General features: G+C 73.9%; 215 protein-coding genes, 1 tRNA gene, 1 pseudogene and 1 riboswitch (2 of these 218 only partly in view). Of the genes and pseudogenes, 151 read left to right on the top strand and 66 right to left on the bottom strand.

Features of this window, described 5'->3' with window-relative positions:
- Both BLU55_RS12480 and BLU55_RS12475 read left to right on the top strand, forming a co-directional pair.
- Positions 1-530 carry the 3' portion of a CoA transferase subunit B gene (locus tag BLU55_RS12480; RefSeq protein ID WP_091730182.1) on the top strand. 97 nt of this gene lie to the left of the window's left edge, so only the last 530 of its 627 coding nucleotides appear in the window; its start codon lies off the left edge, out of view; its stop codon occupies positions 528-530.
- A 101-nt stretch (positions 531-631) separates the two neighbouring features.
- Positions 632-1,717: an alkene reductase gene (locus BLU55_RS12475; protein ID WP_091730179.1), complete on the top strand. Its 1,086-nt coding sequence runs from the start codon at positions 632-634 to the stop codon at positions 1,715-1,717.
- Between the two features lie 36 nt (positions 1,718-1,753).
- Here BLU55_RS12475 and BLU55_RS12470 read toward each other — a convergent pair whose 3' ends face one another.
- The gene (locus BLU55_RS12470; protein ID WP_091730176.1) at positions 1,754-2,524 is read right to left on the bottom strand and encodes an alpha/beta hydrolase; all 771 of its coding nucleotides are present in this window, start codon (positions 2,522-2,524) and stop codon (positions 1,754-1,756) included.
- A gap of 45 nt (positions 2,525-2,569) precedes the next feature.
- Here BLU55_RS12470 and BLU55_RS12465 point away from each other — a divergent pair, with 45 nt between their 5' ends.
- The 5 genes from BLU55_RS12465 to BLU55_RS12445 are packed head-to-tail and all read left to right on the top strand — an operon-like array spanning position 2,570 to position 5,884.
- A complete protein-coding gene (locus BLU55_RS12465; RefSeq protein WP_091733860.1) occupies positions 2,570-2,725 on the top strand; it encodes a DUF4177 domain-containing protein in 156 nt (51 codons plus the stop codon).
- 7 nt (positions 2,726-2,732) lie between these two features.
- A complete protein-coding gene (locus BLU55_RS12460) occupies positions 2,733-3,191 on the top strand; it encodes a RidA family protein (protein WP_091730174.1) in 459 nt (152 codons plus the stop codon).
- Positions 3,191-4,060 carry an NUDIX hydrolase gene (locus tag BLU55_RS12455; protein ID WP_172833908.1) on the top strand — a complete coding sequence of 290 codons (870 nt, stop codon included), beginning with the start codon at positions 3,191-3,193 and terminating at the stop codon, positions 4,058-4,060. The genes BLU55_RS12460 and BLU55_RS12455 overlap by 1 nt, the downstream gene beginning before the upstream one ends.
- Positions 4,057-4,905 carry an MBL fold metallo-hydrolase gene (locus BLU55_RS12450; protein WP_231916856.1) on the top strand — a complete coding sequence of 283 codons (849 nt, stop codon included), beginning with the start codon at positions 4,057-4,059 and terminating at the stop codon, positions 4,903-4,905. The genes BLU55_RS12455 and BLU55_RS12450 overlap by 4 nt, the downstream gene beginning before the upstream one ends.
- Positions 4,906-4,912: 7 nt before the next feature.
- Complete coding sequence (locus BLU55_RS12445; protein ID WP_157682846.1) at positions 4,913-5,884, top strand: endonuclease/exonuclease/phosphatase family protein; 972 nt, start codon at positions 4,913-4,915, stop codon at positions 5,882-5,884.
- Here BLU55_RS12445 and BLU55_RS12440 read toward each other — a convergent pair.
- Positions 5,881-6,558, bottom strand: coding sequence for a Crp/Fnr family transcriptional regulator (locus BLU55_RS12440; protein ID WP_091730168.1), 678 nt, complete (start codon positions 6,556-6,558; stop codon positions 5,881-5,883). The genes BLU55_RS12445 and BLU55_RS12440 overlap by 4 nt on opposite strands.
- 158 nt (positions 6,559-6,716) lie before the next feature.
- Here BLU55_RS12440 and nth point away from each other — a divergent pair, with 158 nt between their 5' ends.
- Genes nth through BLU55_RS12420 form a run of 4 tightly spaced genes read left to right on the top strand, consistent with a single transcriptional unit; the run spans position 6,717 to position 9,866 of the window.
- Positions 6,717-7,445, top strand: coding sequence for an endonuclease III (gene nth / locus BLU55_RS12435; RefSeq protein ID WP_091730166.1), 729 nt, complete (start codon positions 6,717-6,719; stop codon positions 7,443-7,445).
- Positions 7,442-7,987 (top strand): TlpA family protein disulfide reductase, encoded by a 546-nt coding sequence (locus BLU55_RS12430; protein ID WP_157682845.1) that lies wholly within the window; start codon positions 7,442-7,444, stop codon positions 7,985-7,987. The genes nth and BLU55_RS12430 overlap by 4 nt, the downstream gene beginning before the upstream one ends.
- The gene (locus BLU55_RS12425; protein ID WP_197680976.1) at positions 7,984-8,643 is read left to right on the top strand and encodes an NUDIX hydrolase; all 660 of its coding nucleotides are present in this window, start codon (positions 7,984-7,986) and stop codon (positions 8,641-8,643) included. Before BLU55_RS12430 ends, BLU55_RS12425 begins: the two co-directional genes overlap by 4 nt.
- Before the next feature lie 50 nt (positions 8,644-8,693).
- A complete protein-coding gene (locus BLU55_RS12420; RefSeq protein ID WP_091730163.1) occupies positions 8,694-9,866 on the top strand; it encodes a MarP family serine protease in 1,173 nt (390 codons plus the stop codon).
- Between the two features lie 33 nt (positions 9,867-9,899).
- Here the strand turns inward: BLU55_RS12420 and BLU55_RS12415 are convergent, their stop codons facing one another.
- Positions 9,900-10,304: a phage holin family protein gene (locus BLU55_RS12415; RefSeq protein ID WP_091730161.1), complete on the bottom strand. Its 405-nt coding sequence runs from the start codon at positions 10,302-10,304 to the stop codon at positions 9,900-9,902.
- Positions 10,305-10,577: 273 nt separating this feature from the next.
- Here BLU55_RS12415 and BLU55_RS12410 point away from each other — a divergent pair, with 273 nt between their 5' ends.
- A complete protein-coding gene (locus BLU55_RS12410) occupies positions 10,578-11,582 on the top strand; it encodes a TerC family protein (protein WP_091730158.1) in 1,005 nt (334 codons plus the stop codon).
- 184 nt (positions 11,583-11,766) lie between these two features.
- Entirely contained in the window at positions 11,767-12,315 is a 549-nt protein-coding gene (locus tag BLU55_RS12405) for an NADPH-dependent FMN reductase (RefSeq protein WP_197680975.1), read from the top strand.
- Positions 12,316-12,387: 72 nt separating this feature from the next.
- Here BLU55_RS12405 and acs read toward each other — a convergent pair whose 3' ends face one another.
- From acs to BLU55_RS12365, 8 genes are all read right to left on the bottom strand, one after another.
- Positions 12,388-14,391, bottom strand: a complete 2,004-nt coding sequence (gene acs / locus BLU55_RS12400; RefSeq protein ID WP_091730155.1) for an acetate--CoA ligase — start codon at positions 14,389-14,391, stop codon at positions 12,388-12,390.
- Positions 14,392-14,537: 146 nt separating this feature from the next.
- Positions 14,538-16,166: a solute symporter family protein gene (locus BLU55_RS12395; protein WP_091730152.1), complete on the bottom strand. Its 1,629-nt coding sequence runs from the start codon at positions 16,164-16,166 to the stop codon at positions 14,538-14,540.
- Entirely contained in the window at positions 16,163-16,540 is a 378-nt protein-coding gene (locus tag BLU55_RS12390; RefSeq protein WP_091730149.1) for a DUF485 domain-containing protein, read from the bottom strand. The genes BLU55_RS12395 and BLU55_RS12390 overlap by 4 nt, the downstream gene beginning before the upstream one ends.
- A 174-nt stretch (positions 16,541-16,714) precedes the next feature.
- On the bottom strand, positions 16,715-18,256 hold the full coding sequence (locus BLU55_RS12385) for a sodium/solute symporter (RefSeq protein ID WP_091730147.1): 1,542 nt from the start codon (positions 18,254-18,256) through the stop codon (positions 16,715-16,717).
- Positions 18,256-18,642 (bottom strand): hypothetical protein, encoded by a 387-nt coding sequence (locus BLU55_RS12380; RefSeq protein WP_091730144.1) that lies wholly within the window; start codon positions 18,640-18,642, stop codon positions 18,256-18,258. Before BLU55_RS12380 ends, BLU55_RS12385 begins: the two co-directional genes overlap by 1 nt.
- Positions 18,639-19,409, bottom strand: coding sequence for a LytR/AlgR family response regulator transcription factor (locus BLU55_RS12375; RefSeq protein ID WP_091730141.1), 771 nt, complete (start codon positions 19,407-19,409; stop codon positions 18,639-18,641). Before BLU55_RS12375 ends, BLU55_RS12380 begins: the two co-directional genes overlap by 4 nt.
- Positions 19,406-20,560, bottom strand: coding sequence for a sensor histidine kinase (locus BLU55_RS12370; RefSeq protein ID WP_172833907.1), 1,155 nt, complete (start codon positions 20,558-20,560; stop codon positions 19,406-19,408). The genes BLU55_RS12375 and BLU55_RS12370 overlap by 4 nt, the downstream gene beginning before the upstream one ends.
- Positions 20,561-20,564: 4 nt before the next feature.
- Positions 20,565-21,488 carry a class I SAM-dependent methyltransferase gene (locus BLU55_RS12365; protein ID WP_091730139.1) on the bottom strand — a complete coding sequence of 308 codons (924 nt, stop codon included), beginning with the start codon at positions 21,486-21,488 and terminating at the stop codon, positions 20,565-20,567.
- A gap of 26 nt (positions 21,489-21,514) precedes the next feature.
- On the opposite strand from BLU55_RS12365, the gene BLU55_RS12360 reads away from it, so the two are divergent.
- Complete coding sequence (locus BLU55_RS12360; RefSeq protein WP_091730136.1) at positions 21,515-22,237, top strand: Fic family protein; 723 nt, start codon at positions 21,515-21,517, stop codon at positions 22,235-22,237.
- Between the two features lie 319 nt (positions 22,238-22,556).
- Here BLU55_RS12360 and BLU55_RS12355 read toward each other — a convergent pair whose 3' ends face one another.
- Positions 22,557-23,387 carry an HAD family hydrolase gene (locus BLU55_RS12355; RefSeq protein WP_091730133.1) on the bottom strand — a complete coding sequence of 277 codons (831 nt, stop codon included), beginning with the start codon at positions 23,385-23,387 and terminating at the stop codon, positions 22,557-22,559.
- A gap of 140 nt (positions 23,388-23,527) precedes the next feature.
- Between BLU55_RS12355 and ssd the strand changes: the two genes are divergently transcribed.
- The 7 genes from ssd (at position 23,528) to BLU55_RS12325 (ending at position 28,716) form a co-directional block, all read left to right on the top strand.
- On the top strand, positions 23,528-24,718 hold the full coding sequence (gene ssd / locus BLU55_RS12350) for a septum site-determining protein Ssd (RefSeq protein ID WP_091730130.1): 1,191 nt from the start codon (positions 23,528-23,530) through the stop codon (positions 24,716-24,718).
- A complete protein-coding gene (locus BLU55_RS12345; protein ID WP_091730128.1) occupies positions 24,715-25,875 on the top strand; it encodes a TadA family conjugal transfer-associated ATPase in 1,161 nt (386 codons plus the stop codon). The genes ssd and BLU55_RS12345 overlap by 4 nt, the downstream gene beginning before the upstream one ends.
- Positions 25,872-26,651 carry a type II secretion system F family protein gene (locus BLU55_RS19495; protein ID WP_157682844.1) on the top strand — a complete coding sequence of 260 codons (780 nt, stop codon included), beginning with the start codon at positions 25,872-25,874 and terminating at the stop codon, positions 26,649-26,651. Before BLU55_RS12345 ends, BLU55_RS19495 begins: the two co-directional genes overlap by 4 nt.
- A complete protein-coding gene (locus tag BLU55_RS19490; protein WP_157682843.1) occupies positions 26,648-27,391 on the top strand; it encodes a type II secretion system F family protein in 744 nt (247 codons plus the stop codon). Before BLU55_RS19495 ends, BLU55_RS19490 begins: the two co-directional genes overlap by 4 nt.
- A gap of 148 nt (positions 27,392-27,539) precedes the next feature.
- Positions 27,540-27,818 carry a DUF4244 domain-containing protein gene (locus tag BLU55_RS12335; RefSeq protein ID WP_091730126.1) on the top strand — a complete coding sequence of 93 codons (279 nt, stop codon included), beginning with the start codon at positions 27,540-27,542 and terminating at the stop codon, positions 27,816-27,818.
- Between the two features lie 113 nt (positions 27,819-27,931).
- On the top strand, positions 27,932-28,303 hold the full coding sequence (locus BLU55_RS12330) for a TadE family type IV pilus minor pilin (protein ID WP_231916855.1): 372 nt from the start codon (positions 27,932-27,934) through the stop codon (positions 28,301-28,303).
- Complete coding sequence (locus tag BLU55_RS12325) at positions 28,300-28,716, top strand: Rv3654c family TadE-like protein (RefSeq protein WP_091730119.1); 417 nt, start codon at positions 28,300-28,302, stop codon at positions 28,714-28,716. The genes BLU55_RS12330 and BLU55_RS12325 overlap by 4 nt, the downstream gene beginning before the upstream one ends.
- Positions 28,717-28,798: 82 nt before the next feature.
- Here the strand turns inward: BLU55_RS12325 and BLU55_RS12320 are convergent, their stop codons facing one another.
- Positions 28,799-31,120: a DEAD/DEAH box helicase gene (locus tag BLU55_RS12320; protein ID WP_231916854.1), complete on the bottom strand. Its 2,322-nt coding sequence runs from the start codon at positions 31,118-31,120 to the stop codon at positions 28,799-28,801.
- A 129-nt stretch (positions 31,121-31,249) separates the two neighbouring features.
- Between BLU55_RS12320 and BLU55_RS12315 the strand changes: the two genes are divergently transcribed.
- The 10 genes from BLU55_RS12315 to BLU55_RS12270 all read left to right on the top strand — a co-directional run bounded on the left by BLU55_RS12315 (position 31,250) and on the right by BLU55_RS12270 (position 46,070).
- On the top strand, positions 31,250-31,585 hold the full coding sequence (locus BLU55_RS12315; protein ID WP_091730116.1) for an STAS domain-containing protein: 336 nt from the start codon (positions 31,250-31,252) through the stop codon (positions 31,583-31,585).
- Positions 31,586-31,736: 151 nt separating this feature from the next.
- A complete protein-coding gene (locus BLU55_RS12310) occupies positions 31,737-34,040 on the top strand; it encodes a sodium-translocating pyrophosphatase (protein WP_091730113.1) in 2,304 nt (767 codons plus the stop codon).
- Positions 34,041-34,295: 255 nt separating this feature from the next.
- Positions 34,296-35,855, top strand: coding sequence for a DUF7059 domain-containing protein (locus tag BLU55_RS12305; RefSeq protein WP_091730110.1), 1,560 nt, complete (start codon positions 34,296-34,298; stop codon positions 35,853-35,855).
- Between the two features lie 52 nt (positions 35,856-35,907).
- Complete coding sequence (locus BLU55_RS12300) at positions 35,908-37,644, top strand: ABC transporter ATP-binding protein (RefSeq protein WP_091733844.1); 1,737 nt, start codon at positions 35,908-35,910, stop codon at positions 37,642-37,644.
- The gene (locus tag BLU55_RS12295) at positions 37,641-39,443 is read left to right on the top strand and encodes an ABC transporter ATP-binding protein (RefSeq protein ID WP_231916853.1); all 1,803 of its coding nucleotides are present in this window, start codon (positions 37,641-37,643) and stop codon (positions 39,441-39,443) included. Before BLU55_RS12300 ends, BLU55_RS12295 begins: the two co-directional genes overlap by 4 nt.
- A gap of 109 nt (positions 39,444-39,552) precedes the next feature.
- Positions 39,553-42,279 carry a type I DNA topoisomerase gene (gene topA / locus BLU55_RS12290; RefSeq protein ID WP_091730106.1) on the top strand — a complete coding sequence of 909 codons (2,727 nt, stop codon included), beginning with the start codon at positions 39,553-39,555 and terminating at the stop codon, positions 42,277-42,279.
- A 192-nt stretch (positions 42,280-42,471) separates the two neighbouring features.
- Positions 42,472-43,110: a dTMP kinase gene (gene tmk, locus BLU55_RS12285; RefSeq protein WP_091730104.1), complete on the top strand. Its 639-nt coding sequence runs from the start codon at positions 42,472-42,474 to the stop codon at positions 43,108-43,110.
- Positions 43,107-44,264 carry a DNA polymerase III subunit delta' gene (locus BLU55_RS12280; protein WP_091730101.1) on the top strand — a complete coding sequence of 386 codons (1,158 nt, stop codon included), beginning with the start codon at positions 43,107-43,109 and terminating at the stop codon, positions 44,262-44,264. The genes tmk and BLU55_RS12280 overlap by 4 nt, the downstream gene beginning before the upstream one ends.
- 22 nt (positions 44,265-44,286) lie before the next feature.
- The gene (locus tag BLU55_RS12275; RefSeq protein WP_091730099.1) at positions 44,287-45,915 is read left to right on the top strand and encodes an alpha/beta hydrolase; all 1,629 of its coding nucleotides are present in this window, start codon (positions 44,287-44,289) and stop codon (positions 45,913-45,915) included.
- 79 nt (positions 45,916-45,994) lie between these two features.
- Positions 45,995-46,070, top strand: a tRNA-Thr gene (locus BLU55_RS12270).
- 119 nt (positions 46,071-46,189) lie between these two features.
- On the opposite strand, the gene BLU55_RS12265 is transcribed toward BLU55_RS12270, so the two are convergent.
- From BLU55_RS12265 to BLU55_RS12240, 6 genes are all read right to left on the bottom strand, one after another.
- Positions 46,190-46,879, bottom strand: a complete 690-nt coding sequence (locus BLU55_RS12265; protein ID WP_091730096.1) for a hypothetical protein — start codon at positions 46,877-46,879, stop codon at positions 46,190-46,192.
- A 122-nt stretch (positions 46,880-47,001) separates the two neighbouring features.
- Positions 47,002-47,364, bottom strand: a complete 363-nt coding sequence (locus tag BLU55_RS12260) for a hypothetical protein (RefSeq protein ID WP_157682842.1) — start codon at positions 47,362-47,364, stop codon at positions 47,002-47,004.
- Positions 47,361-48,380: an SDR family oxidoreductase gene (locus BLU55_RS12255; protein ID WP_091730089.1), complete on the bottom strand. Its 1,020-nt coding sequence runs from the start codon at positions 48,378-48,380 to the stop codon at positions 47,361-47,363. The genes BLU55_RS12260 and BLU55_RS12255 overlap by 4 nt, the downstream gene beginning before the upstream one ends.
- Positions 48,381-48,430: 50 nt before the next feature.
- A complete protein-coding gene (locus BLU55_RS12250; RefSeq protein WP_091730087.1) occupies positions 48,431-50,209 on the bottom strand; it encodes a glycoside hydrolase family 15 protein in 1,779 nt (592 codons plus the stop codon).
- Positions 50,206-50,667, bottom strand: a complete 462-nt coding sequence (locus BLU55_RS12245; RefSeq protein WP_091730084.1) for a hypothetical protein — start codon at positions 50,665-50,667, stop codon at positions 50,206-50,208. The genes BLU55_RS12250 and BLU55_RS12245 overlap by 4 nt, the downstream gene beginning before the upstream one ends.
- The gene (locus tag BLU55_RS12240; RefSeq protein ID WP_091730081.1) at positions 50,667-53,198 is read right to left on the bottom strand and encodes a molybdopterin oxidoreductase family protein; all 2,532 of its coding nucleotides are present in this window, start codon (positions 53,196-53,198) and stop codon (positions 50,667-50,669) included. The genes BLU55_RS12245 and BLU55_RS12240 overlap by 1 nt, the downstream gene beginning before the upstream one ends.
- 146 nt (positions 53,199-53,344) lie before the next feature.
- Here BLU55_RS12240 and BLU55_RS12235 point away from each other — a divergent pair, with 146 nt between their 5' ends.
- Positions 53,345-54,097 (top strand): ZIP family metal transporter, encoded by a 753-nt coding sequence (locus tag BLU55_RS12235; RefSeq protein ID WP_091730079.1) that lies wholly within the window; start codon positions 53,345-53,347, stop codon positions 54,095-54,097.
- A gap of 130 nt (positions 54,098-54,227) precedes the next feature.
- Positions 54,228-54,656, top strand: coding sequence for a MarR family winged helix-turn-helix transcriptional regulator (locus BLU55_RS12230; protein ID WP_157682841.1), 429 nt, complete (start codon positions 54,228-54,230; stop codon positions 54,654-54,656).
- A gap of 1,218 nt (positions 54,657-55,874) precedes the next feature.
- Here the strand turns inward: BLU55_RS12230 and BLU55_RS12220 are convergent.
- The gene (locus BLU55_RS12220) at positions 55,875-56,912 is read right to left on the bottom strand and encodes a LacI family DNA-binding transcriptional regulator (RefSeq protein ID WP_091730074.1); all 1,038 of its coding nucleotides are present in this window, start codon (positions 56,910-56,912) and stop codon (positions 55,875-55,877) included.
- A 290-nt stretch (positions 56,913-57,202) separates the two neighbouring features.
- On the opposite strand from BLU55_RS12220, the gene BLU55_RS12215 reads away from it, so the two are divergent.
- The 8 genes from BLU55_RS12215 to araA all read left to right on the top strand — a co-directional run bounded on the left by BLU55_RS12215 (position 57,203) and on the right by araA (position 67,725).
- Positions 57,203-58,501: an ABC transporter substrate-binding protein gene (locus tag BLU55_RS12215; RefSeq protein WP_091730071.1), complete on the top strand. Its 1,299-nt coding sequence runs from the start codon at positions 57,203-57,205 to the stop codon at positions 58,499-58,501.
- Between the two features lie 94 nt (positions 58,502-58,595).
- Positions 58,596-59,519 carry a carbohydrate ABC transporter permease gene (locus BLU55_RS12210; RefSeq protein ID WP_091730069.1) on the top strand — a complete coding sequence of 308 codons (924 nt, stop codon included), beginning with the start codon at positions 58,596-58,598 and terminating at the stop codon, positions 59,517-59,519.
- 94 nt (positions 59,520-59,613) lie between these two features.
- The gene (locus BLU55_RS12205; RefSeq protein WP_197680974.1) at positions 59,614-60,417 is read left to right on the top strand and encodes a carbohydrate ABC transporter permease; all 804 of its coding nucleotides are present in this window, start codon (positions 59,614-59,616) and stop codon (positions 60,415-60,417) included.
- A 67-nt stretch (positions 60,418-60,484) separates the two neighbouring features.
- Complete coding sequence (locus tag BLU55_RS12200) at positions 60,485-62,431, top strand: glycoside hydrolase family 127 protein (RefSeq protein ID WP_091730064.1); 1,947 nt, start codon at positions 60,485-60,487, stop codon at positions 62,429-62,431.
- Positions 62,432-62,575: 144 nt separating this feature from the next.
- Positions 62,576-63,688, top strand: coding sequence for a LacI family DNA-binding transcriptional regulator (locus tag BLU55_RS12195; protein WP_197680973.1), 1,113 nt, complete (start codon positions 62,576-62,578; stop codon positions 63,686-63,688).
- Positions 63,685-65,478, top strand: coding sequence for a ribulokinase (gene araB, locus BLU55_RS12190; protein WP_091730059.1), 1,794 nt, complete (start codon positions 63,685-63,687; stop codon positions 65,476-65,478). The genes BLU55_RS12195 and araB overlap by 4 nt, the downstream gene beginning before the upstream one ends.
- Positions 65,475-66,152: an L-ribulose-5-phosphate 4-epimerase gene (locus BLU55_RS12185; RefSeq protein WP_091730056.1), complete on the top strand. Its 678-nt coding sequence runs from the start codon at positions 65,475-65,477 to the stop codon at positions 66,150-66,152. Before araB ends, BLU55_RS12185 begins: the two co-directional genes overlap by 4 nt.
- Before the next feature lie 67 nt (positions 66,153-66,219).
- On the top strand, positions 66,220-67,725 hold the full coding sequence (gene araA / locus BLU55_RS12180) for an L-arabinose isomerase (protein ID WP_091730052.1): 1,506 nt from the start codon (positions 66,220-66,222) through the stop codon (positions 67,723-67,725).
- Between the two features lie 445 nt (positions 67,726-68,170).
- Here araA and BLU55_RS12175 read toward each other — a convergent pair whose 3' ends face one another.
- The 5 genes from BLU55_RS12175 to BLU55_RS12155 all read right to left on the bottom strand — a co-directional run bounded on the left by BLU55_RS12175 (position 68,171) and on the right by BLU55_RS12155 (position 73,616).
- Complete coding sequence (locus tag BLU55_RS12175) at positions 68,171-69,895, bottom strand: hypothetical protein (protein ID WP_157682840.1); 1,725 nt, start codon at positions 69,893-69,895, stop codon at positions 68,171-68,173.
- A 343-nt stretch (positions 69,896-70,238) separates the two neighbouring features.
- Entirely contained in the window at positions 70,239-70,652 is a 414-nt protein-coding gene (locus BLU55_RS20190) for a (R)-mandelonitrile lyase (RefSeq protein WP_091733840.1), read from the bottom strand.
- Positions 70,649-71,695 carry an alcohol dehydrogenase catalytic domain-containing protein gene (locus BLU55_RS12165; RefSeq protein WP_091730047.1) on the bottom strand — a complete coding sequence of 349 codons (1,047 nt, stop codon included), beginning with the start codon at positions 71,693-71,695 and terminating at the stop codon, positions 70,649-70,651. The genes BLU55_RS20190 and BLU55_RS12165 overlap by 4 nt, the downstream gene beginning before the upstream one ends.
- Positions 71,696-71,760: 65 nt before the next feature.
- The gene (locus tag BLU55_RS12160; RefSeq protein WP_231916852.1) at positions 71,761-72,312 is read right to left on the bottom strand and encodes a cyclophilin-like fold protein; all 552 of its coding nucleotides are present in this window, start codon (positions 72,310-72,312) and stop codon (positions 71,761-71,763) included.
- Between the two features lie 35 nt (positions 72,313-72,347).
- Complete coding sequence (locus BLU55_RS12155; RefSeq protein WP_091733836.1) at positions 72,348-73,616, bottom strand: multidrug effflux MFS transporter; 1,269 nt, start codon at positions 73,614-73,616, stop codon at positions 72,348-72,350.
- Between the two features lie 116 nt (positions 73,617-73,732).
- On the opposite strand from BLU55_RS12155, the gene BLU55_RS12150 reads away from it, so the two are divergent.
- From BLU55_RS12150 to BLU55_RS12140, 3 genes are read left to right on the top strand one after another with little or no spacing between them, the layout of a single operon-like run.
- Positions 73,733-74,620: a helix-turn-helix transcriptional regulator gene (locus BLU55_RS12150; RefSeq protein WP_091730044.1), complete on the top strand. Its 888-nt coding sequence runs from the start codon at positions 73,733-73,735 to the stop codon at positions 74,618-74,620.
- 58 nt (positions 74,621-74,678) lie between these two features.
- Positions 74,679-75,179, top strand: coding sequence for a nuclear transport factor 2 family protein (locus BLU55_RS12145; protein WP_157682839.1), 501 nt, complete (start codon positions 74,679-74,681; stop codon positions 75,177-75,179).
- Between the two features lie 9 nt (positions 75,180-75,188).
- Positions 75,189-75,683 (top strand): VanZ family protein, encoded by a 495-nt coding sequence (locus BLU55_RS12140; RefSeq protein WP_091730038.1) that lies wholly within the window; start codon positions 75,189-75,191, stop codon positions 75,681-75,683.
- On the opposite strand, the gene BLU55_RS19640 is transcribed toward BLU55_RS12140, so the two are convergent.
- A complete protein-coding gene (locus BLU55_RS19640; RefSeq protein ID WP_172833906.1) occupies positions 75,680-76,288 on the bottom strand; it encodes a TetR/AcrR family transcriptional regulator in 609 nt (202 codons plus the stop codon). The two genes, BLU55_RS12140 and BLU55_RS19640, sit on opposite strands and share 4 nt — an antisense overlap.
- Before the next feature lie 80 nt (positions 76,289-76,368).
- Between BLU55_RS19640 and BLU55_RS12130 the strand changes: the two genes are divergently transcribed.
- Positions 76,369-77,817 carry an MDR family MFS transporter gene (locus BLU55_RS12130; RefSeq protein ID WP_091730031.1) on the top strand — a complete coding sequence of 483 codons (1,449 nt, stop codon included), beginning with the start codon at positions 76,369-76,371 and terminating at the stop codon, positions 77,815-77,817.
- A gap of 25 nt (positions 77,818-77,842) precedes the next feature.
- Here the strand turns inward: BLU55_RS12130 and BLU55_RS12125 are convergent, their stop codons facing one another.
- On the bottom strand, positions 77,843-79,045 hold the full coding sequence (locus BLU55_RS12125; protein ID WP_231916851.1) for a PQQ-dependent sugar dehydrogenase: 1,203 nt from the start codon (positions 79,043-79,045) through the stop codon (positions 77,843-77,845).
- A 70-nt stretch (positions 79,046-79,115) separates the two neighbouring features.
- Between BLU55_RS12125 and BLU55_RS12120 the strand changes: the two genes are divergently transcribed.
- Positions 79,116-79,505 carry an HNH endonuclease gene (locus BLU55_RS12120; RefSeq protein WP_091730026.1) on the top strand — a complete coding sequence of 130 codons (390 nt, stop codon included), beginning with the start codon at positions 79,116-79,118 and terminating at the stop codon, positions 79,503-79,505.
- A 23-nt stretch (positions 79,506-79,528) separates the two neighbouring features.
- Positions 79,529-79,852: a cupin domain-containing protein gene (locus BLU55_RS12115; RefSeq protein WP_197680972.1), complete on the top strand. Its 324-nt coding sequence runs from the start codon at positions 79,529-79,531 to the stop codon at positions 79,850-79,852.
- Between the two features lie 210 nt (positions 79,853-80,062).
- Here BLU55_RS12115 and BLU55_RS12110 read toward each other — a convergent pair whose 3' ends face one another.
- The 3 genes from BLU55_RS12110 to BLU55_RS12100 form a co-directional block, all read right to left on the bottom strand.
- Positions 80,063-81,400 (bottom strand): helix-turn-helix transcriptional regulator, encoded by a 1,338-nt coding sequence (locus BLU55_RS12110; RefSeq protein WP_157682838.1) that lies wholly within the window; start codon positions 81,398-81,400, stop codon positions 80,063-80,065.
- Positions 81,401-81,760: 360 nt separating this feature from the next.
- Positions 81,761-82,945: an MFS transporter gene (locus tag BLU55_RS12105; RefSeq protein WP_197680971.1), complete on the bottom strand. Its 1,185-nt coding sequence runs from the start codon at positions 82,943-82,945 to the stop codon at positions 81,761-81,763.
- On the bottom strand, positions 82,942-83,622 hold the full coding sequence (locus BLU55_RS12100; protein ID WP_091730022.1) for a GntR family transcriptional regulator: 681 nt from the start codon (positions 83,620-83,622) through the stop codon (positions 82,942-82,944). Before BLU55_RS12100 ends, BLU55_RS12105 begins: the two co-directional genes overlap by 4 nt.
- 268 nt (positions 83,623-83,890) lie before the next feature.
- Here BLU55_RS12100 and BLU55_RS20050 point away from each other — a divergent pair, with 268 nt between their 5' ends.
- The gene (locus BLU55_RS20050) at positions 83,891-84,022 is read left to right on the top strand and encodes a hypothetical protein (protein WP_269457917.1); all 132 of its coding nucleotides are present in this window, start codon (positions 83,891-83,893) and stop codon (positions 84,020-84,022) included.
- Positions 84,019-85,311 carry a cation:proton antiporter domain-containing protein gene (locus tag BLU55_RS12095; protein ID WP_091730019.1) on the top strand — a complete coding sequence of 431 codons (1,293 nt, stop codon included), beginning with the start codon at positions 84,019-84,021 and terminating at the stop codon, positions 85,309-85,311. The genes BLU55_RS20050 and BLU55_RS12095 overlap by 4 nt, the downstream gene beginning before the upstream one ends.
- Before the next feature lie 13 nt (positions 85,312-85,324).
- Here BLU55_RS12095 and BLU55_RS12090 read toward each other — a convergent pair whose 3' ends face one another.
- Together BLU55_RS12090 and BLU55_RS12085 are read right to left on the bottom strand one after the other, a co-directional pair.
- Complete coding sequence (locus BLU55_RS12090; RefSeq protein WP_197680970.1) at positions 85,325-86,275, bottom strand: DMT family transporter; 951 nt, start codon at positions 86,273-86,275, stop codon at positions 85,325-85,327.
- Positions 86,276-86,362: 87 nt separating this feature from the next.
- On the bottom strand, positions 86,363-87,079 hold the full coding sequence (locus BLU55_RS12085; RefSeq protein ID WP_091730014.1) for an NUDIX hydrolase: 717 nt from the start codon (positions 87,077-87,079) through the stop codon (positions 86,363-86,365).
- A 61-nt stretch (positions 87,080-87,140) separates the two neighbouring features.
- Here BLU55_RS12085 and nadA point away from each other — a divergent pair, with 61 nt between their 5' ends.
- The 14 genes from nadA (at position 87,141) to paaI (ending at position 101,725) form a co-directional block, all read left to right on the top strand.
- A complete protein-coding gene (nadA, locus tag BLU55_RS12080) occupies positions 87,141-88,139 on the top strand; it encodes a quinolinate synthase NadA (RefSeq protein ID WP_091730010.1) in 999 nt (332 codons plus the stop codon).
- Positions 88,136-89,728 carry an L-aspartate oxidase gene (locus tag BLU55_RS12075; protein ID WP_091730008.1) on the top strand — a complete coding sequence of 531 codons (1,593 nt, stop codon included), beginning with the start codon at positions 88,136-88,138 and terminating at the stop codon, positions 89,726-89,728. The genes nadA and BLU55_RS12075 overlap by 4 nt, the downstream gene beginning before the upstream one ends.
- Positions 89,725-90,657: a carboxylating nicotinate-nucleotide diphosphorylase gene (nadC, locus tag BLU55_RS12070; protein ID WP_091730007.1), complete on the top strand. Its 933-nt coding sequence runs from the start codon at positions 89,725-89,727 to the stop codon at positions 90,655-90,657. Before BLU55_RS12075 ends, nadC begins: the two co-directional genes overlap by 4 nt.
- A gap of 18 nt (positions 90,658-90,675) precedes the next feature.
- A complete protein-coding gene (locus BLU55_RS12065; protein ID WP_091730005.1) occupies positions 90,676-91,581 on the top strand; it encodes an NAD-dependent epimerase/dehydratase family protein in 906 nt (301 codons plus the stop codon).
- Entirely contained in the window at positions 91,578-93,299 is a 1,722-nt protein-coding gene (locus tag BLU55_RS12060; RefSeq protein ID WP_091730001.1) for an amylo-alpha-1,6-glucosidase, read from the top strand. Before BLU55_RS12065 ends, BLU55_RS12060 begins: the two co-directional genes overlap by 4 nt.
- Before the next feature lie 9 nt (positions 93,300-93,308).
- Positions 93,309-93,650 (top strand): DUF1801 domain-containing protein, encoded by a 342-nt coding sequence (locus BLU55_RS12055; RefSeq protein WP_091729999.1) that lies wholly within the window; start codon positions 93,309-93,311, stop codon positions 93,648-93,650.
- A 294-nt stretch (positions 93,651-93,944) separates the two neighbouring features.
- Positions 93,945-96,059, top strand: a complete 2,115-nt coding sequence (locus BLU55_RS12050; RefSeq protein ID WP_091729998.1) for a sensor histidine kinase — start codon at positions 93,945-93,947, stop codon at positions 96,057-96,059.
- A gap of 42 nt (positions 96,060-96,101) precedes the next feature.
- Positions 96,102-97,409, top strand: a complete 1,308-nt coding sequence (gene paaK / locus BLU55_RS12045; protein ID WP_091733830.1) for a phenylacetate--CoA ligase PaaK — start codon at positions 96,102-96,104, stop codon at positions 97,407-97,409.
- Positions 97,410-97,452: 43 nt separating this feature from the next.
- Positions 97,453-98,445: a 1,2-phenylacetyl-CoA epoxidase subunit PaaA gene (paaA, locus tag BLU55_RS12040; RefSeq protein WP_091729997.1), complete on the top strand. Its 993-nt coding sequence runs from the start codon at positions 97,453-97,455 to the stop codon at positions 98,443-98,445.
- Positions 98,442-98,735: a 1,2-phenylacetyl-CoA epoxidase subunit PaaB gene (gene paaB / locus BLU55_RS12035; protein WP_091729995.1), complete on the top strand. Its 294-nt coding sequence runs from the start codon at positions 98,442-98,444 to the stop codon at positions 98,733-98,735. Before paaA ends, paaB begins: the two co-directional genes overlap by 4 nt.
- Positions 98,735-99,661: a 1,2-phenylacetyl-CoA epoxidase subunit PaaC gene (gene paaC, locus BLU55_RS12030; RefSeq protein ID WP_091729993.1), complete on the top strand. Its 927-nt coding sequence runs from the start codon at positions 98,735-98,737 to the stop codon at positions 99,659-99,661. The genes paaB and paaC overlap by 1 nt, the downstream gene beginning before the upstream one ends.
- Positions 99,658-100,176 (top strand): 1,2-phenylacetyl-CoA epoxidase subunit PaaD, encoded by a 519-nt coding sequence (gene paaD / locus BLU55_RS12025; protein ID WP_231916850.1) that lies wholly within the window; start codon positions 99,658-99,660, stop codon positions 100,174-100,176. The genes paaC and paaD overlap by 4 nt, the downstream gene beginning before the upstream one ends.
- A complete protein-coding gene (gene paaE / locus BLU55_RS12020) occupies positions 100,176-101,240 on the top strand; it encodes a 1,2-phenylacetyl-CoA epoxidase subunit PaaE (RefSeq protein ID WP_091729991.1) in 1,065 nt (354 codons plus the stop codon). Before paaD ends, paaE begins: the two co-directional genes overlap by 1 nt.
- Positions 101,237-101,725 (top strand): hydroxyphenylacetyl-CoA thioesterase PaaI, encoded by a 489-nt coding sequence (gene paaI, locus BLU55_RS12015; RefSeq protein ID WP_231916849.1) that lies wholly within the window; start codon positions 101,237-101,239, stop codon positions 101,723-101,725. Before paaE ends, paaI begins: the two co-directional genes overlap by 4 nt.
- On the opposite strand, the gene BLU55_RS12010 is transcribed toward paaI, so the two are convergent.
- On the bottom strand, positions 101,685-102,311 hold the full coding sequence (locus tag BLU55_RS12010) for a TetR/AcrR family transcriptional regulator (protein WP_091729989.1): 627 nt from the start codon (positions 102,309-102,311) through the stop codon (positions 101,685-101,687). The two genes, paaI and BLU55_RS12010, sit on opposite strands and share 41 nt — an antisense overlap.
- 26 nt (positions 102,312-102,337) lie before the next feature.
- On the bottom strand, positions 102,338-103,441 hold the full coding sequence (locus tag BLU55_RS12005; RefSeq protein ID WP_091729987.1) for a hypothetical protein: 1,104 nt from the start codon (positions 103,439-103,441) through the stop codon (positions 102,338-102,340).
- 104 nt (positions 103,442-103,545) lie between these two features.
- On the opposite strand from BLU55_RS12005, the gene BLU55_RS20045 reads away from it, so the two are divergent.
- Complete coding sequence (locus BLU55_RS20045; RefSeq protein ID WP_269457916.1) at positions 103,546-103,677, top strand: hypothetical protein; 132 nt, start codon at positions 103,546-103,548, stop codon at positions 103,675-103,677.
- Here the strand turns inward: BLU55_RS20045 and BLU55_RS12000 are convergent.
- A complete protein-coding gene (locus BLU55_RS12000) occupies positions 103,631-104,998 on the bottom strand; it encodes a cytochrome P450 (protein ID WP_091729983.1) in 1,368 nt (455 codons plus the stop codon). The two genes, BLU55_RS20045 and BLU55_RS12000, sit on opposite strands and share 47 nt — an antisense overlap.
- Before the next feature lie 73 nt (positions 104,999-105,071).
- On the opposite strand from BLU55_RS12000, the gene BLU55_RS11995 reads away from it, so the two are divergent.
- A complete protein-coding gene (locus BLU55_RS11995; RefSeq protein WP_091729980.1) occupies positions 105,072-105,701 on the top strand; it encodes a TetR/AcrR family transcriptional regulator in 630 nt (209 codons plus the stop codon).
- 1 nt (position 105,702) lies between these two features.
- On the opposite strand, the gene BLU55_RS11990 is transcribed toward BLU55_RS11995, so the two are convergent.
- The 4 genes from BLU55_RS11990 to BLU55_RS11975 all read right to left on the bottom strand — a co-directional run bounded on the left by BLU55_RS11990 (position 105,703) and on the right by BLU55_RS11975 (position 108,300).
- Entirely contained in the window at positions 105,703-106,026 is a 324-nt protein-coding gene (locus tag BLU55_RS11990; protein WP_091729978.1) for a hypothetical protein, read from the bottom strand.
- Positions 106,027-106,108: 82 nt separating this feature from the next.
- Positions 106,109-107,146 carry a zinc-dependent alcohol dehydrogenase gene (locus tag BLU55_RS11985; protein ID WP_197680969.1) on the bottom strand — a complete coding sequence of 346 codons (1,038 nt, stop codon included), beginning with the start codon at positions 107,144-107,146 and terminating at the stop codon, positions 106,109-106,111.
- A 12-nt stretch (positions 107,147-107,158) separates the two neighbouring features.
- Positions 107,159-107,902 (bottom strand): (2Fe-2S)-binding protein, encoded by a 744-nt coding sequence (locus tag BLU55_RS11980; RefSeq protein WP_091729976.1) that lies wholly within the window; start codon positions 107,900-107,902, stop codon positions 107,159-107,161.
- 41 nt (positions 107,903-107,943) lie between these two features.
- Positions 107,944-108,300 (bottom strand): DoxX family protein, encoded by a 357-nt coding sequence (locus BLU55_RS11975; RefSeq protein ID WP_091729974.1) that lies wholly within the window; start codon positions 108,298-108,300, stop codon positions 107,944-107,946.
- Positions 108,301-108,401: 101 nt separating this feature from the next.
- Here BLU55_RS11975 and BLU55_RS11970 point away from each other — a divergent pair, with 101 nt between their 5' ends.
- Positions 108,402-108,926 carry a MarR family winged helix-turn-helix transcriptional regulator gene (locus tag BLU55_RS11970; protein WP_091729971.1) on the top strand — a complete coding sequence of 175 codons (525 nt, stop codon included), beginning with the start codon at positions 108,402-108,404 and terminating at the stop codon, positions 108,924-108,926.
- Here BLU55_RS11970 and BLU55_RS19775 read toward each other — a convergent pair.
- Both BLU55_RS19775 and BLU55_RS19770 read right to left on the bottom strand, forming a co-directional pair.
- A complete protein-coding gene (locus BLU55_RS19775) occupies positions 108,923-109,240 on the bottom strand; it encodes an AzlD domain-containing protein (protein ID WP_091729968.1) in 318 nt (105 codons plus the stop codon). The two genes, BLU55_RS11970 and BLU55_RS19775, sit on opposite strands and share 4 nt — an antisense overlap.
- Positions 109,237-109,929 (bottom strand): AzlC family ABC transporter permease, encoded by a 693-nt coding sequence (locus BLU55_RS19770; RefSeq protein ID WP_231916848.1) that lies wholly within the window; start codon positions 109,927-109,929, stop codon positions 109,237-109,239. Before BLU55_RS19770 ends, BLU55_RS19775 begins: the two co-directional genes overlap by 4 nt.
- Before the next feature lie 92 nt (positions 109,930-110,021).
- On the opposite strand from BLU55_RS19770, the gene BLU55_RS11955 reads away from it, so the two are divergent.
- Positions 110,022-111,041, top strand: a complete 1,020-nt coding sequence (locus BLU55_RS11955; protein ID WP_091729965.1) for a YihY/virulence factor BrkB family protein — start codon at positions 110,022-110,024, stop codon at positions 111,039-111,041.
- A 6-nt stretch (positions 111,042-111,047) separates the two neighbouring features.
- Here the strand turns inward: BLU55_RS11955 and BLU55_RS11950 are convergent, their stop codons facing one another.
- On the bottom strand, positions 111,048-112,091 hold the full coding sequence (locus BLU55_RS11950; protein WP_231916847.1) for a LacI family DNA-binding transcriptional regulator: 1,044 nt from the start codon (positions 112,089-112,091) through the stop codon (positions 111,048-111,050).
- A gap of 143 nt (positions 112,092-112,234) precedes the next feature.
- Between BLU55_RS11950 and BLU55_RS11945 the strand changes: the two genes are divergently transcribed.
- The 13 genes from BLU55_RS11945 (at position 112,235) to BLU55_RS11885 (ending at position 128,778) form a co-directional block, all read left to right on the top strand.
- A complete protein-coding gene (locus BLU55_RS11945; RefSeq protein WP_091729960.1) occupies positions 112,235-113,626 on the top strand; it encodes an MFS transporter in 1,392 nt (463 codons plus the stop codon).
- Positions 113,623-114,483: a shikimate dehydrogenase gene (locus tag BLU55_RS11940; protein WP_091729958.1), complete on the top strand. Its 861-nt coding sequence runs from the start codon at positions 113,623-113,625 to the stop codon at positions 114,481-114,483. Before BLU55_RS11945 ends, BLU55_RS11940 begins: the two co-directional genes overlap by 4 nt.
- Entirely contained in the window at positions 114,483-116,303 is a 1,821-nt protein-coding gene (locus tag BLU55_RS11935) for a bifunctional sugar phosphate isomerase/epimerase/4-hydroxyphenylpyruvate dioxygenase family protein (RefSeq protein ID WP_091729955.1), read from the top strand. The genes BLU55_RS11940 and BLU55_RS11935 overlap by 1 nt, the downstream gene beginning before the upstream one ends.
- A gap of 114 nt (positions 116,304-116,417) precedes the next feature.
- A complete protein-coding gene (locus BLU55_RS11930) occupies positions 116,418-117,449 on the top strand; it encodes a cobalamin B12-binding domain-containing protein (protein ID WP_172833904.1) in 1,032 nt (343 codons plus the stop codon).
- The gene (locus BLU55_RS11925) at positions 117,439-118,209 is read left to right on the top strand and encodes a sensor histidine kinase (RefSeq protein ID WP_091729950.1); all 771 of its coding nucleotides are present in this window, start codon (positions 117,439-117,441) and stop codon (positions 118,207-118,209) included. Before BLU55_RS11930 ends, BLU55_RS11925 begins: the two co-directional genes overlap by 11 nt.
- Positions 118,202-119,287, top strand: coding sequence for an MBL fold metallo-hydrolase (locus BLU55_RS11920; protein WP_231916846.1), 1,086 nt, complete (start codon positions 118,202-118,204; stop codon positions 119,285-119,287). Before BLU55_RS11925 ends, BLU55_RS11920 begins: the two co-directional genes overlap by 8 nt.
- A 7-nt stretch (positions 119,288-119,294) precedes the next feature.
- Positions 119,295-119,414: riboswitch (TPP riboswitch) on the top strand.
- On the top strand, positions 119,415-120,515 hold the full coding sequence (locus BLU55_RS11915; RefSeq protein WP_091729947.1) for a thiamine ABC transporter substrate-binding protein: 1,101 nt from the start codon (positions 119,415-119,417) through the stop codon (positions 120,513-120,515).
- On the top strand, positions 120,491-122,164 hold the full coding sequence (locus BLU55_RS11910) for an ABC transporter permease (protein ID WP_231916845.1): 1,674 nt from the start codon (positions 120,491-120,493) through the stop codon (positions 122,162-122,164). Before BLU55_RS11915 ends, BLU55_RS11910 begins: the two co-directional genes overlap by 25 nt.
- The gene (locus tag BLU55_RS11905) at positions 122,164-123,213 is read left to right on the top strand and encodes an ABC transporter ATP-binding protein (protein ID WP_231916844.1); all 1,050 of its coding nucleotides are present in this window, start codon (positions 122,164-122,166) and stop codon (positions 123,211-123,213) included. The genes BLU55_RS11910 and BLU55_RS11905 overlap by 1 nt, the downstream gene beginning before the upstream one ends.
- Before the next feature lie 117 nt (positions 123,214-123,330).
- Positions 123,331-124,383, top strand: coding sequence for a phosphatase PAP2 family protein (locus tag BLU55_RS11900; protein WP_231916843.1), 1,053 nt, complete (start codon positions 123,331-123,333; stop codon positions 124,381-124,383).
- A gap of 316 nt (positions 124,384-124,699) precedes the next feature.
- The gene (locus tag BLU55_RS11895; protein WP_091729939.1) at positions 124,700-126,064 is read left to right on the top strand and encodes a C40 family peptidase; all 1,365 of its coding nucleotides are present in this window, start codon (positions 124,700-124,702) and stop codon (positions 126,062-126,064) included.
- An 84-nt stretch (positions 126,065-126,148) separates the two neighbouring features.
- Positions 126,149-128,092, top strand: coding sequence for an acyl-CoA dehydrogenase family protein (locus BLU55_RS11890; RefSeq protein ID WP_091729936.1), 1,944 nt, complete (start codon positions 126,149-126,151; stop codon positions 128,090-128,092).
- 5 nt (positions 128,093-128,097) lie between these two features.
- Complete coding sequence (locus BLU55_RS11885; protein WP_157682837.1) at positions 128,098-128,778, top strand: class I SAM-dependent methyltransferase; 681 nt, start codon at positions 128,098-128,100, stop codon at positions 128,776-128,778.
- An 18-nt stretch (positions 128,779-128,796) separates the two neighbouring features.
- On the opposite strand, the gene BLU55_RS11880 is transcribed toward BLU55_RS11885, so the two are convergent.
- Positions 128,797-129,375 (bottom strand): inorganic diphosphatase, encoded by a 579-nt coding sequence (locus BLU55_RS11880; protein WP_456237710.1) that lies wholly within the window; start codon positions 129,373-129,375, stop codon positions 128,797-128,799.
- A gap of 71 nt (positions 129,376-129,446) precedes the next feature.
- Between BLU55_RS11880 and dacB the strand changes: the two genes are divergently transcribed.
- The 4 genes from dacB to BLU55_RS11860 all read left to right on the top strand — a co-directional run bounded on the left by dacB (position 129,447) and on the right by BLU55_RS11860 (position 134,077).
- Positions 129,447-130,892 carry a D-alanyl-D-alanine carboxypeptidase/D-alanyl-D-alanine endopeptidase gene (dacB, locus tag BLU55_RS11875; RefSeq protein WP_091729929.1) on the top strand — a complete coding sequence of 482 codons (1,446 nt, stop codon included), beginning with the start codon at positions 129,447-129,449 and terminating at the stop codon, positions 130,890-130,892.
- Entirely contained in the window at positions 130,889-131,953 is a 1,065-nt protein-coding gene (locus tag BLU55_RS11870) for a zinc-dependent metalloprotease (protein WP_231916842.1), read from the top strand. Before dacB ends, BLU55_RS11870 begins: the two co-directional genes overlap by 4 nt.
- A 13-nt stretch (positions 131,954-131,966) precedes the next feature.
- A complete protein-coding gene (gene tilS / locus BLU55_RS11865; RefSeq protein ID WP_091729926.1) occupies positions 131,967-132,944 on the top strand; it encodes a tRNA lysidine(34) synthetase TilS in 978 nt (325 codons plus the stop codon).
- A gap of 209 nt (positions 132,945-133,153) precedes the next feature.
- Positions 133,154-134,077: a hypothetical protein gene (locus tag BLU55_RS11860; protein WP_091729923.1), complete on the top strand. Its 924-nt coding sequence runs from the start codon at positions 133,154-133,156 to the stop codon at positions 134,075-134,077.
- Positions 134,078-134,157: 80 nt separating this feature from the next.
- Here BLU55_RS11860 and BLU55_RS11855 read toward each other — a convergent pair whose 3' ends face one another.
- Positions 134,158-135,195 carry an LLM class flavin-dependent oxidoreductase gene (locus tag BLU55_RS11855; protein WP_091729919.1) on the bottom strand — a complete coding sequence of 346 codons (1,038 nt, stop codon included), beginning with the start codon at positions 135,193-135,195 and terminating at the stop codon, positions 134,158-134,160.
- Positions 135,196-135,266: 71 nt separating this feature from the next.
- Here BLU55_RS11855 and hpt point away from each other — a divergent pair, with 71 nt between their 5' ends.
- The 9 genes from hpt (at position 135,267) to BLU55_RS11810 (ending at position 142,403) form a co-directional block, all read left to right on the top strand.
- Entirely contained in the window at positions 135,267-135,818 is a 552-nt protein-coding gene (gene hpt, locus BLU55_RS11850) for a hypoxanthine phosphoribosyltransferase (RefSeq protein ID WP_091729916.1), read from the top strand.
- 57 nt (positions 135,819-135,875) lie between these two features.
- Positions 135,876-137,894 (top strand): ATP-dependent zinc metalloprotease FtsH, encoded by a 2,019-nt coding sequence (ftsH, locus tag BLU55_RS11845; protein ID WP_091729914.1) that lies wholly within the window; start codon positions 135,876-135,878, stop codon positions 137,892-137,894.
- A gap of 40 nt (positions 137,895-137,934) precedes the next feature.
- Complete coding sequence (folE, locus tag BLU55_RS11840; RefSeq protein ID WP_269457958.1) at positions 137,935-138,507, top strand: GTP cyclohydrolase I FolE; 573 nt, start codon at positions 137,935-137,937, stop codon at positions 138,505-138,507.
- A gap of 13 nt (positions 138,508-138,520) precedes the next feature.
- Complete coding sequence (gene folP / locus BLU55_RS11835) at positions 138,521-139,390, top strand: dihydropteroate synthase (RefSeq protein WP_456237704.1); 870 nt, start codon at positions 138,521-138,523, stop codon at positions 139,388-139,390.
- Complete coding sequence (folB, locus tag BLU55_RS11830; protein ID WP_091729908.1) at positions 139,387-139,791, top strand: dihydroneopterin aldolase; 405 nt, start codon at positions 139,387-139,389, stop codon at positions 139,789-139,791. The genes folP and folB overlap by 4 nt, the downstream gene beginning before the upstream one ends.
- Complete coding sequence (gene folK / locus BLU55_RS11825) at positions 139,792-140,361, top strand: 2-amino-4-hydroxy-6-hydroxymethyldihydropteridine diphosphokinase (RefSeq protein WP_091729906.1); 570 nt, start codon at positions 139,792-139,794, stop codon at positions 140,359-140,361.
- A 3-nt stretch (positions 140,362-140,364) separates the two neighbouring features.
- Entirely contained in the window at positions 140,365-140,859 is a 495-nt protein-coding gene (locus BLU55_RS11820) for a DUF3180 domain-containing protein (RefSeq protein ID WP_091729903.1), read from the top strand.
- A 17-nt stretch (positions 140,860-140,876) separates the two neighbouring features.
- Positions 140,877-141,461 carry a hypothetical protein gene (locus tag BLU55_RS11815; protein WP_091729901.1) on the top strand — a complete coding sequence of 195 codons (585 nt, stop codon included), beginning with the start codon at positions 140,877-140,879 and terminating at the stop codon, positions 141,459-141,461.
- 111 nt (positions 141,462-141,572) lie between these two features.
- Complete coding sequence (locus BLU55_RS11810; RefSeq protein ID WP_157682835.1) at positions 141,573-142,403, top strand: ABC transporter substrate-binding protein; 831 nt, start codon at positions 141,573-141,575, stop codon at positions 142,401-142,403.
- A 96-nt stretch (positions 142,404-142,499) separates the two neighbouring features.
- Here the strand turns inward: BLU55_RS11810 and BLU55_RS11805 are convergent, their stop codons facing one another.
- Positions 142,500-143,975 (bottom strand): aromatic amino acid lyase, encoded by a 1,476-nt coding sequence (locus BLU55_RS11805; RefSeq protein WP_091729895.1) that lies wholly within the window; start codon positions 143,973-143,975, stop codon positions 142,500-142,502.
- 140 nt (positions 143,976-144,115) lie between these two features.
- Here BLU55_RS11805 and BLU55_RS11800 point away from each other — a divergent pair.
- From BLU55_RS11800 to BLU55_RS11780, 5 genes and pseudogenes are all read left to right on the top strand, one after another.
- Positions 144,116-144,838 (top strand): annotated as a pseudogene (locus BLU55_RS11800) (ABC transporter ATP-binding protein); the annotation flags it as partial.
- Between the two features lie 380 nt (positions 144,839-145,218).
- Entirely contained in the window at positions 145,219-145,962 is a 744-nt protein-coding gene (locus BLU55_RS11795; protein ID WP_091729888.1) for an ABC transporter permease, read from the top strand.
- Positions 145,959-146,729: an ABC transporter permease gene (locus BLU55_RS11790; RefSeq protein WP_091729885.1), complete on the top strand. Its 771-nt coding sequence runs from the start codon at positions 145,959-145,961 to the stop codon at positions 146,727-146,729. The genes BLU55_RS11795 and BLU55_RS11790 overlap by 4 nt, the downstream gene beginning before the upstream one ends.
- Positions 146,730-146,811: 82 nt before the next feature.
- Positions 146,812-147,768 carry a glycine betaine ABC transporter substrate-binding protein gene (locus BLU55_RS19935; protein WP_231916841.1) on the top strand — a complete coding sequence of 319 codons (957 nt, stop codon included), beginning with the start codon at positions 146,812-146,814 and terminating at the stop codon, positions 147,766-147,768.
- Between the two features lie 120 nt (positions 147,769-147,888).
- Positions 147,889-150,546 (top strand): CDP-glycerol glycerophosphotransferase family protein, encoded by a 2,658-nt coding sequence (locus tag BLU55_RS11780; protein ID WP_091729882.1) that lies wholly within the window; start codon positions 147,889-147,891, stop codon positions 150,544-150,546.
- On the opposite strand, the gene BLU55_RS11775 is transcribed toward BLU55_RS11780, so the two are convergent.
- Positions 150,543-151,643, bottom strand: a complete 1,101-nt coding sequence (locus BLU55_RS11775) for an endonuclease/exonuclease/phosphatase family protein (RefSeq protein ID WP_091729879.1) — start codon at positions 151,641-151,643, stop codon at positions 150,543-150,545. The two genes, BLU55_RS11780 and BLU55_RS11775, sit on opposite strands and share 4 nt — an antisense overlap.
- Before the next feature lie 45 nt (positions 151,644-151,688).
- The gene (locus BLU55_RS11770; protein ID WP_157682834.1) at positions 151,689-152,756 is read right to left on the bottom strand and encodes an acyltransferase family protein; all 1,068 of its coding nucleotides are present in this window, start codon (positions 152,754-152,756) and stop codon (positions 151,689-151,691) included.
- Positions 152,757-152,834: 78 nt separating this feature from the next.
- On the opposite strand from BLU55_RS11770, the gene BLU55_RS11765 reads away from it, so the two are divergent.
- On the top strand, positions 152,835-155,438 hold the full coding sequence (locus BLU55_RS11765; protein WP_091729874.1) for a hypothetical protein: 2,604 nt from the start codon (positions 152,835-152,837) through the stop codon (positions 155,436-155,438).
- Here the strand turns inward: BLU55_RS11765 and BLU55_RS11760 are convergent.
- The gene (locus tag BLU55_RS11760; protein ID WP_091729871.1) at positions 155,425-157,356 is read right to left on the bottom strand and encodes a glycosyltransferase; all 1,932 of its coding nucleotides are present in this window, start codon (positions 157,354-157,356) and stop codon (positions 155,425-155,427) included. The two genes, BLU55_RS11765 and BLU55_RS11760, sit on opposite strands and share 14 nt — an antisense overlap.
- A 133-nt stretch (positions 157,357-157,489) precedes the next feature.
- On the opposite strand from BLU55_RS11760, the gene BLU55_RS11755 reads away from it, so the two are divergent.
- The 5 genes from BLU55_RS11755 to BLU55_RS11735 all read left to right on the top strand — a co-directional run bounded on the left by BLU55_RS11755 (position 157,490) and on the right by BLU55_RS11735 (position 163,942).
- Entirely contained in the window at positions 157,490-160,780 is a 3,291-nt protein-coding gene (locus BLU55_RS11755) for a CDP-glycerol glycerophosphotransferase family protein (protein WP_091729868.1), read from the top strand.
- Between the two features lie 166 nt (positions 160,781-160,946).
- The gene (locus tag BLU55_RS11750; protein ID WP_091729865.1) at positions 160,947-161,867 is read left to right on the top strand and encodes a Rossmann-like and DUF2520 domain-containing protein; all 921 of its coding nucleotides are present in this window, start codon (positions 160,947-160,949) and stop codon (positions 161,865-161,867) included.
- Positions 161,864-162,718 carry a pantoate--beta-alanine ligase gene (panC, locus tag BLU55_RS11745; RefSeq protein WP_091729863.1) on the top strand — a complete coding sequence of 285 codons (855 nt, stop codon included), beginning with the start codon at positions 161,864-161,866 and terminating at the stop codon, positions 162,716-162,718. Before BLU55_RS11750 ends, panC begins: the two co-directional genes overlap by 4 nt.
- Before the next feature lie 34 nt (positions 162,719-162,752).
- The gene (panD, locus tag BLU55_RS11740; RefSeq protein WP_091729860.1) at positions 162,753-163,166 is read left to right on the top strand and encodes an aspartate 1-decarboxylase; all 414 of its coding nucleotides are present in this window, start codon (positions 162,753-162,755) and stop codon (positions 163,164-163,166) included.
- The gene (locus BLU55_RS11735) at positions 163,163-163,942 is read left to right on the top strand and encodes a type III pantothenate kinase (protein WP_091729858.1); all 780 of its coding nucleotides are present in this window, start codon (positions 163,163-163,165) and stop codon (positions 163,940-163,942) included. The genes panD and BLU55_RS11735 overlap by 4 nt, the downstream gene beginning before the upstream one ends.
- A 7-nt stretch (positions 163,943-163,949) precedes the next feature.
- Here BLU55_RS11735 and BLU55_RS11730 read toward each other — a convergent pair whose 3' ends face one another.
- Positions 163,950-164,891, bottom strand: a complete 942-nt coding sequence (locus BLU55_RS11730) for a DUF808 domain-containing protein (protein WP_091729855.1) — start codon at positions 164,889-164,891, stop codon at positions 163,950-163,952.
- Between the two features lie 110 nt (positions 164,892-165,001).
- On the opposite strand from BLU55_RS11730, the gene lysS reads away from it, so the two are divergent.
- The 8 genes from lysS to BLU55_RS11690 all read left to right on the top strand — a co-directional run bounded on the left by lysS (position 165,002) and on the right by BLU55_RS11690 (position 173,842).
- Complete coding sequence (gene lysS, locus BLU55_RS11725; RefSeq protein WP_091729852.1) at positions 165,002-166,516, top strand: lysine--tRNA ligase; 1,515 nt, start codon at positions 165,002-165,004, stop codon at positions 166,514-166,516.
- Between the two features lie 149 nt (positions 166,517-166,665).
- On the top strand, positions 166,666-167,013 hold the full coding sequence (locus BLU55_RS11720) for a histone-like nucleoid-structuring protein Lsr2 (RefSeq protein ID WP_091729849.1): 348 nt from the start codon (positions 166,666-166,668) through the stop codon (positions 167,011-167,013).
- A gap of 126 nt (positions 167,014-167,139) precedes the next feature.
- On the top strand, positions 167,140-167,751 hold the full coding sequence (locus BLU55_RS11715; protein ID WP_091729847.1) for a flavin reductase family protein: 612 nt from the start codon (positions 167,140-167,142) through the stop codon (positions 167,749-167,751).
- 35 nt (positions 167,752-167,786) lie between these two features.
- Positions 167,787-168,467, top strand: coding sequence for a YqjF family protein (locus BLU55_RS11710; RefSeq protein ID WP_091729844.1), 681 nt, complete (start codon positions 167,787-167,789; stop codon positions 168,465-168,467).
- Positions 168,468-168,586: 119 nt separating this feature from the next.
- A complete protein-coding gene (locus tag BLU55_RS20095; RefSeq protein ID WP_091729841.1) occupies positions 168,587-169,984 on the top strand; it encodes a sensor histidine kinase in 1,398 nt (465 codons plus the stop codon).
- A complete protein-coding gene (locus BLU55_RS11700) occupies positions 169,981-170,628 on the top strand; it encodes a response regulator (protein WP_091729839.1) in 648 nt (215 codons plus the stop codon). Before BLU55_RS20095 ends, BLU55_RS11700 begins: the two co-directional genes overlap by 4 nt.
- A complete protein-coding gene (locus BLU55_RS11695; RefSeq protein ID WP_091729836.1) occupies positions 170,621-171,235 on the top strand; it encodes a DUF6518 family protein in 615 nt (204 codons plus the stop codon). Before BLU55_RS11700 ends, BLU55_RS11695 begins: the two co-directional genes overlap by 8 nt.
- A 60-nt stretch (positions 171,236-171,295) precedes the next feature.
- Positions 171,296-173,842 (top strand): ATP-dependent Clp protease ATP-binding subunit, encoded by a 2,547-nt coding sequence (locus tag BLU55_RS11690; RefSeq protein WP_091729833.1) that lies wholly within the window; start codon positions 171,296-171,298, stop codon positions 173,840-173,842.
- A 97-nt stretch (positions 173,843-173,939) separates the two neighbouring features.
- Here the strand turns inward: BLU55_RS11690 and BLU55_RS11685 are convergent, their stop codons facing one another.
- Positions 173,940-174,800 (bottom strand): HhH-GPD family protein, encoded by an 861-nt coding sequence (locus BLU55_RS11685; RefSeq protein WP_091733809.1) that lies wholly within the window; start codon positions 174,798-174,800, stop codon positions 173,940-173,942.
- A 98-nt stretch (positions 174,801-174,898) separates the two neighbouring features.
- Between BLU55_RS11685 and BLU55_RS11680 the strand changes: the two genes are divergently transcribed.
- On the top strand, positions 174,899-175,651 hold the full coding sequence (locus tag BLU55_RS11680; RefSeq protein WP_157682833.1) for a hypothetical protein: 753 nt from the start codon (positions 174,899-174,901) through the stop codon (positions 175,649-175,651).
- A gap of 4 nt (positions 175,652-175,655) precedes the next feature.
- Here BLU55_RS11680 and disA read toward each other — a convergent pair whose 3' ends face one another.
- Both disA and radA read right to left on the bottom strand, forming a co-directional pair.
- Positions 175,656-176,741, bottom strand: a complete 1,086-nt coding sequence (disA, locus tag BLU55_RS11675; RefSeq protein WP_091729828.1) for a DNA integrity scanning diadenylate cyclase DisA — start codon at positions 176,739-176,741, stop codon at positions 175,656-175,658.
- Between the two features lie 25 nt (positions 176,742-176,766).
- Positions 176,767-178,188: a DNA repair protein RadA gene (gene radA, locus BLU55_RS11670; protein ID WP_091729823.1), complete on the bottom strand. Its 1,422-nt coding sequence runs from the start codon at positions 178,186-178,188 to the stop codon at positions 176,767-176,769.
- 103 nt (positions 178,189-178,291) lie between these two features.
- On the opposite strand from radA, the gene BLU55_RS11665 reads away from it, so the two are divergent.
- The gene (locus BLU55_RS11665) at positions 178,292-179,368 is read left to right on the top strand and encodes a LacI family DNA-binding transcriptional regulator (RefSeq protein WP_091729821.1); all 1,077 of its coding nucleotides are present in this window, start codon (positions 178,292-178,294) and stop codon (positions 179,366-179,368) included.
- Between the two features lie 37 nt (positions 179,369-179,405).
- On the opposite strand, the gene BLU55_RS11660 is transcribed toward BLU55_RS11665, so the two are convergent.
- The 3 genes from BLU55_RS11660 to BLU55_RS11650 form a co-directional block, all read right to left on the bottom strand.
- Entirely contained in the window at positions 179,406-180,122 is a 717-nt protein-coding gene (locus tag BLU55_RS11660; RefSeq protein ID WP_231916840.1) for a class I SAM-dependent methyltransferase, read from the bottom strand.
- Between the two features lie 8 nt (positions 180,123-180,130).
- Positions 180,131-180,769 carry a VOC family protein gene (locus tag BLU55_RS11655; protein ID WP_091729818.1) on the bottom strand — a complete coding sequence of 213 codons (639 nt, stop codon included), beginning with the start codon at positions 180,767-180,769 and terminating at the stop codon, positions 180,131-180,133.
- A 68-nt stretch (positions 180,770-180,837) separates the two neighbouring features.
- Entirely contained in the window at positions 180,838-181,605 is a 768-nt protein-coding gene (locus BLU55_RS11650; RefSeq protein WP_091729817.1) for a hypothetical protein, read from the bottom strand.
- Between the two features lie 58 nt (positions 181,606-181,663).
- Between BLU55_RS11650 and BLU55_RS11645 the strand changes: the two genes are divergently transcribed.
- The 5 genes from BLU55_RS11645 to dhaK are packed head-to-tail and all read left to right on the top strand — an operon-like array spanning position 181,664 to position 186,615.
- Positions 181,664-182,602: a Ppx/GppA phosphatase family protein gene (locus BLU55_RS11645; RefSeq protein ID WP_091729814.1), complete on the top strand. Its 939-nt coding sequence runs from the start codon at positions 181,664-181,666 to the stop codon at positions 182,600-182,602.
- A 2-nt stretch (positions 182,603-182,604) separates the two neighbouring features.
- Positions 182,605-183,405 (top strand): sugar phosphate isomerase/epimerase family protein, encoded by an 801-nt coding sequence (locus BLU55_RS11640; RefSeq protein ID WP_231916839.1) that lies wholly within the window; start codon positions 182,605-182,607, stop codon positions 183,403-183,405.
- A 31-nt stretch (positions 183,406-183,436) separates the two neighbouring features.
- The gene (gene ccmA, locus BLU55_RS11635) at positions 183,437-184,147 is read left to right on the top strand and encodes a heme ABC exporter ATP-binding protein CcmA (protein ID WP_091729812.1); all 711 of its coding nucleotides are present in this window, start codon (positions 183,437-183,439) and stop codon (positions 184,145-184,147) included.
- Entirely contained in the window at positions 184,144-184,884 is a 741-nt protein-coding gene (locus tag BLU55_RS11630; RefSeq protein WP_091729810.1) for an ABC transporter permease, read from the top strand. Before ccmA ends, BLU55_RS11630 begins: the two co-directional genes overlap by 4 nt.
- A gap of 21 nt (positions 184,885-184,905) precedes the next feature.
- Positions 184,906-186,615: a dihydroxyacetone kinase subunit DhaK gene (dhaK, locus tag BLU55_RS11625; RefSeq protein ID WP_091729807.1), complete on the top strand. Its 1,710-nt coding sequence runs from the start codon at positions 184,906-184,908 to the stop codon at positions 186,613-186,615.
- 22 nt (positions 186,616-186,637) lie between these two features.
- On the opposite strand, the gene BLU55_RS11620 is transcribed toward dhaK, so the two are convergent.
- The gene (locus tag BLU55_RS11620) at positions 186,638-187,654 is read right to left on the bottom strand and encodes an aldo/keto reductase (RefSeq protein WP_231916838.1); all 1,017 of its coding nucleotides are present in this window, start codon (positions 187,652-187,654) and stop codon (positions 186,638-186,640) included.
- 63 nt (positions 187,655-187,717) lie between these two features.
- Between BLU55_RS11620 and BLU55_RS11615 the strand changes: the two genes are divergently transcribed.
- The 7 genes from BLU55_RS11615 (at position 187,718) to BLU55_RS11585 (ending at position 193,694) form a co-directional block, all read left to right on the top strand.
- Complete coding sequence (locus BLU55_RS11615; RefSeq protein WP_231916837.1) at positions 187,718-188,653, top strand: proline dehydrogenase family protein; 936 nt, start codon at positions 187,718-187,720, stop codon at positions 188,651-188,653.
- Positions 188,654-188,672: 19 nt separating this feature from the next.
- Positions 188,673-189,488: a pyrroline-5-carboxylate reductase gene (gene proC, locus BLU55_RS11610; RefSeq protein ID WP_091729803.1), complete on the top strand. Its 816-nt coding sequence runs from the start codon at positions 188,673-188,675 to the stop codon at positions 189,486-189,488.
- Positions 189,481-190,686, top strand: coding sequence for an acetoin utilization protein AcuC (locus tag BLU55_RS11605; RefSeq protein ID WP_091729801.1), 1,206 nt, complete (start codon positions 189,481-189,483; stop codon positions 190,684-190,686). Before proC ends, BLU55_RS11605 begins: the two co-directional genes overlap by 8 nt.
- Positions 190,687-190,845: 159 nt before the next feature.
- Positions 190,846-191,052, top strand: coding sequence for a helix-turn-helix domain-containing protein (locus BLU55_RS11600; protein ID WP_091729798.1), 207 nt, complete (start codon positions 190,846-190,848; stop codon positions 191,050-191,052).
- Between the two features lie 157 nt (positions 191,053-191,209).
- Complete coding sequence (locus BLU55_RS11595; protein ID WP_081683056.1) at positions 191,210-191,311, top strand: 30S ribosomal protein bS22; 102 nt, start codon at positions 191,210-191,212, stop codon at positions 191,309-191,311.
- A gap of 23 nt (positions 191,312-191,334) precedes the next feature.
- On the top strand, positions 191,335-192,375 hold the full coding sequence (locus tag BLU55_RS11590) for an NAD-dependent epimerase/dehydratase family protein (RefSeq protein ID WP_331713503.1): 1,041 nt from the start codon (positions 191,335-191,337) through the stop codon (positions 192,373-192,375).
- 5 nt (positions 192,376-192,380) lie between these two features.
- Positions 192,381-193,694: a lysophospholipid acyltransferase family protein gene (locus tag BLU55_RS11585; protein WP_091733801.1), complete on the top strand. Its 1,314-nt coding sequence runs from the start codon at positions 192,381-192,383 to the stop codon at positions 193,692-193,694.
- Between the two features lie 22 nt (positions 193,695-193,716).
- Here the strand turns inward: BLU55_RS11585 and BLU55_RS11580 are convergent, their stop codons facing one another.
- From BLU55_RS11580 to BLU55_RS11570, 3 genes are all read right to left on the bottom strand, one after another.
- Positions 193,717-194,940 (bottom strand): DUF5667 domain-containing protein, encoded by a 1,224-nt coding sequence (locus BLU55_RS11580; RefSeq protein WP_091729793.1) that lies wholly within the window; start codon positions 194,938-194,940, stop codon positions 193,717-193,719.
- Positions 194,941-195,097: 157 nt separating this feature from the next.
- The gene (locus tag BLU55_RS11575; protein WP_091729791.1) at positions 195,098-195,826 is read right to left on the bottom strand and encodes a sigma-70 family RNA polymerase sigma factor; all 729 of its coding nucleotides are present in this window, start codon (positions 195,824-195,826) and stop codon (positions 195,098-195,100) included.
- A gap of 117 nt (positions 195,827-195,943) precedes the next feature.
- Positions 195,944-196,849 carry an HAD family hydrolase gene (locus tag BLU55_RS11570; protein WP_172833903.1) on the bottom strand — a complete coding sequence of 302 codons (906 nt, stop codon included), beginning with the start codon at positions 196,847-196,849 and terminating at the stop codon, positions 195,944-195,946.
- 43 nt (positions 196,850-196,892) lie between these two features.
- Between BLU55_RS11570 and BLU55_RS11565 the strand changes: the two genes are divergently transcribed.
- The 7 genes from BLU55_RS11565 (at position 196,893) to hemB (ending at position 204,630) form a co-directional block, all read left to right on the top strand.
- Positions 196,893-198,476, top strand: coding sequence for a class I adenylate-forming enzyme family protein (locus BLU55_RS11565; RefSeq protein WP_091729786.1), 1,584 nt, complete (start codon positions 196,893-196,895; stop codon positions 198,474-198,476).
- Positions 198,473-198,727: a glutaredoxin family protein gene (locus tag BLU55_RS11560; RefSeq protein ID WP_091729782.1), complete on the top strand. Its 255-nt coding sequence runs from the start codon at positions 198,473-198,475 to the stop codon at positions 198,725-198,727. The genes BLU55_RS11565 and BLU55_RS11560 overlap by 4 nt, the downstream gene beginning before the upstream one ends.
- A gap of 121 nt (positions 198,728-198,848) precedes the next feature.
- Positions 198,849-199,595, top strand: coding sequence for a redox-sensing transcriptional repressor Rex (locus BLU55_RS11555; protein WP_269457957.1), 747 nt, complete (start codon positions 198,849-198,851; stop codon positions 199,593-199,595).
- Complete coding sequence (locus BLU55_RS11550; RefSeq protein ID WP_091729776.1) at positions 199,592-200,890, top strand: glutamyl-tRNA reductase; 1,299 nt, start codon at positions 199,592-199,594, stop codon at positions 200,888-200,890. The genes BLU55_RS11555 and BLU55_RS11550 overlap by 4 nt, the downstream gene beginning before the upstream one ends.
- Before the next feature lie 65 nt (positions 200,891-200,955).
- Positions 200,956-201,876: a hydroxymethylbilane synthase gene (gene hemC, locus BLU55_RS11545; RefSeq protein WP_091733798.1), complete on the top strand. Its 921-nt coding sequence runs from the start codon at positions 200,956-200,958 to the stop codon at positions 201,874-201,876.
- 70 nt (positions 201,877-201,946) lie between these two features.
- Complete coding sequence (locus BLU55_RS11540) at positions 201,947-203,650, top strand: bifunctional uroporphyrinogen-III C-methyltransferase/uroporphyrinogen-III synthase (RefSeq protein ID WP_091729774.1); 1,704 nt, start codon at positions 201,947-201,949, stop codon at positions 203,648-203,650.
- Entirely contained in the window at positions 203,650-204,630 is a 981-nt protein-coding gene (gene hemB, locus BLU55_RS11535) for a porphobilinogen synthase (RefSeq protein ID WP_091729771.1), read from the top strand. Before BLU55_RS11540 ends, hemB begins: the two co-directional genes overlap by 1 nt.
- Before the next feature lie 60 nt (positions 204,631-204,690).
- Here hemB and BLU55_RS19925 read toward each other — a convergent pair whose 3' ends face one another.
- Positions 204,691-205,938: a lytic transglycosylase domain-containing protein gene (locus BLU55_RS19925; RefSeq protein ID WP_231916836.1), complete on the bottom strand. Its 1,248-nt coding sequence runs from the start codon at positions 205,936-205,938 to the stop codon at positions 204,691-204,693.
- A gap of 281 nt (positions 205,939-206,219) precedes the next feature.
- On the opposite strand from BLU55_RS19925, the gene hemL reads away from it, so the two are divergent.
- Genes hemL through ccsB form a run of 6 tightly spaced genes read left to right on the top strand, consistent with a single transcriptional unit; the run spans position 206,220 to position 212,341 of the window.
- Positions 206,220-207,593 (top strand): glutamate-1-semialdehyde 2,1-aminomutase, encoded by a 1,374-nt coding sequence (gene hemL, locus BLU55_RS11525; RefSeq protein ID WP_091729768.1) that lies wholly within the window; start codon positions 206,220-206,222, stop codon positions 207,591-207,593.
- Positions 207,590-208,279, top strand: coding sequence for a histidine phosphatase family protein (locus BLU55_RS11520; RefSeq protein WP_091729766.1), 690 nt, complete (start codon positions 207,590-207,592; stop codon positions 208,277-208,279). The genes hemL and BLU55_RS11520 overlap by 4 nt, the downstream gene beginning before the upstream one ends.
- Positions 208,279-208,893, top strand: coding sequence for a TlpA disulfide reductase family protein (locus BLU55_RS11515; RefSeq protein WP_091729763.1), 615 nt, complete (start codon positions 208,279-208,281; stop codon positions 208,891-208,893). The genes BLU55_RS11520 and BLU55_RS11515 overlap by 1 nt, the downstream gene beginning before the upstream one ends.
- The gene (locus tag BLU55_RS11510; protein WP_197680967.1) at positions 208,890-209,654 is read left to right on the top strand and encodes a cytochrome c biogenesis CcdA family protein; all 765 of its coding nucleotides are present in this window, start codon (positions 208,890-208,892) and stop codon (positions 209,652-209,654) included. The genes BLU55_RS11515 and BLU55_RS11510 overlap by 4 nt, the downstream gene beginning before the upstream one ends.
- 6 nt (positions 209,655-209,660) lie before the next feature.
- A complete protein-coding gene (resB, locus tag BLU55_RS11505; RefSeq protein ID WP_231916835.1) occupies positions 209,661-211,292 on the top strand; it encodes a cytochrome c biogenesis protein ResB in 1,632 nt (543 codons plus the stop codon).
- Positions 211,289-212,341, top strand: a complete 1,053-nt coding sequence (gene ccsB / locus BLU55_RS11500) for a c-type cytochrome biogenesis protein CcsB (RefSeq protein ID WP_091729761.1) — start codon at positions 211,289-211,291, stop codon at positions 212,339-212,341. Before resB ends, ccsB begins: the two co-directional genes overlap by 4 nt.
- Before the next feature lie 75 nt (positions 212,342-212,416).
- Here the strand turns inward: ccsB and BLU55_RS11495 are convergent, their stop codons facing one another.
- Positions 212,417-213,889 carry an HNH endonuclease signature motif containing protein gene (locus BLU55_RS11495; RefSeq protein ID WP_091729758.1) on the bottom strand — a complete coding sequence of 491 codons (1,473 nt, stop codon included), beginning with the start codon at positions 213,887-213,889 and terminating at the stop codon, positions 212,417-212,419.
- Positions 213,890-214,289: 400 nt separating this feature from the next.
- Positions 214,290-214,523, bottom strand: a complete 234-nt coding sequence (locus tag BLU55_RS11490) for a hypothetical protein (RefSeq protein WP_091729755.1) — start codon at positions 214,521-214,523, stop codon at positions 214,290-214,292.
- Between the two features lie 61 nt (positions 214,524-214,584).
- Between BLU55_RS11490 and BLU55_RS11485 the strand changes: the two genes are divergently transcribed.
- Entirely contained in the window at positions 214,585-214,848 is a 264-nt protein-coding gene (locus BLU55_RS11485; RefSeq protein WP_157682832.1) for a DUF4229 domain-containing protein, read from the top strand.
- 6 nt (positions 214,849-214,854) lie between these two features.
- Here BLU55_RS11485 and BLU55_RS20040 read toward each other — a convergent pair whose 3' ends face one another.
- Positions 214,855-214,989 (bottom strand): hypothetical protein, encoded by a 135-nt coding sequence (locus tag BLU55_RS20040; protein ID WP_269457914.1) that lies wholly within the window; start codon positions 214,987-214,989, stop codon positions 214,855-214,857.
- Between the two features lie 54 nt (positions 214,990-215,043).
- Positions 215,044-215,937, bottom strand: a complete 894-nt coding sequence (locus BLU55_RS11480; RefSeq protein WP_091729748.1) for a 1,4-dihydroxy-2-naphthoate polyprenyltransferase — start codon at positions 215,935-215,937, stop codon at positions 215,044-215,046.
- A 57-nt stretch (positions 215,938-215,994) separates the two neighbouring features.
- Between BLU55_RS11480 and BLU55_RS11475 the strand changes: the two genes are divergently transcribed.
- From BLU55_RS11475 to BLU55_RS11450, 6 genes are all read left to right on the top strand, one after another.
- Positions 215,995-217,038 carry an AMP-binding protein gene (locus BLU55_RS11475; RefSeq protein WP_091729745.1) on the top strand — a complete coding sequence of 348 codons (1,044 nt, stop codon included), beginning with the start codon at positions 215,995-215,997 and terminating at the stop codon, positions 217,036-217,038.
- Positions 217,031-218,023, top strand: coding sequence for an o-succinylbenzoate synthase (locus tag BLU55_RS11470; protein ID WP_091729743.1), 993 nt, complete (start codon positions 217,031-217,033; stop codon positions 218,021-218,023). Before BLU55_RS11475 ends, BLU55_RS11470 begins: the two co-directional genes overlap by 8 nt.
- The gene (gene menD, locus BLU55_RS11465) at positions 218,020-219,669 is read left to right on the top strand and encodes a 2-succinyl-5-enolpyruvyl-6-hydroxy-3-cyclohexene-1-carboxylic-acid synthase (protein ID WP_091729740.1); all 1,650 of its coding nucleotides are present in this window, start codon (positions 218,020-218,022) and stop codon (positions 219,667-219,669) included. The genes BLU55_RS11470 and menD overlap by 4 nt, the downstream gene beginning before the upstream one ends.
- A 34-nt stretch (positions 219,670-219,703) precedes the next feature.
- Positions 219,704-221,584 carry a cation:proton antiporter domain-containing protein gene (locus BLU55_RS11460; protein ID WP_091729736.1) on the top strand — a complete coding sequence of 627 codons (1,881 nt, stop codon included), beginning with the start codon at positions 219,704-219,706 and terminating at the stop codon, positions 221,582-221,584.
- Between the two features lie 222 nt (positions 221,585-221,806).
- Positions 221,807-222,445, top strand: a complete 639-nt coding sequence (locus BLU55_RS11455; protein ID WP_091729734.1) for an MBL fold metallo-hydrolase — start codon at positions 221,807-221,809, stop codon at positions 222,443-222,445.
- A 51-nt stretch (positions 222,446-222,496) separates the two neighbouring features.
- Positions 222,497-223,117 (top strand): hypothetical protein, encoded by a 621-nt coding sequence (locus BLU55_RS11450; protein ID WP_157682831.1) that lies wholly within the window; start codon positions 222,497-222,499, stop codon positions 223,115-223,117.
- On the opposite strand, the gene BLU55_RS11445 is transcribed toward BLU55_RS11450, so the two are convergent.
- Positions 223,104-224,384: an isochorismate synthase gene (locus BLU55_RS11445; RefSeq protein WP_091729728.1), complete on the bottom strand. Its 1,281-nt coding sequence runs from the start codon at positions 224,382-224,384 to the stop codon at positions 223,104-223,106. The two genes, BLU55_RS11450 and BLU55_RS11445, sit on opposite strands and share 14 nt — an antisense overlap.
- Before the next feature lie 73 nt (positions 224,385-224,457).
- A complete protein-coding gene (locus BLU55_RS11440) occupies positions 224,458-225,402 on the bottom strand; it encodes a peptidoglycan-binding protein (RefSeq protein ID WP_091729726.1) in 945 nt (314 codons plus the stop codon).
- 84 nt (positions 225,403-225,486) lie between these two features.
- Here BLU55_RS11440 and BLU55_RS11435 point away from each other — a divergent pair, with 84 nt between their 5' ends.
- The 5 genes from BLU55_RS11435 to BLU55_RS11415 form a co-directional block, all read left to right on the top strand.
- Positions 225,487-226,176, top strand: a complete 690-nt coding sequence (locus tag BLU55_RS11435; RefSeq protein WP_091729723.1) for a demethylmenaquinone methyltransferase — start codon at positions 225,487-225,489, stop codon at positions 226,174-226,176.
- A 224-nt stretch (positions 226,177-226,400) separates the two neighbouring features.
- Positions 226,401-226,760, top strand: a complete 360-nt coding sequence (locus BLU55_RS11430; protein ID WP_091729720.1) for an NADH-quinone oxidoreductase subunit A — start codon at positions 226,401-226,403, stop codon at positions 226,758-226,760.
- A 47-nt stretch (positions 226,761-226,807) separates the two neighbouring features.
- Complete coding sequence (locus BLU55_RS11425; protein WP_091729717.1) at positions 226,808-227,362, top strand: NuoB/complex I 20 kDa subunit family protein; 555 nt, start codon at positions 226,808-226,810, stop codon at positions 227,360-227,362.
- Positions 227,363-227,412: 50 nt separating this feature from the next.
- Positions 227,413-228,093: an NADH-quinone oxidoreductase subunit C gene (locus BLU55_RS11420; RefSeq protein ID WP_091733793.1), complete on the top strand. Its 681-nt coding sequence runs from the start codon at positions 227,413-227,415 to the stop codon at positions 228,091-228,093.
- A protein-coding gene (locus tag BLU55_RS11415; protein WP_091729714.1) for an NADH-quinone oxidoreductase subunit D crosses the window boundary here: on the top strand, positions 228,093-229,335 show its 5' portion. 95 nt of this gene lie beyond the right edge of the window; 1,243 of the gene's 1,338 nt are visible here — the first part of the coding sequence; it begins with the start codon at positions 228,093-228,095; the stop codon falls past the right edge of the window. The genes BLU55_RS11420 and BLU55_RS11415 overlap by 1 nt, the downstream gene beginning before the upstream one ends.

Here is a 229,335-nt window from a genome sequence, read left to right as displayed (position 1 = left end):
CCAACTACGTCGACGACGACGTGGAGCTGGTGCTGCAGTCGGAGAACGGCCTGCTCGGGGTGGGTGCATACCCGCTCGAGGGCGAGGAGGACGCCGACCTGATCAACGCCGGGAAGGAGACCGTCACGCTGCGCCGCGGCGCCTCGATCTTCGACTCGGCGCTGTCCTTCGGGATGATCCGCGGCGGCAAGATCGACGCCGCGATCCTCGGCGCGATGCAGGTCTCGGCCGCCGGCGACATCGCCAACTGGATGATCCCCGGCAAGATGGTCAAGGGCATGGGCGGGGCGATGGACCTGGTCCACGGCGCCAAGAAGGTGATCGTGCTGATGGAGCACACCGCCAAGGACGGCTCCTACAAGATCGTCGAGGAGTGCTCGCTGCCCTTCACCGGGCGGGGCGTGGTGCAGCGGATCATCACCGACCTGTGCGTCCTCGACGTGACCCCCGAGGGGCTGCGGCTGGTCGAGCTGGCGCCCGGCGTCACCGAGGACGAGGTGCGGGAGAAGACCGAGCCCGCGCTGGTGTGACCGGCTCCACCACGGTTGCGGGCTGATGTCGGGAATGCCTGGAGCGCGACGACGGTTCCACAGGTCGTCAAGCTTTCCACTACCCGGAGGTCAACATCCCGATGTCCCGTGCTTTCGCCCCCGTCCGGATCGGCCACTGGGAGCTCCCCCAGTCCTTCGTGATGGCGCCGCTGACGCGCAACCGCGCGGGTGAGGGCAACGCCCCCACCGAGCTGAACGCCACCTACTACGCGCAGCGGGCGAGCGCCGGCCTCATCATCACCGAGGGCGTGGCGCCCAGCGCCGTGGGCCAGGGCTACCTGAACGTGCCCGGGCTGTACACCAAGGACCAGGTCGCCGGCTGGCGCCTGGTGGCCGACGAGGTGCACCGCAAGGACGCCACCATCGTGGCGCAGCTGATGCACGCCGGCCGGATCGCGCACGCCGACAACAAGGACGGCGTCGAGACCATCGCCCCCAGCGCCGTGCAGGCGCCCGGCGAGATGGTCACCGCCGAGGGCCCCAAGCCCCACGACGTGCCCCGCGCCGTCGGGACCGACGAGGTCGCGGCGCTGGTCCAGGACTTCGTGACGGCCGCCCGCAACGCGGTCGACGCCGGGCTCGACGGGGTCGAGGTCCACGCGGCCAACGGCTACCTGCTCCACCAGTTCCTCGACCCGACGATCAACCTGCGCGACGACCAGTACGGCGGCTCGCCCGCCAACCGCGCCCGCTTCGTCGTCGAGGTCGTCACGGCCGTCGCCGCCGAGATCGGCGCGGGCCAGGTCGGCCTGCGGCTCTCGCCCGGCCACCAGTTCAACGGCATCGGCGAGGAGCTCGGCGAGGACCTCGAGGCGACCTACCAGGCCGTCGTCGACGGGGTCGCCCCGCTCGGACTGGCGTACCTCAGCGTGCTGGCCAGCCCCCTGGAGCCCCTCGAGTCGCTGGTCAAGGACCTCAAGGCCCGCTTCGGCGGCAGCGTTCTGCTCAACTCCGGCTTCGGTGACGTCACCAGCCGCGAGTCCGTCGAGGAGCTGCTCGAGACCGGCCTCGCCGACGCGGTCGTCGTCGGTCGGCCGTTCCTGGCCAACCCCGACCTGCCGCAGCGCTGGAGCAAGGACGCCGAGCTCAACGAGCCCGACCAGGCGACCTTCTACGGCGGCGGCGCCGAGGGCTACACCGACTACCCCACCCTCGAGGCCAGCTGACCGACCGGTCCCCGGGGTCGTGTGCCCCAGGACGCGCTAGTGCGCGTCCTGGGGCACACGTGCGTCCGGGGGCAGGCACCCGACCACGGTGGCCCACGCCGGCGAGGTCGGGTCGACCAGGCTCATGTGGTCGCAGTCGAGCCGGCGCAGCCCGATCCACGGGTGTCGCGCCACCAGGCCCAGGCTCTGCGACAGCGGCACGGCGTCGTCGGCGCTGCCGTGCACCACCGTCACGTCGTGCGCCGGTCGGCGGTCCAGCAGCCGCAGCGGGTCGGCCCCGGCCGGGTCGTGGCCGCCCAGCAGCGCGGTCGTGGCGCCGTCGCCCAGGTCGAGCGCGATCGCGGCGTCCAGGTCGGCGACCGGCGCCAGCGCCACCACCCCGGCCAGCGGGGCGTCGGTGCCGGCGAGCCAGAGCACGAGGTGGCCACCCGCCGAGTGGCCCATCGCCCACGTCTGCGCGGTGGCGACCCCGATCCTGGCCAGCAGCTCCGGCAGCGCGTCGAGGGCCCGGCGGACGTCGTCGCCCGTGGTGGGCCAGCCGCCCCCGGCCCCGACCCGGCGGTACTCCGGCGTGGCCACCACCCAGCCCAGGTCGGCCAGCGCCCGGGCCTGCGGGCGGGTGTGCCGACGGTCCCAGGCCGCCTTCCAGAAGCCGCCGTGGACCACGAGCAGCACCCGGGCCGGCCCCTCGGGCACGCGTCCGCCCGGCAGGTGGACGTCGACCACGCCGTCGTCGGGCGAGGGGTGGTCGGCGTACCGCAGCACGGCGTCGGGCTGGACCTGCGGTGAGGTCGCGGAGTCGGTCACCGCGCCACTGTAGGGACGTCCGGCGCCGGGTCTAGGGTGACCGGCATGACGAAGTGGGAATACCTGACCGCGCCCGTGCTGGTGCACTCGACCAAGGCCATCTTGGACAACTTCGGCTCCGACGGGTGGGAGCTGGTGCAGATGGTCCCGGGGATGAACCCCGAGAACCTCGTGGCCTACTTCAAGCGCCCGGTCGCCTGAGCCCGCGATGAGCACCCCCGAGGAGCGGCTGTCCGAGCTGGGGCTGAGCGTGCCGGAGGTGGCCGCGCCCGTCGCGGCGTACGTCCCGGCGGTGCGCAGCGGGTCGCAGGTGTTCACCTCCGGCCAGCTGCCGATGCGCCAGGGCCAGCTGCTGCTGACCGGCAAGGTCGGCGGCGAGGTGAGCCTCGAGGAGGCCGTCGACTGCGCCCGCCAGTGCGCCCTCAACGCGCTCGCCGCGGTGCGGGCCGAGGTCGGTGACCTCTCGGCGGTGGTGCGGGTCGTCAAGGTCGTGGTCTTCGTGGCCTCGACGGCCGACTTCACCGCGCAGCCGCAGGTCGCCAACGGCGTCTCGGAGCTGCTCGGCCAGGTCTTCGGCGACACCGGTCGCCACGCGCGCTCCGCGGTGGGCGTCTCGGTGCTGCCGCTCGACGCCCCGGTCGAGGTCGAGCTGCTGGTGGAGGTCTGATGGCGACGCGGGTGCAGCTGCCCGCGTCGTTCGTCGAGAGCGCCCGCGCCTTCACCTCCGGGGCCGTGCAGCCGGTCGAGCCGCGCAACGCGGCCACCGTGGTGCTGATGCGCCGCGGGACGGGCGGACCGGAAGTCTACCTGCTGCGGCGGCAGACCTCGATGGCCTTCGCCGGCGGCATGGCGGTCTTCCCGGGCGGCGGCGTCGACCAGCGCGACTTCGACGACCACGACGTGCGCTGGGCCGGCCCCGACGCCGCCACCTGGGCTGCTCAGCTCGGCACCGACGAGGCCACGGCCCGCGCGCTGGTGTGCGCCGCGGTCCGCGAGACCTTCGAGGAGTCGGGCGTGCTGCTGGCGGGGGAGTCCCCCGACACCGTCGTGGCCGACACCACCGGGGAGGACTGGGAGCGCGACCGCGCTGCGCTGGAGGGCCGCGAGCTGGCCTTCACCGACTTCCTAGAGCAGCGCGGCCTGGTGCTGCGCACCGACCTGCTCGGCGTGTGGCGGGCGTGGCTGACGCCGCAGTTCGAGCCCCGCCGCTACCGCACCTGGTTCTTCGTCGCCGACCTGCCCGAGGGCCAGGTCACCCGCGACGTGTCGACCGAGTCGTCGTCGGTCACCTGGCTCCCGGCGATGCAGGCGGTCGCCGACGTCGAGGCCGAGGAGCTGATGATGCTGCCCCCCACCTACATGACCTGCCTCGAGGTCGGGCAGCACGCCGACCCCGCCTCGGTCCTCGCCGAGGCCCGCGGGCGGCGCGTGGAGATGTTCATGCCCGAGCTGGTCGAGGACCCCGGGGCGGGCGACGGCGGCGCCACCCTGAGCGCACCGCCGTGGATGCACGACCTGCTGGACTCCCGCGCGTGAGCACGGCGTCCTCCTGGACCGGCGGGAGCTTCGGCGAGCGGGCCCGGTGCCTGCTGGCGCCGAACGCCGACGTGATGACGCTCGACGGCACCAACACCTGGGTGCTGCGCGAGCCCGGCGCCCGGCGCTCGGTGGTCGTCGACCCGGGACCCTCCGACCAGGGCCACCTCGACGCCGTCGCGGCGGCGGCCGGCGAGGTCGCCGTGGTGCTGCTGACCCACCACCACCTCGACCACTCCGAGGCCGCTCGCGAGTTCGCGGAGCGGGTGGGCTGCGGCGTGCGGGCGCTCGACCCGGCGTACCGCCTGGGCGACGAGGGGCTCGGCGACGGCGACGTCGTGGAGGTCGACGGCCTCGAGGTGCGGGTGGTGGCCACCCCCGGACACACGGCCGACTCGCTGTCGTTCGTGCTGCCCGCCGAGGACGCCGTGCTGACCGGCGACACCGTCCTGGGCCGCGGCACCACCGTGGTCGCCCACCCCGACGGCGAGCTCGGCGCCTACCTCGGCTCGCTGGACCGGCTGCACGCGCTGGCCGAGGCGCAGGGCCTGCGCGCGATCTGGCCCGGCCACGGTCCCGTGGTCGACGACGCCCTCGGGGTGCTGGACCACTACCGCGCCCACCGGCGCGACCGGTTGGCACAGGTGGAGGCGGCCCTGGTCGGGCTCGCCGACGCCCGCGCCGAGGGCCAGGTCACCGACGAGGTGCTGCCCCGCCGCGTCGTGGAGATCGTCTACGCCGACGTCGACCCGGTGCTGTGGGGCGCGGCCGAGCTGTCGGTCCGGGCGCAGCTGGCCCACCTCGAGCGGGGTGGCCGGGCCGCGGGTCCGGGTCCCCGCTCCTGAGGCGCCCGTGACGGGCGTCCCGAGGCGGACGCTCCTGGCGGTCGTCGCCGTCCTGGTGGCGGCCGTGGTGGTCACCGGCTGGTGGGTGCGACGCCCCGCTCCCGGCGGTGCGCCCGACCCCGGTGCGGCCCCCAGCACCCCCGCGCCGACCCCGTCGGAGGAGGTGCCGCCGGTGGTCGACCTTCGGCTGGCGACCTTCAACCTGCTCGCCTCGCGCCACACCCGTCCGGGCGGCGACCGGCCCGGCTTCGCGCCGGCCGAGGAGCGGATGGGCGGGGTGCTGGAGGTCCTGGCCCGCCACGACCTCACCCTCGTGGGCCTCCAGGAGTTCGAGGGCGACCAGCGGGCCGCCTTCGCGGCGCGGGCCACCGGCTGGCGGGCCTTCCCCGGGACGACGCTCGGGCCCGGCGTGGGCGAGAACAGCGTCGCTTGGCGCAGCGACACCTGGGCCCCGGTGCGCACCGAGCTGGTCGAGGTGCCCTACTTCCGCGGACGGCTGGTGCGGGCGCCGTACGTGCTGCTGCGCCACCGGGAGACCGGCCTGCGGGTGTGGCTGTCGACCTTCCACAACCCGGCGAGCACGCCACGCAACCCCGGCCAGCAGGTGCACCGCGACGCGGCCACCGACGCCGAGATCGCGCTGTTCCTCCGGCTCGAGGCCACCGGGGTGCCGCAGCTGGTCACCGGCGACATGAACGAGCGGGGCCACTACTTCTGCCGGGTCACCGCGGCCACCCCGCTCACCTCACCGGCCGGCGGCAGCCACGACGGCGGCCGCTGCCGACCGCCGGAGACCGGGATCGACCAGGTGTTCGGCAGCCCGGGCGTGCGCTGGACGTCGTACGACGTGCACCGCGACGCCCTGGTGCGTCGTACGACGGACCACCCGGTGGTCGTGGTCGGAGCCCGCATCGACGCCGCCGACTTCCCGCGGGCGCGGCGGCCCGGCGCTGGGTCGGACCAGGCGGACGAGGACTAGCGGGCCCGGCGACGCATCCGCTCGACGTCGTGGATGACGACCGAGCGGGGCTCCAGGCGCAGCCAGCCGCGCGACGCGAAGTCGGCCAGCGCCTTGTTGACCGTCTCGCGGGAGGCGCCCACCAGCTGGGCGAGCTCCTCCTGCGTGAGGTCGTGGTGCACGTGGACGCCGTCGTCGGCCGTGCGGCCGAAGCGGTCGGCGAGGTCGAGCAGCGCCTTGGCCACGCGGCCGGGGACGTCGGAGAAGACCAGGTCGGCGACGACCTCGTTGGTCTTGCGCAGCCGGCCGGCCAGCTGGGCGAGCAGACCCAGGGAGACGCCGGGGCGCCCCTCGAGCCAGCGCAGCAGGTCGTCGTGGGACAGCGAGAGGAAGGTGGTCTCGGTGACGGCCGTGACCGTGGCCGAGCGCGGGCCCGGGTCGAAGAGCGAGAGCTCGCCGAACATCTGGCCGGGGCCGAGGATCGCCAGCAGGTTCTCGCGGCCGTCCGAGGAGGTGCGGCCGAGCTTCACCTTGCCGTCGGTGACGATGTAGAGCTTGTCGCCGGGGTCGCCCTCGTGGAAGAGCACCTCTCCCCGACGCAGCCGGTTCTCGCCCATCGAGGAGCGCAGCGCGGAGGCAGCCTCGTCGTCGAGCGCGCTGAACAGCGGCGCCTGGCGGAGCACGTCATTGGTCACCCGGGAAGTCCCTTCTCGTCGGCAGCACCCGCCACGCACGGACGGGTGCCACGGGTCACAGTCTGTCGCATCCACCAGGCATTCGCCATGCGGCCACTCCGCGGCGGGCCCGCCTCCGCCCCGCGGGGACCGTCGGGGGCGCGCCGTACCCTGGGCCGGTGCCTGCTCCTGTGTCCGCGGCCGACGCCGCCGCACGCCCGTCGACCGCCCTGGTCCGCCGCGCCCGCAAGGTCGACCGCGTCCTGGGCGAGACCTACCCCGACGCGCGCTGCGAGCTCGACTTCGCCAACCCGTTCGAGCTGCTCGTGGTGACCGTGCTCAGCGCGCAGACGACCGACCGCCGGGTCAACGCGGTCCGCCCGACGCTGTTCGCGGCCTACCCCGACCCCCGCGCGATGGCCTCGGCCCCGCGCGAGGACCTGGAGCGCATCATCGGGCCGCTGGGGTTCTTCCGCGCCAAGACCGAGTCGCTGCTCAAGCTGTCGGCAGCGCTCGTGGAGGACCACGACGGGCAGGTGCCGCCACGCCTCGACGACCTCGTGAAGCTGCCCGGCGTCGGGCGCAAGACCGCCAACGTGGTGCTCGGCAACGCCTTCGACGTCCCCGGCATCACCGTCGACACCCACTTCGGTCGGCTGGCCCGCCGGCTCGGCTGGACCGAGGAGACCGACCCGGTCAAGGCCGAGCACGCCGTGGGGGCGCTGTTCGAGCGCCGCGACTGGACCCTGCTGAGCCACCACCTGATCTGGCACGGCCGTCGGGTCTGCCACGCCAAGAAGCCGGCCTGCGGGGCGTGCACGGTCGCGCGCTGGTGCCCGGCGTACGGCGCGGGTCCGACCGACGCCGAGGCCGCGGCGAAGCTCGTCAAGACCCAGGGGCCGGCGTGAGGCGCCGCCGCCGGGGGACCGGGCGGAGCGCGCGACCGCTGGTCGTGGGGCTGCTGGCGGTCCTGCTCGCCGTCGTGACGGCCGGGTGCGGGTCGGGCGGCGCCGACGACGGGCCCGCGCGGCCGACGTCGCCCCGGGCGCTGCCCGACGTGACGCTGGAGGCCCTGCAGGGCTCCGGCGAGCTCGACCTCGGCTCGATCCGGGGTCCGGCCGTGGTCAACCTGTGGGCCAGCTGGTGCGCGCCGTGCCGCGCGGAGCTGCCGGACTACGCGGCGTACGCCCGCAAGCACGCGGGCAGCGTCGACGTCATCGGCATCGACTTCCAGGACACCCAGGTCGACCAGGCCGTGGCGCTGGCCGAGGACTCGGGGGTCGACTACCCGCTCTACGCCGACCCCGACGGCCTCACCCGCGCCCGCACGCTGCCGCAGATCGTCCTGGTCGACGCCGAGGGCCGGGTGAGGTTCGCGCGGCCGATGAAGATCACCTCGGTGCAGCAGATCGAGGACCTGGTCGCCGAGCACCTCGGGGTGGCCCCGTGAGCCTGCCCGCCTGGCTGGAGCCGATCCGCGAGGGCGCCGCGTCGATCACCGCCGAGGACATCAGCCGGTTCGTGCCGCCCGAGGGCGCCAGCACCCGCAAGGGAGCGGTGCTGATGCTGTTCGGGGAGGGGCCCACGGGTCCCGACCTGCTGCTGACCGAGCGCTCCCACGACATGCGCAGCCACCCCGGCCAGATCTCCTTCCCGGGTGGCTCGATCGACCCGGCCGACAGCGGCCCGGTCGCCGCGGCGCTGCGCGAGGCCGAGGAGGAGACCGGCCTCGACCCGGCCGGCGTCGAGGTCTTCGGCCGGCTGCCCGAGCTGTGGCTGCCGCCCAGCAACTTCGCCGTGACCGCGGTGCTGGGCTGGTGGGCCGACCCGACGCCGGTGGCCGTGGTCGACCCCGGCGAGGTCCGCACGGTGCTGCGGGTGCCGCTGGAGGAGCTCCTCGACCCGCGTCACCGCGTGACGGTCACCCACCCGCGCGGCTACCGCAGCCCGGGCTGGCTGATCGGCGACGACAAGGACCTCGTGCTGTGGGGCTTCACCGCCGGGCTGATCAACAAGCTGTTCGACCACGTGGGGCTGACCCGCGACTGGGACGCGACGGTGGAGCATCCATTACCGGACTACATGCTGGGCGTACGCCAAGATTGACCACCCCTGACGGGTGACCCGCGCTCCTTCCCCGACCCGAGAGCACTCCCATGAACTTCCTCGACTGGTGCCTGGTCGCGCTGGTGCTCGCCTACGCGCTCTCGGGCTACTGGCAGGGGTTCATCACCGGTGCCTTCGCCACGACCGGGCTGGTGCTCGGCGGCCTGCTCGGCATCTGGCTCGCGCCGATGCTGCTCGGCGACGCCGCGCCCTCGCTGTGGGTCTCCCTGGGGGCGCTGTTCGTCGTGCTCGTCGTCGCCTCGATCGGGCAGGCGCTGCTGCAGTTCGGCGGCAGCCGGATCCGCGACACCATCACCTGGCAGCCCGTGCGCGCGGTCGACGCCATCGGTGGCGCGGCGCTGAGCGTGGTGGCGGTGCTGATCGTGGCCTGGATGCTGGGCGTGGCCATCAGCGGCTCGCAGATCCCCGGCATCGGCCCGCAGGTCCGCGAGAGCCAGGTCCTGGTCAAGGTCAACGACCTGATGCCCGCCCGGGCCCAGCAGGCGCTGCGGTCCTTCGACGACGTCGTCGGGTCCAGCTTCTTCCCGCGCTACCTCGAGCCGTTCGCCCGCGAGCGCATCGTCAGCGTCGCCCCGGCCCAGCGCCGCGTGCTGCGCGACCCCGACGTCGTGGCGGCGGCCGACAGCGTCTACAAGATCCGCAGCGCCAACCGCTGCGGCAGCGGCGTCGAGGGCTCCGGCTTCGTCTACTCGCCCGGCAAGCTGATGACCAACGCCCACGTCGTCGCCGGCGTCACCGAGCCGCGCGTGGTCGCGGGCGACCGCACCCTCGCCGCGACGGTCGTCTACTACGACCCCGACGTGGACGTCGCGGTGCTCGACGTGCCGGGCCTGCGCGGCCAGCCGCTGCAGTTCGACCTGCAGGGGCGCGAGCGCCAGCAGGGCGCCGTGCTCGGCTACCCGCAGGACGGCCCCTTCGACGCCCAGCCCGTCCGGATCCGCGCCGACCAGCGGCTGCGCTCGCCCGACATCTACGGCAACGGCACCGTGACCCGCGACGTCTACTCGATGCGCGGCCTGGTGCGGCCCGGCAACTCCGGTGGCCCCGTCGTCGGCACCGACGGCCGCGTCCTCGGGGTCGTCTTCGCCGCCTCGGTCAGCGACCGTGACACCGGCTACGCCCTGACCGCCCGCCAGGTCAGCCGCGCCGCCGCCACCGGGCTCGAGGCCTCCGAGCGGGTGTCGTCGGGCAACTGCGCCTGAGGCGGCCGGGGCCGCGGCGTACGCCCTGCTCGGCTAGCTCTTGCCCTTGAAGGCGCCGGGGATGGCCTTGGCCTGGCCGATGGCCTTCTCGGGCGGGCGGACCTTCTTGACCTTCTTCAGGCCGACGAAGGCGAGCAGGCCCGCCAGCAGCACGTAGAGGAAGAACACGATCAGGAAGCCCCAGGCCAGGTCCAGGCCGGTGAACGAGATGAAGTGGGCGATCGCGACCGACAGCATGATGATCGCGAGCAGGCCCAGGAAGGCGGCGCCGGCGAAGAGCCCGATGCTCAGGCCGCCCGCCTTGACCGAGACCCGCAGCTCGGACTTGGCGAGCGCGATCTCCTTCTGGATCAGGCCGGAGACGTCGCGGCTGGCGTCGACCACCAGCTTGCCGATGGTGGGTTCGTCGGTGACGACGACGGGCTCGCGGTGTGCCATGGATGCTGCCTTCGGGGTAGGACGCCTGGGACCCTCGCACCCTACCGCCCGCCCGTCCGCCCCTCGCCGCGGTTGGGCGTGGGGCGGGCACCGTGAGAAAGTGGCTCCTCGGGAGGGGAGTATTCCCTCGCGGCGCGCTCGTCATCACGGTCAGGCCCAGCCTGACCCGGACGCGTCGGTCGTTCGTGCCGCGCATCGGGGCGACGCGGCGGAAGAGACCTCCGGACATCGCTGCGCGCGTGGCGCAGCTCGACACCGAAGGTCGTCCCTCACGTGGTTGTAACCCCTCTGGTCTGGTGGCTCACGATCGGCGTCACCGTCGCCGTGCTCCTCTTCGACATCCTCGTCATCGGGCGCCGCCCGCACGAGCCCTCCAAGAAGGAGGTCAGCGTCGCCCTGGCGGCGTACGTCGGCCTCGCGATCGCCTTCGGCATCGGCGTGTGGATCTTCGCCGGCCACCAGTACGGCACCGAGTTCTTCGCCGGCTGGCTCACCGAGTACTCCCTCTCGGTGGACAACCTGTTCATCTTCCTCATCATCATGGCCAAGTTCGGCGTGCCCAAGGAGCTGCAGCAGAGCGCGCTGCTCGTCGGCATCGTGCTGGCGCTGATCATGCGCGGCATCTTCATCTTCGTCGGCGCCGCGGCCATCGAGCAGTTCAGCTGGATCTTCTACCTGTTCGGCATCTTCCTCATCTGGACGGCGGCCAAGCTCGCCAAGGAGGGCGCCAGCGACGAGGACGAGGAGTTCGAGGAGAACCGCCTCATCAAGTTCGTCGAGCAGCGCTTCCCCGCGACCGCCGAGTGGCACGGCTCGAAGATCCTCACCAAGGAGAACGGCAAGCGCGTCATCACGCCGATGTTCATCGTGATCATCGCGCTCGGGACGACCGACCTGCTGTTCGCGCTCGACTCGATCCCGGCCATCTACGGCCTCACCGAGGAGCCGTTCCTGGTCCTGACGGCCAACATCTTCGCCCTGATGGGCCTGCGCCAGCTCTACTTCCTCATCGGCGGCCTGCTCGAGCGGCTCATCTACCTCTCGTTCGGCCTGGCGTTCCTGCTCGCCTTCATCGGCGTCAAGCTCATCCTGCACGCGATGCACGAGAACGAGCTGCCCTTCATCAACGGAGGCGAGCACATCTCGTGGGCCCCCGACATCCCGACCCTGGTCTCGCTCGGCGTCATCGTCGGCACCCTGGTCATCACGACCGTCGCGAGCCTGGCCAAGACCGGTCTGCCCGGCAAGGACGAGAAGCCGGGCGTCAAGAGCCTCTGAGGCCGGGTCCGCCCCGCCGCATGTAACGCTCCGTTACCAGCGCCGTACACCCGTCTGGGCGGGCACTCAGGCACTGGAACGGAGCGTTACATGCGTGGCGGCGTGACGCGGTTCACGGAACAGACGGCGGCCGGTGCGGGTTCTCTTGAACGTTCAAGCGTCTCGGCAACGGAAGAGGACCCCCATGAAGATCCTGATGCTCGTCGGCAGCCTGCGCACCGGCTCCTGGACCGGGGAACTGGTCGGCACGCTGCCGGCGCTGCTGCCCGCCGGCGTCGAGGCCGCGGCGTACGACGGCCTGGCGGACCTCCCGCACTACGACCAGGACCTCGACGGCGACGACGCCCCCGCGGCGGTCGTGGCCTTCCGCGAGGCGCTGCGCGGCGCGGACGCGCTGGTCGTGGCCACGCCGGAGTACAACGGCTCGATCCCCGGCGTGCTCAAGAACGCGGTCGACTGGGCCTCGCGGCCGCGCGGCGCCTCGCCGCTGGACGGCCTGCCCGCCGCGGTCGTCTCGGTCAGCCCGTCCCCCCGGGGTGCCCAGTGGGCCCGCGAGGACCTCGTGAAGGTGCTCCGCGTCGCCGGCGCCGTGCCGCTGGAGGACGCCGTCGGCGTCGCGACGGTGCACGAGACCGTGGTCGACGGCCGGATCGCCGACGCCGAGGTCGAGACCGCGCTGCGCACCCTGGTCGGCCGGTTGGTCGACGCGGGTCGCGAGCGTCCCGCGGCCTGAGGCCCGGACCCGAGACGTCGCAGCCCCCGGCCGCAGGAGCGGCCGGGGGCGCACGACGCACGTGGTGGGGGCTCAGCTCTCGTCGCCCGTGCCGGACTTCATGCCCTTGCCGATGAGGTCCATGACGGTCGAGTCGGCGAGCGTGGTGACGTCGCCGACCTCGCGCTTCTCGGCGACGTCCTTGAGCAGCCGCCGCATGATCTTGCCCGAGCGGGTCTTGGGCAGCTCGGGGACGACCATCACCTGACGGGGCTTGGCGATGGCGCCGATCTCCTTCTGCACGTGGCTGCGCAGCTCCTGGATCAGCGACTCGGGGGCCTCCTCGCCGTCGGCCAGCGCCGATTCGCGCAGGATGACGAACGCGCAGACCGCCTGGCCGGTGGTCTCGTCGGCCGCCCCGACCACGGCGGCCTCGGCCACCTTGGGGTGGGAGACCAGCGCCGACTCGATCTCGGTCGTCGAGAGCCGGTGGCCCGAGACGTTCATGACGTCGTCGACCCGGCCGAGCAGCCAGATGTCCCCGTCGTCGTCCTTCTTCGCGCCGTCGCCGGCGAAGTAGAAGCCGTGGTCGGCGAAGCGCGACCAGTAGGTGTCCTTGAACCGCTCGTCGTCGCCCCACAGGGTGCGCAGCATCGAGGGCCAGGGCTCCTTGACCACGAGGAAGCCGCCGGAGCCGTTGGGCACCGACTCGCCCTCCTCGGTCACGACGTCCACCACGATGCCGGGGATCGACTTCATCGCCGAGCCCGGCTTGCCGGCGGTGACGCCGGGCAGCGGGCTGATCATGATCGAGCCGGTCTCGGTCTGCCACCAGGTGTCGACGATCGGGGCGCGGCTGGCGCCGATGTTCTCGCGGTACCAGACGTAGGCCTCGGGGTTGATGGACTCACCCACCGAGCCGAGCAGCCGGATCTTCGACAGGTCGTGCTGGCCGGCGATGTCGCCGCCCCACTTCATGAAGGTCCGGATGGCGGTGGGCGCGGTGTAGAAGATGGTGACGCCGTACGTCTCGCAGATCTCCCACCAGCGGCCCTTGCCGGGGGTGTCGGGCGTGCCTTCGTACATCACCGACGTGGCGCCGTTGGCCAGCGGGCCGTAGACGCCGTAGGAGTGGCCCGTCACCCAGCCGACGTCGGCGGTGCACCAGTAGACGTCCGTCTCGGGCTTCAGGTCGAAGATGCCCCAGTGGGTGTAGGAGCACCCGACGAGGTAGCCGCCGGTGGTGTGCAGGATGCCCTTGGGCTTGCCGGTGGTGCCGGAGGTGTACATCACGTAGAGCGGGTGCTCGGAGTCGAAGAACTCGCACTCGTGCTCGGCCGACTGGCCGGCCACCAGCTCGTGCCACCACACGTCGCGGCCCTCGTGCCACTCGACGTCCTCGCCCGTGCGACGCACGACGAGGACGCTGCGGACCTCGTGGTCGTCGTTGTCCTTGGCCTTCTGGACCGCCTCGTCCACGGCCGGCTTGAGGGCCGAGGGGGCGCCGCGGCGGTAGCCACCGTCGGAGGTGATGACGACCTTGGCGTCGCAGTCGGCCAGCCGGCTGGCCAGGGCGTCGGAGGAGAAGCCGCCGAAGACCACGGTGTGCGGGGCGCCGATGCGGGCGCAGGCGAGCATCGCGATGGCGGTCTCGGGGATCATCGGCATGTAGATCGCGACCCGGTCGCCGGTCTTCACCCCGAGCTCGACCAGCGCGTTGGCGGCCCGGCTGACCTCGTCCTTGAGGTCGGCGTAGGTGAGGTCGCGGGTGTCGTCCTCCGGCTCGCCGACCCAGTGGAAGGCGACCTTGTCGCCGCGGCCGGCCTCGACGTGCCGGTCGACGCAGTTGTACGCCGCGTTGATGCGGCCGCCGACGAACCACTTCGCGAAGGGCGGGTCGTCCCAGTCGAGCACCGTGTCCCAGCGGGTCTCCCAGTCGAGCCGGTCGGCCTGCTTCTCCCAGAACCCGAGCCGGTCGGCCTCCGCCTCGGCGTACGCCTCCTCGGTGAGGTTGGCGTGCTCGGCGAGCTCCTTCGGGGGCTCGAAGCGACGCTCCTCGGTGGACAGGTTGGCCAGGGTCTCGCTGGACTCGGTCATGGACTCGGATCTCCTCTTCGTCGGGGTGACACGCCTCACGCTCGTGGCGAACCTACTCCCGCGCCCCGCCGCGGACGACCCTCCGATCAGGTGCGTCCGCGGCGGGGCTCGCGGGTCGTGCGGGTGCTGCGGGAACGGACCCTCGGTCAGTGCTGGACCGAGGCCTCGGCGCCGGCGCCGGTGAGCGCCCGCACCTCGAGCTCGGTGTAGCGGTCGACCGCCTCGGGCTCCTTGGACGTGATCGAGCCCAGGTAGCCGAGCAGGAAGCCGAGCGGGATCGACACGATGCCGGGGTTCTCCAGGGGGAACCACGAGATGTCGATCGAGGCCGGCAGCAGCGACAGGTTGGCGCCGGTCGCGGCGTCCGTCTTGCCAGACATGATGGGCGAGAAGATCACCAGGCCGACCGAGCTGACCAGGCCGCCGTAGATGCTCCAGACCGCGCCGCGCGTGTTGAAGCGCTTCCAGAACATGTTGTAGACGATGGCCGGCAGGTTGGCCGAGGCCGCGATGGCGAAGGCCAGCGCCACCAGGAAGGCGATGTTGAGCTTCTGGGCCGGGATGGCCAGGATGATGGCGACCAGGCCGATGGCGCCCGCGGCGATCCGGGCGACCTTGAGCTCCTCCTTCTCGGTGGCCTCGCCCTTGCGCCACACGCTGTTGTAGAGGTCGTGGGCGACGCTGACGCTCGAGGTCAGGGTCAGTCCGGCGACCACCGCGAGGATGGTGGCGAAGGCGACCGCGGCGATCACCGCGAGCAGGATGGCGCCGCCGGTGGAGCCGGAGCCACCACCCACGGTCTCGGCGAGCAGCGGCGAGGCCAGGTTGCCGCCCGAGGCGGTGACGCGCTCCTTGTCGGAGTCGCCCAGCAGCGCGGCGGCACCGAAGCCCAGGACCAGCGTGAACAGGTAGAACACGCCGATCAGGCCGATCGCCCACAGCACCGACTTGCGGGCGTCCCGCGAGGTCGGGGTGGTGTAGAAGCGGATCAGGATGTGCGGCAGGCCGGCCGTGCCGAGCACCAGCGCGAGGCCGAGGGACAGGAAGTCGATCTTGCTGGTGGTCGAGACGCCGTACTTCAGGCCGGGCTCCAGGAACGCCGAGCCCTTGCCGCTGTTGCTGGCGGCGGTGCCGAGCAGGTCGGAGAGGTTGAAGCTGAACTGCGCGAGCACCAGCACCACGATCAGCGCGGAGCCGGCCATCAGCAGCACGGCCTTGACGATCTGGACCCAGGTGGTGCCCTTCATGCCGCCGACGGTCACGTAGAAGACCATGAGGATGCCGACGCCGAAGATGGTGACGTTGGTGGCGAACCGGCCGTCGACGCCGAGCAGCAGCGAGACCAGCGCACCGGCACCGACCATCTGCGCGAGCAGGTAGAAGATCGAGACCACGACGGTCGAGGTGGCGGCCGCGGTGCGCACGGGGCGCTGCTTCATGCGGTACGCCAGCTGGTCGGCCATCGTGTAGCGGCCCGAGTTGCGCAGCACCTCTGCGACCAGGAGCAGCGCCACCAGCCAGGCCACGAGGAAGCCGATGGAGTAGAGGAAGCCGTCGTAGCCCGAAAGCGCGATGGCGCCGGAGATGCCGAGGAACGACGCGGCCGACATGTAGTCGCCGCCGATGGCCAGGCCGTTCTGGAAGCCGGAGAAGTTGCGCCCGCCGGCGTAGTAGTCGGCCGCGCCGGAGGACTGCCGGCTGGCCCAGAAGGTGATGCCGATCGTCAGCGCGACGACGGCGAGGAACAGGGTCGTGGTCAGCACCTGGTGGTTCATGCCCGGGCCTCCCGCTCGTCCGAGCCGCCGCGGCGACCGCGCTCGTACTCCTCGTTGAGCTGGCGGGCCAGCGGGTCGAGCTTGCGGTTGGAGTAGGAGCTGTAGAGGTAGGCCAGCAGGAACGTCGTCACGAACTGCAGCAGGCCGAAGACCAGCGCCACGTTGATGTTGCCGAACAGCTTGGCCCCCATGAAGCCGGGCGCCCAGTTGCTGAGGACGACGTAGAGCAGGTACCACACCAGGAACGCCGCGGTCGCGGGGAAGACGAACCCCCGGTAGCGACGGCGGAGCTCGGCGAACTCGGCCGTCTCGTGCAGCCGGTCGTAGACGGGGTCGTGGCGAGCCGCCTGGGCGGCGGCGTCGGTCTCGGTCATGGGGCACCCTTCGGAGCAGCGGGAGTCGGGCTGTGATCGACGTCACCGTGCCACCGACGTGGGCCGCGCGGCAGGGCCGCGCGACCCCCACGCGGCGGGCGGGGGCGAGCAGTCGGCGAACGGTCGCTCCCGCGCGACGAGCGGTCGCCCGGCCGCTCCGGGGACCGGGCCGCGTCAGTCGCGGTCGAGCTGGACGTGCTCGGGGGTGTGCAGCCGGACCATGAACCGCGAGGCGTGGGCCGGGACGCGCGAGCGGGTGGCCCGCGAGACCAGGACCATGGTGGCGAACGCCGCCGGCACCGCCCACGCGGCGGGCTGCCCGACCAGCGCCGCCAGCCAGCCGCTCTGCCGGTCGACGAGCAGGTTATCGAGCACGGCCGCGCCCGTCAGCGCCCCGCCGACCACCAGCCCGGCCAGCGCGCCGGTCGCGGTCAGGCCGCGCCACCAGATCCCGAGCAGCAGCAGCGGGCAGAAGGTGGCCGCGGCCATCGCGAAGGCCAGTCCCACCACCGTGGCCACGCCCACGTCGCGGGCCAGGAACGCCAGCGAGAAGGGCACCACCACGGCGACCACGGCCGCCACCCGGAAGCCGGTCACCGGCTCGAGCCGCTTGGCGGTCACGTCCTGGGTCAGCACGCCGGCCACCGCGACCGTCAGCCCCGACGAGGTCGCGAGGAAGGCCGCGAACGCCCCCGCGGTCAGCAGCGCGACGAGCAGGTCGCCGCCCAGGCCACCGACCATGCGGGCCGGCAGCGCCAGCACCACGGAGTCGCTGCCACCCGCCGCGAGGTCGGGGGCGTAGAGGCGTCCGAGCGCGCCGTACACCGGCGGGACGACGTAGAACAGCCCGAGCATCGCCAGCACCGTCAGCGTGGTCTGCCGCGCGGCCCGGCCGTCGGGGTTGGTGTAGTAGCGCACCACCACGTGGGGCAGGCCCATGACGCCCAGGAACGTCGCCACCATGAGGGAGTACGTCGAGTACAGCGGGTGGTCGCCCGCGAAGTCGATCGGGTCGGCCCAGGCCAGGCCGTCGGCGCCCCCGACCAGCAGCGACGGGTCGGCCGGCGACCGGGCGCCGTCGCCGATCCACACCACCACGAGGAAGACCAGCGGGACGAGCAGCGCGGTCAGCTTCAGCCAGTACTGGAAGGCCTGGACGAAGGTCACCGAGCGCATCCCGCCGGCCAGCACGTTGAGCAGCACCACCACCGCGACCGCCAGGCCGCCGGACCACGGCGGCAGCCCGGTGGTCGTCTCCAGGGCGACGCCGGCGCCCTGGAACTGCGGCATCAGGTAGAGCCACCCGATCGCCACCACCAGCAGCGAGCTGGCGCGGCGCACCCCTCGCGAGCGCAGCCGGGCCTCGGCGAAGTCGGGCAGCGTGTAGGCCCCCGAGCGCCGCAGCGGAGCGGCCACCAGGCAGAGCAGCACGAGGTAGCCCGCGGTCCAGCCGACGGGGTACCAGAGCATCTCGGCGCCGTTGCTGAGCACGAGACCGGCGATGCCGAGGAAGGAGGCGCCCGAGAGGTACTCCCCGCTGATCGCCGAGGCGTTGAGGCCGGGGCGCACCGAGCGCGAGGCGACGAAGAAGTCCGAGGTGGTGCGCGAGAGGCGCAGCCCCCAGCTGCCGATGGCCAGCGTCGCGACCGTCACCAGCGCGACCGCGACCAGCCCCAGGACCAGGTTGCCCTCGCCGGCGGCGGCGCCGGGGTCCATCAGGTCCGCTCGACGACGCGGGCGAAAGCGCGCTCGTTGCGCTCGGCCAGCCGCACGTAGCGCCAGGCCAGCAGCACCAGCACGGGGTAGCAGCCGAAGGCCAGCACGCCCCACGACAGCGGCATGCCCAGCACGTGCACCTCGGTCAGCCACGGCACCAGCCAGAACGCCAGCGGCAGCAGCCCGATGGTGAGCGCGAGCGCCAGCAGCACGCCCAGGCCCAGTCGCAGCTGGGCGCGCAGCAGGGTGCGCAGGTAGATCTCGCCGAGCTCGCTCTGCGCGTCGATCTCCGAGGCCGGGCTGGGTCGCGGGCCCAGGCGCGGCCGGGCGGTGCGGGGGCTGGTGACCCGGACGCGGGCCGGGGGCCCGCCGGTCGGGTCGGTCACGGCCGGGCCCGGCGCACCAGCAGGTCGCGCAGCTCGCGGGTGTGGCGGCGGCTGACCTGCAGCTCCCGTCCGCCGACCACGACCGAGCAGCGCCCGGAGTCCACCCGCAGCTCCTCGACGTACGCCGTGGAGATGAGCAGGGAGCGGTGGATCCGCACGAAGCCGGCCTCGGCCCACTCCTGCTCGAGCTGGCCGAGCGGCACCCGCAGCAGGTGGCTCTCCTCGCCGGTGTGCAGCCGGGCGTAGTCGCCCTCGGCCTCGACGTAGCGGATCTGGGCGACAGGCACGAACCGGGTGACGCCGCCGCGCTCGACGGGCACCTGCTCCTGCGCCACGGCCTCGGGCCGGGCGTGGGCGACCACGCGTCGCACGGCGTCGGCCAGCCGCTGCTCGCGCACCGGCTTGAGGACGTAGTCGACGGCGTCGAGGTCGAAGGCCTCCACGGCGTGCTCGTCGTGGGCGGTCACGAAGACCAGGGCCGGGGGCGTGCGGAAGCGGGTCAGCACCTGGGCCAGGTCGATGCCGCTGAGGCCGGGCATCTGGACGTCGAGGAAGACCGCGTCGACCTCGAGGTGCTGCAGCAGCCGCAGCGCCTCGGTGGGGGAGCCGGTGGCGTGCACCTCGCCCACCCGGGGGTCGCGGCCGAGCAGGTAGCCGAGCTCGTCGAGCGCCGGGCGCTCGTCGTCGATGACCAGGACGCGCAGCCCCGGCTCCTCGGCGGCGGGAGCCGTGCCCGACCCGGTGGCCGGGGCGGCCGACGAGCTCACGGGGTCGTCCCGGGCGCGAACTTGGGGACGCGCACGACGACCCTGGTGCCGGCGCCGGGTGCGGTCTCCACGACCAGACCGTAGTCGTCGCCGAACGTCGTGCGCAGCCTCTCGTCGACGTTGGCGAGTCCCACGGAGTCGCCCGTCGACTCGCCCGCCAGCACCTCGCGGATCCGCTCGGGGTCCTGACCGGCGCCGTCGTCCTCGACCGCGATCACGCACTCGCGGTCGACGTCGCGGGCCTCGATGGTGATGGTGCCGCCGCCGGAGGCCGCCTCGAGCCCGTGCTTGACGGCGTTCTCGACCAGCGGCTGCAGGCACAGGAAGGGGATGCTCACGCCCAGCACCTCGGGGGCGACCTGGAGCCGCACCCGGAGCCGGTCGCCGAAGCGGGCTTGCTCGAGCAGCAGGTAGCGCTCGATGGAGCGCAGCTCCTCGGCCAGCGTCGTGAACTCGCCGTGCTGGCGGAAGGAGTAGCGGGTGAAGTCGGCGAACTCCAGCAGCAGCTCGCGGGCCCGGTCGGGGTCGGTGCGGACGAAGGAGGCGATCGCGCCCAGGGAGTTGTAGACGAAGTGGGGGCTGATCTGGGCCCGCAGCGCCCGCACCTCGGCGCGCGAGAGCCGGTGGCGCTGCTCGTCGAGCTCGGCCAGCTCCAGCTGGCCCGAGGCCCACGCAGCGACCTCCTCGGTGGCGCGCAGCAGGTTGGCCGAGGGCGACTCGGCCAGCGCGACCAGCGCGCCCGCGACCCGGTCGTCGATGACCAGCGGGCTGGCGATGGCGTGGCGCACCAGGCAGCCCTCGGTCGCGCAGGCCAGCTCGTCGCGCCCGGCGACGACCGTGCGGCTGCCGGCCACCGCGCGTGCGGCCAGCTGCTCCGCGTGGTCGGCGTGGTGGCGCGACAGGCCGTCGTACCCCAGCAGGCGCTCGGTGTCGGCCAGGGCGACCGCCGCGGTGCCGAGCAGGCTGCGCAGGTGGCGCAGCGCCCGCTCGGCCGACTCCTCGGTCAGCCCGCGGCGCAGCGCCGGTGAGGCCAGCGAGGCGGTGTGCAGGGTGCGGAAGGTCGCGACGTCGGCGTCCGAGCCCAGCTGCGGGCCGGTGCGCGCGCCCGCGCGGCGGTCGTGCCAGCGGGCGCGCAGGGCGTCGAGGACCACGGGACTACCGGAAGTCGATGAGCTGCATGCCGGGGTCCTCGGGCGGCTCCCGGGTGATCGGACCGGTGGGCTCGCCGTCGTCCTCGAGGCCCGGCGGGGGGATGTCGGCCCCGGAGCGCTGCGGCCGCGGCGGCTGCTCCGGCCGGGCGGTCTCCTCCGGCGGCAGCTCCTGGTGGCGCACGACGGCGCGGTAGCAGCGGGTCACGTAGGGCACCTGCATGCCGTCGTGGCCGCGGCCGTAGTCGTCGTACAGCGCGCCGACCTGGGCCAGGACGCGGTCGCGGGCGGTCGGCGACATGGTCGCGACGTGGGAGACCGAGCGCGCGAGGTCGAGCAGGGTGGCGCGGGTGTGGGTGGCCCAGATCCGGAACGACGCGGTGTCCACGAAGCCGAAGTACGGCGTGCCCATGAGCGGGTCGGCGCGCTCCGCGGTGCGGGCATCGGGACGGGCCAGGGCGGGGTCGGCCTGCGGCGAGATCAGCCGGTCGAGGCGCTTGACCCAGGGGATCGAGGTGTCGAGGCCGTTCCAGGCCAGGGCGATCACGCCGCCGGGACGCAGCACCCGCGCCGCCTCGAGCAGCGCGCGGTCGTGGTCGAACCAGTGGAAGGACTGGCCGCACACGACGGCGTCGACCGAGCGCGAGCGCACCGGCAGGTGCTCGGCGGCCGCGGCGACGTGGGGCGCCGGCACCCGGCGGCCGAGCAGCTGCAGCATCGGCGGGAGCGGGTCGGTGGCCAGCACGTGGTGCCCGCGGCGGTGCAGCACCTCGGTCAGCTTGCCGGTGCCGGCGCCGAGCTCCAGGACGTGCGAGCGGCCCCCGCCGGTCAGCCAGTCGACGGCGGCGTCGGGGTAGGACGGCCGGGCTCGGTCGTAAGCGTCGGCCACGGAGCCGAACGACGCTGCGGGGGTGGGGCTCGACTCGCTCATGCTGCGCCGAAGATACCCTCCCAGCCGTGCCCTCCTCGCCCCCCGACCTCTCGCCCGACCCGCTCGGGTGGCTCGAGGGCCTCGAGGGCGTCCCGTCGGCCTTCGCCGCGACCCGCGACGGCATCGACGCCCTGCTCCGCGACCGCGGCCTGCGCCGCAGCACGCCCGAGCAGACGGCCGACTCGCTGCTGCGCGGCGCCCACGCCAGCGCGGTGCTCGAGGGGTCGGGGTCGACCCTGGAGCAGGTCCGCGACGGTGGGGGCGACGCCCCGGCCCAGGCGGCGGTGCGCGTCAGCACCGAGCTGCTCGGTCTGGTGCCGGTGCTGGGCCGCTCGCCCCTGCAGGCGCTGGCGAGGATCCACGCGCTGACCGGGGCCGCCGACCCCGGTCGCCCCACCACGCCCGAGGCGGCCTCGCGGCTGCAGTCCCTGGGGCAGGCCGTGGTCGCCACCAGGGTGCCGGCGCTGCTGGTGGCCTCGCTCGTCCACGCCGAGGTCGTGGCCGCTGCGCCGTTCTCGGCCCACAACGGCCTGGTCGCGCGGGCCGCCGAGCGGCTGGTGCTGGTCGCCCGCGGGGTCGACCCGGCGTCGCTCGTGGTGCCGGAGGCCGGGCACCTCGCGCTGCGCGCGGAGTACGAGTCCAACCTGCGGGGGTACGCCGGCGGCACCCGCGCCGGCCTCCACGCCTGGCTGCTCTACGCCGCCGAGGCCCACGCCCGCGGCGCCGAGGCGAGCCCGCTCAGGCGCTGAGCTTCCCTCGGGAGGACGGGGCACCCCGGACACAGGTGAGCGGCACCGTGCGTGCGTAGCTGTGTCTGCGCATGCGCGGTGCCGCTCGGACACACGGGCCTGATGACCAAGCGTGCATTCTCTCAGTTGTGGCCCCCGGATGAACCGGATGACCAGCCCCCTGTAGGAAGGGTGGATCGCCGCGTGGGTAACGGCTCCGTGTGTGGTCCTGTGGAGTTGTCGTGCCTCCTTTGTACGCCGCTGTGACGGGCACCACAAGGCTTGACATTCGCCGTCCACAGGGGCGCGCGCGTGTCGCGCGGAGCCGGGTCGGGGCGGCTCAGGCGGTGGCGCGGCGGCGGCGGGCGCCGACCCACAGGCTGGCGCCCAGCGCCACCAGCCCGCCCAGGCTGAGGACCGCCGCCGCCTGGCGTGCGGCGGGCAGCCGGACCCGGCTGCGCAGGGCGACCGGCTTGTCGAAGACCAGCACGGGCCAGCCCCGGTCGCGGGCGATCCGACGCAGGTCCTTGTCGGGGTTGACGGCGTACGGGTGGCCGACGGTCTCCAGCATCGGCACGTCGGTCACCGAGTCGCTGTAGGCGTAGCAGCGCTCGAGGTCGTAGCCCCGCTCGTCGGCGAGCCCGCGGATCGCCGAGGCCTTGTTCTCGGCGTACGCGTAGAAGGTGATCTCGCCGGTGTAGCGCCCGTCCACCACCTCGAGACGGGTGGCCACGACGTGGTCGGCGCCGAGCATCTCCCCGATGGGCTCGACGACCTCGGAGCCGGAGGTGGACACGATGATGACGTCGCGGCCGGCCGCGTGGTGGTCCTCGATGAGGCCGACCGCCTCGTCGTACACGAGCGGGTCGACGATGTTGTGGAGCGCGTCGGCGACGATCGTGCGCACCGTGGCGACGTCCCAGCCGGCGCTCATCGACGACATGAACTGGCGCAGCTTCTCCATCTGGTCGTGGTCGGCGCCCCCGACGAGGTAGACGAACTGGGCGTACGCCGATCGCAGCACCGCCCCGCGGCTGATCAGCCCGCCCGCCTGGAACTCGCGGCTGAAGGCCAGCGTGCTCGACTTCGCGATGATCGTCTTGTCGAGGTCGAAGAAGGCGGCGGTCGGCCCGCCCGCAGGTGCGGGTGTCGGTCCGGCGTCCGGTTCCATGTCACTGAGTCTAGGTCGGTTCCCGGTTTGTCCGGGTCGGTCCGGCCAGTTCGGGTCCACAGGCCCCCTCGGCAGGGGCTCGGTCCACAGGTGGGCGGCGGTGGCCGCAGCGGCGTACGTCCGCGGTGGAGCCTGCCCGCATGTCCAGGAGACGCGCCCGCCCGGCCGGCGACCCCAGCAGCGACCCGACCCGCGACCCGGTGCGCGAGCGCGCCGAGCGGGGCCACGCCGAGGCGCGGGCGCCCGTGCTGGTCTCGGACGACCCGCTGCTGGTGGCCGAGGTGCAGCGGCTGTGCGCCGCGGCGGGGGTGGTGCCCCGGGTGGTCCCGGACGCCGTCGGAGCGCTGCGCGCCTGGGCCGCCGCCCCGGTCGTCCTGGTGGGCGACGACGCCGCGGCGTCGCTCGCCGCCTGCAGCCCGCCGCGACGACCCCGGGTGCACGTGCTGGGCCGGGCCCCGGTCGGCGACGCGAGCTTCCGCCGGGCGCTCGGGGTCGGCGCCGAGGGCGTGCTGTCGCTGCCCGAGGCCGAGACCTGGCTGGTCGAGATGCTGACCGACGTCGGCGACGCGGGCGACGCCCCCGGGGTCACCGTCGGGGTGCTCGGCGGCAGCGGCGGCGCCGGGGCCACGGTGTTCGCCGCGGCGCTTGCGCGCGCCGCTGCCACGATCGGCCCGACGCTGCTGGTCGACGCCGACCCGCTCGGCGCGGGGGTCGACCGCGTGCTCGGGCTGGAGGACTCGGGCGGCATCCGGTGGGACGCCCTGCACCACACGAGCGGGCGGCTCAGCTCGCGCTCGCTCCGCGAGGCCCTGCCCGGCGGCGGTGGGCTGTCGGTCCTCACCTGGCCCGCCGAGCGCACCACCGCGCCGCAGGCGGACGTGCTCCGGGAGGTGCTCTCCGCGGCGCGGCGCGGCTTCGGGGCGGTCGTGGTCGACCTGCCGCGCCATCCCGACCCGGTGGCCGAGGAGGCGGTGGTGCGCTGCGACCACGTGGTGCTCGTCTCGACGCTGACGGTCCCGGCCGTGAGCGCCGCGGCCCGGGTGGCGGCCCGGCTGCCCGGCCCCACCCCCACGCGCCACCTCGTGACCCGGGCGGGACGGGGCGGGGTGACGCCCGAGTCGGTGAGCCGGTTGCTGCAGGTGCCGCTGCTGTGCGCCATGACCTCGCAGCGCGGCCTCGACGAGTCCGTCGACCTGGGTGCCGGGCCCGGCCACCCCCGCCGGGGCCCGTTGGCACGGGCCGCCGCGACCGCGGTGCGCGAGCTGCTGCCGGACCTGCCCGGCTCGGCGCCTGCCCCGAGGACCGCGACGCGGGCGGGAGCCGTGGCGTGACCGCGCCGGTCGGCGAGCTCGTCGACGTCGTCCGCGAGCGCCTGGCCCGCGACGCGGCCCCGCTGACCCCGCAGCTGGTCGCGCGGGCGCTGCGCGAGCAGGGCCGGCCCGTCGGCGACGCGACCGTGCTCGCGGTGCACGACGCGCTGCACCGCGACGTGGTCGGGGCGGGTCCGCTGGAGCCGCTGCTGCGGTTGCCCGGCGTGACCGACGTGCTGGTGAACGGTCCGGAGCAGGTCTTCGTCGATCGCGGGGCCGGGCTGGAGCGCACCGGGATCCGGTTCGACGACGACCAGGCCGTGCGGCGGCTGGCCCAGCGCCTGGCGGCGTCGGCGGGACGGCGGCTCGACGACGCGTCGCCGTACGTCGACCTCCGGCTCCCGGACGGCTCCCGCTTCCACGCCGTGCTGGCCCCCATCTCCCGGCCGGGCACCGTGCTCTCGCTGCGGGTCCCGCGCTCGCGCGTCTTCACGCTGGGCGAGCTCGTCGACGCCGGTGCCCTCGGACGGGAGGGAGCCGGCCTGCTCGAGCAGGTGGTGGACCGACGCCTGGCGTTCCTGGTCTCGGGCGGCACGGGCTCGGGCAAGACGACCCTGCTCAACGCCCTGCTCAGCCTGGCGGGGCCCCAGGAGCGGCTGGTGCTGGTCGAGGACGCCTCGGAGCTGCGGCCCGAGCACCCGCACGTGGTCGCGCTCGAGGCGCGGCCCGCCAACATCGAGGGTGCCGGCGAGGTGACGCTGCGGACCCTGGTGCGCCAGGCGCTGCGGATGCGGCCCGACCGGCTCGTGGTCGGGGAGGTCCGCGGGGCCGAGGTCGTCGACATGCTTGCCGCGATGAACACCGGCCACGAGGGCGGGTGCGCCACGGTGCACGCCAACTCGGCCGCCGACGTGCCCAGCCGCGTCGAGGCACTCGGCCTGGCGGCGGGCCTGACCCGCGAGGCCACCCACAGCCAGCTCGCGTCGGCGGTCGACGTCGTGGTGCACCTCGGCCGGGGGTCCGACGGGCGCCGGAGGGTCCGCGAGATCGGCGTCGTCGAGCCGTCCGGGTCCCGCGACGGGACGGTGCAGGTGGGCTGTGGGGTGCGCTTCGCCGACGACGGGACGCTGGTCCCCGGTCCCGGCCTGGAGCGGCTCGGCGCCCTGGTCGAGCCGTGACCGGCGCGCCGGTCGCGCTGCTGGTGGCGCTGGCCGTCGCCCTGCTGCTGCGGCCCGCCCGCCCCCTGCCCGTCCCGACCGGGGGCGCCGGCGGGGTGCCGCGCCCGCTCCAGGCGGTGGCCGTCGCGCTGGCGGTGCCGCTGGCCTGGGCCTGGCTGGAGCCGCGGCACCTCGTGCTGGCCCTGATGGCCACCGCCGTCACGCTCGGCGTGGTCCGCGGCGCACGTCGACGGCGCCGCGCGCGGGCCGCCGACCTGCGCCGCGACCGGGTGCTCGAGGCCTGCGAGTCGATGGCGGCCGACCTGACGGCCGGTCAGCCGCCCGTGCGGGCCCTGCGGGCGGCGGTGGAGGAGTGGTCCGAGCTCGCGCCGGTGCTGACGGCCGGACTCATGGACGCCGACGTGCCCCAGGCCCTGCGCCGGGTCGGTGGACTGCCGGGGGCCGCCGACCTGCGGACCCTGGCCGCCGCCTGGCAGGTCGCCCACGAGACCGGGGCGCCGCTCGCCCCGTCGGTCTCGCGCGCGGCCGACGCCGCGCGGGCGCGGCGGCGCACCTCGCGCCTGGTCGCCTCGGAGCTGGCGGCCGCCCACGCCACCGCCCGCACCCTCGCCGTGCTGCCCGGCCTGGTGATGCTGATGGCGGTCGGCATCGGGGCCGACCCGATCGGCTTCCTCACCGGCACCACCGGAGGACTGGTGTGCCTGGGCCTGGGGCTGACCCTGTCCTGGCTCGGCCTGTGGTGGCTCGAGCGGATCGCCGACGGGGTGCTGCGGTGAGCCCCGTGCTGGCGGTCGCGACGCTCGCCGCGCTGGCCGCCGCGCTCGCGTGGCCCACAGGTGCCCGGCCCTGGCCGCGGCCGTCCGGGGCCGGCCCGGCGGTGGCGTCCGGTCGGGAGTCGTCCGAGCGGGCGCTGCTCGCCCGGCTCCGGCTGCCCCTCGGGGCGCTCGCGGGCGCCGGCGCGTGGGCCTTCCTGGGCGGCCCGCTCGGCGTCGTCGGCGGTGTGGTGGCCGGGCTGGTCGCCTGGGTGGTCCTGGGGCGCGCGGAGGACCCGGGTGCCGTGCGGCGGCGCGAGCGCCTGACCGAGGAGCTGCCCACGGCGGTCGACCTGCTGGGGTGCTGCCTCGACGCCGGTGCGGCTCCCGAGCAGGCGCTGGGCACCGTGGGACGAGCGCTGGGCGGTCCCGTCGCCGAGGAGCTCGACGCCGTCCACGCCCGCCTCGAGCTGGGTGTCGACCCGCGCGCGGTGTGGCACGACCTGGGGCGGCACCCGCAGCTGGCCCCGCTGGGCCGCACCGTGGCCCGCGCCCACGACAGCGGCGCCTCGGTCGCCGAGGCGGTCCACCAGCTCGCCGCCGAGCTGCGGCTGCGCACCGAGGCAGAGGTCGAGGCCCGGGCGCGACGGATCGAGGTGAGGGCCGCCGCTCCGCTCGGCGCCTGCCTCCTGCCCGCCTTCGTGCTGCTCGGCATCGTGCCGATGGTCGCCGGCGTGTTCGGTGCGATGCGGGTCTTCGGGTGACCACTTGGCGTCCACAGCCCCGTCCGCGACCGGGGTTCTCCACGGATCGCGGACCGGTCGTCGCCGGGGCCGGTCCTCCGCACCCAACCTCGTCCACGACAACCAACCCCACCGGGCCGCGCGGCCCGGTCAGCACCCAGGAGAACTCATGCACACCACCGCTCCGGCCCTCGACCTCGCCGTCGCCCAGCCCGTCGCCCAGCCCGTCGTCCGGCCCCTCGCCGCGCCGGCCCGCCTCCACCTCGCGGTGGTGCCGCAGGCGGCGCGCCGTCGCGGCGAGGACGGCGCCACGACCGCGGAGTACGCCACGGTCACCGGCTGCGGCGTCGGCTTCGCCGGCCTGCTCTACAAGTTCCTCACCAGCGACTCCGGCCAGCAGCTGCTGTCGCTGATCTTCGACGCGGTCAAGTCGCTGCTGCCGTTCTGAGCGGCCCCGCGACCGGCGGCGCGGGACGGGCTGCCCCGCCCCGCCGGTGCACCACCCCGCGGCCCGCTCGTCCCCACCGGTCCGTCACCCCCGTCCTGCAGAGGAGCACCACCGTGAGCCAGGTCCCCCGAGGTCCGCGTGGCGAGCGCGGCGCCGTCACCGCCGAGGCGGCGATGGCACTGCCCGCCCTGGTCCTGTTCACCCTGGCGATGGTGTGGCTCGTGGGGCTGGGGGTGACCCAGGTCCGGGCCGTCGACGCCGCGCGGGAGGTCGCCCGGGCGGCTGCCCGGTCCGACTCCGCCGCGGAGGCCGTGGCCCTGGGCCACCGGGTCGCCCCGGAGGGAAGCCGCATCAGCGTGAGCCGGGTCGACGGCACCGTCCGGGCCCAGGTCACCAGCCCGCTGCGAGGCCCCGGCGGCCTGCTCCGCCACCTCGGCGGGGTCGAGGTGCAGGCCAGCGCGGTCGCCGTGCAGGAGCCCTCGTGAGCACCGGCCGGGCTGCGCCGGCCTCCGGTCGGGCTGCCGCTCGCGGCGTCGGCCGGGCCGGTGAGTGCGGCGCGGCGGCGGTCGTGGCCACGGCCCTGCTCGGGGTGCTCCTGACCGCGACCCTGGCCGCGGGCGGGGTGGTCGGCGTCGTGGCCGCCCACCGCGTGGCCCAGTCGGCCGCCGACCTCGCCGCGCTGGCAGCCGCCCGGGCCGTCCAGGACGGTCGTGACCCCTGCGCCGCCGCAGCCGGCATCGCCACGGCCAACCGGGCACGGCTCGGGTCGTGCCGGGTGTCCGGCTGGGAGGTGACCGTCGAGGCGGTGGCCCGGACCGGTCGGCTCCCCGGTGGGCCGCTGGAGCTCCACGCCCGCGCCCGGGCCGGGCCCACGACGTCGCTGGAGCCGCCGGGCTGACCGGCGCGGGCCCGCGCGCCGACGACCCGCTGGCCGTCGGCGGACGGCTCGGTGGACGGTTCGGGGGGACGGCTCGGTCTGCTCAGTCCCGGGGGGCACCCGCGAGCAGCAGGTCGAGCAGGACGACCGCGCCGGCCTTGTCGAGGGGGTTGTTCTGGTTGCCGCACTTGGGCGATTGGACGCAGGAGGGGCACCCCTCGGCGCAGCCGCACGAGGCGATGGCGTCGCGGGTGGCCTGCAGCCAGGCGGCGGCGGCGGCGTACCCCCGCTCGGCGAAGCCGGCGCCGCCCGGGTGGCCGTCGTGGACGAAGACCGTGAGCATGCCCGTGTCGGCGTGCAGCGCCGTCGAGACGCCGCCGATGTCCCAGCGGTCGCAGGTGGCGAAGAGGGGGAGCAGGCCGATGGAGGCGTGCTCCGCGGCGTGCGCGGCGCCGGGCAGGTCGGTCGCGGCCAGGCCCGAGTCCTCCAGCACGGCCGGGGGCAGGGTCCACCACACGGCGGCCGTCTCCAGCGTCTGCTCGGGCAGGTCGAGCGGCTCCTCGGCGATGACGTCGCCCGAGGGGATCCGGCGCTTGAGGAAGGAGACCACCTGGTGGGTGACCCGCACCTGTCCCAGGCTGAGCCGGGCGCGGCCCCAGGCGGTCGCCTCGCGCTCCGCGAGGATCTCGATGTCGACCACCTCGCGCGCCGAGGTGGAGTAGTCGGGGTCGTCGCGCACGACCACCGCGACCGACTCGTCGAGGTCGAGCTCGCGCACCAGCCAGGTCTCGCCCTGGTGGACGTAGACCGCGCCGGGGTGGGCGGTGCCGTGGGACGCGGAGTGGTCGACCGTGCCGAGCACGCGCCCGGTGACGTCCTCGACGAGCCGGACCGGTGGCCCCCCGGTCGAGCGGATGTCGGCGAGGTCGCTGGCGCGGCGCCGGTCGGTCCAGAACCAGCCGTGCGGCCGGCGGCGCAGCAGGCCGCCGGCGGTCAGCGCGTCGACGGCGGCGCGGGCGGCCGGACCGAACATGGGCAGGTCGACCAGGCGCAGCGGCGACTCGGCGGCCGCCGCGCACAGGTGGGGGCCCAGGACGTAGGGGTTGTCGGGGTCGAAGACGTTGGCCTCGACCGGCGCCCCGAGCAGGGCCTCGGGGTGGTGCACGAGGTAGGTGTCAAGCGGGTCGTCGCGGGCCACGAGCACGCCGAGAGCGTCGGTCGCCGACCGCCCCGCCCGGCCCACCTGCTGCCACCACGCCGCGCGGGTGCCGGGGAAGCCGGCCAGGAGCACGGCGTCGAGCCCGCTGATGTCGATGCCGAGCTCGAGGGCGTTGGTGGCGGCCAGGCCGGTCAACCGGCCCTCGCGCAGCGCCTGTTCCAGTGCGCGCCGCTCCTCGGGCAGGTAGCCGCCGCGGTAGGCCGCGACCTGGTCGACCAGCGACGGGTCGACCTCGGCGAGCATGCGCCGGCAGGCCGCCGCGACCGTCTCCACGCCCCGGCGCGACCGGACGAAGGCGAGCGTGCGGACCCGGTCGACGACCAGGTCGGTCATCAGGTCGGCGACCTCGCTGGCCGCCGAGCGGCGGGTGGGGGCGCCGTTCTCCCCGACCCCCGGCACGAAGGGGGGCTCCCACAGCGCGACGGCCGTGCGGCCGCGCGGCGACCCGTCGTCGGTGACCGCGACGACGTCGAGACCGGTGAGCCGGCCGGCGGAGACCTCGGGGTCGGCGACGGTGGCGGAGGCGAGGACGAAGGTGGGGTGGGCGCCGTGCAGGGCCGCGACCCGGCGCAGCCGCCGCAGCACCTGGGCCACGTGAGCGCCGAACACCCCGCGGTAGTGGTGGCACTCGTCGACCACGACGTAGCGCAGCGAGGCGAAGAAGCGCGACCAGCGGGTGTGGCCCGGCAGCAGCGACCGGTGGAGCATGTCGGGGTTGGTGAGGACGTACTCCGCGTGGTCGCGGGTCCACTCGCGCTGCTCGGGCGTGGAGTCGCCGTCGTGGGTGCCGACGCGCAGGTGCTCGAGCCCCAGCCGGCGCACGCCGGCCAGCTGGTCCTGCGCCAGTGCCTTGGTCGGCGAGAGGTAGAGCACCCCAGCGCCGCGCTGCCCCTTGGGGCCGCGGCTGGTCTCGACGTCGTGGAGGGCGGGCAGCAGGTAGGCCAGGGACTTGCCCGACGCGGTGCCGGTCGACACCACGACGTGCCCGCCCGCGTGGGCCAGGTCGGCCGCCTCACGCTGGTGGGTCCAGGGCCGCGGCACCCCGGCCGCGACGAACGCGTCGCGCACCGACGGCGCCAGCCAGGTGGGCCACTCCGCGTGGCGGGCCTCGCGGGCCGGGAGCACCTCGAGGTGGGTTAGGCCGTCCTCGCGCCCCGGCGCGCCGCTGAGGCGGGCGATCACGGAGTCCACGTCGAGCACGGTCACCGCTCAAGTCTCTCAGCGCGGTCCGACAGTTGCGCCGCGGCGGGCCAGCACCGCGTGGTTAGATGTCCGGGTCGTAGGCACACAAGGGGCGAGGGCCGGGGCTGAGCCTCGCTCGGAGGTGAGATTGACGTGGATCTTTCGCTGCAGACCCGTGAGGTCGACAGCCGCACGATCGTCGCCGTCGGCGGTGAGATCGACGTCTACACCGCGCCCAAGCTGCGCGACAAGATCACCGAGCTCGTCGGCGAGGGGCACCACGACCTCGTCATCGACATGGAGGGCGTCGACTTCCTCGACTCCACCGGCCTCGGCGTCCTGGTGGGCGGCCTGAAGAAGGTGCGCGCCCACGACGGGTCCATGGAGCTGATCTGCTCCCAGGACCGGCTGCTCAAGATCTTCCGGATCACCGGGCTGGCCAAGGTCTTCACGATCCACGACACCGAGGCCGACGCGCTCGCGCGCTGACCCTGCCTCGGGGCTCCTCCCGCCGGTCGTCCACGACGCCCGGCGGTCCGGCGTACCCACGACACGCGACGCTGTGACGCACGTCACGCCCACTGTGACGCAGCACACGTAGAGTCCGGCATGGCCGTACCCCGAACCACCGAGGAGAGACATGACCGGGTCCCACCCCGCTGTCGTGCAGCTCGACGGCGGCAACCTCGTGCTGGTCATCATCGTCCTCCTGATCGCGCTCGGCGCGCTCGGGATGGCCGTGATGTTCCGCAAGGAGGTCCTGGCTGCCGCTGAGGGCACCGACAACATGAAGAACATCGCTCACGCGGTCCAGGAGGGCGCCAACGCCTACCTGACGCGGCAGTTCCGCACGCTCGGCATCTTCGCCGCGGTCGCCTTCGTGGCGCTCCTGGCGCTGCCTGCCGACACCCTGGGGGTCCGCGTCGGACGCTCGTTCTTCTTCCTGGTCGGCGCCGGGTTCTCGGCGGCGATCGGCTACCTCGGCATGTCGCTGGCGGTGCAGGCCAACCTGCGCGTGGCCGCCGCGGCCAACACCGTGGGCCGCGACCCGGCGATGAAGATCGGGTTCCGCACCGGCGCCTTCGTCGGCATGGCGACCGTGGGCCTCGGCCTGCTCGGCGCCAGCGTCGTGGTCATCGCGTTCCGCGACGAGGCCCCGGCCGTGCTCGAGGGCTTCGGCTTCGGCGCCGCCCTGCTCGCCATGTTCATGCGGGTCGGCGGCGGCATCTTCACCAAGGCCGCCGACGTCGGCGCGGACCTGGTGGGCAAGGTCGAGAACAACATCCCCGAGGACGACCCCCGCAACGCCGCCACCATCGCCGACAACGTGGGCGACAACGTCGGCGACTGCGCGGGCATGGCGGCCGACCTCTTCGAGTCGTACGCCGTGACGCTGGTCGCCGCGCTGATCCTGGGCTCCCAGGCCTTCGGCGACGACGGCCTGGTCTTCCCGCTGCTCATCCCCGCGATCGGTGCGCTCACCGCGGTCCTGGGCATCTACATCACCAAGCCGCGACCGGGCGAGAACGGCCTGACCACGATCAACCGGGCCTTCTACATCTCCGCGGCCGTCGGCGCGGTCGCCTCGGTGGTGGCCTCCTACGTCTACCTCCCCGGCAGCTTCGCGGAGTTCGACAACGTGATGGGCACCGACATGTCGGGCGTCTCCGGCGACCCGCGCCTGATCGCCTCGTCGGCGGTCGTCATCGGCATCGTGATGGCGGCCGGCATCCTGGCGCTGACCGGCTACTTCACCGGCACCGAGCACAAGCCGGTCAAGGATGTCGCCGAGAGCTCGCTGACCGGTGCGGCGACCGTCATCCTCAGCGGCCTCTCGGTCGGCTTCGAGTCGGCGGTCTACACGACGCTCGTCATCGGCGCTGCCGTCTTCGGGGCCTACCTGATCGGTGGCGCCACCCTGACGGTGTCGCTGTTCGCGGTGGCGCTGGCCGGGTGCGGCCTGCTCACCACGGTCGGCGTGATCGTGGCCATGGACACCTTCGGCCCGGTCTCCGACAACGCCCAGGGCATTGCCGAGATGTCGGGCGACGTCAGCGAGGAGGGGGCGCAGATCCTCACCGAGCTCGACGCGGTCGGCAACACCACCAAGGCCATCACCAAGGGCATCGCGATCGCGACGGCGGTGCTGGCGGCGACGGCCCTGTTCGGGTCCTACTCGACCTCGGTCTTCGAGGCGCTCAACGAGGCCAACCCGGCCATCGACGAGTTCAACCTGGCCGACTTCTTCGTCTTCAACCCGGGCGTGCTGGTCGGCGTCCTGCTGGGTGCGGCGGTCGTGTTCATGTTCTCCGGCCTGGCCATCAACGCGGTGGCCCGCGCGGCCGGCGCGGTGGTCTACGAGGTGCGTCGCCAGTTCCGCGACATCCCCGGGATCATGGAGGGCACCGGCCGTCCGGAGTACGGCAAGGTCGTCGACATCGTCACCCGCGACTCGCTGCGCGAGCTCGTCACGCCCGGTCTGCTCGCGGTGCTGGCGCCGATCGCGGTCGGCTTCGGCCTCGGCGTCACGGCCCTGGCGGGCTTCCTCGCCGGCGCCATCGGCACCGGCACCCTGATGGCGGTCTTCCTGGCCAACGCGGGCGGGGCCTGGGACAACGCCAAGAAGCTCGTCGAGGACGGCCACCACGGCGGCAAGGGCTCCGACGCCCACGCGGCCACCGTCATCGGCGACACCGTCGGCGACCCCTTCAAGGACACCGCCGGCCCGGCGATCAACCCGCTCATCAAGGTGATGAACCTGGTCTCGCTGCTCATCGCCAGCGCGATCGTGTCGTTGAGCGTGGGCGAGGACCAGAACGACGTTGTGCGGATCTTGATCGCCCTGGTCGCCGCGGCGATCATCGTGGTCGCCGTGGTCGTCTCCAAGCGGCGCGGCAACGTCATGAACGACGACGTCCCCGCCGCCAGCACCACCCGCTCCTGACCCGAGCGGGTCCCCGCACCACCGACCGCACCACCGACCGCACCTCCGACCGGGCAGTCCCGCAGGCACCCGCCTGCGAGGCTGCCCGGTCGGCGTACGCCGGCGTGCCGGAAGTGCCCGGTCGGCGTGCGCGGGCGTGCCGGAAGTGCCCGGTCGGCGTTCGCGGGCGTGCGGGAAGTGCCCGCTCGGGGTGCCTGGGCGTGCGGGGATCGCCCGGTCGGCGGGGGGTGGGGGCGGGGTGGATAGCGTGCGCGGATGGACACGACGGGCTGGACGGGTCGGCTGCGCGAGGCGCTGACGACGGCGGGGTTCACCTACGACCGGGTCGCCGCGGCGCTGGGGCCGGTGGCCCACGCCGCGCTGTCGCGCAACGAGACGATGCCGGGGCTGCGCGCCACGACCGGGGGCAGCCCCGTCGAGACGCTGACCCGGCTGTGGCTGCTGCAGGCCACGCTGCCGGTCGACGAGGTCGGGGCGGCGCTGCCCGGGCTGGTCGACCCGCTGTGCAACGCCGGGCTGCTCGAGCGGTCGGTGAGCGAGGTGCGGGCGCGGGTCGACGTGCGCCCCTACGCCACCGAGGACCGCGACCTGTGGGTGGCCAGCGACCTCACGCCCGGGCTCGACGGCCGGGCCTCGCACGTCAGCGCCGACCACGTGCTCGGCATCTCCTCGGCCGCGACCTCGCTGGCCCAGCTCACCTCGCGCCGACCGGTCGGCCGCGCGCTCGACCTCGGCACCGGCTGCGGCGTCCAGGCGCTCCACCTCGCCGGCCACGCCCGCCACACGGTCGCCACCGACGTCAACACCCGCGCGCTGTGGCTGACGCGGGTCAACGCCGAGCTGAACGGCGTCGCGACCGGCCCGACCGGCCCGACCGGCCCGACCGGCCCGACCGGCCCGGGCAGCGCGGGCTGGATCGAGACCCGGGAGGGCTCCTTCTTCGAGCCGGTCGCGGGGGAGCGGTTCGACCTGGTGGCGACCAACCCGCCGTTCGTCATCTCCCCGGCCACGGGGGAGCGGCTGGTCTACCGCGACTCCGGCCTGCCGGGCGACCAGGTCGTCGAGCACATCGTGCGCGGCCTCCCGGGCGTGCTCGCCGAGGGCGGCACCGGCCAGGTGCTGGCCAACTGGATGATCCGCCGCGACCAGCCCTGGGACGAGCGGCTCGCCTCGTGGCTGCCCGTGACCGGGTCCGAGGACGCCTGCGACGCGTGGGTGCTGCAGCGCGAGGTGGTCGACCTGCCGACGTACGTCGAGCTCTGGCTCAAGGACGCCGGCCTGCACCCGGCGACGGGGCGGATCGAGCCGGCGGCGTACCTCGAGCGCTACGACACCTGGCTGTCGTGGTTCGAGGAGCAGGGCGCCGAGGGGGTGGGGTTCGGCTGGATCAACCTGCGGCGCACCGATGCCACGCCGACGCTGCGCCTCGAGGAGTGGCCCTATGACGTGGAGCAGCCGATCGGCCCCGAGGTCGACGGCCTCCTCGACCGGGTCGCCGGCCTGCGCGGGCTGGACGACGACGCGCTGCTGGCGACGCGGCCGGTGGCGCGCGTCGACCTGCGCCAGGAGACGTACGGCGGACCGGGGGCCGAGGACCCCGAGGAGATCGTGGTGCGCCAGCAGCGGCTGCTGCGCCGGGCCCGGCAGGTCGACACCGTCGAGGCGGCCCTGGTCGGCGCCTGCGACGGCGACCTCACCGTCGGCCAGGTGCTCGGCGCGCTGGCCCAGCTGCTCGAGCGCGACGAGGCCGAGCTGCGGGCGGCGTACGCCCCGGTGGTGCGCGAGCTGGTGACCGAGGGGTTCCTCACGCTCTAGCCGGGCGAAAACGGTTCGCACCGGACGCCCCTGGGTCCGTAGCGTGGGGCTGGTGCGCCACCTCCCCCTCACCCACCCCGGCACCGCGCAGACGCGCTCGCCGGGAGCCTTCCTGTGGTGGCTGGCGCGCGGGCAGCGCCTCACGCTGGTCGGCGGGATGCTGTTCGGGATCGTGTGGATGGGCACCCAGGCCGTGATGCCGGCGGTGATCGGTCGCGCCATCGACCGCGGGGTCGCCGAGCGCGACCTGCGGGCCCTGTGGCAGTACGGCGCCCTCATGCTCGCGATCGGCCTGCTCCAGGCCGGCAGCGGGATCATGCGCCACCGGTTCGCGGTGACCAACTGGCTGACCGCGGCCTACCGCACGGTCCAGCTGGTCGCGCGGCAGACGACACGGCTCGGCGGCTCGCTGGCGCGCCAGACCTCCACCGGCGAGGTGGTCGCGATCGGCACCACCGACCTGAGCCACCTGGGCCACCTGATGGACGTGATGGCCCGCTTCGCCGGCGCGGTCGTGTCCTTCGTGCTGGTCGCGGTGATCCTGCTGCAGACCTCGGTCACCCTGGGCCTGGTCGTCCTGGTCGGGGTGCCGCTGCTGATGCTGCTGGTCGGCCCGCTGCTCTCGCCGCTGCAGCGCCGCAGCGAGGAGCAGCGCGAGCTGATGAGCGGGCTGTCCAACACCGCCAGCGACATCGTCGCGGGCCTGCGGGTGCTGCGCGGGATCGGCGGCGAGGACGTGTTCTGGCGCCGCTACCGGCGCGAGTCGCAGCAGGCGCGGGTGGCCGGCGTGGCGGTGGCGCGCCTGCAGTCGGTGCTCGACGCGCTCCAGGTGTTCCTGCCCGGCGTCTTCGTCGTCGTGGTGGTCTGGCTCGGCGCGAGGTACGCCGTGGCCGGCGAGATCAGCGCCGGGGAGCTGGTCGCCTTCTACGGCTACTCCGCCTTCCTCATGATCCCGCTGCGCACCGCCACCGAGTTCGCCAACCGGCTGATCCGGGCCCGGGTCTCGGCGCAGCGGGTGACCGGCTTCCTGGGCCTGCAGCCCGACCACGTCGACGCCGCCGAGGTGGCCCCCTCGCCGCCGGTCGGGTCCGACCTGCGCGACTCGCTCAGCGGGCTGCACGTGCGCGCCGGGTCGCTGCTCGCGCTGGTCAGCGAGCGGCCCGACGAGACGGCCGGGCTCGCCGACCGCCTCGGCCTGGCCACCCCGCTGGTCGACGGCGCCCCCGACGAGACGGTGACCCTGGGCGGCGTGCCGCTGACGCGCCTGCCGCTGGAGGAGGTGCGCCGCCGCGTCGTCGTCTCCGACACCGGGTCGTCGCTGTTCTCCGGCCGGCTGCGCGAGGTCGTCGACGTGCACGGCGACGGCGACGTCGACGCGGCCGTGGCGACCGCGGCGGCCGACGACGTCGTGACGAGCCTGCCCGAGGGCCTGGACTCGGTCGTCGCCGAGCGCGGCCGGACCTTCTCCGGCGGCCAGCGCCAGCGGCTGGTGCTGGCGCGGGCCCTGGCCCTCGACCCCGAGGTGCTGGTGCTGGTCGAGCCGACCTCGGCCGTCGACGCCCACACCGAGGCGTTCGTGGCCGCGCGGCTGCGCTCCCACCGCCGGGGCCGGACCACGGTGGTCGTGACCACCAGCCCGCTGCTGCTCGACGCGGTCGACGAGGTGGCGCTGGTGCGCGACGGCCGGGTGGTCGCCAGCGGCCGGCACCGGGAGCTGCTCGAGGGCGACGCGGCGTACCGCCTGACGGTGACCCGCGAGCAGGAGCAGACCGAGGAGGTGACCCGGTGACCGCGCTGCCCGTCGCCGACGGCCACGGCGTGCGCCGCTACGCCGCCGACCTCGCCCGCCGCCACCCCCGGATGCTGGGCGGGGCGCTGCTCCTGCACGGCCTCGCCGCGCTCGCCGGCCTGGCCGCACCGCGGCTGCTCGGCGACCTGGTCCAGGCGGTCGAGACCGGCACCACGGTCGCGGCCGTCGACCGGATCGTGCTGCTGCTGGCGGGGTTCCTCGTGCTGCAGACGGTGCTGACCCGGTTCGCGCGCTACCTGAGCCAGGTCTTCGGCGAGCGGGTGCTGGCCGAGCTGCGCGAGGACTTCGTGGGCCACGTGCTGCGGCTGCCGCTCGGCACCGTCGAGTCGGCGGGCTCCGGCGACCTGCTCACCCGGACCGGACGCGACACCGACCAGCTGGCGTGGTCGGTGCGCTGGGCGCTGCCCGAGTGGACGATCGCGCTCATCACCGCCGTGGTCACCTTCGTGGCCGCGCTGAGCGTCGGCTGGTGGGTGCTGCTCCCGTGCCTGCTCGGCATGCCGCCGCTGGTGGCGGGCCTGCGGTGGTACCTCGCCCGGGCCAAGGACGGCTACCTGGCCGAGAGCGCGTCGTACTCCCGGATCAACGCGACCCTGACCGAGACCGTCGAGGGGGCCCGCACCGTCGAGTCGCTGGGCCTGGGCCGCGCGCGGGTGGAGGCGACCGACGACGACATCGCGGCGTCGTACCGGGCCGAGCGCTACACGCTGCACCTGCGCACCGTCTTCTTCCCGAGCATGGAGCTGTCCTACCTCGTCCCCACGGTCGGGACGCTGCTGCTGGGCGGCTACCTCTACACCCAGGGCCAGGTCTCGCTCGGCGACGTCACGACCGCGACGCTCTACGTCCAGATGCTCATCGACCCGGTCGACCGGATCGTGTCGATCCTCGACGAGCTCCAGCTCGGCGCGGCGGCGCTCGCCCGGCTGCTCGGGGTGGCGCAGGTGCCCGACGACCGCACCGCGACCGGCGTCGCCGCCCGCGGCGAGGACCTCGCCGCCGACGGCGTCCGCTTCTCCTACGTCGAGGGCCGCGAGGTGCTGCACGGCGTCGACCTGCACGTGGCCCCCGGCGAGCGGGTCGCGATGGTCGGCCCCTCGGGCGCAGGCAAGTCGACGCTGGGCCGGCTGCTCGCGGGCATCCACCCGCCCGGCGCGGGCAGCGTGCGCGTGGGCGGGGCGCCGCTCGTCGAGCTGCCGCTGGAGGAGCTGCGCGGCCACGTCGCACTGGTCACCCAGGAGCACCACGTCTTCGTCGGCACGCTCCGGGAGAACCTCGCCCTGGCCGTCGCGGGCCAGGGGGAGGCCGACGCCACCGACGAGCAGGTGCGGCGCGCGCTCGGGGCCGTCGACGCCCTCGACTGGGTCGACCTGCTGCCCGCGGGCCTCGACACCGTGGTGGGCTCGGGCGGCCTGGCCCTGACCGCGCCCCAGGCGCAGCAGGTCGCGCTGGCCCGGCTGGTGCTGGCCGACCCCCACACGCTGGTGCTCGACGAGGCCACCTCGCTCATCGACCCCCGTGCGGCGCGCCACCTCGAGCGCTCGCTGGCGGCGGTGCTGGAGGGCCGCACGGTGATCGCGATCGCGCACCGGCTGTTCTCCGCGCACGACGCCGACCGGGTCGCGGTGGTCGAGGACGGGCGGATCTCCGAGCTCGGCCCGCACGACGAGCTGGTGGCCGCCGGCGGGTCGTACGCCGCCCTGTGGGCGAGCTGGAACGGCCTCGAGCCCGACCCGCCGGCCGGTCGGCCGCGGGACCCGGGAGTGGACCAGCACTAGACACCGAGTTTGCTCCTGCGTTGTCACCAGGCGTTACGGTGACGCCGCACCCGGTAACGGCCGGGGCCGCACCCATGCACAGCAGTCGACAGGGACGAGTAAGCAACAAGTGGCACACAAGCTCGTGATCGTGGAGTCGCCGGCCAAGGCCCGCACCATCGAGGGCTACCTCGGCCGGGGCTACGTCGTGGAGTCCTCCATCGGGCACATCCGCGACCTCCCGCAGAGCGCCGCGGACATCCCGGCCAAGCTCAAGGGCGAGCCCTGGGCCCGTCTCGGCGTCGACGTCGACCACGACTTCGAGCCCGTCTACGTCGTCTCCCGCGACAAGAAGTCGCACATGACCAAGCTCAAGGGCCTGCTCAAGGACGCCGACGAGCTCTACCTCGCCACCGACGAGGACCGCGAGGGCGAGGCCATCGCGTGGCACCTGCTCGACGAGCTGAAGCCCAAGAACATCCCCGTCCACCGGATGGTCTTCCACGAGATCACCCCGGCCGCGATCAACGCCGCGGTGGCCAACCCCCGCGAGATCGACATGGACCTCGTCGAGGCCCAGGAGGCGCGGCGGATCCTCGACCGGCTCTACGGCTACGAGGTCTCGCCCGTGCTGTGGCGCAAGGTGATGTCGGGGCTGTCGGCCGGCCGCGTGCAGTCCGTGGCGACCCGCCTCGTGGTCGACCGGGAGCGCGAGCGCATCAGGTTCCGCGTCGCGTCGTACTGGGACCTCGAGGGCACCTTCGACGCCGGCTCCCGTCACGAGCAGCGGATGTTCCCCGCCCGGCTGCACTCCGTCGACGACGTCCGGGTGGCGCGCGGCTCCGACTTCGGGCCCGACGGCGAGCTCAAGGCGGGCGCCGCCTCCGGCAGCAAGGCCGTGGTCCACCTGACCAAGACCCGCGCCGAGGCGCTGGTCGAGGGCCTGCACGACACCGAGTTCTCGATCCGCTCGCGGGAGTCGCGGCCCTACACCCGCAAGCCCTACGCGCCGTTCCGCACCACGACCCTGCAGCAGGAGGCCAGCCGCAAGCTCGGCTTCAGCGCCTCCTCGACCATGTCGGTCGCGCAGCGGCTCTACGAGAACGGCTTCATCACCTACATGCGCACCGACTCCACGACGCTGTCGGAGACGGCGATCACGGCGGCGCGCAACCAGGCCCGCGACCTGTACGGCGCGGAGTACCTCCCCGACAGCCCGCGGGTCTACACCTCCAAGGTCAAGAACGCCCAGGAGGCGCACGAGGCCGTCCGCCCCGCCGGCGACTCCTTCCGCACCCCCGCCCAGACCGGCCTGACCGGCGACCAGTTCCGGCTCTACGAGCTGATCTGGATGCGCACCATCGCCAGCCAGATGCGCGACGCCCAGGGCCAGTCGGTGACGATCCGCCTCGGCGGCGCCGCCAGCACCGGCGAGGACGTGGTGTTCTCCGCGAGCGGCCGCGTCATCACCTTCCACGGCTTCCTCAAGGCCTACGTCGAGGGCAACGACGACGGCGGCACCTCCGACGACCAGGAGACCCGCCTGCCCAACGTCGGCGAGGGCGACTCGGTCAGCGCCGCGACCCTCACGGCCGAGGGCCACTCGACCAAGCCCCCGGCGCGCTACACCGAGGCGACCCTGATCAAGGAGCTCGAGGAGCGCGAGATCGGCCGCCCCTCGACGTACGCCTCGATCATCGGGACGATCCTCAACCGCGGCTACGTCTACAAGAAGGGCACCGCGCTGGTCCCGGCGTGGCTGGCGTTCTCGGTGGTGCGGCTGCTCGAGGAGCACTTCGCGCGGCTGGTGAGCTACGAGTTCACCGCCGAGATGGAGGACGTGCTCGACGACGTCGCCGGCGGTCGCCGCGACCGCAACACCGAGCTGGCGGCCTTCTACTTCGGCAACGACCAGGTCGAGGGCCTGCAGAAGCTGGTCAACGAGCTCGGCGACATCGACGCCAAGGAGCTGGCCACCTTCCCGATCGGCGGCCCCGACAGCGGCGTGCACCTGCGGGTCGGCAAGTACGGCCCCTACCTCGAGGGGCCCGACGACGAGGGCAACGCCTTCGCCACCAAGGCCAACGTGCCCGACGACCTGCCGCCCGACGAGCTCACCCTCGACCGGGCGCAGGAGCTGCTGGCCACCCCGGCCGGCGAGGAGCAGGTGCTCGGCGAGCACCCGGAGACCGGCCTGACGGTGGTGGCCAAGAACGGCCGCTACGGCCCGTTCGTCACCGAGCTGCTGCCCGAGGACGCCCCCAAGAAGGCCAAGCCGCGCACCGGTTCGCTGTTCAAGGACATGTCCCTGGAGACGCTGACCCTCGACCAGGCGGTCCAGCTGCTCTCGCTGCCGCGCGTGGTCGGCGTCGACGACGACGGCGAGACCATCACCGCGCAGAACGGCCGCTACGGCCCCTACCTCAAGCGCGGCACCGACTCGCGCTCGCTGGCCAGCGAGCAGCAGCTGTTCGACATCACGCTGACCGAGGCGCTCGAGATCTACGCCCAGCCCAAGCAGCGGGGTCGCGCCGCGGCCGCCCCGCCGCTCAAGGAGCTCGGCAACGACCCCGTCTCGGGCCAGCCGATGGTCGTCAAGGCGGGCCGCTTCGGCGAGTACGTCACCGACGGCGAGTACAACGCCACCCTTCGCAAGGACGACTCGGTCGAGCAGCTGACCCCCGAGCGGGCGGCCGAGCTGCTGGCCGAGCGCCGCGAGAAGGGCCCGGCCAAGAAGGCGGCCAAGAAGGGCGCCCGCAAGGCCCCGGCGAAGAAGACCGCCACCAAGAAGACGGCGGCCAAGAAGACGGCCGCGAAGAAGACGACCGCCAAGAAGACGGCGGCCAAGAAGGCCTAGGGGCGGGGTCGGTCGCGGGCCCTGCCACCCCCCGGATCGGGTAGTCCGCGACGTTCGGCACCCGATCCGGCCCGAAACGGGTGCCGAACGTCTCGGACTACCGATCATCCGGGGCCCGTCACCCCAGCACTCCCCACCCCACCCCACCGACCACACCCGCACGCCGTCGGTGTCCCCGCCTAGGGTGGGCGCGTGCAGGACTTCCCCGGGACGTACGCCGACCGCGGCCTCTTCGTGTGCTTCGAGGGCGGCGACGGGGCCGGCAAGTCGACCCAGTCGGGGCTGCTGCGCGAGCGTCTCGAGGCGGCCGGTCGCACGGTGCTGCTGACCCGCGAGCCGGGTGGCACGCCCGCGGGGGCGGAGGTGCGGCGGATCGTGCTCGACCCGGCGACGGGAGCGCTCGACGACCGCACCGAGGCCCTGCTGTACGCCGCCGACAAGGCCGAGCACGTCGCGGCCGTCGTGCGGCCCGCCCTCGACCGGGGCGAGGTCGTGGTGACCGACCGCTACGTCGACTCGACGCTGGCCTACCAGGGCGCCGGCCGCTCGCTCGACCCCGCGGAGCTGGAGCAGGTGGCCCGGTGGGCGACCGCCGACCTGCGGCCCCACCTGACGGTGCTGCTCGACCTCGAGCCGAGCCGGGGGATGGGCCGCTTCACCGCCCGCGACCGGATCGAGGGCGAGTCGCTGGAGTTCCACGAGCGGGTGCGCGCGGCGTTCCTGGTCCTGGCCGAGGCGGACCCCGCGCACTACCTGGTGCTCGACGCCCGCACGCCGCAGGACGAGCTGGCCGACCAGGTGTGGGCCCGCGTCGAGGGGCTGCTGCCGTGACGGTCGCGCCGAGCGGCACGGTCTGGGACGGCCTGGTCGGGCAGCGCGCCGTGGTCGAGACGCTGCGCCGCGCGGTGGGCGGCGACATGACCCACGCCTGGCTGTTCACCGGCCCGCCGGGGTCGGGCCGCTCCAACGCCGCCCTGGCGTTCGCGGCCGCGCTGCAGTGCGAGCGCGGCGGCTGCGGGCAGTGCCACTCCTGCCACGAGGTCACCGTCGGCTCCCACCCCGACGTGCGCCTGACCCGCACCGAGAAGCTGTCCATCGGCGTCGACGAGGTCCGCGAGCTGGTCCGCACCTCGGCGCTGGCCCCGGTCGGGCGGCGCTGGCAGGTGATGGTCGTCGAGGACGCCGACCGGCTCACCGACCAGGCCGCCAACGCGCTGCTCAAGGCCATCGAGGAGCCGACCGAGCGCACCGTGTGGCTGCTGTGCGCGCCCACCGTCGAGGACGTGCTGCCGACGATCCGCTCGCGCACCCGGTTGGTGGTGCTCGCGACGCCGTCGACCGACGACGTGACCGACTTCCTGGTCCGCACCGACGGCCTGCCGGTCGAGACCGCGTCGTACGCCGCCCGCGCCTCGCAGGGCCACATCGGCCGTGCCCGGGCGCTGGCCCGCGACGAGGACACCCGCCGCCGACGGCGCGAGGTCGTCGCGATCCCGGGTCGGCTGCGCTCGCTGGGCGCCTGCATGGCGGCCGCCGCCGACCTGCACGACCTGGCCAAGGAGGAGGCCGAGTCGCTGACCAGCGTCAGCGACCAGCGCGAGAAGACCGAGCTCGACCGCTCCTACGGCGTGGTCGAGCGCGGCCGTCGGCCCCGCGAGTACGCCCCCGCCCTGCGCGACCTGGAGAAGGGCCAGAAGACGCGCGGCAAGCGCCGCGTCCTCGACGTCGTCGACCGGGGCCTGATGGACCTGGTCTCGGTCTACCGCGACGTCCTCGTGCTGCAGCTGCAGACCGGCACCGAGCTGGTCAACGAGGAGCTGCGCGGCGAGGTGGTCGGCCTGGCCCGGCTGGGCACCGCGGAGCAGACCCTGGCGCGGATCACGGCGGTGTTCGAGGCACGCGAGCAGATGCTGGAGTTCAACGTGCCGCCGCTGCTCGCGCTCGAGTCGATGATGGTCGCGCTCCAGGTCGCCCCGCACGCCTAGGAGCCGCCCCTAGGGTGGGCGCATGTCCTACCCGGCCGGCCCCCCGGCTCCGCCCAGCCCGCCCCGCGCCGGACGCAGCACCCGTGCGATCGCGCTGACCGTCGTGCTGGCGCTGGTGGCGGGCTTCGCCCTGGTGGCGGTGGCCGGGCTCGTCACCTACCGGCTGGCCGGTGGGGGCGACGAGGGCGACACCTCGGCCAGCCCGCCGGTGCCCGTCTCCCCGTCCCCGAGCGAGACCGGTCCCTCGCCGTCGGTGCCCTCGGGCCTGGAGCGGTTCTACGACCAGCAGCTCGACTGGACCGACTGCGGCAGCAACCAGTGCACGACGATGACCGTGCCCCTCGACTACGCCGCTCCGTCGGGCCGGACGATCCAGATCTCGGTGCTGCGCTCGCCCGCCACCGACCAGGACCGCCGCGTCGGCCAGCTCGTGGTCAACCCGGGCGGGCCCGGCGGCTCCGGCGTGGAGTACGCCGCCTCCGGCGACCTCACCTGGGGCCGCACCCTGACCCGCTACTTCGACATCGTCGGGTTCGACCCCCGTGGTGTCGGCCGCAGCACCCCGCTGGAGTGCTCGACCACGGCCCAGACCGACGAGTTCCTCGCCGCCGACCCGAGCCCCGACGACGCCGCCGAGGTGCGCCGGCTCGACCAGCTGACCAGGGCCTTCGGCGAGGGGTGCCTGCAGCGCAGCGGCGACCTGGCCCGCCACGTGTCGACCATCGAGGTCGCCAAGGACATGGACGTGCTGCGGGCCGCGCTGGGGGAGCGCAAGCTCGACTACTTCGGGGCGTCCTACGGCACCACGATCGGCGCGACGTACGCCGAGCTGTTCCCCGACCGGCTGCGCCGCATGGTGCTCGACGGCGCCGTCGACCCCGGCATCTCCGACGCCCAGGCCGGACTCGACCAGGCGGGCGGGTTCCAGACCGCCCTGTCGGCGTACCTCCAGGACTGCGTGGACCGCGGCGACTGCCCCCTGGGCGACAGCGTCGACGAGGGCAACCGCAACGTCCGTGCCTTCCTGGACCGCGTCGACGCCGACCCGCTGCCCACCGGCACCGACCGCCCGCTGACCGAGGGGCTGGCGGTCTACGGGCTGTTCCTGCCGCTCTACGTCAAGGACTACTGGCCGCTGCTGACCGACGCCCTGCGCCAGGCCATCGACGGCGGCGACGGCTCCGGGCTGCTGCGGCTGAGCGACGAGTACGTCCAGCGCCGCAACGGCGCCTACGAGGGCAACCAGACCGAGGCGCTATACGCCGTCAACTGCCTCGACGCGACCGACTCCACCCCGGCCAGCGAGGTGCCGGGCCAGGTCGGGGCCTTCGAGAAGGTCGCGCCGGCCTTCGCCCGCGTCTTCGCCTGGGGGCTGACGACCTGTGGGTCGTGGCCCATCGAGGCGACGGAGAAGCCGCTGACCATCGACGGGGCCGGCGCCCCGCCGATCGTGGTGGTCGGCACCACCCGCGACCCGGCGACGCCGTACAAGTGGGCCCAGGGGCTGGCGGAGGAGCTGCGGTCGGGCGTCCTGGTCAGCCGGGACGGCGACGGCCACACCGGCTTCCGCCAGGGCAACGAGTGCGTCGACACCGCGATCGAGTCCTACCTCGTGGCCGGCACCGTGCCGCGCGACGGCCTCTCCTGCTGAGCTCGGACCCGAGTTGGTCCTCGTGCCCCGACCGCCGCTATGCTCTTGCGGCGTGCCCGGCTGACCGGCCGGGCACTGCGCCGCCTTAGCTCAGTCGGTAGAGCGTCTCACTCGTAATGAGAAGGTCGTCGGTTCGATTCCGACAGGCGGCTCCAGGAGGAGGGGCCTCCCACCTGCGACGTCGCACTCCAGGGGCCTGGGGCCTGAGCCAGCGGGCCGTCGTGGACTGAGAATCGTCGGTGGACTCGACGTCGTCCGGGGAGGTCATGTGTTCTCAGCTGCCTGGCCTGGTCCTGGTCCGGGTCGAGAGTGTCGCCGCGGCGGCGCACAGCAGTGCCACCAGGCCCCCGACCGTCTCGACGACCGCCAGGCTCAGGTGGTCGTGGGGCGCGAGGACACCGTTCAGGGTGAGCCCGAGCCCGCTGAGGCCGCCCAGCGCTGCGGCGATGCGGTGGGGGCCTGGGGTGAGGGCCTGGCGCAGGCCGACGAGGGCGAGCACGGTCGCGACGGCGGTGTCGAGGTAGCTGTTGCTCCGCCCGGTTGCGGAGTGCGCGACCAGCTCCCACTGGGAGACCAGGAGCACCGCGGCCACGAGCAGCAGGGTCCAGCCGGCTGGCTTCGTCCAGTCGGAGGCAGACGTGTGGCGCGCCTGGTCGAGGACCTGCTGGGTGACCCGGGTCTGCCGTGCCGCTTCCGCACGGGCTGCGGGGCTGCCGGTCTGGGCGCCCGCCCTGACCCCGGGATGGGTGGTGCCGTCCCGGACGGCCCGGAGCTCGTCGCGCAGGTCCAGGCCGGTCGTGGCGTCGTGCATGGCGCCACCCGCCCAGCTGAGGCATGCGCCGATGACCAGGACGAGTACTGCGCCGCCGACCAGGAGCCAGGCCGAGGACATCAGGCCGACGCCTGCCACCACGACTCCCAGGAGCGCCAGGGCCAGGCCGCTCCAGACGAGGCGCGGTCTCACCAGCGTGTGGCGCCGGGTGCTCGAGGTCGATCCGGTGCCGTGGGCAGGGCTGCTGCCGGCCCCTTCCTCGGGGGAGGCCGACGAGGCTGGCGTGGCGTCTGGTCCATGGCGCGGCGGGACGGTCACGACCGGACCTCCGCCCTGGACGGCGCTCGTTGGTCGCTGAGGTCGGCGGCGGCGAACACGAGCGCCGCGGCCAGGCTGGTGAGGGCGAGTCGGCGGTGCCGGGGCGCCAGGGCCGCAACACCGGCCATGGACACGGCGTGGACGACGTCGACGCCGGCGTCGACGGCGGTCACCCAGGGGCGGCGGGCGAGCGTGCCACCGGCCGCTTGAACGACGTAACGGGCGCCGAGGATGCGGACGACGCGGCGTGTGCCATCGCTGTCGTCACCCGGGCTCGACATCAGCAGCGTCTGCGGCCGCGTCAGTGCGACGGCGCCCACGGCGAAGCGGGCGAGGTCAACCGCTCGTGGCGGCGTCATGCTGCCCGCCGGGCGGCAACTGCGGCGGCTGCGGCAAGGCCGGCGCCGAGGCCGAGGGCACGCCGGTGCTGGGAGGCCCACTGCTGGGGTGAGTGGGCCAGGGCGCGGTCGTCGAACGGGCCGTGAGCGCCGTAGTCGTGCCCGTCGGGGCCGTCGGCGGGTTCCCACAGGTTCGTCGGGTGCTCGGCGGGCCGCCTCTGGTCGGTCTGCTGGGAGCCGATGCCGGTCTTCGCGAGGTAGCGGTCCAGGAGGCCGCCGGCGACGCGGTTGGCGAGGATGGTTCCGGCGGTGGCGGCGCCGACCCAGTAGGCGCGTCGTTCGGGGTGGTCGGCAGCGTGGAGGACTCCGCGGGCGGCGACCTCGGGCTGGTAGAACGGCGGTACCGGTTGGGCCTTCATCGGGAGCTTGGACAGCACCCAGGTGAACTGGGGGGTGTTGACCCCGGGCATGGCGACCGAGGTCACCTGGACGTGGGTGCGGTCGTGGCGCAGCTCCGTCAGCAGCGACTCGTGGAACCCCCACATGGCGTGCTTGGCGCCGCAGTACGCCGACTGCAGCGGGATGCCGCGGTGCGCCAGGGCGGAGCCGACCTGGACGATGATGCCGCGGTCGCGGGGCAGCATCCGCGTCAACGCGGTGCGGGTGCCGTTGACGAAGCCCAGGTAGGTGACCTGGGTGACGCGGTCGAACTCCTCGGGGGTGATGTCGACGAAGCGGGCGAAGACCGAGGTGAACGCGTCGTTGACCCACACGTCGATGGGTCCCAGCTCGGCCTCGACCTGGTCGGCGGCCGCCTCGAGGGCCCCGTGGTCGGCCGTGTCGACGCTGATGAGCAGGGCGGTGCCGCCGCCGGCGCGGATCTCGGCGGCGGCGGCCTCGAGGCCGGTGGTGCCGCGGGCGAGGAGGGCGACGCGGTCGCCGCGGGCGGCGAACATGCGGGCGCTGGCGCGGCCGATGCCTCCGGATGCTCCGGTGATGACGACGACGCGTGAACGGTGGGGGTGGGGGTCTGACATGGGGTGCTCCTGGTGGGTTGCGATGGTCGGGGTGCTGGCCTGGGTGCGGGTCAGCGCCGGCGGGCGGTGAAGCCTTGGCTGCCGAGGCCGGCCTCGCCGAGGCGTTGGGCGGTCTCGATGAGCAGGGCGTGGACGAAGGCTTGGGGCACGTTGCCGCGGAGCTGGCGCTGGACGACGTCGTACTCCTCGGTGAACAGCCCGGGTGGGCCGAGCGAGCCGCGGTTGCGCTCGAACCACCGCGTGGCGCCCAGGACGTCGCCACGTCCCAGGCTGGCCAGGGCGAGGTGGAAGCCGGACAGGACGAACGCGCCCTCGGCGTCGTGCATCGCGGTGTCGTCGTGCTGACGGAACCGGTAGACGTAGCCGTCGTCGGTGAGGTCTGTGATGACGGCGTCGATGGTGGCCAGGTTGCGCGGGTCCTGGGCGGAGACGGCGCCGCGGATCCCGGGCAGGAGGAGGGCGGCGTCGACGCCCGGGTCGTGGGGTGAGCGTTGCCAGCGACCGGTCGGGTGAAGGCAGTCGGCGTCGACGGAGGCTACGAGCCGGTCCGCCCGCTGCTCCCACTCGACACCGACGCGGCCGCCGCGTCGGTCGGCTGCTGCGCGGAGGCCCGCGGCGCACATGAGGCGGGAGTGGGCCCAGTGGCGGTCCTCGAGCTCCCAGATGCCGGCGTCCGGGTCGTGGCGTCGTTTCTCGACCGCATCGACCAGCACCTCGATGGCTCTCTGACCTGCTGCGTCGAGCCGGCCACCCTGGTCGGCGGTGGCGAGGAGGAGCAGCGACTCCCCGAGCGAGTCGAGCTGGAACTGGGTGTTGGCGTGGTTCCCGACCCGGACGGGTGCGCCCGGGTAGCCGGGAAGGGCCACGGAGCGTTCGTCGGGGACCGGGTCACCGGTCACGGTGTAGGCGGGCCTCAGCATGGCGCCGTCGTCGAGGACCCGTTCGGACACGAACCGGACGGCGGCGTCGAGGAGGTCGTGGCTGCCGATGGCGGCGGCGGCTTGGCCGGCGTAGCACTGGTCGCGGATCCAGGCGTAGCGGTAGTCGTAGTTGCGGCCCTTGTCGGCTCGTTCGGACAGGGCCGTCGTCGCGGCGGCGACCATCGCGCCGGTCGAGCCGGTGAGACCGCGCAGGACGGCGTGGGAGTGGCGGGAGTCCCCGGGGGCGGCGGAGGCCGACACGTCGGGTCGGGCAGCGGCCCAGGCACGCTCGGTGCGTTCCCACGCCCGGCCCGCGTCGGGAAGCGGCCCGGTCGGCCGTTGGCGGCTGATCTCGAGGACGAGGTCGTGGTGGCCGCCGGCGGGGACGTCGATGGTGACCCGCAGGGTGTCGTTGTCGAGGTGTGCCCAGGTGGGCGCACCGGACCACCGGAAGTGCAGGTCGCCGGTGTGGCCGGACCAGGTGCCGTCGGTGCTGCGGCTGACGATCATGGCGCGTGCTCCGAACTCGGCACGGCAGTCGAGCTCGACCTCGACGTGGGCATCGCCGTGGGTGGCCTCGATGCGACGGAGGAGGACGAGCGTGTCGGGGTCGCCGGGGAACGCGAGTGTCTCGCGGCACTCGATGATGGCGCCCGTCGCGACCCAGCGGCTGCGCCAGATCAGGGTGTCGGCCTCGTAGTGGCCGCCCCAGACGTAGCGGGGGTCCTGTGGGCTCACGACGTAGCGCCCCGACCCGCCGAGCAGGGAGGAGAAGATGGCGTCGTCGTGCCAGCGAGGAGCGCACAGGAACGCGATGTTCCCGTGGGGCCCGATGAGCGCGCCGCGCTCGCCGTCGGCGAGCAGGGCGTACTGACGCAGCGGGACCGGGAGGTGGGTGGGGCGGTTCACGGCGCGACGATCAGGGCTTGGGGGGCGGCGGCCTTCATCCGGGTGTTCAACCAGGACAGCTGCCGGGTGGTCTGCGCGGAGGAGGAGGTGGCGACGTCGAGGAGGTCGTGGTCGCGCAGGCCCTGGGCGCCTTGGGCGATGACCGTCCACGTCGTCTGGACCAGCGTGGCCAGGACGTGGAGGTCCTGGAGGTCGCGCAGCAACCCGATCGGACCGCTCCTGACCTCGACCAACCCGGACGCGTGAAGTCGTTCGGGCTCGTCGAGGTCGTCCTCGCCGTACCGCTCGACGGCCTCGGCCAAGGCGTCGCGATGGTGGTCGCTCATCTGGGCCAGGAGGTGGCAGGTGTGGAACACGTCTGCCTCGGCGGCGTGGCCCTCAGCGACGGCACGGAAGGAGTCGGCCAAGGTCTGCTCGCTGTGGTCGGCCAGGCCGACGTAGGTGGACAGGTGTGGCATCAGGACCTCCCTTGGGTCGGGTCGAGCGGGTAGGTGGGGGTGGTCTCGAGCACGTAGGACGTGGTGGCGGGGCCCGGCGGCGGCGAAGGCACCCCTCCGGTGCCACCTGGTCCCCGGTCCGAGCTGAGGCTGGGGCGGGGGGCCGAGGCCGTGGTCGTCGGAGCCGGAGCAGGACCGTCACCGTCACGAACCTTCGTAACCCTGCAGGCCGCCGTCTTGAAGTACGGCTGCTTGGACACCGGGTCCCACACCGTCATCGTCAGCTCGTTCGCCAACCGGTGGTCGCGGTCGGCCGGCTCAGCGGCGGTCAGTTCGTCGGGGTCCCAGTGGCCGTAGTGGAACGGTGCGAACACCGCACCTTCCATGACCTGGCCGATGCGGGCACGGACCTCGATGGACCCGCGGGGTGACTCCACCCGCACCCAGTCGCCCTCCGCGATGCCCAGCGGCTCCGCGTCGGCGGGGTTGAGCTCGACCCACGCGTCGGGTGCGGCTCGGTGCAGAGCCGTGGAGCGGCCGGTCTTGGTGCGGGTGTGGAACTGGTAGGCGGTGCGCCCGGTGGTGTAGCGCAGCGGGTAGTCCACCGACGGCTCCTCGTGCGCCGGGGTCCAGTCGGCTCCCTTGAGGAACGCCCGCCCAGCGGGGTTCATCGCCCGGTGCTCGGTCTCGGTGACGGTGCCGCCGGTGAGCAGGTCGTGGCCGTAGGTCTCGCACGTGTCGGTGTCGGTCGGGAAGACGCCGTCGGCGTACAGCCGGTCGGTGCCGTCGGGGTGCTCGTCGTTGACCGGCCACGGGATGCCGGTGGGGCCGCGAAGCTTGTCGTAGGACAGCCCGGTGTAGTCGACGGGCCGGCCGCGGGTGGCCCCCCTCCAGGCGTCGAACGCCTCCTCGGAGGTACGCCAGGTGATCAGCGGGTCGCCGTCCTTGTCGGTGAACCCCATGGCGTTGGCGTAGGCCAAGAAGATGTCGAGGTCGCTGCGGGCCTCCCCGGGAGGTTCGACGGCTTGCTCGGAGAGGTGGACGGTGCGGTTGACGTTGGTGAAGCACCCGGTCTTCTCACCCCAACCGGCCGCGGGCAGGACCACGTCAGCGAGCTCGGCGGTCTCGGTGAGGAACAGGTCCTGGACCACGGTGAAGCACTGGTCGCCGGTGAGGATCTTGCGGATGCGAGCCGACTCCGGCATGGACACCGCCGGGTTGGTCGCGGAGATCCACAAGAAGCCGATGGAGCCGGTCTCGGCGTAGCGCATGATCTGCATCGCGTGGGTCGGCGGCGCCCAGTGCGGGACCGTCATCACGTCGACGTTCCACAGGTCGGCGAGCTGCTGGACGTGGGCGGGGTTGTCCCAGTTGCGGAATCCGGGCAGGTCGCCGTCGGCGCCGCACTCGCGGTTGTTCTGCGCGGTGGGCTGGCCGTTCATCTGCAGCACCCCGCTGCCGGGCCGCCCGATCTGGCCACGTAGCAGGTGCAGGTTGTGCACCGCCACGGACGCGGCGGTGGCCCGGTGGGACTGGTAGAACCCCTGCAGGACGGTCGACAGCACGGCCTGCGACTCACCGAAGATGCGGGCCGCGCGGCGTACGTCCTCGGACTCGACACCGCAGATCTCGGCGACCCGGGTCGGCGTGTACGGCGCGACGGTGGCCCGCAGCTCCTCCACGCCCATCGTGTGCCCGGCGACCCAGGCCTCGTCGACCCAGTCGTGGGCGAAGAGCTCGCGGGTCAGGCCGTTCATCAGCGCCAGGTTCGTGCCCACCCGGGGGGCGAGGTGGACGCCGCCGGTGCGCTCGGCCTCCATCGCCACCATGGTCCGCCGGGGGTCGACGCAGACGATGCGGGGCGGGTCATCGCCGCGGGTGCGGTCCAGGATTCGTGCCCAGAGCACGGTCTGGGTCTCGGGCATGTTGTGCCCGAACAGGAAGATCGCGTCGCACGCCTCGATGTCGGTGTAGGAGCCGGGCTGTCCGTCGGCGCCGAAGGACTCCTTGAACGCCGCCGCACTCGTGGCGGTGCACAGCCGGGTGTTGCCGTCCATGTGGGGGGTGCCGAGACCGGCCTTCCCGATGACCGCCAGCGTGTAGTACTCCTCCAGGAACAGCTGGCCGCTGGTGTAGAACCCGTGCGAGAGCGGCCCCTTCTCGGCCAGCAACTTCTTGGAGACCTCGACGACGCGACCCATCGCGGTCTCCCAGTCGGTCTCGACCAGCCGCCCGCCTTCACGGACCAACGGACGGGTGAGCCGGTCGGGCGACGACGCCCACGGGGTGCTGCCGTACAGACCCTTGGGACCCAGGCGGCCGTGGTTGACGGTGTCGCCGGCACGGCCCCGGATGCCGACCATGCGTCCGTCCTTGACCGCGATGTCGGCCCCGCAGCCGTTGCTGCACAACAGGCACGCCGACTGCACCCACTTCTCCACATCGGCCTCCGTGACGCCCTCGTCGAGGTACTGGTCGACCCGCGCCGGCCAGGTGGTCCCCCGTGCGTGGGGCGTGCGCTCTACCCAGATGTCGTTGATGCGGTCGGCCATGACATGTCCTCGTCGTCGTACGGGTGGTGGAAGGGTTGCACTACTTGCTTACACGCAACTATGCTGATGCGCAAGTAAATGTTGACGAGATCCGACGCCGCTGCGCCGACCTCGCGCGGCCGTCGCACGAGACGTGGGGAGAGCACATGCCGATCTGGATCCAGGCAGGGCTGTGGGGTGTCCTGGCCGGTGGCGCGCTGGTCCTGGGCGCCCTGGTCGCGTGGTTCGTCTCGGTCCCGCGCGCGGTCGTCGCCGGGGTGATGGCCTTCGGCGCCGGGGTGCTGATCTCGGCGCTTGCCTACGACCTCGTGGCCGAGGCCGAGTCGAAAGGCGGGCTGACACCCACGCTGGTCGGGTTCCTCGGTGGCGCAGCCGTCTACGTGGCGGCCAATGTCGCGCTAGCCGCGAAGGGCGCTCGCCACCGCAAACGGGCAGGCGACCAGCAGCCGTCGGAGGATGAGCAGTCCGGTAGCGGCACGGCCATCGCCATCGGCGCCCTCCTTGATGGAGTGCCGGAGTCGATCGTGCTGGGGCTGACCCTCCTGGCCGGGCACGGCGTCGGCCTGTCGGTGCTGGCGGCGGTGTTCATCTCCAACCTGCCCGAGGGTCTGTCCAGCGCTGCGGGGATGAAGCGGGCCGGCCGCAGTGCCCGCCACGTGTTCGGCGTCTGGTGCGGCATCGCCGTCATCAGCGGCGTTGCCGGGGCCCTGGGGGTGCTCCTCCTCGGCGGCGCCCCCGCCGCCGTGGTCGCAGCCATCACCGCAGTCGCTGCCGGTGCCATCTTGGCGATGGTCGCCGACACGATGCTGCCCGAAGCGTTCGAGAAGGCCCACCTGTACGCCGGCTTCGTCGCCACCATCGGGTTCGCACTGTCCTTCGCCCTGGAGAAGCTGGGCTGACGTCGTGCCCAGCGGCTGAGCTGTCCCGCGATGGCGCCGCGGAGGTGATCGGACGAACTAGCGTCAGGGTCGACCGACGAACAGGAGCATCATCGACGTGGCATCACCTCAAGACCAGACCAGTGCGTTCGTGACCGCCAGCCGGGCCCTGCTCAGCCTGGCGGTCCGAACCATCGCAGAGGCACCCGTCGAGGTGACGCTCGCCCAGCACCGGGTCCTGGTCCTGCTCTCCGCCCGAGGCGACCAGCCGGTGGGTGACATCGCCGACGGCCTCGGCGTCAACCCCTCCAACGCCACACGCATCTGCGACCGCCTCCAGCGACTCAACTTGATTTCACGCACCCGCTCCGAGCAGGACAGACGCGTCGTCGTCATCAGCCTCAGCCCCCAAGGGGCTGACCTGGTCAGGGCCGTGACCGCCCGGCGCCACGTGGAGGTCGAGAAGGTCTTGGACCGCATGACACCTGAGCAGACCGCCCAGGTGGTCCAGGCCCTGGAGGTGTTCAACCGGGCCGCCGGCGAGATCGAGGACCCGGACTGGGCCACGCCACCCTGGTGAGACGGGACCGAGCCCACGACGCTGCCGTGCCCCCGCCCGGAGCCGCGACAGGTCGACGGCGAGGTGTGCCACGTGTACAGCCGTGCGTCAGCCACGTCCTCGGCTCCGACGGGGAGGCGTCCCTGGGCCCCCGGCGTCGTGGTGGGTGGTCGCCGAGGGCCGACCCTCGGACCCCTTCGAGTCTCCACCGGCGCGGCTCCGGCTGCCTGCTGCGTCCTCCGTGGGCCCTCCGTGTGCCGTCGCGGCCAGCGTGAACCGCGGCTCGGTCACGCTGCGACATGGCGCGCCGTGCGAGATGACAGAAGCCCCAGGTCAGCGAACTGACCTGGGGCTCCGTCATCGGTGCGCCTGAAGGGGTTCGAACCCCTAACCTTCTGATCCGTAGTCAGATGCTCGGCCGCGACAGTCTGGGACCCCTTCTCGACGATCGGCGCGCCCACGTCTTGGCGCGAGATGGTGGCCGCGAGGTCCCAACAAACTCCCAATAAAGTCCCACTAAACGTTGCCTGGTGGTGCGCAGTGATGCGTAGCGACAGGTGGTCGTGCGTGACAAAACCCCAGGTCAGCGCGATGTTGCAGCTTGCTGACCTGGGGTGTTCGACTTACCTACTCGTGATGAGAAGGTCGTCGGTTCGATTCCGACAGGCGGCTCCACGACAGTTCGCTGACCTGCAAAAACGTCTCATCCTGAAGGATCAGATAGTGGGCCCAGACGGGCAGGTCGCAGTTTATTCGCACTAAACCGCATGTTGGACCGTGAGAGATCGCGCCGGGCCGCGCGCCAGCCTCTGCCGCTACCTTGCGTTGGCGACGTTGGTCCCGCGGCCTTACCCTCGCCGGCGGCACCACGTCCTCGTTGAACCGAGGGCCACGCTCGTCAAGCTGCTGCTAATGCCCAGACCCGGCCCGCGACCAGTACTGCGTGCGTCCGGCATGCGACTGGAGCCACCACCGTCGTCAACATGCAACCACACGGTCTGGTGCCAAGTGTCCTGGCTGCACGCCGATGACAACGACGGCGCCGGTGGTAGGCGGCACGGACCCCATGGCGGGGTTCGACACCGGCGGAGCCACGCATAAGGCTCACCCGTGGGGCAGCAGGCGATGAAACCGGAACCCACCGCGGACCTAGCGATCGTGTTGTGGACGCCGGGAGTGTCACGCCGCAAGGCGAGACACGCATCCATGAGGTGTCAACAACCTCATGAGGTGCGACACCTAGTCCAAGGTGAGGGTCGATTCGCGGGTGACGAGCCGGCAGGAGACGGACTCGACACCGCTCGGGGCGTCGCCGTCGATGGCGCGGAACAGCCGTTTGGCTGCCCGTTCGCCGATGGTCTCGAGGTTCATGTCGATGCTGGTCAGCGCGGGTCGAGCGCCGGTGGCGATCGCCTCCCAGTTGTCGAATCCGATGACCGAGACGTCGCGTGGCACGTCGCGGCCGAGTTCGCCGAGCGTGTCCAGGACGCCCCGAGCGATCTGGTCGCTGCCGCAGAAGATGGCGTCGAGGTCGGGGTGCTGGCGATGGACCAGGCGGGCCGCGGCGCGGCCCCAGGCCTCGGTCCAAGCTCCGAAGTAGGTCTGGTCGCCGACCATGGACAGGCCAGCGTCGTCCAGAGCGCGGAGTGCGCCTCGCGAACGGTCCTGTGCCGCGGTGTAGGTCGGGTCGCCCGAGATGTGGGCGATCCGCCGGCGGCCGCAGGAGAGCAGGTGCTCCACGGCCATGGCGCCGGCCTCGACGTTGTCGGCGGTGATGGAGACGTCGTCGGGGGACTCCGAAGGGGCGTATGCGTACACGACGGGAACCGGCAGGTCCGGGCCGAGGGACGGTCGAGGGTCCGTCTGGTAACCCACGACGATGAGGCCATCGACACGCTGCGAGAGCAACGCGTTGACGTGGTGGCGCTCGCGGATGGCGTCCCCTCGGGCGTCGCAGAGGAAGACCGACACGCTTCCCGTGCCGAACGCGTCCTCGGCGCCCATCAGGACTGGGATCGAGAAGCGCCCGTCGAGGTCACTCGTGATGAGTCCGACCGTGCCGCTGCGGCCCTGCAGGAGTCCGCGAGCCAGTGCGTTGGGGGAGAAGGACAACCGTTCGGCGGCCTCGACCACTCGGACGCGGGTCTCGGCCTTGACCTGATCGCGACCGTTCAGAGCCTTCGATGCCGTGGCGACAGAGACTCCGGCGAGGCGTGCGACATCGGTGAGGGTGGTCGCGCGACTGCGTCGTGCACCGCGTCTGCTCTCGGTGGTCATCGGTGGGTCTCCTGGTGCGTGGAGGAAAGCGGGCGCGCCCCCTTGACGGTGTGACAGGCGCCACCTATGGTTCCCGAAAAGGTTTTCGGCGCTTCACTACATCCACCTCGGGAACGGGCGAGTGGTACGAGATGCCAGCTCATTGGGGTTCTCCGAGATCCGATCTGAACCCCGAGGCTAGCACTCACGCACTACGCCGAAAACCGCAGTTTTCGTCTTTCCGCCCGGAAGGCTCGGCCCGTCGTGGTTCGCGCCAGGCCAACCCACCCGATTGCTCGAGGAGCACATGCATGATCAAGATTCGCAAGGCCGCAGTACTGCGGGCCGTGGCCCTGACCGCGGCGCTGGCCCTGGGCACTACCGCCTGCGGTGGTGGCTCGGGTGCTGAGGACTCAGCCGTCTCGACCGACGGGGGAGCCGAGGGTGTGGACGACGGCACCGAGCTGACGTTGTGGACCCGGGCGCCGCTGGAGAAGCAGGCCAAGCTCCTCGTGGCGGCGTACAACGAGTCGCACGAGAACCAGGTCAAGCTCACCGTCGTCCCCAACGACGACTACGTCGCCAAGGTGGGTGCGGCCGCCGGGAGCAACGGTCTGCCCGACCTGTTCGCGGCCGACATCGTCTACGTGCCCAACTGGGTGGAGCAGGGCTTGTTCAAGGACATCAGCCCGCGTTTCGACCAGCTCGACTTCAAGGACGAGATCAACCAGGGCCACGTCGAGGCAGGCATGGGCGACGACAAGGAGCACGTGCTCCCGTTCGTCCTCGACCTGTCGGTGATGATGTGGAACAAGGACCTGTACGAGAAGGCCGGTCTGGACCCCGAGACGGGGCCGGCATCGCTGGCCGACTTCGCGGAGCAGGCCAAGAAGGTCGACGCGCTCGGCGGTGGGGTCAACGGCACCTACTTCGGCGGCAACTGCGGTGGCTGCGAGGTCTTCACCTGGTTCCCCATGGTCTGGGCAGCGGGCGACGAGGTGTTGGCCGAGGACGGCACGAAGTCCGAGCTCACCGGCGACAGCGCCAAGGCGGTCTACTCGACCTACAAGGACCTGGTGGACTCCGAGGCGGTCGCGCCCGGCGCCAAGGACGAGACCGGCGCCACCTGGGTCGGACCGTTCCAGGAGGGCAAGGTCGGCGTGATGCCCTACCCCGCCACGCTGCTTGCCACGGCCGACCAGTCGGTCGATGTGGGTGTGGCTCCGATCCCGGGGCCGGACGGTGGCGAGTCGACGTTCGTCGGAGGCGACGGCGTCGGGGTGTCGAAGGACAGCAAGAACGACGCCCAGGCGTGGAACTTCATGTCCTGGCTGATGTCGGAGGACGCCCAGGTGGGGGTGCTGGCCAAGAACGGCGACGTCACGGCGCGCGCTGACCTGGCCTCCAACGAGTTCTCCGAGAAGGACCCCCGACTGGTCACCATCAACGAGGTCGCGGGCAAGGGCAAGACCCCCATCGCGAGGAACTTCCAGGAGGCCTTCAACGCCCCCAACAGCCCCTGGCTGACGCTCACCCGCGACGCCGTCTTCGGCGACGGCTCCAAGGTCGACGCTGCCAACGAGGATCTCGACTCGATCCTGGGGCAGTAACCCGATCCGCCCGGTACGCCGTCCAGATGCAGCGGCGTACCGGGCGCTCCACCCCACCTTCCACCAGCCACACCTGTCGAAACGAGGCCACTCCATGACGGTCGTCCCGCTCGGTACCCGGAAGGGACGAGCACCGGGGGTCCCGACCCGCGAGAAGCGCCAGGGGTGGGCCTTCGCCGCTCCCACCGCGGTCTTCGTGGTGGTGCTCTTCGTCCTCCCGATCCTGCTGGTCACGCAGATGTCGGCCTCGGACTGGCCGCTGTTCGCCGGCAGGCAAGGCACCAACGTGCCGCAGAACTTCGCGGATGCCGTCAACGACCGGTTCTTCTGGTCCTCGGTCGTGTTCACCGTGAAGTACACGGTGATCACCACCGTCCTGTTGCTCGGGCTCGGACTCGGGCTCGCGATGCTGGTGCAGGAGTCCACGCGGTGGAAGAGCTTCCTGCGCACCGTCTTCCTGGTCCCCAGCGCCATCGGGCTGGCCTCGGCGTCGCTGCTCTTCTATGCGCTCTACTCACCTCAGAGCGGTCCGTTCTCGCCGATGCTCATCAAGCTGGGGCTGATCGACGAACCGATCTCGTTCCTGGGGACCCCCGACAGTGCGCTGTGGTCGACGGTGTTCCTCATCGTGTGGCGCTTCACCGGCTTCTACATGCTCCTGCTCCTGGTCGGTCTTCAAGGCATCAGCAGGGACGTCTACGAGGCAGCCGAACTCGACGGTGCCAACCGCTGGCAGGCGTTCCGGCACATCACGCTGCCGCTCATCCGACCCAGCCTGGCGCTGTGCGTGATCATGTGCGTCACCGGGTCACTGCTGGCGTTCGACCAGTTCTACATCCTCACCAAGGGCGCACCCGACAACAGCACGATCACCGTGGTCCAGCTCATCTACTCCACGGCCTTCCAGGGCAAGAACGACCTCGGCATCGCCGCCGCCCTGTCCCTGATCGTCCTGGTCGCCCTGCTCGTGATCAACGCCGCCACCTTCCGCCTCATGCGATCCCCCGAGGACTCCTGACATGGCCCAGCTGCTCACGCCCCCGCCGCTAGACACGAGCCCTCTGGAACCGCTCCCGGAGTCCACCCCACCTCGGCGCCGCCGCGGGGGAGTGGTGCGCACACCCGGGTGGGTCCTGACCGGGGGCCTGGCCGTCGTCTTCGCCTTCCCCCTGCTCTGGGCCACCGTGGCATCGGTCTCACCGCAGGCCGGCAGCGCGCAGAACGACGGGTGGGGCCTGGCCAACTACCGCACGCTGGCCGACTACCAGGACGGCGTGTGGCAGTACCTCCTGAACTCCACCATCGTCTCCGGCCTCACCGTGCTGTTCACGCTCACGATCTCGCTGCTCGGTGGGTATGCGTTCGCCCGCTTCCGGTTCCCCGGCAAGAACGTCCTCTTCCTCGCCACGCTGGGGATCTTGATGGTCCCGTACGCCACGCTGCTCATCCCGCTCTACGTGCTCCTCAACGACCTGGGGCTCGGCAACTCGCTCCTGGGGTTGGCCCTGGTGATGACGCTGTTCCAGCTCCCCTTCGCGACCTTCCTGATGCGGATCTCCTTCGAGTCGGTCCCGCGCGAGCTCGACGAGGCCGCGCAGGTCGACGGCTGCGGACCCCTCGCGGCGCTACGTCACGTCCTGCTCCCCGCGGTCCGTCCCGGGATGATCACCGTCGGGCTCTTCGCGTTCCTGGCTGCGTGGAACGACTTCATCACCCCGCTCATCCTCATCACCGACTCAGCGAAGTCGCCGCTGCCCCTGGCCGTGGCCAACATGCGTCAGCAGGTGATGGGCGTCGTCGACTACGGCGCGACCGAGGCCGGCGTCGTCGTGCTGGCCGTGCCGTGCGTCTTCCTCTTCATCGTCCTCCAGCGGCACTACGTCCGCGGGTTCATGTCCGGCGCCGTAAAGGGCTGACACCCGTGCCGCCGATCCCTCACTCCACAAAGGTCTCCCGATGACACCCCCAGCCCTTGGCCTGCCGATGGTCGACCAGCCCAGCAGCGACCGCGAACGGCGCGCGCCGGCCACGCCCGTCCTCCCCACGCACGGCGTGCTCCGTCCGCTCGGACTCGACGAGGCACGGATCCTCGGCGGCTTCTGGGGCCACCGGCAAGCCGTGAACGCTGGCGCCACCCTCGCCCACATCGAGCACTGGCTCGAGCGCGAGGGGTGGCTGGGCAACTTCGATGCCGCCGCTGCGGGGCTCGCCATGACCGACCGGCGCGGGCGCGAGTTCAGCGACTCCGAGGTCTACAAGCTGCTCGAGGCCATGGCCTGGGAGCTCGGCCGGGAGCACCACCCCGACCTTGAGGACCGCTTCGACTCCGTCGTCGAACGCATCGCAGCGGCCCAGGACGCCGACGGCTACCTCGGGACGATGTTCGGTCGCCCCGGGCAGGCCGAGCGCTGGGCCGACCTCGAGTGGGGCCACGAGCTCTACTGCATCGGGCACCTGATCCAGGCGGGGGTCGCTCGGATCCGCACGGGTCACTACGACAGGCTCGTCCGCGTCGCCCGATGGGCTGCCGAGCACGTCTGCGAGGTGTTCGGGCCCGACGGGCTCCAGGGGGTGTGCGGCCACCCCGAGATCGAGGTGGCCCTCGCCGAGCTGGGGCGCGCACTGGGCGAGCCTCGCTACCTCTCCCAGGCCGCGCTGTTCGTCGAGCGCCGCGGGCACCAGACCCTCGGCGACATCGAGTTTGGCCGCGCGTACTTTCAGGACGACGTCCCCGTGCGCGATGCCACCGTGCTCCGCGGCCACGCGGTGCGGGCCAACTACCTGGCCGCTGCCGCCGTCGACGTCGCTGTCGAGCACCAAGACGGCGACCTCCTCAAGGCTCTCGCGCTCCAGTGGGAGACCACACGGGACCGCCGCACGTACCTCACCGGCGGGCAGGGGTCACGCCACCAGGACGAGGCCTTCGGTGAGGACTACTTCCTACCGCCCGACCGCGCCTACTCCGAGACCTGCGCTGCCATCGGCTCCGTCATGCTGTCCTGGCGACTCCTGCTCGCCACCGGCGAGCCCCGGTACGCCGACCTGATCGAACGGGCCCTGTACAACGTCGTCGCCACCTCTCCTTCCGACGACGGCACGTCGTTCTACTACTCCAACACCCTTCATCAGCGGGCACCCGGCGAGGTTGCGCCCACTGACGTGGCCAGCGCAAGGGCAGAGTCGTCACTGCGCGCGCCGTGGTTCGCGGTCTCGTGCTGTCCCACCAACGTCGCCCGCACCTTCGCGAGCCTGTCCAGCTATGCCGCTACGACCAGTGACCGCGGCGTCCAGCTGCACCAGTTGATGCCTATGCAGCTGTCGACCCGGCTTGCCGATCAGCCCGTGCGGCTCACCGTGCAGACCGACTACCCGCACAACGGCCGCGTCGACATCCGCGTTGACGAGTGGCCGGACGAGCACCAGGGCTCAGCGTCAGTCCTGAGCGTCCGGGTTCCTGACTGGTGCCGTGCCGCTCGACTCGTCAGGCCCGGCCACGACATCGTCGAAGTCGCCCCGGGCTTGGTGGATGTCACAGGGTTGCGCATCGGAGACAACGTGGTCCTTGAGCTCGACATCGGGCCCCGCTTCGTATGGGCCGACCATCGCCTCGACGCCGTCCGTGGGTGCGTCGCGGTCGAGAGTGGCCCCCTCGTCTGGTGCCTGGAGTCGACGGACCTGCCCGAGCACCTGACACACACGGACCTGGACCGTGTCCGAGTGGACACCACCGAACCGCCACGTGTGCGCGACGGCAGGGTCGAGGTCACGGTCGATCTGGTCGAGGCGCCGCCGAACTCGGGATGGCCCTATGGCGCACCGGGTGCCCAGGCGGCTGCGGAGCGCTTCGACGTCGCCCTGACTCCGTACCACGACTGGGCGTCCCGTGGCCCGTCGACGATGCGCGTCTGGATGCCGACGGCGCCCAGCTAGGCCGCGGGAGCCCGCTCGCGTGGCTCGTCCCCACGCGAGCGCCCCACCATGACCAGCCGGAGACCCCGGCTGCGCCACCCGAACACCCACCTGCGCCGGCTCCTCGAAGCGCGGTGCGGCTGCTCTGCGACTGAGGGGACACCGATGCTGGAGAAGAGCTCCACCGGTGGTGCCCTCCTGCCGGCAGGGAGGTCGCCGGTGATGGCGGACGTCGCCGGGCTCGCGGGGGTGTCCCTGCAGACGGTGTCACGGGTGGTCAACGGCGCCGACCACGTACGTCCCGCCACCCGGAAGCGGGTCGACGAGGCGATCTCCCAGCTCGGCTACCGGCCGAACGTCGCTGCTCGCGCGCTGGTCACCCAGCGCTCGGCCACGGTCGGTGTCATCTGCACCGCGAGCGAGTTCCGGGGTCCCGCCACGATCTACCGGTCAGTCCAGTCCGCCGCCAGGGCCGCGGGTTACTTCGTCAGCGCGATCGACCTGCCGGAGTTCACGTGCGGCGACGTGACCCAGGCCGTCGAACACCTACGTGACCAGCGGGTGGAGGGCATCGTGCTGATCGCGGCCAACGACGAGGCGCTGACGGCAGTCCGTGCTCGGTCGGCCGGCGAGCTGCCCGTGGTGGTGGTGGAGGGCGACCTGTCCCGGGTGCGGCTGACCGCCGGCGTGGACAACCGCCTCGGCGCAGCCATCGCGACCGAGCACCTGATCGCGCTCGGCCACACCGAGATCCAGCACGTGGCCGGCCCCGCGGGGTGGGCCGAGGCGCGCGAACGGCTCTCGGGCTGGCGCGACGCGATGCAGGTCGCCGGGCTGCGTCCGCCCGAGCCGCTGGTGGGCGATTGGAGCGCCGGGAGCGGCCACGCCGCCGGCGTACGCCTGGCTGCGATGGCCGCGACGGGCGACGTCACCGCCGTCTTCGTCGCCAACGACCACATGGCCGTCGGCGTGTTGCGCGCGCTGCACGAGGCGGGGGTGCGGGTGCCCGAGGACGTCAGCGTCGTCGGCTTCGACGACCTGCCCGAGGCGGCCTACCTGATCCCGCCGCTCACCACCGTCCACCAGGACCTCCCAGCCGTCGGAGAACGCGCGATCGAGGTGCTGCGAGCCGCTGTCGAGCACGGCGGGCCGGCCGGCTCGCGCGGGCTCACCGACCGGGTCGGCACGTTGCTCCGACCCACGCTCGTCGTACGCCGCAGTACCTGCCCGCCCCGCGCAACCCCCAGCATCACCATCCACGTCGAGAGGACCCCATGACCACCGCACCGCACCCCGAGCCCGCCGGGCACGAGGAGACCTACGTCGTCGGCGTCGACTACGGCACGCTGTCGGGCCGCGCCCTGGTGGTGCGGGTGAGCGACGGCGCCGAGCTGGGCACGGCCACCACGGAGTACCCCCACGCGGTCCTGGAGACCACGCTCCCCGGGTCCGAGGTGCGCCTGCCCCCGGACTGGGCGCTGCAGGTGCCCGAGGACTACCGCCACGTGCTGCGCACCGCCGTCCCGGCGGCCCTGGCCGAGGCCGGCGTCGACCCGGCGCACGTGGTCGGCATCGCCACCGACTTCACCGCCTGCACCATGGTCCCGACGCTCGCCGACGGCACCCCGCTCGACGAGGTGCCGGGCCTGGAGGGCCGTCCGCACGCCTACACCAAGCTGTGGAAGCACCACGCCGCGCAGCCGCAGGCCGACCGCATCACCGCCCTGGCGGCCGAGCGGGGCGAGACCTGGCTGGCGCGCTACGGCGGGCTGATCTCCTCGGAGTGGGAGTTCGCCAAGGGGCTGCAGCTGCTCGAGGAGGACCCCGAGCTCTACGCCCGCACCGAGCGCTGGGTCGAGGCCGCCGACTGGATCGTGTGGCAGCTGTGCGGCCGCTACGTCCGCAACGCCTGCACCGCGGGCTACAAGGGGATGCTGCAGGACGGCGCCTACCCCTCGCGCGACTTCCTGGCCGCGCTCGATCCCGGCTTCGCCGACTTCGTCGTCGACAAGGTCGAGCACCCGATCGGCGAGCTGGGCGAGCGCGCGGGCGGTCTCACGGCCGAGGCCGCCGCCTGGACCGGCCTGCCCGAGGGCATCGCGGTCGCCGTCGGCAACGTCGACGCCCACGTGACCGCTCCCGCGGCCCGCGCCACCGAGCCGGGCCAGATGGTCGCGATCATGGGCACCTCGACGTGCCACGTGATGAACGCCGACGTGCTGCGGGAGGTCCCCGGCATGTGCGGGGTCGTCGACGGCGGCATCGTGGCGGGCCGCTACGGCTACGAGGCCGGGCAGAGCGGCGTCGGCGACATCTTCGGGTGGTTCGTCGACCACGGCGTCCCCCCGTCGTACGCGCAGCAGGCGCGTGCGGCGGGGGAGACCGTCCACGAGCTGCTGACGCGCCTGGCGTCGGCGCAGCAGGTGGGCGAGCACGGGCTGGTGGCCCTCGACTGGCACAGCGGCAACCGCTCGGTGCTGGTCGACCACGAGCTCTCGGGCACCGTCGTGGGGCTGACGCTCAGCACCCGGCCCGAGGACGTCTACCGCGCGCTGCTGGAGGCCACCGCCTTCGGCGCCCGGGTGATCGTGGAGACCTTCCGCCACGCCGGCGTGCCGGTCGAGGAGTTCGTGGTGGCGGGCGGCCTGGCCAAGAACCACCTGCTCATGCAGGTCTACGCCGACGTGCTGCGGCTGCCGCTGTCGGTGATCGGCTCGGCCCAGGGCCCGGCACTGGGGTCCGCCATCCACGCCGCGGTCGCGGCCGGGGCGTACGCCGACGTCACCGCGGCCGCCGAGCGGATGGGCCGGGTGCGCCGCGGCGCGTTCCTGCCCGACGAGGCTGCAGCGCTGCGCTACGACCGGCTCTACGCGGAGTACGTCGCGCTGCACGACCACTTCGGCCGCGGCGACGGCCTGATGCGCCGGCTCCGGGCGCTGCGCCGCGAGGCGGTGGCGTCCCGTGGCTCCGCCCCCGGATCGGGTGCGGGGTCGGACGACGGGTCGGGCGCCGGGTCGGGCGCCGGGGTTCCCGAGGCGGCTCGCGAGACCGAGGGGGCGCTGGCATGACCGCGGTCACCGAGGTCCAGTCGACGATCGGCACGCTGCGCCGCGAGGTGTGCGCGCTGCACGCCGAGCTGACCCGCTACCAGCTCGTGGTCTGGACGGCCGGCAACGTCTCGGCCCGGGTGCCGGGCCACGACCTGCTCGTCATCAAGCCCAGCGGGGTGTCCTACGACGACCTCACGCCCGAGAACATGGTCGTGTGCGACCTCGAGGGCCGGGTCGTCGACGGCCAGCACGCGCCGTCGTCGGACACCGAGGCGCAGGCCTACGTCTACCGCGAGATGCCCCAGGTGGGCGGCGTGGTGCACACCCACTCGACGTACGCCACGGCGTGGGCGGCGCGCGCCGAGCCGGTGCCGTGCGTGCTCACGATGGGCGCCGACGAGTTCGGCGGGGAGATCCCCGTCGGGCCGTTCGCGGTCATCGGCGACGACTCGATCGGCCGCGGCATCGTCGACACCCTGCGCGGCAGCCGCTCGCCGGCCGTGCTGATGCAGAACCACGGCGTCTTCTCCATCGGGCCCACCGCCCGGGCGGCCGTCAAGGCGGCCGTGATGTGCGAGGACGTCGCCCGCACGGTGCACGTCTCGCGGCAGCTCGGCGCCCCGGTGCCGATCTCGCAGCCGCAGGTCGACGCGCTCTTCGACCGCTACCAGAACGTCTACGGCCAGCGCTGAGCGCCGGCTCCCGCCCCACCCCGTCCCGCACGCCCCCGCTCCCGTCACCACCAGAACGAGGTCCCCCATGACGTCCGTCCCCTCCACGCCGCAGGTGTGGTTCCTCACCGGCAGCCAGTCCCTCTACGGTCCCGAGACCCTCGACCAGGTCGCCGCCCAGTCGCAGGGGATCGCGGCCCGGCTCGCCGGCTCCGAGCTCCCGGTCGAGGTGGTCTGGAAGCCGGTGCTGCTCGACGCGGTCGCCATCCACCGCCAGGTGCTGGACGCGAACGCCGACCCCGACTGCGTCGGCGTCGTGGTGTGGATGCACACCTTCTCGCCGGCCAAGATGTGGATCGCGGGCCTCGACGCGCTGGCCAAGCCGATGCTCCACCTGCACACCCAGGCCGGCATGGCGCTGCCGTGGTCGTCCATCGACATGGACTTCATGAACCTCAACCAGGCCGCCCACGGCGACCGGGAGTTCGGCTACATGCAGTCGCGCCTCGGCGTGGCCCGCAAGACGGTCGCGGGCCACGTCGACTCGCCGTCGGTGCGCCACCGCGTCGAGGCGTGGGCCCGCGCGGCCCTCGGACGCCACGAGCTGCGCCAGCTGCGCCTGGCCCGGTTCGGCGACAACATGCGCGACGTCGCGGTCACCGAGGGCGACAAGGTGGAGGCACAGCACCGCTTCGGGGTCTCGGTCAACACCTACGGCGTCAGCGAGCTGGTGGCCGTGGTCGACGCCCAGGGCGACGACGACGTCGACAAGCTGGTCACGGAGTACGCCGACCTCTACCGCGTCGCCCCCGAGCTGCTCCCGGGCGGCGAGCGCCACGAGTCGCTGCGCTACGGCGCCCGCGTCGAGCTCGGCCTGCGTCGCTTCCTCACCGACGGCGGCTTCGGGGCCTTCACCACCAACTTCGAGGACCTCGGCGGCCTGCGCCAGCTCCCCGGCCTGGCCGTGCAGCGCCTCATGGGCGACGGCTTCGGCTTCGGCGGCGAGGGCGACTGGAAGACCTCGGTGCTGCTGCGCGGCATGAAGACGATGGCCACCGGGATGCCGGGCGGCACGTCGTTCATGGAGGACTACACCTATCACCTGGTCCCGGGCGAGGAGAAGATCCTCGGCGCCCACATGCTCGAGGTCTGCCCCAGCATCAGCACCGCCCGGGCGACCCTCGAGATCCACCCGCTCTCCATCGGTGACCGCGAGGACCCGGTGCGGCTGCGCTTCACCGCCGACCCCGGCCCCGCCGTCGTGGTCGGCATCTCGGACCTCGGCGACCGCTTCCGCCTCACCCTCAACGAGGTCGACGTGGTCGAGCCCGACGAGGCGCTGCCGAAGCTCCCCGTCGCCTGTGCAGTCTGGGAGCCCCACCCCTCGCTGTCCACCTCCGCGGAGTCGTGGCTGATGGCCGGCGGTCCCCACCACACCGTGCTGTCCACCGCGCTCGACACCGAGGTGCTCGAGGACTTCGCCGAGATGAGCCGCACCGAGCTGCTCGTCATCGACGAGGACACCACGACCCGCGGCTTCGCCAAGGAGCTGCGCTGGAACGCGGCGTACCACCGCCTGGCGCGCGGGATCTGAGACTCGAACTCGCGCCCGGGACTGGGACCCGGGCGCGAGGACCAGGGCTGCGCGTCGCGCGGCCGCCAGGGTCCGTGGCTCGGGCCCCGGCGGTCGTGCGGGGCTCGCGGTGATTGATACGAAGCAAGATCCCCGCCCGTGCTCACGGGCCGTGCCGAGCGCAGCGTCAGGGGCGGGCGAGGGGGACGACAGGTCACCGGGCGGTCGTCGAGGCGCCGTAGGCGCCCCGTGGCTGCGGTGGTCGGCTCACGTCACGAACGCAATGACGGATCGACCCAGTCTGATAGACCGCGGCGGTACCCCTCAGCTACGCCGGATCTCAGACCGCGCGTCCCAGCGCTTCGTCCCCCGGCGCTGGCTCGTAGCGACTCCGGGCGCCGCGGGGCTGCGGTCGGACAGTCAGATGACGAAGGTGCTGCCCGCGTCAGGCTGGCGATGGGGCCGGCTATGAGTGGACAGCGCCTGAAAGGTGTTCCTCCGCGAGCGAGCGCGGTAACCAGCGGAACGGGTGTTCAGTCGCCTCGAACTTCGCCTCGATGTCTGCCGTTGAACCGGAGATTCTCGCTGCATCAAGATCGGGACGGTTGAGAAGCCTGGGGGATGGGGCCCAGAAGGCTGCAGCACCGTAGTTCAAGGTGAGGTCACCCACGGTCAGCTCCATGGAGTCCGTTGTGTGCAGGAAGCCTCCTGGGAGTTGATCTCTGGGCGTCTGATCTAGTGCGTTGAGGAAGTCGCCCACGGCCTCGCCGCGAACGGTGAGCGTCAGGGTTCCGGGTTGCTCCACCTCCTCGCCGTCTAGTTGTCGCACGGCCGAACGCAGAGCTGATGCATCCTTGCGGGTGATCCCCGCCGGATAGCGAAGGACCCGCCCGGTGAGCTGTTCCATGCGATGCAAGTCCTCCACCACCTGCATGTTGTCGGGTGCCCAAGCAAACTGGTGCGCGTCGAATGGCGGACCTTCGACCAAGCCCAACTCCGGCAAGCTGATCCGAATCCGGCGGCCTGGTGTTGCAGCCGCAAGTGTCCGAATGACTGGTCTGAGCGACGTGACGTCGAGGCCCACGAGGGTGTCAGGAAGGCTCAAGTGGAAACGCGCGTCGTCCACAACCACAGGCTGCGCCTCTTGGTCGGGCTGCTTCGGGTAAGGCAATCCGAGGGTGATCGTGATGATCGACATTGCGTCGCCGCCGATAACGGTCACACCACGACGCCCGCTGGTCCTCTCTCTCAGGTAAACGGAGAAGTCGGAGACAACGCCTGACTCATCAATGACCTGGAAGACGCACCGGATGGGCTGGTCCAGCGCTTCTCGAGTGCTGGCGACTGCGAACTCGCTCTCTCGGGGGTCGTCCGCTGGAAAGAGGCGCCTGGCCTCGGGAGAGGCATCGACATCGAAACCAGTTACTACTCCCGCGGGTAGCTCAATATCACCTCCAAAGTCGAGGACGTCGACGAGCTTGTCGCGAAGCACTCTCTCTGTGGCGTCTTCGCGGTCGAAGGCGAAGGTCGAGCGGATCGTGATGGGGTCGACCTCATGGGCGTCAGGTGTCTTGCCGCGGAGCGTCGATGTGATAGAGCCGCTCACGACCGAGAAATCGAGGGTCCAGAACGGAGAGACCTCGTCGATCCTGTTGCGTAGAACTTCGAGCCGCTGGGTTAGGTCAACCGCGCCGTTCGCGAGTACGGCCCGTTCCAGGCTGAGCTCACTGGCACGTTGGAGTAGTTGAGAGTCCGCGCCCTCGATGTATCTCTGCACGTCGACGTCGCCGACGAGCTGATCATCTAGCCAGTCTTGTCCCCACCAGTCGAGTTCGACCCCAGGTGCATGTCTAGGGAGCGTCTCGGTGAACCATGCTTGCTCGCTGCTCTTACCTCCGGGCCGGATGGGTGTCATGCGCATGGGGATCACAAGAACCCATCGCGTCATGGTGGGCGTAGACGCGTGAGCCTTTGCGAGCGACCGCTGCACCTGACGCCTCCGGGACGCGTCCAGCCGTCCGAAGGACTTGATCTCGAAGACGGTCAGCCCGTCCGTGGTGGTGAGTTGCGCGTCGCGGCCACCGTCGCCCCCGGCACCGTCAAGAGAAACCAGGCCCGGATGTAGTCGCTTCAAGAGCAACTGAATGCCGCGCTCGAGTCGTTCCGGATCCAGTGACTCCCAACGAATCATGACCCGATCCTCCATGAGCCGCCCATCTGCCATGTGCACACGTGCCGGTTCGACCGCCGCGGCCCGTCACTCAGTGCGTCGAGGCCGCAGGAATGTCTGCACTCCCAACAAACTCCCAACAAACGACGCGTGGGGGTGCGTAGTAATGCGTAGCGACGCGTGTCCCGAAGTCCGATAAGCGCAGGTCAGAGCGGTGGCGCGGGGTGCTGACCAGGTCCGACGAGACAAGTAACTCGTAATGAGAAGGTCGTCGGTTCGATTCCGACAGGCGGCTCCACCTCTCGTCGTCCGTCCGGGTCGCTCCCCCGACGGGCGGGCCGTGGCCGGCGACGAGGCACGGTCGTCAGCCGGCGTACTCGTCGTCGGTGACGTGGTCGAGCCAGGTGACGACCTCGCCCCGCTCGTCGGCCTCCTGGATGGCGACGTGGGCCATGAACCGGTCGCGGGTGGCGCCGTGCCAGTGCTCCTCGCCGGGCTCGACGTAGACGACGTCGCCGGGTCGGATCTCTTGGACGCCGCCGTCGCGGGTGGCGACGAGACCGATGCCGTCGGTGACGTAGAGGGTCTGGCCTCGGGGGTGGGTGTGCCACGCGGTGCGGGCGCCGGGGGTGAACCGGACGTGGGCGCAGCCGACGGCCGACTGGTCGTCAGGGTTGCGGATGCCGTCGATGACGACGGCGCCGGTGAACCAGTCCTTCGGGCCGGAGCCGGACTGACCGCCGCTCTGGGTGAACTTCGTGGGTGGTGCTCCTCTCAGCGTTCGCTGATCTTGATGAGTGCCTTGATGGCCCGGCGCTCGTCCATGGCGGCGTAGGCGTCCGCGATGTGGTCGAGGTCGGTGACGAGGTCGAAGACCTTGCCGGGGTGGATCTCGCCGTCGAGGACGGCCTGCACGAGCTGGGGCTGGTAGTGGCGGGCGGGGGCGGGGCCGCCGCGCATGCCGACGTTGCGGAAGAAGGTGGCCTCGCCATCGATGCTGACGTCGTGCGGCACTCCGACGCGACCCACGATCGCGCCGGCGGCGGCGATCGCGAAGCAGGTCTCGGTGGAGTCCTTGGTGCCGACGCACTCGAGGACGGCGTCGGCGCCGTTGCCGTCGGTGAGGTCCTTGAGGGCCGCCACGGCCTCGCTCCCGCGGACCGTGATGATCTCGTCGGCGCCCCACTCGCGGGCCAGCGCGTGGCGGTCCTCGTGGGTGCTGCCGAGGACGATGACGCGGGCGGCTCCGAGGAGCGTGGCCGACAGGGTGCCGGACAGGCCCACCGCACCGTCGCCGACGACGGCGACGGTCATCCCCTCGGTCACGCCGGCGCTGACGGCGGCGTGGTATCCGGTGCTCATGACGTCGGTCAGGGCGAGCAGGTCGGCCATCACGTCGTCGGAGAGGTCGTCACCGGGCACCTTGACCAGGGTGCCGGCGGCCTGGGGGACGCGGACGTACTCCGCCTGGCCGCCGTCGTCCTGCCCGCCCTGGCCGAAGAAGCCGCCGTGGTCGCAGGCGGTGTGGAAACCGGCCTGGCAGTTGCGGCAGGTGCCGTCGCTCCAGGAGAACGGGGCGATGACGAAGTCACCGACCGCCAGGTCCTGGACGGCGTCACCGACCTCGTCGACGACGCCGATGAACTCGTGACCGATGGTGCCGTGCGCGAGGTCGGAGATGCCGCGGTACCACCACAGGTCGGACCCGCACACACATGCCAGGACGACACGTACGACGGCGTCGGTCGGGTCCTGCACGGTCGGCATGGGGCGGTCCTCGAGGTCGATCTTGCCGGGGCCGTTGAAGATTGCTGCTCGCATCGTGGTTCCTTCGGTGTGGTGGGGTGGCTCGTGTTCGGTGAGGTCTGCCAGGGCGGGGTGGTGGGTCAGCGTGCTTCGACCTGCGCTCGGACGGTGCCGTCGAGGCCGGCGATGCGCTCGGCGGCGTCGCCCTGCAGCCGGCCGAGCACGACGATGCCCTCGTAGTAGGACTGGTCGCCGTGGTAGAGGACGAGGTCGTTGCCCGGCGCGTAGTAGCCGATGTCACCGACGCCCGGGTCGGCCCCGGAGGGCTGGCCGTCCAGGGACAGGCGCGAGGGGAGGCGGCCGGTCTTCTCGACGCCTCCGTGGTCGCGCATCTCCAGCGTCACCGGCAGCTGCGCGAGCAGGTCGCGGCTGGCGGCGCTGTCGTGCAGGTCGGCGGTGAACTGCTGGTCGCCGATCGTGATCTCGAGCTGCACCTGGTCCTCCTGACCATCGGTGGGGCTGGCCGGCGTGGTCTCCGTCGGGGTCTGGGTGGGGGCCGGGTCCGAGGCGGACGAAGCTGTCGAGGAGGGCCGCGCGGACCCGGATGGCGACTCGTCGGCACCACAGGCGCTGAGCACGAGGGCGAGCAGCAGGATCGTCATCGAGGCGCGTGGTGCGGGCAGGAAGGACATGGGCTTCACGGTGCTCTCTGTGGCGTGACGCGGGGTCAGGGTCGGGTTGCGGAACGGAGGGCGGCCGCGGACACGAGGACCATCGCGAGGACCATCAGCGCCATGGGGACGGCTGTGGCGGCGCCACCCGCCCCGGCGACGGGAGCTACCAGGCCGGCGGTGGACCACTGCACGAAGCCGAGCAGTGCCGAGCCGGTGCCGGGGTCGTCGGGGACGGCCCCCGACGCGAGGGCGCCGGCGTTGGGGCCGATGAGTCCCTGGGCGGTCATCAGCACGAAGAAGCCCGGCAGGGCGGCCCACAGGGGCATGTCGAACCACGCGGCGCCGACGAGGAGGAGCACGCCGGCCGCACCGGTGGCAGCCAGACCGACGGCGACGACGAGCGTCGTGGGGACCCGGCCGGCCAGGCGGGCCGAGACCAGCGTGGCGGCCATCAGGCCCACGGCGTTGGCGGCGAAGACGAGGGAGTACTGCGTCGGGGTCAACCCGTTCATGGACTGCAGCACGAATGCCGACGCAGCGACGTAGGCGAAGACCACGCCCATCGACAGCGACATCACCACGAGGTGTGCGGTGAAGCGTCTGGTCCGCAGGACGCGAGCACCCGCGTCGCGGAGGTGGCGGAGACCACCACTGCTGCGGTGCCTCGTCGGGAGGGTCTCGGGCAGCACGAGGCGAACCACGACGATCATGACCGCGCTCCAGGCCACCAGCAGCCAGAAGGACGTGCGCCAGCCCGAGTGCTCGAGCAGGGCGGCGCCGAGCAGCGGCCCGAGGACGGGAGCGACCCCAGCCACGCCCTGCACGAGGTTCAGCGAGCGCACCAGCGTGGGGCCGGAGGCGAGGTCGACCACGACCGAGCGGGCGATCACCATGGCCCAGCCACCCGCGAGACCCTGCACGAACCGGGCCGCCGTCAGCGCGGCCACGGTCGGGCTCACCGCGCACCCGAGCGAGGCCACCACCATCAGCGCGAGGGCGGACAACAGGGGGCGGCGGCGACCCAGCTGGTCGGACAGCGGGCCGCCCAGCAGCTGCCCGAGAGCCATGCCGACGAAGTAGGTCGTCAACGTGAGCTGGAGGGAGGTGGCCGTGGTCCCCAGGTCCTGCACCACCAGGGGGAAGGCGGGGACGTACATGTCCGTGGCGAGCGGGGCGATCATCGTCAGCGCCGTCACGCTGACCAGGACGCCGAGCGGCACGTGCGCCGCACGGTCGCCGCGCGTCGCCGCCTCGGATCGGCCGTCCCCGCGGTCGGGACCGGTCCGGCGAGCTTCGGGTGGGGGCGTGGTCGTGGTGGTCATCTCGTCCTCCACTAGACCCGCTGCCGCGCTCGTGTGGGAGTCCCGCTCGTGCGGTGTACTGACAGGGCACCCCTCGCCCCTCGGCAGGGATCCTCGCTGCGACCTACGCTCGTCCGGTGGACAACCGTCACGAGGTTCGTGAGTTCCTGACCTCCCGGCGTGCTCGGCTGACGCCGGACGACGTGGGCCTGCCCGACATCGGGACCCGTCGTGTCGCGGGGCTGCGTCGGAGCGAGGTGGCGACCATCGCGGGGCTGAGCGTGGAGTACTACGCCCGGCTCGAGCGCGGTCACGTCGCGGGCGCGTCGACGCCCGTGCTCGACGCCCTGGCGCGGGCGCTGCGCCTGGACGACACCGAGCGTGCCCACCTGTTCGACCTGGCACGGGCCGCCGACGGCATCCCCACCTCGGGACGACCCCGGCGCCGGAGCGGGGCGAGGTCGGCCGCGCGGCCCAGCCTGCTGTGGGCCCTGGACGCCATCACCGACGGCGTCGCGTTCGTGCGCGACCCGCGTCAGAACCTGCTGGCCACCAACGCCCTGGGCCGAGCCTTCTACTCACCCGTCATCGGCGACGGAGGGCGTACGCCGAACCTGGCCCGCTTCCAGTTCCTCGATCCCGCCTCCCGCGACTTCTACCCGGACTGGGACCGGTTCGCTGAGATGTGCGTCGGCATCATGCGCGCCGAGGCCGGTCGCGATCCGCACGACCGGGGTCTGCAGGAGCTCGTCGGCGAGCTGTCGACGCAGAGCGAGACGTTCCGTCGGCTGTGGGCCGCCCACGACGTGCGCGACCACGGCGCCGGCACCAAGCGCTTCCACCACCCCGTCGTCGGCGAGCTCACCCTGGCCTACGAGGAGTTCGCCGTCACCGCCGAGCCCGGCCACATCGCCCTGATCTACACCGCCGAGCCGGGGTCACCCTCGGCCGAGCGGCTGCGCCTGCTCGCCTCGTGGGCCGCGGAGGTCCCCGCGGTGGAGTCCAACGCCCAGGACCTCACGTGACCGCGTGCTCACCCCGCCGGGTCTGGCGCGGAACCGGCTCGGGTGTTCTGATCACCGGGTGATCCACGAGCTGGCCGAGGTCTATCGGCGTTACCTGGACGAGGTTGCCTGGATCACGCGTTCGGGTGCCTGGGGGTCGTACGCCGACCTCTTCGACCAGGACGCGATCTTCCACCGTTCCGGTTTTCCGGACGTGCGCGGTCGGGAGGCGATCAGGGCGATGATCCTGACGGAGGCGACCACGCTGCCGGGATCGCTGATCGAGCGCACCGACATCCTGTGGCACGCGCTCGACCTGCGTCGGCGCCTGGTGGTGCAGGAGATGCGCCACGTCGCCCGAGACCCCGGGGACGGCTCTCAGCACCAGGCCCTGGCCACGAGCGTGCTGCGCCTCGGCGCCGACGGGCTGTGGTCGCGGCTCGACGTCGTGCACAGCCCCGAGGCGTACTGCTCGATGTACCGGAAGTGGGCGCTCGCCGCCCACCGGAGCGGCCGTGACGACGAGGCGCACCGGGTGAGGGAGCTGCTCGAGGTCACCCACCCCGTCGGGCTCTCGTAGCCTTCGCGCGTGATCACGACCGTCCTCGTCGAACATCCGTGGCTCTCGCCGACGGCGCTCGCCCTGCTCGTCGTCTGTGGTCCGCTCGTGGGCCGGGCCGTGGCGGACCGGCCGGGCACGGCGTGGCTGCTGACGGGTCTCGGGACGCTCCCGGTGCTCGTCCTCACGATGCTCCCGACCGACCGGAGGGCCTTCCAGCGGTGCGAGGTCGCGTGGACGCTGCCGACCGTCGGACGCGTCGAGCTCGCGGCCAACGTCGTGCTCTTCGTGGCGCCGGCGCTCCTCGCCTCGGTGGCGACCCGGCGTCCCGTCCTGGTGCTGGTGGTCGCGAGCCTGCTCAGCGCGCTGATCGAGACCGTCCAGGCGCTGGTGCCGGCCATCGGGCGGTCGTGCTCGACCGACGACTGGCTCTGCAACACGATCGGCGTCACGACCGGCGTGCTGCTGGGGGTGGTCGCGCTCCGGCTCGCCCGTCGGCGGGGGCCTCTGGCAGGGCTGCGCTAGCGGTCGAGCGGCAGGCCCGAGTGGTCGCCCAGGGCCCGGCAGGCAGCGTCGTACGTCGCCACCAGCTCGTGCGCCGCGGGGTCGGAGGCCCAGCGGTCCAGCGCCACCCGGACGACGGCGGAGGTCGACTCGAGGACGACGCGGACGGCGAGCGGGTCGAGGTCGAGCCGGTCGGCGAGCCGGGCCTGGAACCGGGCCAGCCGCTCCTCGTCCTGGGCGATGGCCGCGAGCAGGAGCCGGGGCTCGCGCGCGGCCAGGCGCCACAGCCGCAGTGCGTGGGACCCCGACTCGCTCCGGCCGTCGCCGAGAGCCGTCAGGACGGCTCGCCACAGCGCCTCGAGCTGCGGCACGAGGGGGTGGTCGGCCCGCAGCGCGTCGAGGCCGCGGTCGACCCGGGCCTCGACCTCGTGGTCCGCGATCAGCGCGGCGCGCTCCTTGGTGGTCGCGTAGCGGAACACCGTCCGGGCGGAGACGCCGGCGACCCGGGCGATGTCGTCGACGGTGGTGCCGTCGACCCCGTGCTGCTCGAACAGGTCCAGGGCGGCCGCGGCGATCTCGCGCTCGGTCCGGTGCCGTCGTCGGTCCTGCAGGGGCTCGCTGCTCACGAGTCCGACCCTAGTGGGAATACCTGGCAGGGTCTGACGGGTTGGCAGTGACTGCCAGCCCGCGACGCCAGGAGACCCACGTGACCGCCACCGTTCCGACCACCTCGCCGGACCCCGTCCGCCCGGCGCTCCCCCCGGACGTCCGCGTCGGTCCGCTCGTGGCCCTGCTCGTCGGGTCGGCGTTCGTGGTGATCCTCAACGAGACCATCATGGGCGTCGCGCTGCCCGAGCTGATGCGCGAGTTCGCCGTGCCAGCGAGCAGCGCCCAGTGGCTCACCACGGCCTTCCTGCTCACGATGGCGGTGGTCATCCCGGTCACGGGCTGGCTGCTGCGGCGGTTCACGCTGCGCCAGGTGTTCCTGGCCGCGATGATCTCGTTCTCGATCGGCACGGCGCTGGCCGGTCTGGCGCCGACGTTCGGTGTCCTGGTGCTCGCCCGCGTCGTGCAGGCGGTCGGCACCGCGCTGATGATGCCGCTGCTGATGACGACGATCCTCACGGTCGTCGAGCCCGAGCGTCGCGGTCGGATGATGGGCACGATCTCGATCGTCATCTCGGTGGCGCCGGCCGTCGGCCCGACCATCTCCGGGCTGGTGCTCGACCAGCTCAGCTGGCGCTGGATGTTCTGGCTGGTGCTGCCGATCGCGCTGCTGTCGCTGGGCCTGGGCGCGCTGTGGGTCCGCAACCTCGGGGAGCCGGTCCGCTCGTCGCTCGACGTCGCCTCCGTCGTGCTCTCGGCCCTCGCCTTCGGCGGCCTGGTCTACGGCCTGAGCAGCATCGGCGAGGCGGCGTCCGGCCACAGCCCCGTCCCGCCCTGGCTGCCGCTGGTCATCGGCGCGGCGGCGCTGGCCGCCTTCGTGTCCCGGCAGCTGCGCCTGCGCGACCGCGCCCTGCTCGACCTGCGCACCTTCACGAGCCGGACGTTCTCCGTGGCCGCCCTGCTGATCGCGGTCAGCATGATGGCGCTGTTCGGCACCCTGATCCTGCTGCCCATCTACCTCCAGTCGGTGCTCGGCCTCACCACCCTCGAGACCGGCCTGGTGCTGCTCCCGGGTGGTCTCGTCATGGGCCTGCTCGCCCCGGTCGTCGGTCGGCTGTTCGACCGCTTCGGCCCGCGCCCCCTGGTCGCGCCGGGCGCGGCCGCGACCTCCGCCGCGCTGTGGCTGATGACGACCTTCGACCAGGCCACCGGGCAGGGTGCGGTCGTCGCGGTCCACGTGCTGCTCAGCATCGGGCTCGCCCTGATGTTCACCCCGCTGCTGACCTCGGCGCTGGGCTCGCTCCCGCCGCACCTCTACTCCCACGGCAGCGCGACCGTCTCCACGCTGCAGCAGGTCGCCGGCGCCGCGGGCACCGCCCTGTTCGTCACCGTGCTGACCCGTCGGCAGGTCTCCGACGCCCGGGCGGGGGTCGACCTCGTCGAGGCCACGGCCAACGGCGTCCACGCCGCCTTCGTGTACGGCGGCGTGATCTCGGCCCTCGCCGTCCTGGTCGCGCTCGCGGCCCGCCGCGAGCGGACCGCGGCCTGAGCGGCCCCTCGCTCGGCCGCCGGCCTCAGCCGTCGGTCGGGGTGAGCCGGAGCAGCCGCCCGGCGCCCGCGTCCTCCAGCAGCCAGACCGACCCGTCCGGCGCCTGCTCGACGGCCCGGATGCGCTCGCCGAGGTCCCAGGCCTGGATCGAGCCGGCACGACGGCCGTCGAGGTCGACGCGCACGAGCGCCTCGCCGGACAGGGCGCCGAGGAAGGCGTCGCCACGCCAGTCGGGGAACAGCTCGCCGTCGTAGAGCATCAGGCTGCCGGGGGAGATGCTCGGGTCCCACCACGCCACGGGCGCGACGAAGCCGTCGCCGTCCTCGTGGTCGGGGATGTCGCCACCGCCGTAGTCGCTGCCGTTGGAGGCCTCGGGCCAGCCGTAGTTGCCGCCCGCCTCGACGAGGTTGAGCTCGTCACCGCCCTGCGGCCCCATCTCCGAGGACCACAGCGTCCCGTCGGGGGCGAACTCCAGGCCGAGGGGGTTGCGGTGCCCCCAGCTCCAGATCTCGGCCGACCGACCGCCCTGGTCGGCCAGCGGGTTGCCCGGCGCGGGATCGCCGTCGAGGTCGAGGCGGACGATGGAGCCGAGCGTGTTGGTGGTGTCCTGCGCCGGGGCGCCGAGCTGTCGGTCGCCGGAGCTGACGAAGAGGTGGCGTCCCTCGGGGTCGACCGCGATCCGGTGCGAGAAGTGGCCGTCGCCGTCGACCTTCGGGTCCTGGCGCCAGATCACCTCGAGGCCGTCGAGGCGTGGCTGCCCGTCGGTGACGAGGCGGGCACGACCGACCACCGCCCCGGAGGTCCCGGCGGTGCCGGCCTCGACCCAGCTGAGGTAGACCGTGCCGTCCTCGGCGTACGACGGACCCGCGACCACGTCGCCCAGCCCGCCCTGACCGGCGTCGACCACCTCGGGCACCCCGGTGACCTCGACCCGCTCGTCACTCTCCTGGTCGCGCAGGTGCAGCACGCCGTCGCGCTCGGTGACCAGCAGGTCGCCCGATCCTGGCAGGAACGTCATCGCCCACGGCTCGTCGAAGGCGTCGACCTCCTCGACCTCGAAGGGCCGGTCCGACGCCGACGCGGAGGCGTCCGTCTGGGCGCCGGCTCCGGTGCGACCGCCGTCGAGCGGGTCGCCCGAGCCCGAGCCCGAGGAGCAGCCGGTGACGAGCGCGGCGCTGGCGGCCAGGCTGGCGAGCAGGGCGGGGCGGGTGCGGCGACGGCGGGTCACGTCCCGATCGTCCCCCGGGCGGCCAAGGGCCCCGGCGGTCATCCAGGCGCTGGGTAGCGTCGGGGCCACGATGCGGCCCCCAGCAGCACCCGACCGGACGCGCCGTCGCGAGCTGCTCCTGCAGCGGGACGGCGCCACGTGCGTGTGGTGCGGCCGGCCGTTCGGGTCCCTGGTGCAGCCGACGACCGAGCACGTCGTGCCCCGGGTCAAGGGTGGCCCGTCCTGGCTGGAGAACGAGCTGCTGGCCTGCCGCCGGTGCAACGGTCAGCGGGGCCACCAGGCGCCGGTGGCCTGGTTGGAGGAGTGCGCCCGTCGGGGGTGGGCCCCCGATCCGGACCGGCTGCTGCGCTCGCTCGTCGCGCTGCAGGAGGCCGTCGGGCGGCGAGGCGGCCAGCGCCGGGCCCGGCCCTACCTGGACCGCGAGCTGCGCCGGCTGCGTCGTCGCACGGCGCCACCCTGACGCCGCCGCGACAGGATGGGCGCGTGCGCCGACTCCTCGACACCACCGCCCCGGTCCCCACCACCGCCCTCGCCCCCGAGGAGGTCGTGGCCGGGTCACCCGTGGCCGGGTCGCGCGCCCTGACGACGCTCGGCGACGTCGAGGTGGGGCTCTGGGAGATCACGCCCGGGACGGTCACCGACGTCGAGACCGACGAGGCCTTCGTCGTCCTCTCGGGCTCGGCGACCGTCACGTTCGACGACGGCGAGGTCGTCGACCTGGCGCCGGGCGCGGTCGTCCGGCTCGCGGCTGGCGACCGCACCACCTGGGTGGTCCACCAGACGCTCCGCAAGCTGTACGTCGGCTGAGCCGGCCCCTGCGCCGTCGGGGACGGGACGGTGGCGCAACTACCGGCTCGAGGTCCCGGCCGCGGGCTGCTTCACGCCCGGGACCTCGTCCGCGCGTCAGGACTGTGCCACCTGGCGCACGTACCTGGTGCCCTGTCGCGCCGGCTCCAGACACCGCCCGCACCGATCTGGGGCGGTTGCACTAGACCATCGGGGCCGGTCGGCGGCCCCTCAGTCCCGTGGTCGGCCGCGGGGGGAGGTGTCCAGCGCGGCGACCCGCTCGGCGGCACGCCGGCGGTCGGGCACCTCGAGCTTGCGCAGCACGCCCTGCACGTGGTGCTTGACGGTGTGCACGCTGACGAACAGCGCCCGGGCGATCTCGCTGTTGTCGAGTCCCTGCCGGACCAGGCCGAGGACCTCCTGCTCGCGCGGCGTGAGCAGGGCCAGCGCCTGCTCGGCCTCCTTGCGCCCCGTCACGTCCTCGACCGTCACCACCAGCAGGTCGGAGCCGCCGGCGGACCGCAGCGGGCGCTGCACCCGGGCGCTCACCCACGTGAGCGACCCGTCGGCCCGCAGGTGGCGCCACTCCGAGGCGGCGACGGCACCGCCCTGCGCCACGCGCCGCAGCTCCGCGCGCCACCCGACGCGGTCCTCGGGGTGGAGGGCGTCCTCGAGGCTGTCGAGTTGCAGCAGCTGCTCGCGGGAGCGGCCCACGAGCTGCTGGAACCGGTCGTTGAACCGCACCAGACGACCCTCGGGGGTGAGGTTCGCGAGGCCGCCCGACGAGCCGTCCAGGGCGTCGAGGCCCGCGAACCAGTGCGCGCCCAGCTCCTCGACCCGGTCGGTGATGTCGCGGAAGTGCACGGTGGACCCGCCGACCTCGGGGTCGTCCGACAGGTCCCGGAGCATGACCTCCAGGTGACGCCACCGGCCGTCGCGGTGCCGCACGCGGAACACCACGGGCCTCGGGGGACCCGTGACCTCGGCGGCCGAGAGCATCGCGTCGATCATCGGCTCGACGTCGTCGGGGTGGACCAGGTCGATGGTGACGCGGCCCGTCATCTCCTGCGGGGTCCAGCCGAGCACGTCCTCGACCGAGGGACTGATGTAGCGCAGCGTCCCGTCCGCCTCGTAGAGCGCGACCACGTCGGGGGAGTGGTGCAGCGGGTGTCGGGACCACTGCTGCTCCAGCCCGTGGGGCACCTGCCGCTCGGCGTCGTACTCCATGACGGCGAGGTCCTCGCGCGTGCTGCCGTCGCCGCCCGCGGGGGAGCCGGAGACGACGGAGACGAGGGCCTCGAAGGGGGTCCCGTCCTTCGGTCGCAGCCGGAGCGGGCCGTGGAAGCGGCCCGTGCGACGGTGCTCGGCCCGCGCGGGCGCGAGCCGCTCGTCGCTCGGGTCGAACACCGAGGTGCCGCCGTCGAGGATGTCCTCGCGGGCGAGGCGCAGCTGGTAGCGGCAGGTGGAGGTCGCGTCCAGGACGGTGGACCAGTCGGGGGTGAGGAGCACCACCCTGGATGCAGGGTCGCCGTGCGGGGCGTCGTGGATCGTGCTGATGGGGCCGCTCACCTGTCGTCTCGGGGGCCGTTCCCACCACGGCCGGGAGGACGTGCGGAGCTCGGGCCGCGCCAGCCTAGCCAGGTCGCCCGGGTGGCGTGCCGGACCTCGCGGGCGTGGCGCGGTGGCGCCAACATGGGTCGCCCGGCTAGTACCTGCGGCACGCCGTGGCGCTCAGACTGGGGCGGACAGGACATACCCCCCCGAGAACGCATGGAGCCATCCCGTGACCACCGAGCGCAGCAGCACCCGGACCAGACCCACCACCTCGCCGCCGCGGACGCGGTCGCGGATCAGGTAGGACGCGTCGTACGTCGCGGCCGGCACCGGGGGGAGCCGGCCGCGACGACGGGTGGGGACCGGTCCGAGCGCCTAGCCCTGGCCCGGCGCGGGCGGCGGGGCGCTCACCCGTCGCGAGAGCACCGCCGCACCCGCCAGCGTCGCGGCGGTCAGCCACAGCACGCCTGCGGCGCCGGAGCCGACCGCGACCGCCCCGGCGAGCGAGGGCACCACGACCTGGCCGAAGCGGTTGCCGGTCAGGCGCAGCGACATCGCCCGGCCGCGCAGGCCGGGGGGCGTGGAGTCGGCGAGCCACGACATCGTCAGCGGCTGGCCCGCGCCGAGACCGAGACCGGTCGCGGCGACCAGCACGACCAGCAGCCAGACCGGCATCGGCACCGGGACCAGCGCCATCCCCACCGCCGAGAGCACCACGCTGCCCGTCAGCAGCGCGCGCCGACCCCACGCGGCGGCGAGGCGGCCGAGGAAGAACCGGCTCACCATCGACGCGCCCGCGCGCACCGCCAGGAGCGCGCCGATGGTGCCGGACGCGATCTCGCGCTCGGTCCCGAGCACGGGCAGGTAGACCAGGCTGATGTCGACGGCCGAGAGCACGACGCAGCTCACGGTCAGCGCCGGCACCAGCCCCCGGCGCCGCAGCAGCGAGCGCACCGAACCGGGCGCGACCTCCGAGCGCTGCTGGGCCGAGCCCGACGAGGGCAGCAGCAGCGAGGTGGCCAGCAGGACGGCGCCGAGCCCGGTGGCCCACCCGAAGATCGCGTTGGTGTCGGGGATGGCGCGCTGCCCGCCGAAGAGCACGATCAGGCCGGGACCGAGGGCCTGGCCGGCCGAGGTCGCGAAGGTGTAGTGCCCGAACGCCGAGTCGTAGCGGCTGCGCGGCGTCCGGTTGGCGACCAGCGCCTGCTGCCCGATGACGGAGAACAGGTGGCCGGTGCCGAGCAGCACGCTGGCGAGCAGCAGCCCCCACACCGACCGGGTCAGCGCGAACGCCGCGGCGGCGGCCACCACCAGCACGCCACCGGTGATCATCACGCGCCGCTCGCCCCACCGGTCGGCGGCCAGGCCGCTCGGCACGGCCAGCAGCAGCGGCACCACGGCGAAGCTCGCGCCGAGCGCGCCGAGCCACGGAGCGGGGACGTCGAGCTCGATGGCGCGGTAGATCGCCGTCGGCCGCAGCACGAAGGTGACGGCCTGGACGAGCAGCGAGTGGGCGAAGAACGGCACCAGCCACGCGCGCGACCGCTCGGCGCGGGTCACCGGTGCCCGTCCAGGCGCTGGGCCGCCCGGGCACCCAGGCTGTGCTCGACGTGCCGCTCCATCACCGTGGCGGCCGCCTCGGCGTCGCCCCGCGCCACGGCGTCGACCAGCTGCTCGTGCTCCTGGTCGGTCCGGTCGCGCGCGGCCTGGTCGCGCGGCGAGCGCAGCCCCAGCAGGCGGTAGCGGTCGGTGCGGTCCCAGAGGCCGTCGAGGGTGGCGACCAGGACGGCGTTGTGGGACGCGACGTAGACCGCCCGGTGGAAGGCCCGGTGGGCTGCGAGATCCGCGGCGTCGGGGTCGTCGGGCAGCGCGCGGCAGCCGGCGAGGGTGGCGCGCATCCGGTCGAGCTCGGCCGACGTGCGTCGCTCGGCGGCCAGGGAGCAGGCCAGCGGGTCCAGCGACCGTCGCAGCTCGACGAGGTCGCGCGCCTCCTCGGCCGTGAGGTGGGCCACCCGCGCGTCGCGGTGGGCGCCGAGGGAGACCAGGCCCTCGACCGAGAGCCGCCGCATCGCCTCGCGCAGCGGCGTGGTGCTGACCCCGATGCTCTGCGCCAGGCGGGCCTGGGGGACCACCGACCCGGGCTCCAGCTCGCCGGAGAGGACCATCGCGCGCACCCGTGCGTACGCCAGGTCGCCCTTGGTGGGGAGACCGCCGTCCGGGTCGCCGTGCGAGGTCATGGTTATAACCTAGAGGATCGCAATGCGAGCGTGAGACACGGGGCCACGGAGCGGAACGGCGTCCTGATCCCGGCGAGGTTATGACGGTGGCACACGCTCGGGCACGTGCACGCCTGGGACCTCGGGGTGAGGCGGAGCCGTGGGCCCGCAGGGTTCGATGCCGTGGTGGACCTCGTGACGTGCGCCGCCCCCGCCGCTGCGGCCGGGCGACCCTGATGGCGCTCCTGGACGTCGCGGCGGGCCTGCTGCTGACGGCCACGGCGCCCGGGTGGTGACCACGACGCGCAACCCCTCCGACTTCTACGTCGCCGAGCACGAGCGCACCCGCTGGGTGCACGAGCTGCGCGACCCGACTCGTGGGTGCACGCGACGCCCCGGGCTGGGTACGGCGTCCGGGTGACCGCCGACCTCGTCTACGTGGTGGCCGGCGGCACCCTCCTGCTGGCCGTCCTGCTGCCCCAGCTGCTGCGCCACTGGGCAGTCTCCGCGCCGATGGTGCTCGTCGCCGTCGGCATGCTGGTCGGCCTGACCCCGCTGCCGGACGCGCTGCCGCTCGACCCGCAGGAGAACCGGGCCGTCATCGAGCACGTCACCGAGCTGACGGTGCTGATCGCGCTGATGGGGGTGGGCCTGGCGATCGACCGCCCGCTGAACCTGCTGCGCCGGTCGTCGTGGGGCGGCTGGTCCCCGACCTGGCGGCTGCTGGCGGTCGCGATGCCGCTCACGATCGGCTCGGTGGCACTCCTGGGGTGGGCCGCGGGGCTGGCCCCGGCCGTCGCGCTGCTGCTCGGGGCGGTGCTGGCCCCGACCGACCCCGTGCTGGCCTCCGACGTCCAGGTCGCCGGACCGCGTGGCGGCGACCGCGACGAGGTGGACGGCGACGACGACGTCCGCTTCAGCCTCACCTCGGAGGCGGGCCTCAACGACGGGCTGGCCTTCCCGTTCGTGTACGCCGCGGTGCTGCTCGCGACCGAGGGCGCCGTGGGCGGGTGGGCGCTGGAGTGGGTGGGGTTCTACCTCGTCGGCAAGATCGTCATCGGGGTGCTGGTGGGCCTCGTCGTCGGCCGGTTGCTGGCGGCCCTCGCCTTCCGGGGTCGTGACAGCTCGGACGCGCCGACGGTCGCCGAGCGGGGCGAGTCGCTGCTGGCGCTGGCCGCCCTGCTCTCGGCGTACGGCGTGGGCGAGGTGGCGGGCGGCTACGGCTTCCTGGCCGTCTTCACCTGCGCCATGACCCTGCGCTCGGCCGAGCGCGGCCACGACTACCACCGGGCGATGCACGAGGTCGTCGAGCGGCTCGAGCGGCTGTTCACCCTGTTCGTGCTCCTCGTGCTCGGCATCGCGCTCACCCGCGGCCTGCTCGCGACCCTCGACTGGCGCGGCGTCCTGGTCGGCGTGGCGCTGGTCGGGGTGGTCCGGCCGCTGGCCGGCTACGTCGCCCTGGCGCCCTGGGCGCGGCAGCCCGACGAGGTCGGCGGCACCACGACGCCCGAGAAGTGGGCCGTCGCGTTCTTCGGGGTCCGGGGGGTCGGGTCCCTCTACTACCTGGCGTACGCCGCGGGCGAAAGCCCGGACCTCGGCGGTGACTGGCTGTGGTCCACGGTCGCCTTCACGCTCGTGCTCTCGGTGCTGGTGCACGGCGTGCTCGCGACCCCGGTGATGGCGCGGATCGACCGGGCGCGGGGCCGCTGAGCCCCGGGCGGGGTCACTGCGCCTGCGGCGCCTCGCCGCGACGGCCCAGCGAGGCGATCGCCCCCAGGATCAGCAGGCAGCCGACCGCGCCCGCGGGGGAGAGCCGTTCGCCGAGCAGGGTCACCGCGACGAGGACGGCGGTCACCGGCTCGAGCAGGGTGGCCACGACGGCCGTGCCGCTCGGGGTGCTCCGCAGGCCGGCGTACAGCAGCACGTAGGCCAGCGCCATCGTCACCACCCCGAGGTAGGCGACCAGCACCCACGACCCGGCGTCCGCCGTGCGCCAGGGCTCGTCCCCGACCACGACGGCCAGCACGCCCACCGGCACCAGCGCCGCGGCCACGACCGCCGTGGTGCAGGTGGTGACGACCAGGGCGTCGCCCCGCCGGGTCAGCGAGCCGCCCGCCTCCGCCGAGAGGGCGTAGGCCGCCCCCGAGCCCAGCGCGGCCAGGACGCCCCACCCCGGGTGGGTGCCGGTGCCGGCCGTGCCACCGCCGGCCCCGACCAGCAGCAGCCCCAGCAGCGCGGCGCCGACCACGAGCGCCTCGCCGGGGCCGGGGAGCCGGCGACGCCGGACGCTGCCGAGCACGAGGAGCAGCACCGGGGCCGAGCCGAGCGCGACCACGGTGGTCACGCTCACCCCGGCGCTGACGACGGCCACGAAGAACAGCAGCTGGAAGGCCGCGGTCAGCGAGCCGGTGAGGACGACCTCGCGCCGGTGGTCGCGCAGCAGGGCGCGGCACGCCCCGACCCGGCGCGCGGCCCCGACGGCGAGCAGCAGGACGGCGATCCCGGCGGCCGAGCGCCACGCCCCGATGGTCAGCGGCGAGAGGCCCGACCGGTCGTGGACCACGTCGACGGCCGGCCCGATGGTGCCCCAGAGCACCCCGGCGGCGCCGAGCAGCCCGAGCCCGGCCCAGCCGCCCCGGGCGGCTGCTGCCGCGGGCCGGGTCGACGAGGTCACGGGCAGCATCCTCGCGCCCCGCCCGGGTCGTGCGGGTGAGGGGGCGCCCGGGCGCCCGGTGGCACCCACGACCCGGGGCGCGGCGGGTCAGTCGGGGGGCTTGAGGACGGCGTACGGGTCGGTGACGGTGAGGGTGCGCTCGCGGAAGCGGTAGACCGTGGCGGGGCGGCCGCCGTGGGGGCCGGGGGCAGCGGTGCCGCCGGTCGGCTCGACCATGCCGCGCCGCGTCATCACGCGGGTGAGGTTGGTGGTCGAGACGGGGTGGCCGAGGGCGGCGCTGACGAGGTCGCGCATCACCGGCATCGTGAACTCGCGCGGCGCCAGCGCGAAGCCGATGTTGGTGTAGCTGAGCTTGGCGCGGAGCCGATCGGTCGCCGCCTCGACGAAGTGGTGGTGGTCGAAGGCCGTCGCCGGCAGGTCGGCGACGTCGAACCACTCCGTGTCGGCGGGCAGCACGGGCACGACGTCGACCGGCACCAGCGCGAGGTAGCCCGTGGCCAGCACCCGCTCCCGGGGGTCGCGGTCGACCCGGCTGTGGGTCGCGACCTGCTCCAGCCAGGACACGTTGCGCACGTCGACCTTGGCCGCCAGGTGGGTGCTGATCGCCTCGCGCAGCCGCTGGTCCGGGGCGACGCCGCCGCCCGGCAGCGACCAGCGACCCGACTCGGGCGCGCGCTCGCGGCGCCACAGCAGCACGCACAGCCGGCCCTCGCGGACCGAGAGCACCACGGCCAGCACCTCGTGGGCGTACGCCGCCAGCCCCGACGCACCGACCGCCGCGTGGTCGGTCCCCGGGCTGGCCATGGGGTCGATGGTAGCGTCGGCGGCAGTTGTCGCCTTGCAGTCGAAAACCAGGGGAGCCCCCATGACCACGACCGACACCTCGGCCCGCCCGCGGCGCTGGCCGCACGCCTGGCAGGAGGAGGTGCGCCGCCTGGCCGAGGAGCGCGACGCCGTGGTGCTGGCGCACAACTACATGAGTCCCGAGGTCCAGGACGTCGCCCACCACGTCGGCGACTCGCTCGCGCTCTCGCGGATCGCCGCCGAGACCGACGCGCGCACGATCGTGTTCTGCGGCGTGTGGTTCATGGCCGAGACGGCCAAGATCCTCAGCCCCGCCAAGACGGTCCTTGCCCCGACCCGCGAGGCCGGCTGCTCGCTGGCCGACTCGATCGACGCCGACCAGGTGCGGGCGTGGAAGGCCGAGCACCCCGACGCGGTCGTGGTCGCCTACGTCAACACCAGCGCCGCGGTGAAGGCCGAGGTCGACTACTGCTGCACCTCCTCCAACGCCGTCGAGGTGGTCGACTCGATCCCGCGCGACCGCACGGTGCTGTTCCTGCCCGACCAGTTCCTGGGGGCGCACGTGCGCCGCGAGACCGGGCGGGAGAACCTGCTGGTCTGGCTGGGGGAGTGCCACGTGCACGCCGGCATCACGCCGGCCGACGTCCGCCGCCAGGTCGCGGCCCACCCCGAGGCCGAGCTGCTGGTGCACCCCGAGTGCGGGTGCGCCAACTCGGCCCTGTGGCTGTCCGGTGCCGGCGACCTCCCGGCCGGACGCACCCAGGTGCTCTCGACCGGGGGGATGCTCGAGGCCGCCCGGACGATGACGGCGCCGACCTCGCTGGTCGCGACCGAGGTCGGGATGCTGCACCAGCTGCGGCAGGTCAACCCGACGACGACGTTCCTGCCGATGAACCCCCAGGCGTCGTGCCGGTTCATGAAGATGACCACCCCCGAGCTGCTGCTGGCGACGCTGCGGGGCGGGGGCGACGAGGTGCACGTCGACGCCGACGTCGCGCGGCGGGCCCGGCGCGCGGTCGAGCGGATGCTGGCCATCGGTCGGCCCGGCGGTGGCGAGTGAGCGCGTCGGCGGCACCGCGCGGGTCCGTCGAGGTCGACGTCCTGGTCGTCGGCGCCGGGGTGGCCGGCCTCTCGACCGCCCTGGGGCTGCGGGCCGGCGGCCGCACGGTCGCCGTCGTCTCGGCCGGTGGGGGCAGCACCGGCTGGGCCCAGGGCGGGGTCGCCGCGGCGTACGCCGGTGACGACGACCCGGTCGACCACGCCCGGGACACCGCGCTCGCCGGCGCCGGCCTGTGCGAGCCGCGCGCGTTGGACTGCCTGGTCGAGGAGGGGCCGCAGCGCCTGGCCGACCTGCTCGGGCTCGGCGCCCGCTTCGACCGGGACGCCGATGGCCGGCTCGACCGCACCCTCGAGGGCGGGCACGGCCGCCGCCGGGTCGTCCACGCGGGCGGTGACGCCACCGGTGCCGAGGTGCTGCGCACGCTGGTCGCGGCTACCGAGGCGCAGGCCGCGCTGCGGGCCGGGCTCACCTGGTGGCGCGAGACCCGGGTCGTGGGGCTCGTCCGCGGCCGCAGCGCGGCCGACCCGGGGCGGGCGCAGGTGACCGGTGCCCTGCTGGAGGGGCCGGCGGGAGCGACGACGATGCGGGCCCGCGCGGTGGTGCTGGCCACGGGCGGCATCGGCGCGGCGTACGCCGTCACCACCAACCCGCCCGGCGTCACCGGGGAGGGCGCGGCGCTGGCGCTGCTGGCCGGCGCCGGCCTGCGCGACGCGGAGTTCGTGCAGTTCCACCCCACCGCGCTGCACCTGCCCGGTCGCGACGGCCAGGTGCCGCTGGTCTCCGAGGCGCTGCGCGGCGAGGGCGCCGTGCTGCGCGACCACGGGGGCGCCGCCTTCATGGCCGGCCGCCATCCGCTCGCCGACCTGGCGCCCCGCGACGTCGTGGCCCGCGCGGTGCACGCCGTGGCGACGGGCTCGGGACGCGAGCACGCGTGGCTGGACGCGACGGGGGTCGCCGACGTCGCGGAGCGGTTCCCCACGATCGCCGCGTCCTGCGCGGCGGCCGGTCTCGACCCCGCCCGCGACTGGCTGCCGGTCTCGCCCGCCGCCCACTTCTGGTGCGGCGGCGTGGCGACCGACCGGTGGGGCGCGAGCGACGTCCCCGGCCTGCACGCCGTCGGCGAGGTCGCCGCGACCGGCGTCCACGGCGGCAACCGGCTCGCCTCCAACAGCCTGCTCGAGGGGCTGGTCTTCGGGCGGCGCACGGCCGCGCGGCTGGCGCTGGAGCTGCCCGAGCCGGCTGTCGGCGAGCTGCCCGACGTGGTGCTCGACCCGGACCCCGACGGGTCGCAGGCCGTGCGCCGCTCGATGAGCGCCGACGTCGGCGTGGTCCGCACCGCGGAGGGCCTCGGCCGCGCCGCCCGGGTGGTCGCCGGTCGGCCGCGCCGCGATCCCGTCGCGCTGGTGGCCGGTGCGGTCGTGGCGGCCGCGAGGGCGCGGGAGGAGAGCCGCGGGGCCCACTTCCGCGCCGACCACCCGGTCGCCTCCGACCGGTGGCGCCACCCCGTCGCGGTGCGGCTGGACCCCGACGGCGTGCCCCGGGCCCGTCTCGTGACCGAGGCCGCCGCTGCCGTGGGGAGGGTGGCGTGAGCGCCTTCGCCGACCCCGCCGTGCAGGCGGCCCGGGAGGGCCTCGTGGCCGCTGGTCTCGACCCGGACGCGGTGCTGCGGCTGGTGCGGGCCACCCTCGCCGAGGACCTGGGCGTCGGGCCGGACGACGAGCTGGGTGCGCACCTCGACCTGACCTCGGCCGCGACCGTGCCGGCCGACGCGTGGCTCGACGTGCGCTACGTCGCCCGCCAGCCCGGCACGGTGGCCGGCCTGGCGGTGCTGGCCGCGATGGTCGCCGACGTCCTCGGGCCCGAGGCGCGTTTCGTGGCCCGGGTCGAGGACGGTGCCCGCGTCGCACCTGGCGACGTGCTCGCCGAGCTCGAGGCGCCGGCCCGCGGCGTGCTGCTGCTCGAGCGCACCTCGCTCAACCTGCTCGGCCACCTGTGCGGGGTGGCCACGGCCACCGCGGCCTGGGTCGCCGCGGTCGAGGGCACCGGTGTGCAGGTCCGCGACACCCGCAAGACGATGCCGCTATTGCGGGCCCTGGAGAAGCACGCGGTGCGCTGCGGTGGCGGCCGCAACCACCGCGCCGGCCTCCACGACGCCGTGCTGGTCAAGGACAACCACGTCGCGGCCGCCGGCGGGGTGGGGGCGGCCCTCGAGGCCGTGCGGGCCGTCGCCGCCCTGCGCGGGGTGCCGGTGCAGGTGGAGGTCGACGACCTCGACCAGCTCGACGAGGCCCTGGCCCACGGGGCCCGCGAGGTGCTGCTCGACAACTTCTCGGCGGCCGACCTGCGCGAGGCCGTGCGCCGGACCCGCTCGCGGTCGCCGGGCACGGTCCTGGAGGCCAGCGGGGGGCTCACCCTCGACGTGGCCCGGGCCGTCGCGGCGACCGGCGTCGACCTGCTGGCGGTGGGTGGCCTCACCCACTCCGCCCCGTCGCTCGACATCGGGCTGGATGCCCGCTGACCGGGTACGACCCCCACCATGCGCATCTTCTTCACCGGCGGCAGCGGCAAGGCCGGCCGACACGTGGCTCCGTTCCTCGCCGAGCTGGGACACCAGGTCACCAACGCCGACCTCGTGCCCCTCGACCACCCCGGGGTCGCCGACCTGCGGGTCGACCTGACCGACGCGGGGGAGACCTGGTCGGCGATGGCCGGCCTGGCCACGATGGCCGAGCTCGAGCTGGACGAGCAGCCGACGTACGACGCGGTGGTGCACTTCGCGGCCGTGCCCCGGATCCTGCTCGCCTCCGACGCCACGACGTACGCCACTAACGTGCTCAGCACCTTCCACGTCCTCGAGGCCGCGCTGCGCCTCGGCATCCGCAAGGTCGTCTTCGCCTCGTCGGAGACGACGTACGGCATCTGCTTCGCCCAGGGCGAGCGCCGCCCGCTCTACGTGCCGGTCGACGAGGAGCACCCCACGGTGCCCGAGGACGCCTACGCCATGTCGAAGGTGGCCGGCGAGGTGACGGCGCGGTCCTTCCAGGCGCGCACCGGCGCCGACGTCTACGGGCTGCGGATCAACAACGTCATCGAGCCCCACGAGTACGCCGAGATGTTCCCGCCCTTCCTCGAGGACCCCGCGCTCCGACGCCGCAACGTGTTCGCCTACATCGACGCCCGCGACCTCGGGCAGATGGTCGAGCGGTGCCTGCAGACCGACGGTCTGGGCTACGAGGTCTTCAACGTCGCCAACCCCGACATGTCGGTGGCGGCCACCACCCAGGAGGTCCTCGACCGCTTCTACGACGGTGTCGAGGTGCGCCGCCAGATCGGTCGCGACGAGACGTTCTACTCCATCGACAAGGCCCGCGAGCTGCTCGGCTTCGCCCCCGAGCACTCCTGGCGCGACGTGCTCGCCGACCCGGGCGCCGCCCCGGCGTGAGCGGGACCGCCGACCTCCGCCTCGACCTGGCGCAGGTGCCCTTCAGCCGGGCCGGGTCGTGGCTCGACCTCTCCCCGGTCGCGGGGCAGCACGACGTCCGCGACCAGGTGCACCTGGTCTCCCACGTGCAGGGGATGCACGCGGTCCTGGAGCTGGTGCCGGTCACCGCCTCCGGCCCGGTGGCCCACGAGGTCGGCGCCGACCCGGCGGTGCTCACGTGGACCGCCGCCGAGGGGCGGGTGCGGGCGGTCTTCGCCGGTGACGACGTGGTGCGGTTCCGCGGGGAGGGCCTGGGGCTGCGCGTCGCGGCCGCCGCCCCCGAGCTGACGCCCTTCAGCGGCACCTACCTCGTCGAGGAGCCGGTGAGCGGGACGGTCGTGCTCACCTCCTACGAGACCGGGCGCCGCTACCGCGTCGGCGTCGAGGTGGGCGACGTGGTCGTGGAGGGTGCGCAGCGCACCGGCCGCTGTGCCCGCTCCGTCACGGTGCTGCCCGACGGCACGGGCGTCGCCGAGCTCTGGGTCCAGGAGCTGCCCGGCGAGGCCCCGCGGTGGCGCCCCGCCCGGAGCTTCGAGGACGAGCGGGCCGCGGTGGCGGACGAGCTCGCGGCGTACGTCGCGCGCGTGGCCGGCTGGCGCACCGACCGGACGCCGGCGGCCGCGGCTGCGGTGCACCTGCTCTGGTCGGCCACCGTCGCCCCGTCCGGCTACGTCGGCACCGACGCCGTGCTGATGTCGATGAACTGGATGGACAAGGTCTGGAGCTGGGACCACTGCTTCAACGCCCTCGCGCTCGCCGAGGGGGACCCGGCGCTGGCGTGGCAGCAGCTCCGACTGCCCTTCGCCCACCAGGACGAGCACGGCGCCCTGCCCGACTCGGTCACCCAGTCCGAGGTGCTGCGCAACTTCGTCAAGCCGCCCGTGCACGGCTGGGCGCTGCAGTCGCTGCTGGCCCGGGTCGCGGAGCGGCCCGACCCGGCGGTGCTGGCCGAGGTCCTCGACGAGCTCGCCGCCTGGACGACCTGGTGGACCACCCGGCGCACGGCCCCGGGGCGCCGACTGCCGCACTACCAGCACGGCAACGACAGCGGCTGGGACAACGCCACGGTCTTCGCCGAGGAGCAGCTGCTCGAGACCGCCGACCTGGCCGCCTTCCTCGCCGTCCAGGCGCAGGTGGTGGCCGACCTGGCCTCCGAGCTGGGGCGCGACGAGCAGGCCCGCCACTGGTCGGCGCGGGCGGACGTGCTCGTCGAGGGGCTGGTCGAGGAGCTGTGGGACGGCGAGCAGCTGGTCTCGCGGGCCGTCGTGTCCGGCGCCCGCCGCCGCACGCGGAGCCTGCAGCCCCTGCTCGCGCTGCTGCTGGGGGAGCGGCTGCCGGCGGCGGTGCGCGAGGCGCTGGTCGCCCGGCTCGACGACCACCTGACCGAGCACGGGCTGGCGACCGAGCCGGTCGGCTCGGCGGCGTACGAGCCCGACGGCTACTGGCGCGGCCCGATCTGGGCGCCCTCGACGGTGCTGGTGGTCGAGGGCCTGCGGCGGTGCGGTCACGACGGCCTCGCCGACGACGTGGCGCGCCGGTTCCTGCGGCTGTGCGAGCGCAGCGGCTTCGCCGAGAACTTCGACGCCGTGACCGGGGAGGGGCTGCGCGACCGCGCCTACACGTGGACCGCGAGCGCCTACCTGCTGCTGGCCCGCGACGCGGGGGCGCCGGCTCGCTAGGGTCGTGACGTGGCTGACGACTGGCGGACCGCGAGGGTCCAGACGCTCCGATCCCTGCTGCTGCGGGCCGAGCCCGACGTCGTGGAGGAGGCCAAGTGGCGCAAGCCCACCAACCCCGACGGGGTGCCGACCTTCTCCTGCGACGGCCTGGTCTGCACGGTGGAGACCTACCGGGACAAGGTGAAGCTCACCTTCGCCAGGGGCGCCTCGCTCGAGGACCCGGACGGGCTGTTCAACGCCAGCCTCGACGCCGGCACCCGCCGCGCGATCGACCTGCGGGAGGACGACGTGCTCGACGAGGACGCCTTCGTCGCGCTGGTCCGCTCCGCGGTGGCCCGCAACCGGGAGTAGTCACACCTGCTGCTCGGCACGCGTCGACGTGGTGAGGGACGTCGATCGAGGAGGGCCACGTAGAGGCGCACGACGCCGTGAAGGGGCGCTGGCGCCACCCGCGCATGCCCCTTGGGCTGGTGCCGCGACACCCGGCAGGCGTCCGCCGCGCTGCCCGACGACTGGCTCGTTGGCGGGACACCGCCAGTGGGCTGCCCACCTCGTCGAATGCGACAAATCGTGATCTTCAGGTCATGGCTTTCGTCATAGTGGAGTGGCCGCCCGCGCCCGCGGGCCGTCGCGGGGGGAGCGGTCATGCACGTGCGTCAGCAGCACGCCGCCCACGCACCCCGCTACGCCATGACGCTCACGGGGCTGGTGCTGGTCGTCGTGGCGACCGCGGTCCAGTCCCGCGGGCTGGTGGCGCCGGGACTCCCGAGCACGCGTGCGACCAGCGACCTCTGCTCGGCCCTGGCGAGCGTCGTCGGTGCCCTCGCGTGCGCCTGGGCGGGCCTGCGGTCGCCGAGCACCGACCCCGCGAGCCGGCGGGCCTGGGCCGGGCTGGGGCTCGGGGTCGGCCTGTGGGCGGTGGCCGACGCGGTGTGGTTCGGCTACGAGGCGGCCGGCTCCGAGCCGCCGTACCCGGGTCCGGCCGACCTGCTCTACTTCCTCGGCATCGCCGTGGTCGGCGTCGCGATGGTGCTGCTGACCCGCGGCAGCCCCGAGCTCGGCGGTCGCAACAGCCGGATCACGCTCGACACGATGGTGCTCGCCTCGGCGATGACCCTGGTGACCTACCTCCTCGTCCTGCGCCGCGTCGTGGAGGTGCTCGGGCCGGGCACCGAGGCCGTGCTCTCGGTGGTCTACCCGGTCGCCGACGCGGTCTTCGCGGCCCTGGCCGGCGTGCTGCTCGTCCGCTCGCGCAGCGAGCGCGAGCGCGGTGACCTGCTGCTGCTCACCCTCGGCTTCGGCGCCTACTGGGTCGCCGACGGCTACTTCGCGGTCGCGGACGCGATCGGCACGACCGACACGGTCGACTCGCTCGGCCTGGGCTACGTGCTGGCGCCGCTGCTCGTCGGCCTCGCCGGCACCACCGCGGGCACCGACGGCGGCCGGCTCAGCGGCACGCCGGGCTCGCTCACCCGCGGCCTGTCCGCGATCCTGCCCGACGTCGGCGTCTTCGCCGCGATCCTGGCCTGTGCCGCGGGCACGCTGCGCACCGAGTTCGACTGGGTGCTCACCACCTCGGTCCTGGCCCTGATGGCCTACCGGCAGGCGCTGATCGCGACCTCCAACCAGCGGGTGCGCAGCGCCCTGGAGGAGCGCGTCCTGGACCGCACGGCGAGCCTGCAGTGGCTCTCGGACCACCACGAGGGGATCCTCGCCTCGATGGGCGAGGGCGTCATGGGGGTCGACGCGGAGGGCCGCGTGACCTTCGCCAACCCGGCAGCCGCCGGGGTGCTGGGGGCCGATGGCGAGGCGCTGCTGGGCACCGACCTGTGCACGATCACCTGCCCGTCGGACCACCAGGACGGCGAGCGCTGCCTGACCGACGTGGTGCGCGAGACCGGCACCGCGATCACGCGGCCGTCCGGTGAGTTCGCGCGCGTCGACGACACCCGCTTCCCGGTCGAGGTGACGGCCGCCCCCCGGCGCGGGCCGGGCCTGGAGACCGGCATGGTGCTGGTCTTCCGCGACACGACCGAGCGCCAGGCGATGGCGCGGATGAAGAACCAGTTCGTCTCCGCGGTCAGCCACGAGCTGCGCACGCCGCTGACCTCGATCCGCGGCGCGCTGGAGATGCTGAGCGACGGCGACACCGGCGAGCTCCCGGCCAGCGCGGGGTCGATGGTGGAGACGGCACTGCGCGGCAGCGAGCGGCTGACCCGGCTGGTCAACGACATCATCGACGTCGAGCGGCTCGAGTCCGGGTCGTTCCCGATGTACTTCGCCGAGCACGCGGCCGCGGCCGTCGTCGAGGCGAGCGTCTCGGGACTGGAGGTGCTGGCCGCCGAGGCGGGCGTCACGCTGGTGGTCGACGGGGCCGAGGGCCTCGTGCGTGCCGACGCCGACCGCCTGGTCCAGGCCCTGGTCAACCTGGTCGGCAACGCCGTGAAGTTCTCGCCCCCGGGCAGCGAGGTCCACGTCGAGGCCCGCACCGTCGGTCCGGCCGTGCAGTTCACCGTCTCCGACAGCGGCCGGGGCATCCCCGCCTCGCACCTGGAGCTGGTCTTCGAGCGCTTCGCCCAGGTCGAGGTCTCCGACGCCCGCGAGAAGGCCGGCACCGGCCTGGGCCTGCCCATCACCCGCTCCATCGTCGAGCAGCACGGCGGCCGGATCTGGGTCGAGAGCGTGCCCGGGGAGGGGTCGACCTTCGCCTTCACCGTGCCGGTCGCGCAGGTCGAGGCGCCCGCGCAGCTCGCCTCCTGAGGGGCCTGGCCCCTGCGGGTGGTGCGTGGGAGCGTGGCCCTCATGGAGGACCTCAGCCCGCGCCCCGGTGACCTGGAGCCGATCGAGACCGCGTCGCTCGACGAGCTCCGCTCGCTGCAGACCGAGCGGCTGTGCTGGACGGTGCGCCACGCCTACGAGCACGTCGCGCACTACCGCTCGGCCCTCGACGAGGTGGGCGTCCACCCCGACGACGTGACCTCGCTCGACGACCTCGCCCGGCTGCCCTTCACGACGAAGGCCGACCTGCGGGCCCACTACCCCTTCGGCATGTTCGCGGTGCCGCGCGAGCAGGTGGTCCGGCTCCACGCGTCCTCCGGCACCACCGGCAAGCCGACCGTGGTCGGCTACACCCGCGACGACCTCGACACCTGGGCGCACGTGATGGCCCGCAGCATCCGCGCCTCGGGCGGCCGGGCCGGCCACCTGCTGCACAACGCCTACGGCTACGGGCTGTTCACGGGCGGTCTCGGGGCCCACCACGGCGCGGAGCGGCTCGGCTGCACGGTCGTCCCGGTCTCGGGCGGCATGACCGAGCGCCAGGTCCAGCTGATCCAGGACTTCCGACCCGACGTCATCATGGTGACGCCGTCGTACATGCTCTCGGTCGTCGACGAGATGGAGCGCCAGGGCATCGACCCGCGCTCGACCTCGCTCAAGGTCGGCATCTTCGGGGCCGAGCCGTGGACCAACGACATGCGCCGCGAGATGGAGGAGCGGCTCGACATGCACGCCGTCGACATCTACGGGCTCTCCGAGGTGATGGGGCCCGGCGTGGCCAACGAGTGCGTCGAGACCAAGGACGGCCTGCACGTGTGGGAGGACCACTTCTTCCCCGAGGTGATCGACCCCGTGACCGGGGAGGTGCTGCCCGACGGCGAGGAGGGCGAGCTGGTGCTGACCTCGCTGACCAAGCAGGCGATGCCGGTGATCCGCTACCGCACCCGCGACCTGACCCGGCTGCTGCCGGGCACGGCGCGGACGATGCGCCGGATGCAGAAGATCACCGGTCGCACCGACGACATGATCATCCTGCGCGGGGTCAACCTGTTCCCCACCCAGGTCGAGGAGCTGATCCTCGCCACCGACGAGCTCTCGCCGCACTTCCAGTGCGTGCTGGACCGTGACGGCCACCTCGACTCGATGACGGTGCTGGTGGAGCGCCGCGAGCACGCGCCGCTCCCCGTGGCGCAGGAGGCGGGGGTGAGGCTCCGGGCCGCGGTCAAGGCGCGGATCGGGGTCAGCGTCGCCGTCGAGGTCGTCGACCCCGACACCGTGGAGCGCTCGGTGGGCAAGATGCGGCGCATCGTGGACAAGCGCCCGCGGCGGTGACTACACTTTCCTGACCGATCGGTCAGGAATCCTGGGAGGCCACGTGAGCGTCACCGCAACGGACGAGGACCGCCTCGTCGCGCAGTTCGAGGAGGTGCTCGCGCGCCACGACCGCGTCGAGCCCCGCGACTGGATGCCCGAGGCCTACCGCGCCACCCTGGTGCGCCAGATCGCGCAGCACGCCCACTCCGAGATCATCGGGATGCAGCCCGAGGGCAACTGGATCACCCGGGCGCCCTCGCTGCGCCGCAAGGCGATCCTGCTGGCCAAGGTGCAGGACGAGGCCGGCCACGGGCTCTACCTCTACTCGGCGGCCGAGACGCTCGGCGTCTCGCGCGACGAGCTGACCGAGAAGCTGATCTCCGGCCGGCAGAAGTACTCCTCGATCTTCAACTACCCCACCCTGTCGTACGCCGACGTCGGCACCATCGGCTGGCTCGTCGACGGCGCCGCGATCGCCAACCAGGTGCCGCTGTGCCGCACGTCGTACGGGCCCTACGGCCGCGCCATGATCCGGATCTGCAAGGAGGAGTCCTTCCACCAGCGGCAGGGCTTCGAGCTGCTCATGACGATGATGCGCGGCACCGAGGCGCAGCGCGCGATGGTGCAGGAGTCGGTCGACCGGTTCTGGTGGCCGGCGCTGATGATGTTCGGGCCGCCCGACGACGAGTCGCCCAACACCGCGCAGTCGATGGCCTGGGGCATCAAGCGCGACACCAACGACGAGCTGCGCCAGAAGTTCGTCGACATGTCGGTGCCGCAGGCCGAGGCGCTCGGCGTCACGCTGCCCGACCCCGACCTGGTGTGGAACGCCGAGCGCGGCCACCACGACTTCGGCCAGCCCGACTGGGACGAGTTCGCGACGGTGGTCCGGGGCGGGGGTCCCTGCAACAGCCAGCGGATCGCGCACCGCAAGCGGGCCCACGACGAGGGCGCGTGGGTGCGCGAGGCGGCCACCGCCTTCGCCGCGCGCCGGGCCCGCCCCACCTCGGACCGGCCCGCGCCGTCCGGGGAGACCGTCGGGACGCCGGCATGAGCGGCGTCCGCCCGGAGTGGCCGCTCTACGAGGTGTTCGTGCGCGGCAAGCGCGGGCTCAACCACGTCCACGTCGGGTCGCTGCACGCGGCCGACGACGAGATGGCGCTGCGCCACGCCCGCGACGTCTACACGCGCCGCAACGAGGGCGTCAGCATCTGGGCGGTCCGGGCCGACCTGATCGCGGCGTCCAGCCCCGACGAGAAGGACCCGCTGTTCGCGCCGGCCGGCGACAAGGTCTACCGGCACCCGACGTTCTACTCCATCCCCGATGACGTCCCCCACATGTGATGGACGACCACGACAGCGTCTACGACGGCCTGCTCGAGCACGACCTCGGCGGCGACGACTCCCAGTGGGCGTTCGGCACCTCCTTCGAGGACCCGCTGGCCGGCGTGGACACCACGGTGCCCGACGGGGCCGACCCGCAGGTGCTGGCGGCGTACGCCCTGGGGCTGGGCGACGACGCCCTCGTGCTGTCCCACCGGCTCTCGCAGTGGGCCAGCAACGCGCCCGACCTCGAGGAGGACATCGCGCTGGCCAACGTCGCGCTCGACCTGCTCGGCCAGGCCCGGCTGCTGCTGGCCCGCGCCGCGGCGGCCGACGCCTCCCTGGTGCCGGCGCTGCCCGCGGGCTCGCCGGTGCCGGCCGAGGACGCGCTGGCCTTCTTCCGCGACGAGGCCGACTTCCGCAACGTCCGGCTGGTCGAGGCCGACAACGGCGACTTCGCCGTCACCGTCGTGCGGCTGCTGCTCTTCGCCACCGCCCGCCTCGCGGTCCTGCAGCGGCTGGTCGCCAGCCGCGACGCCGTGCTGGGCGCGATCGCGGTCAAGGGGGTCAAGGAGCTGACCTACCACCGCGACTACGCCGCGCGCTGGTTCCTCACCCTGGCCCAGGGGACGGCCGAGTCGCGGCGCCGCCTCGAGGCCGGGCTGGCCCTGGTCTGGCCGCTGCACGACGAGCTGTTCCGCACCCACGCCGTCGAGCGCGCCGCCGCCGAGCAGGGCGTCGGGGTCGACCCCGCCGACGTGGCCGCCGAGGTCGACGTGCTGCTGGAGCAGGTGCTCTCGGTCAGCGGCGTGGCGCGCCCCGCCGTGGCCCAGACGGGCCCGGTCGCGGGCGGCACCGGTCGCGACGGTCGCCACACCGAGGCGATGGGCCGGCTGCTCGCCGAGCTGCAGGTGGTGGCGCGGGCCCACCCGGAGGGCCGGTGGTGAGCCCGGAGGCGGGCGCGACGGTGCTCGCGGCGACGCCCTGGGACGTCGCCAGCGCGGTCCGCGACCCGGAGATGCCGATGCTGACGCTGGCCGACCTCGGGGTGCTGCGCGAGGTCCGCGAGGAGGCGGGCTCGGTGGTCGTCACCATCACGCCGACCTACTCCGGCTGCCCCGCGATGGCCACGATGCGCGACGACCTGGTCCACCGGCTGCACGACCACGGGTACGCCGACGTCGAGGTGCGGGTCAGCCTGGCCCCCGCCTGGTCGAGCGACTGGATCAGCGAGGCCGGCCGCGCCGCGCTGCGGGCCCACGGCATCTCCGCGCCCGGGCCGGCACCGCGCCACGACGGCCCGGTGCCGCTCTCGCTGCTGCCCACCCGCCGCGAGCTGGTCTGCCCGCGGTGCGGCTCGGACGAGGTCGTGCTGGGCTCGGAGTTCGGGCCGACGGCCTGCAAGGCGATGTACCGCTGCTCGAGCTGCCTCGAGCCCTTCGAGCACGTGAAGGAGATCTGATGGCGCCGTTCCACGAGCTGGTGGTGGCCGAGGTGGAGCAGCTGACCGACGACGCCGCGGCGATCACCTTCGAGGTGCCGCCCGACCTCGCCGACGACTACGCCTTCGCGGCGGGTCAGTCGCTGACGCTGCGGCGCACGGTCAACGGGGTCGAGCACCGTCGCAGCTACTCGATCTGCGCCCCGGTCGGCGGCCGGCCCCGGGTCGGCGTGCGCCTGATCCCGCAGGGGCTGTTCTCCTCGTGGCTGGTGCGCGAGGTGCGCGCCGGTGACCGGGTCGAGGTGCAGCCCCCCACCGGCAGCTTCGCCTCGGCGCTGCGCGCCGACGGCGCGACCGCCGGCCACCACCTGTGCGTCGCGGCCGGCTCCGGCATCACCCCGATGCTCTCCATCGTGGCCTCGGTGCTGGCCGACCCGGCGGCCCGCGTCACCCTGCTCTACGGCAACCGGACGACCGCGTCGGTGATGTTCGCCGAGGAGCTGGCCGACGTGAAGAACCGCTACGGCCCGCGCCTGGACCTGGTGCACGTGCTCTCCCGCGAGCCCCGCGACGTCGAGCTCTTCTCGGGCCGGCTCGACGCCGACCGGCTGCGGCGGCTGCTGCTGGCCCTGGTGCCGGTGGACGGCCTCGACCACGTGTGGCTGTGCGGGCCGTTCGGCCTGGTCGCCGACGCCCGCGAGGTGCTCGCCGAGCTCGGGGTGCCGCGCGACCGGGTCCACTTCGAGCTGTTCCACGTCGACGAGCCGCCGCCGGAGCTCGAGCGCCCCGACCCGGTGGTCGAGGGTGAGGTCAGCGAGGTCACCGTCGTCCTCGACGGCCGCACCACCACGACGCCGATGTCGCGCGGCCGGTCGATCCTCGACGGGGCGACGAGCACCCGCAACGACCTGCCGTTCGCCTGCAGGGGCGGGGTCTGCGGCACCTGCCGCGCCCTGGTCCGCACGGGCGAGGTCGACATGCGGCGCAACTACGCCCTCGACGACGACGAGGTCGACCGTGGCTTCGTGCTCACCTGCCAGACCCGGCCGGTGGGCGCCGCCGTCACCGTGGACTTCGACGCGTGAGCGCCGTCCCCGGGGTCGGCCCGGACGCCGACGAGGTGGCCCGCCTCAGCACCGAGGCGATGTGGTCGGGCGACGCGGCCAGCCGGATGCTCGGCATGCGCGTGCTCGAGGCCGGTCCGGGCCGCGCCTCGGTCGCCATGACGGTGCGCGCCGACATGCTCAACGGCTACGCCACCTGCCACGGCGGCCTGCTCGCCGCCCTGGCCGACTCCGCCTTCGGGGTGGCCTGCAACTCCCACGGCCAGGTCACGGTGGCCGCCGGCTTCGACATCAGCTTCCTGGAGCCGGGTCGGCTCGGCGACGAGCTGGTGGCCCACGCCAGCCAGGTGGTGCTCCGGGGCCGCTCGGGGCTGTACGACGTGACCGTGCGCCGCGCGCACGACGACGGCGTGGTCGCGGAGTTCCGGGGGCGCAGCCGCAGCCTGGGCCGACCCAGCCCGGGCCTCACGCCTCCGGGGCCGGCGGGTGGGGCTGCGGGGGCCTGAGGCCGTCGAAGGCCAGGCTGGCCACGGTCCGGGCCAGGGCCTGCGGCTCGAGCGGGCCGCCGGGGCGGTACCACTCCACCAGCGAGTTGACGGTGCCGAAGAGCAGCCGGCTCACCACCTCGGGGTCGAGGTCGTCGCGCAGCGCGCCCTCGGCGACCGCGGCGCGCACCAGCCCCGCGAGCTGCTCGTCGACGACCCGCCGCCGCTCCAGCGCGGCGAGCTCGACCTCGCTGTTGCCGCGCACCCGCAGCAGCAGCGTCACCGCCGGCAGGTGCTCGGCCAGCACCAGCACCGACTGCTCCAGGGCGGTGCGCAGCCGCTCGGACGCGCTGGTGCCCGTGGCCGCGACGGCGCGGTCGAGGGCGGCGCCGAGCCCGTCGAGGGCCTCGTCGAGCGCCGCGGACAGCAGCGCCTGCTTGCTCGGCACGTGGTGGTAGATCGCCGACTTGGTCAGGCCGAGGTCGCGGGCCAGGTCGCCGACGCTGGTGGCGTCGTACCCCTGGGTGTTGAACAGCTCGATGGCGCGGCGCAGCACCGTGGCCTGGTCGTAGCCGGGACGGCCGCGCCGGGCGCCGGGATCGGGCATGGGCGCGATCCTGTCACGCGGGTCCCTCACGCGGGGGCGGCGCCGGCGGCACGTCGCCGCTCGGCCACCACGCGGGTCGCGAGCACCGGGCGGTAGCGGTCGTGCAGCGTGGTCACGAGGCTGATGAGGGAGAGGAAGAAGACGGTGTCGAAGCCGTCGATGTTGCCGCCACGCACGTTGAGCAGCCAGTCGGCGACCACGACCATGACGACGTTGACGGCGACGCGCGCGAGGAACGCCCAGCCCGTCGACTCGATGGTCCAGGAGCGGCGCACGAGCAGCAGCGTGAGGCCGGCGTTGATGACCACCACCACCCCGACACCGATGAACAGCTGCAGGCTCGTGGAGCGCACCCCGGGGAGCACCTGGCCGTAGACGACCGAGATCAGGCCGATGAGGACGACCTTCTCCAGGGTGGCCCACGAGCGGATCGCCCCCCAGCGCGCCTGCCAGTCGAACTGCTCCTGCGGGGTGTCCATCTCCTCGGGCATCGGGTCGGCCCGGACCCGCCACGACCAGTCCGGCTCGGGCAGCCGGGGTCGCACGCCCCACCAGGAGCCGGCCGCGGCGACCGCGAGCAGGGCGACGAGCAGCGGCGGCGCCCACGCGTGCTCGGCGAGGGCGTCGGTGACGTCGAGCTGCGCCACGTGGATCCACCACTCCTGCGGCAGCTTGACCACCACCCAGATCAGCGCGGCGACCCCGATCCACCAGCGCAGCTCCCAGCGCCGCGGCCACCAGCGCGAGCGCACCACCTCGTAGGCGATGAAGAAGTACTCGAACGTGTTGGGGAACAGCAGCAGCAGCGGCCGTGCCTGCAGGAGCTCGAAGGCGACCACGCCCACGAGCCGGTAGAAGTAGAGGAACCGGGCCACCCGGAAGGCCGGCAGCGACTCCCAGTTGCGCATCGTCGCGAGGTAGGCGATGGCCAGGTAGTAGACGTCCGTCGCCTTGTCGTAGCCCTGGTAGCCCGGTGGGTCGTAGCCGAGGCTCTGGAACACCGTCTGGTCGACCGCGTCGAGCACCAGCGAGGCGACGATCGCGGGGAGCGGGAAGCGCGGGATCAGCAGCGGCACCAGGAAGCGGCTGCCGACCACCAGCACGAAGACGATCAGCACCGGGCCGCTCACGCGCCCATCATGGACCACCCGGCCGGCATCAACAGCCTGTTGACATCCCTGTGGACAGACCGGCCCTCGCGGTAGGGATCGCGGCGGGCGGGTATGGGGCGCCCATGAAGATCATGAAGACCGCCGCCACGATCGGCCTGGCCAAGAAGGTCTACGACGAGGCCCGCAAGCCCGAGAACCAGGCGCGCATCAGGCAGGCGCTGGAGCAGCTGCGCCAGCGGCGCGCCCGCCGCTGAGCCGGGCCGGCAGCACCGACCACCCGCGCAGGATCCGGGTGCTGCGCCGCTCGGCCCCGGCCACGAGCTCGAGGTCGGGGTGGCGCTCCACGACCGCCCGCAGCCCGACCTCGCCCTCCATGCGTGCCAGGGCGGCCCCCAGGCAGTAGTGGCGGCCCGACGAGAACGACACGTGGTCAGAGGCGTTCTCCCGCGCGACGTCGAAGCGGTCGGGGTCGGTGAAGACCTCGGGGTCGCGGTTGGCCCCGGCCAGCAGCGCCGTGACCACGGCGCCCCGCGGCACCCGCGTCCCGGCGAAGGTGGTGTCGCGCTGCACCGTCCGCCCGGTCAGCAGCACCGGCGGGTCGACGCGGAGCACCTCGTCGACGGCGTTGGGCCACAGGTCGGGTCGCTCGCGCAGCAGCGCGAGCTGGTCGGGGTGCTCGTGCAGCAGCACCAGGCCGTTGCCGAGCAGGTTGACCGTGGTCTCGAACCCGGCCGCCAGCACCAGCCCGGCCGTGGAGCGCAGCTCCGCGTCGGTCAGGCCGCGACCCTGGTCGTCGCGCGCCGTCACCAGCTGGCTGAGCAGGTCGTCCCCGGGGTCGCGTCGCACGTCGGCCAGGTGGTCGTCGAGCCACGCCTCGAAGGCCGTCAGCGACGCCTCCACCTCGCGGAACCGTCGCCACGGCAGGCCGAGGTCGAGGCTGGGCGCCGCCCCCGAGCCGAAGTCGAGCACCCGGCCGCGGTCCTCGGGCGGGACGCCGAGGATCTCCGCGATCACGGTCACCGGCAGCAGCGCGCAGTAGCGCTCCACCAGGTCGACCGGTCGGCCCGCGGCGGCGTCGGCGGCCAGGTCGTCGAGCAGGCCCGCTGCGATCTCCTCGGTGCGGGCGCGCAGGCCCTGCACGGCGCGCGCGCTGAACACGCGGGTGGTGAGCCGGCGGTAGCGGGTGTGGTCGGGCGGTTCGGTGACCAGCAGCGACGGCGGGGTCAGCGGCCCGGTGGGTGCGCGCCGCCCGGCCCAGGCGCCGAGGCGCGCGATCGGCCCGGTGGCCCCGAAGGAGACGCCCGCGTGGACGTCGTTGCTCGACAGCACCTCGCGCACCAGCGGCTGGGAGGCGGTCACGTAGGCGAACTTCGCGCGGTGCATCGGTCCGTCGGCCCGGATCTCGTCGAACAGCGCCAGCGGCGTCTCGTCGCTCTGGCTCGTGGCCATGATGAGCCGGCCGTGCAGGTCGCCCCGGCGGGCCGACCCGGCGATCGCCGTGCGGGGCAGCGCGTGCCCCAGCCCCCACCGCAGCGCGGCGGCGACCTCGCTCTCGACCCGTGACGCGACGCTCATCGGACCCCCTGCTGTGTCGGGTGGTGGCTGGATACCGATCGGTATCGGATACTCACGGGTATCGTAACCGTCGATGTCAACCGAGCCCACGCCGCAGCGACGCCGGCCTCCACGCGAGGAGGTGCGACGGGCGCTGCTCGACGCGGCGGCCCGGGTCTTCGCCCGGCGGGGGATCGACGCCGCCAGCGTCGACGACGTGGCCGCGGACGCCGGCTTCACCAAGGGCGCCGTCTACTCCAACTTCGGCAGCAAGGACGACCTCGTCGCAGCGTTGGTGCAGGACCGCGTCTCGGCGTACCTCGAGACGGGGCTGGCGGCGGTCAGCGACACCGGGACGACGCTGGCCGAGCGCGCCCGCTCGCTCGGGGACCGGCTCACCGAGGCCGGCGACGAGCAGCGCGACTGGCACCTGCTCTTCCTCGAGCTGTGGCAGCGCTCGGTGCGCAGCGGCACCACCGACGGAGCGTTCCTCGAGCGACGGCGCGAGCTCCACGCCGCGGTCACCGCCGCGGTGGCGGGCCACCTCGACCAGGCGACGGCCCGGGGCGGTGCCCGCCCGGCGCTGCCCCCCGAGGAGATCGCCACGCTGCTGATGGCGCTGGCCAACGGGCTCGCGCTGGAGCGCCACGTCGACCGCACGAGCGTGCCGGACGACCTGTTCGGCCGGGTGCTCGCGCTCCTGATGGAGCCGGGCTCCGCCTGAGTCAGGCGGCCGAGCAGAAGTCGACGGTGCGGCGCGCGGCGGCCGGGGTGACCAGCAGCTGCACGGGCGGCACGGCGTCGAGCTCGGCGCTGACGCGCACGTGGGCGTCGGGCGCCTCGGGGTGGGGGCGGCGCACGCAGCGCAGCTGGCCGGGCTGGTAGCCGCAGCGCTCCTCGCCGGGACCGGCCACGTCGCCGGCGTCGCAGATGCTGGGGGCGGGGCGGACGGGCTCGACCGGGAGCAGCGGCCCCATGGTCGGCACGGTGCTGCGGCGGCGGGACTCGGGGGTGGCCAGCGGAACGGGGGAGGTCGGGAGGAAGGTCACGGCGGGTCCTGTCGTTCGGTGGGGCAACGACGGGTCCAACGCACGGGGGCGTCCGGTTCTTCCCGTTCGCGAGGTCCGGCGTTCAGCGGCCGGGGTGGGGGTCGACGTGGACCTTGGGTCCCGGACCGGCGCCGGCGGGGCGGTGGCCGGCGAGCACGTCGGCGACGTCGTCGAGGCCGACGGTCGCGGCGACCAGGGGCCGGGGGTCCACCGCGCCCGAGGTGTACGCCGCCACGGTGCGCGCCAGGCCGGGCGAGGCCGACAGCACGCCCACCGCGGTGACGTCCTTGAGGGCCAGGACCCGGGTGTCGAGGAGGCTGGGCGAGCCGGCGAGGCCGACGTACACGACGCGGCCGCCGGGCTCGACGAGGTCCGCGGCCAGCGCGGGCAGGCCCGGGGCGTTGGAGGCGTCGACGACGGCGTCGTACGCCAGGTCGGGGAGCTGGTCGCGGGTCGTGGCGTGCGTCAGGCCGAGGCCGCGGGCGAACTCCAGCGAGGCCTCGGTGACGCCGACGACGTGGACCTCGCTGCCGGCCGCCCGCGCGAACAGCGCGACCAGCAGCCCGATGGTGCCGGGACCCAGCACCAGCACGCGCCGGTCGGGCCCCGCCAGCGCGGCCTCGGCGGCGCGCAGGGCGTTGCCGCCCGGCTCCACCAGCGCCCCGAGCGCGGGGTCGGTGCCCACGCCGAGGTCGTGCAGCGCGGTGACCGGCACGGCGAGCCGCTCGGCGAGCGCTCCCGGGCGGCCGTTGCGGATGCCGATCTCCGAGCGCCGCTCGCACACGTGCTGGAGCCCGGTGCGGCAGCGGCGGCAGCGGCCGCAGCCGAGCATGGTGTCGCCGGTGACGCGCCGGCCCTGCCAGCGCGGGTCGACGCCGGCGCCGACCTCGCGCACGGTGCCGCACCACTCGTGGCCCAGCCGCACCGGGAAGCGGGCGTGGCCGTCGTGGAGGTAGGCCATCTCGCCGGTGAAGAACTCCACGTCCGTCCCGCAGATGCCGACCCGCTCGACCTCGACCACGACCTCGCCGGGGACGGCGGCCGGGACCGGCACCTCCTGCACCTCCGCGCGTCCGGGACCGGTCACGACGAAGGCGCGCATCGCGCCGGGGCTCACCACCGGGAGAGTGTGTCAGCCGGTCCGGGCGTGCAGCACGCAGTCGCCGCACACGCCGCCGCCGGGCAGCCGCCAGAACAGGCAGCAGCTCGTCCGACGGACGCCGGCCCCGCCGCGCACCGGCGTCCAGGTGGGCCGCAGCAGCGGGTCGTGCAGCAGCGCCGAGACGTACGCCGCCGCCTGCGGCACCAGGTCGGGCCGGGCGTGGTGCAGGGCGCTCAGGGCGCCGACCCACGACGAGGTGGCGTTGCCGCTCAGCACCCGCGGGGAGACCCGGGCGCGCTCGCGCAGGGCGAGGCCGAGCGGCACGACGAGGGTGTCGAGGACCTCTCGGTGCAGCAGGGCGAGCGCCTCGTCGGGGGAGCCGGCCGGTGTGCCGAGCGGCGCGGCCAGACCGAGGTCGACCGCGTGGGTGGTGGTCGGTCGCCACCGGGCCTGCGCGCCCAGGGCCAGCACGCTGCCTCCGAGCGCCAACGCCCCCAGCGCGACCGAGGTGACCCGGCCCAGGAGGGCGAGGTGCAGCGAGGAGGCGGCGACGCGGACCTCGACCGCGGCGACGGGAGCGCGCCGCTGGACCGCGATCGCGGTGCGCGTCCGGGCCAGCAGGTCGTCCAGGCGCTCGGGCGAGGTCAGCTCGGCCAGCGTCAGCCAACCCTCGCCGGGAGCGGCCACGGACGCCGCGAACCACGGACCCAGCGCCGCGGCGTCGGCCACCACGCCCGGCACCGGGACCGGCACGCTCCGATCGGTGGTCGCCACGTGCGCACGCTAGCCCGGTGCCGCGGCCGGGGCCGGTCTGGCTAGAAGCGACCGACGGCGACGACCGCGGCCAGCACGCCCAGGACGACGTTGACCACGATCATCTGGGTCTCGCTGCGGCGGGCGTGGACGACGGCCGCGCCGACCATCATCAGCACCAGCCCGAGGGCGGCGAGCGGGGTGAGGACCGGGGCGACGTCGAGCGCCCAGGGCAGCACCAGGCCGATCGCGGCGAGCACCTCGAGCACGCCGATGGCCTTGACGCCGCCGGCCGAGAAGTCGTCGACCCAGCCCATCTGGCCGGAGAGCTCGGCCTTCGGCTTGGTCGCCTTCATGGCGCCCGCGGCCAGGAAGGCCACGGCCAGCACGATCTGCAGGATCCACAGGACGACGTTCATGGGGGTCTCGCTCCCGCCGGGCGGCGACTGCCGCAGTTGAATGTTCAAACGAGAGCGTAGGGCTTCTAGTTTGAAAGTTCAACAGTCGCTAGGATGGGGGCGTGACCCCACCCCGATGGCTGGACGACGACGAGCAGGCGGCCTGGCGCTCCTACCTGTTCGCCACCCAGGCGCTGCAGGCCTCGCTCGACCGCCAGCTCTCGCGCGACGCCGGCATGCCCCACAGCGTCTACCTGGTGCTGGCGATGCTGAGCGAGGCGCCCGAGCGGACCCTGTCGATGGGCGTGCTCGCCGAGATGGTGCGCGCCTCGCCCAGCCGGATGTCGCACGCCGTCGCCAAGCTCGAGACCCAGGGGTGGGTCACCCGGGCGCGCCGCCCCGACAACGCCCGGGTGGTCGTCGCGACGCTGACCGACGCCGGGTTCGAGCAGCTGGTCGAGGTGGCTCCGCTCCACGTCGAGCACGTCCGGCAGTCGCTGTTCGACCGGCTCACGCCCCAGCAGGTGCAGCAGCTGCGCGAGATCTTCGACGCCGTGGGGGAGCCGCTGCGCGACGAGGAGTGCCCGCCGCCGGAGTGCCCCGGCGCGGTCGAGGCAGGCCCCGGCGCTGCGGACCGCGCCGGCTAGGTCACCAGCCGCAGCAGCGCGGTCGTCGCCACCGCCACGACGAACACGACCAGCACGCCCTGGCGCAGCGCGAGGGCGACCGCCCCGGCGAGCACGCCGACCGCGGTGCGCCAGTCGGCGCCGTAGCGACCACCGTCGTCGAGCAGCTCGACCACGACCAGGGCCGCGAGCATCGCGACGGGCAGCAGCGCCGCCACCCGGCGCACGCGCGGGTGGTCGAGCAGCGCGGCGGGCAGCGAGACGCCCGCCAGCTTGAGCAGGTAGCAGCCGAGGGCGGCCACCACCACCGCCACCCACAGCGCCGTCCCGGTCACGACCGGTCCGTCCTGCCGGTGAGGCCGACCGCCAGCGCCACCCCGGCCGCTGCCACGACCGGGACCCCCGGCGGGGCCAGTGGGATCAGCACGAGCGCCAGCCCCGCGCCGAGCAGCGCCACCACCGGCGCCGGGCGCCGGCCCAGCTGGGGCCACAGCAGCGCCAGGAAGACGGCGGGCGCGGCCGCGTCGAGCCCGAGCGCGGCCGGGTCGACGGCTCGTCCCAGCAGGGCACCGGCCAGCGTCCCGACGTTCCACAGCCCGCACAGCCACAGCGCCGTCGACCAGAACGCCAGCCGCCCGGCCGCCGGGGTCGGCTGGGCGACCGCCATCGCCGTGGTCTCGTCGATGACGACGTGGGCCACGAGGGGGCGGCGCCAGCCGCGCGGTCGGAGCAGGCCGCTCACGGGGATGCCGTAGAAGGCGTTGCGCGCGCCGAGCAGCAGCGCGGCCGAGACCGCGGCGGCCGCCGACCCGCCCGCCGCGACCACGCCCACGAAGGCGAACTGCGAGGCGCCGGTGAACATCACCGCGCTCAGCACGGCCGTCTGCCCCACGCCGAGCCCCGACCCGGTCGCGACCGCACCGAACGTCGCGCCGAACGCCGCGGCGTACAGCCCGATGCCGAAGGCGGTCCGGTGCAGCGCACGGCGCTCGGCGCGTGGCAGCGTCTCGTCGGGGAGGGGCACCCGAGCAGCCTGGCAGCCGCGTCGTCGCAGGTGGAGGGCCAGTCGCAGCCGGGTGGCCACGGGCCCGCCGGTACGGTTCTCGCGTGGCGGGCATGGTGAGGGCGGCGGACGACGCCCAGCGCAGGTGGCCGGGGCTGGGGTTCCCCCTCGCGGTCGTCTACAAGTACTTCGACGACCAGGGTCCCTACCTCGCGGCGATCATCACCTACTACACCTTCGTGTCGGTGTTCCCGCTGCTGCTGCTCGGCACCTCCATCCTGGGCTTCGTGCTCCAGGGCGACCCCGAGCTGCAGCAGGCGGCGCTCGACTCGACGCTGCGGCAGTTCCCGATCGTGGGCGACCAGCTCGGCCGTCCCGAGGGCCTCACCGGCTCGGTCACCGCGGTCGTCACCGGTGCGCTGATCGCGCTCTACGGCTCGCTCGGCCTCGGCACCGCCATCCAGAACGCCATGAACGTCGCCTGGTCGGTGCCGCGCAACAGCCGGCCCAACCCGTTCCTGCTCCGGCTCAAGAGCCTGTTCCTGCTGCTCATCGCCGGCGGCGCGGTGCTGGCCATCACGGCGGTCTCGGTGCTCGGCCAGCAGGTGCTGCGCGACGCCGGCATCCCCGGTGGCCGGGTCCTGGTCTCGCTCGCCACGGTGCTGCTCGTCGGCGGCATCCTCACCGTGCTGTTCCGCCTCGCGACCGCCCGCGAGCACCCGTGGTTCTACGCCGCCCCCGGCGGCTTCTTCGTCGCCGTCCTGTGGCAGGCGCTGCAGCAGCTCTCCACGGCGTACGTCGACCGCGTGCTCAACGAGACCTCCTCGATGAACCAGACCTTCGGCCTGGTCCTCGGGCTCATCGGCCTCATCTTCCTGGCCGCGGTCATCGCGGTGCTCGGCATGGAGCTCAACGTCGTGCTGGTCCGCCGGCTGTGGCCCCGCGCCCTGCTCACGCCCTTCACCGACTCGGTCGAGCTGACCGACGCCGACCGCAAGGCCTACACCAGCTACGCCCGCGCCCAGCGCCACAAGGGCTTCGAGGAGGTCGAGGTCTCCTTCGGCCCCCCGCCCAGCGTGATCGGCACCGGCTCCGAGGACCACGACGACGAGCGGGACGCCCGCGCCACGTGAGGTCCCTCAGCGGGGAGCGGGGCCGGAGGAGGCGCGCACCACGAGCTGGGTGGGAAGCACGCGGACGGGTGCGTCACCGCCGGTCGGGAGGGCGCCGGGGCGGGTGAGGGCGGCCAGTGCCTCGACGGCGCGGGCGCCGGCCTCGGTGGTGCGCTCGGCGAGGGTGGTCAGCGGCGGGTGGCAGAAGTCGGCACCGAAGACGTCGTCGAAGCCGACCACGCTCACCTCCTGCGGCACGCGCACGCCGCGCTCCGCGAGCCGCTGCAGCACCCCGATCGCGAGGACGTCGTTGTGGGCCACGACCGCGGTGGCCCCGGTGGCGAGCACCGCGTCGGCGGCCGCGGGGCCGGACGCGATCGTCGGGGTCCAGGGCCCGAAGCGGGTGGCCTCGAGGCCGTGCTCCTCGGCCGCCGCGCGCAGTCCCGCCCAGCGCCGGGCGCCCGACCAGGACTCGGCCGGGCCGCCGAGGAACACGAACGAGCGGTGCCCGTGCGAGGCCAGGTGGGCGACGATCTGGCGGGTGCCCGAGGCGAAGTCGGCGACCACGCTGGTCAGGCCCGGCGAGGCCCGGTTGACCAGCACGATCCGGTTGAGCTCGCTGACCCGCTCGAGCACGTCGTCGGGCATCCGCGAGGCGGTCAGCACGAACCCGTCGACGGCGGGTCCCAGCCGCCTGACCAGGCGTTCCTCGTGGACGGGGTTCTCCTGGGCGTCGCCGATGACCAGGGTCAGCCGAGCCTCGGCCGCGGCCCGCTCGGCCCCCTTGACGACCCCGGAGAAGTAGGGGTTGGTGATGTCGGGGACGACCAGCGCGACGGTGCTCGTGCGGCCCGACTCGAGGGCCTGGGCGGCCGGGTTGGGGGCGTAGCCGAGCTCCTCGGCCACGGCCAGCACGTGCGCGCGCGTGACGTGGTTGACCCGCCCCGGGTTGCTGAACGCCCGCGACACGGTGGACGGCGCGACCCCGGCCGCGGCCGCCACCGTGGTGATGGTCGCGCGCCTGCGGCGGCGACGTGCGCCGGGTGCGGGACCGGGCTCTGGGACGCTCACGGAAGCATCGTGGCACAGCCGTGGAAAATTTTGGCAAACGATTGCCATGTGATCGGGGCCACACCTACGTTCGCGTCAGCCCGAGGGCCTCACCCCTCGGCCGGAGCACCAGCCGACGCGACGTCGGCGGAGAGGCACGACCCATGAGCACCATCGACCACGCCGGGGGAGCCCCCGGGACCGGCAGCACCGCCGAGCGCCGCACGCCCAAGCGGGCGGCCCTCGCCGCCTGGAGCGGCAGCGCGCTGGAGTACTACGACCTGGCGATCTACGGCACCGCCGCCGCACTGGTCTTCCCGAAGATCTTCTTCCCCGAGGGCAACGACTCGGCCGCCACCATCGCGGCGTTCGCGACCTTCGGCGTGGCCTACGTCGCCCGCCCGTTCGGCTCCTTCCTCATGGGCCACATCGGCGACCGGCTGGGCCGCAAGACGATCCTCATCGGCACGCTGCTGCTCATGGGCGTCTCGACCTTCCTCATCGGCTGCCTGCCGACGTACGGCCAGGTGGGCCTGTGGGCCCCCGCGCTGCTCGTGCTGCTGCGGCTGCTCCAGGGCCTCTCGGCCGCCGGCGAGCAGGCCGGGGCCAACTCGATGTCCTTCGAGCACGCCCCCGACGACCGTCGTGGCTTCTTCACCAGCTGGACCCTCAGCGGCACCCAGGGCGGCCAGGTCCTGGCGCCCGCGATCTTCCTGCCGCTGGCCGCCGTGCTGCCCGAGGACGCCCTGCTCAGCTGGGGCTGGCGGGTGCCGTTCTGGCTCAGCGCCGTCATCGTGGTGCTCGGCTTCGTGATCCGGTCCCGCCTCGACGAGACCCCGGCCTTCCAGGACGACGTGGTCGACAGCGTGGAGCCCCGTCGCGCCCCGCTCAAGGAGCTCTTCGCCGACCACCGGGCCTCGGTGCTGCGGGTCTTCTTCGCCGCCTTCATCGCGATGGTCAACACGATGTTCCAGGTCTTCGCCCTCAACTTCGCGACCTCCGACGACTACGGCATCGGCTTCGACTCCTCCTTCATGCTCTGGCTGGCGATCGTGGCCAACCTGGTGGCCATCGCGGTCATCCCGTTCTGGGCGATGCTCTCCGACAAGGTCGGTCGCAAGCCGGTCTTCCTCACCGGTCTGGTCGGCAGCGCCGTCCTGGTCACCGCCTTCCTGGGCGCCATCCGCGCCGGCAACGAGCCGCTCACCTTCGTCCTCGGCGTGGCCCTGGCCGGCGTCGTCTACTCGATGCCCAACGCGGTGTGGCCCGCGACGTACGCCGAGTACTTCCCGACGAGCGTCCGCCTCTCCGGCATGGCCATCGGCACCCAGTTCGGGTTCGCGCTGGCCGGCTTCACGCCCACCATCGCCGGTGCCCTCATGGGCGGCGAGGCCGACAACTGGTGGCGGGTCGCGGCCTTCGCCGTCGGCGCCTGCGTCATCTCCGCGGTCGCCGTCCTCACCGGACCCGGTGGCACCCACCGGGTCCCGACCGCCGACGTCGGCGTCCGCCAGCGCCCGGTCGGTGCGGGTCGCACCGCGGTCGGTGTCGCGTGAGCGCCACCTCGGTCGCGCTCGGCCTCGTCGGCGCCGGCATCGGCCGCTCGCTGACCCCGGCCATGCAGGAGCGGGAGGGACGCGAGCAGGGCCTGGCGCTGACCTACCGCCTCGTCGACGCCGAGGCCCCGGGTCGCCGGGGCTTCGGGGTCGAGGACCTGGCCGACGTGCTCGCCGCCGCCGAGCGGTTCGGGCTCGACGGGCTCAACGTCACCCACCCCTTCAAGCAGGCCGTGGTGCCGCTGCTCGACGAGCTCTCCGAGGGGGCGGCCGACCTCGGTGCCGTCAACACCGTGGTGCTGCGCGACGGGCGCCGGGTCGGCCACAACACCGACACCACCGGGTACGGCGCCGCGCTCGCCGCCGCGCTGCCCGAGTCGCGCGGCGACCGGGCCGTGCTGGTCGGAGCAGGCGGGGCCGGTGTCGCGGTCGGGTACGGCCTGCTCGAGCAGGGGATCGCCCACCTCGCGGTCCACGACCAGGACGCCGAGCGCGCCGACGCGTGCGTCGTACGCCTGGCCAAGCGGTGGGGCGACGACCGCGTCACCGCCGTCGACGACCTGTCCCGCGCCGTCGCCGGCGCCCAGGGACTGGTCAACGCCACGCCGGTCGGGATGCACGGCCACCCCGGCCTCCCGGTGCCGGCCGAGCTGGTGCGCGACGACCTGTGGGTCTCCGACGTCGTCTACTTCCCGCTCGAGACCGAGCTGGTGGCGCTGGCCCGCTCGCGCGGCTGCCGGGTGCTGCCCGGCGGGGCGATGGCGGTGCAGCAGGCGGTCGGCGCCTTCGAGCTGTTCACGGGCCGCCCGGCCGACGCCGCCCGGATGCAGCGCCACTTCGCGGAGCTGACGGCCTGATGCGCACCGGGGTGGCGACGCTGTCGCTGAGCGGCCGGCTGGTGGACAAGCTCCACGCCATCGCGGCGGCGGGCTTCGACGGCGTCGAGGTCTTCGACGCCGACCTCGTGGGCTGCCCGCTGCCCCCGCGGGAGGTCGCGGCGCTGTGCGCCGACCTGGGTCTGGCCATCGACCTCTTCCAGCCGGTGCGCGACGCGGCCGGGGTGCCGGCGCACGCCTGGGCGGCCACCCGGCGTCGGGTCGTGGCCAAGCTCGACGTCGCCGCCGAACTGGGCGCCCCGGTGGTGCTGCTCTGCTCCCACGTCGGGGCCGACGCGGTCGCCGACCACGACGTCGTCGCCGAGCAGCTCCGCTCCCTGGGCGACGAGGCCGCGGCACGGGGGATCGTGCTGGCCTTCGAGGCGCTGGCCTGGGGTCGCCACCTGGACCGTGTCGGCCAGGCCTGGGACGTCGTGCGACGTGCCGACCACCCCGCCGTCACGCTCGCGGTCGACACCTTCCACGTGCTGGCCCGCGGCGACGACGGGAGCGCCCTCGCGGGCGTGCCGGGGGAGCGGATCGGCTTCCTGCAGGTCGCGGACGCGCCCCTGAAGGACATGGACGTCCTGGAGTGGAGCCGTCACTTCCGCTGCTTCCCGGGCCAGGGCACCCTCGACGTCACCGGGGTGGTGGCCGCCACGCTCGGGGCCGGGTACGCCGGACCGGTGTCGCTCGAGGTCTTCAGCGACGTCGTCCGCGAGTCCGACCAGCACGTCACCGCCCGCGACGCCCACCGCTCGCTGCGCTTCCTCGAGGACCAGCTCGCGCTGCGCCCGGGGTCCGACGGGTTCCGCGTGCCCGTGACGGCCGCGCCGCCGGTGCCCGAGCGCGTCGACCTCGCCTTCCTCGAGGTGGCCGACCCCGACCGCTCGCCCGCGACCACCGGCCTGCTCGCGGGCCTGGGCTTCCGCCACGTCGCCCAGCACCGGAGCAAGCCGGTGCAGTGGTGGCGCCAGGGCGGCGCCCACGTGGTGCTCAACCAGACCCCGGGGGCCGACCCCACGGCCCACGCGCTGGGGCTGGCCACGCCCCGCGTCGAGGCGGTGGCCGCCCGGGCCAAGGCGCTGGCCTGGCCCGAGGTCGACCGCACCCGCGGCGACGGCGAGGCGCTGCTGCCCGGCATCACCTCGCCCGGCAGCACCCACCTGTTCCTCAGCGCCGACGCGGGCTCGCCCGACCACTGGCAGGACGACTTCGTCCCGCTCCCGGACGCGCCCCCCGAGGGGCACCCGGGGTGGGTCGGGCTCGACCACGTCGGCCTCAGCGTCGAGCCCGACCGGCTCGACGAGGAGGTCGGGTTCCTCCGCGGGGTGCTGGGCCTGGTGCCCAGCGCCGTCGAGGAGTTCTGGGAGCCCCTCGGCCGGCTGCGCAGCCGGGCGCTGCGACCGGCCGCGGGCGCGGCGCGCCTCGTGGTCAACGTGGGGGAGGGCGACCGCGGCCAGCGCCGCCGCCCGGGCGTCAACCAGGTGGCCTTCGCCTGCGAGGACCTGCTCGCCGAGGTGCGCGCGCTGCGGGCGCGCGGGGTCGCGCTGATGCCGGTGCCCGACAACTACTACGTCGACCTCGCCGCCCGCACCGACCTGCCGCCGGCCCGGATCGAGGAGCTGCGGGCCCACGGCGTGCTCCACGACGCCTCGCCCGACGGCGAGCTGCTGCACGTCTACACCGACGTCCTGCCGACCGGCTTCTACGTCGAGCTGCTCCAGCGCACCGGGGCCTACGACGGCTACGGCAGCGTGAACACGCAGCTCAGGCTGGCCGTGCAGCAGGGGGCGGGCTGACCCCGGCCGTGCACCAGGGGCTTTTGGGGCTTTTGTCCGCCGACGTCGTGGAGGGCTGGTCCATTTTCCCGACTTCTCATGGGAAACCGGGCCGAACCGAACTATCGTGCTGGCATGAGTGCCGCCTGGGAGTCCGCCGCGCTGAGCGGCGTCCCCGTCGACCCGCGCGTGATGGCCGAGGAGGTCGCCGCCGACCTCGGGCTGCTGTCGGGCTCGGTCATCGAGGTCGTGCGCCTGCACCTGGAGGCCCTCGACAGCGCGATGTCGCTCGACGTCCCCGAGCTGCTGGCCGACCAGATGCGCTGGCAGGCCGTGCGGCTCGCCGCTGCCGGTGCCTCCTTCGGCCCCGACGACGTCGACCGCGCCGTGCGCGCGGCCCTCGCCCCGCACCTGACCGGGATCCAGCTGGCCCAGGTCGAGTCCTTCCACAACGCCTCGGCCGTGCTCGGCGCCAGCGGCGCCCACGCCGACTCCATCGTGGGACTGGCCGACGGCCCGGCCCGCGACTACCTCACCGCGGCCCTGGCCGGACACCGCGACGAGGCCATCAAGGTCGTGCGCCAGGCGATGATGAACGACGTCGACGTCGCCACGATCATGCTCGACATCCTCCAGCCCGCCCAGGTCGAGCTCGGCCGCCTCTGGGAGGCCGGCGAGATCTCGATCGCCCACGAGCACTACACGACCGCCATCACCCAGCTCTCGCTGTCGCTGCTCTACCCGCGGCTGCTGCTCAACCGCACCCTGCTGGGCCGCAGCATCGTGGCCACCAGCGTCGGCTCGGAGGCCCACGAGGTCGGGATCCGGATGATCTCCGACCTCATGGAGCAGGCCGGCTGGCGCACCGCCTACCTCGGCGCCGACGTGCCGCACGCCGACGTCATCGAGCGCGTCGCCCAGCACCGTGCCGACGTGCTCGCGGTCTCGGCGACCATGGCCGGCCACATCCGCGGCGTGCGCGAGCTCGTCGCCGCCCTGCGCGCCGACCCGCGCTGCGCCGGCGTCCGGGTGCTCGTCGGTGGGCGCCCCTTCAGCATCAACCCCCGGTTGGCCGACCTCGTCGGCGCCGACGGCTGGGCACCCGGTGCCGCCGAGGCGCTCGAGCTGTGCCGACGGTGGACGGAGGACAGGACCCGTGCCGTCTGAGGAGCCGGGACAGGAGCTGCTGCTCCGGGAGCTGGGTCGCATCAACAGCGAGCTGGCGACGCACCGACGGCTGAGCGCGATGACGGTCCACGACCTGGCCAACCCGGCCCAGGTGATCATGGGCCTGTCCGAGCTGCTGCTCGACCACCCCACGCTGGACCCGTTCGTGCGCTCCCGCGTCGAGCAGCTGCACCGCTCGGCGGTGACCATGAGCGCGCTGATCGCCGACCTGAGCCAGGGCCACGCCCTCGACGACGACACCCACCACGAGGTGCGCCGGGTCGACCTCGTCGAGCTGGTGAGCTCGCTGGTGGAGCGCCAGCGCGTCCTCGCCGAGGCCAAGGACATGCGGCTGCTGCTGCTCGTCGAGCAGCCCGACCAGCGCGGCTGCTGGGTCGACGGTGACCCGGTCAAGCTCGAGCGGGTGATGGGCAACCTGCTGGGCAACGCCATCAAGTTCTCGCCGCCGCGCTCCACCGTGTCGATCGCGGTCGACCGCGGCTTCGACAACGCCAAGATCGCCGTGCGCGACCAGGGTCCCGGCATCAGCGCCGAGGGCCGCACCCGCATCTTCGAGGTCTTCCACCGCGAGAGCGGCACCGAGCAGGTGCCCGGGCTCGGGCTGGGCCTGTTCATCACCAAGCAGATCGTCGAGAGCCACGGCGGCACCATCGACGTCACCTCCGAGCCCGGGCAGGGCTCGACGTTCCTGGTGGAGATCCCCCTCGCCGCCGACGAGCCGTACGCCGACCTTGCCTGAGCGGCCCCCGGCCGACCCGACCTCCCAGCAGTCCACGGGCCGGGGCGCCTGGGCCGAGCCCGGCGTGGTCACCATCGCGCCCGGCGTCCACCGGATGCCGCTCCCGCTGCCGATGGACGGCCTGCGGGCCGTCAACGTCTACGTCCTCGAGACCGCCGACGGGCTGACCCTGGTCGACGGCGGCTGGGCGATCCCCGCCTCGCGCGAGCTCTTCGACGCCGGGCTGCGGTCGCTGGGCCACACCGCGCGCGACGTGCGCCGCTTCCTCGTCACCCACATGCACCGCGACCACTACACGCAGGCACGCGTCATCGCCTCGGAGTTCGGCGGCCGCGTCAGCCTGGGCGTGGGCGACCGGCCCAACCTGGAGCGGGTGCTGACCGAGAGCGACGGCGCGGTCGAGGACGCCCACCTGCTGCGGCTGCGCGGCGCGGGGGCCGAGCACCTCCACGCCGGCTGGGTCGAGCAGGTGCCGTCGCGACCGCCGGACCGCGGGCAGTACGCCCTGCCCGACGACTGGCTGGTCGGCGACCTCGTCCTCGACCTCGGTGACCGCCGGCTGCACGCCCTCGCCACGCCCGGCCACACCCAGGGCCACTACGTCTTCGCCGACCCCGAGGCCTCCCTGCTGTTCGCCGGCGACCACGTGCTCTCGACGATCACGCCCTCGATCGGCTTCGAGCCGGCCCACGTGCAGCAGCCGCTGCGCGACTTCCTCTCCTCCCTGGCCAAGGTGCGCGCGCTGCCGGACCTCACGCTGCTGCCCGCCCACGGCCCCGTCACCGGCTCCTCGCACCAGCGCGTCGACGAGCTGCTCGCCTTCCACGAGGCCCGCCTCGACGCCTCCCTCGCGGCGGTGCACGGCGGGGCGCGCACCGCGTGGGAGGTCGCGCAGGTGCTGCGGTGGACCCGCCGCGAGCGGCACCTCGACGAGCTCGGCGTCTTCGACCAGGCGCTGGCCACCTTCGAGACCCAGGCCCACCTCGAGCTGCTGGCGCTGCGGGGCCGGGTGGCCCGCGAGGCCGGCGAGACCGTGGTGTTCGGGCCGCTGCGCGAGGCGGCTGTGCTGCCCGGCTAGGCTGGCCGACGTCCGACAGGGGAGCGCCGGGGGCCGTCGAGCCGGAGGCGCTGAGAGTGCGGGAGAGCCGCAGACCCTCGAACCTGCTCCGGTTAGTACCGGCGAAGGAAGTCGAAGGAGACTCCCGATGCGTCCACGCACCCCCGTCCACCGCTCCCCCCTGCGCCCCCGCCTGGTCGCCCTGGCCACCCTCGGGGCCCTGGGCCTGGCCCTCGCCGGCTGCGGCTCCTCCTCCGACGGCTCCGGCTCCGGCGCCTCGGGCGGCGGTGACCCGAAGACCCTCGTGGTGGCCACCCACGACAGCTGGGCCATGGACGAGGACGTCCTGGCCGACTTCACGAAGCAGACCGGCATCACGGTCAAGATCCAGCCCCAGGGCGACGCCGGCCAGCTGACCAACAAGCTGGTGCTGACCAAGGACAACCCGCTGGCCGACGGCGTCTACGGCATCGACAACACGTTCGGCTCGCGTGCCGTCGACGAGGGCATCCTCGCCGAGGACACGGCCGTCGACCTGCCGGCCTCCGCGGAGCAGTTCCGGCTCCAGGGCGCGGGCGACCGGCTCACCCCGGTCGACTACAGCGACGTGTGCGTCAACGTCGACGACTCCTGGTTCGAGAAGCGCGGCCAGGCGCCGCCGACGACGCTCGACGACCTGGTCGACCCGGCGTACGCCGACCTGTTCGTCACCCCCGGCGCGAGCACCTCCTCCCCGGGGCTGGCCTTCCTGCTCGCCACGGTGGCGGCCAAGGGCGACGCGTGGCCCGACTACTGGAAGCAGCTGGTGGCCAACGGCACCAAGGTCGTCTCCGGCTGGTCCGACGCGTACGAGGTCGACTTCACCGCGGGCGGCGGGTCGGGCGACCGGCCGATCGTCACGTCGTACAGCTCCTCGCCGCCGTTCACCGTCCCCGAGGGCGGCACGAAGCCGACCACGAGCGCGCTGCTCGACACCTGCTTCCGCCAGGTGGAGTACGCCGGCGTGCTGGCCGGCGCGAAGAACCCCCAGGGCATGGCGGAGTTCATCTCGTTCATGCTCGGCCGGGAGTTCCAGGCGGCGCTGCCCGACAACATGTACGTCTACCCCGTCGACGACGCGGTCGCGCTCCCGGCCGCGTGGGAGAAGTTCGCCGAGCCGGCCTCCGACCCCTTCGCGGTCGACCCCCAGGAGGTCGACGCGAACCGCGAGAAGTGGCTCGGCGAGTGGCGCGACATCGTCACGCAGTAGCCGGCCGGCCGGCAGGGCGGCTGGCGGGCACGGTCGCCCTCGCGGCCCTGCCCCTGGCCGCCCTGCTGCTCTTCTTCCTCTACCCGGTCGCCGGCATGGTCGGACGCGGCTTCGCGCCCGACGGCCAGCTCGACGTCGGTGCGGTGCTCGACGTCCTGGGTCGGCCCCGGGTGCACCGGGTGCTGTGGTTCACGCTGTGGTCGGCGGCCGCCGGCACCGTGGTGGCGCTGGCGCTCGGCCTGCCGACGGCGTACGTCCTGCACCGGCTGCGGTTCCCGGGGCGCGACGTGCTCCGGGCGCTGGTGGTGGTGCCGTTCGTGCTGCCGACGGTGGTGGTCGGGGTGGCGTTCCGGCAGCTGATCGCCCCGTCGGGCCCGCTCGGCCCGCTGGGCCTCGACGGGAGCGCGGTCGCCATCGTGGCGGCGCTGGCGTTCTTCAACGTCAGCGTCGTGGTGCGCACCGTGGGCGCCTTCTGGGAGTCGCTCGACCCGCGCCGCGAGGAGGCCGCGGCCGCGCTGGGCGCGAGCCCGTGGCAGGTGCTGCGCACGGTCACCCTGCCGGCGCTGCGCCCCGGGATCGTCTCGGCCGCGAGCGTGGTCTTCCTGTTCTGCGCCACGGCCTTCGGGGTGGTGCTGACGATGGGCGGGCTGCGCTACGCCAACGTCGAGACCGAGATCTACCTGCTCACCACCCAGGAGCTCGACCTGACCGGCGCTGCCGCTCTCTCGGTGCTGCAGGTCCTGGTGGTCACCGGCCTGCTCCTGGTCTCGGCCCGCACCCGCCGCACCGCCGGCCCGCTGGCCCGCAGCACCCGTCCGCTGCCGCGTCCCGGGGTGCGGCACCTCCCGGTGCTGGCCTGGACGACCGCGACCCTGGTGTTCCTGATGTCGCCGCTGGTCTCGCTGGTGCTGGCGTCGCTGCGCGGCGCCCCGACCGCCGCCGGGGGCACCTCCTGGGGCCTGGACAGCTACCGCGCGCTCACCACCACGGGCGAGGGCAACGCCCTGCTGGTGCCGGTCACCCACGCGCTGCGCACCTCGCTGACGACCGCGGTCGTCGCGGCGTCCCTGGCGCTGCTGCTCGGCTCCCTGGTCGCGTTCCTCGTCTCGCGGCCGGGCGGGGGTCGCCTCGGCTCGCTGCTCGACGGCGCCTTCATGCTGCCGCTGGGCGTCTCGGCCGTCACGGTCGGCTTCGGCTTCCTCGTCACCCTGGACCGGCCGCCGCTCGACCTGCGCAGCTCCTCGCTGCTGGTCCCCGTCGCGCAGGCGATGGTCGCGCTGCCGCTGGTGGTGCGCACGGTCGCGCCGGTGCTGCGGTCGGTCGACGACCGGCAGCGCCAGGCCGCGGCGTCGCTGGGGGCCGGGCCGCTGCGGGTGCTGACGGCCGTCGACCTGCCCGTCGCGTGGCGGGCGCTGCTGGCGGCGGCGGGGTTCGCCTTCGCGGTCTCCCTGGGCGAGTTCGGCGCGACCGCCTTCCTGGCCCGCGACGACGACCCGACGCTGCCGGTCGTGATCTACCGGCTGATCGGGCAGCCGGGCGCGGAGAACTTCGGGATGGCGATGGCAGCCTCCGTGGTGCTCGCCGCCGCCACCACCGCGGTGGTGCTGGGCGTGCAGCGGCTCCGCGTCGGCTCGGCGGGGGCGTTCTGATGACCGGTTCCACGACCGGCCCCATGACCGGCCCCGCCGGCACCACCGGCGGGCTGCACGTCGACCACCTCGCGGTGCGCTTCGGAGCGACCACGGCCGTCGACGACGTCGAGCTGCACGTGCCGACCGGCAGCGTGCTGGCCGTGCTAGGCCCCTCGGGCTGCGGCAAGTCGACCCTGCTGCGGGCCGTCGCGGGGCTGGAGCGGCCCTCGGCCGGCGCGGTGCGCTTCGACGGCGCCGACCTCGCCCGCACCCCGGTGCACCGGCGTGGCTTCGCGCTGCTCTTCCAGGACGGCCAGCTCTTCGAGCACCTCGACGTCGCGCGCAACGTGGCGTACCCCCTGCGGCTGCGTCGCGTGGAGCGGCGCCGCCGTCGCGAGCGGGTCGCCGAGCTGCTCGCCCTCGTCGGGCTGGAGGGGTACGCCGACCGGCTGCCCGCCACGCTGTCCGGCGGTGAGCGGCAGCGGGTCGCCCTGGCCCGGGCGCTGGCCGTCGAGCCGCGGCTGCTCCTGCTCGACGAGCCGCTCAGCGCGCTCGACCGCGGGCTGCGCGAGCGCCTGGCCGCCGACCTCCACGACATCCTCCACGCCGCCGGGGTCACCGCCGTGCTGGTGACCCACGACCAGGAGGAGGCCTTCGCGGTCGCCGACACGATGGCGGTGATGCGGGCGGGCCGGGTCGTGCAGCAGGGCAGCCTCGGCGAGGTCTGGTCCCACCCGGTCGACGCCTGGGCCGCCGGCTTCCTGGGGTACGCCGAGGTGCTCACCGGCGAGCGCGCCCTCGCGCTGCGCCGGCTGGTGGACCCCGCGGCGGGCTGGGAGGCGCTCGCACTGCGGCGCTCCGCCCTCCGCGTCGACGAGGCCGGCCCGCTGACCGGCGTGGTCCGCGAGGCGCGGCTGACGCCCGACCAGGTCCGGCTCTCGGTCGACGTCGACGGGGTCGGCGTGCTGCCCGGGGTGGCGCGGCCGACGCCGGCGGCCGTGGTCGCCGTGGGGGAGCGGGTGCGGCTCTCCCTCGACCTGGGCCGGACGGCGACGCTCCCCGGCTAGTCCCCCGTGGGGCGCGGCCGGTGGGGAGCGGCGCCGGACCCGCCACAGGGTGAGATGCCGCACGGGTCACAGCAGCGGCCGCTCGCTTCTGTGCCCGGGCTCCCTAGACTGCGCTGTGTGCGCCGCGCCTACACCACCATGCTCACCATCACGGTCTGCATGTTCGCGCTGGCCTACTTCACCGGCCGATCCCTCGGCTACCCGCTGCGCGACCCCGACGGCTTCCTCGGACCGGCGTGGGTGCGCGCGCCGCTGCTGATCCTCGGCGCCTTCGTCGCCGACATCGTGCCGCGCACGCTGTGGCGCTCGCGCTTCAAGCCGCAGCAGTTCCGCGCGGAGGCGACGCTGCTCATCCGCGAGCACTGGACCCGCGAGCGGATCCAGCTGGTGGTGCTCGGCGTCCTGAGCTTCTACGTGACCTACGTCAGCTACCGCAACCTGAAGAACTTCCTGCCGTTCGTGCGCGGCGGCACCCGCTCGGGCGACTACGAGCTGCACAAGTTCGACCAGTGGCTGTTCTTCGGCAACGACCTCGCGGTGCTGCTCCACGACCTGCTCGGCACCGGCATCGCGGCCCACGTGCTGTCCTACGTCTACCTCATCTTCCTGCCGCTCGTGCCGATCTCGGTGACCATCTGGGTGGTCTGGTCGCGCAACGTGAGCTTCGGCTACTGGTACGTCACCGCGCAGTGCATCTGCTGGACGCTCGGCACCGCGAGCTACTACATGATCCCCACGCTCGGCCCCAACTTCGCCTTCCCGTGGCTCTACACCGACCTCGCCCAGACGGGTGTGACCTCGCTGCAGGAGTCGCTGTGGTTCGGCCGGTGGTTCACCATCGACAACCCGCTCGGCGGCGGCGTCCAGTCGGTCGCCGGCTTCGCGTCGCTGCACGTCGGCGTCACCCTGCTGATGGCCCTGGTCACGCAGTACACCGTGCGCCACCGCGCCATCAAGGTCCTGGTGTGGACCTACATGGGCATCACGGTCCTCGCCACGACGTACTTCGGCTGGCACTACGTCGCCGACGACATCTTCGGCGCGCTGATCGCCTTCACGTCCTTCTACCTCGGCGGCCTCGCCACCGGCCAGAAGTTCGACGAGCACGGCCGCCACTCGCACCCCACGACCACCACCTCGAGCGTCCCCGTGGAGTCGGACGCGCGGTAGGGGACCGGGGGGAGGGCAGTTTCCCCGGTCGACCGGGGAAACCGCCCGAGCTTGGGCGACATGTCGGACCTGGCGGGCAGTTCTGCCCGTCAAGTGCGCCCGTTTCGTCCGGTACGCCGCGCGGCGGAGCGGGGCGCCCGCCTGCGAATGACACGTGTGTAGTTCGAGGACGTCTGGGACGCGAGTGTCAAGCCGACACGCGAGTTACAACTCTGTTCTTATGGGGTTGATGTTCCGGATGTGACGAATGGGACCTAGGGTCGTGCCGTCTCGTGCCGTGGGGAAGCGGCGCGAGACCCCCGACGAAAGGTCCCTCGTGCCAGCCGCAGCCCCCCACGCCCGGCCCGCCGCGCTCCGGTCGCTGACCGTCGTGCTGGCCACGCTGGCGGTGGTCGGCACCGGCGTGCTCGGCCCGTCGTACGCCGCGCCGCACCGGCCCGACGACACCCCCGCGGTGCCGTCGGCGGCCGACGTGGCCCGCGCCGACCGGGCGGTGGCGAGCGGGCGGACGCAGGTGGCGCAGATCCAGTCGGCGCTGCTGGCGGCGTCGGCCAGGCTCGAGCAGGCCAACGTGGCGGCCGAGTCGGCCGCGGAGGCCTACAACGGTGCCCGGTGGGCGCTCTCGCAGGCCCAGGACGACGCCCGCCGCGCCGCCAGGGCCCAGCGCGAGGCGAAGGCCGACGTCGCCGCCCAGCGGTCGGGGATCGTCAGCCTGGTCACCGAGAGCTACCAGAACGGCACCGAGCTCGACACCGCCACCGCGCTGCTGACCGACGAGGGTCCGCGCGGGGTGATGAACCGCTACTCCGTCGTGCAGAGCGCCGGGGAGTCGATGGACGCCCGCTACCAGGACTTCCGCGTCGCCTCGAAGCGCGCCGCCGCCGCCACCGCGGAGGCCGACGCCGCCGAGCAGCGCCAGGAGGAGCTCTCGGAGGAGGCGCGCCGGCTCGCGGCCGGTGCCGGCCAGGCCGCTGCCGACGCGGCGGCGCAGGCCGGGTCGATCGCCGCCGAGCAGCGCTCCCTGGTCGCGCAGCTCGCCCGGGCCCAGCACGTCTCCGTCGCGCTGGCCACCCGGCGCCACGCCGCCCTCGAGGAGCGGGCCCGGGAGAAGGCCGCGGCCGCCCGTCGGGCCGCTGCCCACGCGGCCGCCCAGGAGCAGGCGCAGGCCGAGCAGGCTGCCCGTGCCCGGGCGCGGGCCGCCGCCCAGCAGGCCGCCGAGGAGTCGGCGCAGGCCGCGGCCGCCGCCCAGCAGAGCAGCCCGGCCCCGGCACCGGCCCCCGCCCCGAAGCCGGCTCCCGCGCCCGCACCGGCCCCGAACGGCTCGGCCGTCCAGCGCGCCATCGCGTACGCCGCGGCGCAGGTCGGCAAGCCCTACCTGTGGGGTGCCGACGGCCCCGACTCGTTCGACTGCTCGGGCCTGACCCAGCAGGCCTGGGCCCGCGGCGGGATCTCGCTGCCGCACTACTCGGTGGCGCAGTACTACGCCGGCACCCCGATCCCGATGTCGAGCGCCCGAGCGGGCGACCTGATCTTCTGGAGCGACAACGGCGCGCCCAGCGGCATCCACCACGTCGCCCTCTACCTCGGCGGCGGTCGCATGCTCGAGGCGCCCCGGACCGGCCTCGACGTCCGCTACAACACCATCTACAGCTGGTACCCGGACTTCGCCGTCCGCCTGTGAGCACCCTCACCAGGCACGGTCCCGGGTGCACGACTGTGCGCTGATTCACTCCCGATCGCGGCGGTGATCCGGCACAGTGGTCCCATGTCCGAGAGCCCCCAGGTCACCGTCGACGTCCCCGCCCTGAGCCGCCTGCTCGACGGCGAGCACGCCGAGGTGCGCAACCTCGTCCGCAAGAACCTCGTCGAGCAGGCCGACGTCCTCGACGACCAGGTCCACCTCGACGCGACCGCCTTCCGCGAGCGGGTCAAGGACGTCATCCAGCACATGGCCAGCACCGGCGCGACCGGTCTCGGCTTTCCCCAGGAGCACGGCGGCGGCGGCAACGTCGGCGCCTCCATCGCGGCCTTCGAGACCCTCGCCTTCGGCGACCTCTCGGTGCTGGTGAAGGCCGGGGTGCAGTTCGGGCTCTTCGGCGGGGCGGTGCTCCAGCTCGGCACGAAGCGGCACCACGACGCCTACCTGCGGGACCTGATCGAGGCGAGGCTCCTGGGCTGCTTCGCGATGACCGAGTCCGGCCACGGCTCCAACGTGCAGCACCTCGGCACGGTCGCGACGTACGACGTGGAGACCCGCGAGTTCGTCATCACCACCACGACCGAGTCGGCGCGCAAGGACTACATCGGCAACGCCGCCGCCCACGCCAGCCACGCGGCCGTCTTCGCGGTCCTCGAGATCGACGGGGAGAGCCAGGGCGTGCACGCCTTCGTGGTGCCGATCCGCGACGCCGAGGGCCACGACCTGCCCGGCGTGCGCACCGGCGACGACGGCGCCAAGATGGGCCTGCACGGCGTCGACAACGGCCGGCTGTGGTTCGACGGGGTCCGCGTGCCCCGGGAGAACCTGCTCAACCGCTACGCCGACGTCAGCGAGGACGGCGTCTACTCCTCCGACATCGAGAACCCCGACCGCCGCTTCTTCACCATGCTCGGCACCCTCGTGCAGGGCCGCGTCAGCGTCGGCGGCGCCGGGGTCTCGGCCAGCAAGGTCGCGCTCACCATCGCGGTGAAGTACGCCCTCAAGCGCCGCCAGTTCGGCGCTCCCGGCAGCGACGAGGAGGAGCTGCTCCTCGACTACGGCCTGCACCAGCGCCGGCTGCTGCCCCGCCTGGCGACGTCCTACGCCCTCCACTTCGCCCAGGAGGTGCTCGTCGCGCAGCTCCACCAGGCCTCGACCGACCCCGACTACCCCGAGCGCGACCGCCGCGCGCTGGAGTCGCGGGCCGCGGGCACCAAGGCGCTGGCCACCTGGCACGCGACCGACAGCATCCAGGAGGGCCGCGAGGCCTGCGGCGGTGCGGGCTACCTCGCGGCCAACCGGTTCGCCGCGCTCAAGGCCGACACGGACGTGTTCACCACCTTCGAGGGCGACAACCACGTGCTGCTCCAGCTCGTCGCCAAGGGCCTGCTGACCGACTACAGCACCAACTTCGAGGAGCTCGACCAGTTCGGGGTCGCCCGCTTCGTGGCCGACCTCGCCGTCGAGACCGTGATCGAGCGGACCGCGGTCCACAAGCTCCTGGAGCGGCTGCGCGACGTGCTGCCCTCCTCCGACGACGGCAGCGACGAGCCGACCCTGCTCGACCCCGACTACCAGCTCGCGATGCTGCGCTGGCGCGAGGAGCACGTGCTCTCCGGGGTGGCCCGCCGGCTCAAGCGCGGCATCGACGGCGGCACCGACCCGGTCGCGGTCTTCAGCCAGGTGCAGGACCACGTCATCCACGCGGCCCGCTCCCACATGGAGCGGCTGGTCCTCGAGGCCTTCACCGACAAGGTGGCGGCTGCGAGCGAGGACCCCAACCACGACGTGCTGGCGGCGGTGCGCGACCTCTACGCCCTGTCGACCATCGAGGCCGACCGCGCCTGGTGGATGGAGCACGGCCGGCTCTCCAGCGCCCGCAGCAAGGCGGTGACCCGCGAGGTCAACGCGCTGTGCCGCCGGCTGCGGCCGGTCGCCGACGACCTCGTCGACGGCTTCGCGATCCCGCCGGAGATGCTGCGCGCGGAGATGCTCGAGCAGGGCTACTGAGCCCCGTGCAGCTCCCGGGCCTGCGCCTTCCCGGTCTGGGCGGCTGGGAGCAGGACCCCCTGTGGGCCACGGTCTACGACTGGAGCGTCGAGCACCCCGGTCCGGGCGGGTGGTTGTGGCGGTGGGGGATCGGCAGCGACCTGCGCCGGCTGTACGCCGCGGCCTCCGAGATCGGCCGCCTGCCCGACGACGCGGTGGTGCTCGACGTGCCGAGCGGGGGCGGCGTGGCGCTGCGCGGGCTGCGCCCCGGCCAGCGGGTGCGCTACGTCGCCGCCGACATCGCGCCGACCATGCTCGCCCGCACCCTCGCGGCGGCCCGGCGCCACGGTGTGACCGCGGTCGTGGAGCCGGTGGCGGCCGACGTCGCCGCGCTGCCCTTCGCTGGGGCGACCTTCGACCTGGTCGCCAGCTTCACCGGCCTGCACTGCTTCCCCGACCCGCGCGCCGCGGTCCACGAGATGGGCCGGGTGCTGCGGCCCGGCGGCGTGCTGACCGGGAGCGCGCTGCTGCAGGACACCGGGTGGCGCTACGAAGCCGTGCGCCGCGGCGGTCGGATGGCCGGGCTGCTGGGTCCCGGCGCCGACTCGCGGCAGGTGCGGGCATGGCTGGACGAGGCCGGCCTCGACGAGGTCACGCTCTCGCCCTCGGGCGCGGTCGTCTACTTCCGCGGCGTACGACGGGGCTGACCGGGGCGCCCGCCCGGCTCAGTTGTCGGTGGTGCGGCCGGCCTCGGGGGCGGCGTCGCCCTTGACCGCGGAGCCGTGACCGTGCGGCTCGTCCTCGAAGCGCTTGAACGAGCGGCGGACCTCGGCCTCGGCCTCGGTGCGGCCGACCCACTCGGCACCCTCGACGGACTTGCCGGGCTCGAGGTCCTTGTAGACCTCGAAGAAGTGCTGGATCTCGAGGCGGTCGAACTTCGAGACGTGGTTGATGTCGCGCAGGTGCTCCAGGCGCGGGTCGGTCGCCGGGACGCACAGGACCTTGTCGTCGCCGCCGGCCTCGTCGGTCATGCGGAACATGCCGATCGCGCGGCACTTGATCAGGCAGCCGGGGAAGGTCGGCTCCTGCAGGATGACCAGGGCGTCGAGGGGGTCGCCGTCGAGGCCGAGGGTCTCCTCGATGTAGCCGTAGTCCGCGGGGTACTGCGTGGAGGTGAAGAGCGTCCGGTCGAGTCGGATGCGGCCACTCTCGTGGTCGACCTCGTACTTGTTGCGCTGACCCTTGGGGATCTCCACGAGCACGTCGAACTCCACGGCACTTCCTTCCAGCAGGCGTCGTCGCAGCCTCCTGGGGGCACGACCGGGTTAGTCTCGCGCACATCCCGCCGGTCTGCACATCGAGAGGGGCCGCACGCATGGCCCGTGACCAAGGTCACAGCCTGCCCGTCAGGTTCGCCGCGGAGCTCCTGGTCCTGGCCCTGCTGGCGGCCGCCGTGGCGAGCTACCGCTTCGACCTGGGCGAGCGCTGGTTCGGCTGGGGACCGGTCGACCCGGCCGCCGAGCCCGCCCTCGTGCTGCCCCCCGAGGGGCTTCGGCTGCCGGTGTCGAGGCCCGCTCCCGCCGTGGCGAAGGCCGGGGCCCACGTCGACGTCGACCCCGCCCAGGTGGCGCTCGCGGTCAATCCGCTGCTCAGGGGCAAGGTGCTCGGCCCGCACTACGCCGTGCTGGTGCAGGACCTCGCGACCGGCCGCGAGGTCTTCCGCGCCGGCGCCTCCAGCATCATCCCGGCGTCGACCACCAAGCTGCTGACCTCGGTCGCCGCGCTCGAGACGCTCGGGCCCACCACGCGCTTCGCCACCACGGTCCGCTGGTCGCCGCAGTCGCGCCGGCTGACGCTGGTGGGCGGGGGCGACCCCTTCCTGGTGCGCACGCCCGCCTCCGGGCAGGGCCTCTACCCGCAGCGGGCCGACCTGACGACCCTCGCCCGCAGGACGGCCGCCGCCCTCGAGGCCGACGGCGTGAGCCGCGTCCGGCTGTCCTTCGACGACCACCTGTTCAGCGGCCCCGAGGTCAACCCGACCTGGCCCGCGGCGTACCTCGACGACGTGACCTCGCCCATCAGCGCGCTGTGGGTCGACGAGGCCCGGGCCGACTCCGGCTACGGCTTCGTGGCCGATCCGGCCGCCGGTGCGGGCACCTTCTTCGCGCGGGCGCTGCGCCAGGCGGGCGTCACGGTCGTGGGCAGCCCCTCGGACGCCGCGGCGCCCGCCGGGGCGCGCGAGGTCGCGGCCGTGCGCAGCGCCACCGTCGGCGAGATCGTGGAGCGCACGCTCGCGGTCAGCGACAACCAGGCCGCCGAGGTGCTGGCCCGCCACGTCGGCGTGGCCACGGGTGGGCAGGGCTCCTTCGCCGGCGGTGCGGCCGCCGTGCTCGACACCGTGCGCGAGCTCGGGGTGCCCGTCGACGGCGACCGGCTGCTCGACGGCAGCGGGCTCTCGCGCAGCAACCGGCTCAGCGCCGACACCCTGGCCGGGGTGCTGCGCCTGAGCGAGTCGGCGCGGCGTCCCGAGCTGCGGCAGGTGCTCACCGGGCTGCCGGTGGCCGGCTTCACGGGGTCGCTGCAGTACCGCTTCGACGCCGGGCCCGCCCAGGCCCTGGGCCGGGTGCGGGCCAAGACCGGCACCCTCATGGGCGTGCACGGGCTCGCGGGCGTGGCCGACGACCCGAGCGGGGCGCGGATGGCGTTCGTGGTCGTCGCCGACCGCGTGGACGCGGCCGTCGACCTCGACGCGCGGGTCCGGGTCGACCGGATCGCGGCCGCCCTGGGTGCGTGCCGGTGCGGCGTAGGGTCGCCGTCATGAGCGAGGGACGGGCCCGGCGGGCCGGCATGGTGGACTGGGACCTCGCCGTGCGCGTGGGGTCCAAGCTGGTCGGTGAGGGCCCCAAGGTCAGCCGCCGCGAGGCAGCCGACGCCGTGGCCGAGCTGCGGGCCGGTGCCGACCGGTCGACCGGGCTGGTGCGCGACTTCACCGGCCTGGAGGCCACCGAGCACAGCGCCCCGGTGCTCGTGGTCGACCGCCCGGGCTGGATCCAGGCCAACGCCGACGGCTTCGCGAGCATCATCGCGCCGCTGCTGGACAAGCTGACCGAGAAGAAGGGCGCCCCCGGCCCCGTCACCGAGGCCATCGGCTCGCGCGTCACCGGGGTGGAGCTCGGCGCCATGCTGGGCTTCCTCGGCTCCAAGGTGCTGGGCCAGTTCGACCCGTTCCACGACGCGCCCGGCGAGCACGGCCGGCTGCTGCTCGTGGCGCCCAACATCGTCCACGTCGAGCGCGAGCTCGGCGCCGACCCCAGCGACTTCCGGCTGTGGGTGTGCCTGCACGAGGAGACCCACCGGGTGCAGTTCACGGCCGTGCCGTGGATGACCGACCACCTGCGCTCGGAGATGGACCAGCTGCTCTCCACGGTCTCGACCGACCCCTCGGAGATCCTGGGCGACCTGGCCCGCAAGGTCGGCGACCTGGTGACGGGCCGGTCCGACGGCAGCCTGATGGAGCTGTTCGCCAGCCCCGAGCAGAAGCAGGTCATCGACCGCGTGACCGGGGTGATGAGCCTGCTCGAGGGCCACGCCGACGTCGTCATGGACGGCGTCGGGCCGGAGGTCATCCCCTCGGTCGCCTCGATCCGCCGCGCCTTCACCCAGCGCCGCCAGGGCGTCGGGGCGCTCGACAAGCTGCTGCGGCGGCTGCTCGGCCTCGACCAGAAGATGGCGCAGTACCGCGACGGCGCCGTCTTCGTGCGCGCCGTGGTCGACAAGGTGGGCATGGACGGCTTCAACGCCGTGTGGGCCGAGCCGGCCCACCTGCCCGACAAGGCCGAGATCCTCGACCCCGCCCTGTGGGTCGCCCGCGTCCACGGCTGAGCGGCCGGCTGCTGTGGCCCTGCACCCCGCGGTCGCGGCCGTGCGCCTCGGCGTACGGCGTGCACTGTCCGACCTCGCCCCCAACTCGGTTGTGCTCGTCGCCTGCTCCGGCGGCGCCGACTCCCTGGCCCTGGTGAGCGCGGCGGTCGCGGAGTCGCGCCGGGGCGCCCTGCGGGTCGTCGGCGCCACCGTCGACCACGGCCTCCAGGAGGGCTCCGCCGCCCACGCGACCCGCGTGGTGGAGCAGATGGCCGCGCTCGGGGCCGACGAGACGGTCTCGGCGCGGGTGGCGGTCGAGGGCGAGGGGATGGGGCCCGAGGCGGCCGCCCGGGAGGCGCGCTACTCCGTGCTGGGCGAGATGGCCCGCCACTTCGGCGCCGCCGTCGTGCTGCTCGGGCACACCCTCGACGACCAGGCCGAGACCGTCCTGCTCGGGCTGGCCCGCGGTGCCGGCGCCCGGTCGCTGGCCGGCATGCGCCGCTCCTTCGACGGCTTCCGCCGCCCCCTGCTCGACGTCACCCGGCTGCAGACCGAGACCGCCTGCCTCGTCGAGGGCCTCGAGCCCTGGACCGACCCCCACAACAGCGACGAACGGTTCACCCGCGTCCGCGTCCGCACCCGGGTGCTCCCGCTGCTCGAGGACGAGCTCGGCCCCGGCGTCGCGGCCACCCTGGCTCGCACGGCCGACCAGCTGCGCGTCGACACGGCGTACCTCGACGAGGTCAGCGCCTCCGCCCTCGCCTCCGCCCGCCTCGAGGACGGCCTCTCCGCGGCCGTCCTCGCCGACCTCCACGCCGCCGTCCGGCTGCGCGTCCTGCGCTCCGCCGCCCTCGAGGCCGGCGCCCTGCCCGCCGAGCTCGCCACCGTCCACCTCGAGGAGCTCGACGCCCTCGTCACCCGCTGGCACGGCCAGCAGTGGGTCGACCTCCCCGGCCACCTCCGCGGCGTGCGTGCGGGTGGGGTGGTCCGGTTCGAGGCGGCGCCGCGCTGATTACCCGGACGTCCGGGTAATTGGTGACTGGACGTCTGTTGCAACAGCCGTCAGGTGGTCGAGAAGGACGTCCAGTGGTGCCGGTGTGACGAACGCGTCCGGCGTCGTCCACAGGTACGCCGACGCGGGGTGCGGCCTCGCGACGGATCGCGCAGGGTCGGCACATGCACCCAGGACTGGCACGAGCGACGGACGCGGACGGCTTGCTGATGAGGTCGGCGGCGCTCGCCGCCGGTTGCGACGACCGTGACCTGCGCGCGGGCGTCCGCTCCGGCGAGCTGGTGCGGATCCGGGCCGGCACCTACGCGTGGGCGGCAGCGTGGAGGGAGCTCACGTCCCGCGAGCGCCACGCGGTGGTGGCTCGCGGGGTGGTGCTCAAGGCCGGCACCGAGGTCGTGGTGTCCCACATGAGCGCCGTCGTGCTCCACGACGGTCCGCTCTGGGAGCTGCCCCTCGCAGCGGTGCACGTCACCCGCGTCGACCGGCGCGGCGGACGCACGGCAGCGGGGGTGGTCCAGCACCGGGGAGAGCTCGCCGCCGACGATGTCGTCGAGAGCGACGGGGTCGCCCTCACCAGCGCCACCCGCACGGCCATGGACCTGGTGATGCTGCTGGGGCTCGATCGATCGCTCCCCGTGCTCGACGACTTCCTCCGGCGCCGGCTGACGACGCGCACGGAGCTCGACGCGTGCCGGCGTCGGATGAACGCGTGGCCGGGCACGCTCGTCTCCGACCTCGCGGTCCGGCTCAGCGACGGCCGGCGGGAGTCGGTCGGCGAGTCACGCAGCGCCCTGTGCTTCTTCCGAGGCGGGGTGCCGCGACCGCAGCTGCAGTGGCCGGTCCACGACGAGCACGGCCGCGAGATCGCCCGCCTGGACTTCGCCTGGCCCGAGGCACGGGTGTGGGTCGAGTTCGACGGCAAGGAGAAGTACCTGCGCCACCGCCGTCCCGGCGAGAGCGTGGTCGACGCCGTGCTGCGCGAGAAGCGGCGCGAGGAGCGCATCGCACGGCTCACCGGCTGGAGGTGCCTACGGCTCACCTGGGCCGACCTCCACCGGCCCGAGGCGACCGCGGCGTACGTCCTCGAGGTGCTGCGGGGAGCGCCGGTCCACCAGCTGCGACCGCCTGCTTGACGTCCTTTTCGGCTACTGGACGTCCGTTGCAACAGACGTCCAGTAGCTGATTACCCGGACGTCCGGGTGATCAGCACCGCTCAGACGGCCTCGGCGAGCAACCGGAGCGTCGCCTCCCGGGCGGGGGCGGTGCGGGGGTCGGTGCCGGTGAGGGCGCCGGCGACGGGGTGGATCATCACCTCGTCGACGTCGTACGTCGTGGCGAGCTCGCGGACCTGCTTGGCGGCGTCCTCGGGGGTGCCGACGACCCAGCGCTGGAGCATCGACTCGGCCAGGGCGCGGTGGGCGTCGGGCAGCGGGTCGGCCTCGGCCTCCTCGACGGTGCGCTGGGGGGCGAGCTGCCCGCCGGTGCGCAGGGCGACCATCGAGTGCAGGTTGGGCAGCACGAGGCGCTCGGCCTCCTCGCGGGTCGGGGCGACGACCGCGTTGACGGTGAGGAAGGTGCGCGGCTGGTCGAGGTGCTCCGAGGGGCGGAACTGCGAGCGGTAGAGGTCCATCGCCTCGGCCGTCCCGTGCCCGGAGAAGTGGTGGGCGAAGACGTACGGCAGGCCCCGCTCGGCGGCGAGCCGGGCGGAGTAGTCGGAGCTGCCGAGCAGCCACACGGGCGGCACCGAGGTCGCGCGCGGAGTGGCGGTGAGGGGGTGATTGCGGCCCTGCACCTGGAGGCCCACGCCCTCGGGGCTCATCATGGCGATCACGTTGTCGACGTACGACGGGAACCGCGCGACCGCGTCCTCCTCCACGCCGCCCGCGCCGTGGCGCAGGGCCCACGAGGTGACGGGGTCGGAGCCAGGGGCGCGGCCGATGCCGAGGTCGATGCGCCCGGGGAAGGCGGCCTCGAGCAGCGCGAACTGCTCGGCGACCACCAGCGGCGCGTGGTTGGGCAGCATCACGCCGCCCGAGCCGACGCGGATCCGCTCGGTGGCGGCGGCGAGCAGGGCGATCACCACGGGCGGGTTCGTGGCCGCGACGGCCGGCATGTTGTGGTGCTCGGCCACCCAGTAGCGGGTGTAGCCGCTGGCGTCGGCCACCTGCGCCAGCCCCCGGGCCGCCGCGACGGCGTCGGCGGAGGTCTGGTCGGAGCGGACGGGCACGAGGTCGAGGACGGAGAGCTGCATGGTGGCTGTAACGCCGCACGCCGCCCAACCCTTCCGCCGCCGACCCTCCCGACCTGTGCGAGGCTGGTCCCATGGACGCAGCCGACGTCGAGGGCGACCTCGTCGACATCTTGTTCACCGAGGCCGAGATCCAGGCCAAGCTCGGGGAGATGGCGAGGCAGATCGAGGTCGACTACGAGGGCAAGGACCTGCTCGTCGTCGGCGTGCTGCGCGGTGCGGTCATGGTCATGGCCGACCTCTCGCGGGCGCTGACCCGCCACGTCGAGATGGACTGGATGGCCGTCTCGTCCTACGGCTCCGGCACCAAGAGCAGCGGCGTGGTCCGCATCCTCAAGGACCTCGACACCGACATCAGCGGCCGCCACGTCCTCATCATCGACGAGATCATCGACAGCGGCCTGACCCTGTCGTGGCTCACCTCCAACCTCGCCTCCCGCAACCCGGCCTCGGTCGAGATCGGGACCCTGCTGCGCAAGCCCGAGGCGATGAAGACCGAGATGGACGTCAAGTACGTCGGGTGGGACATCCCCAACGAGTTCGTCGTCGGCTACGGCCTCGACTACCAGGAGCGCTACCGCAACCTGCGCGACATCGGGACGCTGTCGCCCCACGTCTACTCCTGACGCTCCGCAGGCCCCGACTCGCACGTCTCTTCGTGAGGTGTGGGGACACCTGAGAGGATGGCGCGCGTGAAGCGATACGTGCGTAGTCCATGGCTCTGGATCCCCGTCGCGGTGGTCGGGGTCCTGCTGGCGCTGCAGTTCCTCGTGCCGAACGGCGGGTACACCGAGGTCAAGACCTCGACCATGATCAGCCGCATCAACGACGGTGACGTCAAGCAGATCACCTTCGTCGACGGCGGTGACCAGCAGCTGCGCGCGACGCTCGACAACGGCGAGAAGGAGATGGCCACCTGGGTGGCCGGCCAGCAGCGGGGCCTGGTGCGCCTGGTCCAGGAGCAGGTCGACCAGGGCACCATCGAGAGCTACAACGTCGAGAACCCCCAGCCCAGCATCCTGGGCAGCCTGCTGTCGTTCCTGATCCCGGTGGGCCTGATCCTGCTGCTGTTCTTCTTCCTGATGAACAACGTGCAGGGCGGCGGCGGTCGCGTCATGCAGTTCGCCAAGTCCAAGGCCAAGCTGATCAGCAAGGACATGCCGAAGACGACGTTCGCCGACGTCGCCGGCAACGACGAGGCCATCGAGGAGCTCGGCGAGATCAAGGAGTTCCTCCAGGAGCCCGCCAAGTTCCAGGCCGTCGGCGCCAAGATCCCCAAGGGCGTCCTGCTGTACGGCGCCCCCGGCACCGGCAAGACCCTGCTGGCGCGCGCCGTGGCCGGTGAGGCCGGGGTGCCGTTCTACTCGATCTCGGGCTCCGACTTCGTCGAGATGTTCGTCGGCGTGGGCGCCTCGCGCGTGCGCGACCTGTTCGAGCAGGCCAAGGAGAACGCCCCCGCGATCATCTTCATCGACGAGATCGACGCCGTGGGTCGCCACCGCGGTGCCGGCATGGGCGGCGGCCACGACGAGCGCGAGCAGACCCTCAACCAGCTGCTGGTCGAGATGGACGGCTTCGACGTCCGCGGCGGCGTCATCCTCATCGCCGCGACCAACCGTCCCGACATCCTCGACCCGGCTCTGCTGCGCCCGGGCCGCTTCGACCGCCAGATCTCGGTCGACGCCCCCGACCTGGTGGGTCGCGAGCAGATCCTCAAGGTCCACGCCCGCGGCAAGCCGATGGCGCCCGACGTCGACCTGCGCTCGGTGGCGCGACGCACCCCCGGCTTCTCCGGCGCCGACCTGGCCAACGTGCTCAACGAGGCGGCCCTGCTGACCGCGCGCGAGGGCAAGCTCCAGATCGACAAGTACGCCCTCGAGGAGGCGATCGACCGCGTCATCGCCGGCCCGCAGAAGCGCACCCGCCTGATGAGCGAGAAGGAGAAGCTCATCACGGCCTACCACGAGGGCGGCCACGCGCTGGTCGCCGCGGCCCTGCCCGGCACCGACCCGGTGCACAAGGTCACGATCCTGCCGCGCGGCCGGGCGCTGGGCTACACGATGGTGCTGCCCGACGAGGACAAGTACAGCCAGACCCGCTCGGAGATGCTCGACAAGCTGGCCTACATGCTCGGTGGCCGCGCCGCCGAGGAGATGGTCTTCCACGACCCGACCACGGGCGCCGGCAACGACATCGAGAAGGCCACCTCCCTGGCCCGCGCGATGGTCACGCAGTACGGCATGACCGAGCGCCTGGGCGCCATCAAGCTGGGCGACGCCCAGGGCGAGCCGTTCATGGGCCGCGACATGGGCCACAGCCGCAACTACTCCGAGGACGTCGCCTCGATGGTCGACGAGGAGACCAAGAAGCTGCTGGCGACCGCCCACCAGGAGGCCTTCGACATCCTCGAGGAGAACCGCGACGTCCTCGACTCGCTGGTGCTCGCGCTGATGGAGAAGGAGACCCTCGACAAGGAGCAGGTCGCCGAGGTGTTCGAGCCGCTGCGCCGGCGCGCCGTGCGCCCCGCCTGGACCGGGTCGCCGACCCGCAACCCCTCGGAGATCCCGCCCGTCGAGATCCCCGAGAAGGTCCGCCAGGCCGCTGCCCAGGGCGCCGTCCCCGAGGAGCAGGGCGCGGTCGTGCTGACCCCGCCCGGCGCCGGTGGCGACACCCACGGCGACGCCACCCCCGGTCAGGTCTGAGGCCGTGGGAGTCGACAGGATCGGCGAGGGCCAGCGGGCGATCGCCCCCTTCGACCACGACCGTGCGGCCGCAGCCGTGCGCGAGCTGCTCCTCGCCATCGGCGAGGATCCCGACCGCGAGGGCCTGCAGGACACCCCGGCCCGGGTGGCGCGGGCGTACGCCGAGCTCACCCTCGGCCTGCACCAGGAGCCCGAGGACGTCCTGACGACGACCTTCGACCTGGGCCACGACGAGATGGTGCTGGTGCGCGACATCGAGCTGTGGTCGATGTGCGAGCACCACCTGGTGCCGTTCACCGGCAAGGCCCACGTCGGCTACATCCCCAGTGACGACGGCAAGATCACCGGCCTGTCCAAGCTGGCCCGCGTCGTCGACGTCTTCGCCAAGCGGCCCCAGGTGCAGGAGCGGCTGACCACCCAGGTCGCCGACGCGCTGGTGCGCATCCTCACCCCGCGGGGCGTCATCGTGGTGATCGAGGCCGAGCACCTGTGCATGACGATGCGCGGCGTCCGCAAGGCCGGCGCCCGCACCATGACCTCGGCCGTGCGCGGCATGATGCACCAGCCCGCCACCCGCGCCGAGGCGATGTCGCTCATCCTGGCCTCCCGCTGAGCCGGGCGGCCCCGTGACCCGCACCGACTGGCAGCACGGCCTGCCGCAGCCGCACCGGCCACTGGTGATGGGGATCGTCAACGTCACGCCCGACTCCTTCTCCGACGGCGGCCGCTTCGAGACCACCGACCGGGCGATCGCCCACGGGCTGGCGCTGCGCGACGAGGGCGCCGACGTCCTCGACGTGGGCGGCGAGTCCACCCGGCCCGGCGCCACCCGGCCGCTGGTCGCGGAGGAGCTCGACCGGGTGGTCCCGGTCATCGCGGCCCTGGCCGCCGAGGGCGTCGCGGTCTCGGTCGACACCATGCGCCACGAGGTCGCCCTGGCGGCGCTCGACGCCGGCGCGGTGCTGGTCAACGACGTCTCGGGCGGCCTGGCCGACCCCGACGTGCTGCGGGTCGTGGCCGAGCGCGGGGCGGCGTACGTCGCGATGCACTGGCGCGCGCACAGCACCGAGATGCAGCGCCACGCGACGTACGCCGACGTGCTGGTCGAGGTCCGCGACGAGCTGTCCGCCCGGGTGGACGCCGCCGTGGCCGCGGGCGTCGACCCCGACCGGCTGGTCCTGGACCCCGGGCTGGGCTTCGCCAAGACCGCCGCCCACAACTGGGAGCTGCTCGCGCGGCTGCCCGAGCTGGTCGCGCTGGGCCTGCCCGTGCTGGTCGGGTCGAGCCGCAAGTCGTTCCTCGGGACGCTGCTGGCGGCGCCGGACGGGACGCCGCGGCCGGTCGAGGACCGCGAGGACGCAGGAGTGGCGCTGACCACGATCGCGGCCATCCAGGGGGTCTGGGGCGTGCGCGTCCACCAGGTGCGGGGCAGCTGCGACGCCGTCCGGGTGGTGGAGCGGTGGTCCGGGCCCGCCGGTAGGGTCGAGGGACCATGAGCCACCCCGTCTCGGACCCCTCACCCGGTCGCGCCACCGGCGCCACCGACCGGCTGGCCGTCCGCGGGCTCGTGTTCCGGGGCCACCACGGCGTCCTCGACTTCGAGCGCCGTGACGGCCAGGACTTCGTCCTCGACCTGGTGCTGCGCCTGGACACCTCGGTCGCGGCCGCCAGCGACGACTTGCGGGACACCGTCGACTACGGGAGTCTCGTCGACCAGGTGCGCGCGGTCGTCGAGGGAGAGCCAGTGGACCTGATCGAGACCCTGGCACAGCGGGTCGCGGAGGTCTGCCTCCGGTCCCCGTCGGTCCTCGAGGCAGAGATCACCGTGCACAAGCCGAACGCCCCGATCCAGGCCACGTTCCACGACGTCGCCCTGACCATCAACCGGAGCCGATAAGTGACCGAGTCCCCGAACCCGAACATCGTCGACGCCGACAGCCTCACCGGCGAGATGCACCCGATCCGTCGCGGCGTGATCTCCATCGGCAGCAACCTCGGCGAGCGCCGCCACAACCTCCAGGGCGCCCTCGACTCGCTCGCGGACACCCCCGAGGTGTGGGTCACCGACGTCTCGCCGGTCTACGAGACCGAGCCGGTCGACTCGCCCGAGGGCGTGCGCGACTACCTCAACGCCGTCGTGCTGCTCGACACGACGCTCTCGGCCCAGATGCTGCTCGAGCGGGCGCTGGCCGTCGAGGCGGCCTACGGCCGCGAGCGCACCGACGCCGTCAACGAGGCCCGCACCCTCGACGTCGACCTCATCGTGCTCGGCGACCGCCGCTCCGACGAGCCCCACCTGCGGCTCCCGCACCCGCGCGCCGGCGAGCGCGCCTTCGTGCTGGTGCCGTGGCTCGACGTCGAGCCCGACGCCGAGATCCCCGGCGTGGGCCCGGTGGCCGAGCTGGTCGAGAAGACCGGTCGCGACGGCGTGCGCCTGCGCGAGGACATCACCCTCGAGGTGCAGTAGGTCGTGAGCTCCCGCGGACCCGACCCGGGCCCCGACGGCGAGGACCCGGGCGGGACCGTGCGCACCACGGGGCCGGCGCCCCTGGTCGTGCTCGGGGTGCTGGGCCTGGTGGGTGGCTGGTCGCTGCGGGTGGTCTCGCTGCGCACCGGCCGCGCCGAGCCCGACGTCGGCTGGCTCTCGCTGGTCCTGCTGGTCGTCGCCACGCTGCTGCTGGGCGGTACGGCGCTGCTCACCCGGCGCGTCGTGCGCCGCGACCGCGGGGCGCTGCCGCACCACACGGCCGTCAACCGGCTGGTCCTCGGCAAGGCCTGCGCCCTGGTCGGCGCGCTGCTGCTGGGCGGGTACGCCGGCTACGCCGTCGCCCAGCTCGGCGTCGGCGACCCCGCCGCCACGACCCGGCTGTGGCGCTCGGGCCTGGGCGTCCTGGGGGCCCTCGGCGTGACCGTCACCGCGCTGCTCCTGGAGCACGCGTGTCGCGTCCCGGGCCGTCGGCGCTAGCGACCTACGCTGCGCCCATGGCCGCCTCACGCCCGCACGCCCCCGCCACCGCCGGCCGCACCACGCGGCGTGCTCCCCGTCGGCGGCGCCAGCGCAGCGTCCGGGTGACCTTCTCGGTGGCGCTGCTCGTGGTGGCCACGGGCCTGGTGCTGGCGAGCCTGCCGACCGGATCGGCGCTGTGGACCGGCCTGGCCTCGGTGGCCGCGCTCGTGCTCGCCTGGGCCTCGCTGCGGGTGATGTGGACCGAGGTGCTGCAGTCGCGCCAGGAGAACGCCCGCGACCGCGCCGCCGCGGCGTACGCCTACCAGCAGCTGTTCGCCACCCGCGCCGCCGAGCACGCGGAGTTCACCTCGACGATGACCGAGCGGCTGGCCCGCGCCCACCTCTCGCAGCGCGAGCTCGAGGGCCGGGTCGCCCGGCAGCAGCAGCGCGTCGACGAGCTCGAGCAGGCCGCGCTCGCCCGCCAGGCCCAGGAGGCCGAGGCGCTCTCGACCTGGGAGTCCGACAGCCGCGACTCGGTCGTCGAGCTCGCCGCGTGGGACGAGAAGGTCCGCGACACGATGCGCGCCGCTGCCGGCAGGTCACGCCGCCAGCAGGCCTGAGCCGCCCGTGGGGTGCCGACGGCTGGTCGCCGCCCGGGTCGTGGGCGCCGGCCTCGCCCTCGCCGGCCTGCTCGCCGGCTGCGGGGGAGACCCCCCGCCGAGCCCGCCCAGGTGCAGCGGGTCGTCCTGGCCGGCCAGAGCTCGACCGAGGCCGACGTGGTCACCGAGCTCTACCGGCTGCTGCTCGAGCAGCAGGGATACCGCACCCGGGTCGAGGACCTCGGTCCGCGCGACCTCTTCCTGCCCGAGCTGCGTCGCGGGGAGGTGCAGCTCGCCGCCGACTACCTCGGCCAGCTGACCGACGCCCTCGAGCGCGAGACCGACGGCGCCGACGCCCCGAGCGTCGCCACCGACGACCCCGCCGCCACCCTGGAGCTGCTCGACGGCCTCGCCCGCCCCCTGGGGCTGGCGCCGCTGAAGCCCGCCCTCGCCGAGGACGTCCGGTCCTTCGCGGTCACCCGCGCCTTCGCCCGCCGTCACGACCTGACCACGCTGGGCGACCTCGGGCGCCTCGACCGCCGGCTCGTGCTCGCCGCCGACACCGAGTGCGCCACCCGCGACGACTGCGCCCGCGGCCTGGCCCGTGTCTACGGCATCCGGCCGGCCCGCATCGTGCCCGTCGGCATCGACGGCGGCGACACCCTGGAGATGCTGCTGCGCGGCGACGTCCAGGTCGCCCAGGTCGCCGCGACCGACGGCCGGCTCGGCCGCGACGTCGTCCTGCTCGAGGACGACCGCAGCCTCCAGGACGCCCAGAACCTCGTCCCCGTGGCCAACGCCGCCTGGCTGCGCGAGCAGCCCCGCGTCCGTGCCGAGCTGGCCCGCCTCGCCGACGTCCTGACCACCCCCGCGCTGCGCTCCCTCAACGCCGACGTCGACCTCCGCGGCGCGAGCCCCCGCGAGGCCGCCCAGGCGTGGCTGGAGGAGGAGGGCCTGCTCTAGCCCCGCCCTGGGGCACGACGTCGTCGTTCCTCGGGGCCCTTCGAGACACGACGTCGTCGTTCCTCAGGGACCGAGGGGGGCGGAGCGGCCGGGCGCTCAGCGTCGTACGGCGGGCACCAGGTCGGGGAGGCCGCCGACCAGCTCCTCGGCGAGGAGCAGGTCGGAGGTGAGGTCGCGGTCGTGGGTGTCGGGGACGCCGCCGTCCTGCTCGTCGAGCCAGTTCAGGGCACGGGCCAGGGCCGGGGGGTGGGAGTCCTGCATCCGCAGGCAGCGCAGCGAGGCGACCAGCTCGGCGGCGATGACGGCGCGGAAGCGGGCGACGGCGTCGAGGGCCTGGCGGGCGGCCAGGGTGGCGAAGGAGGCGTCCTCCTCGACGCCGCGCGAGAGCGTGACCACCTGGGTGCCGGCGGGCGTGGCCAGGGCGCGGAGCTCGGCGAGGGCGGAGGCGGCGGAGTACTCCACGATCATCACGCCCGAGGCGGCCGGGGTGCCGTCGCCGAGGAACGGGTGCAGCCCGGTGTACGCCGGCTCCGCCAGCATCGTCAGCCGGGCCAGGCTGAGCTGGGCGGCCTGGGCCAGGGCGAGGACGAGGGCGTCCAGGGACTGCACGAGGTACGCCGCGTGGAACCCGCCGTGGTGGGCCACGCCCAGCTCGGCCGAGACGATCGGGTTCTCCGAGGGCGCGTTGGCCATCGTGGTCACCACGGTCTCGGCGAACGCCAGCCGGTCCATCAGCGCGCCGTGCACCTGCGGCAGGGTCCGCAGCCCGAAGGGGTCCTGGATGCGGGCGGGCTCGGCCGTCGGGTCCGACATCTCGCGGACCGCCCGGCACACCCACTGGGCGCCGGGGAACGGCGTGGCGACCTCGACGGCGGGGCTGAAGGCCTCGAGGTTGCCGCGGACGGCGGCGAGGTCCATCGCGGCCACCACCAGGGAGGCGCGGGCGAGCCGGTCGAGGTCGGCCACGGCGAGGGCGGCGTCGGCGAGCACGGCGGCGTTGCTCGACATGAAGGTGAGCGCGTCGCCGGGCCCGAAGGTGGCGGTCTGCGGGGCGGGCGGCACGCTGCGGACCTCGCCGGCCAGGACGAGCGCGGTGGTGGCCAGGGCCGCGAGGTCGGCGGTGCCGACGCTGCCGCCCTCGCGCACCGGGGGCAGGGCGTCGGCGGCGATCATCGCGGCCAGGGCGTCGAGGACCTCGGGGCGGATGCCGTTGCCGTCGGCGGCGAGCTGGTTGAGCCGGATGGTGAGCATCGCCCGCACCCGCGGCGTGGAGCGGCGCTCGCCGGAGCTGGTGGCGTGGGAGCGCAGCAGCCGCAGCGACTGGGCGTCCGGGTCGGGCACGACCACGTCGCGGTTGGCGCCCACGCCGGTGGAGCGGCCGTAGACGGGACGCTCGGAGGCCGCCTGCGCGGCGTACGCCTGGGAGCGGGCGACGCGTGCCCGGGCATCGGGCGCCAGCGTCACCGGATGGGTGCGCCGCGATGCCGCGACGATGTCCGCCAGCCCCAGGTGCTGCCCGTCGACGACCGGCACGACCGACCCCTCTCCCGCCTCGATGACCCGAGGCTCCATCGTCCTCCCTGCGGACGACGAACGGTGCGCTGGGCGGCGTGTCCTAGTCTCGGGAACCGAAACTGCACTCCACGGCTGTGGAATGCTCTCGAGAACGCCTGGCGACCCGCCGGGCCTGACCCCCGAACGGGGACAGACGCATGATCCGCTTCGACAAGGCGACCAAGCGCTACCCGGACGGCACCGTCGCCGTCGACGAGCTGGAGCTCGAGGCACCGACCGGACGGATCACCGTCCTGGTGGGTCCGTCGGGCTGCGGCAAGACCACCTCGCTGCGGATGATCAACCGGATGATCGAGCCGACCTCGGGCACGATCTGGCTCGACGACACCGACACCGCGAGCATGCCGGCGCACGAGCTGCGCCGCCAGATCGGCTACGTCATCCAGCACGCCGGCCTGTTCCCGCACCGCACCATCGTCGACAACGTCGCGACCGTGCCGTTCCTGCTCGGCACCGACAAGAAGCAGGCCCGCTCGCGCGCGATGGAGCTGCTGGAGCGGGTGGGGCTCGACCCGGCCTTCGCCAAGCGCTACCCGGCGCAGCTCTCGGGCGGGCAGCAGCAGCGCGTCGGCGTCGCCCGCGCCCTGGCCGCCGACCCGCCGGTGATGCTGATGGACGAGCCGTTCTCGGCGGTCGACCCGGTCGTGCGCGACCAGCTCCAGGACGAGTTCCTGCGGCTCCAGGAGGAGTTCGGCAAGACGATCGTGTTCGTCACCCACGACATCGACGAGGCGATCAAGCTCGGCGACCAGGTGGCCGTGCTGCGGGTCGGCGGCACGCTCGCCCAGCTCGCCTCCCCGGCCGAGCTGCTCTCGCGACCCGTGGACGCGTTCGTGGCCGGCTTCGTGGGCCGCGACCGCGGCTACCGCGCGCTCGGGTTCGCCGCCTCCGGCGAGCTGCCCACGCACGAGGAGCCCACCGTCACCCTCGGTCGGCCCGCCCCCACCGAGGCCGACGGCGACCTGGTGCTCGTGGTCGACGACCAGCGGCGTCCCCAGGGGTGGCTCGACGTGCGCCGCGACGGCCGGCCCCGCGACGGCGACGCCGTCGTCACCGAGGCCGACCTGCTCCGCGGCGGCACCCTGGCCACCCAGGGCGGCACGCTGCGCGCCGCGCTCGACGCCTGCCTGTCCTCGCCCGCCCAGCGCGGCGTGGTCGTCGACGGCGAGGGGCGGCTGCTGGGCACCCTGACGGCCCGCGAGGCGCTCGACCTCATCGAGGGCCCCGACCGGACCCGCGCATGAGCGTCCTCCAGCTGACGGGCCAGCTCACGGGCCAGCTCACGGGCCAGCTCACGGGTCAGGCGGCCAGCTCCTCGCCCTGGGCCTTCTTCAGCTACTTCCTCGACAACCGCGCTCGCACGCTCGACTGGCTGTGGGCCCACACCTGGCTCTCGGTCGTGCCGGTCGTGGTCGGCCTGCTGCTCGCGCTGCCGCTGGGCTGGGTGGCGCGCCGCTACTCCTTCGTCTACCCGCCGATGATGTCGATCACCGGCATCCTCTACACGATCCCCTCCATCGCGCTGTTCGTGCTGATCCCGCCGCTGCTGGGCCTCGACCCGCTCACCCCGCTCCAGGTCCCGATCGCGCTGAGCCTCTACTCGACCGCCCTGCTGGTGCGCGTGGTCGCCGACGGGCTGGCCGCGGTGCCGACCGAGACCGTGCAGGCGGCCACGGCACTGGGCTACCGCCCGGTGGGTCGCTTCTTCACCGTCGAGCTGCCCATCGCGGTCCCGGTCATCACCGCCGGGCTGCGGGTCGCGATCGTGGCCAACGTCAGCATCGTCGCGGTCGCCGGCACCATCGGCATGACCAACCTCGGGCTGCTCTTCGACGAGGGCTTCAAGCTCTCGGTCAGCGAGCCCTACTACCCGCCGATCGTGCTCGGCATCGTGCTGTGCGTGCTGCTCGCGCTGGTCCTCGACGCGCTCGTGGTGGCGCTCGACCGGGCGCTGACCCCCTGGCGACGGGCGGTCACGCGATGATCGGCGACGTCCTCGGCTGGCTCACCGACCCGGCCCACTGGCGCAGCACCAACTTCGACACCGGCATCTGGGACCAGCTCGTGGCCCACGTCGGGTTCAGCGCGCTGGCCCTCGCGGTGGCGCTGGTGATCGGCCTGCCGCTCGGCCTGTGGATCGGCCACACCGGGCGGGCGACCTGGCTGGTGAGCGTGGTCAACGCCGTCCGGGCGCTGCCCACGGTCGGCGTGCTCGTGCTGCTCGTGGTGGTGATCGCGCCCAACTTCTACGGCCGCACGAACGCGGGCTACCTGATCCCGACCGAGATCGTGCTGGTGCTGCTGGCGGTCCCGCCGATCCTGTCCAACGCCTTCGCCGGCGTGCAGAACGTCTCCCCGGCCGTGCGCGACGCCGCCTTCGGCATGGGCATGACCGGGCCGCAGGTGCTGGCCAAGGTCGAGCTGCCCAACGCGCTCCCGCTCATCTTCTCGGGCTTCCGCTCCGCGGCGCTGCAGGTGATCGCGACCGCGACCATCGCGGCGTACGTCACCCTCGGCGGGCTCGGCCGCTTCATCTACGACGGCCTGGCCCAGCAGGACTACCCGCAGATGATCAGCGGCGGCCTGCTGGTGGCCGCGCTGGCGCTGGCCACCGACCTGCTGCTCGCGCTCGTCCAGCGCTACACCGTCTCGCGCGGCCTCACCGGCCGCACCTCGCGCTCCAGCACCCAGAAGGGAGCCGACTCCCGCTCCGCGGTCCTCACCGAGGAGCTGGCCGCCCAGGGCACGTGACCAGGACGGCCGACCGGCCACCCGGTCCCCAGCACCACCCGCTCGACCGCACCACCCACGACCCGCCTTCCCAGGAGAGACCATGAAGACCACGCTCATCGCCGCAGCGTCCGCTGCGACCCTCGCGCTCACCCTCGCCGGGTGCGGCTCCGACTCCGGCTCGGACTCGAGCTCGGGCTCCGGGTCCGCCTCGGGCGGCGGCACCATCGCCGAGCAGATGATCTTCGGCGGCCCGCCGGAGTTCAAGACCCGCGCCGACGGCATCCCCGGTCTGGAGGAGAACTACGGCGTGACGTTCGGCAAGTACACCGTCACCGACGTCGGTGGTCCCGTGACCGTCAACGCGCTGCTCCGCGGCCAGGTCGACGCCGCCGACCTGTTCACCACCGACCCGGCCATCGAGGCCAACGACTTCGTCATCCTCGAGGACCCCAAGAGCAACTTCGCGGCGCAGAACATCGTGCCGATCATCAACTCCGAGAAGGCGACCGACGGCGTCAAGGAGATCCTCAACCAGATCTCCGACGACCTCGACACCGAGACCCTCGGCGAGCTCATCGGCAAGGTGGCCAACGACAAGGAGAAGCCCGAGGACGTCGCCAAGACGTGGCTCGCCGACGAGGACCTCGACGCGTCCGGCGACTCGGCCGAGGGCGTCTCCCTGACCGTGGGCTCGGCCAACTTCACCGAGAACATCATCCTGGCCGAGATCTACGCCCAGGCCCTCGAGGCCCAGGGCGCCGACGTGCAGACCAAGCTCAACATCGGCAGCCGGGAGAAGTACTACCCGGCGCTCGAGCAGGGCTCGCTCGACCTGTTCCCGGAGTACACCGGCACGATCCTGACCTACATCGACAAGAGCGCCACCGCCACCAGCCCCGAGGACGTGTACGCCGCCCTGGGCAAGGCGCTGCCGAAGAACCTCGAGGCGCTCGACTACTCCGAGGCCCAGGACAGCGACGCCGTCGTGGTCACCAAGGAGACGGCCGAGAAGTTCGACCTCGAGACCATCGCCGACCTGGCCAAGAACGCCGGCTGACGGTCCCGCCCCGCTCCACCCCTGCTCGACCGCTCGTGCGCGCCCCGGCGCCGCGGCCCCGCCACCACGTGGGGGCCGACGGCCCCGGGGCGCGCTGCGTCGGTGGGGCAGGATGCGCCCATGACCCCTGAGTGGACGCCTGACGCCGTCGGCCTGCACCGCTGGCGCGGCAAGGCCCGTCGCCGGGCGGCCCGCCTGCGCCGCCGGCTGCAGGCCCACCACCCCGAGGTCAGCCTCGTCGTCGTGCTCGACGGCCCGGTCGCCCCGGCCCGCGACGTGCTCACGTCGGCCTGCGCGCAGTCCGGCCCCCGCCTCGAGGTGGTCGCCGTGGTGGCCGACGCGCGGCTGCTCGCGCTGGCGGAGGCCGTGGCGGAGCGCGACGAGCGGGTCCGGATCGTCGAGGTGCCCGGGTCGGACCGGGCACGGGCCCGCACGATGGGCGCGGTCGCGGCCACCGCGCCCTGGCTGCTGTTCCTCGCGCCCGGCACCGAACTGCTGCCCGGCGCGGTGGCCGCCCTGGCTCAGGCCCGCGGCGAGGGGCCGTGGGCGGTCCTCGGGGGCCTCGAGCGACGCGGTCCGGTGCCCGGCGGCGAGGCCCCGCCCGCCTGGGCACGCACACCGCTGCTGGCCCGCGTCCTGGTCGACCGCGACGCCTGGGCGCGCTGCCTCGACGACGGCGAGCCGGACGGTCAGACCGCGGCCACCGCCGTGCTCAGCCTGGGCCACGCCGTGGTCGCGGCGAGCGTCGTCCGCGACCTCGCCGGACGCGGTGCCGACGCCGACGCGTGGACCAGCACGTCGCCCGACCCCTGGGCGGAGCTGTCGGCCCGGGTCGCGCGCGACCGCGCGGGCCTGGCCCTGCTGGAGCGGCCCGACCAGCTCCGCGACCGCCGCCTGCGCGCGGCGGGGGCGCTGGAGCGCGACCTGCCGCCCGTGCTGGCCGCTGCCGAGCTGCTGCCCGACCGCGGCTGGGCGCTGCTCCACCACCACGCCGCCGAGCTGCTCGAGGTGGCCGGCGACGAGCTCGCGACCGTGCCCGCCGCGGTGCGGGCGGCTGCGGGGCTCGCGGCCGAGGACCGCCGCGACGACCTGGTCGCCCTCGTGGCCCGGCTGCGCGCCGACGCGGGCGAGCCCCCGACCCGGGTGGAGGACGGACGGGTGCTGGCCGTCACGGGAGGGCCCGACCTGACCGAGGCCGAGACCGGCGTCGACGCCGAGGTCCGCGAGCAGGTCGAGGCCGGCGGGGTGCTCGAGGTGCGGGTGCGCGCTGCCCTGCGCCGGGTGGAGGCCGAGGCCCCGGTCGCCCGGGTGCGGCTCGTCGGCACCGGGGGAGAGGAGCTGGGGGACCTCGAGGTGGTCCGCGGAGCACCCGACCTGGTCGTGCGGGTCCCGACCGAGCGGCTCGGCGAGGCCCGGTGGCACGTCGAGGTCACCCTCGAGGACCGCGGCGTGCGCCGCACCGGCACCGCCCGCGGCACGGTGGCGCGCGAGGCCGTGCGCCGCGAGACCGTCCGGCCGCCCGAGCCGGACCCCTGGCACCGCGCGCTCGGCGAGGAGGCCGACCCGCACGTCCAGCGCCGGCTGCGCGAGCAGGTCCGGGCAGGAGCCCACGACCTCGACCCCACCCTGGTGCTCCTCGACGCCGGCGACGCCGAGGGGCGTGGCCGGGGCGAGGGCACCGGCGACGTGGTCGCCGTGGGGCTCGAGCTGGCCCGCCGGCTGCCGGACGCGCGGGTGCGGTGGGTGGTGGCCGACCCCACGGCCGCGGTCCCGGCCGGCGCGGAGCCCGTGGTGCACCGCAGCGCCGCCTGGCACGCCGCGCTCGCCACGGCCGCCTGGGTGGTCACCGACCGCGCCGACGTCGTCGGCCCCCTGCCGGACGGCCGCGACGACCTCGACGACTGGTTCGTGCCCCGTCCCGGCCAGCAGGTCGTCTTCACCGGCGCCGGCCACCCCAGCCGGGCGGCCGGCCTGCCGCGGTGGCGCCGCCAGGACCGCGTGCCGAGCCACGTCGCCCAGCTGCTGGCCGTCACCTCGGCCCGCTGGACCACCGCGCTGGTCCCCGTCCCCGAGCTCGAGCAGACCCTGCGCGACTCCTGGGCGTACGACGGCCCGGTGGTCGCCGTGGGAGCGCCGCGGCTCGACGCCGTCCTCGCGCCGGACCGCGACGACCACCGGCGGGCGGTGCGCGCGCGGCTGGGCGTCGAGGAGCAGCAGGTCGCGGTCCTGTGGGCCACCACCTGCCGCGACGACGTCACGGGCGAGTGCCTCTCGGCCAGCGGCGGCCCCGGCCCCGACCCGGCCCGGGTGGCCCGGGAGCTCGGTCCCGACCACGTGCTGCTGCTGCTCGGGCCGCGCTGCGCCCGCCACGCGGCCGCCGGGCCGGGCGTCCGCCTGGTCGACCTCGCGACCCACCCGGACCTCGCCCTCGACCTGGCCGGCGTGGTGCTGGCCAGCGATGTCGGGGTGCTCGACTGGTCACCGCTGCGCTTCGACCTCGCGGCGGCGGGGCGCCCGGTGGTGCTGTGGGTGCCCGACCTCGACGACCACGTCGAGACCGACGGGCTCGCCTTCGACCTCGCGCGCTCCACCGCCGGGCCCCTGGTCCGCACCACCGAGGAGGTGCTGGGCGCGCTGGCCGACCCCGCCGGGCTGCGCCGCACGTGGGACTCCCGCCGTCGCGAGCTGGTCGGCTTCTTCGACCGGCTCGACGACGGCGGTGCGACCGCCCGGGTGGTCGACGCGCTGCTGGCGCCGGGTCCGGGCGGCCCCGCCTAGGGGAGCACCAGCGTCGCGCTCACCAGGTTGTGGTCCGAGGGCAGCGTGCCCCGCACCCGCAGGGTGGTCGGGTCGACGTCGGCCACGACCTCCCACTGCTTCACCCGCAGCGAGTTCGTGGCGAAGATCCAGTCGATGTTGTTGCCCGACTTGGTGCGCTTGGTGCTGAAGGACCACACGCTGGCGTCGGTCGTGTAGCGGTTGAACGAGTTGAGCCAGCCGTTGACGGTCGACTCGGCGCGCGGGGCGGTCACCGGGTTGGTGCGGTAGGTCTGGTTGACGACGTCGCCGAAGCCCTTGGACTTCGTGTACGGCAGCATCTGCTGCGCCCAGGTGCTGTACTTCGTCGAGTTGTAGTCGCCCACGGCGATCACCGGCCGGCCGCCCTGCAGCTGCACGGCCTTGTTGACCGCCTGCTTCCACTGCGAGGCCCGGTTGGCGGTGCTGTAGGGGTCCAGGTGGGTGTTGGTGAACAGGAACTCGCGCCCGGTCGCCCGGGTCCTGAGCACGGCCCACTCGAGGTAGCGCTCGTACTTGCCGGCCGTCTGGGCGGAGTACTTCATCGAGCCCTGGCTGACCAGGCTGAGGGTGTCGGTGTCGTAGAGGATCCGGTTGCTCAGCGCGCTGCCGCGGTTGACGTAGACGCAGTTGCGCGAGCTGTTGGAGCGCTCGCAGTTGTAGGAGTAGCTGTTGGCCAGGGCGTAGTTGCCGCCGCGCTCGTTGAGGGCGTTGCGCAGGTCGGCGAACTGGGTGGTGCCGCTGACGAGGCGGTCCTGGTAGATCGTGCTGGGGTTGGCCTCCTGGACGCCCACGACGTCGAGCCGCTCGCCGAGGATCTGCCGGGCGACGACGTCGCGGCGCTCGCGCCAGGGGCGGTGGTCACCGCCGACCGAGGTGTCGAAGGTGACGTTGGACAGGTTGAAGCTGCCCACGCGCAGGTCGGTCGCCGGCGCGGCGGCCGCCGTCGCGGGGGTCGCGGGCGCGGCACCCAGCACCCCGCCGACCAGGGCCGAGAGCAGCAGCCCGACGCCGGCGCCGAGCCGTGCCCGAGCAGGGCCGCGGGAGCGGGCGGGACGGACGGACGAGGAGTGGGTCATGGCGGGACCTCCAGGGTCGACTGCAGCAGTATCCCCACAAATCGGTCAGCGTGGGGAGCTTTCCTGCTCGAGGGACGCCGCGACCGCCCGCCGCAGGCGGGGGGAGAGCGGCTTCTCGACCACGACGTGCACGAGGTAGGCCAGCACGAGGCTGGCCGCCGTGGCGATGGCCAGCACCGCGTAGCTGCCCATGTCGGGCTGCAGCGTGTCGATGAGGAAGAAGCCGAGCTGGCCGTGGACGAGGTAGAGCGGGTAGGTCAGCGCGCCGGCGAAGGTGAGCCAGCGCCAGGAGATCCGCGAGACCACGCCGACGCTGCAGACCAGGATGGCCAGCAGTCCGCCGGTCACCACCAGGGCCGAGACGAGCGGGACGACGGGGGCGCCGACGAGGTCGCTGGCGCGGTCGCCGTACGCCATCGCCTGGCGCACGCACAGCACCCAGTTGAGCAGCAGCGCCAGCCACGTGGTCACGTCGTGGCGCTCCCGGAAGAGCAGGTAGAGCAGCATCCCGGCGGCGAAGTAGGGGGCGTAGGTCGGGATCAGCAGCGAGTTGAGGAAGCCGCTGCCGGTGACGGCGGCGATCTGGCCGAGCAGCGGCCACAGCACCGCGAAGGCCAGCACCCGGCGCCGGGTCATCCCGACCAGGATGAAGGTGCCGATGAGCAGGTAGAACTTCAGCTCGATCCACAGCGTCCAGAAGGCGCCCTGGACGTTGACCACGTCGTAGGCCTCCTGCGTCATGGTCAGGTTGACCAGGGCGTCGCTGAAGCTGGGGTTGCGGCCCTCGGTCCAGAACTGCTGCAGCACCGCGGTCATCACCACCACGGCCCAGTACGCCGGGAACAGCCGGGCGACCCGCGAGGCCGCGAACGACTCGATGCTGCGGTCGTAGGCCGTCATCAGGATCACGAAGCCGCTGATGGCGAAGAAGACGTTGACCCCGAGGTAGCCGTAGCGCGCGACCTCGTTGAGCCCGGGGAACTCCACCGACGACGGCACCCCCCAGTAGGGCACCTTCACGCCGACGTAGTGGAAGGCGAGCACCGCGAGGGCGGCGACCAGGCGCAGGCCGTCGAGAGCGGCGAGGCGGGGACGCGACGGGGAAGTCGACACCGCGGGACGGTACCAACTCAGTGGCGGGCCAGCGCCCTAGACTCGGCCGCTGCGTCCCACGATCCCCCGAGGAGAACCATGCCCAGCGTTCCGCACCGCGTCGCGCGGCACCTGCCGCCGACCGCCCAGGCCGGCCTGCGGCGGGCCCGCGACCTCGTCCGCGGTGCTGCGGGTGGTCCCGCCGGCGACGCGCCGGCCGCGACCGGCGACGACGCCCTGGTCCGCGCGCTGCGCCAGGGCAAGCCCCTGGGTGCCGGCCTGGTCGCCGAGGTCCGGGGCCTGCTGCGCGCGGGCGACACCGACGGCGCCGTCTCGGTCGCCGCCGCGCTGCGCCGCGACCCGAGCGCCGAGGTCCTCGGCCACCTGTGCTCCGGCATCGTGGCCTCGGCCCGCGGCTTCGAGCGCCTGGCCTGGAGCGAGCTCGCCGAGGTGCCGCTCGAGCTGTGGTCGCGCTTCGCGGTCCGGGAGTACCTCAAGGCCGGGCTGGTCCACGACCCCGACCGGGTGCTGGCGCAGGTGCGCACGCTCATGGCCGACCCGCCCGCCCACATGACCCCCGCGCGCTGGATGGAGGTGCTCGAGCGCCTCTTCGGCCACGGCGAGATGGACCTCGTCCGCGAGCTGCTCACCACCGTCGACGCCGCGATCGCCGGCCGCCGCCGCGTCGACGACGACGTGCTGGTCAAGCGCGACTGGATGCAGCGCTGGGCCTCCCGCACCCCCGACTCGCCGGACGGCACCCGGCTGGACGCCGACGTGCGCTTCGCGATCGTCGACTACGACCACCCCGGGCGCCGTCGCGCCTCGGCTAACATCGGCGACCACGTCCAGACCCTGGCCTCGCTGGGCCACCTGGTGCGCCACGAGGACCTCGAGTTCGTGGGCCCCGAGGAGCTGGTGGACCTCGTCACCCAGCTCGCCGACCGCGTGCGGCCCGAGCGCCGGCTCCCGGGGGCGAGGGCCCGGGTCCAGGTGCTGACCGTCGACCGCGACGCCAGCGCGTTCAACGAGGTGCCCGAGGACACCTGGATGCTGGCCTTCGGGTGGTACATGCACGCGTTGTTCGGCGTCCGCTACGGCTTCCCGCTGCACCACCACCTGCAGCCGATCTTCGTGTCCTTCCACTGCAACAAGCGCGGCCTGCTGACCCCCGAGGCGATCGAGTACCTCCGCGCCCACGGCCCGATCGGCTGCCGCGACTGGACCACCGTCGACATCCTGCTCTCGGTGGACGTGCCGGCGTTCTTCTCCGGCTGCCTCACCACCACGATCGACACCGTGTTCCCGCCGATGGCCGACGCGTTCCCCGCCGGCGCCCCCCTGGCGTACGTCGACACGCCCACCGACGAGCCGGGCGCCGTGACCTACAAGCACAGCTCCGACAAGGTCCGCTTCCGCAGCTTCACCGGCAACATGTTCGAGGCGGTCGACCTGCTCGAGACCTACCGCCGCGACCACAGCGCGGTCGTCACCTCGCGGCTGCACTGCTACCTGCCGATGCGCTCGCTCGGGGCCCAGGTCGACTTCCGGCCCAAGAACCTCTCCGACATCCGCTTCGCCGGGCTGGGCCAGATCACCGACCAGCAGTTCGACGCCATCCGCGACGGCATCAACGCGCGCCTGGCCGAGACCACGACGCTGATCCTCTCGGGCGCCTCGCGCGACGAGGTCTACGCCCGCTGGCGCGAGCTGTGCGCCGACGACGTGGCCACCGCCCGGGCGCGCCGCGAGGCCGTGGCCGAGGTGACCTCGTCCGTCGTCGACCTCTCGGCCGAGACCGACCGCGCCGTCGCCCGGACCGCCACGTCGGGCACCACCCCGGACCCCGCGACCGGCGAGGTCCGCCACGTCGCCGTCCGGGTCACCGACCGGCGCCCCGTCGTGCTCGACGTGCTGGTCGACTCCCTGGTGCGCCACGCCTCGGGGCCGCTGCACGTGTGGCTGCTCGACCAGACGGGCTCGGTCGACCTGGCCGAGGTCGCCGCCCGGGCCGAGGGCCACCAGGTCTCGCTGGTCCCCGTCGACGGGCTCGGTGCGGGCCTGCGCGGCCTGTCGAGCGAGAGCCGCGAGCGCCTGCGCGCCGACCTCGACCTCGAGCTGCTCACCGACCTGCTGCCCGGCGTCGACCGGGTGGCGGTGCTGCCCCAGCACGCGCTGGTGAGCGGCGACGTCGCCGAGCTGGTCGACCTCGACCTCGGGGACGGCGTGGTCGCCGCCCCCGACGTCGCCGGAGCAGGAGCCGGCGGGGGCGCCGCCAGCGGCTTCGGCCTGCTGCACGCCGCGGGCGACCGGCTGCAGACCCGCACCAGCGTCGCGATCGAGCTGCGTCGCCAGGCCCACGCCCGGCACGCCTTCGACTTCACCGCCTTCGCCACCGACGTGCTGGTCCTCGACCTCGCGGCGATGCGCGAGCGCGGCGTCCGCGACGAGCTGCTGCGCCTGACCGAGCAGTTCGACCTCGACGCCCGCGAGGCGTGGCACGCCTTCGCGGGGCCGCACCGCACCACGGTCCCGGCGGCCTGGCACACGGTGCCGACGCGCGAGCCCGCCGGCGAGGCGCGGCTGCTCCACTGGGCCGACACCACCCGGCCGTGGGGCGAGGACTACGCCCCCGGCCAGGAGGAGTGGCTCGAGGGCCGCGCCCGGATGCGGCGCGCCGCGGGGGCCGTCAGCGCCGGGTGAGCACCAGCTGCTCGTCGGGGCCGTAGCCGACCTCCAGGCCGGAGGCGGCCCCGGCCGGGCGGCGCACCTCCGTGCTCCAGACGCTGTTGGCCCACACCAGGCGCAGCCACAGGCGCACGTGCTCGGGGCCGTCGGCGGCCGGGGTCGGCTCGCCCGTGGCGTCCCGCCCCGCCTGCTCGTGGGGGAGCACGACGTCGCCGATCCGGGCCGTGCACCGCACCCGGCACCGGTCGCCGCGCCAGGAGACGCCCACGGGCAGGTCGACCTGGCGGCCACTGCGCTCGTGGACGGCGACGAGGGTCACCTCGGCGTCGCTGAGCGGCAGGGTCGCCGAGGTGCCGTCGACGTGCAGGGTCGCGGACAGCCGCAGCCGCTGGCCGGGTCGCAGCCGCGAGGACCACGAGCCGGACCGGCCGACGCGCAGCCGCCGGACCTCGAGGCGCACCTCGTCGAGACGGGTGCGGCCGGGGCGGGTCCGGGCCACCTGCTCGAAGACCTCGGCCCAGGTGCGCACGAACGCGTCCTGGCCGTGCTGCTCGGCCTTGCGGCGCGCGGCGAGGCCCATCCGGGCCACCCGCTCGGGGTCCTGGAGCAGCGTCACCAGCCGGTCGGCCATGGTGTCGAGGTCGCCCGCCGGGACCAGGAAGCCGTCCTCGCCGTCGGTGATCTGCTCGCGGGGGCCGTACTTGATGTCGTAGGCCACGACCGGGCAGCCGTGGCTCATCGCCTCCAGGGTGGCCAGCGGGTAGCCCTCGAACACGCTGGTCAGCAGCATCGCCGAGGAGTCCCACAGCGCCTCGCGCGCGTGCGCGTCGTACCCGTGCATCACGACCGACCGGCCGAGGTCGTGCTTCTCGACGAGCCGTCGCAGCACCTCCTCGCGGGACCCGTCGCCGTAGATGTGGAGCGTGGCGTCGGGAACCCGCTCGAGCACCCGCTTCATCGCCAGCACCGCGTGGGTGAGCCGCTTCTGGGGCTCGAGCCGGGCCACCACGGTGATCTTGCGTGGGTCGCGCTCCTGCACCTCGCGCACCTCGGGCAGGTCGACCGGGTTGGGGACGACGTACATGTTGGTGGTGCGCCCGCGCAGCGTCGCGATGTCCTGGCGCTGCCGGTCGGTGAGGGTGACCAGCGCGTCGAGGTCGTCGGCCCGCTCGAAGAGCGCGTCGTACGACGGGGGGCGGGTGGAGTCCCAGCGGTAGGGCTTGTAGACGTGCACGTTGTGCATCAGGTAGAGCACGTGCAGGTGCGGGGCGTCGAAGCGCGGCACCAGCGGCACCATCGAGCGCGAGTCGAGCACGATGAAGGTGCGCTCGCCCTCGGAGAGCTCGCGGACCCACCGGCGGATCCAGCCGGCCGGCTTGGCGAAGTGGCCCATGACCGCCCCGTCGCGCGAGACCCGGGTCATCCTGGTCGGCCAGGTCGCGCGGTCGCCGATGAGGAAGCCCGGGGTCCGGAGGAAGACCGAGCCGTCGGGGCGCTGGTAGTCGTAGATCTCGGTGCCGTCGGGCTGGAGGTAGCGCAGCCGCCAGGGCGACCCGTCGACGAGCAGCGTCTCCTGCACGACCTCGAGGTGACCCAGGTCGGGCAGGCGCTCGTCGGTGACCTCGTCGGTGGGCCAGTCGGTGTCGCGGTAGTGCTCGTAGAGGTTGAGCGTGGGCACCTCGGGCGTGATCAGCCCGCGCTCGAGCAGCACCTCGCGGCGGTGGTCCAGGTCGCGGCGCGGCAGCACCGTCAGCACCCGGGCGTCGACCCCAGCGGCCGCGAAGAGCCGGTTGCGCAGCAGCACCGCCCGCGTCTGCCCGCCGGCCTCGGGGTTGCTCCGGGTCGTGAGCGAGAAGTAGCGCCCCGCCGGCAGCGGCGAGGCGGGGACCTCACCGGTGGGAGGAGCCGGGTCCGGGGCCTGGTCCGAGGTCACGGCGTCACCCTAGCCACCGCGGGGCCCGCGGGCGCGCCCCGCGAGGGTGCCGGCTGCGGTGCGCCCACGCTCTAGGCTTCGCCACGTCCGGGGGACATCGCCACCCCGTCGCGATCGTGAGGAGTCCCGTCGAGTGAGCACCGCCATGCACAGGGTCCTGGGTTCCGGCCCCGTACGCCGGGCGCGGGTGCGCCTGCGGCCGGTGCGGGCCAGGCTCGCGCCCCTCGAGCGCCGCGTGCGCCGGGCCCGGCTGCCGCTGCTGAGCGTGGTCGTGCCCGTCCACGACGCGGCGACGACGCTGGAGCGGTGCGTCGACAGCGTGCTGCAGCAGGCCTGGCTGCGCGTCGAGGTCGTGCTGGTCGCCGACGGGGCCGACCCGGCCTCGCTGCGGGTCGCGCGGGACCTGGCGGCGCGGCACCGCGAGGTGCGGCTCGTCGAGCAGGACCAGCAGGGCGTGGGCGCGGCCCGCAACCGCGGCGTCGACCAGGCGCGCGGCACCCTCCTGGCGTTCCTCGACGCCGACGACACGGTGCCCGAGCAGGGCTACCTGCGGCTGGTCCGGGCGCTGCGCTCCAGCGGCTCCGACCAGGCGGTCGGCGGACTCACCCTGGAGGAGGGCGGGCGCTCGCAGCGACCGCCGTGGATGGAGGAGTCCAATGGCACCCGCCGCCTGGCCACCACCGTGGCGGCCCACCCCGACCTGCTGGCCCACCTCTACCTCGGGCCGCGGGTGTTCCTGCGCCGTGCCTGGGACGCGGCCGGCCTGCGCTTCTCCACCACCACGCAGTTTCCTGACCTCGACCTCGTCGTCCGCTCGACCACGGGTGCCGCGAGCCTCGACGTCGTCGCCGCCGCCTGCTACCACCAGCTGTCGCGGCCCGACGGCCGCTCCCTGGCCCAGCGCTCGCTGCGCGACCCGGCGCTGGGGGCCGACCGCGTGGTCCAGGCCCGGCTGGCGCTGTCCCTGCTCTCGGAGGCTCCCGAGGAGCAGCGGCTGGCGGCCGCGCGGGGCGTGGTGCGCCTGCTGACCGACGTCGTGCGCTACGCCGTGGTGTACGGCGAGCCCAGCTGGTCGACCGTCAGCGCCGAGGTGCGGGCCCTGGCCGACACCCTCGACGACGACGCCTGGGTCCACCTGCCGCTGTTCGAGCGGATCCTCACGCTGCTGAGCGCCGAGGGCGGGCTGGACGCGGCCGAGCGCTTCCTCGAGCACTCCTTCATGAACCGTGCGGGCTACCCCTACACGCTCGAGCACGGCCGTCCGGTCGTCCACCTGGACATGCTCGACGGCCTGCAGACCGACGACGACCACCTGACGGCCATCGCCGACGGCGAGCTGCGGCTGCGGACCCGCCTCAACGCCGCCGTGTGGACCGCCCCGACCCGGCTGCGCGTGGTCGGCACGGCGTTCGTCGACTACCTGACCGCCGCCTCCCCGGAGGCCACGACCCGGCTGGTGCTGGTGGAGCGCGGGAGCGGCGAGGAGACGGTCGTGGAGACCCGCCACGCGCCCGACGTGGAGGTCAACCGCTGGGCCGGGCGCGGCTACGAGGACCTCACCGACGCGGCCTTCGAGGCCGAGCTCGACCTGGTGGAGCTGGGCCTGCAGCGCGACGTGCCGGCCACCTACGACGTCCTGGTCGAGCACGAGGCCGCCGGCCGGGTGCGCCGCGGCTCCTTCCAGGTCCGCCACCTCGAGGGCGCGGCCGGCCTGCTGGAGCAGGGCGGCGTGCCCGGCACCGCCTGGACGCCCGTGTGGCGGCCCTTCCGCGGCCTCTCCCTGGTGCGCCGGCCCGGCGCCGACCCGGCGCCGCCGCCCGCCCCCAGCCGACCGGAGGTGGTGTCGTTCGCGCTGGACGGCGACCACCTGGTCGCCGTGCTCTCGCTGGCCGGGCGGGGCCCCGGCCGCGCCCGCCGGGGCGCCGAGGAGGACCTGCGGCTGTCGCTGCGCGGCCCGCGCACCGGCACCCCCTGGGTCGAGGGCCGCCCCACGGGGACGCCCGGCACCCTGGAGTTCCGGCTGCCGCTGCTCGTCGACGAGTGGGGCACCGGCCCTGCTCACCTGCCCAGCGACCGCTACCACGTGCGGTTGCGCCGCGAGGGCCGGCCGGACGAGCCGGTCGGGCTGGAGCGCCGCCTGCACCTGGCGCTGCCGAGCATCATGAGCGACGACGAGCAGAGCATCTCGCCCGAGGTCGAGCTCGACGGAGCGCTGCGGCTGCGGATCGCCCCGCCCCAGTGGGAGCGCGACCAGCCGCCGTACGGCCGGCTGCAGCTGCGCGACGTCGTCTACCCGGCCGCTCGGGAGCTGCCGCTGCTCGACCTGGTCGTCTTCGACACCTTCGCCGGCAAGTCGAGCGGCGACCAGCCGGGTGCGCTGTGCGCCGAGATCGCCTCCCGCGGCCTCGACCTCGACCTGGTCGTGGCCGTGGTCGACCACTCCGTCACCGTGCCCGCCGGGTCGCGCGCGGTCGTGCGGATGTCGCGCGAGCACGTGGAGCTCCTGGCCCGGGCGCGCTACGTCGTGGTCAACGCCGGCCTGCCCTACTTCTTCCGCAAGCGCCCCGACCAGGCGGTGCTGCAGACCTGGCACGGCAGCCCGCTCAAGCGGATCGGCCACGACCGGATCCTCAACGACGTCAGCAACTGGAACCACCGCCGCGAGCTGCTCACCGCCCGCGACCAGTGGGACTTCCTGGTCAGCCAGAGCCCCTTCTGCACCGAGAAGCTGCGCAGCGCCTTCCGCTACTCCGGCACCATCCTGGAGGAGGGCTACCCCCGCAACGACGTGCTCAGCTCGCCCGAGCGCGACCGGATCCGGTCGGAGGTGCGGGCGGCGCTCGGCATCGCGGAGGACGCCCGGGTGGTGCTCTACGCCCCCACCTGGCGCGACAACCTGCGCTCGGGCGCGGTCTACCACAAGGTGATCTACCTCGAGCCCGACGAGGTCGCGCAGACCCTCGACTGCACCGTGCTGGTGCGCGGCCACTACAACTCGATCAAGGCCGCGGAGGAGCGCCACCCCGACCCGCGCGTCATCGACGTCACCCGCTACCCCGACATCGCGCTGCTCTACGTCGCCGCGGACACGATGGTCACCGACTACTCCTCGGCGTTCTTCGACTTCGCCGCGATCGACCGCCCGATGGTGTTCCTGGCGCCCGACCTCGCGGCGTACCGCGACGACAACCGGGGCTTCTACGTCGACTACCACGAGACGGTGCCCGGCCCGGTGTGCCTGACCAACGACGAGGTCGTCGAGGAGCTGCGCACGGTCTTCGCCGACCCCACCACCGGGGCCGAGCGGCGGGCCGCCTTCCGCCGCGACTTCGCGCCGTACGACGACGGGCACGTCTCGCGTCGCGTCGTCGACGCGCTGTTCGAGCGGTTCCCGCCGCCGCCGGCAGCCGGTCCGGCGGTCTGACGCCGGTGTGGCCCCGGGTGCGACCCCCGGTGTGACGCAGGGTGTGACGCAGGCCATGGCGCCGTTCGGTTCCCGGGCCCGCGGACCCGGTCGTACATTGGTGGTGCTCGTCATCGACAAGTAGTCCGGTACCCCTCGGGGACCGGAACGAAAGGGATGATCACCGATGGCCCGAATCGGGGTTGTCGGCGCCGGCCGTGTCGGCGCCGTCCTGTCCGCAGCGCTGCGCGCCGCCGGCCACGAGGTCGTGGCCGCTGCCGGTGACTCGGCCGCCTCGCGGTCGCGGATCGCCGACCTGCTGCCCGGCGTCGAGGTCGCCAAGCCGACCGCCGTCGCCCGCTCGTGCGACCTGCTGCTGCTCACCGTGCCCGACGACATGCTCGACAACGTCGCGACCACGCTCGTGGGCGCCGGAGCGATCCGGCCCGGCCAGGTCGTCGTGCACACCTCGGGCCGCCACGGCCTGGCCGTGCTGCACGCCGTGTCCGCCGCCGGGGCCCGACCGATCGCCATGCACCCCGCGATGACCTTCACCGGCACCGAGGTCGACCTCGACCGGCTGGCGGGCTGCGTCTTCGGCGTCACCGCCGGACCGGAGGAGCGCCGCCTGGCCGAGGCCCTGGTGACCGACCTGCGCGGGGTCGCCATGTGGGTGCCCGAGGACAAGCGCACGCTCTACCACGCGGGCCTGGCCCACGGCGCCAACCACCTCGTCACGCTGGTCAACCAGGCGATGGAGATGCTCGCCGCGTCCGGCGCCGAGGACCCCGCCGCGGTGCTGCGCCCGCTGCTGACGGCCGCGCTCGACAACGCGTTGTCGGCCGGCGACGCCGCCCTCACCGGCCCGATCGTGCGCGGCGACGTCCGCACCGTGCGCGACCACCTGCGCGAGATCGAGACCAGCGCGCCCACCACCGTCCCGTCGTACGTCGCGATGGCCCGCGCCACCGCCGAGCGCGCGATGCTCGACGGGCGGCTGCTGCCGATCCGGGCCTCGCGCATCGTGGGCGTCCTCGACGACGCGCTGGCCCGCCACCGGGGCGCCACCGGCGCGACCCCGGCCCACCTGCTGCCCGGCCACCGGTGACCCGTCTCGTCGGCTCGCGGGCCGAGCTGCACGAGGCCCTCGCCGGCCGGACCGGCCGCGTGGCGCTGGTGCCGACGATGGGGGCGCTCCACGAGGGCCACGCCGCCCTGGTGGCCCGGGCCCGCCGCGAGGTCGGGGACGACGCCCCGCTGGTCGTCTCGGTGTTCGTCAACCCGCTCCAGTTCGCGCCGGGCGAGGACCTCGACCGCTACCCGCGCACGCTGGACGCCGACCTCGAGGTCTGCGCCGCCGGAGGCGTCGACCTGGTGCTCGCCCCGTCGGTCGACGAGGTCTACCCCGGCGGCCCGCCCGAGGTGACCGTCCACCCCGGCCCGCTCGGGGCCCGCCTGGAGGGGGCCTCGCGGCCCACCCACTTCACGGGCGTGCTGACGGTCGTGGCCAAGCTCTTCGGCCTGGTGCGGCCCGACGTCGCGGTGTTCGGCGAGAAGGACTACCAGCAGCTCGCCCTGGTCCGCCGGATGGCCGAGGACCTGTGCCTGGGCGTCGACGTCGTCGGCGCGACGACGGTGCGCGAGGCCGACGGCCTGGCGCTGTCGAGCCGCAACCGCTTCCTCGACGCCGAGGCCCGCGCCCACGCGCTGGCGCTCTCCCGCGCCCTGGCGGCCGGCCGCGACGCGGCCCCGCGGGGTGCGGCGGCCGTGCTGGCGGCGGCCCGTGCCGAGCTGGACGGCGCCGCGGGCGTCGACCTCGACTACCTCGAGCTCGGGGCGCCCGACCTCGGGCCCGCCCCCGCGGCCGGCCCGGCCCGGCTGCTCGTGGCGGCCCGCGTGGGCGGCGTGCGCCTCATCGACAACACCGGCCTGGAGCTCGGGCCGGACCTCCCGTCCTGACCCGTCCGACCCGACCACCCGCCGGAGGCCGCCCGTGCTGCGCACCATGATGACCAGCAAGATCCACCGCGCCACCGTGACCCAGGCCGACCTGCACTACGTCGGCTCGGTCACCGTCGACGAGGACCTGCTCGACGCCGCGGACCTGCTGCCCGGCGAGCTGGTCCACGTCGTCGACGTCACCAACGGGGCCCGGCTCGAGACCTACACGATCGCCGGGGAGCGGGGGTCCGGCGTGCTCGGGATCAACGGCGCGGCCGCCCACCTGGTGCACCCCGGTGACCTGGTCATCCTCATCGGCTACGGACAGATGACCACAGAGGAGGCCCGGGCGCACCGGCCCCACGTGGTGTTCGTCGACGAGCGCAACCGGGTGCTGGAGCGCGGCACCGACCCCGCCGCGGTGCCCGCCGGCGTCGGTCTGGTCCGGGGGGACGTGGTGGCGTGACGCTGCTGTGCGCCGACATCGGCAACTCCCACACCGTCATCGGGCTGGTGGAGGACGGCGTCGTGCTCGACCACTGGCGGGTGGCCTCCGACGAGCGCCGCACCGCCGACGAGTGGGCGGTGCTGGTCGGCGGGCTGCTGCGCGAGAGCACGGTCGGCGACCGGGTGGCCGGCGTCGCGGTGTGCGCCACGGTGCCCGCGGTCCTGCACGAGTGGCGCGACATGCTCGCCCGCCAGCACGGCGACGTCCCGCGGGTGATCGTCGAGCCGGGCGTGCGCACGGGCGTGCCGGTGCTGATGGACAACCCGCGCGAGGTCGGCGCCGACCGGGTGGTCAACGCCCTCGCCGCCGCAACCCTGTACGACGGACCGGCCGTGGTCGTCGACTTCGGCACCGCCACCACCTTCGACGTGGTCTCCCCGCGCGGGGAGTACGTCGGCGGCGCGATCGCCCCGGGCATCGACATCTCCCTCGAGGCGCTCGGCCGCCGGGGTGCCCAGCTCCGCAAGGTCGAGCTGCTGCGGCCGCGCTCGGTGATCGCCAAGAACACCGTCGAGGCGCTGCAGTCGGGGATGGTCTTCGGGTTCGCCAGCATGGTCGACGGCATCGCCGCCCGGATGATCGCGGCGCTGGGGGTGCCGCCGGCCGACGTGCACGTGGTGGCCACCGGCGGCCTGGCCCCGGTCGTGGTGGACGAGTGCGTCGCCTTCACCGACCACCAGCCGTGGCTGACGCTGCTGGGCCTCGAGCTGGTCTTCGAGCGCAACCGGCCCTGACCCGGGGTCAGTGCCCGGTGGTCTTCCTCCGGCGCGGCACGACGTGCAGGACCGCGACGACCACGCCGCCGACGACCAGGCCGATCAGCGCGGAGAAGGCCGTGTTGGTCACCCACCCGAGCACGCCCGCGAGCGCCCCGGTCGCGGCGGCGACGGCCTCCTCGGCGTGGTGCACGACGTCGTAGAGCGCGTGCCAGCCGAGCTCCTCGGTGCCCACCAGCAGGATGTGGCCGCCGACCCACAGCATGGCCGCGATGCCGACGGTCGAGAGCACCGACATCAGCAGCGGCATCCCGCGCACCAGGCCGCGGCCGAGCGTCTGGGCCGCCCCGGACGAGGTCCGGGTCAGGTGCAGCCCGATGTCGTCCATCTTCACGATCAGCGCGACCACGCCGTAGACCAGCGCGGTGATGGCCAGCGCCACCACGACCAGGATCAGGGCCCGGGAGACGAAGGGCTCCGCGGCCACCTCGTTGAGCGAGATGACCATGATCTCGGCCGAGAGGATGAAGTCGGTGCGCACCGCGCCCGCCACGATCCGGTCCTCGTGGGCGGCGCCCTGCTCCGCGGCCGGGGCGGCCTCCTCGTGGTGGCCCCACACCAGCTCCTTGACCTTCTCCGCCCCCTCGAAGCACAGGTAGGTGCCACCGAGCATGAGGATCGGCGTCAGCAGCCACGGCAGGAACTGGCTGAGCAGCAGCGCCGCCGGGAGGATGAAGAGCAGCTTGTTGCGGATCGACCCCTTCGCGATGCGGGCGATGATCGACAGCTCGCGCTTCGGGTCGAGGCCGTCGACGTAGCGCGGCGTCACCGCCGCGTCGTCCACGATCACCCCGGCCGCCTTGGCGCTGGCGCGACCCGCGGCGGCGCCGACGTCGTCGACCGAGGCGGCCGCGAGGCGGGCGAGCGCGGCGACGTCGTCGAGCAGGGCCGCGAGGCCGCCGCTCACCGGGGGTCCCCGGGGCCGGGGGCGGTCCGCGTGGCGGCAGGGGTGCTGGTCACGTCCGCAGCCTAGGGCGTCGGCAGGGCGGGGGTCCCCGGTCTTCTACCCTTGCGCCCATGACCGACGCCTCCCCGACGCCCCCCGACGACCTGCCCGAGCAGATGCAGGTGCGCCGCGAGAAGCGGCAGCGGGTGCTGGACTCCGGGCGCGAGGCCTACCCCGTCACCGTCCAGCGCACCCACACGGTCAGGCAGCTCCGGGACACCTACGACGGCCCGCTCGAGGCGGGCGAGCTGGCCCCCGACACCCGCACCGGCGAGCAGGTGGCCATCACCGGTCGCGTCATCTTCCAGCGCAACACCGGCAAGCTCTGCTTCGCGCGCCTGCGCGAGGGCGACGGCTCGGAGATCCAGGTGATGCTGAGCCTGGCCGAGGTGGGGGAGGAGTCGCTGGCGGAGTTCAAGGCCCTGGTCGACATCGGCGACCTGCTGGCCGTGCGCGGCGAGGTCGTCACCAGCCGCCGCGGCGAGCTCAGCGTGGCGGCGAGCGGCTGGGAGCTGGCCGCCAAGACGCTGCGGCCGCTGCCCAACGAGCACCGCCCGCTCTCCGACGAGGCCCGGATCCGGCTGCGCTACGTCGACATGATGATCCGGCCCGAGGCCCGCGACATGGTGCGCACCAAGGCCACGGTCCTCAAGAGCCTGCGCCGCACCCTCGACGAGCGCGGCTACACCGAGGTCGAGACCCCGATCCTGCAGCTGACCAACGGCGGCGCTGCGGCCCGCCCCTTCGCCACCCACCTCAACGCCCTCGACCAGGACATGCTGCTGCGGATCGCGCTGGAGCTCGACCTCAAGCGGGCCATGATCGGCGGCGTCGACCGCGTCTACGAGATCGGGCGCACCTTCCGCAACGAGGGCCTCGACTCCACCCACGCCGCGGAGTTCTCGATGCTGGAGGCCTACGAGGCCTACGGCGACCAGTTCACGATGATGGACCTCACCCGCTCGCTCGTCATCGACGCCGCCCGCGCCGTCGGCCGCACGGTCGTCCCGGGTCGCAACGGCGAGGAGATCGACCTCGAGGCCGAGTGGCGCCAGGCCTCCATCCTCGACCTGGTCTCCGAGGCCCTCGGCGAGCAGGTGACCGTCGACACGGGTGTCGAGGCGCTGCGCCGGCACGCCGCGGCGCGTGAGGTCGAGCTGCAGCCCGCCTGGGGCGCGGAGGAGATCGTCGTCGAGCTCTACGAGCAGCTCGTCGAGGACGACCTGGTGCAGCCGACCTTCGTCATGGACTACCCGGCCGCGGTCAAGCCGCTGGCCAAGGCCCACCGCAGCAAGCCCGGTCTCAACGAGGCCTGGGACCTCATCATCAACGGCGTCGAGCTGGCGCCGGCCTACTCCGAGCTCAACGACCCCGTCGTGCAGCGCGAGCGGCTCACCGCCCAGTCGATGCTGGCGGCCGCGGGGGACCCCGAGGCCATGGAGCTCGACGAGGTCTTCCTCAAGGCGATGGAGTACGGCATGCCGCCCGCCGGTGGCATGGGCATGGGGGTGGACCGGCTGGTGATGCTGCTGACCGGCGCCGGAATCCGCGAAACGATCCTTTTCCCGCTGCTGCGCCCGGAGTAATGCGTGTGCGGACTTATCCGTTCCGTTTGACGCACCCGCGGAACCCCTTTCGCTAACGACCGGGCCGCCGCCGACTTCTCACGATGTGGCCTGTTAGGGTGCCGATATCCCGCACCATTTCGACGCGTATTTCTAGGATGGCTCCCTCCATGGCTCAAAAGGTTCACATCGTGCTGGTCGACGACATCGACGAGACCGAGGCGGAGGAGACCGTCACGTTCGGTCTCGACGGCAAGGACTACGCCATCGACCTCAACACCGACAACGCGACCAAGCTGCGCGAGGCCCTGGCGCCGTACGTCGCCCACGCCCGCCCGGTCTCGGGTCGCGGCGGTCGTCGCGGCTCCTCCAAGAGCAGCGGCTCGGCCTCCTCCGCGGCCTCCAACGGTCCCGCCCCGGCCGAGATCCGCGCCTGGGCCCGCGAGAACGGCTTCGACGTCCCCGAGCGCGGGCGCGTCTCCGCCGAGGTCCGCGACGCCTACTCGGCCGCCCACTGACACCAGCTCCACCGCACGAGCCAGGCCCGCAGCAGCGGGCCCGGCTCGACGCACGTCCGGACCCCGGGGCCCCGTCGGCGAGCCCGTCGGGCCACCACCTGAGGGTGCGGTCCCTACCCTGACGCCATGACCGACGACCGCACGGTGTTCGACCCCTCCGACGAGGACGTCAACGCCTACAAGCTGCTCAACTCCCTGGTCGTGCCCCGGCCGATCGCGTGGGTGACCACCGTCGACGAGCAGGGCCGCGGCAACCTCGCCCCGCACTCGTTCTTCACCGTCGCCAGCGGTCGGCCGCCCGTGGTGCTGTTCAGCTCGCTGGGCCACAAGGACACCGTCACCAACATCGAGCAGACCGGCGAGTTCGTGGTGAGCGTGACCTCCGAGGAGCTCTTCGAGCAGGTCAACGCGAGCAGCGCGCCGTTCGAGCACGGCGACGACGAGGCCCGGGCGCTGGGCATCGCGACCGAGCTGTCGGCCACCGTGCGGCCCGAGCGGGTCGCGGCCTCGCCCGCCTCGATCGAGTGCCGCCTGGAGCGCATCGTCGAGGTCGGGCACGCGTTCGTCGTCTTCGGCCTCGTCACCGCGATCACGGTGCGCACCTCCGCCCTCGAGGACGGGGTCCACCCGATGTTCGAGCACCTGCGCCCCGTCTCGCGCCTGGGGCGCGACGAGTGGGGCCGCCCGCCGGAGGTCTTCCGGCTGACCCGGCCCGAGAAGCCCGAGGACGTGCTCTGAGCGACCAGGCGCCCCCGCTGCCGGGACGCGTGGTGATGGACCAGGTCTGGGCCGACCTGGTCTTCCTCCACTGGCGCGTCGAGCCGGAGCGGGTGCAGCGCTGGATGCCGCCGGGCGCGCGCCCGGACGTCCACGACGGGTCGAGCTGGGTGGGGCTGATCGGCTTCGAGATGCGCCGGGCCGGGTTCGGCCTCGGCCACCCCCTGCCCTACCTGGGCGACTTCGCCGAGATCAACGTGCGTCTCTACTCCACCGACGACCAGGGCCGCCGCGGGGTGGTGTTCCGGTCGCTGGAGACCGAGCGGCTGGCGCTCGTGGCCGCGACCAACCCGGTCGGCGTGCGCTACCGGTGGTCACGGATCCGGATGGAGCGCTGGGCGGAGGCCACCGGCCGGATCCGCTACGCCTCGCGCCGTCGTACGCCGCCCGGCCGCGGCGCGTCGACCGACCTCGCGGTCCGCCCGACCGACGAGCTCGTCCACGACGACCTGAGCGTCTTCCTCACCGCCCGCTTCGGGATGCACCACCGGGTGGGCAGCCGGCCGCTGTGGGTGCCCAACACGCACCCGGCGTGGCCGCTGCGCCGCGCCGAGCTGCTCCACTGCGACGACGGCCTGGTCGCCGCGGCCGGGCTGCCGGGCGTCACCGACCGGCCGCCCGAGTCGGTGCTGTGGTCCCCGGGGGTGCGGACCCAGTTCGGCGCGCCCCAGCGCTGAGCCGCCGGGGCCCGGCCCCGGACCGCCGGGTCGGGTCCCCCGCGCGGGGGAGCCGCGCGGCGGCGAGATCGCTCGCGCGGGGGTGGCCGCGGCCACGTCGCGGCCGGGAGGATCGTCCCGTGATCCCGACCCGCCTGCTCGATCCCCGTCCCGGCCCGGTGCCCGAGACCTGGGTGCTCGTCTCCCGCGTCGCCGCGGCCGTCGTCTTCCTGTGCGTGGCCTCCTCGCGCTGGGTGCCCGTCGACGTCGCCCGCCTGGCCTCCTACGGGCTCGACCGGTTCGCTGGCGTCGGGAGCGTCGTGGGCGCGGTCGTCGGGCTGCTCGCCCTGGCCCTGTGGGTGGCCACGGGGGCGATCGCCGCCGCGGTGGTGCTGCTCGGCGTGCGTCGCCCGCTCGCGGCCGTGGGCCTGGCGCTGCTGCCGCTGGTCGCCGTGGTCGTGCTCGGGAGCGCGGTGCCGTTCGCGGTGGTCGCGGTCCTCGCCGGCATCACGGTCGCCGCCGCCTGGCACAGCCCCTCCGCCTCGGTGCTGGCGACCCTGGCCGCGCTCGCGACGGTCGCGCTGTGGTTCGTGGTGCGGCTCCCGATGGAGGCGCCGCTGGGGTCCGTGGTCGAGCTCCGGTTCACCGACGCGCTGGTGGTGGGCGTGCTCTACGTCCTCGCGCTCGGCGGCCTGCTCGTGGCCACCCTCGTGGGCCGGGACGCGGTGGCCAGGGGCCTGGACGCCCGGCAGCGGGTCGCCGCGCGCAGCGCCGAGGTGGAGGAGCAGTCCGAGGTGACCGCCGAGCGCGCCCGGCTGGCCCGCGACCTGCACGACGTCGTGGCCCACCACGTCTCGCTGATCGCGGTCCGCGCCGAGACCGCGCCGTACACCCACCCCGGGCTGCAGCCCGAGGCCCGCTCGGTGCTCGCGGAGATCGCCTCCGACGCCCGCCGCGCGCTCGACGAGCTGCGCGGGGTGCTCGGCATCCTCGGCCGCAGCGTGGGGGACCGCGCGCCGCAGCCGTCCTGGTCCGACGTCGCCGCGCTGGTGGAGCGGTCCTCCTCGTCGGGCGAGCAGGTGGCGCTGGTGGGCGACCCCGTCGACCGGGTGGCGGCCGGCACCGACCCGGCGCTGGGCTACGTCGCCTACCGGGTGGTCCAGGAGGGACTGACCAACGCCCGCAAGCACGCCGCCGGGTCCGCGACGACCGTGCGGCTCGAGCGCACGGCCGGCCTGGTGGTCGTCTCCGTGGTCACCGCGCCCACGGGCGGCGCGACCTGGCCGCGCGGCGACGAGCCCACGGCCCCCATCGCCCCCCTGGCCACCGGCGCCCCGCTCCCGGCGCCCACGCGGCGCCTCCCCGTCGGCGACCCGGCACCGAGCGGGACGGTGGGCCACGGCCTGGTGGGGATGCGCGAGCGGGTCGAGGCGCTCGGCGGCCGGCTGGTGGCCGGGCCCCGCGACGGCGGCTTCGCCCTGGAGGCGACCCTGCCGCTCGGCCCCGCCGGGCCGGTGGTGGCGGGCGGTGCCCGGTGACGCGGGTGGTGGTCGCCGACGACCAGCCGGTCATCTGCGCGGGCTTCGCGGCGCTGCTCGACGCCCAGCCCGACCTCGAGGTGGTCGGCACCGCCGCCGACGGCCGCGAGCTGGTCGAGCTGGCCCGGCGCACGACGCCCGACCTGGCGCTGGTCGACGTCCGGATGCCGCACCTCGACGGGATCGAGGCGACCCGGGTGATCACCGCCGAGCTGGCCACCCGCGTGCTGGTCCTGACGACCTTCGACCTCGACTCCTACGTCTACGAGGCGATCCGGGCGGGCGCCAGCGGGTTCCTGCTCAAGGACGTGACCGCCGAGCGGCTGGTCGAGGGCGTGCGGCTGGTGGCCGACGGCTCGATGCTGCTGGGGCCGGCGGTGACCCGGCGGCTCGTCGACGACTTCGCGGCGCGTGGAGCCGCCCCGCCGGACGCCGACCTGGCCCCCCTCAGTCCCCGGGAGCGCGAGGTGCTCGGGGAGCTGGCGCGCGGCCGCTCCAACGCCGAGATCGCCGCCGACCTCGTGGTGGCCCCGGAGACGGTCAAGTCGCACGTCGCCGAGGTGCTGCGCAAGCTCGGGCTGCGCGACCGGATCCAGGCCGTGGTGTGGGCCTACGAGCACGGCCTGGTGCGTCCCGGTGGCTGAGCCGACCCCGTCGCCGGCCCGGTCGGTGGCCCGGGTGGCGACGGTGCTCGTCGTCGCAGGGCTGGCCGGCGCGGCGACCTCCTTGCTGCAGACGGTGCTGCCGGCGGCCGTCGCGTCGTTCGCCAACTCGGCGGGGTCGTGGTGCCTGGTGGCGTGGCTGCTGGCCCGGCCGGCGGGTTCCGCGCCCCGGGGTGCCGCGGTCGCGGTGCTGGCGCTGGTCGCCCTGGTGGCGGGCTACTACGCGGTGGCCCACCTGCGCGGGTTCAGCGTCAGCCCGGGCTCGGTGGGGTTCTGGCTGGTGGCCGCCGCGACGGTCGGGCCGGTGCTCGGGGTGGGGGCCGTGTGGTCGCGTCGCGCCCGCGGGTGGCGGCGGGTGCTGGGCGCGCTGGTCCTGCCCGGGCTGCTCGTCGCCGAGGCGGCGTACGGCCTGGCGCTGCTGCGGGCCAGCACCTCGACCGGCTACTGGGCGACCGAGGGGCTGGTCGGCGTGGGCCTGGGCGTGGCGCTCGTCGCCGAGCGGACCACCGCCCGTGCGAGGAGGCGGGTGGCGGCCGTGTTCGCTGAGAGCGATAACCCCGGTTGGCCCGGAACACGTAGGCTGAGGTGAGGGTTGAACCGGCCGTGCGGGTCGCACTGGTCGACCCTGCAGAGTCTTGAGGAGTAGCCCATGTTCGAGCGGTTCACCGACCGAGCCCGACGAGTCGTCGTGCTGGCCCAGGAAGAGGCCCGCATGCTCTCGCACAACTACATCGGGACCGAGCACATCCTGCTCGGCCTCATCCACGAGGGCGACGGCATCGCCGCCAAGGCCCTCGAGAGCCTCGGCGTCTCCCTGGAGGCCGTGCGCGCCCAGGTCGAGGAGATCATCGGCCAGGGCCAGCAGGCGCCCAGCGGCCACATCCCCTTCACCCCGCGGGCCAAGAAGGTCCTCGAGCTGTCGCTGCGCGAGGCGCTGCAGCTCGGCCACAACTACATCGGCACCGAGCACATCCTGCTCGGCCTCATCCGCGAGGGCGAGGGCGTCGCCGCCCAGGTGCTGCACAAGCTCGGCGCCGACCTCAACCGGGTGCGCCAGCAGGTCATCCAGCTGCTCTCGGGCTACCAGGGCAAGGAGCAGCAGACCGCCGGCACCGCGCCGGAGGCCGCCCCCTCCTCGTCGCTGGTGCTCGACCAGTTCGGTCGCAACCTCACCCAGGCGGCCAAGGAGGGCAAGCTCGACCCCGTCATCGGCCGCTCCCAGGAGATCGAGCGGGTCATGCAGATCCTCTCGCGCCGCACGAAGAACAACCCGGTGCTCATCGGCGAGCCCGGCGTCGGCAAGACCACCATCGTCGAGGGCCTCGCGCAGGACATCGTCAAGGGCGACGTGCCCGAGACGCTGCGCGACAAGCAGATCTACACCCTCGACCTCGGTGCCCTGGTCGCCGGCTCCCGCTACCGCGGTGACTTCGAGGAGCGCCTGAAGAAGGTGCTCAAGGAGATCCGCACGCGCGGCGACATCGTGCTGTTCATCGACGAGATCCACACCCTCGTCGGGGCCGGCGCGGCCGAGGGCGCGATCGACGCCGCCAGCATCCTCAAGCCGATGCTGGCCCGCGGCGAGCTGCAGACCATCGGTGCCACCACGCTCGACGAGTACCGCAAGCACCTCGAGAAGGACGCCGCCCTCGAGCGGCGCTTCCAGCCGATCCAGGTCAACGAGCCCTCGATCGCGCACACCATCGAGATGCTCAAGGGCCTGCGCGACCGCTACGAGGCGCACCACCGCGTCACCATCACCGACGAGGCGCTGGTCTCCGCGGCGACGCTGGCCGACCGCTACATCTCCGACCGGTTCCTGCCCGACAAGGCCATCGACCTCATCGACGAGGCGGGCTCGCGACTGCGGATCCGCCGGATGACCGCGCCGCCGGACCTGCGCGAGTTCGACGACAAGATCTCCGAGGTGCGCAAGCGCAAGGAGGGGGCCATCGACGGGCAGGACTTCGAGGCCGCCGCGCGCCTGCGCGACGAGGAGAAGCAGCTCATCCTGGCCAAGGGCGAGCGCGAGAAGCAGTGGCGTGCGGGCGACATGGACGTCGTCGCCGAGGTGGACGAGGAGCTCATCGCCGAGGTCCTCGCCGTCGCCACCGGCATCCCGATCGTCAAGCTCTCCGAGGAGGAGTCCACGCGGCTGCTCAAGATGGAGGACGAGCTCCACAAGCGGGTCATCGGCCAGGAGGAGGCCGTCAAGGCGCTCAGCCGGGCGATCCGACGCACGCGCGCGGGTCTGAAGGACCCCAAGCGCCCCGGCGGGTCGTTCATCTTCGCCGGGCCCTCGGGCGTCGGCAAGACGTGGCTGTCCAAGACGCTCGCCGAGTTCCTCTTCGGCGACGAGGACGCGCTGATCCAGCTCGACATGTCGGAGTTCAGCGAGAAGCACACCGTCTCGCGGCTCTTCGGCTCGCCCCCCGGCTACGTCGGCTACGAGGAGGGCGGCCAGCTCACCGAGAAGGTGCGCCGCAAGCCGTTCTCCGTGGTGCTCTTCGACGAGGTCGAGAAGGCCCACCCCGACATCTTCAACAGCCTGCTGCAGATCCTGGAGGAAGGTCGCCTGACCGACTCCCAGGGCCGGGTCGTGGACTTCAAGAACACCGTCATCATCATGACGACCAACCTCGGCACCCGCGACATCTCCAAGGGCGTCAGCCTGGGCTTCAACCAGTCGGGCGACGAGGGCACCTACGACCGGATGAAGACCAAGGTGTCGGAGGAGCTCAAGCAGCACTTCCGGCCCGAGTTCCTCAACCGCGTCGACGAGATCATCGTGTTCCCGCCCCTGACCAAGGAGCAGATCATCTCGATGGTCGACAACATGGTCGCCTCGGTGGAGCTGCGCCTCAAGGACCGCGACATGTCGCTGGAGCTGACGCAGGTCGCCAAGGACCTGCTCGCGACCCGCGGGTTCGACCCGGTGCTGGGCGCGCGGCCGCTGCGTCGCACGGTCCAGCGCGAGATCGAGGACGTCCTGGCCGAGAAGATGCTCTTCGGCGAGGTCGGACCCGGCCAGATCATCCTGGTCGGCGTCGAGGGCGAGGGGAAGGACGCGTCCTTCACCTTCCAGGGCAACACCAAGGGCGAGCTGCCCGACTCGGTGCCGCTCGAGCCCGTCGGCGGTCCCGACGACAGCGACGGTCCGGTCGACGTCCCCAAGGGCGAGCCGCTCGGCGACTGACCCACCCGTTCCACCACCCGACCCCGCAGGCCCCCGGCCTGCGGGGTCTCGTGCTCCCCGGGGCCGGCGCGCGTCGTGGACGGGGCGCTGGTCGCCGCTAGTCGGGCAGGGCGAACCGGTCGCCGACGCGGACCACGAGGCCGTCGGCGACCAGGCTCGCCAGGGCACGCTCGCGCTGCACCGGCTCGGCCCAGGCCTGCTCGAGGCGACCGGCCGAGACGGTGCCGGGCTCGTCGCGGAGCACCGCCATCAGCCGGCCGCGGACCTGGCGGTCGGTGCCGGCCCAGGCCTGGCCGCGCCGCGGCGGTCCGTCGTACGCCGGTCGGCCGGCCGCCCACCAGGCGCAGCGGTCCTGGACCGGGCAGCTCCCGCACCGGGGCGCCGCCGCCGTGCACACGAGCGCGCCGAGCTCCATCACGGCGATCGCCCAGGTGGCCGGCTCCTCGTCGGGCACCAGCGACTCGGCCAGCTCGCGCTCCGGCCGGGTGACGGCCGTGCCGGGGAACTCCGTGCCGCTGACGGCCCGGGCGAACACCCGGCGGACGTTGGTGTCGAGCACGGCGTGCCGGTGGCCGAAGGCGAACGACGCGATCGCGCTGGCGGTGTAGTCGCCGACTCCGGGCAGGGCGATCAGGTCGGCGTACGCGTCGGGCACCTCGCCGCCGTGCTGCTCGGTGATCGCCGTGGCGGCGGCGTGCAGCCGCAGCGCGCGGCGGGGGTAGCCCAGCCGGCCCCAGGCCCGGACCGCCTCGCCGCTGGGGGCGGCCGCGAGGTCGGCGGGGGTCGGCCAGGTCTCCAGCCACGCCTCGAAGACGGGCACGACGCGCGCCACCGGCGTCTGCTGCAGCATGAACTCGCTGACCATGACGCGCCACGGGCTCGCCCCCGGCCCGCGCCAGGGCAGCTCGCGGGCGTGGTCGGCGTACCAGCGCAGGACCGGGTCGTGCAGCTCGCTCATCGCGCCGATCATCCCGCCCGGGGTGTGACGCAGCGAGCAGGGGGGTCGCACGGCGTTGCTCACCGACGGCCACCCCGTGCACGACTACGGTGCTCGACATGGCTGCCGCACGTCGCTCTCGGGGACGGCTGCCGGCCCGGGTCTACTGGTTCCGCCGGGGTCTGGTGCTCGCGGTCCTGCTCGCGCTCGTCGTCGGCCTCGCCCACCTGCTGGGCGGCAACGGCGCCGACGCTCCGCCGCCCCGGGCCACGCCCGCCGGCGCGCAGCCCACCTCCGCTCCGCCCGCGGTCTACGGCCCGCAGCAGGTGACCGGCCTGCCCAGGGCCAAGAAGTCGCAGGCCGTCCTCGCCGACCCCAGCGGTCCGTGCGCCGACGACGAGATCAGCGTGGTCCCCTCGGTGCCCAAGGCCGAGGGGGGTGGCCGGATCCAGATCGTGCTGCAGCTGCAGGGCACCCAGCCCGCCTGCACCTTCGAGGTCTCCCACGAGAGCGTCGTGGTCAAGATCGCCACCGAGGACGACGACAGCTTCTGGACCACCCAGGAGTGCCCGCGCGCGATCTCGCGCAGCGAGGTCGTGGTGCGCAGCTCGACTCCGACGGAGATCGTCGTCAACTGGAGCGGCCGCGGCTCCGACATCGGCTGCACCCAGGTGCCCGACTGGGCGCTGCCCGGCTTCTACGACGTGTACGCCGCGGTGCAGGGCTCGACGCCCTCCGACGTCGAGTTCGAGGTGACCCGGCCCTCGGTGCGCTACGTGACGCAGACCCCGTCGCCGACGGCCTCGCCCTCGTCGTCGGGATCGCCCTCGGGGTCCCCCAACGGTTCGCCCTCGGCCTCACCGAGCCGCTGACGGGCTAGACGTAGCGCTCGAGGATGCTGGACTCCGCGAGCCGCGAGAGACCCTCGCGCACGCTGCGGGCCCGGAGCTCGCCGACGCCCTCGACCATCTGGAGGTCCTCGACCCCGGCCGAGAGCAGCTTCTGCAGGGTGCCGAAGTGGTCCACGAGCCGGTCGACCACGGTGGCCGGCAGCCGCGGCACCTTGGCCAGCAGGCGGTGGCCGCGCGGGGTGACCGCGCCGTCGAGGTGCTCGCCCTGGCCCAGGCCCAGCGCGCGGGCCACGCAGGAGATGTCGACGAGGTCGGCGGGGGAGAGGCCCTCGAGCTCGGCCAGCACCTCCTCGACCGTGTGCGTGCGACGGCCGCCGGCCTGGTAGTCGCGCACGACCAGCGACCGCTCGGCGTCGACGCCGGTGACCAGCTCTTCGAGCTGCAGCGACAGCAGCCGGCCGTCGGTGCCGAGCTCGTTGACGTAGTCGTCGATCTCGCGGGCGATCCGGCTGACCATCTCCAGGCGCTGGGCCACGACGGCCACGTCGCGCACGGTGACGAGGTCCTCGATCTCGAGCGCCGAGAGCGTGCTGGAGACCTCGTCGAGGCGGACCTTGTAGCGCTCCAGGGTGGCCAGGGCCTGGTTGGCGCGGGCCAGGATCGAGCCGGAGTCCTCGAGGACGTAGCGGATGGACCCGACGTAGATCGCGATGATCTGCATCGACTGCGACACCGAGATCACGGGCGCGCCCGTCTGCTTGGCCACCCGGTCGGCCGTGCGGTGCCGGGTGCCGGTCTCCTCCGAGGGGATGGTGTGGTCGGGCATCAGGTGCACGTTGGCCCGGAAGATGCGGCTGATGTCGCGGTCGAGGACGATCGCGCCGTCCATCTTGGCCAGCTCGCGCAGCGCGGTCGGGGAGAACGGCACGTCGAGGTTGAACCCGCCGGTGAGGATCCCCTCGACCTCCTTGTCGTGGCCGAGCACGATCAGCGCGCCGGTGCGGCCGCGCAGGATCCGCTCCAGTCCGTCGCGCAGCGAGGTGCCGGGTGCGATGCGCGCGAGCGTCGTCCGCAGCCGGATCGCATCGTCAGCACGGTCGGGGGAGGCCACGGCCGGAGTCTAGTGCAGCAGGTGCTCAGCCCCAGCGGCCCTCGCCGCCCGTGGGCTTCTCCTCGCGCTGGAGCTCCAGCAGGCTCAGCGCCCGGCGGACGTGGTCGCACTCGATGACCCGCAGGCCGTCGACGACCTTGCTCTGCCCGGGGGTGCCGCCGAGCTCGGCGGGCACCAGCGCGGAGCGGAAGCCCATCCGGCGGGCCTCCGAGAGCCGTGCCCCGAGGTCGCGCACGCGGCGCAGCTCGCCCGAGAGGCCGAGCTCGCCGACCGCCGCGATGTGGCGGTTGAGGGGCTTGCCGGCCCAGGCCGAGACGATCGCCAGCGCGATGGCGACGTCGTTGCTGGGCTCGGTCAGCCGGGCGCCGCCCACGCTGGAGACGAACACGTCGTGGGCGTGGAGCCGGATGCCGGCGTGCTGCTGCAGGACGGCCAGGATCACCGCGACGCGCGACGGGTCGACCCCCGAGACGGTGCGGCGGGGCCGCTCGGCGGCGCTGGCGGTCACCAGGGCCTGCACCTCGCTCAGCAGCGGACGGCGGCCCTCCATGCTGATGGCCACGCAGGTGCCGGGGACGATCGAGAGCCGGGCGTCGAGGAACAGCCCGGTCGGGTCGGCGATGGCGACGATGCCGGCGGCCGAGAGGTCGAAGCAGCCGACCTCGTCGACGGGACCGAAGCGGTTCTTCACCGCACGCACCATCCGCAGCCGGGAGGTGCGCTCGCCCTCGAACTGCAGCACGACGTCGACGAGGTGCTCGAGCACGCGGGGACCGGCGATCGAGCCGTCCTTGGTCACGTGGCCGATGATCACCAGCGTGATGTTGCGCAGCTTGGCCATCCGGATGAGGGCGGCCGAGACCTCCTTGACCTGGGTGACCCCGCCCGGCACGCCGTCGACGTCACCGGCGCTGATGGTCTGCACCGAGTCGATGACGAGCAGCGTCGGCTTGACGTCCTCGACGTGGCCCAGCACGGCGCCCAGGTCGGTCTCGGCGGCCAAGTAGAGGTCGGGGAAGATCCCGCCGGTGCGGTCGGCGCGCATCCGCACCTGCGCCGCGGACTCCTCCCCGGTCACGTAGAGCACCCGGTGGCGCAGCCGCGCGGTCTGGGCGGCCACCTCGAGCAGTAGCGTCGACTTGCCCACGCCGGGCTCGCCCGCGAGCAGGATCGCCGCGCCCGGCACCAGGCCGCCACCGAGCACCCGGTCGAGCTCGGGCACCCCGCTGCTGCGGGATTGGGAGTCCTCGATGGGGACCTCGCCGATCGGGCGGGCGGGCGTGGTGACCGGACCGGCCTGCACCCGGCTGCGGGGGGCGGCCTTCTCCACCACGGTGCCCCAGGCCTGGCACTCGCCGCAGCGGCCGACCCACTTGCCGGTCTCCCAGCCGCACTCGTGGCAGTGGTAGCCCGGGCGGGCCGGCTTGGGGGAGGTCTTGGTGGCCATGGGCCGAACGCTAGGGCAGGGCACCGACAGCCTCGGTGCGCGACCGGCGCCGCACCGCATGGCCTACCATTTGAACGATTAAGCGCTCCGGGGGACCACGCACATGACCCATCCGACCGACCGTCGCGGCCACCGGCCCGACGCACGTCCGCAGCCGGCCGGTCCGCCGACGCTCGCGACCGTCGCCGACGAGGCCGGGGTGTCGCGCCAGACCGTCTCCAACGCGCTCAACAACCCCGAGCTGCTGCGTCCCGAGACGCTGACGCGGGTGCAGGAGGTCATCGACCGCCTGGGCTACTCGCCCAACCGAGCCGCCCGCCAGCTGCGCACCCGCTCCTCCCACCTGATCGGGCTGCGCTTCGAGCCCGCGCTGGAGGGCACCAGCAACGCGCTGATGGACCGCTTCCTGCACAGCCTGGTGGCCACCGCCTCCGAGACCGGGCACCACCTGCTGCTCTTCTCGGGCGACCCCGAGGACCCGCTCGACGGCTACGACGACCTGCTGCGCTCGACCGCCGTCGACGCCTTCATCGTCACCGACACCTACGCCGGCACGCCCCAGTCGGGCTTCCTGCGCGACCGCGGGGCGCCGTTCGTGGCCTTCGGCCGTCCGTGGGACGAGCCCGGCGCGGCCCACGCGTGGCTCGACGTCGACGGCGCGGCCGGCGCCCGGCTGGCGACGCGGCACCTGCTCGAGCAGGGCCACCGCCGGATCGCCTGGCTGGGCTGGGAGCGGTCCTCGCGCATCGGCCAGGACCGCCGCAGCGGCTGGGAGGACACCCTGCGCGAGGCGGGCGTGGACCCCACCGGCCTCGGGGTGCGGCTGACCGACAACGTCGACGCCGCGCGGATGGCCGCCCACCACGTGCTCGACGACCCGACCGTCACCGGCTTCGTGTGCGCCAGCGACACCCTCGGCCTCGGGGTGCTGCACGCCCTGGCCGAGCGCGGCCGCCAGCCCGGCGCCGACGTCGGCGTGGTCGGCTTCGACGACTCGGCCGCGGCCCAGGTGACCTGGCCTGGCCTGAGCTCGGTGCGGCAGCCGCTGGAGCGCGTCGCCCAGGACCTCGTCGAGATCCTCCACCTCGTGCTGGCCCACAAGCCGATCGCCGAGCCGGGCCGGATGCTGGCCCCCTCGCTGGTCGTGCGGCGCTCGAGCCTGCGGGGCTGGACGCCCTAGGTCCTGGCGGTGGTCCTGGCCCGGGGCCGAGGCCGCGTCAGAACGCCCGGCTCCACAGGTTGACGGCGTAGTCGACCTCGGTGCCGGCGTGGGAGGCCAGCACCTCCTCGGCCACCTCGGGGGCGAACTCGATGCGCACCACGGCCTCGAGGTCCTCGCGCGCGTCGAAGGTCCAGGCCATGTCGACGGGGTGGCGCTCCCAGCCGTGGCCCTCCCAGAAGGCGACGACCTCGTCCGGGTCGACCATCGGGTAGCCGCGGCGGAACCACGCGCCGAAGGTGGAGCGGGTCGGGTCGTTGTCGACGACGAAGGCGCGCCCGCCGGGACGCACCACCCGGTCCAGCTCGGCCAGGCCGGGCTCGCAGCCGGGGCCGAAGAAGTAGGCCCAGCGGGCGTGGACGACGTCGACCGAGCCGTCGGCCAGCGGCAGGGCCGTGGCCGAGCCGTGCAGCACGCGGACGTGGGCGAGCCGTCGGGTGCGCAGCCGGGCGACGGCCGCCAGGTCGCCGTGCGGCTCGACCCCGGTCACGGTCGCGGCGGTGCGGGCGAACAGCGGCAGGTGGAAGCCGGTGCCGCAGCCCACGTCGAGCAGGTCGCGTCCCGCCCAGTCGGCCAGCCCCCGCATGGCGGACTCGATCGCGCCGGCGCGGTCGACCGCGCGGTTCTCGATCTCGTAGACGTCGGTGTGGTGCCAGATGTTGGGGCTCGGCATCGCCCCGGGGGCGAGGTCGGGACCCTCGTCCGGCGTGGTCACCGCAGCGCTCAGAGCCGGACGAGGCCGTTCGGGGTCTGGAACTGTGCGGCGACGATGCCGGGGGTGCCGTTGGGGGCGACCCACTCGACCTTGACGGCCTCGAGGGGCTCGTCGACCGGCTGGCCCAGCCACTCCGAGACGCGGGCGGGGTCGCCGGCGATTTCGAGGCACTCCAGCGACACGGCACCGCTGGCGCCCACGCTGGGGTGCTCGGCGGAGTCGATGTCCCACTGGATGAAGAAGGGCAGCTGCGGGTCGGCCTGCAGGCCCTTCACGCCGAGCTGCTTCCAGAGCAGCTCGGTGCCGTCGGGCCGGTGCCGGTTGCCCTTGGCGGCCTCGCGGCCCAGCCGCTCCTCGTGGGGGGCGATGTCCTCCACGGCGACGACCCACCCGAGCCAGCCACCGCCGAGCTCGGAGCGGGCACGCACGGCCTGGCCGAACGGTGCCTTGTCGGAGGCCGGGTGGTCGAGGACCTCGACGACCTCCAGGTAGGTGTCCTGCGCGAGCGGCAGGATGGCGTTGCGCGTGCCGAAGCGAGGGTGGATGCCGCCGCCGACGAAGTCCTCACCGAGAAGTTCCGAGAGGCGTGCCGTCGTGCCTGCAAGGCCGCCCGGGCCGGCTGCAAAGACGATGTGGTCGAGACGCATGCCTGATTCTGACCCGGAGCCGTGGCGCGCTTGACAGCGGGGTCGGACTGGTCCACGGAGCGGACGGGTCAGGCCCGCGGGTCGGCGGGGTGGAGCGCGAGGGCCGAGCGGGTGCGCAGGTGCTGCTCGCACGCCGCCGCCAGCACGTCGTACGCCGGGCGGCCCATGAGCGTGACGAGCTCGACCTCGTTGGAGACGAAGACCGCCTCGACGCCGGTGTGGGCCTCGGTGTTGCCCGAGCAGTACCAGTCGAGGTCGTGGCCGCCGGGGCCCCAGCCGCGACGGTCGTACTCCCCGATGCCGACCTCGAGGTAGGTGGTGCCGTCGGGGCGCTCGACGTCGCGGAAGGTGCGGCGGATCGGCAGCTGCCAGCACACGTCGGGCTTGGTCTCGACGAAGTGCACGTCGCGGTCCAGGGCCAGCCCGTGCAGCGCGCAGCCGTAGCCGGCGGCCGAGCCGCGGGGGTTGTGGAAGATGCAGGCGCCGTCGACCACGCGGGTCTTGCGCTCGCCCTCGTCGTCGGTGTCGACCCACCCGCTGCGCTGCAGCCGGCCGCGGCGGTCCAGGGCCTGGTCGCGGTGGTGCCAGTGCGCGTCGTCGAGCTGCGCGACCCAGCCGGCCACCCGCTCCTCGTCGTCGCCGTCGGAGAAGTGGGCGCCGAGGGTGCAGCAGCCCGCGTCGGGGGCGGTCTCGTAGATGCCCTGGCAGCCCTGGCCGAAGATGCAGGTCCAGCTCGACGTGAGCCAGGTCAGGTCGCAGCGGAAGACCTGGTCGGCGTCGGCGGGGTCCTGGAACTCGATCCAGGCACGGGGGAAGACCAGATCGACCTCGGGCACGAGCGCGAGCCTATGCCGCGCCCCGAGGCGGCCCGTGCCCGACCGGTAGCCTCGACCCATGCGCCTCGGTGTGCTCGACATCGGCTCCAACACCGGCCACCTGCTGGTGGTCGACGCCTACCGGGGCGCCGCACCCCTGCCGGCGTCGTCGGTGAAGGAGCCGCTGCGGCTCGCCGAGCACCTCGAGGCCGACGGCACCATCAGCCGGCGCGGCGTCGAGGCGCTGACCGCCTTCGTGGCGCGGGCGCTCGAGGCGGCCGAGGACAAGGGCTGCGAGCAGGTCTTCTCCTTCGCGACCTCCGCGATCCGCGAGGCCGGCAACGGCGACGAGGTGCTGCGCCACGTCGAGGAGCAGACCGGCGTCGAGGTCCGGGTGCTGCCCGGCGAGGACGAGGCGCGGCTGACCTTCCTCGCCGTACGACGCTGGTTCGGGTGGTCCTCGGGCCGGCTGGCCGTGTTCGACATCGGCGGCGGCTCGCTCGAGATCGCGGGAGGAGACTCCGAGACCCCCGACGTGGCCTGGAGCCTGCCGCTCGGCGCCGGCCGCCTGGCCCGGACGCACTTCCCGGGCGGGAAGGCGCCGGAGGCCGCGGCGCTGCGCGAGCTCCGCAAGGACCTGCGCACCGTGGTGGCCCGCGACGCGGGCACCCTGCTGCGCGGCGGTGCGCCCGACCACGCGGTCGCGACCTCCAAGACGTTCCGCTCGCTGGCCCGCATCTGCGGGGCGGCGCCCTCCTCGGAGGGCCGCTTCGTGCGCCGCGTGCTGCCGGCCGACGAGCTGGCCACCTGGGTGCCGCGGCTGCTCGACATGGACCTCGCCGACGTCGCCGGACTGCCCGGGGTCTCCTCGGGCCGGGCCCACCAGGTGCTGGCCGGGGCGATGGTGGCCGAGGCCGTGCTCGACGTCTTCGACCTCGAGGCACTCGAGATCTGCCCCTGGGCGCTGCGTGAGGGCGTCATCCTCGACCGCCTCGACCAGCTCAGCGCCCTGGGCTGAGCGTGGCGCCACCCCTGTTCGGCCTCTCCACCGCCTCGGTCTACCCCGAGCCCACCGCGCACGCCTTCGACTACGCCGAGCGGCTGGGCTACGACGCGGTCGAGGTGATGGTCAGCATCGACCTCGTCAGCCAGAGCACCGACCGGATCCTGGCGCTGCGCGACCAGCACGGCGTCCCGGTCTGCGCCGTCCACGCCCCGTGCCTGCTCATCACCCAGCGGGTGTGGGGCACCGACCCGTGGGTCAAGCTCGAGCGGAGCGCCGAGATGGCCCACGCCCTGGACGCCGACGTCGTGGTGGTCCACCCGCCCTTCCGCTGGCAGCGCGAGTACGCCGCCGGCTTCGTCGAGGGCATCGCCGAGCTCGAGCGCCGCACGGGCATCGCCTTCGCGGTGGAGAACATGTATCCGTGGCGGGCGACGTCGCGACGTGAGATAAAGGTCTACCAGCCCGGCTGGGACCCCTCCGAGGAGTCGTACGCGAACACCACCGTCGACCTCTCCCACGCCGCCACCGCCCAGTCCGACCCGGTCGCGATGGCCGAGCGGCTCGGCGACCGGCTCCGCCACGTGCACATGACCGACGGCAGCGGCTCGCCCAAGGACGAGCACCTGGTGCCGGGGCACGGGGTGATGCCCTGCGGTCCCTTCCTCGAGGGGCTCGCCGCCCGCGGGTTCGAGGGCCACGTGGTGGCCGAGATCAACACCCGTCGCGCGGCCGACCCCGAGGTGCGCGAGGCCGACCTGCTCGAGACGCTCGCCTTCACGCGGCTGCACTTCGCGGCCCCGGCCACCGACGCTTGACGGCGGCACCCGCACGGGTGCTTGATCAGGCATGACCGGTCGCGCGGTGCGGGTGCAGGGCCTGACGGTCGTCCGTGGCGGCCGCGCCGCGCTCCACGACCTGCGCTTCGACGTCGCCGCCGGCCAGGTCACCGGGCTGCTGGGCCCCTCGGGCTGCGGCAAGACCACCCTGATGCGCACCCTCGTCGGGGTGCAGCGGCACCCGCCGGGCAGCGTCGAGGTGCTGGGCGAGCCGGCGGGCGCGGCGTCGCTGCGGCGGCGGATCGGCTACGTCACCCAGCAGCCCAGCGTGTACGACGACCTCACCGTCGCCGAGAACCTCCGCTTCTTCGCCCGGGTGGTCGGGGTCGGTCCCGACCGGGTGGCCGCCTGCCTGGCGCAGGTGGCGCTCGGCGACCTCGCCGACCGGCTGGTGGGCCGGCTCTCGGGCGGGCAGCGCTCCCGGGTCTCGCTCGCGGTCGCCCTGCTCGCCGAGCCCGAGCTGCTGGTGCTCGACGAGCCCACGGTGGGCCTCGACCCGCTGCTGCGCCGCTCCCTGTGGGACCGGTTCCACGAGCTGGCCCGCGCCGGGGCCGCGGTGCTGGTCTCCAGCCACGTGATGGACGAGGCGGTGCGCTGCGACCGGTTGCTGCTGATGAGGCAGGGCCGGGTGATCGCCGACGACACCCCGGCCGGCTTGCTCGCCGCCACGGGGGAGACCGACGTCGAGTCGGCGTTCGTCGCCCTGGTGGAGCGCTCGTGAGCCCCCGCGTCACCGGTGCGGTGGCGCTGCGCGTGCTGGCCCAGCTGCGTCGCGACCACCGCACCCTGGCGATGATGCTGGTGCTGCCCTGCCTGCTGGTGGCCCTGCTGTCCTGGATGTACTCCGACCTGCCCGCCGCCGTGGGCGGCTTCGACCGGCTCGGGCCCGCGCTGCTGGCGCTGGTGCCGTTCGTGGTGATGTTCCTGGTCACCTCGGTGACCACGCTGCGCGAGCGCACCTCCGGGACCCTCGAGCGGCTGCTGGCGCTGCCGATGGGGCGCCTGGACTTCCTGCTCGGCTACCTGCTCGCCTTCGGCCTGGTCGCCGTCGCGCAGTCGGCGGCCGCGGTGCTGGTGTGCGTCGGGCTGCTCGGCCTCGACGTCGCCGGGCCGGTGTGGCTGCTGCTCGTGGTGGCGGTGGCCGACGCGGTCCTCGGCACGGCGCTGGGCCTGCTCGTGTCGGCCTTCGCCCGCACCGAGTTCCAGGCCGTCCAGTTCATGCCGGCGCTGGTGATCCCGCAGCTGCTGCTGTGCGGCCTGTTCGTCCCGCGCGAGGACCTGCCGCGGGTGCTCGGGGCGGTCGCCGACGTGCTGCCCCTGTCGTACGCCGTCGACGCGATGCAGGCCACGGCGCGCTCGGCCTCCCCGTCGGTGGGCGGTGACGTCGCCGTGGTCGCGGCGTACGCCGTGGGGGCGGTCGCGCTCGGCGCCCTCACGCTCCGTCGCCAGACGCGCTGAGCCTGACTAGGGTCGGTGAGCATGAAGAAGCTCATCAACCAGGTCGGGGACCTCGTCCCGGAGATGCTGCAGGGACTGGTCGCCGCCGACCCGGGCCTGGTGCTGCTGGCCGGGCAGACCGTCGTGCTGCGACGCGACCACGCCGAGCTCGGCGGACGGGTCGCCCTGGTCTCGGGCGGGGGTGCGGGCCACGAGCCCGCCCACGGCGGCTACGTCGGCGAGGGCATGCTCACCGGCGCGGTGGTGGGCGACGTGTTCACCTCGCCCTCGACCGACGCGGTGCTGGCCGCGGTGCGCGCCGTCGGGCAGGAGGCCGGCGTGCTGCTGGTCGTGAAGAACTACACCGGTGACCGCCTCAACTTCGGGCTGGCGGCCGAGATCGCCCGCACCGAGGGCATCGACGTGGAGATGGTGGTCGTCGGCGACGACGTCGCGCTGGCGGCGGAGGGCGAGCACGCCGGGCGCCGGGGGATCGCCGGCACCGTGCTGGTCCACAAGGTGGCGGGCGCGGCCGCGGCCCGCGGCGACGACCTGGCGGGCGTGCGCGCCCTGGCGCAGCGCGCCGCCGAGGGCGTCCGGTCGATGGGGGTCTCGCTCGGCGCCTGCACCGTGCCCGCGGTCGGCCGGCCCGGCTTCGAGCTCGGCGAGGACGAGGTCGAGTGGGGCCTGGGCATCCACGGCGAGGCCGGGGTCGAGCGCGGGGCGCTGGTCACCGCCGACGAGGTCGCCGACCGGCTGGTGGGGGCTGTGGCCGACGACGCGGGACTCGCGGACGGCGCCCGCGTGGTGCTGCTCGTCAACGACCTCGGGACCACCCCGCCCAGCGAGCTCGACGTGGTCGCCCGGGGCGCGCTGCGCGCGCTGCGCGGGCGCGGGGCCGTCGTGGAGCGGGCCTGGGTGGGCCGCTTCCTCACCGCCCTGGACATGCCGGGCTGCTCGGTGTCGGTGCTCCCCGTCGACGACGAGCTGCTGGCGCTGCTCGACGCCCCGACGCGGACCTCCGCCTGGCCCGCGGAGCACCGCGGCCGCGTCGCCCCCCAGGAGGCGAGCGAGGTCGCCGCCCCCTCGGTCCCCGACGACCCGTCGGCCCCGGCCGGGCGCGGGGGACGCCTGGCGGCCGACAGCCCCGTGCGCCGCGGGCTCCTGGCGGCGTGCGCCGCGCTGCGCGAGGCCGAGCCCGAGCTGACCCGGATGGACAGCGAGGTCGGCGACGGCGACCTCGGCACCGGCCTGGACCGCGGGGCCCGGGCGGTCGAGGCCGAGCTCGACGACTACCCGGCCGACCCGGCGGGTGCCCTGCGCGGCGCCGCCGCGACGCTGCGCCGGGCCATCGGCGGCACCTCGGGCCCGCTCTACTCCATCCTGCTGCTGCGCGCCGCGGCCGTCCTCGACGACGCCGACGCCGGTGCGGTCGGCTGGGTCGAGGCGCTCGCGGCGGGCGCCGAGGGCATCGGCGAGGTCGGCGGCGCCTCGCTCGGCGACCGCACCATGCTCGACGCGCTGGTGCCGCTGGCCCGCACCTGGCGCGAGCGGCTGGACGCCGGCGACGCCTCGGGCGACGCCGTCGCGCGCGCGCTCGCCGCCGCCCGCGAGGGCACGGCCGGCACGGCCGACCACGTCGCCAAGGTGGGCCGGTCGAGCTACCTCGGCGAGCGGGCCAAGGGCACGCCCGACCCGGGCGCCCACGCCGTGGTGGTCTGGGCCGAGGCGGTCGCGACCGAGCTGGGCTGAGCCCCGGGGCGCTGCGCGGGGGTCAGGTCCAGGGCAGGCGCTTGCGGGTGGCCCAGTACGCCGCCGCCGGCTCCGCGGGGCCGCCCGGACCCGCGAGGTCGTCCAGGACCGCGCCGGTCGCCTCACCGTGGTCGTCGACCAGCGCCCGCGCCGCCAGGTTGGAGCGGAGCTGCGCGAGGGCGCTGGCGCCGCTCAGCACGACGTCGGCCCACGGCTGCCGGGTGGCGGCGGCCAGCGCCAGCGCGTCGGGCGTGGTGCCGAGCCCGCGTGCGGCCGCGGCCAGCGGCCCGTCGGCGGCGGCGAGCCGGCCGTTGGCCATCGCCTCCTTGACCACGACCGACCAGCCGGCCTCGTGCGCCCGGAGGAGCGCCGGCCCGGCGGACGGCTCGAGGAGGTTCCACGTCGCCTGCACGGTGCTGAACGGCGTGCGGTCCAGCGCGAGCGCCCGCACCAGCACCTCGCCCTGGTCGGGGCCGCTGGTCGAGAGCCCGACCCGCACCCCGTCGGCGGCCAGGCCGCGCAGCCGGTCGAGCAGCCGGGCGTCGTCCAGGGCCGGGCTGTCCGAGGTGAGGCTGTGCACCAGGTAGAGGTCGGGCGGGCTCCCGAGCGCGGCGAGCGTCTCGGGCCACTGCCGGGCCAGGGTCTGCTCGGAGTGGTCCTTGGTCTCGTGCTCCGTGGCGCCGGGCCGGAAGTCCGCGACGTAGGTGTAGCCCCACTTGGAGCCGATCCGCAGCTGCTCGCGGCGGCCGGGGTGGGCCGCCAGCCAGCTGCCGACGAACGCCTCAGCAGCGCCGTACGAGCGCGCGGCGTCGAGGTGGCGCACGCCCTGCGTCCAGGCGGCGTCGAGGACCTCGTGGGCGTGCTGCTCGAGGCGGTGGCGGTCGTAGCGGGCGCCACCGCCGTCGCCCAGGTCACCGCTCGCCAGGTCGCGGCCGTGGTCCAGGTTGAGGTACTCCGGACGGCCCAGCGCGGCCGTCCCCAGGCCGAGGTCGGCGGCGTGGGGCCGGGGGGCGGACGGCGTCGTCAGGGGATCGGGCACGGGCCTCATCGTGCCAGCCGGTCCGGGGGCGTTACCGTGACCGGAACGCCCACCCGGGGAGGGATGCCCGTGCTCCGTCAACTGCTCCTGCTGCTCTCGCGCAGCCATCGCGTCAAGGACGTGGTGACCCGGATGCCGGTCAGCAGCGGCCTCGTCACGCGCTACGTCCCCGGCGAGCACACCGAGCAGGCGGTGGCCGCGACCCAGGTGCTCGCGGACGACGGCCTGTTCGTCACCCTCGACTTCCTCGGCGAGGACACCCTCGACGAGGCCCAGGCCGAGGCGACCGTCGCGGCGTACCTCGACCTGCTCCAGGCCCTGGGCTCCGCCGGCCTGGCCCGGCACGCCGAGGTGAGCGTCAAGCTCTCCGCGATCGGCCAGGCCCTGCCCGAGGTCGGTGCCAAGCTCTCGACCGAGAACGGCCGCCGGATCTGCCGCGCGGCCCAGATGGTCGGCACGACGGTGACCCTCGACATGGAGGACCACACCACCACCGACGCGACCCTGGCGACGCTGCGCGAGCTGCGCAAGGACTTCCCCGACACGGGCGCGGTGCTGCAGGCCTACCTGCACCGCACCGAGTCCGACTGCCGCGTCCTGGCCCACGAGGGCAGCCGGGTGCGGCTGTGCAAGGGCGCCTACAAGGAGCCCGAGGAGGTCGCCTTCCAGGAGCGCCACGAGGTCGACAAGTCCTACGTGCGCTGCCTCAAGGTGCTGATGGCCGGCTCCGGCTACCCGATGGTGGCCACCCACGACCCGCGGCTGGTCAAGATCGCCTCGGCGCTGGCGACCCGCAACGGCCGCACGCCCGGCAGCTACGAGTTCCAGATGCTCTACGGCATCCGCGCCGAGGAGCAGAAGCGGCTGGCCGACGCCGGCGAGAAGGTGCGGGTCTACCTGCCCTACGGCGACGAGTGGTACGGCTACCTGATGCGTCGCCTGGCCGAGCGCCCGCAGAACCTCAGCTTCTTCCTGCGCTCGCTGGTGTCCCAGAAGTGAGCCCGGAAGCGAGGCTCGCGTGAGCGGCACGGGCACCGTGGCCGTCATCGGTGCGGGCGTGATGGGCGAGACCCTGCTCTCGGGCCTGGTGCGCGGCGGCTACGACCCGGGCTCGTTGCTGGTGGTCGAGAAGCGCCGCGAGCGGGCCGCCGAGCTGGCGGAGCGCTACGGCGTGCGCGTCGTGGCCGACCTCGCCGAGGTCGCGGGATCGGACACCGTCGCGCTGGTCGTCAAGCCGCAGGACATGGGCAGCGTGCTCGCCGAGATCGCGCCCCACGTGGTGCCCGGCCAGCTCGTGGTCAGCCTGGCGGCCGGCATCACCACGGCGTACGTCGAGGGCCGACTGCCGGCAGGTGTCCCCGTCGTCCGCGTCATGCCCAACACCCCGGCCCTGGTCGACGAGGGCATGGCCGCGATCTCGCCCGGCAGCCACTGCGACGAGGAGCACCTGGCCCGCGCCGAGGCGATGCTGGCCGCGACCGGACGCGTGGTGCGGGTGCCGGAGAAGCAGCAGGACGCGGTCACGGCGATCAGCGGCTCCGGTCCGGCGTACCTGTTCTTCGTGGTGGAGTCGATGATCGAGGCCGGCGTGCACCTCGGGCTGCCCCGCAGCACCGCCACCGAGCTGGTCGTCCAGACGCTGGTGGGCTCGGCCAAGATGCTGCGCGAGACCGGGGAGCACCCCACGGTGCTGCGCGAGCGGGTCACCTCGCCGGGCGGCACCACGGCGGCGGCCATCCGGCAGCTCGAGGACCACAAGGTCCGGGCGGCGTTCATCGGCGCGATGGAGGCCGCACGCGACCGGTCCGTGGCCCTCGCCGCGTCCGATGACTGAGCCGCCCGCCGGGCCCGGGGCCCGGAGCTGCCGCGCGAGCCTGGTCTACGACGAGTCGCTGACCCGCTACGACTTCGGCTCCGACCACCCGATGAACCCCGTGCGGGTGGACCTCACCGTCGACCTCGCCCGCGCCGTCGGCGTCCTCGACGGGCTGCGGCTCGTCGACGCCCCCGACGCCACCGAGGACGACCTCGTCACCGTGCACGACCCGGCGCTGATCGAGGCCGTGATGGCCACGAGCAACGACCCGACCAAGGTCGACCTGGCCCGCGGGCTCGGCAACGACGACAACCCGACCTTCCGCGGCATGCACGAGGCGGGGCGCCACGTCGTGGGCGCCAGCATCGAGGCGGCGCGGCAGGTGTGGTCCGGCGAGGTCGACCACGCCGCCAACATCGCGGGCGGCCTGCACCACGCCATGCCCGACCGGGTGAGCGGCTTCTGCGTCTACAACGACGTCGCCGTGGCGATCCGCTGGCTGCTGGCCAACGGCGCGCGCAAGGTGGCCTACGTCGACGTCGACGTCCACCACGGCGACGGCGTGGAGCAGATCTTCTACAACGACCCGCGCGTGCTGACGGTGTCGCTGCACGAGACCGGCCAGATGCTGTTCCCCGGCACCGGCTTCCCGCAGGACTCCGGCGGCCCGGAGGCCCTCGGCACGGCGGTCAACGTCGCGCTCCCGCCCGGCACCGCCGACGCGGGCTGGCTGCGGGCCTTCCACGCCGTGGTGCCGCCGCTGCTGCGCGAGTTCGCGCCCGACGTGCTGGTGACCCAGCAGGGCTGCGACAGCCACCGCGACGACCCGCTGGCCCACCTCGCGCTGAGCGTCGACGGCCAGCGCGCGAGCTACCTCGCCCTGCACGACCTCGCCCACGAGGCGGCCGGCGGCCGGTGGCTGGCCTTCGGCGGCGGCGGGTACGCCGTGGTCGACGTCGTGCCGCGGGCGTGGACCCACCTGCTGGCCGTGGTCTCGGGCCACCCGCTGGACCCCACGCTCGACACCCCGGCCGACTGGCGCGACCAGGTCGCCGAGCGCCTCGGCGTACGAGCCCCGTCGCGGATGACCGACGGCCGCTCGGTGGCCTACCAGGACTGGTCGGGCGGCTTCGACCCCGACACCTGGCTCGACCGCGCGGTGCAGGCCACCCGGGACGCCGTCTTCCCCGAGCACGGCCTCGACCCGTTGATGTGAGAGCCGTGTGACAGGGTGGCAAGTCGACACGCCGACGCCACACGAGTCACTTCCGGGAATCTGTGGCACACAGGTCACACACAGTCCTATATTTCTCCCAACGCACGCGAGGGTCGTCATCGGACGGCGGGGACGCGCGAGACGAAAGCCTGGTGAGCCATGCCCACGAACCTGCCCGGAGACATCTCCGAGGTGAAGTTCCTCACCGTCGCCGAGGTCGCCGCCATGATGCGGGTCTCGAAGATGACGGTCTACCGCCTCGTCCACAACGGCGAGCTCGCCGCCGTCCGGGTCGGACGCTCCTTCCGGGTCTCCGAGGACGACGTCCACGAGTACCTCCGCACCAGCTTCTTCAACGCCGGCTGACCCGGTCGCACCCACCTCGAGCCCGCCTCGCCCCCGGTCCGCGCCCGTCGCCGGACACCGATTCGTCCGCCCGGGGGTCGACGGTTAGGCTGGGCCCTTCGCCGCGTCCGACCCGGACGCGGCATGCCTGAGTGTTCCGACAACGAATAGGTCCGACGTGGGTTCTGTCATCAAGAAGCGCCGCAAGCGCATGGCGAAGAAGAAGCACCGCAAGCTGCTGAAGAAGACGCGCGTGCAGCGTCGTCGTCTGGGCAAGTAAGCCCACGCCCCATGGGCCGGGTCGTGCTCGTCACCGGAGTCGCCGGTGATCTCGGGCGCCGCGTCGCGGTGCAGCTGTCGAGGTCACCGGTGGTCGACCGCGTCATCGCGGTCGACGTGCTGCCGCCGCGGGGAGACCTGGCGGGAGCGGACTTCGTGCGCGCCGACATCCGCAACCCGGTCATCGCCAAGGTGATCGTGCGGGAGCGGATCGACACCGTCGTGCACGCCAGCGTGACGGCCACCCCGGCGGCGGCCGGGGGGCGCTCCTCGACCAAGGAGCTCAACGTCATCGGGACGATGCAGCTCCTGGCCGCCTGCCAGCAGGCGCCCGACGTGCGCAAGCTGGTGCTCAAGTCCAGCGCCGCGTTCTACGGCGCCTCGCACCGCGACCCGGCCATGTTCACCGAGGGCATGACGGCCAAGCGGCTCGCGGGCGGCGGGTTCGCCAAGGACATCAGCGAGGTCGAGTCCTACACCCGTGGCTTCGCGCGCCGCCGCCCCGACGTCGCGGTGACGACGCTGCGGATGGCCAACGTCATCGGACCGCAGATCACCACCGCGATGACCGGCTACTTCGGGCTGCCGGTCGTCCCGACCGTGCTGGGCCACAACCCGCGGCTGCAGCTGCTCCACGAGCAGGACGCCCTCGACGCGCTGGAGCACGCCGTCGCCTCCGAGGTGACCGGCACCTACAACGTCGCCGGCGACGGGGTCCTCACCCTCGGCCAGGCCGTCCGCCGCCTCGGTCGCCCCTCGGTGCCGCTCCCCGGCTTCGCCGTGCCGTCGTTCGGCTCGGCCATCCGGCAGACCAAGGTCGCCGACTTCTCGCCCGAGGCCGTCGCCTACCTGCGCCACGGCCGCGGCATGGACACCACGCGGATGCGCACGATGTTCGGCTTCCACCCGCGCTTCACCACCCTCGAGGCCTTCGACGACTTCGCCGCCTCGCTGCGCCAGGGGGTGCTCTCGCCCGAGCGGGTCCGCTCCGCCGAGGCCGCGCTGGTCGGGGCGATGCGCGCGATCGACGGCTCCCGACGCACCGAGGACCACGTCGATGGGTGACCTCGATGGGTGACGCCGAGATCATCCCCATCGGCACCCGCGGACGCCCCGGTCGCGGCACGGGCGAGTCCAAGCCCTCGAGCAACAGCCGCAGCCTGGCGCCGCGGTCGGCCGCGCGTGCCCGCGCCGTCGAGGCCGCCGAGGCGGCCGAGGCCGTGCCCGCGCGGGACCGGACGCCGGCCCCGACCGACGCCCTCCGCGACCGTGCCGCCGATCAGGCGGTGGACGGCCCCGTCGAACGCCCGGTCGAACGCCCCGTCGAGCGGTCGGTCGAGCAGCCCCTCGACCAGCCGGGCGAGCCGCCCGTCGTGCCCGCCCAGTCGCGGCGCGCCGACGACGTCACCGCGGCTCCCCGGACGCCGGCCCCGCCGGTGCTGGTCCCCGAGCGCGCCCCCACCCGCACCGAGCACCGCCTGCCCGGCCCCAGCATCTCGCCGCGAGAGCTGCTCTCCAGCTTCACCTCCGCGGCCAAGGAGGTGTTCGGCGACAGCTGGGAGCCCCGGCTGGCCGAGATCCTGGCGTTCCTGCGCCGACGGCTGACCGGTGACTACGCGGTCGACGACTACGGCTTCGACGAGGAGCTGACCGAGCAGTTCCTGCTGGCGGCGCTGCGACCGCTCGCGCAGAAGTGGTTCCGCATCGACGTCATCGGCGCCGACAACATCCCGGCCCACGGTGGCGCCCTGGTGGTGTCGAACCACTCCGGCACCGTCCCGGTCGACGGCCTCATGACCATGGTGAGCGTGCACGACCAGACCGGTCGCCACCTGCGGGCGCTGGGCGCCGACCTGGTCTTCAAGCTGCCCGTCGTGGCCGACCTGGCCCGCCGCGGGGGCGCCACCCTGGCCTGCAACGAGGACGCCGAGCGGATGCTGCGCGGCGGCGAGCTCGTCGGCGTGTGGCCCGAGGGCTTCAAGGGCATCGGCAAGCCGTTCAGCGAGCGCTACAAGCTGCAGCGCTTCGGTCGCGGCGGGTTCGTCTCGGCCGCCATCCGCACCGGCGTGCCGATCGTGCCGACCTCGGTCGTCGGCGCCGAGGAGATCTACCCCCTGGTCGGCAACGTGCCGTCGCTGGCGCGCCTGCTCGGCATCCCCTACCTGCCGATCACGCCGCTGTTCCCCCTGCTCGGGCCGCTGGGCATGATCCCGCTGCCGTCGAAGTGGCTCATCGAGTTCGGCGAGCCGATCCGCACCGACGACTACGACACCGGCGCCGCCGACGACCCGATGCTGGTGTTCAACGTGACCGACCAGGTGCGCGAGTCGATCCAGCAGACGCTCTACACGCTGCTGGTCAAGCGCCGCTCCGTCTTCGGCTGACCGACCGGCGGACGCGGGCCGGTCAGGGCAGGACGCTGCTGGTGACGCCGTCGACCGTGTCGGTCAGGTCCTGGACCGGCTGGTCGAGCGGGGTGCCGGTCTTCGGCACCGTGCCGGTGACCTGGGTGACGGTGCCGGTCACGCCGGTGACCAGCTCGGTCACCGGGCCGTCGAGCAGGCCCGCGACCGGGCCGTCGGCCGACAGCAGTCCGTCGCCGGCGCGGGCGCCGGCGGTGAGGGTGCTCGCCACGGGGCCGTGCGGGGTGCTGGGGATCGTCGGGAGCGCGTCGCGCACCCCGGCCGGAGCGTCGCCGAGCTCGCCGGCACGCTGCTGGGCCATCCGGCGGAGCTGCTCGATCTGCGCGGTCTGGAGCGCGTCCATGGCCTCGCGGTCGACCCGTGCCTGGGAGGCGGGGCGGGCCAGCAGCGAGTCGACGGTCGCGGCACCGGCACCCTGGGAGAGCGCCTGCGGCGTGGTCACGGCCTCGTCGGGCCCGCAGCTGCCGCAGCGCACCAGCGCCGCCTGGTCGATGTCGGCCAGGGTGTCGGCGGCGTCGGCGAGCGCGGAGGCCACCGTCGGGTCGGCCTCGGGGGCCATCGCCGCGAGGACGTCCATCTGGGTGGCGGTGAAGCCGCGCAGCAGCGTGAGCGAGGCGGTGTCGGGGTCGGTGTCGTAGGCGTCGAAGAGCCGCTGCGACCCGGCGTCGGCCGCGCTGCGGAACGCGTCGACCGAGCCCGCCACCATGGCGTCGTCGGCACCCCGGCCCTGCAGGTCCTGCGCCTCGGACAGCCGCGTCCCGGCCTGGCCGAGCAGCGAGCGACCCTTGTCGACGTCGCCGAAGCTGAGGGCGGTGCCCACCTGCTCGGTGCCGCGCTTGACGGGGAACAGCGCGTCTCCCGGCAGGGATCCGCCGGCCGCGGCGGCCATGCCGGCCGAGCCGCCCACGATCACCAGGCTGGCGGCCACGGTGCCCAGGCGCCGCGAGGTGCGGCCCTGCTCGCGCGGCCGCAGCTCGTGGACGGTCGCCGACGGCCCCGCGACCAGCTCGGTCTCGGCGGCACGGAGCAGCTGCTCGCGCAGGTCGGCGGTGAAGGCGGGGCGGGGCGAGACCAGCGGGACCTGCGCCACCCGCTCGAGCGTGCGCAGCTGGGCGGCGTACCGCTCGCGCAGCTCCGGGGTCGCCGTCCCGTCGAGGACGCGTGCGAACTCCTCGGCAGCGCGGCCTGGGGGAGCGAGGGGTCTCATGCGGGTCGTCCTGGTGGCGCGGAAGGAGTGCGGCCACGGTCCCGGCCGGGGGCCGGGAGGGTGACGCACGCTGACGAAGCCGTCAACGAGGTCTTCGTCACCGAGGTTATGCCGTCCGCCGATCCGTCCACGGAGTGAGCCGACTGGGCCGCCCAGCTCACCGGAGGTCCTCCGGCAGCGCCTTGGCCAGGTTGCGCACGCCGCGTAGCTGGAGCTGCTTGACCGCTCCCGCGCTGCGGCCCAGGACCTCGGCCGTCTCGGCGATGGACAGGCCCTGGAGGAACCGCATCACCAGGCACTCGCGCTGCTCGGTGGGCAGCTCGGTCAGCGCCGTGAGCAGCGCCTCGTGGGTGAGGCTCGCGAGCACGGAGGTCTCCGGACCCTCCGTGCTGGTGTCGAGGGTGTTCATGTCCTCGGTCGTCTGCTCCAGGCGGGTGCGGCCGGCCTTGTAGTGGTCCATCGTCAGGTTGCGCGCGATGGTCATCAGCCAGGCGCCGAAGTCCTTGCCCTGCCAGCGGAACGAGCTCATCGCCCGCAGCGCCCGGAAGAAGGTGTCCGAGGTGAGGTCCTCGGCCAGCTGCACCGACCCGACCCGGTAGTAGAGGAAGCGGAACACGCTCGGCTGGTAGTGGTCGTAGAGCTGGCCGAACGCCTCGCTGTCGCCGCCGCGTGCGAGCTCGACCAGGGCGATCAGCCGGGTCTGCTCGGCCTCGTCCTGGGCCGAGGAGGCGGCCTGGTCGTGGTCGTCGGGGGCGATGGGCGTGCCCGTGCCGCCGGGACGCCCCGGGCCGGCGCCGTCGGCGGGACCGTCGGCGAGGCTGAGCAGCACCTCGAGGACGGCACGGCGCAGCGCGTCGAGGCCGGCCTCGACCGCGGTTGCGTGCATGGCGTCCCCCACCGGTCGGCGACCGGGTCCCTGTTGAACTTGCCGCGAGACTACTTCTCCAGTGGACACATGTGAACCGGTACGACGGACCGTTCCGGCCTCCCGCCCGGGACGGGGTCAGGTGACCTTGCGGCGCAGCGCCGCGCCGGCCGCGGCCGTGCCGGCCACCGCCCCGGCCACCGCGGCGGTGAACACGCCCGCGCGGGCCGCCTTGCGCCCGGTGCGGTAGTCGCGGACCCGCCACCCCTGGGCGCGGGCGTGCTCGCGCAGCCGGGCGTCGGGGTTGATGGCGCAGGGGTCACCGACGATGTCGAGCATCGGCAGGTCGTTGTAGGAGTCGGAGTACGCCGAGCAGCGCGCCAGGTCGAGGTCGAACCGGTCCGCGAGCTCGCGCACCGCCACCGCCTTGGCCGAGCCGTGCAGCATCTCGCCGACCAGGGCGCCGGTGTAGACGCCGTCGACGTGCTCGGCCACCGTGCCGAGCGCACCGGTCAGTCCCAGGCGCCGGGCGATGATGGTGGCGATCTCGATGGGCGCGGCGGTCACCAGCCAGACCCGCTGGCCCTGGTCGAGGTGCAGCTGGGCCAGCGCCCGGGTGCCGGGCCAGATCCGGTGGGCCATCCGCTCGTCGAAGATCTCCTCGCCCAGCGACTCCAGCTCGGCGACGGTGTGGCCGGCGATGAAGGACAGGGCCGAGGCCCGGGCGTCGGCGACGTGGTCGGGGTCCTCGACGCCCACGACGCGGAAGTAGGCCTGCTTCCAGGCGGCGCCCAGGATGTCCTTGGTGGTGAAGAACTCGCGGCGGTGCAGGCCGCGGGCGAGGTGGAAGATCGAGGCGCCCTGCATGACCGTGTTGTCGACGTCGAAGAAGGCCGCCGACCCGGAGTCGGCCTCCACGGTGAGCGCGCTCTCGACCTCCGCGATCGCGGCGGCGGCCTCGCCCGCGAGCTGGGAGCGACGGCGCAGGTTGGGGCCGGCGGCTCCCGGCCTCGGGCCGCCGGCGGGGGTGCGGGGCGGTGTCACCCGCACAGACTAGGGGGAGGTCGTGATGTGTCACACTCCTGCGATGGAGTCCAACGTCGCCGATCTCCTGACCCGGGCGCACGTCGAGGAACCCCACAAGATCGCTCTCTCCGAGGCGTCCACCGGCCGCTCGGTCACCTGGGCCGCGCTCGACGACCTGGTCGCCCGCGTGGTCCAGGGCCTCACCGACGCCGGCATGGTCGCGGGCTACCGCGTGATGATCGCGGCGGGCAACACGATCGAGTTCGTGGCGGCCTACCTCGGCACCCTGCGCGCCGGGATGGTGGCGGTGCCGGTCAACCCCCGCAGCGTCACCGGCGAGCTGGTGCGGGTGCTGGTGGACTCGGGCACCCGCATGGTCGTCGCCGACGCCTCCACCATCACCACGGTGCGCGCGGCCGTGCAGGGTCTTGGCGAGGCGATGCTGACGGCCGGCCTCGAGCCCTCGACCCGGCCGAGGATCGTCACGGTCGGCACCACCCTGGCGCCCGGCGAGCGCGGCTGGGACCAGCTGGTGGCCAAGCAGGCGCGTCCGGTCCCGCAGCGCTCGGACCCCGAGGGCCTGGCCGTGCTGCTCTACACCAGCGGTGCCTCGGGCCGGCCCCGGGCGGCGATGCTCTCCCACCGCGCGCTGCTCGCGAGCATCGACCAGGTCGCGCAGGTCGACCCGCCGATGGTGACCGGCCGCGACGTCGTGCTGGGGGTGCTGCCGCTCTACCACGTCTACGGCCTCAACGCCGTGCTCGGACAGGTGCTGCGCCAGCACGCACGGATGGTGCTGGTCGACGGCTTCGACGCCGAGAGCTCGCTGGACCTCATCGAGGACGAGGCGGTCTCGGTGCTGCCGGTCGCCCCGCCCGTGTTCCCGCAGTGGATGGCCGTCCCGGGCCTGGAGGACCGCCTCGGCCCGGTGCGGCTCGTGCTCAGCGGCTCCGCGCCGCTGCCGCCCGACCTGACCGCCGCCTTCAGCGAGCGCACCGGGGTGGAGGTCCACCAGGGCTACGGCCTCACCGAGGCGGCGCCGGTCGTCACCTCGACGCTGAGCAGCCGCGAGCTGCGACCGCGGTCGGTGGGCGCCCCCCTGCCCGGCATCGAGCTCCGCCTGGTCGACGAGGCCGGGCGTGCCACCGGCCCCGACGACGCCGGCGAGATCTGGCTGCGCGGCGCCAACCTGTTCTCCGGCTACTGGCCCGACGGCGCCGGAGGGCCCGACGCCGACGGCTGGTGGGCCACCGGCGACGTCGGCCTGGTCGACCCCGACGGCGACCTCTACCTCGTCGACCGGGTCAAGGACCTGGTCATCGTCTCGGGCTTCAACGTCTTCCCGGTCGAGGTCGAGGAGGTCGTCGGCGAGCTGGCCGAGATCGCCGCCGTCGCCGTCGTGGGCGTGCCCGACGAGCACACCGGCGAGGCGGTGGTCGCCTACGTGACGCCGGCGACCCCCGGCGCCGACCCCGTCGAGCTCGCCGACCTCGTGCGCCGCCACTGCGCGGAGCGGCTGGCCCGCTTCAAGCAGCCCGGCGTGGTCGAGGTCGTGGACCAGCTGCCCTACACCGCCACCGGCAAGATCCAGAAGGGCCGGCTGCGCGCCGCGGCCCGTCGCCTCGACGCGGGACTCCTGCAGTGAGCGCGGCTGCCGCGGGGGAGGCCCGCGTCACCCTCTACTCGCGTCCGGGCTGCCACCTGTGCGAGGCGGCGCGCGAGGTCGTGCAGCGGGTCTGCGACGACCTGGGGGAGTCCTTCACCGAGGTCGACGTCGACTCCTCGACGGACCTGCTCGAGGCCTACGGCGAGCAGGTCCCCGTCACCCTGGTCGACGGCCGGCGCCACGACTTCTGGCGCGTCGACGAGCGTCGGCTGCGCGCCGCGCTGGCCTGACCTCGGGGCCGACCCGGGCGCAGGACCGTTCGGTAGGGGGCCCGAGTCGGTGAGGATTCTCACCTGTGGTAGCCGATGGTCACCGTCGGTTTGTTCGCACGTTCACAAACTCCTAGAGTGACTGAGGCGTCCAACGCGGGACGACCAGCGCAGATCGTCTGGAGAGTGTCGCAGCGTGAGCGGAACCAGGATCCCCGAGGCGACGGTGGCCCGTCTCCCGGTCTACCTGAGGGCGCTCAACTCGATGAGCGAGTCAGGCACCACGACGTGCTCCAGCCTCGAGCTCGCGACCGCCGCCGGCGTCAACAGCGCCAAGCTGCGCAAGGACCTGTCCCACCTCGGTTCCTACGGCACCCGCGGCGTCGGCTACGACGTGGAGTACCTCCGCTACCAGATCTCCCGCGAGATCGGCCTGACCCAGGACTGGCCCGTGGTCGTGGTCGGCATCGGCAACCTGGGCCACGCCCTGGCCAACTACTCCGGCTTCTCCTCCCGCGGCTTCCGCACCGTGGCCCTGCTCGACGCCGACACCGCCCGTCACGGTGACGTGGTGGCCGGCATCGAGATCCGCGGCTTCGACGAGCTCGAGGCGGTCGTGGCCGAGCACGGCGTCGGGATCGGCGTCATCGCCACCCCGGCCGTGGCGGCCCAGGACGTCGCCGACCGCATGGTCGCGGTCGGCATCCGCAGCATCCTCAACTTCGCGCCGACGATCCTCTCGCTGCCCGAGGGCGTCGACGTGCGCCGCGTCGACCTGTCCAGCGAGCTGCAGATCCTCGCCTACCACGAGCAGCGCAAGTCCTCCGCGCCCGCGACGGTGGCCGAGGTCGTGGCCGACCTGGGCCAGCCGGTCGGAGGCGTGCGATGAGCGTCCTGGTCGTGGGCATCTCCCACAAGACGGCACCCGTGCCGGTCCTCGAGCGCGTCGCCCTCGACGCCGAGGGCGTGCAGAAGCTGATCCGCCAGGTCAGCGACAACGACCACGTCACCGAGGCGACGGTCATCTCGACCTGCAACCGCACCGAGGTCTACGCCGACGTCGACCGCTTCCACGGCAGCGTCGAGGCGATCTCGCGGCTGCTCGGCGAGCGCACCGGCGAGCACCCCGACGCGGTGCTGGAGCACCTCTACGTCCACTACGACGACGGCGCGGTCTCCCACCTGTTCCACGTCGCGGCCGGGCTCGACTCGATGGTCCTCGGCGAGAGCCAGATCCTCGGCCAGGCCCGCGAGGCGCTGCGCGTCGGCCAGGAGGCCGGCACCGTCGGTCCCGCCCTCAACGTGCTGTTCCAGCAGGCGCTGCGCGTGGGCAAGCGCTCCCACGCCGAGACCGACATCGACCGCGTCGCCCCCAGCCTCGTCGCGGCCGCGCTGGAGCGCGCCGTGCCGCACGTCGGCGACCTCACCGGCAAGCGGGTGCTGGTCATCGGCGCCGGCTCGATGGCCGGCCTGACGGTGGCGACGGTGACGCGCGCCGGAGCGGCGTCGGTGACGGTGGCCAACCGCTCCCCGGAGCGCGCCGCCCGCCTCGCCCTGCAGTACGACGCCACCGCGATCTCCCTGGCCGACCTCGCCTCCTGGTCCGAGCCGGTGGACGTCGTCGTCTCCTGCACCGGCGCCGCCGGCCAGGTGCTCTCGGTCGAGGCGATCGCGTCGCGCCGCACCGACCCGACCCGACCGCTGTCGGTGCTCGACCTGGCGCTGCCGCGCGACGTCGACCCGGCCGTGGCCGACCTGCCCGGCGTGCAGCTGGTCGCGCTCGACACCCTGGCCGCCGAGCTCGAGGGCGCGCCCGGCGGGGCCGACGTCGACGGGGTCCGCACCATCGTCAGCCAGGAGCTGGCCGCCTTCCTGGCCGCCCGGCGCAGCCAGAGCGTGACCCCCACCGTCGTCGCGCTGCGCACCATGGCCACCGGTGTGGTCGAGTCCGAGCTGGCGCGCCTGGCGCAGCGGCTGCCCGGCCTCGACGACACCAGCCGCGGCGAGGTCGAGCGCACCCTGCGACGGGTCGTCGACAAGCTGCTCCACCAGCCGACCGTGCGGGTCAAGCAGCTGGCCAACGAGTCCGGCGCCGTCTCGTACGCCGCCGCGCTCGCGGAGCTGTTCGCCCTCGACCCCGAGGCCGTCGAGGCCGTCACCCGGGCGGAGGTGGAGCGCCCGTGACCACCACCGAGACCTCCCTCCAGGACGCCGGCACGTCCGCCGCCGCGACCCCCGGCAGCCGCGTCGTGCGCATCGGCACCCGCGCCTCCGCGCTCGCCCGCACCCAGAGCACCACCGTGGCCGACCTGCTCACCGAGCGCACCGGCCTGGTCACCGAGCTGGTGCCGATCAGCACCCACGGCGACGTCTCGCGCGAGCCGCTGGCCCAGATGGGCGGCACCGGCGTCTTCGTCAGCGCGCTGCGCGACGCCCTGCTCCGCGGCGAGGTCGACCTCGCCGTGCACTCGCTCAAGGACCTGCCGACCGCCCCGCCCGAGGGCATCGCGCTGGCCGCCGTGCCGCCGCGCGAGGACCCCCGCGACGTCGTGGTGGCCCGCGACGGCCTCACCCTCGGCGAGCTGCCGCAGGGCGCCACGGTCGGCACCGGCGCCCCGCGCCGGGTCGCCCAGATCGAGGCCCTCGGCCTCGGCGTGCAGCTCGTCGGGATCCGCGGCAACGTCGACACCCGGATCGCCAAGGTCCGCGACGGCGAGCTCGACGCGGTCGTGCTCGCCCGGGCCGGCCTCAACCGGCTCGGCCGGGTCGAGGAGGCCACCGAGGTCCTCGACCCGATCCAGGTGCTGCCCGCCCCCGGGCAGGGCGCCCTGGCCCTGGAGTGCCGCGCCGACGACGACCTCGTCGCGATCGTGGCCACCGCGCTGGACGACGCGCCCACCCGTGCGTGCGTCACGGTCGAGCGCGTCCTGCTCGCCGAGCTCGAGGCGGGCTGCTCCGCGCCCGTCGGTGCCCTGGCCGAAGTTGCCATGGGGGAGGTCGGTGACGAACTGTGGGTCCGTGCGGTCGCGCTCTCGCCCGACGGGACCCTGGCCGTACGCCGCTCCGCCGCCGGGCCGCTCGACGACCCGGTCGCCCTCGGACGGTCCCTGGCCGCCGAGATGCTGGCCGACGGCGCGGCCGACCTGATCTCCGAGAGGCCGGCCACCTAGCGCCGGGCGAGCTCGCGCACCACCTGCAGCACCCACCAGCACCCAGAACCGAAGCACCAAGAAGGCGATTGTGACCAAGCAGAACACCCCCAGCACCTCCGCTGCCGGCACTGCTGCCGCAGGACGGCCCGTCAAGTGGGTCTCCTTCGTGGGCAGCGGTCCCGGCGACCCCGGTCTGCTGACGGTTCGCGCCGTCGAGCTGCTCCGCGAGGCGGAGGTGGTCGTGACCGAGATCCCCGACCACGAGGCGCTGGTGCGCAGCGTGCTCGGCCTGCCCGCGCCCGTCGAGGCCGCCGAGGCCACGGGTGACGAGGCCGCCGCGGTCGAGCCCGAGGGCCCGGTCTTCGTCGACGGCGGGTTCGGCGAGGACGGCCAGCCGCTCACCCACGCCGCCCGCGCCAAGGTCGTGGTGCGCCAGGCCAAGACCGGCCGTCGCGTGGTCCGGCTGCTCTCCGGCGACCCCTTCCTCTACGCCTCCGGTCCCGAGGAGGCGCTGGCCTGCACCAAGGCCGACGTCGGCTTCGAGATCGTCTCCGGCGTCTCCTCGGTGACCGCCGTCCCGGCGTACGCCGGCATCCCGCTGACCACCAAGAACCACCGCGAGGTGGCCGTGGTGACGTGCAGCGACGCCAAGGTCGACTGGTCGGCGTACGCCGCCCACCCGACGCTGGTGCTGCTCTCGGCCGTCGGCGCCATCGGCGAGATCGCCGACGAGCTGGTCGCCGCCGGCCGCTCGGTCGACACCCCGGTGTCGATGACCCGCACCGGCACCCTGACCACCCAGGAGACCGTGGTCTCCACGCTGGGCCAGATCGCCGCGGACGCCCGCGCGGCCGGCATGACGCCGCCGGCCGTGACCGTGGTCGGCGCGGTCGTCGAACAGCGCGACGCGCTGTCGTGGTTCGAGACCAAGCCGCTGTTCGGCTGGCGCGTGCTGGTGCCCCGCACCAAGGAGCAGGCCGGTGCGCTGTCGTCGCGGCTGCGCGGCCACGGCGCCACCCCCGAGGAGGTGCCGACCATCTCGGTCGAGCCGCCCCGCAACCCGCTGCAGATGGACAAGGCCGTGCGCGGCCTGGTCGAGGGCCGCTACGAGTGGATCGCGTTCACCTCGGTCAACGCGGTGCGCGCCGTGCGCGAGAAGTTCGAGGAGTACGGCCTCGACGCTCGTGCCTTCTCCGGCCTCAAGATCGCCGCGGTCGGCGAGAAGACCGCCGCCTCGCTGTCCGACTGGGGCCTCAAGGCCGACCTCATCCCCTCGGGCGAGCAGTCCGCCCGCGGGCTGCTCGAGGACTGGCCGCCCTACGACGACGTGCTGGACCCGATCAACCGCGTCTTCCTGCCCCGCGCCGACATCGCGACCGAGACCCTGGTCGCCGGTCTGGTGGAGCTGGGCTGGGAGGTCGACGACGTGACGGCCTACCGCACCGTGCGGGCCGCCCCGCCGCCGGCGCCGACCCGCGAGGCGATCAAGACCGGCAAGTTCGACGCGGTCGTGTTCACCTCCTCCTCGACCGTGCGCAACCTGGTCGGGATCGCGGGCAAGCCGCACACCTCGACCGTGATCGGCGTGATCGGTCCCGCGACCGCCAAGACCGCCGAGGAGCACGGCCTGCGGGTCGACGTGATGGCCTCCGAGCCGTCGGTCGAGTCCCTGGTCGACGCCCTCGCCGACTTCGGTGCCGCGCGCCGCTCCTCGCTGCTCGAGTCGGGCCAGCCGGTCACCAAGCCCTCGGACCGCCGTCCCTCGACCCGCCGCAAGGCGAGCTCGAAGTAGTGGCGGGCTTCCCCGAGGTCAGGCCGCGCCGGCTGCGGCGCACGGCGGCGCTGCGGCGGATGGTGGCCGAGACCCACCTGCGCCCCTCGCAGCTGGTGCTGCCGCTGTTCGTGGGGGAGGGGCTCACCGAGCCCCGGGAGATCTCGAGCATGCCCGGGGTCCTGCAGCACACCCGCGACTCGCTCAGGCAGGCGGCCTCCGACGCCGTCGCGGCCGGGCTGGGCGGCGTGATGCTGTTCGGCCTGCCCGAGCACAAGGACGCGGAGGGCAGCGGCGCGCTCGACCCGCAGGGCGTGCTCAACGTCGCGATCACCGACGTCGTGGCCGAGGTGGGGGACGGGCTCACCGTGATGTCCGACCTGTGCCTGGACGAGTTCACCGACCACGGCCACTGCGGCGTCCTCGACCCCGACGGCTGGGTCGACAACGACCGCACCCTGGAGATCTACGGGCAGATGGCGCTGGCCCACGCCGCAGCCGGGGTCGACCTGGTCGCCCCGAGCGGCATGATGGACGGCCAGGTCGGCGTGATCCGCCGGGCGCTCGACGCCGAGGAGCACGCGGGCGTCGGCATCCTGGCGTACTCCGCGAAGTACGCCTCCGCGTTCTTCGGCCCCTTCCGCGAGGCCGTCAACTCCTCGCTGCAGGGCGACCGCCGGACCTACCAGCAGGACACCCCCAACCGGCTCGAGGGCGTGCGCGAGGCCCGCCTGGACGTCGCCGAGGGCGCCGACATCGTCATGGTCAAGCCGGCCCTGGCCTACCTCGACGTGCTGAGCGCGGTCCGCGAGGCGGTCGACGTGCCGGTCGCGGCGTACAACGTCTCGGGCGAGTACGCCATGGTGGAGGCGGCCGGCGCCCACGGCTGGATCGACCGCGACGCGGCGGTCATGGAGGTGCTCACCTCGATCCGGCGGGCCGGGGCGGACGTGATCCTCACCTACTGGGCGCTCGACGCCGCCCGGATGCTGCGCGACTGAGCAGGGCCCGACCACGACGAAGCCCCCGGCCGACCGGCCGGGGGCTTCGTCGTGCCTGGCTCAGGAGAGCAGGTCGTTGATGCACTTGGTGAGGTTGAGAGGGCTCACGCCCTGGGCGATGCACTGGGCCTGCGCCTGGGCGAAGGTCAGCACCGGGGTGACCGGGTCGGGAGCCGGGGCGGGCGTGCTGCCGCCGCCGCCACCACCGCCACCGCCCGTGCTGCCGCCCCCGCCGCCGCCACCGGTGATGCCGCCGACCACGCCGCCCACGACGCCGCTGAGCGATCCGTCGCCTCCGCTGCCGGTCGAGCCGCCGGTGCCGCCGGAGGTGCCGGGCACGATCCCGGTGGAGCCGCCGGAGGTGCCGCTGGTCAGGCCGGTGCCGCCGGAGCTGCTGCCGCCGGATTGCTGGGCCGCGCGCTGCTGGCGCAGCTTGGTGGCGCGGGCCTTGCGCTCCTTGGCGACCGCGTAGGACTTCTGGATGGAGGAGGAGTAGCTGGGGGAGAAGGAGGTGCCGCCCTGGGTGCCCGCGGGGACCGCGGTGTAGTCGCCCGAGGAGTAGGCCAGCATGATCCGCAGCACGAGGTTCACGTAGTCGCGGCTGTGGTTGTAGCGGTAGACCGCCGCCTCCTGGCCGGCCCGCTTGCTGAGGTCGTCCTTGCCGGAGCAGAGGTAGACCGCGGTGGCCAGCGACGCGTCGTCGATGTCCTGCGGGTTGCGCTCGTCGTCGCCGTCGGCGTCGACCTTGACGACCTGCCAGGTGGAGGGGATGAACTGCATCGGTCCGACGGCACGGTCGTACACCGTGTCCTGGTCGAGCTGGCCGCCGTCGGTGTCGTTGATGGCCTGGGTGCCGTTCTTGCCGTTGAGGGCGATGCCGTAGATGCCGGGCTTGCTCACGCCGTCGTCGGTGAGGGTGTTGCCGCCGTAGCGGCCGTGGTCGGACTCGATGCGACCGATCGCCGCGACCATCTCCCAGGGGAGGTTGCAGCTCTTGTCGGCGGCGTCGATGATCTGGCCGGCGCGCTGGTAGGCCGACAGTGCCGGGGCGGGGATGCCGTTGCTGGAGGCGCCGGAGACGACCTGGTCGGCGCCGCCCTGCGGCACGGCCGGGGCGATGATGCCGGCGACCGGCACGCTCGCGGGCGCCTCGATGGCGTCGGACGGGACGCTGGTGCCGTCCGGCAGCGACTCGGCGGCCGCGGCCTGCTGGTCGGCGTTGGCGCTCGAGGTGACCAGGCTGGCCGTCCAGACGCCCGACAGCAGGGCGAGCGGCACGAGCGTGATCGCCTTGGTGCGACGTGACATGGAACGCGACGTCATGGTGGTGGTGCTCCCTCTCCCCTGGTGGTGCTCTGCCGGTGACCTGTCTCCCCGAGGGACACCGTGGATGCCTCAACGAGACTTCCCTCACGTGGTCACGCACAAACCCCTGCTGTGACCCATGCCACACGGTGCACAGTGGCTCACCGACAATAGGGCCAGACCCGGGCACACGGGTCAGGTCTTCACCAGATTCTCAGCCCTCGGAGCGCCGTCGTCGCGGCAGCCGGTTCGGTTCCGTGGGGACGGTCGGGGAGAATGGCGGCGTGCCTGACACCACGACCTCACCCGACCCTGCCCCGACCGGAGCCACGACCCGGTCGAGCACCGCGTCGGCCGAGTGGTTCGAGCGCGCCCACCGGGTCACGCCGGGCGGCGTCAACTCGCCGGTGCGGGCCTTCAACGCGGTCGGCGGCACGCCCCGCTTCATGGTCTCGGGCCGCGGTGCCTGGCTGACCGACGTCGACGGCCACGACTACGTCGACCTGATCTGCTCGTGGGGGCCGATGCTCCTGGGGCACGCCCACCCCGAGGTCCAGGCCGCGGTGCAGGACGCGGTGACCCGCGGCACGTCGTACGGCACCCCGTCGCGCAGCGAGGTCGAGCTCGCCGAGGAGATCGTCGCCCGCACGCCCGTCGACCAGGTGCGCCTGGTCTCCTCGGGCACCGAGGCGACGATGTCGGCGATCCGGCTGGCCCGCGGGTTCACCGGGCGCGACGTGGTCGTGAAGTTCGCCGGCTGCTACCACGGCCACGTCGACTCGCTGCTGGCCGAGGCCGGCTCGGGCCTGGCCACCCATGCGGTCGCGGGCACGCCCGGCGTGCCGGCCGCGTCGGTCGAGGCCACGCTGGTGCTGCCCTACAACGACCGCGCGGCCGTCGAGCGGGTCTTCGCCGAGCGCGGCTCCGAGATCGCCTGCCTGGTCACCGAGGCCTCGCCCGGCAACATGGGAGTGGTCCCGCCCGAGCCGGGCTTCAACCAGTTCCTCGCCGAGACCTGCGCCCGCCACGGCGCGCTGTTCGTCTCCGACGAGGTGATGACCGGCTTCCGCGTCTCGCGCCAGGGCCAGTGGGGCCTCGACGGCGCCCACGAGGGCTGGCGCCCGGACCTGATGACCTTCGGCAAGGTGATGGGCGGCGGGTTCCCGGCCGCGGCCTTCGGCGGCCGGGCCGACGTGATGGGGATGCTCTCGCCGCAGGGCCCCGTATACCAGGCCGGCACCCTCTCGGGGAACCCGATCGCGACCACCGCCGGGCTGACCACGCTGCGGCTGGCCACCGACGAGGTCTACGCCCACGTCGACGCGGCGGCCACGACGCTCTCGACCGCGGTCGGCGAGGCGCTCGACCGGGCCGGCGTGCCCCACCTGGTGCAGCACGACGGCAGCATGTTCAGCGTCTTCTTCGCCCCGCGCGTGGACCGGGTCGTCGACTTCGCCGGCGCCTCGAGCCAGGACACGTCGGTCTTCCGGGCCTTCTTCCACGCGATGCTCGACCGCGGCGTCTACCTGCCGCCCAGCGCCTTCGAGTCGTGGTTCCTCTCCGCCGCCCACGACGACCACGCCCTGCAGCACGTCATCGACGCCCTGCCGGCCGCCGCCGAGGCCGCCGCGCAGGCCTGTGAAGGAGCCCGCCCGTGAAGACCACCGTCCACCTGCTGCGCCACGGCGAGGTGCACAACCCCGACGGCATCCTCTACGGCCGCTCCGAGGGCTACCACCTCTCCGAGCGCGGTCGCGCCATGGCCGACCGCGTCGCGATGCGCGTCGGCGACCGCGACATCGTGCTCATCGTCTCCTCGCCGCTGGAGCGGGCCCAGGAGACGGCCGCACCCCTGGCGCGCGTGCGCGGCCTCGAGGTCCGCCTCGACGAGCGGGTCCTGGAGTCGAGCAGCATCTTCGAGGGCAAGCCGTTCCGCTTCCGCAAGTCCGTGCTCCGCAGCCCCGGGATGTGGAAGCACATGTGGAACCCGTTCCGCCCGTCGTGGGGGGAGGCGTACGCCGACATCGTCGCCCGGATGTGGCCGGCCGTGCTCGACGCCCGCAAGGAGGCCGAGGGCCACGAGGCGGTGATCGTCTCCCACCAGCTGCCGATCTGGACCACGCGGCTGCGCGCCGAGAAGCGCTCGTTCCTGCACGACCCGCGCAAGCGCCACTGCACCCTGGCCAGCCTCACGTCGTTCACCTTCGAGGGCGAGAAGCTGGTCAGCATCGGCTACTCCGAGCCCGCCGGCGACCTGATCCCGCTCGCCGACCGCCACAAGCCCTTCTCCTCCGGGGGGCGCCACGAGGAGCTCGACCAGAACGAGGTCGGGGGCGTGGGCTGATGCCCCTGCGCCGCCCCGCCCGCCCGACGTCAGTGCTGCTCACGGCGCTGGCCGCCCTGCTCGTCGCCTCGCTGCTCGCCGGCTGCTCCAGCACGCCCAGCACCGGCGACAAGGGCTACGTCGACGGGTCCGGCGGCCTCACGGTGCTCGACCCGGGCGGCCGCACCCCGCCGCCCGGCACGGTGTCCGGCGAGACCCTGGAGGGCGAGCAGGTCTCGCTCGACGACTACCGCGGCCAGGTCGTGGTGCTCAACGTCTGGGGCTCCTGGTGCCCGCCGTGCCGCAAGGAGGCGCCGCTGCTCGCCGACGCGGCCCGCGAGCTGGCCCGCGACGACGTCGTCTTCCTCGGCATCAACACCCGCGACAGCAGCCAGGCCCAGGGTCTGGCCTACCAGCGCCGCTTCGACGTGCCGTACCCGTCGATCTACGACCCGTCGGGCCGCAACCTGCTCAAGCTGCGCGGCACCCTGACGCCCAACTCGATCCCCAGCACCGTGGTGATCGACCAGCAGGGCCGGGTCGCGGCCCGACTGCTCGGCGACGTCGAGAGCCGCAGCACCCTGGTCGGGATCGTCGAGGACGTGCGCGACGGCTCCGCAGGGGAGTCCTCGTGACGCCGCTCGCCATCGGCGACTGGTTCGCCTCGCAGGCAGCGTCGGGGTCCCTGGCCGTCGCGGTCCCGGTCGCGCTCCTCGCCGGCCTGGTCTCGTTCTTCTCGCCGTGCGTGGTGCCGCTGCTCCCGGGCTACCTCTCCTACGCCACCGGTCTGTCCGGCGCCGACCTGGCCGACGCCAAGCGGGGCCGGATGCTGGCCGGGTCGCTGCTGTTCGTGCTCGGCTTCTCCTTCGTCTTCGTCTCGGTCGGCACGCTCTTCGGCGGGCTCGGCGACTTCTTCTTCGACTACCGGCGCCCGATCACGATCGCGCTCGGCAGCCTCACCATCGTGCTCGGCCTGTCGTTCCTCGGCGTGGTGCCGTGGTTCCAGCGCGACGTGCGCGTCCACAAGGTGCCGGCCGTCGGCCTGGTCGCGGCACCGCTGCTCGGCGTGCTCTTCGGCCTGGGCTGGACGCCGTGCATCGGCCCGACGCTGACGGCCGTCATCGGGCTCTCGCTCGAGCAGGGCACCGCGGGCCGCGGCGCGCTGCTGAGCCTCGTCTACTGCCTGGGCTTGGGCGTGCCGTTCGTGCTGGTCGCGCTCGCCTACCGCCGGATGATGGGTGCCGTCGGCTGGGTGCGTCGCCACCAGCGCTGGGTGACCGGCTTCGGCGGCTTGATGCTCGTGGCGGTCGGCGTGCTGCTGGTCACCGGCTGGTGGGACGTCGCCATCGGCTGGGCCCAGCTGTGGTTCTTCCCCGGCTTCGAGTCGGGGATCTGAGGCGCTGTGGCCACCACCACGACCGAGCGCCCCGCCACCCCGCCGCAGCGGCCCGACCCGCCGGCGCTCTCGCCGCTGGAGCTGGCGCGCTGGGGCTGGCGACAGCTCACCTCGATGCGCACCGCGCTGATCCTGCTGTTCCTGCTGGCCCTGGGCGCCGTCCCGGGCTCGGTGATCCCGCAGACCGACGTCGACTCGGTGCGGGCCTCCCGGTGGCAGGAGGAGCACACCACCCTGGCGCCGATCTACGACAAGCTCGGGCTGTTCTCGGTCTACGACTCGGTGTGGTTCTCGGCCATCTACCTGCTGCTCATGGTCTCGCTGGTCGGCTGCATCGTGCCCCGGCTGCGGGTCTACTGGCGCGGGGTGCGCGCCGACGTCCCCCGGGCCCCCCGCCGGCTCGACCGGCTGCCCGAGCACCGCAGCTGGGAGACCGACGAGGCGCCCGAGGTGGTGCTCGAGCGCGCCCACGCGGCGCTGCGCTCCGGGCGCTACCGGGCGCGGCTCGACGCCGCCGAGGACGCCACACCGGGCTCGGTCCGCGCCGAGCGCGGGCGGCTGCGCGAGGCCGGCAACCTGCTGTTCCACCTGTCGATCCTGGTCGTGCTGGTCGGCTTCGCGACCGGCTCGCTGCTCGGCTTCAAGGGCGGGGCGATCGTGGTCACCAAGGACGGCTTCGCCAACACCCTGACGCAGTACGACGACTTCAAGGCCGGCTCGTTCTTCGACACCGACTCGCTCGCGCCCTTCGACTTCACCGTCGACTCCTTCGACGTGACGTTCCTCCAGGAGGGCCGCCAGGCCGGCATGGCGCAGAAGTTCCGCGCCGACCTGACCTACCGCACCGCGCCGGGCGCCCCCGACCAGGAGCGCGAGATCTCGGTCAACCACCCGCTGAGCATCGACGACACCGACGTGTTCCTCATCGGCCACGGCTACGCGCCCAACATCACGGTGCGCGACGCGGACGGCGAGGTCGCCTACTCCGGCCCGACGGTGTTCCTGCCCGAGGACGCCACCTTCCGGTCCTTCGGGGTGGTCAAGGTCAACGACGCCAAGCTGGCCGACGGGCGCGACACCCAGATCGGGCTCGAGGGCGAGTTCTACCCGACGTACGGCTTCACCGACGCGACCGGACCCTTCGCGGCCTTCCCGGACTCCAAGAACCCCGCGATCTCGATGCTCGCCTACTCCGGCGACCTCGGCACCGACGACGGCGACCCGCAGTCGGTCTACGCGCTCGACAAGTCCGGGCTGAAGCCGATCCTCAAGGCCGACGGCAAGCCGCTGCGCATCGACCTCGCGCTCGGCAGCACCGCGAAGCTGCCCGACGGCATGGGCACGGTCACCTTCGACGGCCTGAGCCGCTTCGTGAAGCTGCAGGTCAGCCACACGCCGGGGCAGGGCGTGGCGCTCGCCGGGGTCGTGCTCGCGCTGGTCGGCCTGCTCGGCTCGCTGTTCATCCGGCCCCGACGCGTCTGGGTCCGGGCCCGCCGGGAGGGGCGGCGTACGCTCGTGGAGGTGGCCGGACTCGACCGCAGCGCCGGTGGCGACCTCTCCGGCGAGCTCGACGAGCTGGTCGAGCGGCTCCGTCCGAAGCCCCCCACCACCACCGCTTCCCCGGAGGAGACGACGTGACGCACGAGCAGTTCGAGGTGCTGAGCAACCAGGCGGTCGCCGGGTGCGCGGCGGTCTACTTCCTGGCCTTCCTGGCCCACCTCGTCCAGTGGGCGGCCGGCCGCAAGGTCGCCGTCGCCGAGTCGGTCTCCGAGACCGGTCGGGTCGGCGCGCGCGAGCACGTCACCGCCGGTGCGGGCGCCTCCGGCGACGTCGCCACGCTCGACGCTCCCGCGACGCCGGCCGCCGACGAGGAGCCGGAGCGGATGCTGCTCTTCGGCCGCATCGGCGTCTCGCTGACGGTTGTGGCCGCCGCGCTGCACTTCCTCTCCGTCGTCACGCGCGGCCTCGCCGCCGACCCGGTGCGGGTGCCCTGGGGCAACATGTACGAGTTCACGCTCACCGGCAGCTTCGTGGTGACGCTGGGCTACCTGCTGCTCTACCGCCGCTACTCGCTGAGCTGGCTGTCGCCGGTCGTGACCGGCTTCGTGCTGGTCGTGCTCATGGTCGACGTGCTCACCCTCTACGAACCCGTCGTGCCGCTCCAGGACTCGCTGCAGTCCCCATGGCTGGTCATCCACGTCGTGGCCGCCGTCATCGCCACCGGCGGCTTCACCCTCGGCGGCATGACCTCGCTGCTCTACCTGGTGAAGGCCCGCTGGGAGGACCGCGGCGGTGTCTCCCGCAACCCCGGTGGCTACCTGGCCCGGCTGCCCGAGCTGAAGGTGCTGGACCGGTTCGCCTACCGCACCCACGCCTTCGCGTTCCCGATCTGGACCTTCGCCGCCCTCATCACCGGCCCGATCTGGGCGCACTACGCCTGGGGCCGCTACTGGGGCTGGGACCCCAAGGAGGTGTGGGCCTTCATCACCTGGGTGGTGTACGCCGCCTACCTCCACGCCCGGGCCACGTCCGGCTGGAAGGGCCGCTCGGCCGCGATCATCGCCCTCGTCGGCCTGGCCACCCTGCTGTTCAACTTCGTCGGCATCAACTTCTTCTTCGGCAGCGGCAGCCAGCACTCCTACGCCGCCCCCGAGCCGACCTCGGTGGTCCTGCACCTCGACGCCTGACCTGGCTCCCTGCCGGAGCCGAGCGCCCGGGTGGCTTCGGGCGGGCATGCCGGTGTCCCCGACCAGCCCGGCTGGTCAGGGTCCGGCGGCAGTGTCGCTGGCGGAGGTCGTGGATCGGGGGCGGCGCTGCTGCGGCACGGGTGGTGCCGCAGTCCCGGGCCGGGCTGGTGGGGTCCGTGGACGCGAGCGGCTGAGGTAGGTGTGCCCCGTGGGGCTGGTCCACCGGTAGGACCCGTCGGGCCTGCGTTCGTAGTCCCAGTCGCTGTGGGTCTTGGCCCGGTGGTGGGTCCGGCACAGGGGCGCGAGGTTCGACAGCGAGGTCTGGCCGGGCGGTCCGCCCTCGTCGAGGTCGACGTAGGGCTGGATGTGGTCGAGGTCGGCGCGCCGTGAGTCGCGGTGGCAGCCGGGGAAGACGCAGGTGGCGTCGCGCAGGACCGCGGCCTCGCGCATCCAGGCGGGCGGGTCGTGGGCATCGACGGCAGGGCCGGCTGGGTCGTCTCCGACGTCGTCTCCGGTCGGCACGGTCAGGACGGGTCGGATCCGAATGGGGCCGGTGCGGCCGGTGACGCGGCGGACCCAATCCTCGAGCACCTCGGTGGTGACCGCGCCGAGCCGTTCGACGGTCGCGGCGCCGGCGCCGGTGTCGTCGGCGGGTGCGAGGTCGGCGGGCGTGACGTGGACGACCAGCTCGACGGACCCGAGCGCGCCCCGGACGTGGTCGAGGTCGGTGGTCTCGCCGGCCAACAGGTCCAGGGCCTGCTGCGGGCTGGCGAGGAGTCCGGCGGCGCGGGCGCGCCGTACGTCCAGGGAGGCGGCGTCGCCAAGCCGCCCGAGCTGGGTAGCCAGCGAACCGACGGTGTGGTCGAAGGCCAGCGCGTCGGGGGTGTCGAGGGTCATGAGGACGTCGGTGGTGGCGGGCCGGGATCCGGTGCGGAGCCAGACGCCGCGGTGGGCGAGCTGGTGGCGTTCGTCCTCGCACGCGCGGACGGGGTCGTGGTAGAGCCGGGCTTCGTCGACGAGGCGGCGGGTGTCGACCTGGTCGAGCTTGGCCGGGGTCGCGGACAGGAGCCGGTCGGCGTGGGCGATCGCGTCGGGTCCGAGGTCGCGGGAGTCCTGCGCGATCCGCCGGGCCCGCCACGGCTCGACCCGGCCTGCGCGGAGGTGCGCCCAGAGTCGTGGGAGGCGGTGGGTCAGGTCGAGGCCGTCGGCGATCAGCGCCCGGCCGGCGTCGAGGGTGATGCCGAGGGCGGCGGCGAGCTCGACGGGCGCGAACTCCGCACACTCCGGAGCACCCTCGCCGGCCAGCCTGGACGACCCCTCGGCCCAGAGGCCACCGCTCTGCGACCAGTCCGCGGCGTAGCCGTCATCCGGGACGGGGTGGAGCAGGGCCCACTCGACGGCGAGCTCGAGCTGGCGGACCTCGGCGGCATGGGCGGTCTGCCTGGCGCGGCGTACTTCGTGGATGACCTGGTCTGCGGCGCCCCGGCCCGGCGCACCACAGGCCTGCGGCACGGTGGGTGCCGGGCGGGTCGCGGTGGTGGCGGGCATGGCCCGATCCTAGCGCTTGGCGCCGACAATATCGATCACGTGTTCGATATGTGGGAGGCGGTCTGAGCGTGTTCTGGGGCGAGGGGTGGGCCCTTCGAGACGCGACTTCGTCGTTCCTCAGGGACCGAGGGGGGCTCGACTGTGTGGGGCCTTTCGAGACACGACGTCGTGGTTCTCAGGACCTCGACGCCTGCCCTGGTCCCTGCTTGCCGGCGCCAGTCTGGGTCGGCGTGGGTCCCGTCCGCGGATCGTACGTACCTGGTACGTGCGATCCGCGGACCAGGTGGTCGGGCCCTTCGAGACACGACTCCGTCGTTCCTCAGGGACCGAGGGTGAGGCCCTCAGGGGCCGAGGGTGACGTCCTCAGGGACCGGGGGCACGCCCTCAGGGGCCAAACAGCTCAGGCGGGCTCGCCCTCGTCGGGCTCCTTGCGCTTGTGGCGGCGCTTGCGGTCGAGCTCGCGCAGGAAGTCCTCGTCGTCGTCGGGGCCGACGGGGCCGCGGGGGGCGGGGCGGCCGCCGCGGCCGCCGCCCTCACCGGGGGGACGCGGGCCGGTGCGGCGTCGGTCGAGGAGCCAGAAGACCGCGTAGACCACCGCCGCGAGGAGGGCGAGGAACAGGACGACGCGCAGCATGCTCCCAGGGTAGATGGTGGCCGGTAGTCGAGGACGAGGTCGAGGCTCCTACCCTGGAGGGGTGAAGGAGTTCGCGATCTACACCGGCCTGCGCCTGGGGCTCTTCGTCGTGACGTACGCCGTCGTCGGCGGCCTCTACGTCCTCGCGTTCGGCACCCAGGGCGTGGTGCTGTGGCCGTTCCTGGTCTCGGTGATCATCTCGGCCGTGCTGTCGGTCAAGCTGCTCAAGCGGCAGCGCGAGGCCTTCGCCCTGCGGGTCCAGCAGCGGGCGGCGCGGGCCAGCGCGGCCTTCGAGGAGCGCCGGGCGCGCGAGGACGCCGACTAGCCGGGCTCAGCGACCGCGGCGCTTGAGCTGGCGGTTGATGCGGGTCTCGGACTGGCCCAGGATCCTGGCCAGCAGCGTGACGCGGTTGCGGTAGGCCAGCGCGCAGGCGCCGACGATGACGAGCAGGACGATGAACCACATGCCGTCATCCTCGCAGGCCGGCGGTGACGCGAGGCCCACGCCCGGCCCGGGGGGTCACCGGGAGGCGAGCACGACGCCGATGCCGGAGCCGGCGAGCAGCCCCGCGGCGTACAGCAGCTCCGCGACGCCGGTCAGCTGCAGCACCGGGATCAGCGCGGGTCCGGTGGCGCGGTCGCCCAGCACGACGGTGACGGCCTTGACGGCCGGGCGGGCGGCGACCAGGGCCAGCAGCGTCCACCAGGTGGTGGTGAGGGCGACGCCGACCAGGGCCACGACGCTGGCGTCGACGAGCAGGCTGTAGAGGTGGCGGGTGCGGTCCTCGCCCAGCACGACCGCCAGGGTGCGCTTGCCCGCGACCCGGTCGGTGGGGATGTCGCGCAGGTTGTTGGCGACCAGGATCGCGCAGGCCAGGGCGCCGATGCCGATGCCGGCCCACAGGGCGGAGAGGTGGAACGCCTCGGTCTGGACGTACGCCGTGCCGATCACGGCCACCAGCCCGAAGAAGACGAACACCATCACCTCGCCGAGCCCGAGGTAACCGTAGGGCCGCGACCCGCCGGTGTAGAACCACGCGGCGAGGATGCAGGCCAGGCCGACCGCGACCAGCCACCAGCTGGTGGTCGCTGCCAGGACCAGCCCGACGACCGCGGCGGCCCCGAGCGCGGCGAACGCCGCCCACTTGACCGCCCGGGCGGGCGCGGCGCCGCTGCCGACCAGCCGCATCGGGCCGACCCGGTCGGAGTCGGTGCCGCGGATGCCGTCGGAGTAGTCGTTGGCGTAGTTGACGCCCACCTGCAGCAGCAGCGAGACGGCCAGGGCGAGCAGCGCCTTCCACCACACCGCCTCGCGCTCCCACACCGCGACGGCGGTGCCGGCCAGGACGGGGGCGACGGCCGCCGGCAGCGTGCGGGGACGGGCGCCGACGATCCACTGCGCGGGGGTGGCCATGCGCGGGATCATGCCAGCCGCGCGGACGGGGTCGGCGGGCCGGGCTAGCGTGGTCCGGTGAGCAGCCTGCGCCCCGTCTCCGGCACCACCGAGGAGCTCCTCGACCTGCTGCGCGACTGGGAGGCGGCTCCCGACCCGCAGCCGCTCGTCATCGCCACCAGCGGCTCGACCGGCGCCCCCAAGCGCGTGGTGCTCTCGCGCGAGGCGGTGCGCGCCTCGGCCCGTGCCACGCACGCGCGGCTCGGTGGCCCGGGCCGGTGGGTGCTCGGGCTGCCGCCGACGTACGTCGCGGGCGTGCAGGTGCTCTACCGCTCGCTGCTGGCCGGCACCGAGCCGGTGGTCCACGAGGGCGACTGGACCGAGACCGTGGACCGGGTCCAGGGCCGCGGCTACGCCTCGCTCGTCCCGACCCAGCTGCTGCGGCTGCTGCGCGACGACGGTGGCCGGCCGGCGCTCGAGGCCCTGGCGCGGCTCGACGCGGTGCTGGTCGGCGGCGGACCCCTCGACCCGCGGGTGCGGGCGGAGGCCGAGGGGCACGGCGTGCGCCTCGTGCAGACCTACGGCATGAGCGAGACCTGCGGCGGCTGCGTGTACGACGGCCGCCCGCTCGACGGCGTGGAGGTCCGGATCGCCGACGACGGCGAGGTGCAGCTGCGCGGCCCGGTCCTGTTCACGGCGTACGACGGGGAGCCGGAGCGCACCGGCCGCGCGATGACCGACGGCTGGTTCCGCACCGACGACCTGGGCGAGCTCGACTCCGCGGGCCTGCTGCGGGTGACCGGCCGGGCCGACGACGTCCTCATCAGCGGGGGGGTCAAGGTGCCGGCCAGGGCCGTCGCGACGATGGTCGCCGCCGACGCCGCGGTGCTCGAGGTGGAGGTGGTGGGCGTGCCCGACGAGGAGTGGGGCGAGCTGGTGACGGCCGTCGTCGAGGCCCGCGACCCGATCTCGCTCGCCGGGGTCCGCGACCTGGTGGAGCCGCGGACCTGGGCGCCGCGCCGGCTCGTCGTCGTGCAGGCGCTGCCCCGGCTGGCCAACGGCAAGCCCGACCGCCAGGCGATCCACGAGCTCGCGGCCCGCGAGGTGGCCGCCGGTGGCTGACCTCGCGGTCTTCGCGGTCCCGCTCACGACCCGCTTCCGCGGCATCACCGTGCGCGAGGGCGTGCTGCTGCGCGGGGAGGCGGGCTGGGGGGAGTTCAGCCCCTTCCTGGAGTACGACGACCCGACCGCCGCGCCCTGGCTGGCCTGCGCGCGCGAGGCCGCCGACCGGGGCTGGCCCGCGCCGGTGCGCGACCGGGTGCCGGTCAACGTGACCGTGCCCGCCTGCGGGCCCGAGGAGGCGCACGCGATCGTGCGCGCCGGCGGCTGCCGCACGGCCAAGGTCAAGGTCGCCGAGCGCGGCCAGGACCCGACGCAGGACGAGGCGCGGCTCGAGGCGGTCCGCGACGCCCTCGACGCCGTCGGCCCCGGCGGGCTGGTGCGCATCGACGCCAACGGCGGCTGGGACGTCGAGGAGGCGTGCCGCCGGATCCCGGTGCTGGAGCGCGCCGCGGGCGGCCTGGAGTACGTCGAGCAGCCGGTCGCCACCGTCGAGGACCTCGCGCTCGTGCGACGCCGGGTGTCGGTCCCGATCGCCGCCGACGAGTCGATCCGCCGCGCCGCCGACCCCTACCGGGTGCGCGACCTCGGCGCCGCCGACGTGGCCGTGCTCAAGGTGCAGCCGCTCGGCGGGGTGCGGGCCTGCCTGCGGATCGCCGAGGACATCGGGATGCCGGTGGTGGTCTCGAGCGCGGTCGAGTCGAGCGTCGGGATCGCCGCGGGGGTGGCGCTGGCCGCCGCCCTGCCCGAGCTGCACCACGCCTGCGGGCTGGCCACCGTCCAGCTGCTGAGCGACGACGTGGCCCGCCACCCGCTGCTGCCCGTCGACGGGGAGCTGCCCGTCGGGCCGGCGGAGGTCGACCCCGCGCGGCTGGCCCGGCTGGCCGCCGACCCCGACCGCGTGGCCCACTGGCGCACCCGGCTGGACCGGGTCGCGGCCCTGCTCGACGACGCCCCGCCCGACCTGGGGCAGGATCGACGGTCGTGAGCCCCGACGCCCCCGAGCAGCCCGCACCCGACCGCGAGCCCGCGCCGGCACCCCAGCCCTCCCAGGTGCTGGCCACCTGGCTGGTGGACCGGCTGGTCGAGCAGGGCGCGAGCGAGGCCGTGCTGTGCCCCGGGTCGCGCAACGCCCCGCTGGCCTTCGCGCTGGCCGCCGACGAGCGGGTCCGGCTGCACACGCGCATCGACGAGCGGACCGCCGGCTTCCTGGCGCTGGGGCTGGCCAAGGCGTCGCGCCGACCGGTCCCGGTCGTGACGACCTCGGGCACCGCGTCGGCCAACCTGCACCCCGCGGTGCTGGAGGCCGCGCACGCCGGCGTGCGCCTCGTGGCGGTGACCGCCGACCGCCCCGCCCGCCTCCGCGGCACCGGAGCCAACCAGACCACCGACCAGGTGCGGCTGTTCGGCGACGCCGCCGGGTTCGCCGACCTGGCCGCGCCCGACGACACGGCGCTGGAGGCGCTGTTCGCCGTGCCCGGGCCGGTGCACCTCGACGTGCAGCTCGACGACCCGCTGGTGCCGCCCCCCGGCCAGCCCGTCCGACCGGCGCCGGGGCCCCGGGCCCGGGACGCCGCGCCCCACCCGTGGCGGCGCCGCACCGACCAGGTCCCGCTGCCGCTGGGCAGGCGCACCGTCGTGGTCGCCGGCGACGACGCCGGCCCGCCCGCCCGGCTGCTCGCCCAGGACGCCGACTGGCCGCTGCTCGCCGAGCCCAGCTCCGGCTCCCGCACCGGCACCCACGCGCTGCGCACCTACCGGCTGCTGCTCGGCACCGGGCTCGGGGACCGGGTGGAGCGGGTCGTCGTCGCGGGCCACCCGACGCTCTCGCGGCCCGTCGCGCGGCTGCTGGCGCGCCCGGACGTCGAGGTCGTCTCGGTGCCCGCCGCCGGTCGCTGGCCGACGAGGCCGTTCCCGGTCGACGCCGAGCACGAGGCCGTCCGCGCCGAGCGCGACGACCCGGCCTGGCTGGAGGAGTGGCGCGCCGCCGACCGGGAGCTGTCGCGGCGCATCGACGCGTTCGTGGCCGCGCGACCGGGGCTGACGCCGTACGAGGTGGCCCAGGTCGTCGACGCCGCCAACCCGCCCGGCGGCCTGCTCGTGGTCGGCGCCAGCAACCCGGTCCGCGACCTCGACCTGATGGCCGGGGCCCACCCGGCGGGCGAGCGCCGGATGGTGCTCGCCAACCGCGGCCTGGCCGGCATCGACGGCACCCTGTCGACGGCGATCGGGGCGGCGCTGGCGCGCGACCGCAGCACCCGCGCGACGGCGTACGTCGGCGACGTGACCTTCCTGCACGACCTCACCGGCCTGGTCGTGGGCCCCCGCGAGGCCCGGCCGGACCTGACGATCGTGGTGGCCAACGACGACGGCGGCTCGATCTTCGCCACCCTCGAGCAGGGCGGACCGGCGTACGCCGACCGCTTCGAGCAGCTCTTCGCCACCCCCCACGGCGTCGACCTGGCGGCCCTGTGCGCCGCCACCCGGACGCCCCACTGGCGGGTGGAGAGCCGTGCCGAGCTCGAGCACGCGCTCGCCAGCCCCAACGGCGGCATCGAGGTCGTGGAGGCCGTCGTGCGCCGCGACGACCGCCGCGAGCTCGACGAGGCGATCCGGGCCCTCGCGCACCGGTGAGGCCCACCGGCCCGCGACGGAGGATGATGGTGGGGTGCACACCGTCGTCCTGCTCGTCGGCATCGTGGCGGTCGTCGTCGCCGTGGCCGGCGTCAGCTCCAAGCTCGACCTGCCCTCGCCCCTGGTCCTGATCCTGGTCGGGGTGGCGGGGTCCTACCTGCCCTTCGTGCCCGACGTGACCCTCGAGCCCGAGGTGGTGCTGTTCGCGCTGCTGCCACCGCTGCTGTACGCCGCGGCGCTGCAGACCAGCCTGGTCGACTTCAACGCCAACCGGCGACCGATCCTGCTGCTCTCGGTCGTGCTCGTCATCGTCACGACGCTGGGCGTGGGGGTCGTGGTGCACGCGCTGCTGCCCCAGATCGGGTGGGCCGCGTCGTTCGCCATCGGCGCCGTCGTCGCGCCGCCCGACGCCGTGGCCGCGACCAGCATCGGCCGTCGGATCGGCCTGCCGCGGCGGATCGTCACGATCCTCGAGGGCGAGTCGCTGCTCAACGACGCCACCGCCCTGGTGGCGCTCAACACCGCGATCGCCGCGATCGTGTCCTGGCGGGTGGTCGGCACCGACTTCGCCATCGCCGCGGTCGGCGGCGTCGCCGTCGGGCTGGCCTTCTACGTCGTCGTCGGCTTCGTCCGCAAGCACGTCGTGCAGACCACGATCGACAGCGCGCTGGGCTTCATCACGCCGTTCGCGGCGTACGTCGCGGCCGAGGAGATCGGCATCCCGACCTCGGGCGACCACGTCGCCCACCCCTCGGGCGTGGTCGCGGTCGTCGTCGCCGGCCTGCTGCTCGGGCACAACTCCCCGCGGCTGCAGACCGCGCAGTCGCGGATCGCGATGCGGCTCAACTGGAGCAGCATCCAGTTCATCCTCGAGAGCGCGGTCTTCCTGCTCATCGGCCTGCAGGCCCGCACGATCATCGCCGACGCCTTCAGCGGCGAGGCGAGCGTCGGGCGGGTGATCGGGGTCTGCGTCGCCGTGCTCGCGGCGGTGGTGGTGCTCCGGATCGCCTGGGTGTTCCTGGCCCGCTACCTGCTGGTGCGGCCCAAGGACGGCGTCACCGGCCAGCCCACGCCGTGGGCCTACTCCTTCCTGCTCGGCTGGGCCGGCATGCGCGGCGTGGTCACCCTCGCCGCGGCGTTCGTGATCCCGCCCGAGACGCCGTACCGCGACGTGCTGCTGCTCGTGGCCTTCTTCGTCACGGCCAGCACGCTGTTCGTCCAGGGCCTCTCGCTGCCGTGGTTCGCCCGGCGGCTGCGGGTGCCCTCGCCCGACGCGGGGGCCGACGCCCTGGCCCGCGCCAACCTGCTCCACCAGGCCTCCCAGGCCGGGCTGGCCCGCCTGGAGCAGATCGAGGAGGACGACCCGCACGACGTCGGCGAGACCATCCGCGACCGGGTGCGCCGCCGCGACTTCGCCGCCTGGGAACGGGTCGGGCCCAACCAGGACGAGAACCCCAGCGAGACCTACAACCGCTGGCGCCGCAGCATGATCGACGCCGAGCGCAGCCGCGTCCTGGAGGTCCGCAGCACCGGCCAGGTGCCGCACGAGGTGGTCGACGAGGTGCTGGCGATGCTCGACGTCGAGGAGTCGATGCTGGAGTTCAGCGACGCGGAGCGCAACCGCGTCCGCGCCGCCAACACGGCCCACCTGCTCGAGGGGGGCTGCGAGCACCTGCGCCAGGTCCGCCCGCCCGTCGAGCCCGACACCCCCGGCGAGTGCGGTGACTGCCTGCGCGAGGGCACCGCGTGGGTGCACCTGCGGATGTGCGTGGTGTGCGGCCACGTGGCCTGCTGCGACTCCTCGCCGCAGCGCCACGCCAGCGTCCACCACGAGCACACCGGCCACGAGGTGATGCGCTCCGCGGAGCCCGGCGAGGAGTGGCGCTGGTGCTTCGTGGACGAGCTCACCGGCTGACCGCGGGCCGGCGCACGACCCCGGGCCGTGCGGGCGGGGACGAAACGGGCGTCGTGGGCGGGTGGAGCTGCCCGTGGGTCCCGGCGCCGCGGCCGGTTTCCCCGGTCGACCGGGGAAACTGCCCGTGGGTGTCCACTTCGTCCCGGTGTCGCGGCCGGTTTCCCCGGTCGACCGGGGAAACTGCCCGCCCTCGGCCCCCACCCCCGCCCCTACGCTGTCGACATGCGACTCACCAAGCTCGGCCACGCCTGCGTCAGGATCGAGTCCGGCGGCCACACGATCGTGCTCGACCCCGGGGCGTTCACCCCCGAGGAGGACGCCACCGCCGGCGCCACCGCGGTGCTGGTGACCCACGAGCACGCCGACCACTGGAGCGCCGAGCACCTGCGCCGGTCGCAGGCGCCGATCTGGACGATCCAGGCGGTGGCCGACGCCATCACGGGCGAGGCGCCCGACCTGGCGGGGCGGATCACGGTCGTCGCTCCCGGCCAGCAGCTCGACGTCGGCGTGCCCCTGGAGGTCGTGGGGGAGCGCCACGCGGTCATCCACCCCGAGCTGCCGGGCCTGCACAACAGCGGCTTCCTGCTCGAGGTCGAGGGCCAGCAGGTCTTCCACCCGGGCGACGCCCTGACCGTGCCCGAGCGCGACGTCGACCTGCTGCTGCTGCCGGTCAGCGCGCCCTGGCTGAAGGTCTCGGAGTGCATCGACTTCGCCCGCGACGTGGGCGCGCCCCGCTCGGTGGCGATCCACGACGCGATCTACAGCGAGGCCGGCCTGCAGTTCGCCGCCGGGCTGATCGAGGGCTTCCTGGGCCCCCGCGACCAGACCTACACCAGGCTGCAGCCGGGTCAGGACCTCTGACCCGCACGTGACACGGCCACGCCGCGAGGCCACGACCGGCAGACTGTGCCCGTGATCGACTGGCTGCGGCAGCGCTCGGTGCTCGAGCTCGTGTTCCTCACCCTCGCGGTGCTGGTCGTGCTGATGGTCGTCTCGGGGCTGCTCACCCGCAGCCTCTACCGGCGCGGCCGCCGGGCGCCGTTCGTGATCCGGCGCATCAACAAGCTGACCCAGACCTTCGTCGACCTGGTCAAGCGCCCGATCACCATCGCCGTGCTCGACGAGGTCGCCGACGTCATCCAGACCGGCCACTACACCAAGAACATCTCCGCCGCGCTGGTCGAGAACCACGACGAGCTGATCGAGCTGGTCGGGGAGAAGGTCCGCAACGACCCGTCCTCGCGCGTGGTCGCCCGGCTGCCCGGCTACGACGCCGTCGTCGGCCAGGTGACCGAGACGACGCTGCGGGTCCTGATCGAGATGCTGGGCGACCCGCGCATGGACGAGCTGGTCTCGGACCTGCTGCGCAACAACCTGCAGCAGATCAAGCTCGCGGTCCGCGAGCGCCAGAACGAGCGGGTCCCGTCGCACGAGCCGCCGGACCCGGTGCCCGAGAGCCTGCGCCACGTCTCGCCGATGGCGCGCCGGCCGGGTGGTCCCGGGACGCCGGGCGGACGCGTCAGTCGCCGCTGAGCGAGTCGCGCACGGGCAGGAACTTCGCCTGCGCCTCCGCCAGCTCCGACGCGGGGTCGGAGCTGGCCACGATGCCGCAGCCGGCGAACAGCCGGACCCGGTCGCCGTCGACGTGGGCCGAGCGCAGCGCGATGCCGAACTCGCCGTCGCCGTGGGCGTCCATCCAGCCGACCGGCGCGGCGTAGCGACCCCGGTCCATGCCCTCGATCTCCTCGATCAGCTCGACCGCCACCTTGGTGGGGGTGCCGCCGACCGCGGCCGAGGGGTGCAGCGCCGCGGCCAGGTCGAGCACGCTCGCACCGGCGGCGTCGTGGTGGTCGTGGACGACGCCGGTGACGTCGGTGGCCAGGTGCATCACGTTGGGCAGGTGCAGCACGAAGGGCACCTCGGGCACGTTGGTCGAGGAGCAGTACGGCGCCAGCGAGTCGGCGACCGAGCGGACGGCGTACTCGTGCTCCTCGAGGTCCTTCGAGGACCGCGCCAGCTGGCCGGCGAGCCCGGCGTCGCGGGCGTCGTCGCCGGTGCGCCGGATGGTGCCGGCGAGCACCCGCGAGGTGACCAGGCCGCGCTCGCGGCGCACCAGCAGCTCGGGGGTGGCGCCGAACAGGCCGTCCACGTGGAAGGTCCAGCACATCTCGTAGTCGCTCGCCAGGCGGCGCAGCGGCCACCGGACGTCGAGCGGCGCGTCGGTGGTGACGACCAGGTCGCGCGCCAGCACGACCTTCTCCAGCTCGCCGGCGCCGATGCGGGCCACGGCGTCGGCCACCACGACCTCCCACGCCGCCCCGCTCATGGCGCCGTCGGCGAAGGTGACCCCGCGGGGCGCGTCGGGCGGGGTGGTCGGCGCGAGGTCGGGCAGGTCCGGTGCGGCCTCGCGGCCCACGACCGTCACCCAGGCGCGGCCGCCCCGGGAGCCGACGAGGACCTCGGGCACCACCAGCACGCTGTCGCCGGGCTCGTCGGCGAACCCGAAGCTGCCCAGGCACACCAGGCCCGTGCCCGGCTCGCGCACCTCGTCGGCGACCTCGGCCGCGGCGGCGGTCTCGCGCCACCAGTCGGCGGCGTCGGCGAAGCGGTCGGGCCCGTGGGTGACGCAGCGGGCGGCCACCCCCCACCCGACCACGCCCTCGCCGCGGCGCAGCCAGGCCAACGGCTCGGCGGCGGGCAGCAGGTCGAGCAGGTCGGTGGGCAGCGAGGCCGGCGGGACCTCGACGGTGCGACCGACGAGCCGCCCGGCGGGCAGGCCGGGGGCGTGCGGACTGGTCACACCTCGAGATTACGGGAGCGCCGCACGGCCCCGGCGAGGAGTCCCGCCGGGGCCGGGTCGGGCATGACCGACGTCACGACCAGTAGACGACGACCGCGTCCCCGAGCGAGACCTGGTCGTAGATCCACCGCAGCCCGTCGAGGTCGCGGACGTTGACGCAGCCGTGCGAGGCGCCGGCGTACCCCCGGGCGGCAAAGTCCGAGGAGTAGTGCACCGCCTGGCCGCGCGAGAAGAACATGGCGTACGGCATGGGGGAGCCGTAGAGGGAGGACACGTGGTCGGGCGACTTGCTCTCGACGTGGAAGAGCCCCTCGCGGGTCGGCGTGTACGACGAGCCGAAGCGCACCGCGACCGTCCGGCGGACCGACCCGTCGACCACCCAGCGCAGCGTCGAGGACGTCTTGTCCACGCACAGCGCCCGGCCGGTGAGGCAGCGGCCGTCGAGAGGGGCGGAGGTCCCGGCGTCCCCGGGGGACCGGTTGGCGAGCTCGTCCGCGGTCGGCTCCCGGGTCATCCCCTCGAGCCGGGTGAGGGTGCGGCGGTCGACCCAGCCCGTGACCGCGATCTCGCGCTTGGCCTGGAAGCCCCGCACCGCCTGCTCGGTGAGGCTGCCGTAGACGTCGGTGACGTCGCCGGCGAACCACGCGATCTGGCGCAGCCGCGACTGCAGCTCGCGCACCTCGGCCCCGGAGTCGCCGGGGCCGAGCAGCCGGGGTCCGGGGGGCGGCGTCGCCCGCGGCCGCTCCGCCGGCAGGGGCGCCCGCGCCGGCCGGCGGGTGGTCCCGGCCGGGGTCGTGGGGCGCGCCCGGACCGAGGGGCCGGCCACCTGCGGGCGCGGCGTCGCGGTCGGCCGCTCGTCGTCGGCTGCCGCCGACGGCGCCGGCCGGGGGCCCGCGAGGCCGTCCACGAGCCCGCCCCGGGTCACGGCGTACCCCGCCGCGGTCGTCGCCAGCACCAGCCCCAGCGCCACCAGCCCGGTCACCACCCGGCGCTGCCGGGCTCGTCGTCGTCCACCCATGGTCCCCGTCCTCGCTGCTCGGTCTCACGGCCCCGTCCGGGCCTGCAGGAGGTGTGACGCACCGGGGCCGCCTAGGGTTCTGGCGTGACCCGAGCGAGCTTGTCCAAGCGTCCTGCCGAGGTGCAGGCCATGTTCGACGACGTGGCGAAGCGCTACGACCTGACCAACGACGTGCTGTCCCTCGGCCAGGACCGCCGCTGGCGGCGGGCCGTGGTGGACGCCGTCGACCCGCAACCGGGGGAGAAGGTGCTCGACCTCGCGGCCGGCACCGGCACCTCGTCGCAGCCCTTCGCCGACCTCGGCGCCCAGGTGGTGCCCTGCGACTTCTCGGTCGGGATGCTCCGGGTCGGCAAGCAGGCCCGGCCGCTGCTGCCCTTCACCGCGGGCGACGCCACCCGGCTGCCCTTCGCCGACGACACCTTCGACGCGGTGACGATCTCCTTCGGCCTGCGCAACGTGGTCGACCCCGACGCCGGCCTGCGCGAGATGCTCCGGGTCACCCGGCCCGGCGGCCGCCTCGTGGTCTGCGAGTTCAGCAGCCCGACCTTCGTGCCGTTCCGCACCGTCTACCTGGAGTACCTCATGAAGGCGCTGCCCCCGCTGGCGCGCGCCGTGAGCTCGAGCCCCGACGCCTACGTCTACCTCGCCGAGTCCATCCGGGCCTGGCCCGACCAGCCGGCCCTGGCCGGTCGGCTGGCGGCCGCGGGGTGGCGCGACCCGGAGTGGTCGAACCTCTCGGGCGGCATCGTGGCGCTGCACCGGGCCACTGCCTGACCCCGCGACCGGACGCCTGGCCGGACCCCCCGGCCGACGTGACGCAGGTCATTTAGACAACGTCGCCGTTGTCTAAATGTGCTGGTCAGGCCGTGGGACCACCCTGGGGGTGGGGGTTCGTAGGATGTGACGCAGGCCTCTATGCTGAGGCGCCGCCACTTCGTGAACTGCTTCACAAGTGCACGAGCCGCGGTTCCACCCCGACGGGTCCGAGGAGGATCACCTTGAGTCTCTACACGCCGGTCCTGGCGCTGATGATCCTCGCCGCGGGCTTCGCGATCTTCTCGGTCGCGGTCAGCTCGCTCACCGGGCCCAAGCGCTACAACCGCGCCAAGCTGGACTCCTACGAGTGCGGCATCGACCCCACGCCCCAGCCCGTGGGCGGTGGTCGCTTCCCGGTGCGCTACTACATCACCGCGATGATGTTCATCATCTTCGACATCGAGATCGTCTTCCTCTACCCGATCGCCGTCGCCTTCGACCAGATGGCGCTGTTCGGGCTGATCGAGATGGTCCTGTTCATCATCCCCGTCTTCGTCGCCTACACCTACGTGTGGAAGCGCGGGGGCCTGGAGTGGGACTGATGCTGACGGGCACGACCGTTCTCCAACCGATCCGAGGGATGTGAGTCGTGGGACTCGAGGAGAAGCTCCCCAGCGGAGTGCTGCTGACCACCGTCGAGGGGGTCGCCGGCTACATGCGCAAGGCGTCGTTCTGGCCGGCCACCTTCGGCCTCGCCTGCTGCGCCATCGAGATGATGACCAGCGGCGGGCCGAAGTACGACCTGGCCCGCTTCGGCATGGAGGTCTTCCGGGCCAGCCCCCGCCAGGCCGACCTGATGATCGTCGCCGGGCGGGTGAGCCAGAAGATGGCCCCGGTCCTGCGCCAGATCTACGACCAGATGGCCGAGCCCAAGTGGGTGCTCGCCATGGGCGTGTGCGCCAGCTCCGGCGGGATGTTCAACAACTACGCGATCGTCCAGGGCGTCGACCACGTCGTCCCCGTCGACATGTACCTCCCGGGCTGCCCGCCGCGGCCCGAGATGCTCATCGACGCGATCCTCAAGCTCCACGACCAGGTGCAGGCGACCAAGCTCGGCCCCAACCGCCTCGCGGAGATCGAGGAGCAGGAGACCGCCGGGCTCAACGCGCTGCCCACCGCCCAGATGAAGGGCCTGATGAGGTGAGCGACGAGCCACGCTCCACCCGCGGCACCGAGGTCGACAGCACCGACCGGATGCCCGAGAACGTCCCCGACCCCGGGGGCGAGCAGATCGGGCGTCGCGAGGGCATGTTCGGCGTCCGCGGCACCGGTGACACCTCCGGCTACGGCGGGCTGGTCAAGCCCGTCGAGATGCCGGCCGGCACCCAGCCGCCCTTCGGCGGCTGGATGGACGACGTCGCCGGCGCGCTCGCCGAGGCCTCGCGCTCCGCGGGCGTCGACGGCGCCGTCGAGAAGGTCGTCGTCCACCGCGGCGAGATCACGTTCTTCGTGCGTCGCGAGCACGTCGCCGTCCTGGCGGCGCGGCTGCGCGACGACGAGGCGCTGCGCTTCGAGCTGCTCTCGGGGATCAGCGGCGTGCACTACCCCGACGACCTGGGGCGCGAGCTCCACGTCGTCTACCACCTGCTCTCGATGACCCACAACCGCCGGATCCGGCTCGAGGTGGCGGTGCCCGACGGCGACGCCCACCTGCCGAGCGTGATCGCGACGTACCCCACGGCCGACTGGCACGAGCGCGAGACGTTCGACTTCTTCGGAGTCGTCTTCGACGGCCACCCGGCCCTGACCCGGATCCAGATGCCCGACGACTGGCCCGGTCACCCGCAGCGCAAGGACTACCCCCTGGGCGGCATCCCGGTGGAGTACAAGGGCGGGACGGTTCCCCCGCCCGACCAGCGGAGGAGCTACAACTGATGACTGCCGACCCGTACGCCGCGACCGAGTCCGAGACCAGCCAGGGACGCGTGTTCACCGTCACCGGCCAGGACTGGGACTCCATCACCGCGGGCATCAACGAGGAGCACGACAACAAGGTCGTGGTCAACATGGGGCCCCAGCACCCCTCGACCCACGGCGTGCTCCGCCTCATCCTCGAGCTCGAGGGCGAGACGGTCACCGAGGCCCGCTGCGGCATCGGCTACCTGCACACCGGCATCGAGAAGAACATGGAGTACCGCTCCTGGGTGCAGGGCGTCACCTTCTGCACCCGGATGGACTACCTCTCGCCCTTCTACAACGAGGCGACCTACGTCCTGGGCGTGGAGCGGCTGCTCGACGTCGAGGACCAGGTCCCCGAGAAGGCCCAGGTCATGCGGGTGCTCCTCATGGAGCTCAACCGGATCTCCTCCCACCTGGTCGCGATCGCGACCGGCGGCATGGAGATCGGCGCGCTGACCGTCATGACCATCGGCTTCCGCGAGCGCGAGCTGGTCCTCGACCTGTTCGAGCTGATCACCGGCCTGCGCATGAACCACGCCTTCATCCGCCCCGGCGGGGTGGCCCAGGACATGCCGCCCGGCGGCATCGACGCCATCCGCGACTTCGTGGCCCTGATGAAGAAGCGCCTGCCCGAGTACGCCGCCCTGTGCAACGCCAACCCGATCTTCAAGGCCCGCCTCCAGGGGGTCGGCCACCTCGACCTCGCCGGCTGCCTGGCCCTGGGGATCACCGGTCCGGTGCTGCGCTCGACCGGCTACCCGTGGGACCTGCGCAAGGCCCAGCCCTACTCCGGCTACGAGGACTACGACTTCGAGGTCGTGACCCGCGACAGCATGGACGCCTACGGCCGCTTCCGGATCCGGCTCGACGAGATGTGGGAGTCGCTCAAGATCGTCGAGCAGGCCACCAAGCGCCTCGTCGACCTCGAGGGCGCGCCGGTGATGATCGCCGACAAGAAGATCGCCTGGCCCAGCCAGCTCTCGATCGGCAGCGACGGCATGGGCAACAGCCTCGACCACATCAAGCACATCATGGGCGAGTCCATGGAGGCGCTGATCCACCACTTCAAGCTGGTGACCGAGGGCTTCCGCGTGCCGGCCGGGCAGGCGTACGTGCCGGTCGAGTCGCCCCGCGGCGAGCTCGGCGCCCACGTGGTCTCCGACGGCGGCACCCGCCCCTTCCGGGCGCACTTCCGCGACCCGTCCTTCGTCAACCTGC

Source organism: Nocardioides scoriae, from assembly GCF_900104965.1.
GTDB lineage: Bacteria > Actinomycetota > Actinomycetes > Propionibacteriales > Nocardioidaceae > Marmoricola > Marmoricola scoriae.
The sequence above is the reverse complement of the archived record's forward strand: the minus strand, read 5'-3'. Positions and strand labels throughout refer to the sequence as shown.

Coding starts and splice junctions, on each gene's coding strand:
- nadA (WP_091730010.1), top strand. CDS start 87,141: ATGACCACGACCGACACCTCGGCCCGCCCGCGGCGCTGGCCGCACGCC.
- BLU55_RS11975 (WP_091729974.1), bottom strand. CDS start 108,300: ATGAACGTCGTCCTGTGGATCCTGCAGATCGTGCTGGCCGTGGCCTTC.
- lysS (WP_091729852.1), top strand. CDS start 165,002: ATGACCGACGCCTCCCCGACGCCCCCCGACGACCTGCCCGAGCAGATG.
- BLU55_RS11715 (WP_091729847.1), top strand. CDS start 167,140: ATGACCGACGACCGCACGGTGTTCGACCCCTCCGACGAGGACGTCAAC.
- BLU55_RS12175 (WP_157682840.1), bottom strand. CDS start 69,895: ATGATTCGTTGGGAGTCACTGGATCCGGAACGACTCGAGCGCGGCATT.
- ftsH (WP_091729914.1), top strand. CDS start 135,876: ATGGCGCGCGTGAAGCGATACGTGCGTAGTCCATGGCTCTGGATCCCC.
- BLU55_RS11710 (WP_091729844.1), top strand. CDS start 167,787: ATGGACCAGGTCTGGGCCGACCTGGTCTTCCTCCACTGGCGCGTCGAG.
- BLU55_RS12000 (WP_091729983.1), bottom strand. CDS start 104,998: ATGAGCGTCGCGTCACGGGTCGAGAGCGAGGTCGCCGCCGCGCTGCGG.
- BLU55_RS12305 (WP_091730110.1), top strand. CDS start 34,296: ATGGACACGACGGGCTGGACGGGTCGGCTGCGCGAGGCGCTGACGACG.
- BLU55_RS19935 (WP_231916841.1), top strand. CDS start 146,812: ATGAAGACCACGCTCATCGCCGCAGCGTCCGCTGCGACCCTCGCGCTC.
- ssd (WP_091730130.1), top strand. CDS start 23,528: ATGTCCAGGAGACGCGCCCGCCCGGCCGGCGACCCCAGCAGCGACCCG.
- BLU55_RS11575 (WP_091729791.1), bottom strand. CDS start 195,826: ATGCACGCAACCGCGGTCGAGGCCGGCCTCGACGCGCTGCGCCGTGCC.
- BLU55_RS11795 (WP_091729888.1), top strand. CDS start 145,219: ATGAGCGTCCTCCAGCTGACGGGCCAGCTCACGGGCCAGCTCACGGGC.
- BLU55_RS11585 (WP_091733801.1), top strand. CDS start 192,381: ATGGGTGACGCCGAGATCATCCCCATCGGCACCCGCGGACGCCCCGGT.
- BLU55_RS12160 (WP_231916852.1), bottom strand. CDS start 72,312: ATGTCCTTCCTGCCCGCACCACGCGCCTCGATGACGATCCTGCTGCTC.
- BLU55_RS20040 (WP_269457914.1), bottom strand. CDS start 214,989: ATGTGGTTCATCGTCCTGCTCGTCATCGTCGGCGCCTGCGCGCTGGCC.
- BLU55_RS11930 (WP_172833904.1), top strand. CDS start 116,418: ATGAGTGCCGCCTGGGAGTCCGCCGCGCTGAGCGGCGTCCCCGTCGAC.
- BLU55_RS11995 (WP_091729980.1), top strand. CDS start 105,072: ATGTCAACCGAGCCCACGCCGCAGCGACGCCGGCCTCCACGCGAGGAG.
- BLU55_RS12050 (WP_091729998.1), top strand. CDS start 93,945: ATGCACGTGCGTCAGCAGCACGCCGCCCACGCACCCCGCTACGCCATG.
- BLU55_RS12390 (WP_091730149.1), bottom strand. CDS start 16,540: ATGACCGAGACCGACGCCGCCGCCCAGGCGGCTCGCCACGACCCCGTC.
- BLU55_RS11605 (WP_091729801.1), top strand. CDS start 189,481: ATGACTGAGCCGCCCGCCGGGCCCGGGGCCCGGAGCTGCCGCGCGAGC.
- BLU55_RS12260 (WP_157682842.1), bottom strand. CDS start 47,364: ATGACGCCGCCACGAGCGGTTGACCTCGCCCGCTTCGCCGTGGGCGCC.
- BLU55_RS12405 (WP_197680975.1), top strand. CDS start 11,767: ATGAAGATCCTGATGCTCGTCGGCAGCCTGCGCACCGGCTCCTGGACC.
- paaK (WP_091733830.1), top strand. CDS start 96,102: ATGGAGGACCTCAGCCCGCGCCCCGGTGACCTGGAGCCGATCGAGACC.
- BLU55_RS11645 (WP_091729814.1), top strand. CDS start 181,664: ATGCGCCTCGGTGTGCTCGACATCGGCTCCAACACCGGCCACCTGCTG.
- BLU55_RS11945 (WP_091729960.1), top strand. CDS start 112,235: ATGAGCACCATCGACCACGCCGGGGGAGCCCCCGGGACCGGCAGCACC.
- paaE (WP_091729991.1), top strand. CDS start 100,176: ATGGCGCCGTTCCACGAGCTGGTGGTGGCCGAGGTGGAGCAGCTGACC.
- BLU55_RS11860 (WP_091729923.1), top strand. CDS start 133,154: ATGAGGTCGGCGGCGCTCGCCGCCGGTTGCGACGACCGTGACCTGCGC.
- BLU55_RS11750 (WP_091729865.1), top strand. CDS start 160,947: ATGGCCCGAATCGGGGTTGTCGGCGCCGGCCGTGTCGGCGCCGTCCTG.
- BLU55_RS12455 (WP_172833908.1), top strand. CDS start 3,191: ATGGCGACGCGGGTGCAGCTGCCCGCGTCGTTCGTCGAGAGCGCCCGC.
- BLU55_RS12220 (WP_091730074.1), bottom strand. CDS start 56,912: ATGACCACCGAGAGCAGACGCGGTGCACGACGCAGTCGCGCGACCACC.
- araB (WP_091730059.1), top strand. CDS start 63,685: ATGACCACCGCACCGCACCCCGAGCCCGCCGGGCACGAGGAGACCTAC.
- BLU55_RS11495 (WP_091729758.1), bottom strand. CDS start 213,889: ATGCCCGCCACCACCGCGACCCGCCCGGCACCCACCGTGCCGCAGGCC.
- BLU55_RS12385 (WP_091730147.1), bottom strand. CDS start 18,256: ATGGACCCCGGCGCCGCCGCCGGCGAGGGCAACCTGGTCCTGGGGCTG.
- radA (WP_091729823.1), bottom strand. CDS start 178,188: ATGGCCACCAAGACCTCCCCCAAGCCGGCCCGCCCGGGCTACCACTGC.
- BLU55_RS11600 (WP_091729798.1), top strand. CDS start 190,846: ATGCCCACGAACCTGCCCGGAGACATCTCCGAGGTGAAGTTCCTCACC.
- BLU55_RS11815 (WP_091729901.1), top strand. CDS start 140,877: ATGGCCGCCTCACGCCCGCACGCCCCCGCCACCGCCGGCCGCACCACG.
- BLU55_RS11480 (WP_091729748.1), bottom strand. CDS start 215,937: ATGGCCACCCCCGCGCAGTGGATCGTCGGCGCCCGTCCCCGCACGCTG.
- BLU55_RS11490 (WP_091729755.1), bottom strand. CDS start 214,523: ATGCTGCGCGTCGTCCTGTTCCTCGCCCTCCTCGCGGCGGTGGTCTAC.
- BLU55_RS11440 (WP_091729726.1), bottom strand. CDS start 225,402: ATGGGTGGACGACGACGAGCCCGGCAGCGCCGGGTGGTGACCGGGCTG.
- BLU55_RS12235 (WP_091730079.1), top strand. CDS start 53,345: ATGCCGATCTGGATCCAGGCAGGGCTGTGGGGTGTCCTGGCCGGTGGC.
- BLU55_RS12275 (WP_091730099.1), top strand. CDS start 44,287: ATGTCCTACCCGGCCGGCCCCCCGGCTCCGCCCAGCCCGCCCCGCGCC.
- BLU55_RS12475 (WP_091730179.1), top strand. CDS start 632: ATGTCCCGTGCTTTCGCCCCCGTCCGGATCGGCCACTGGGAGCTCCCC.
- BLU55_RS11615 (WP_231916837.1), top strand. CDS start 187,718: ATGCCCGTGCTCCGTCAACTGCTCCTGCTGCTCTCGCGCAGCCATCGC.
- BLU55_RS12120 (WP_091730026.1), top strand. CDS start 79,116: ATGCGGCCCCCAGCAGCACCCGACCGGACGCGCCGTCGCGAGCTGCTC.
- BLU55_RS12420 (WP_091730163.1), top strand. CDS start 8,694: ATGAACTTCCTCGACTGGTGCCTGGTCGCGCTGGTGCTCGCCTACGCG.
- BLU55_RS12215 (WP_091730071.1), top strand. CDS start 57,203: ATGATCAAGATTCGCAAGGCCGCAGTACTGCGGGCCGTGGCCCTGACC.
- BLU55_RS12200 (WP_091730064.1), top strand. CDS start 60,485: ATGGTCGACCAGCCCAGCAGCGACCGCGAACGGCGCGCGCCGGCCACG.
- BLU55_RS12335 (WP_091730126.1), top strand. CDS start 27,540: ATGCACACCACCGCTCCGGCCCTCGACCTCGCCGTCGCCCAGCCCGTC.
- BLU55_RS11685 (WP_091733809.1), bottom strand. CDS start 174,800: ATGAGCGAGCTGCACGACCCGGTCCTGCGCTGGTACGCCGACCACGCC.
- BLU55_RS12310 (WP_091730113.1), top strand. CDS start 31,737: ATGACCGGGTCCCACCCCGCTGTCGTGCAGCTCGACGGCGGCAACCTC.
- BLU55_RS11765 (WP_091729874.1), top strand. CDS start 152,835: ATGCCCAGCGTTCCGCACCGCGTCGCGCGGCACCTGCCGCCGACCGCC.
- BLU55_RS19925 (WP_231916836.1), bottom strand. CDS start 205,938: ATGTCACGTCGCACCAAGGCGATCACGCTCGTGCCGCTCGCCCTGCTG.
- BLU55_RS11955 (WP_091729965.1), top strand. CDS start 110,022: ATGGTGAGGGCGGCGGACGACGCCCAGCGCAGGTGGCCGGGGCTGGGG.
- BLU55_RS11655 (WP_091729818.1), bottom strand. CDS start 180,769: ATGCGTCTCGACCACATCGTCTTTGCAGCCGGCCCGGGCGGCCTTGCA.
- BLU55_RS12165 (WP_091730047.1), bottom strand. CDS start 71,695: ATGCGAGCAGCAATCTTCAACGGCCCCGGCAAGATCGACCTCGAGGAC.
- BLU55_RS12155 (WP_091733836.1), bottom strand. CDS start 73,616: ATGACCACCACGACCACGCCCCCACCCGAAGCTCGCCGGACCGGTCCC.
- BLU55_RS12460 (WP_091730174.1), top strand. CDS start 2,733: ATGAGCACCCCCGAGGAGCGGCTGTCCGAGCTGGGGCTGAGCGTGCCG.
- BLU55_RS11515 (WP_091729763.1), top strand. CDS start 208,279: ATGCCCCTGCGCCGCCCCGCCCGCCCGACGTCAGTGCTGCTCACGGCG.
- BLU55_RS12085 (WP_091730014.1), bottom strand. CDS start 87,079: ATGGCCAGCCCGGGGACCGACCACGCGGCGGTCGGTGCGTCGGGGCTG.
- BLU55_RS12415 (WP_091730161.1), bottom strand. CDS start 10,304: ATGGCACACCGCGAGCCCGTCGTCGTCACCGACGAACCCACCATCGGC.
- paaB (WP_091729995.1), top strand. CDS start 98,442: ATGAGCGGCGTCCGCCCGGAGTGGCCGCTCTACGAGGTGTTCGTGCGC.
- BLU55_RS11870 (WP_231916842.1), top strand. CDS start 130,889: ATGAGCGAGGGACGGGCCCGGCGGGCCGGCATGGTGGACTGGGACCTC.
- dhaK (WP_091729807.1), top strand. CDS start 184,906: ATGAAGAAGCTCATCAACCAGGTCGGGGACCTCGTCCCGGAGATGCTG.
- araA (WP_091730052.1), top strand. CDS start 66,220: ATGACGTCCGTCCCCTCCACGCCGCAGGTGTGGTTCCTCACCGGCAGC.
- BLU55_RS11580 (WP_091729793.1), bottom strand. CDS start 194,940: ATGAGACCCCTCGCTCCCCCAGGCCGCGCTGCCGAGGAGTTCGCACGC.
- BLU55_RS12245 (WP_091730084.1), bottom strand. CDS start 50,667: ATGCCACACCTGTCCACCTACGTCGGCCTGGCCGACCACAGCGAGCAG.
- BLU55_RS12065 (WP_091730005.1), top strand. CDS start 90,676: ATGCGCATCTTCTTCACCGGCGGCAGCGGCAAGGCCGGCCGACACGTG.
- BLU55_RS11935 (WP_091729955.1), top strand. CDS start 114,483: ATGCGCACCGGGGTGGCGACGCTGTCGCTGAGCGGCCGGCTGGTGGAC.
- BLU55_RS12210 (WP_091730069.1), top strand. CDS start 58,596: ATGACGGTCGTCCCGCTCGGTACCCGGAAGGGACGAGCACCGGGGGTC.
- BLU55_RS11855 (WP_091729919.1), bottom strand. CDS start 135,195: ATGCAGCTCTCCGTCCTCGACCTCGTGCCCGTCCGCTCCGACCAGACC.
- BLU55_RS12365 (WP_091730139.1), bottom strand. CDS start 21,488: ATGAGCGAGTCGAGCCCCACCCCCGCAGCGTCGTTCGGCTCCGTGGCC.
- dacB (WP_091729929.1), top strand. CDS start 129,447: ATGGCCCGTGACCAAGGTCACAGCCTGCCCGTCAGGTTCGCCGCGGAG.
- BLU55_RS11565 (WP_091729786.1), top strand. CDS start 196,893: ATGGAGTCCAACGTCGCCGATCTCCTGACCCGGGCGCACGTCGAGGAA.
- BLU55_RS12100 (WP_091730022.1), bottom strand. CDS start 83,622: ATGACCTCGCACGGCGACCCGGACGGCGGTCTCCCCACCAAGGGCGAC.
- BLU55_RS11665 (WP_091729821.1), top strand. CDS start 178,292: ATGACCCATCCGACCGACCGTCGCGGCCACCGGCCCGACGCACGTCCG.
- BLU55_RS11720 (WP_091729849.1), top strand. CDS start 166,666: ATGGCTCAAAAGGTTCACATCGTGCTGGTCGACGACATCGACGAGACC.
- ccmA (WP_091729812.1), top strand. CDS start 183,437: ATGACCGGTCGCGCGGTGCGGGTGCAGGGCCTGACGGTCGTCCGTGGC.
- paaC (WP_091729993.1), top strand. CDS start 98,735: ATGGACGACCACGACAGCGTCTACGACGGCCTGCTCGAGCACGACCTC.
- BLU55_RS11905 (WP_231916844.1), top strand. CDS start 122,164: ATGACCGGTTCCACGACCGGCCCCATGACCGGCCCCGCCGGCACCACC.
- acs (WP_091730155.1), bottom strand. CDS start 14,391: ATGACCGAGTCCAGCGAGACCCTGGCCAACCTGTCCACCGAGGAGCGT.
- BLU55_RS11915 (WP_091729947.1), top strand. CDS start 119,415: ATGCGTCCACGCACCCCCGTCCACCGCTCCCCCCTGCGCCCCCGCCTG.
- BLU55_RS12240 (WP_091730081.1), bottom strand. CDS start 53,198: ATGGCCGACCGCATCAACGACATCTGGGTAGAGCGCACGCCCCACGCA.
- BLU55_RS12010 (WP_091729989.1), bottom strand. CDS start 102,311: ATGCCCGATCCCGGCGCCCGGCGCGGCCGTCCCGGCTACGACCAGGCC.
- BLU55_RS11775 (WP_091729879.1), bottom strand. CDS start 151,643: ATGACCCACTCCTCGTCCGTCCGTCCCGCCCGCTCCCGCGGCCCTGCT.
- folB (WP_091729908.1), top strand. CDS start 139,387: ATGAGCCACCCCGTCTCGGACCCCTCACCCGGTCGCGCCACCGGCGCC.
- BLU55_RS11790 (WP_091729885.1), top strand. CDS start 145,959: ATGATCGGCGACGTCCTCGGCTGGCTCACCGACCCGGCCCACTGGCGC.
- BLU55_RS12185 (WP_091730056.1), top strand. CDS start 65,475: ATGACCGCGGTCACCGAGGTCCAGTCGACGATCGGCACGCTGCGCCGC.
- BLU55_RS11455 (WP_091729734.1), top strand. CDS start 221,807: ATGCGACTCACCAAGCTCGGCCACGCCTGCGTCAGGATCGAGTCCGGC.
- BLU55_RS11805 (WP_091729895.1), bottom strand. CDS start 143,975: ATGGAGCCTCGGGTCATCGAGGCGGGAGAGGGGTCGGTCGTGCCGGTC.
- BLU55_RS11550 (WP_091729776.1), top strand. CDS start 199,592: ATGAGCGTCCTGGTCGTGGGCATCTCCCACAAGACGGCACCCGTGCCG.
- BLU55_RS12255 (WP_091730089.1), bottom strand. CDS start 48,380: ATGTCAGACCCCCACCCCCACCGTTCACGCGTCGTCGTCATCACCGGA.
- BLU55_RS11680 (WP_157682833.1), top strand. CDS start 174,899: ATGGCTGCCGCACGTCGCTCTCGGGGACGGCTGCCGGCCCGGGTCTAC.
- BLU55_RS20045 (WP_269457916.1), top strand. CDS start 103,546: ATGAAGATCATGAAGACCGCCGCCACGATCGGCCTGGCCAAGAAGGTC.
- BLU55_RS12195 (WP_197680973.1), top strand. CDS start 62,576: ATGCTGGAGAAGAGCTCCACCGGTGGTGCCCTCCTGCCGGCAGGGAGG.
- BLU55_RS12355 (WP_091730133.1), bottom strand. CDS start 23,387: ATGGAACCGGACGCCGGACCGACACCCGCACCTGCGGGCGGGCCGACC.
- BLU55_RS12465 (WP_091733860.1), top strand. CDS start 2,570: ATGACGAAGTGGGAATACCTGACCGCGCCCGTGCTGGTGCACTCGACC.
- BLU55_RS11690 (WP_091729833.1), top strand. CDS start 171,296: ATGTTCGAGCGGTTCACCGACCGAGCCCGACGAGTCGTCGTGCTGGCC.
- BLU55_RS11890 (WP_091729936.1), top strand. CDS start 126,149: ATGTCCGAGAGCCCCCAGGTCACCGTCGACGTCCCCGCCCTGAGCCGC.
- BLU55_RS12395 (WP_091730152.1), bottom strand. CDS start 16,166: ATGAACCACCAGGTGCTGACCACGACCCTGTTCCTCGCCGTCGTCGCG.
- hpt (WP_091729916.1), top strand. CDS start 135,267: ATGGACGCAGCCGACGTCGAGGGCGACCTCGTCGACATCTTGTTCACC.
- BLU55_RS11420 (WP_091733793.1), top strand. CDS start 227,413: ATGCCCGAGAACGTCCCCGACCCCGGGGGCGAGCAGATCGGGCGTCGC.
- BLU55_RS11780 (WP_091729882.1), top strand. CDS start 147,889: ATGACCCCTGAGTGGACGCCTGACGCCGTCGGCCTGCACCGCTGGCGC.